This window comes from Citrobacter sp. Cpo030 (genome assembly GCF_030333005.1).
GTDB lineage: Bacteria > Pseudomonadota > Gammaproteobacteria > Enterobacterales > Enterobacteriaceae > Citrobacter > Citrobacter portucalensis.
Genome location: NZ_JAOWGT010000072.1, coordinates 46,986 through 274,383, shown reverse-complemented (window position 1 = coordinate 274,383; position 227,398 = coordinate 46,986). Strand labels below are relative to the sequence as shown.

Genomic DNA, 227,398 nt, shown 5'->3' with positions numbered 1-227,398 from the left:
CGGTGGATTCTTCCCACATGGCCTGCTGCCGGCGCTGGTACTGGTTCAGGGGGTGGTTTTCGCATTTGCCTCTATTGAACTGGTGGGCACTGCCGCTGGTGAGTGCAAAGATCCGCAAACCATGGTGCCAAAAGCGATCAATAGCGTTATCTGGCGTATTGGTCTGTTCTATGTCGGTTCTGTCGTGCTGCTGGTTCTGTTACTGCCGTGGAATGCCTATCAGGCGGGGCAAAGCCCGTTTGTTACCTTCTTCTCCAAACTGGGCGTGCCGTATATCGGCAGTATCATGAATATTGTGGTGCTCACCGCGGCGCTTTCCAGCCTTAACTCTGGGCTGTACTGCACCGGGCGTATTTTACGTTCCATGTCGATGGGCGGATCGGCGCCTAAATTCATGGCTAAAATGAGCCGTCAACAAGTACCCTGGGCTGGGATCCTCGCCACGTTGGTCGTCTATGTCGTCGGGGTATTCCTGAACTATCTGGTGCCGTCGCAGGTGTTTGAGATCGTGTTGAACTTCGCGTCGTTGGGCATTATTGCGTCGTGGGGCTTTATCATGGTCTGTCAGATGCGTCTGCGCCGGGCCATAAAAGAAGGTAAAACGGCAGACGTCAGCTTTAAACTGCCGGGCGCTCCGTTTACCTCGTGGCTAACCCTACTGTTCCTGCTGAGCGTGCTGGTGCTGATGGCGTTTGACTATCCAAACGGCACCTACACCATCGCGTCGTTACCGTTGATTGCCATCCTGCTGGTTGCAGGCTGGTTCGGTGTGCGTAAACGCGTCGCGGAAATCCACCGCACCGCGCCGTAATGGCTGAAGGCCTGACAGGTTAACCCTTCAGGCCTTCTTTTTTAGTTCGCTTCAATCAACTGCGCTACATCGCTGCTGTTAATTTCCCGCGCATTTCCATCCTGATCGGTATAGCTGGTCATTCCCGTATCTTTATCCAGTTTTGGCTTGCCCTGGGTGGTAATGGTTTGTCCGCTTTTGGTCGTCATGACGTAATCGGTGGTGCATCCTGCCAGGGTAAACAGCATTACGCCTGCACAAAGACAGATAAATGGCTTTTTCATGGTATTCCCGTGTTATTCAGTTAGCCGTTGAGGGCGTAGTGTAAGTCCCTGAAGTGGGTCGGGCTACCGCCGGGGTGTAACGAGGCGTATCGTGGGGTTTAGAGAAATGACAGGAGGGGTTTCCCCCTCCTGATATTTTATAGCGCAATACGAATAACATCGTCCGGTTGGGTGGCTTCCTGCTCGCGGGTAGATTTCTGTTTCACGCTGACGTACAGGGTTTTGCCATCGGCGGAGAGCGCCAGGCTATTCGGGAACGTTGGGGTCTCGAATGTTTTGACGACTTTATAGCTTTTCGCGTCGATCACACTCACTTTACCGGCCTGGCGATGAGTCACGTAGGCTTCATTACGCGTTGGGTTGAACAACACGGCCAGGGATTCCGGCGCGGCGACTTTTGCCAGTACGTTGCCATTACGGATGTCGATGACCAGCACTTCCGCCGCTTTAGAGTCGGTGACAAATGCACGGTTGCCAGCGGTGTCCAGGCTCAGGTTGATAAAGAAATGCTCTTTCCCATCATCCAGCAGTTTTTTGCGGCTGATAATTTTGTTAGTGGCGGTATCGATGGTGATGAATTCACCGTCGGCATTGGCGGTGTACAGGCGTTTAGCCTTGCTGTCGACAGCCAGAGCGGTGCTCATTTTGCCGGTATTTTGGATGGTGTCCTTCAGCTTGATCGTCTCACCGTCCACCACCCAAATCACACTCTCTTTACCAATACCGCTAATGTATACCGTGTTGGTAGCATCATCGGCGACCAGCTCACGCGGCTGCAGCGGGCGAACGTCTTCAGAGCGCTTACGCGTATCCAGCACCAGACGTCCTTTCACCGCACCCGTTTTGGCATCCATCGCCGTAACCGCGCTGTTTACCGTGTTGCCGAACCACAGCGTTTGCGTGGCGTTGTTGATGGTGGCACCAAACGGTTTGAGATCGTTATGAATCACCTGGGTCACTTCGAGGGTGACCGGGTCAAGACGATAAACCACCCCGCCGGTATCCAGTTTGCGGCTCTGTGAGGTCGCCAGCCACAGCGCGTTCTCTTGCTGGCTGTACGCCATTTCATAGGCGCCTTTGCCGACGGCTTTGCGCAGCAGTTCTTCTGCGGCCTGCGTAGTAAAAGATGATGCAACGAGCAGTGAACCTAACAGTAAAGAACCACGCAGACGCGGTGAAAACAGATGACGTAAAGACATGACGACTCCCTTTGATAAATTCGTTTGTTACTGCTTCACATAGCTTCAATGAGCAAAATCATGGTTTTGCCTTTTTAAGAATGAGAATAGTAATCATTATTTATCTCAATGTGGAGTGTTTATTCGCTTTCGTGTAGTAACCTTCTTATTTTCTCCATGAATAATCGCTTTTCATCCAGATAACGTCATTGGCATTTTACCAGGCCTACATTTTGTACGAAGCAGGCCTGGTTACAGGCATTCACCGTCTTCCACCTTTACGTATCAATCCTCAGCAAGACGAATCACTACCTTGCCGAAGTTTTTGCCGGTCAGCAGACCGATAAAGGTTTGTGGCGCATTTTCCAGACCGTCGGTCACCTGCTCGCGGTAGTGGATTTTGCCCTCTTTAACCCAGCGCCCCATCTCCCGCTGAAATTCATGAATGCGGTGCCCATAATCCTGACCAATGATAAAACCCTGCATGCGAATACGCTTTTTCAGCAGCGTTGCCATTAACAGCGGTAATCTGTCAGGTCCGGCCGGAAGCGACGTGGCGTTATAACCACTGACAAGGCCACAAAGTGGAATCCGCGCTGAGGTATTGAGCAGTGGCAGAACGGCATCAAATACTTTTCCGCCGACGTTTTCGTAATAAATATCGATCCCCTGCGGGCAGGCTTTTGCCAGTTGTTGCGCAAAATCTTGTGCGTGGTGATCGAGGCAAACATCAAAGCCCAATACCTCGGTGGCATGTCGGCATTTCTCTGCCCCACCCGCCACACCGATCACCCGACAACCTTTAAGCTTACCGATCTGCCCGACCGTTGCGCCAACCGGCCCGGTTGCGGCGGCTACCACCAGCGTTTCTCCCGCTTTCGGCTGACCGATATCCAGCAGGCCCATATAAGCGGTAAACCCCGGCATACCCATAACACCCAGCGCCCAGGAGGGATGTTCGGGATGATCGCCAAGCTTCACCAGCCCGTTACCGTCGGAGATGTCATAGTCCTGCCAACCGCTGTAGCTCAATACCCATTCGCCTGGCTGGTAGTCCGGATGGTGGGATGACACCACGCGACTTACGGTCCCCCCCACCATAACACCACCAATCTCTACTGGTGGTGAGTAAGATGGCTCATCGCTCATACGGCCACGCATGTAGGGATCGAGGGAAAGATAAACGGTGCGCAGCAAAATCTGGCCTTCACCTGGCGTTGCCACCTCATCTTCTTCAAGACGGAAGTTCTCCGGGACTGGCGCGCCATGCGGGCGTGAAGCCAGTACCCAGCGACGGTTACGATTAGTCTGTTGACCCATGATGTGCTCCTCTGCTTTTGGCATGAATCCATCAATAGTAGCAGTCTGTGCCTGCTATTTAGCTGACGACGTGGTTTAACCGCACAACCAGGTAAACGCAGGGTTGCGCGGTTTCATTGATAAACCGACAGTCATTCGGCGGGCCTAGTTCCAGGCAATCACCTGCCTGCATTTCATGGCGTACGTCCCCTTCGACAAAGACTAATTCACCCTGCTGTAACCAGATAAGTTGTCTGGCCTGCACATAGGAAGAGGCTGGCATCGGGATGTCGCTTCCGGCGGGTAATTCGATCTGTACCAGATCGATAGGCAGATCGCTGCGCGGTGAAACATGGCGGCGCAGATAGTGACTTTGCGGGTCGTGCCAGACGGGCTGATCGACGAAGCGCAGCAGCTTGCCCTCCTGCATTTCAGCCCGCGCAATCAGGGTAGACATGCTGATGCCAAACGCACCGGAAAGCCTGCCCAGCAGCGTAGCCGTTGGACTACTCTCGCCGCGCTCTATTTTATGGATCATCGCCCGCGACACACCCGCGCGCTCGGCAAGTTCCGTGAGTGACCAACCTCGGGATTCCCGCTCAATGCGAATTCTTGCACTGATCCGTTGATTTATGCTGTCTTCAATAGTATTCATATTGTAATACTATAGTGAACAAGCCCTGAGGTTCAACATGTCAATTCGATTTGCCAGCAAAGAAGACTGCGCCGCCATTGCAGAAATCTACAACCATGCGGTACTGCATACGGCGGCTATCTGGAACGATCAAACGGTCGATGCCGAAAACCGTATTTCCTGGTATGAAGCCCGACAATTGATGGGGTATCCGGTGCTGGTGAGTGAAGAGAATGGCGTGGTTACGGGATACGCCTCCTTTGGCGACTGGCGTAACTTTGATGGCTTCCGTCATACCGTTGAACATTCGGTGTATGTTCATCCTGAACATCAGGGAAAAGGGCTAGGACGGGCACTGCTCAGCAGACTGATAGACGAAGCCCGCGCATGCGGCAAGCATGTAATGGTGGCAGGTATTGAGTCTCAAAATCAGGCATCACTGCATCTGCACGGCTTGCTGGGCTTTAAAACCACCGCGCAAATGCCGCAGGTTGGCACTAAATTTGGGCGGTGGCTGGATCTAACCTTCATGCAGTTACAGTTAGACAATCGCCGCGAACCGGATGCCCTTAGATGAACCAGACGCTGACCCTCTCCTTTCTGATTGCCGCGGGTATTGGTCTGGTGGTGCAAAATACCTTGATGGTACGCATCACGCAGACGTCTTCGACGATCCTTATCGCCATGTTACTTAACTCGCTGGTCGGGATCGTGCTGTTTGTCAGCATACTGTGGTTTAAGCAAGGAGCTGCGGGATTTGGAGAACTGGTATCCAGCGTGCGCTGGTGGACGCTCATCCCCGGCTTGTTGGGATCGTTCTTTGTTTTTGCCAGCATCAATGGGTACCAAAATGTGGGGGCCGCTACCACTATCGCGGTGCTGGTGGCTAGCCAGTTAATCGGCGGGCTGGTGCTGGATATTCTACGTAGTCACGGCGTGCCGCTGCGGGCGCTGGTAGGTCCGGTCTGTGGCGCGGTGCTGTTGGTCATCGGGGCGTGGCTGGTGGCGAGACGTTCGTTTTAATTGCCTGATGGCGCTTCGCTTATCAGACCTACAGAACGTGCCTGTAGGTCGGATAAGGGAAATATCAGAGGATTGTGCCGCCTTTGGTCAACTGTTCTCGACGGGCTTCCATATCTTCTTTATGCTGACGGCCATGATGTGCGATCGCCGTACGCAAACGCTGTTGCTGGGTATAGCGATCTTCCCGGCTCAACGCGACATCATCGCTGAGCTCAATCAGCAATTCATTCATATGCGTAATGACGCTCTCTTCAATGGCGGCATCAACACGTGCGCTGACCTCATCCAGATGCGACATAACCTCTCCTTAACTCATTAATTTAATTTTGCTTTTGAAAAATCACTGCCCATCAGGCTGACGCTGTATCCGCTGACATTGCTGCGCGTAGCGTAGAACGTTTTACCGTTTGCCAGGGCTATCCACGGAGCCTGCTGGTAGAAAATCTCTTGCGATTGCTGGTAAAGCGCGGCGCGCTCTTCCGGTTTACTCACCAGCTTCGCCTTTTGAACCAGCGAATTATACTCTTTATCGCACCAGCGCGCGGCGTTAGATCCGGTTTTTATGCTGTCGCAGCCCAGCAGCACATCGGCGAAGTTATCCGGATCGCCGTTGTCTGACATCCAGCCAAACAACGCGGTGTCATGCTCACCTTTACGCATTCCGGAGAGATATTCCCCCCACTCGTACGACACAATTTTCGCCTTCACGCCCACCTTTGCCCAGTCGCTCTGGATCATCTCAGCAATCCGTCGGGAGTTCGGGTTGTAAGGGCGCTGAACCGGCATTGACCACAGCGTCGCTTCAAAGCCGTTTTCCAGCCCCGCCTGCTTCAGCAGATCTTTCGCCTTTTGCGGGTCGTAAGTGTAATCCTGCAGATCTTTATTGAAGCCCATCATATTCGGCGGAATCGGCGATTTTGCCACCGTACCGGAACCTAAGAAGACGGCGTTAATAATCGCCTTTTTATCGGTTGCGTAGTTTAGCGCCTGGCGCACCAGCACGTTATCAAACGGTTTTTTCTCGGTATTAAACGCCAGATATCCGACGTTCAGCGCTTCAACCGAATGCAGCGTCAAATCTTTATTCTTTTTAATCTCGTCAAACTGTACGGGGGCTGGCGCCGGGATTATCTGGCACTCATTGGTTTGCAGTTTTGCCAGCCGCGTCTGGACGTTTGGCGTGATTGAGAAGATCAGGTGCTTCGTTGGAACGGCGCCATCCCAGTAGTTAGGGTTAGCGAGATAGCGGATTTGCGAGTCCTGCTTGTACTGCTGCAACACGTAAGGCCCGGTACCAATCGGCCAGTTATCGACGTTTTCCGGGGTGCCTTTTTTCAGCATCACGTCGGCATATTCCGCAGAAAGGATGGAGGCAAAATCCATACCCCAGTCGGCAAGAAACGCGGCATTAGGTTCATTGAGGACAAACTGAACGTGAAAATCATCAACCTTCTTCACTTCTTTAATCAGTTTATCCAGACCGACATCGTTAAAGTATTCGTAGCTTCCCTGAGAAACCTTGTGATACGGATGATCGGCATCTTTCTGCCGTAATACCGAGAAAATCACGTCATCAGCGTTGAAGTCGCGGGTCGGTTTAAAGAATTTATTACTGTTGAATTTCACGCCCTGACGCAGGGTAAACGTGTAAGTCTTACCGTCCGGGGAAATCGTCCAGTCCGTTGCCAGAGACGGTATCGGGGTATTCTTTACCGGATCAAAGTTGATGAGTCGGTTGTAGAGCACCTGTGAACTGGCCACAAATGAAGGACCTGAACTGGCGATTTGCGGGTTAAATGACTCCGGCGATGCTTCAGAGCAGTAGATGATGGTGTCAGTATTGGCCGCGAACGCAGCGCCTGACGGTAAGACTGTGCTGAGAGCCAGCGCGAGTAACGTTTTCCTTGCAATCATGGTTATAAGCCTTCTTATTTTATTATTAACCGAGATATCAGAGCATAGCTGACAAAAACTGACCAATAACAAATCACTATCAGGTTATTCTAATCCGGTGTATTTCGCTGAATAATTCATCACCCTAAGCGAATTAATTTCCCTTAAGTCTTTTTCAAAACGTCAAGATTTTTCCCGGCACTCTATGCCATGAAAATTAGCCCCTTTTTGCCTCTCTTTCGCCGTTTGCTCGTTTTTATAAAACGTAAAGTAGATACGTGAAGAAGTCTAAGGGGTAACAACGTGGCAAAAACTCTCTTGCGCAGCGGCAATTTGGATGACTATCAGGCCGTGGGCGGCGGTGGTCAGGCCGTGTTTGATTCAGCATTGCAAATTCGTGAAACGCTTCGTCTGCGTAAACAGCAGGCGATGGTGGATTGTCTGGCGATCCCACAAATTAACGACAGCGGCGATCGGGTTGACTGGTATTCCCCGATAGAAGGGAAAGCCGTGGCGTGGAAAGCCGCTGATGAAGAGGCACGTTTTCGTGCGCTGCGCTATCTGGGAAGCACGCTGGAAAATGCGGCGACCCTGAGCCGTAAAAGTCTGCAATCGGGGAAAACCTCGCTACAGCTATTTGGCTCGCTGCTCGAAAAAGCCATCCAGTTTCCCGGTGAAAACCACGTATTTCTGGTTGATGGCAAACCCGTTATTACGTTCTGGGGCTTCGTCAATTTGAATGAAAATCCCCGCGACGATGTCCTCGACTGCCTGCGCATTGCCGATGTTCCTCCTGTGGTTACCGTAGCAGAGCCAGAACAGGAAGCAGAAATCGCACCGGAAATTACCTTTGCCGAGGCCGATGTCCCCTTACTGACGCCGGTCGTTGATCTGCCAAAACCGACTGAACCTGACCCCCCGGTCATTGTTAACGAACCTGAAGTTACTGCGCCGCCGGTACAGGAGAAGCCCATACGCCGCCTGCCGCTGTGGAGCCTGCCCGTTGCCGCAGTGATTATTGCAGCCATCGTTGGGCCGCTGCTGTGGAAGCAACAGACCGCCCAGCCCGGACCCGCTGTCGCCGCTGTTGAAGTCGCTAAGGTTGATATGGCACCGCTGCCAGCATTGACATCTGCACTGCCCCTGCATCGTGCTGAAGTGACTCCCGCGGTGAAGAAAGAGAAACCTGTCGAAGGACCGGTGGTGATTGCCGCAATTCCAAAAGATGCACTGGTGATGGATGCCAACCAGATGAAGGCAGGAACGACACGTTTTCTCAACGGTAACTGGCGCGTCATGGTCGATGTTAAAGATCCGGTGAGCGGCAAAGCGCCGTCCCTGCGCTATCAGATCCAGGCCAATAAAGGCACTGCACGCGTGGTTCATGGTGACAATATTGTTTGTCGTGCCGAGATTTTCTCCGGTTTGCACCAGTCGGGTGAATTAATGATTAAGAGTCGCGGCAATGCCCGTTGTACCGACGGGTCACGTTATCCGATGCCTGAAATTACCTGTAAAGCGGGAACCAACGACGTCGCCGCCTGTACCGCGCGTTATGACGATCACGCGGAAATCCCTCTGACGATCAAAAAGATAGGTGCCTGATTTTATGTTGGTGAATCTGTGTGATTACAAACAGAGCGTGACGCTCATCGCCAATAGCGGTGTACAATTTCTGGATTTCGGCCTCACGCCGCAGGAATCTGCGCACCATGGACGCTTTGTGCGCAAAACGGCAAACGGTCCGCTACTGCGACTGGACTTCGATCTGACGTCAGGACGCTATACCCTACCGGGCAGCACCGGCGCACAACCCGAAGTGGTGAAGCCGGAAAGTACCCAGACGTTACATTATTCGCTGGACGTGCTCGACGGTGTCTGGCTGCCGCTGCCGTTTCTGCGCTTTAACCCGCCGCGTACGTTTGTTGAAGGCCCGGATAACTGGGCACGCGTGCAGGTGCGAAAGCTTGCGCAGCCGGACAGCGCGGGTAACACCCACCGTGTTACCGTAGCGCTGGACAGCCAACTTACTGAAAATGCCCCTGCGGCGTTAACTCCCAACGAAAATGATCTGCTTAACGGTACACGGTTTGCGCTGGCCTGGCATGACAACGAAATTGCTGATTTCCTTGACCAGACCTGGATTGACGGCTGGTTGCGCGAATCTTTTATGCACCATGTCACCCAACATGAGAACCGCTCAGAACAAGAGATCCAGCAGGCGCTGCGTAACTTTGAATACCAGGCGCACTGGCTGAATGTGCTGACCCTGTTAGGTGAGCAGCTTTCTGTCCCGGAAGTGAAACTGGTTACGCACACCCTTAGCACACCCGCCATTCCCGTCGATCTTATTTTGGATATCGGTAATACCCATACCTGTGGTGTCCTGATTGAAGATCACGGGGATGCCAATGACGGGCTGCGTCAGACCGCTGAATTGCAGGTCCGTTCGTTAAGCGAGCCGCAGTTCCTCAACGATCCGCTATTCACCAGTCGGCTGGAGTTTTCCGAAGCGCGCTTTGGTAAGCAGCATTTTTCCGTTGAGAGTGGGCGTGATGACGCCTTTATCTGGCCGTCGATTGTGCGTGTGGGTGATGAAGCCCGTAAGCTGGCGATGCAGCGTATGGGCACCGAGGGCAACAGTGGGATCTCAAGCCCGCGCCGCTATCTGTGGGATGAAACGCCGGTGTTACATGACTGGCGCTTTAGCCAGATGAATGGCAAAACCCAGCGCGAACCGCTGGCTACCGCCTTCCCGCTGATGAACCTGATGAACGATGACGGGCAACCGCTGTTCAGCCTGCCGCAGGACGATCGTCTACCAGTGTTCTCACCACAATACAGCCGCAGCACGCTGATGACTCATATGTTGTGCGAAATACTGGCCCAGGCGCTGGGGCAAATTAACAGCGTAGCGACGCGTTTGCGCCTCGGATTCCCGGCGTCTCCGCGTCAGTTGCGGACGCTGATCCTGACCCTACCGTCGGCGATGCCCAAACAGGAGCGCGAGATTTTCCGCCTGCGCATGTTTGAAGCTATTGCCCTGGTCTGGAAAGCGATGGGCTGGCACCCACAGGATGAAGACTTCACCACCCGTAAGCAGCAGGAAAAAAGTGTGGTTCCCGTACCTGAAATTCAGATGGAATGGGATGAAGCCAGCTGCGGGCAACTGGTGTGGCTGTATAACGAGGCTATCTCACACTACGATGGCCACACCGAATCGTTCTTTAACTCCCTTGCCCGCCCGGACCGTTTGCCGGAGCCTGGTGAGACTAAAGGCCGTGCGCTGCGCGTAGCATCGATCGACATTGGCGGCGGGACAACGGATATGGCCGTCGTTCATTACCAGCTTGATGACGGCGTTGGCGCGAATGTCAAAATTACCCCGCATCTGCTGTTCCGTGAAGGTTTTAAAGTTGCGGGCGATGACATGCTGCTGGACGTGATTCAGCGCTGCGTGTTGCCTGCGCTGCAAACCCGCTTACAACAGGCTGGCGTGACCGACGCCGCCGCATTGCTGGCCACGCTGTTTGGCGATTCCGGGCGCATCGATACTCAGGCAATTCTGCGTCAACAAACGGCGTTACAGCTCTTTATGCCGCTCGGTCATGCGGTCCTCTCTGCCTGGGAACAAAGCGATATTAACGACCCGGTCGCCGGGCTACATGCCACCTTTGGGGAACTCCTGAGTCAACAACCCACGCGCAACGTGATGAACTACATCCAACAAGCTATCGACCATGCGTTACCAGCAGGGTCGCCTGCGTTTGATGTTCTGAGCGTGCCGTTACAGGTACAGTTCAGGCAGTTACAAGAAGCACTATTGGCGGGGCAATTTACCCTGACTTCCCCGCTGCACGCGGTTTGTGAGGCCATTTCACATTATCGCTGCGATATCTTATTAGTGACCGGCAGGCCCGCCTGTTTACCGGGTGTACAGGCGTTGATCCGCCATCTGCAACCTGTCCCGGTTAACCGTATGATCTGGATGGATAACTACCGCGTGCATGAGTGGTATCCGTTCAGCCAACAGGGGCGAATTGGTAACCCTAAATCCACCGCTGCTGTAGGCGCTATGCTGTGCAGCCTGGCGCTGGATTTGCGTTTGCCACGCTTTAACTTTAAAGCTGCCGATATCGGAGCTTACTCGACCGTACGCTTTCTCGGTGTGCTGGATAATACGGTCAATACCCTGCGTGATGAGAACATCTGGTATCACGATATTGATCTGGATAAACCTGGGGCGAAGCTGGATGCCCGGTTGCATTTCCCGTTACGTGGCAACGTGACGTTAGGATTCCGGCAACTGGCAAACAGCCGCTGGCCTGCCACGCCGCTGTATACGCTCAGCATAAACTCTGCCGAACTGGCAAAGACTATCGCCGGAGATGGCGTGTTGAATGTTCGGCTGCAGCTACGCGGCGGCAGCAAAGAAAGTGGCCCGGAATTCTTCATCCTGAGTGATGCCTGGTTACAGGATGGCACCCCCGTTGCCGCCAATGCCTTAACGTTAAAACTGAATACGCTGGCAGACCGTCGCCATAGCGGAAGCCATTACTGGATTGATAGCGGGAGCGTGTACCTGAAATGAGTAAGATGTTAAATACCGCGCAGGCCGCCATCGAGTGGGTGGTAGATACCCGTCAACGTGCAGCGCGTCTTGATGATGAAGCGGATGCCCTGCTGGCACAGCTTACGCTAGCCGCAGTGAGTGAATCTGCGCTGAAGACGACCTTTTCATCGCAAGGATGTATAGGGTTATATGGACACTCACAATCGGCAAAAGCACATCTGCTGGCGGCATTGTGCTGCAATGCCGCTGGCAAAGTGAATATTGTTACCCCGGATCGCAGCTTTGATTATTTCTCGCATATTAATCCGGGCCATGCACCAACCAATATGGCGATCCGCTTTACGCGCGATGAAAATCCGCATGATAGCGAATGGCCGTTGCGTCTGCGGTTGCTCAGTGAAGCCGAACTGGTACAGCTATTTATCGCCCAGTTCAGTGCGCTCCCGGACAACCGACAGGTCGAGAAATCGATTATTGAGGCGCGCCTGGAAAAATGGCAAACGCTGCGTCAGCGTCACCCGGTCCCGGGCATTACCGCACATGATGTCGCGGCAATCGGTCGTTTCTGGCGTTCCTGCGTACCGGCAAACCAGCAGCAAATTGACGATGCGCTATGGCACCAGTTTGCCACGTTGCTACCCGCACTGGATCTGACTACCCGGGCAAACGCCTGGGCGTTACTGTGGGGAGAACAACCGGAGCTGACGCAGCAGTGGCTGGCGCTGGCGCACACGTTGCAACAAACCGGACACGCGCAAGAATTAGCGGCCCCGCTGAGCCTGCTGGTTGATCATTTTGGTTTACCTGCCGAAAGTTTCCTGGCCCAGGTGGCATTGACCGGCAATAATGAGGCGCAAAGCGATGTGGTGGTTCATCCGATTGAAAATCATCAGTTGCTCAATGCGGTCAGCCTTTCTTTGCCGTCACTGGCGCTGCTCACGCGCGAGCTGGTCCTGACGGTTGAAGACGCGGTGCTGGAGAATGTCGATCTGCTCGATATTCCCCTCGCCCCGGATGCTCATCCGCATCCACTGTGGCAGGCAAAATTAGGTTGGATGCTGGAACATTATCGCCAGCATCTGCAACCGGATGTGCTCTTAATCTGCAACGCGGTCTCTGCCCGCGCCCAGACGCCCGCCATCACCCGCAAGCTGTTGGGCTGGGTCAACGATACCCAACCCGTTCATGATGCCGCATTACCGGGCGTGGTTTGGGCCATTACCCCGCAGGATGCGCGTTTTAGTACCCAGCAAAACCTTGATGAATCCGTGCAGCAATTAATGGGCAAGCCCGGGCTGCATTGGGGTACGTTGCAGGCGCTGGATAAACATAGCTTACAACGCCTTGTCGAATGGCTGACTCAGGCAACTTCACCACAGCAGCGCCAGGCCAGGTTGACCTCTCTACGCGAGCAGCATCAACAGCGCATCCGCGAAACCCTGATAAGCTGGATTAATCCCGCGCAAGCCGAATCGGGTAGCCACGAGTCGGTGATCCGCCAGTTACAGGCGCAAGCGGCAAAACATGGCGAACTGCTGGATGGTTTGCTCCCGCCGATGCGCATTTTTGAGTCGCTGCTGCGTATTCAGCAACCGCGCGAGGAGCAGGTAAGCGGTTTATTTAATGAAGAGATTGATCTTTTTGCCGAGGTGCGTGACACACTGCACTCGCCAGAAAGCCAGGAAACCGGATATCAGGCACACAAAATGTGGATTAACCACATGCGCCAGTGGTGTCGCGATGAAAATAATGCCCATCGTTTACGACTCGATCCCCGTACGTTAAGGCAGGTTGCCGACATTCTCGTCACCACCAGCTATCGCCTGGAAATGCCACAACGCTTACAGCGCATTATGCAGCGAGAAAACGTCTGTGCCGCGCAGCTACACGCCGATATTGGTGATTTTATTACCTGGCTTGGATTTGCCGACGTTGCTGAGGAACAGCGCCCTGCCAGCAGGATCCAAAAAGGATCGGCTATTTTTAGCGCGCCGAAGCAATCGCCGATGCTACGCCTGACGAAGCTGGATGAACAACCCTCGCATGGTGCAAGCCGTTACGTTTACGACTGGCTGGTTGCCTTGTACACCCGTGCGAATGAGAATGCGGGATATCAGCACCCACAGGATGTCACTGAAACCGACAAAAAACGATTAGATGCCCTGCTTTTCTCCTGAAACGGCGAATACGCCGTCATCAGAAAAGAGAAAACATCAGCGCAACGGGAAAACTCATCGGCCAGGTCGCCCCGACTAATACCGCGCTAAGAAAGCGAATCCGCTTTTTATCGCGGGAAAGAAACCAGGTGATGATTGCCGTGATGACGGCCATCACCGCATAAAAAACCAACATTTTTTGGTATAGGGACATTTAAGGCATCCTGGCCAGAAGGGAAAATCGCGCGCAATATGCTCTTTTTCATGACTCACATCAAGTTTTATTAATTAATTTAAGAAAAACGGCTGTAAAACAACCCATTTTCATTATGTTCAGAATTCGTACTATTGCGGATAGTTATAAGCCGTACTATACCCATAAGGGTTAAAACGAAAGGTGGCAAAAATGAATGTTTCCAGTAAAACTGTGGTGCTGATAAATATATTTGCTGCTGTAGGACTTTTCAGTCTGATATCCGCAAGGTTCGGCTGGTTTGCTTGATGTAACTCTTCTTGATTAATTGCAGCGTCCGCTGGCAGAGAGGATCTTCTCTCTGCCATCAGTAAACGATCTTCCCACTCTGCTATCACTGGGTAAATTATCCTTAATATGTAATACCCCTAATCCTTCTGCGGCATTATATTGCCCGAATAACGGCCAGGTGTTGTGCCGGTATGTTGATGGAAGAAAGCAATAAAAGCACTGTCGCTGACAAACTCCAGATATTGCGCGACCTTGCTGATATGGCATCCATCAGCCAACATTTCCATGGCTTTTAACAACCTAAATTGCTGCCGCCAGTCCTGATAATTCATCCCGGTATCCCTGATAAATATTCGACTGATCGTCCTCTCGCATGCCCCAACCTGTCGGGACAATTGATTCAGTCGTGGTGGCAATTCACCCATGCGTAATCCCTTGAGCCACACGTTAAGCCGCGGATCTGAGGGATATTGCAATGTCCAGTTTTCACTGCGGGCGGCACGCATTTCCTCACAAAAAACGGTAATAAGGCTGGACTGCTGTGCGGCAGGCATTTCCCATGGCCAGAATGCCATACGTTCTATCACTTCAAAAAAAAGCGGATTAACTTCGACTATCTGCAGCGGTAACTCAGATAACGGCAATGTGGTTGAAAAATACAAAGAGCGATAAGCCATGACACCACGCATTATGGCGCGATGTACCGTGCCTGCCGGGATCCAAACCGCACGACGTGGCGGTAGCAGACACAGGGCCTGCTCCAGTTCAATCGTAATACTTCCCGCTGCCGAAAAAAGTAGCTGATGACGAAGATGACTGTGCCGCCCGGAATCATGTACGCCCATATCGGCAGCAATACCGATTACCGGTTTATCAAAGCTATCCGCATCAAAAGCATCATCGGGGGCAATTTTCATTATACGTCCGATATTTGATATTTAAAGTCCTGATAATGGTAATGCGACATATTCCTTTCAGCAATAATGCCCGCCTGTTTTCTGTCTGTCTGGATATTGCTATGAACACACTTCGTCGCCCACCGCTGTGGCTTCTTACACTACTGATTATGTTTCCACAACTGGTGGAAACCATTTACAGCCCGGCATTGCCGGGTATCGCTATCTCTTTTCACGTAAGCAGTGAGCGCGCGGCTCAAACGCTCTCCGTTTATTTTGTTGCTTTCGCCGTCGGCGTAGCGATGTGGGGGTGGCTAAGCGACTGCATCGGACGACGTTGGGCGATGCTGGCAGGACTTATCTGCTATGGAACAGGTTGCGCAGCAGCTGTTGTTGCCACCGACTTCAGCGTTTTGCTGATGGCGCGGATGATCTCCGCCATCGGTGCGGCTGCCGGGTCGGTCGTGGTACAGACCATGCTAAGGGACTGTTATGAATCAACTGCGCTATCCCGCATATTTTCTGTAATGGGTGCTGCGCTGGCATTGAGTCCAGTTTTTGGCCTGCTAAGCGGCGGTTGGCTGGTAAGCCTGTATGGCCATACCGGTGTCTTTGTTGCCCTTGTGCTGTTGGCGCTGCTACTGCTAATACTGACAGCGACCATGCTGCCAGAAACCCGGCCCGAACATACGCTCAGCCCGAAGCTTGCCGGATTGTTCTCCCGCATGATGCGGGACAATGATTTGCGGAAAAACGCCATGCTGGTTGCCCTACTGAACACCATGCTGTTTAGCTATTACAGCCTGGCGCCGTTTCTTTTCGGGCAATTAGGATGGAGCTCCAGAGCCTTTGGCTGGACGGGGTTACTACTTGCGTTTGCTTCTCTGTCAGGTAGCCTGCTGAACCGAAGACTGTTAACGACTGGTCTGACGCCGGAGCGACTGGTACGTTATGCCTGTGCGCTGGCAGCGTTGTCAGGTCTCGTCGCGTGGTGTTTACAGCACTCCGCGTGGATCCTGATTCCGGTGTTCGGCGTGGTGATTGCCTATGGTATCGCCATTCCCAATGTGCTGAGTCAGGCGCTGCGTCACTACCGTGAACAGGCCGGTGCCGCCGGTGCTTTGTTCGGATTAAGCTATTACCTGTTACTTGGGATGATGCTGGGTTTAGCAGGCATGGTGCAGCAACTGGGGCTGGTTCTGAGCGTCTGTGCCCTACTCGCCTGGCTTTGCAGTCTGGGCCGTAGATAAACCCGATGGCGATCCTGAAAGCACAAAGCCCCGGCTATATGCTGGGGCTTTGTTGTATCAATTAGCCTGACCTCGCGGATATTTCCAACTTACCGCCGTCCGATGGCGACGAGGCCAGTGGCGCGAATAGTATAGACACACGTATGCCAATATTTAGCTATCCGTGCCCCATTCGCCGATCGCGCTTAAGATATTACTCATGCTTGATCATAACATGGCGAATAACCGTGTAATCCTCCAGCCCATAAACCGACATATCCTTTCCATAGCCGGACTGTTTTTGCCCACCGTGCGGCATCTCGCTAACCAGCGTGAAATGGGTATTGACCCAAGTGCAACCATATTGCAGGCGAGCGCTAAAGCGATGCGCTCGCCCAACATCCCGGGTCCAGACGGAGGATGCCAGGCCGTATTTCGAATCGTTGGCCCATGCCAGCACCTGATCTTCATCATCAAATACGGTCACGCTGACCACCGGACCGAAAACTTCCCGCTGTACGATGGCATCGTCCTGCTTCGCCCCAGCAAGCAGCGTCGGGGCAAAATAGTAGCCTGAACCATCCACTTTTTTACCGCCGGTGATGACCTTAATATGGCCCAACGCTTTAGCCTCATCGACCGCTTTAGTCACGCGATCGAGATGTGCCTGCGAGCTCACCGGTCCCAGCTCGGTCGATTCATCATTCGGCGGACCGATTTTCAGGCTGGCAACGGCGGCGCCAAGTTTTTCGACCAGTGCATCATAAATGCCTTTCTGGGCATAAATTCGGCAAGCGGCGGTACAGTCTTGCCCGGCGTTGTAATAACCAAAGGTCCGCACGCCGCTCACCACAGCATCCAGATCGGCATCATCAAAAATGATCACCGGAGCTTTTCCGCCCAGTTCCATATGCGTACGCTTAATTGACGGCGCGGTGTGCTGAATAATGTGTTCGCCGGTTGCAATGGAGCCGGTCAGCGAAACCATGCGCACTTTTTCATGGCCGGTCAGCGGATCGCCCACCGTTTTACCGCGACCAAACAGCACGTTAATCACGCCAGCCGGATAAATGTCTTTGGCGAATTCGGCCAATTTAAGCGCCGTCAGCGGGGTAATCTCTGACGGTTTAATCACCACGCAGTTTCCCGCCGCCAACGCTGGAGCCAGCTTCCACGCCGCCATCATCAGCGGATAGTTCCACGGCGCAATAGAGGCCACCACGCCCAGTGGATCACGGCGAATCATCGAGGTATGCCCTTCCAGATATTCACCGGCCGCCTGTCCTTGCAGGGTACGCGCCGCACCGGCGAAGAAGCGGAAAACATCGACAATAGCGGGAATTTCATCGTTGAGAACACAGTGCAGCGGTTTACCGCAGTTAAGTGATTCCAGCTCAGCGAAGGTTTGCGCGTTATCAGCAATAGCATCCGCCAGTTTCAGCAGCAGTTCAGAGCGGACTTTCGGCGTGGTTTGCCCCCAGGTGGCAAACGCGGCGTCTGCTGCACGTACAGCGGCATCAACCTGCATGGCTGACGCCTCAGCAATCTCCAGAATGAGTTCACCAGTGGCAGGGTTATAGACTGGCTGCTTTTCACCTTCACCGTTGACCAGCTCGCCATTAATCAGTAATTGATGTTGCATAGCAATTTCCCATATCGTCGTTTATTTACCGTTTCCGGCGAGAGTGTCGCCTTCACGCGTTAGCCACCAGGCCCCTAAAATTGGCAGTGTTGTCACCAGCATTACCAGCAATGCCACAACGTTGGTGACCGGCACATCCCGTGGACGGCCCAATTGATTGAGCAGCCACAGAGGAAGTGTTCTTTCATGTCCGGCGGTGAACGTTGTCACGATGATTTCATCAAACGACAAGGCAAACGCCAGCATCCCCCCCGCCAGAAGTGCCGATGCCAGATTTGGCAGCACGACATAACGAAAGGTTTGCCAGCCATTGGCGCCAAGATCCATAGACGCTTCGACCAGACTCCATGAGGTACGGCGAAAACGCGCCACAACGTTGTTAAACACCACCACCACGCAAAACGTCGCATGGCCCACCACGATCGTGAGAAAACCCGGTTCCAGGTTGATGGTTTTAAACGCCGTCAACAGCGCAAGGCCGGTAATAATGCCCGGCAGCGCGATCGGCAACAGTAGCAACAGCGATATTGCACTTTTGCCAAAAAAGTCCCTACGCCACAGCGCGGCCGCGGCCAGCGTCCCCAGAACAAGGGCAATAGCTGTCGACAACGCAGCGATCTTAAGTGACAACGTCACAGACTCCAGGATATCGCTACGCTGCGCAGCAACGCTAAACCACTTCAGCGTTAATCCCTGGGGTGGAAAACTAAAAGCAGCCTCCTCAGTATTAAAAGCATAGGTGGCGATGATGAGGATGGGAAAGTGCAGGAAAATAACCCCGCCCCATGCCGCCAGTTTGAGTAGCCAGGGTGCGCGTTCAGAGTGCATCGAAAGCTCCCAGACGCTTCACGAACGCCAGATACAGTGCGATTAACACAATCGGCACCAGAGTAAATGCCGCCGCCATCGGCATATTGCCGATCGCCCCTTGTTGTGAATACACCATGTTGCCGATGAAATAGCCCGGCGGTCCCACCAGTTGCGGCACAATAAAGTCGCCCAACGTCAGAGAGAAGGTAAAGATCGAACCCGCTGCAATGCCCGGTATCGCCAATGGAAGCACCACATAGCGGAAGGTTTGACGCGGACGCGCGCCCAAATCAGCAGAAGCCTGTAACAGCGACGGCGGAAGTCTCTCCAGCGCGGCCTGTACCGGCAGGATCATAAACGGCAGCCAGATATAGACGAACACCAGGAAACGCCCTAACCCTGAAGTCGACAGCGTATTGCCGCCTACCGCAGGTAATGTCAGGAACGAAAGCAGCAACGGCTCCAGCCCAAGGTGGGTTAAAAACCACTGCGCCACGCCGTCTTTAGCCAACAGCAGCGTCCACGCATAGGCTTTAACGATGTAGCTGGCCCACATTGGCAACATTACGGCAATGTAAAAAAAAGCCTTCATTTTGCCGCTGGTATAGCGAGCCATATACCACGCCATCGGAAACGCCAGAATCGCGCTGGCGATGGTGACCGCTACCGCCATCGTCAGAGTGCGCAAAATGATGTCGTAGTTAGCGGGATTAAACAGCGCCTGCAAATTCGCCAGCGTCAGGTCTGGTGTGACCGACATGGTGAAATCGTCGAAGGTATAAAAACCTTGCCACAACAGTGTCAGTAATGAGCCAAAGTAGACGATGCCAAACCACATCAGCGGTCCGAGGAGCAGCAAAAACAGCCCCAGCCCCGGATTACGCCAGAAGTAACCTGAGATCCGATTCAGGTTGGTCGACTGTGGAGGCGAATGTAAGACGTTCATAGCCATTCACCTCTCCTCAACCAGCGGTACCATCACGTCGCGTGACCAGGATGCCATCACCTGCTGACCTGGCGACAACGTTGACGGTAGCATTTCGCCCGTCAGGTTCGCCTGGCTAACTAGCAACTTTTCACCACCGGCCAGTTTTAGCTCAAACCGCGTCGCCGCGCCCTGGTACTGCACCGCCTGGATAACTCCCGTAGCCTGGACTTCACCCCCGGCATCATTCAAACGAATATGTTCCGGACGCAGGGAGAACATCCCCTGTAGCCCGCAAACGTTCGCTGACATCGTGGCATCAAAGACATTGGACGTCCCGACGAAACTTGCCACAAACGGTGTCCGCGGACGCATGTACAGTTCGCGCGGAGAATCCACCTGTTCGATGCGACCGTTATTAAACACCGCCACACGATCGGACATCGACAGGGCTTCCCCCTGATCGTGAGTGACGAAAATGAAGGTGATACCAAGGGATTGCTGTAATTTCTTCAGCTCCAGCTGCATCTGCTCGCGCAGTTTGAGATCCAATGCCCCGAGCGGTTCATCCAACAGCAGGACGCGCGGCTCATTGACCAGCGCCCGGGCAATCGCCACGCGCTGCCGCTGACCACCGGAAAGTTGCGATGGTTTGCGTTCATAAACAAAACCGAGCGCAACTTTATCCAACGCCTCTCGCGCTTTGGCGTGGCGCTGTTTTTTATCGATGCCTTTGACCATCAGCCCGTAAGCGACGTTGTCGAGAATCGACATGTGCGGGAATAACGCGTAATCCTGAAATACCGTATTTACATCCCGCTCCCAGGGCGGCAATTCGCTGGCCTGTTTACCAAAAATAGTGATTGCGCCGCCTGACAGTTGTTCAAACCCAGCAATCAGGCGCAGACAGGTGGTCTTGCCGGAGCCGGATGGCCCCAGCATAGAGAAAAACTCACCGTCGTTAATCGCAATACTTACCCCATCAACTGCTCGAACATCCCCATACAAACGCGAGACGTTATGAAACTCCACTGCGTACGTCATAAAACCCCCAGCGGAATTAACGACCGCCCATAATGGCGATGTAATCCTGCGTCCAGCGACTGTAAGGAACGAATTTTCCACCTTCGGCAATCGGCGTTTTCCAGAAGGCAATTTTGTCGAAATAACTATAGCCGTTGGTTTCACAGCCTTTTTCACCCAGTAACGGGCTGGCTTTACAACCTTCAGGCACTACTGGCAGAGAACCAAACCAGGCCGCTACGTCGCCCTGTACCTTCGGGGTTAATGACCAGTTCATCCATTTGTAAGCACAAACCGGGTGTTTCGCTTCACTGTGCAGCATGGTGGTATCAGCCCATCCGGTAACCCCTTCTTTTGGGAAGACCGTGGCAATTGGCTGACCTTCGCCTTTCAAGGCGTTAGCCTGATAAGGCCAGGCGCTTGACGCTACCACGCCTTCGTTTTTGAAATCGCTCATTTGCACGGTGGTATCGTGCCAATAGCGATGGATCAGCGCGTGCTGATCGCTCAGGACTTTGATCACCGCCTGATACTGTTTTTCAGTGAGCTGATAGGGATCGGTAATACCCAACTGCGGCTGAGTGGCTTTAACGAATAACGCGGCATCGGCAATATAGATCGGGCCATCGTAGGCCTGAACGCGCCCTTTATTGCTTTTCCCGTCCGCAAGTTTTTGCTCAACAAACACCACGTTCCAGCTATCCGGCGGCGTTGGGAAAATTTTGGTGTTATACATCAGCAGGTTTGGTCCCCACTGGTACGGTGTGCCGTAAACTTTTCCGCCAACGTTAAACCATTCGCCTTTTACCACCCGCGGATCGATGCTTTTCCAGTTAGGGATCAGCGCGGTATTAATCGGCTGAACGCGTTTTCCCATAATCAGGCGCAGTGAGGCATCACCAGAAGCGGTAACCAGATCGTAACCGCCTTTTGCCATCAGGCTGACCATCTCATCGGATGTGGCTGCCGTTTTTACATTAACCGCGCAGCCGGTATCTTTCTCAAACTGCGAGACCCAGTCATATTGTTTATCGGTTTGTCCACGTTCGATATAACCCGGCCAGGCAATAATATCCAGGCGGCCTTCCGGTTTATCTAATGATGTGGGGGGTTCGGCTGCCTGCGCAGTCATCAGCGTCATACTGAGTGCGCACAGGCTACTGAGGGCAAACTGCTTGCTCATAACGTCTTACTCCTGTCTAAAAAATATTGAGCGGCAGCCTTGCCGTAAATATATGTCCTTTTCTAAAAATAGTCGGGGTGTTGTAAGCGTTCCTGCTGGCGCAAGGAAATTTAATCAGGTTGTGAGCTAACGCTCATTACGCTACAGACTCTGACCAGGGGGTAATCTTCTGGAGTATAGACAAGGAGTTAGACGCAGAGGTGGCAATAGTATTAACTATTGATATTTTGTATGGACACACCCGATATAAATAATACCGTGGTTCAGCATTCACTATTTCGAAAATAAGAACACGCTATTCATTTATATTGAATAGCGCGTTATGGTTTATTTCATCATTTCACGAATTAATTTACCAAGCTGTTTTACGGCCTGCTCTTCGCGATCTCCCCAGTGCCATGCAGTATTAAAACGAAAAAAACGTGTCCAGCTTCCCGAGGTCGAGAACATTTTCCCCGGCGCAATACTGATGTGGTGTGCCAGCGCATGGGTACTGAGCACACCGGCATCAAGCGGTTCCGGCAGCTCCAGCCACAGAAAATAACCGCTGTCGTTGTGGTGAATTTTGACTTCCGCCGGAAGATGACGCAGCAGCGTTTGCCAGGCCTGTTGTTTACGTTCCGCCAGTTGCCGACGCAAGCGCCGTAAATGCGCGTCATAGCGCCGGGTTGAAAGATAATCAACAAGGGCAAGCTGCATAGGCGAACTGGTAGATAAGGTGCTCATTAGCTGGAGTCGCTGAATACGCCGGGCATGTTTCCCTGCTGCTACCCAGCCAATACGAAATCCTGGCACCAGGCACTTCGAGAAAGACGAACAATGCAGAACGCTGTCGGCGCGATCCCAGGCTTTGGCAGGCAACGGTTTTTCGCGGCCAAAGTACAACTCGCTGTAAACATCATCTTCAATCAACATTACGTGGTATTTTTCCAGCAAGGCGACCAGACGCGCCTTTTTCTCTGCGCTGAGCGTAAAACCCAGTGGGTTTTGGCTGTTGGTCATTAGCCAGCAGGCTTTTACCGGGTACTCCTGCAACGCCTGCTCCAACGCAGCAAGATCGATCCCCTCGTTAACGTCGGTGGCCACCGACAACGCCTTCAGACGTAATCGTTCCAGGGCCTGCAACGCCCCGTAAAAACAGGGGTTTTCGACAATCACCCAGTCACCCGGTTCAGTGACCGCTTGCAGGCTCAGATTAAGGGCTTCCAACGCGCCGGTGGTGATGACGATTTCGTCAGGTGAAATGGTCATCCCCTGTTGAGCATAGCGACGGGCAATGGCATGACGCAGCTCAGCATTCCCCGGCGGCAGGTTTTCAATCACGCTCATGGCTGTGGCAGTTTTACTCACCTGCGCCAACGAGCGATTCAACTGCTGAAGTGGAAACAGCCGCGGGTCGGGGAATGCGGAGGCAAAGGGCATCACTGACGCATCCCGGCTGGCCTGCAACATATCAAAAATGTAGGTATTGATATCCACTGCTTCATCGCGCATGACCTGCACCTGCGGCGCAGCAAGTTCACGTTCGGGGCGCGCGGCGACATAATAACCAGACTGCGGTCGGGCAATAATCCGCCCCTGGCTTTCCAGCAACTGGTATGCGTGTCCGACGGTCATAAAACTCATGCCGCTGCTGACCACCTGCTCACGCAAAGATGGCAAGCGATCGCCCGGCTGCCATACGCCAGACGCAATTTGATCGCGAATTTGCTCTGCCAGTCGCTGGTATTTTTTCATTTTTCGTCCTGATTACCGGTGTCGGTGACAACCACTGTGTATATCAGTTTACATAATCAGGGTATTTTATTTAACTGTTATAGTTAACAGTTTTACAACATCGGTAATGACAGTTCTTTGCCTACGGCGCGTATTTCAAGAAGAGAACGCTATTCAATAACAGGAATCAAGCTTCCAGATTTCATATCAGCGAGTGCAACTTATAACAGCGCTGCAACTGTTATGGTTAAAAAGAACTGTTCTGTTTCTGCCTTCCATTGCTCCTCAGACTTAGAATTGCGCTAAATCAATTTTGCCTGCGGAGTTAAGCATGTTCGGTCTTGACGCGTTTCACCTGGCAAGGATCCAGTTCGCGTTTACGGTATCCTTTCACATCATCTTTCCGGCTATTACTATCGGACTCGCCAGTTATCTGGCTGTGCTTGAAGGGCTATGGTTAAAAACGAAAAACCCCACCTGGCGATCGCTTTACCATTTTTGGTCGAAAATATTCGCCGTAAATTTTGGTATGGGTGTCGTTTCCGGGCTGGTGATGGCTTATCAGTTCGGCACCAACTGGAGTGGTTTTTCCGAGTTCGCCGGGAGTATCACTGGGCCGTTACTGACCTATGAAGTATTAACCGCCTTCTTCCTCGAAGCTGGTTTCCTTGGGGTGATGTTGTTTGGCTGGAATCGGGTTGGTCCAGGACTTCATTTCTTTGCCACCTGCATGGTCGCACTGGGTACCATTATTTCAACCTTCTGGATCCTCGCCTCCAACAGCTGGATGCAGACACCGCAAGGCTATGAAATAGTTAACGGCCAGGTCGTTCCCGTCGACTGGTTCGCCGTTATTTTCAATCCTTCATTCCCCTATCGTCTGCTGCATATGTCGGTTGCCGCCTTCCTGAGCAGCGCGTTGTTTGTTGCCGCCTCTGGGGCGTGGCATTTGCTGCGCGGGAATAACACACCAGCAATTCGAGCGATGTTTTCGATGGCGCTGTGGATGACATTAATCGTCGCTCCACTGCAGGCCTTGATTGGCGATATGCACGGTTTGAATACGCTGAAGCATCAGCCGGCAAAAATTGCTGCGATTGAAGGACACTGGGAAAATCACCCTGGTGAACCGACTCCGCTGCTGCTGTTCGGCTGGCCGGATATGGAGCAGGAACGCACCCGCTATGGGCTGGAAATCCCGGCGCTAGGCAGTCTAATCCTGACCCATAGTCTGGACAAACAGGTCCCGGCCCTAAAAGAGTTTCCTAAAGAAGACAGGCCCAACTCCACCATGGTGTTCTGGTCGTTTCGCATAATGGCCGGGCTAGGCATGCTGATGATCCTGCTGGGTACTTTTGCCCTGTGGCTGCGCTATAAGCAGCGTTTATACACCTCACGCCCTTTTCTGCGCTTTGCCTTATGGATGGGCCCCTCCGGTCTGATTGCCATCCTTGCCGGTTGGGTGACCACTGAAGTTGGCCGTCAGCCGTGGGTGGTTTACGGTCTGCAACGTACGGCGGATGCGGTTTCTGCACATGGCGATTTACATATGAGCATCAGCCTGCTGTCCTTCTTTGTGGTGTACAGCTCAGTGTTTGGCGTGGGTTACAGCTACATGATCCGCCTGATCCGTAAAGGGCCACAGGAAGATGACCCGACTATTCCGCCAACAGGCACGCCTGCCCGGCCGCTTTCAGCCGCCGTCCTCGATTCTCAACCGGAGGCACATCGCTAATGGGTATCGATTTATCAGTTATCTGGTTTGTAATTATCGTCTTCGCCACGCTGATGTATATCGTGATGGACGGTTTTGATCTCGGGATTGGCATTTTATTCCCAGCGATTCAGGACGCTGACGACCGCGATGTGATGGTCAACAGCGTCGCCCCGGTATGGGACGGCAATGAAACCTGGTTGGTGTTGGGCGGCGCAGGATTATTCGGCGCTTTCCCCCTGGCCTATGCGGTGATCGTCGATGCGCTGACCATCCCGTTGACCCTGATGCTAATCGGCCTGATTTTTCGCGGCGTCGCGTTCGAGTTTCGCTTCAAAGCCACACCGGCTCACCGACCATTCTGGGATAAAGCCTTTATCGGCGGTTCAATCCTCGCGACATTCACGCAAGGTGTCGTGGTGGGTGCCGTACTCAACGGATTTTCCGTTACCGGACGCAGCTACAGCGGCGGTTCTTTCGACTGGTTGACCCCGTTCACGTTGTTCTGCGGCGTTGGTCTGGTCGTGGCTTACGCCCTGCTGGGGGCGACATGGCTGGTGATGAAAAGCGAAAATCCGTTGCAGGATAAAATGCGCAGTGTGGCCAAAAAACTGCTGCTGGCAATGTTGGTTGTGATTGCCATTATCAGCCTGTGGACACCACTGGCACATAGCGCGATTGCCGAGCGTTGGTTTAGCCTGCCCAACCTGTGGTTTCTGATGCCGGTTCCGCTGCTGGTTGCGCTTATCAGTCTCTGGCTGTGGCGCTCACTGGGCCAGCAAAACAGCCATACGCTGCCTTTTGTATTGACACTGGGGCTGATTTTTCTCGGGTTTAGCGGGCTGGGGATCAGTATCTGGCCACATATCATTCCACCGTCTATTACGCTCTGGCAGGCGGCGGCTCCGGCACAAAGTCAGGGCTTTATGTTGGTTGGCGCACTGCTGATTATCCCGATAATCCTGGTGTACACCTTCTGGAGCTACTACGTTTTCCGCGGCAAAGTTCAACATGGTAAGGGGTATCATTGATGCAACAAACAATCTGGACACGCCTGATGTGGCTGGTGATCCTCTGGGGGGGCAGTGTGCTGGCCCTGGCCGCCGTTGGTATGTTCTTTCGTCTCCTGATGACAGCTGCCGGATTTAAGTCCTGATACTCTCCTTGCAAACAATCGGGCTGCACTGTATTGCCCGGTTGTAACAAATCCCAACACTGGCTAAACAAATATGTAAAAAACATCGAAATGGCAAAACAGAGATTGTCATTAACCCGATTAAAATATTGAATAGTCACCTGGCGAAATTATCGCCAATTCCGCAGCTAACGTACCAGAGGGTGCATGATGTTTAAGAAAGGGTTAACGGTGTTATTGCTGGCCAGCGCGCTTTTTTCCGGTCAACTTTTCGCTACTAATCAGGGACATGAATATCTTCAGGTGCAGGATGCCGATCATTTACTACGACACACGGCCGACAGCGATGAGTTGCGAGTGACGGCGGAAGAATCCGCCGCCGATCTTCGTGAACACCATCACTGGCAAAAATCACGCAAACCCGATACACATCTGAGCTAACGATTAACCTTTGCGCTTCGGCAGTGTCTTCATCAGTTCTTCTGGACTGACCGAAGCCACAACGCTGCCGGGCAACGGCATCTTCAGAATGTGATGCTTCATCTTGCCGATTACGTGCATTTCGCACGGTCGGCAATCAAATTTCAGCGTCAGGACTTCATCGCCGTTAACCAGTTGCATCGGTGTCGCTTTCCAGCTCTTGATGTTCCCTTTCGCCTGTTTCGGACACAAGTTAAAGGCGAAACGCAGGCAATGTTTGGTGATCATCACCGGCACTTCGCCCTTTTCTTCATGAGCTTCATAGGCTGCATCAATCAACTGAACGCCATAACGGTGATAAAACTCACGCGCTTTTTGGTTGTAGACGTTAGCCAGGAAACTCAAGTGCGTTTGTGGATAAACCGGCGCTGGCTGAGATACCGGTTTGCGGCTACCGCGCTGATAGCTTTGCAGGCGCGCTGCATCCAGCATATCAACGGCTTCACGCCGGAACTGATTTAGTTGACCGTTTGGCACAAACAGCGCGCCCGGCAGATTCACCTGAATATTACGGACGTAGTACATCGTCTGACCAAGTTTTGCCAGTCCGTCCTGTAGGTTACTCAACGCTTTTTCCGCATTGTTCGCTTCCTCAAACTGGCCGTCCAACGTATGGGTGATACTCACGCCCTCTTCACTGGTGAGCGTCAGAATCAACTGCTCCTGCCAGCCGCCGAGCTCAATATCGATCGCAACACGGCGTTCGCTGGAAGTTTTTGTTAACGCTTGCTGCCAGTTATGATCGAGGTTGCGATTCAGCGGATGATGCGGACGCACTTTGTGCAGGTCGGCGGGCATTTCATTCGGCCATACCCGATAACGATTGTTCCCCGTTTTTTCCACGGTGTTGGCGCGGAATCCAACAACCTCGCGTTTGATTAACACGTTCAGGCCATCCCCGTTTGCCAGCGGTTCAGTCACCTCAACATCGAGATGATCTTTCGCCACCTTCAGGACTTCGCCGACCGGCAAACCGATAAACTTTGGCGAGTCGAATGCGCCGATATCCCCTTTACGGGCATTCACAAAATAATCGGTGCTGCCGCGATGGAAGGTTTTCTCTGTGGATGGGGTAAAGAAATGTTCGGTACGTCCCGCTGATGAACGGGCCAGATCGCCGCGTTCTTCAATGATGGCGTCGAGCATCTGGCGATAATGTGCGGTAATATTCTTCACATAACTCATGTCCTTATAGCGCCCTTCAATTTTGAAGGAACGCACACCTGCGTCAATCAACGCACCCAGGTTGGCGGTCTGATCGTTATCTTTCATCGACAGCAGATGTTTTTCATAGGACACCACGCGCCCCTGATCGTCTTTCAGGGTATACGGCAGACGGCAAGCCTGGGAACAGTCGCCGCGGTTAGCGCTGCGTCCGGTTTGTGCATGTGAAATATAACACTGTCCTGAATAGGCAACGCACAGCGCACCGTGAATGAAAAACTCAATGGTCGCATCGGTAGCCTGATGGATAGCGTTAATCTGCTCAAGGCTCAGTTCGCGCGCCAGCACAATCTGGGTGAATCCCACATCAGATAGAAATTTCGCCTTCTCAACGCTGCGAATATCGCACTGGGTGCTGGCGTGCAGTTCAATCGGGGGAATATCCAGTTCAAGAATCCCCATATCCTGCACGATCAGGGCATCAACGCCGGTCTGATACAGATCGGTAATTAACCGTTGTGCGGGCTCCAGCTCATCATCATGCAAGATCGTGTTTAGCGTCACAAAGATTTTTGCCCCGTAACGATGGGCAAAAGGCACTAATTCGGCAATATCTTTCAGGCTATTACTGGCGTTATGACGCGCGCCAAAACCTGGTCCACCAATGTAAACGGCGTCTGCGCCGTGCAAAATGGCTTCGCGCGCAATGGCGGTATCCCGAGCCGGGCTTAACAATTCAAGGTGATGAGGCTGCTGGCGCATACAGTTGTTACCATCCACAAGCGGTAAAAATGGCGGTTATTGTAGTCACAAGCGCGGCGTTTCGGAATAGTTTTCCCGATTAACCGCGTGGGTAATGGATCAGCGAGTGAAAATGAACCGTTTGCTCGCTACTGTTACGGTAGCTATGTGCCGTATCTCCGGCGAAACGGACACCCTCACCGGATTTAAAGGTGCGCCACTGCCCCTCAATACACATATCCAGCAGACCACTAATCACCACCACGTGCTCAATTACGCCGGTTTCATGCGGAGTAGATTCACTGAGCGCGCCGGGTGCCAGCAGTATCGAAAAATGATCGAAGCACAGTTGCGGATCCCACGGGAACAACGGCGTGACGACCATCGCCTGCTGCTGGGGATCGAATGTTAGCGTGCCGTCTGACTCTGGTGGTGAAATAAACGTTGAAAACGGGACGTTCAGTCCAGTGGCAATTTTCCACAATGTTGCCACCGTTGGACTGGATTCGTTGCGCTCAATCTGCCCCAGCATCGCTTTTGAGACGCCAGTTTCCTCCGCCAGACGCGAAAGGCTCCATTCACGCTGGTGACGTAGCGTCTTGAGCGTTGTGGCCAGATAGTGGGTTAAGTTATCCATTTTTCTCCTTAGTCGCTCTCCTTTCTCGGGGCTACAGCTTAGCACTTGTACGCTATAACGCACAGTGTTACTGTAACTGACCGTTATAACGCACGCGGAGTTGCTATGCGCACATTTTCCATCCCACTGCCTACAGTTTTGTCGGGTTTTGTGGCGGTCCTGGTCGGCTACGCCAGTTCAGCGGCCATTATCTGGCAAGCGGCGCTCGCCGCAGGTGCGACGACCGGACAAATCGCAGGCTGGATGACCGCACTTGGGCTAGCAATGGGGGTCAGTACGCTGGCGCTGACATTGTGGTATCGCGCCCCTGTACTCACCGCATGGTCAACGCCTGGTGCCGCGCTGCTGGTGACGGGCCTGCAAGGCGTATCGATTCAGGATGCTATCGGTGTTTTTATCGTAGCTAATGCGTTGATTGTGCTGTGCGGTATAACCGGGCTGTTTGCCCGTCTGATGAAAATTATTCCCCACTCGCTGGCATCAGCCATGCTGGCCGGGATCTTGCTGCGTTTTGGTTTGCAGGCGTTCAATAGCCTGAACAGTGAGCTTATCTTGTGCGGCAGCATGCTGCTGGCGTGGTTAGTACTAAAAGTGATTGCCCCACGGTATGCCGTAATCGCCGCAATGTTGGTAGGCATAGCCATCGCCCTGGTTAAAGGTGACATTGTCACCGATGGTGTTAATCTGTCACCGGTGTTGCCAGCGTTTATTGCCCCACACTTTTCATTAGCCCACAGTATCAGCATTGCGCTACCGCTGTTTCTGGTTACTATGGCTTCGCAAAATGCCCCAGGTATTGCGACCATGAAAGCATCTGGATATTCGTTACCCGTTTCACCCCTGATTGTTTTTACGGGTCTGCTGGCACTGCTATTTTCGCCGTTTGGCGTCTATTCCATCTGCATCGCCGCCATAACCGCCGCAATTTGCCAAAGCCCCGAAGCCCATCCAGATGCAAATCGACGCTGGCTTGCCGCAGCGGCAGCGGGTGTCTTTTACATTCTGGCTGGAGTGTTTGGCGGTTCGGTCACAGGACTGATGGCAGCCCTCCCCGTAAGCTGGATCCAGATGCTTGCTGGTCTGGCATTACTCGGCACGATTAGCGGTAGTTTATTCCAAGCCTTACATAATGAAGCAGAACGCGATGCGGCCATCGTGACTTTTCTGGTTACGGCCAGTGGTCTGACGGTATTTGGTGTTGGGTCTGCATTCTGGGGGCTGGTCGTCGGCGGTATCTGCTACTCAGTGTTGACATTATTTCGCCGCGCGTAGCTGCGTTGGCGTTTTACCCGTCACTTGTTTAAACCGGTTACTGAAATGGCTCGCCGAACTGAACCCACAGGCCATTGCAATATCCGACAGGCTGCGTGATGAATAACAGACCAGTTGCTGCGCCAGCGCCATACGGCGTTGCATGACGTACTGATGAGGCGCCATATTCATCGACTGGCGAAACATTCTGGCAAAATGGAATTCACTTAGCGCTGCCTCGCTTGCCAGATCGCTCAACGTTATGGGATACGCCAGATGTGCTTCAATATAGGCCAGCACGTTGCGCAATGTGGCAGGCGCAAGCCCTCCGGTGACAACGGGAAGTCGCCATTGCACATTGCTGTAATGCTGGATCAGATGCGTTAACAGTAGTGAAGATGCCGCGCTAAGCGTGAGGTGATTGGCCGGTTGCTGCCAGTCGTTACCAAGCAAAAACTGACGGTAAACCGCCGTGATCCCCGGGTCACTGCCAAACGTATGCTCGTCCAGCGTGAAACTATAGGGGCTTTTGTCCCAAACTTTTTCACCCACTTCTCGCAAATGCGCGTCCGTACAATAGAGATGAACAAAGGAAAGATCGTCACGAATATCCCAACTGGACTCACTCTCTTTCGGCATCAGGCAAAAACGGTCTGGTCCCCCGCCATTCTTCCATCCTCCCGCCGTCTTGTGGTAACTCTCGTAACCATCTGCGATGTATAAACTGAGCGTATGGTGATCGCAATATTGGGTGATGGTATCGCGCTTGTTCGACCAGGCCGCCAGTTGGATCCCTGAATGTAACGCAACCGATTCATGCAGCACGGCATTATGTTTGCGCAAGTTTTCAAAGGCACCGTAGGGCTGAGACATACCATCACATTCAAAATAAGTTAGCAGGCTTTCAGTCTATATCAGCTACATATCGTTAACAGCTGCCTTTTCACTATTACGCTAAAAAAAGCGCAAGATTTTGCAAGTACACCGCAAGCCGATGAAAGTCTCCTGCATTCCGTCGTGACACAGTGTAAGTCTGACGACAAAAAGAGAGAGTTGTATGAACGCACTGTTGTACTGCCTGGTGGTGGTTATTTGGGGAACGACATGGATTGCGATTTATTTGCAGCAAGGTCCGGTTTCTGCGCCGGTTTCTATCTTTTGGCGCTTCGCAGTTGCCAGCTCGGTGATGATAGTGATCCTGTTGCTAAGCGGTAAATTACGCAAACTGTCTGGCCGCGATCATCTGTTTTGTCTGTTACAGGGCGGATGCGTTTTTTGCTTTAACTTCTGGTGTTTTTATACGGCTGCGGCGTGGATTAATACCGGCCTGGAGTCGGTGATTTTCTCGATGGCCGTCCTGTTCAATGCAGTTAATAGCTTCATCTTTTTTGGGCAAAAACCACCGCTGCGCTTCTATATTGCAGCGGGTCTGGGACTGACGGGCATCGTGACTCTGTTTTGGCAGGATTTGCTCAAAAGCGGGTTTAATCATTCACTGTTACTGGGCATCGGTTTGAGCGCTCTGGGAACCTTCGGCTTCTCACTGGGCAATATGATCAGTCTGCGTCACCAGAAAAAAGGGTTAGAAGTGTTAACGACCAACAGCTGGGCCATGCTGTACGGCACATTGCTGATCGCGGCCATTGCGCTGGTGCGCGGCGACAACTTCACGCCACAGTGGACATTCAGCTATCTTAGCGCGCTGTTATATCTGGCTATTTTCGGCTCAGTGATTGCCTTTGGCGCTTATTTCACGCTGGTAGGTCGCATTGGTCCCAGTAAGGCGGCATACAGCACGCTGCTGTTCCCGCTGGTGGCGCTGACGTTGTCAACATTGTATGAAGGATACATCTGGCAAGTTAATGCGATTGCCGGATTGGTGTTGATCTTACTGGGAAATCTGGTGATGTTTGCCCGACCGGAAGCATTGATGGGTAAAATACTCTATCGTCGTCGTGTGGCATAAAAAAACGCACCATCCTGAGATGGTGCGTTCATCATTTTTATTGTGGTTTTTTGTTCACATCAAACATGGAGGCATCGGTCGCCATGTCATCAACAACTTTCTTCAACGTTTCGAACGCCATCGGCGTGCTTTCGTTGTTCAGGTCTTTACCTTCACCCTTACGTACAACTTTAATCACCGGTTTATTGGTCGCTGCATCAATCAACTCACCCTCGAAATAGAGGTTGGTATCCATGGTACGGTGACCCGTCGCCATTTGCGTTCCTGCAACGAGCAGTGCAACCGGGACCACTTCATAGAACTGCAGTCCTTCTTTGCTGGTCGCTACACCGGTAATCGCCCCGCGGAAAATCAGACTACGTGGCCCTGGGGTTGTAACCAGAGGTTTACGCTGACCGATCGCCGTTTTCAACTTCGTATTGGTATAGGTCAGTAATTGATCAAGAACCTGCTGCCCTACCTGCGTAGTAGGTTTAGGAACCGGATAATACGTTACCGGGTTATAAACAATGTTGTCATATTTGGATTCGTTGTAGCTCGGGTCAACCCAACGGAGTACCGTTTGTCCCGATGCTGATTTTGTTTCCTTCAGATCAGAGTAATTTTTTAAAAACCCAGAATATTTATCCGGCTCGGTCACTTTTGACGCACAGCCGGATAATGCCAACAAGCCAGTAAGCACTGCAACTTTAAATAAAGTTTGAGTACGCATGAAACGATCCCTTTAGTTTTCGCAATGATGCCTAAAAAGGATAGCAAAACAGTTTCATTTTGGATGTACTAAAAATGGTAAGCACCGCACAATTTTATCTCTGCGCTCAGCACAAAAAATGCTGAACGCAGAAAGAGTTAACCCAAACGGGAGGTTCAGGAAGTTTTGCGTGCCAGCATGGTGGCAAAGCGCAGTTTAATTCGATTACCGTTTTCATCTGTACGATGAAGTTCACCTACGTCTTCGTTATATTTCAGCAGATCCCACCCACTGTAATAGTTGCGTAATTCTCCGGTTTTAAACGCGAACGGAAAACCTACTGTGCACGGAAAATCATCAGTATCCATCGCTGCGACGATTAAGTTATATCCACCCGGTTTAGTACAACGTTGCATATTCTCAATAAGGCCAGGGATCGTTTTAGCTTCAAGGAACATCAGTACAACGGTAGAAAGAATAAAATCGTATTCACCCTCAAAACGTAACGCATTAAGGTCAGCGACCTTCGCGTTCAGGTTGGTCAGCCCCTCAGCCGCTTTGATGCGCTCAAGGTTAGCGATGCTCATTGGGTTTTTATCCCATGCAGTAACGTCATAGCCATTTGCCGCCAGGTACAGGCTGTTACGACCATTACCGCAGCCCAGATCTAACGTTTTACCTGGCGCAACCACTTTTGCCGCTTCAACGACATCGGAATGCGTACGGGTTAAATCATATTTTTCAGTAAAGTAGTTTTCGTCGCAAAGGGTCATTATTTATCCTCAGATTTCAGTAATGCAGCACGCTCCGTGCGGATGAGCAGTTTCCCCTGCATCAGCAATGCAAACGTACGTATCAGTAATAATGCAATGATAAAATTGGTAAAAATAAACAGTGGGATAGACAGCGTATGAAAAAATCCTGATTCGCTGCTGTGTCCCAGATGCAATCCTGTCGTCGCCAGGGCCGACACGCCAAACGAGAAGCTCCAGAAAGACGCATTAAATGGCTGTGACAAATACCACGGCATAAGGCGTAGCATGAACAGAAGTTGCAGCAGACCATAACCAAATAGCATTTTAGCTAACGTATCCCCCTCGCCGCCGTTGACGCTAAGCCAGGCGCTACAAGCGACCAGCGCGGGGGCCAACTGTATACCAAGTGAAGTACGTAAAACCGTCGGTAGTTCACCGCAGCTACGTAAACGCTGCAGAATCACCGGCTCCAGGCTAAGCCAGGAAAATACCCCGGCGCCCAAAAACACCAACCCGGCATCGTTGAAGCCAAGTGCACCACAGGCCATGGCGCTGATAAAGTTATTGGCAACGGTCGGCAGATACAGACCCGGCGTGGTGGCCTCTTCCGGATGCTCGCCGCGCCACAGCCCTGCCGTTTGCCAGGCGGCGTACGCCAGCTGTATCACCACGCCAATGCTGAACAATCCTAGCGCCAGCGGTCGATACCAAGGGACAAAACCAATCGCAACCAGCATCGTTGTTGCTGGAAACAGACTGACAAAACTGCTCATCACCGGATGACGAATTTCCGCCAGTACGCTGTGCGGAAAACGTAGTAAGCGATTCACAAATGCCAGCGTCAGTAATCCCCAAATGACCATTGCGAGGATCACTAAGCCATCACCAATCCAGTGGCTCACCGGCCACACCTGGCTGGCGTAGCGCCACGCAAATCCCATCCCGATGGTACCCAGTACCATGCCAAAATAACCGGCCGGAAGATTGAGGACCCGTTCACTCTGTTTGTTCTTACTCATTTTGTTTATTTTTTAAAGTATATTTTAAATGCATTTTATGGAATATCTGCCGGTTTAGCCAGTGCAGAAAACTTTGCTACGTTTAACTAAGGTGCGCAACATGGAAATGAGCTATGACCAAATACCGTCTAAGCGATGAATCTCGCTCCTTTAGTTACCTGGATAATGGCAATAAAAAAAGTGTATTACTACGCCAAATCATCGCACTCATTGATTTTAATGATGTTAGATCCGGTACGCTCGGTGGCTGGATTGATGATGAAAGCGTTCTGTCGCAAAGCGGTAATTGCTGGATATACGATGAGAATGCGCTCGCGTTTTCCGGCGCGACGATAACCGGAGACGCCCGTATTACACAGGCAAGCGTGGTAAGAGATGGCGCGCAGATTGGTGATGCCGTCTGGATTGACCGAGCAGAAATCAGCCATAACGCGCAAATACGTGACAACGTCACCATTCAGAATTCTGTTGTTCGCGGTGAGTGCCTCATCTGCGGTGATGCACGCATTGTGTGTGACTCTGAAATCATTGCAGCCAGAGGGTTAACCCGTGAAAGCGACCAGCTCCTGCAAATTTACGAGCGGGCGGCAGTCAGCAATTCACGCGTGGTGCATCAGGCGCAAATCTATGGCGATGCGATGATCAATTATGCCTTTATAGAACATCGGGCTGAAGTTTTTGATTTTGCACGGATAGAAGGCAACGAAGAGAATAATGTCTGGATCTGCGATTGCGCCAAAGTCTATGGGCATGCACGCGTCATCGCCGGAACGGATGAAGACGCCATTCCTACCCTGCGCTACAGCTCGCAGGTGGCGGAACACGCGGTGGTTGAAGGTAACTGCGTGCTGAAACACCACGTGCTGGTTGGGGGGCATGCGCAATTACGTGGCGGACCGCTACAGCTTGACGGTCACATCCTTATTGAAGGCTATGCCTGTATTCTGGGTGAAGTGCTGATCGAGCATCATATTGAGATAACCGATCAGGCCCAAGTTGAAGCCTTTGATGGCGATGCGATCCATCTGCGCGGGCCAAAAGTGATCAACGGCGAACAACGTATCACGCGCACCCCTATCGCCGGTTTATTCTGAAGAGCCATCAATGATGCGGGCATAGAGATTCACATCATAGTAATCGCCATTGAGGAACTCCGCCTGTTGCATACATCCTTCCAGCTGGAAGCCATTGCGCAACGCCACCTGATTACTCCTGACGTTATCTACACGACATTTAATCACGAAGCGGCGAATCTCCTGACGCTGCGCATAATGGTGAATCAATGCCTGTAGCGCCTGAGACAGAATACCTTTGCCCTGGTGATCTTCATCCAGCCAATAACCAATATAAGCAGCTTTGTTCAGCGGCTCTATCTGGTTAAACGAGATAACGCCAGCCATCTCCCCTTGTTTGAAAATAAGGAACATTTTGGCGTAGCCGCGCTGGTGCAACATCATATTCCCCTGCACGTTTTTGCGCGTATCGTCCTCAGATTCGACAAACTGCGGCCAGTTCAGTGACTGTTGGAGCCAGGTTTTATTTTTAAGCACCAACTGATGCAGAGGGGTGACGTGTTGTTCTTCTACCGCCCGCAGTTCCAGCGCGTCACTAACGATAATTATTTCTGACATGTTTATCTCCTTTGCGATCGTAAACGGGGCATTTCTGACTGGCAGTAGCCGATATTACTCTGTTTAGCACCGAGGATGTCTTATTTTTATGCTGTAACAGCAATCACTTAGAAAGAATCTCTGGCGTGGAACCCGTTACTCTGGTGATCCGGGTATCCCCTCATGGATAGACCGTAATGATGACAATAACACTTTCATTCTATTGCTAAGGAGCAAGCATGGCAGCACCTTTGGGTCGTTTAGCACTTATTCCGCTTTTACTGATTACCGCCTGTCACCAACCTGTTTCCACCACGCAAGCAGGCCCCGTTCCCTTTGCGGTCAATAAGCAACAGGTTGTGGATAATACCACGCTGGAAATTTCCCGCAGCGCGCTGGAATATAACATCCATAAAGTTCAGCAACTGCTGGGAGATAAAACCCGGATGTGCGCCATTCTTAAAGGCGACGCGTATGGCCACGATCTCTCGCTGGTAACGCCGGTGATGATGCAAAACGGCGTGCAATGTATTGGCATCGCCAGTAACGAGGAGATTAGTACCGTTCGCCAGTCAGGCTTTACATCGCAGCTTATGCGCGTGCGTAACGCGACGGAGAAAGAAATGCGCCAGGCAGCGGATTTCGATACCGAAGAGCTGATCGGTAATCTGGACATGGCTAAGCGTCTGAGTGCCATTGCTCAGGAGAAAGGTAAAACCATTCGTATCCATCTGGCGCTGAACTCCGGCGGTATGTCGCGTAACGGTCTGGAAGTCAGTACAACTGCCGGTCTGGAAGAAGCCCGCGCCATTTCCGCATTACCCGGCCTGAAAATTGTTGGCATCATGTCGCATTTCCCGGAAGAAGATGCGGCTGTGGTAAAACGCGATCTGGCCCGTTTCAATACGCAATCGGCCCAGGTACTGAAAATTACCGGGCTTAAGCGCGAAGATGTCACCCTGCATGTCGCGAATACGTTCGCCACCCTGACCGTGCCGGAATCCTGGCTCGACATGGTGCGTGTTGGCGGCATTTTCTATGGCGATACTATCGCCAGCACCGAATACAAACGCGTCATGACGTTTAAATCCGCCATCGCGTCGGTAAACCATTACCCCAAAGGAAACACCGTCGGGTATGACAGAACCTATACCCTTAAACGTGATTCCGTTCTGGCCAATATCCCGACAGGTTATGCCGATGGTTATCGCCGTGTGTTCAGTAATGCGGGGCACGTGCTGATCCGCGGCCAGCGGGTTCCGGTACTGGGTAAAACATCCATGAATACCGTGATCGTCGATGTAACCGATTTGCCGCAGGTTGCATCCGGTGATGAAGTGGTGCTGTTCGGTAAACAGGGAAATGCGCAGGTTAGTGCAGAAGAAGTCGAAGAAATTAGCGGCGCGTTGTTCACTGAAATGTCGATCCTCTGGGGGGCGACGAACAAACGCGTGATGGTCGATTAACACCTAAAACAGGAAGGGCTTCCGTTTCTCGCAGGAAGCCCTTTTACACAGCAAGCGCCGTTCTACTTAGCTCTCACTGACACTCTCTTTTTGCAATATTTTGAGCAGATCTTCCTTCAGGTGGAGTTTCTGTTTCTTAAGACGAACAATGTCCAAACTATACCCCCGACCATCCGAACCTTCCAGTCTGGAGATCTCATGATCAAGGCTGTTGTGTTTTTCGAATAAGGACAGAAAGCGAGGGTTCTCGGATTTCAGTCGGGAAATAAGGTCTCTGTATTCTGGAAACATACTTTCTCCCTGTTAGTGGACAAGAACGTGTATAAGAAATACACACCCACAGAGTACCCATTTGCTATACAGAAAAATGCGAACAGGATCGAGTAAATAGTGTACAGAGTCGTTACGAGGATGAATGCAGATACGGCTCCCCATTAGGAGAGCCGTAAAGGGCGTGATTAACGCATCTCGCGGTCGTCAACGTACTGACGTTTATCCGGCGCTGGCGGGAAGTACTGATACAGCCAGGTTTCGCTGATGGCGTCACCCTGACAACGCAGGAACATACGCATATCTACCGGATCGGTTGAGTCAGAAGTCGGATACCAGTCAAACTGAATGCGATAACCGTCGATAGGCTCCACGTAGAGGATCTCAATCTGTTTCGCTTCACCGCTGGAGAGCGTAATCACCGGTTCAATGCCTTTCGGCGCAGCCGCTTTTAGATCGCCACCAACGAAGTCAACGGCAAAACGACGCGCCCATTTTTCCGGGTAATGCTCGCCCGGTGCCCATCCTTCCGGGAAGCCGCCCATGCCTGTCCGGGTCGCCATCACGCGAGCCAGCGGTGAACGCACCGGCGGTTGAGCGCTCCAGTACAGGCGATATTTGAATTCCAGCTCATCGCCGGCTTTGATCTTCTTGTCCGGCTGCCAGAAGCAGACAACGTTATCCAGCGTTTCGCCGGTCGTCGGGATCTCCATCAAACCGATGGTCCCCTTGCCCCACTGGTTGCGCGGTTCGACCCACAGACTTGGGCGCTTGTTATACCAGCCCATGATGTCCTGATAATGGGAGAAGTCGCGATCGAGTTGCAGCAAGCCAAACCCTTTCGGGTTGTTATCGGTATAGGCGTTGAACTGCAGCTTTTGCGGGTTATTCAGCGGACGGCAGATCCACTCGCCATTGCCCCGCCACATCGCCAGACGATCTGAGTCATGGATTTGCGGGTGAATAGTGTCGCACATCCGACGCTCATTGTTGCCGCAGCTGAACATGCTGGTCATCGGCGCAATGCCGAGCTGCTTGATGTCTTTGCGCGCATAGATGTGGTTTTGTACATCCATAATCACCTGCGTTTTCTCGCAGTGGATCACGAACTTGAATGCGCCGGTTACGCTTGGGCTGTCGAGAAGCGCATACACGGTAAAAGAGGTTGCGCCCGGTTTAACCGTTTCGAACCAGAAAGAGGTGAAATCAGGAAACTCTTCTTTACTGTCGGTGTAGGTATCTACCGCCAGACCACGGGCCGATAAACCGTACTGATAGGTGTCATCCACGGCGCGGAAATAGCTGGCGCCCAGGAAAGAAACGACATCGCGGCGGGCCAGTTCTGGCGCTTTAAACACGCGGAATCCAGCGAATCCGAGGTCCGTCTGCCCTTCCAATTGTTTGGTATCCACACCCGCGTCGTTGTATTTAAACAGTTCCGGACGGAAGTGAATTTCACGCGCCATATGCGTACTACCATCAACCGAGAACATGCGTACACGACGACGGAAGCCCATTCCCACGTGGAAGAACTGCGCATCAAGCTGACGATTTTCAACATTGTTCCACAGAGACTGCTCTGCGTCATATTGAATGCTGTTGTAGGCCTGCGGCGTCAGTTTCGCCAGCGTTTCCGGTAACGCGCGCGGTGCGCCGCCCCAGGGCTTCTGTGCTAAGTCATGGGCCATCGATTGCAGAACGGAAAAATCAAAACGTACGGTTTTTCCGTCTGCAATGTCAGACTCTGCCGCAAAGGCGGCGCGGGAAAAGAGTGATGCAATACCACTGGTTCCGCACACGGCGGCCATTGCCATTGAACCTTTAATAAATCGTCTGCGATTCATGCCTGAAAGTGAGTCCTTCTGGTCGTGTAAATGGTCCCGCGCCGGTCAAAATCAGCGGCAAGAGAGTGCACATTTCTGACCGCTCACTCTAGACAAAATTCATTAATAATCCAATTGTTGGTCGCCGATTATCTGTACAAAATCGAAAATATTTTATGTCGATGGGAACAGGCCGAATCCCATGTAAATTCCATTAAAGTAAACCACACCGACGTTTACTTCGCTCTTGAGCCTCCTGATATAGCGCAAACTCATCATAAACCGCGCAACCCAGCGCCTGTTCAAACGCGTCGCGGCTGGAATTTCCGTGGCTGCGAGCTTGTGTTTCATTACCCAAATTGGACTGGAAAATTCCTGCGGCGCTCACCGGTAAAAAATCTTCGTAGGTGATAGGTTGCGCAACCAGCCAGCCCCGTTCAATAAGCGGCTGCGGATCGTCATCCGGGCGAATCGCCTGCCGATGCGCTTCACCCGATGGCGTCAGACGATAGCGGAACCAGGCTAGCCCCTGCTGGCGCAGCAGGAATTCGCTGTCCGGGAAGGCTTTGAACACCTCCTGAAGATGTAGCTGATGCGTCAGATTGTCTTTCCCCGTTCCCGCTTTATTCAGCAATTCGTCGTACAACGCTCTGCCTTTCGGCGTCAGGGCCACGCCGCGCTGTTCGATTTCACCAAAACGTGCCGTGTGAGTGCCGCGCATTTCACCGGCAAACAACACCGGTTCTTCCAGCGCTTTGAAACTGGTCTGACGCAATAAAATGGGCACCTCGCGGCGCGGCGGCCCTTCAATCAGTATTTTGGGCTCAATGCCGCATTCCGGCATCATCGACTGCACCCGGTCAATATCCAGCGTTCGCGGTGTCAGATGGTTGATATGACAACCGGGGAAGCACACTACATCAGCAATCAGCCGATGTTCGTTATGTAATGCGTGATAGGTCTCTTCATCGACCGTGGCGTGCTGATGCCAGCGGAATGTTTCCAGCGCTTCATGCACAAACTCTTGCGCCTGTTCAGTTGTAAAACTGCCCTGCGCATCAAATTCATCCAGCAGCTCGTGGCAACGGCGGGTGAAAATATCGCGTTTCGCGAGGATCTCAGCGGCTTTTTGCCGCAGCGCGGCGTTTTCGATTAGTTCGAGCCGTAATAACGAGGTGAATACCCGAAACGGGTTGCGCGATAGCGAGGCATCGTCGATGGGACGGAAGGCTGTGGAATGTACTGGGACGCCCGCCTGGGAGAGATCGTAATAACTCACCGGATACATGCCCATAACGGCAAACATCCGGCGCAGCGTAGAAAGCTCCTGCGCGGTACCCACTCGAATGGCGCCATGACGCTCAACGTTTAGCCGGGCCAGTTCATCCGCATTCGCCAGTTTTTCATGCAGCGTCGGATTATTTTCCAGTACCGCCAGATTCACATCAGCGACAAGTTCCAGCAACGTGCCGTACTGCGGGACTTCCTGCTGGTACATTGCTGACATTGCCTGCGAAAATTGTTCCCGAATCTCATCTGCCGTGATGGTGTTCGCCATAATGTCATGCCTCCAGTGAATATTACCTGGAGTGTAGAAAACGCCGCTGACTCCGGTGGGAAGAATTTACAAAGTGTGACCCCGCGTAAACTTCCCACCCATACAAAAGATGAACAGTACCTACTGGCGTGGTTTCAAATGACTTTCCAGCCAGGGCAGCATCTGTTTTTTACGGCTAAGCATACCTTCTACCTCGCAAGGCTGCGGGATGTCTGAAAGTTCTGATCCAGCAAACCACAGGCTGGTGTCACCCAGATTGATGTCAGTGAGCATCAGCACGACTAACGCAGCATTCTTTTCTTCTGCATAGCTCGCCATTTCCTGACGGAGATCGTCCAGCACCGTATCCACCTGTTGCAGCGCATACAGTTCAAGCTGCGCTACACAGACTGAATGTCCATGGATGGTGAAGGTTTTAATGTCTTTCTGCAGAAGTTCGCGGGCGCTCATCCCTTCCACGCTTGTTTTGGCTGACAGCAGGTCGCGGCTGAAAGCGTCAAGATCCACTCCGGTTTTTTGGGCCAGCGCATCAACCGCCTGACGATCGTCAGAGGTGGTCGTTGGTGAACGTAGCGTGACAGTGTCACTCAATACAGCACCGAGCAGTATAACAGCCTCAGAGGAAGATAACTGGTTGCGTTCATCCTCCGTCATCAGTTGCCACAGCAGGGTTGCGCTACTGCCGACGGGCTTCACCCACACTTCCGGTGGCAGACGGGTGACTAACCCACCGAGTCGGTGATGATCGATAATTCCCACCACGTTACTTTCGGTCAACGATTCCGGCCCCTGGGTAGGCTCGGTGAAATCGACCAGCCAGACATCACGATCGGTCAGTTCAAACGCCAACCGTTCAGGCATCGTCAGCCCCGCATGCTCAAAGATAAACTGCGTTTCGCGGTTAGGCTCGCCCAAACGCCATGCCGTCGCCTGCTGGCCACGTAAACTAAGCCAACGCGCCGTCATTGCGGCGGTGCAGATGGCATCACTATCGGGATTAAGGTGCCCTATTACATGTATCATTCATCAGTGCCTTGTGAAGAGAAATCGTTCAAAAGTAAACAATCACCAAAGTATAACGACTGGGCACACTCCCTTCCATGATCCCACTCCCCAGCAATGCTGTACAAAACATAAGCAAAACAAATCAGTTGTAAGTAAAACATGATAAATGTTAATAATATTTTGCTATCAGGTTATCAAAAACAAACAACTTTACTTGTCACCGATACGGCTCTGTTTTTAACATCGCTTATGGAAAAAAATGTTCTGTTCAATCAGCGCATTCGCTTGCGCCACCTTCATACTTTTGTCGCCGTTGCACAGCAGGGAACGTTGGGGCGCGCGGCTGAGACCCTTAACCTGAGCCAACCGGCTCTCTCCAAAACGCTAAATGAACTGGAGCAACTGACCGGGACCCGGCTCTTTGAGCGTGGCCGCCTTGGCGCGCAGTTAACGCTGCCCGGAGAACAGTTTCTTACCCACGCGGTAAGAGTGCTGGATGCGCTCAACACCGCCGGACAAGCGTTAAATCAGCGCGAAGAGTCGCAGACTGATGTAGTACGGATCGGGGCCTTACCCACCGCGGCACTGGGCATTCTGCCTGCGGTAATTGGTCCTTTCCACAAGCAGCAAATGGAGACCACGCTACAGGTCGCCACCATGAGCAATCCGATGATTCTGGCAGGTTTAAAATCCGGGGAAATCGACCTTGGCATTGGTCGCATGGCCGATCCAGAATTGATGGTCGGTCTGAATTATGAATTGTTGTTTCTGGAATCACTTAAACTGGTCGTGCGCCCTAACCATCCGCTGTTGCAGGAAACCATCACGTTAAGTCGGGTAATGGAGTGGCCGGTGGTGGTTTCGCCAAAAGGAACCGCACCTCGCCAGCACGCAGAAGCATTGTTGCAAAGTCAGGGTTGTAAAATGCCGCCAGGCTGCATTGAAACACTGTCAGCATCGCTTTCCCGCCAGCTGACGGTTGATTACGACTATGTGTGGTTTGTCCCTTCAGGCGCGGTTAGAGAAGATTTACGCCAAGCGACGCTGGTGTCGTTGCCGATACCTACCCACGGGGCGGGCGAACCCATCGGTATTCTTACCCGTGTCGATGTGCAACTCTCTCAGGCCGCGCAGATCCTTATCGCCGCAATACGCAAAACCGTACCGTTTTGATACCCAAAATTAAGGGACCATCAGGTCCCTTAATTTATTGTTAAAACGTTTCCCAGTTATCGCCACTGGCCGTTGCCGTCTGCGGACGCGATTGGTCAGGCGTAGTGGTCACGAAAGCGCGTTTAATTGCACTCGTTCCCGTTAAGCGAAATGTACCTACGGCTTCCGTTAAGCGCGCCGCCTGCTCTTCGAGAGATGCCGCCGCAGCCGATGCTTCTTCAACCAGCGAGGCATTTTGCTGCGTAACCTTATCCATTTCTGATATCGCCTGGCTCACCTGTACGATACCCCGGCTCTGCTCATCAGAAGCCGCCGCAATTTCCAGCATGATATCGGTCACGCGTTTTACCGCGTCGACAATATCCGTCATCGTATTGCCCGCCGCAACGACTTCTCCGGAGCCCTGGTCAATCAGTCGGACCGATTCGCTGATCAATCCTTCAATCTCTTTTGCCGCCTGAGCGCTGCGGCTTGCCAACGTACGGACTTCACTGGCGACCACGGCAAATCCACGCCCCTGCTCTCCTGCCCGCGCCGCCTCAACCGCCGCGTTCAGCGCCAGGATATTGGTCTGGAAAGCAATGCTATTAATCACGGCTGTGATTTCGGAGATTTTCTTCGAGCTCGTTGAGATATTGCCCATGGTTTTCACCACGCCAGAAACCATCTGACCGCCCCGACTGGCCTTGCCGGACGCATCTTCCGCCAGCTTGCTTGCGTGATGCGCGTTGTCGGCGTTTTGCTTCACCGTGGCGGTCAGCTCTTCCATGCTGGCTGCCGTTTGTTCAATCGCCGCAGCCTGTTGTTCAGTACGTGAAGACAGATCGGTATTACCCGCCGAAATCTCACTGGTACCGCGGTAGATTTCTTCCGCGCCCTGACGTACCGTGCCCACCGTTTTCCCCAACGATCGTTGCATTGCCTGTAGGTGACGGCTCAGGCGACCAATTTCGCTACGCCCGGTCGGTTCATCTTGCATCGTCAGATCGCCCGCGGAAATTTGCTCAATACGCTTGGCCGCGCGTAACAGAGGATGAATGACCGTGCGGCGCAGAACAATGAACGTCATTACGGTCAGCGCCAGCGCAAGAACGAATGCACCCAGCATAAAAGCCATGCCTAGTTGTGTACGCTGATGCGCCTGTTCGCTTAACTGATTCGCCCTTGCGGTACGAATGTCGATCGCTTTTAACAATACCTTATTGTAAGCCGAGTCCAGCGGTCGGGCCTGTTCATTTTCATGGTTGATGATCGCTTCAAACATGCCGTTTTTAGCGTACTTCAGCATGGGCTGTAAGCCGTCGGTATAGGCTTTGAAGCTGGCGCTCAGTTCAGCATCTAGCGCTTCATCAGCAGACGTTTTTACCGCGCGTGACATATAAGCGTTAAAACCGTCCTGCGACTGCTTGATCCGTTTTTCTGCCTCGGCAATATTGGCCTTCATGTCATCCATTTCGGCAATACGGCTCGCCGCGCCGGCGTGGATCATATTGATACGCGCGGTGCGTAAGTGGTTAGAGCTGTTAGATAACCCCATCCTGACCTGAATCTCATCGGTCACATCGCGCTGATCGCGATCGGCCTGCATAAGAAAATAGCTTGCCAGCCCGGAACTTAAGGCGAACAGCAGAAGGATGCCACCGAGAATGGAGGAAAACAGCGGAACCAGCCGGATTTGATGCAGAAAGCCCAGTTTATGCTGGGCTTGCATCGATGTAGTGTTGTCCATGACCGTCGACTCTCTTGTAGGGTTTATGCGTGAAAACACGCCCGTTAGATAGTCATCGGCAATCCGGGAAGTTTACTTACCGTGAAAAGCGCCGGATTCGTCACACTTTCACAACATAATTCTAAAAAATTCAGGAAAGTGCCAGCGGTTAAATCCGCTGGCCAATGAATCAGTTATCGCCAAAGTGGATAACGGTACGGATGGACTTACCCTGATGCATTAAATCGAACGCTTCGTTAATCTGCTCTAGCGGTAAACGGTGGGTGATAAACGGATCCAACTGAATTTTCCCGCTCATTGCTTCTTCAACCATGCCAGGAAGCTGAGTGCGCCCTTTCACGCCGCCAAACGCGGAACCGCGCCAGACACGCCCGGTAACCAACTGGAACGGACGCGTTTTGATCTCTTGTCCTGCTCCCGCCACGCCAATGATGATGCTTTCGCCCCATCCTTTATGGCAACATTCCAGCGCTGCGCGCATCACGTTAACATTACCGATACATTCAAAGCTAAAATCCACACCGCCGTCAGTCAGTTCGACGATCACATCCTGAATCGGTTTGTCGTAATCCTTCGGGTTGATGAAATCGGTCGCGCCCATTTCACCTGCCAGCTTAAATTTTTCCGGATTGGTATCAACGGCCAGAATACGCCCGGCTTTCGCTTGCACCGCGCCCTGAATTACCGCCAGGCCAATACCGCCCAGACCGAATACGGCTACGGTGTCGCCTTCTTTCACTTTTGCGGTGTTATGGACTGCTCCAATACCGGTGGTCACGCCACAACCTAGCAGACACACTTTGTCCAGCGGAGCCTGCGGGTTAACCTTCGCCAGAGAGATCTCCGCGCAAACGGTGTATTCGCTGAAGGTGCTGGTGCCCATATAGTGATAAATCGGCTCACTGTTATACGAGAAGCGCGTTGTGCCATCCGGCATCAGACCTTTGCCCTGGGTCGCACGTACGGCCTGGCACAGGTTGGTTTTACCCGATTTACAGAACTTACACTCGCCGCACTCTGCGGTGTACAGCGGGATCACATGGTCACCCGGTTTCAGGCTGGTGACGCCTTCGCCGACTTCAACCACAATGCCGCCACCTTCGTGCCCAAGTACCGCCGGGAATACGCCTTCCGGATCATCGCCAGAGAGCGTAAAGGCGTCGGTGTGGCACACGCCGGTATGGGTAATTTTAACCAGCACTTCGCCTTTCTTTGGCGGTGCGACGTCGATTTCGACAATTTTTAACGGTTGGCCGGGGCCGAATGCAACTGCTGCACGTGATTTCATTTGTCTCTTCCCATTATTGCGAGGTGATGGTGTTATTTTAGATAAGCACGCAGAAGATGGCCGATTTCAGCCATGCGCACGGCACGCTGGTCTGGCGTAGTTTCCCCGCTGACCAGCTCGTCTTTCAGATGGATCTCAACCATTTCGCCCATCAGGCCATTGGATGCACCGCGCACGGCGGCTATTTGCTGCAGGATAGCCAGACACGGTTCGCCGGACTCCAGTGCGCGCTCAAGCGCATCAACCTGACCGCGAATACGGCGTACACGGGTGAGAATGCGTTTCTTGTCTTCAGGTGAATGCGGCATACGCCCTCCAGATACTATAGGGGGGTATACTATCAGATTTGTTATTTGGCTGTAAAATATATGATTACTGATTATGTTAACGCATTGATTTTTATTATATTAGTTTGAACAACACCCTGATTGGTTTTAACTGTGTCAGATGCACCCAAAGATTATGTAGATTAATAAGATCTGCCTGAGCCAGTATCGCCAGGGTGATCATCAATGTGGACGCGGTAATCACAAGCATCAAACGACTAATATTTTTTTGGATCCTGACCTGTTGCTTTTCTCGTTTATCTTCAGATTCCCATGAAACAATTGTTGAAATAGCCTTGCCCTGAATATAATATTTTTCATCGTTAAATTTAATCTCCTCTGTAATGACAAGAGATTGTAATAACAGAAAAACCTTTCTTCTGAAATCTTCGTTCTTGATATGTTTATACCAAAGGGTACCGTACAATAGATCGATCACCTCTTCACACGTCACTCCGGTGTGCGTTTTCTGCGGTGATTGATGCACATATTCATTAACTAACACCTGTAACAACATTATACGATCAAGTCCGGTCAATTCCCTGGTACTGGAGAAGGTAGAAAAAACTCTACTCTTTGCTCTTGCCAACATATTTTTCACATAAGCTATACGAGTAAAATAACTTATTGCAAAAAGAAAAATTGAATCAAATCTTAATGGCCCTTGTTTTCTCCAATGAATAATCTCAACATTCATCTTTTCAAGATCATTGAGTGGAAGGTTTATTTTCTCCACATAGGCGTGCTGCTCAGCATGCCATTTTTCAAGCACAACACTTTTGCCTCTTAGACTCACAAGCTGATATTTTTCTTGTTTAATATCCGAAAAATAAACACCATAATAATTATATACTTGATCATCCACATGTTTTTTCAGAGTAAACCGTGGCAGAAAATAACGCCATAATTTACCTTTAGCTCTCGAAACTAACGATTCTATGAACATGATTACGCTCTAACATCTTTAAATTGTCACAGTTAATGATAGTTCACTGTGCGAATAAAAAAGCCCTCCCCATTCGATAATGAGGAGGGCTTTTTGTACACTGGTTTAGTGCTTATCAGTGATCTCAACAACGACATGGCGATCTGGAGCAAGACAATTAATCAGCTGCTGTCCGGTCTGCCCATCACAACTGGATCCCGTGACAGAATCACTCGAACCATATCCTTGTGCAGTAATGTTTGCAGCCGGCATACCTAAAGCGACTAATTCATCGGCGACAGCCTGCGCGCGTTGGGCCGACAGTTGCTGGTTATAATCTGCGGCTCCGGTGCGATCGCTATAGCCAATAACAACGGTCGCTTTATCTTTTGCCGGTTGCAGACCGGGGTTTCGGTATAGCTGCGCAATCGCCGCTTTCCCTTCTGGGGTTAGTGCTGCTGAATCATAACCAAACATCACATCAGATTTTAAGTTAAAACGCTGAGGTTCAGGCGCAGGAGTGGCGGCAACTGCCGGAGCAGGCGTAACCTCCGCGTCGTCATGCTGGCCAAAGCGATATGACAACCCAGCGGTAACGGAACTAACATCACTCGATACGCCAATCTGGTTTTCATTACCCACGTTGCTCACCCATTGGTATTCCACGCGACCAGCCCAGTTCTTGTTAAAGGCATATTCCGTACCGACAGCCACAACCGGACGCACACCGGTATCAAAGCGGTTATTGCCTTTAATATCTGACTCCGCGCGATATCCCATTGCCCCTGCACGACCGTAGAGATCCCAATCAGCAGTCAAACCATAACTTGCCTTCAAAGATAATTGCAGGCCCTGACTTTTCATTTGAGAACCAGATGCGCCATTTTTACCGTTGAATTGCATATTGCCTAAATAGTCATAACCGCCTTCAACTGCCAGCCATGGAGTAATCTGATAGCCTGTAAATACACCACCACCGACGTTATCGCTATCAAAACCAACATCACCATATTTATTACCATTAGCCCCCGTTTGCTGGCTTGCGCTGGTATCAAAGTAATGCGACCAACCAAATTTCCCACCAGCATACCAGGTTCCCGCATCCGCGGCGGCAAATGCCGTAGTCGCGGTCAGCGCATTTGCAATAATGAGTGTAATAAGCGTCTTTTTCATAAATTTCCTATTATAGACTTGCCGTTTGTCAGTTAGTTATCTGTTAGTCGGCGCTACAATAAGATTTTTAATGAAGGCTGATAATCGTTTTTTTATTTATTTCTGGACAGTTTTAGAATCGCTCTGGACGCTTATTTACGATAACAATGGCTATCCCACCCGCAGTAAATCGCTATATCTCGTTGTATAACGCGGTGAAAGCATATCTCGCTTCATTGCCCACGGTTGTTGTATACCTTGTCCGGCAAAATAGAGTGTTCCTTTACCCTTTTCAGCATTGAGTGTATCCAGAACGGCCATCAGCTTATCGCTGTTATGCCGTGGGGCGTTGTCATCAAACAGATTCAACTGCGCAACGCCAGAACTAAAAAAATCGCCCAGCATGACCCCTGCTTTTTGATAACGCAGCCCCTCCCGCCATATTGCGTCCAGGCTACGTGTGGCCGCCCTTATAATTTCCCGACTATCCTGGGTTGGTGTCAGCAGTTTTATCGATGCGCTGTTACCATAATACGGCTCATTCAGGGAAAATGGGCTGGTTTTGATAAACGTAGAGATAAACCGGCAGAACTGGTGCTCTCTGCGTAATTTTTCCGCAGCACGTGCAGCATAGGTACAAATAGCCTCTCTCATCGCATTGTAATCCGTAAGTTTTTCACCAAACGATCTTGAACAAATGATCTCCTGCTTAACTGGCGCAAACTCCTCCAGCGCCAGGCAAGGTTCACCGCGCAACTCCCGCACAGTGCGCTCAAGCACCACATTGAAATGTTTGCGGATAAAGCGAATATCGGTATCCGCCAGGTCGCAGACCGTTTTAATGCCCATAGCATCCAGTTTTTTACTGATACGGCGTCCGATACCCCAGACTTCATCAACCGGAAGCGCAGCCATCAGCTTACGCTGGCGCTCAATATTCGAGAGATCAACCACCCCGCCAGTCTGTTCCTGCCACTTTTTGGCCGCATGGTTCGCCAGCTTGGCCAGGGTTTTGGTCTGGGCGATACCGACCCCAACCTTAAGATGTGTTTTCTGTAAAATGGTTTCTCTGATTTCCCGACCAAAATCCGTAAGATCCCTGCAGTTTCGCACGCCGGTTAAATCACAAAAGGCTTCATCGATACTGTATATTTCCACGCGTGGAGACAGCTCCTCCAGAATCGACATCACCCTGCTGCTCATATCCGCATACAGCTCGTAGTTCGAACTAAAGCAGAACACGCCGCTGCGCCTGAACAGATCTTTCTGTTTGAAGTATGGCGCGCCCATATTGACGCCAAGCGCCTTCGCTTCCGCGCTGCTGGCAATGACACAGCCATCGTTATTTGAAAGAACAACAACGGGTTTACCTTTCAGGTCCGGTCGGAATGCCGATTCACAACTGGCATAAAACGAATTAACATCCACCAGCGCAAACATAATCAGCCCGCGGCTTTGATGATAAATGTCACCACGCCAAATATATCCAGCGTGTCCTCGCTGCCGATCATGATCGGCGCGTAGGCGCTGTTCTCTGGCTTCAGCATCACCACCGGATGCAATTGCAGGCGCTTAACGGTGAATTCGCCTTCAATAGCAGCAATCACAATGTCTCCGTGGGCCGCTTTTCTGGCACTGTCGACTACCAGCAAGTCGCCAGCACCGATCCCTGCCCCCATCATGGAGTCGCCAGACGATTTAACAAAATAGGTTGCGCTGGGATGCTGCACCAACAGGTCGTTAAGATCGATACGTTTCTCAACGTAATCCTGCGCCGGAGAAGGAAAACCGCAGGGCACGAGATCGCTAAATAGCGGGAATTGTTTGATTTCGCGATGTTCTACTGGCTGGAAAAACAACATAATAATCTGCCTCTCATGCAACTGTATTTATATACAGTAGTTTTAATGAGGACAGTGATCAAGTGACAGACGTGGCGAACTGAGCGTTGTTTAATCATCTTGCCGGTAAGCGTTTATGCTATCTGGAAAAATAATTTTCGGTTTTATTCCACAGAAGAAAGTACAAATTTTCGCGACATGTACTCAGCCGGAATGATAACGACTACGGCGCCCTGAAAGCGCGTATAGTGGCGTACTAAAATCATTAAAACGGACACATTATGACCACCGCAGGGAAAAGTCATCCGCTGGCCATTGGCGGCCTCATCACCTTAACGCTCATCTGGAGCTACAGCTGGATCGCGATGAAACAGGTCACGCACTACATCGGCGCGTTCGACTTCACCGCACTACGCTGTTCTTTTGGCGCATTATTGTTATTCATCGTTCTGTTACTGCGTGGCCGAGGAATGCGCCCGACACCTTTCGGCTATACGTTAGCGATCGCCTTACTACAAACATGCGGCATGGTTGGATTATCACAATGGGCGCTAGTCAGCGGCGGCGCAGGTAAAGTAGCCATACTGAGTTATACCATGCCATTCTGGGTGGTGATTATGGCCGCCATTTTCCTCGGTGAACGCATGCGGCGTTTACAGTATTTCGCCATTGCCGTGGCAGCTGCGGGATTATTGCTGGTTTTACAGCCATGGCAACTGAACTTTGCCTCAATGCAAAGCGCGCTACTGGCGATCCTTTCTGGGATCAGTTGGGGGGCCAGCGCGATTGTCGCCAAGCGAATGTATACCCGCCATCCGAATATCGATCTGTTAGGGTTGACCGCATGGCAGATGCTGTATGCCGCGCTGGTGATGAGCCTGGTGGCCTGGCTGGTTCCACAGCGAGCTCCAGACTGGCAACCTGTCGTTTTCTGGGCATTAGCTTATAGCGCCGTGCTGGCGACGGCGCTGGCATGGAGTTTATGGCTGTTTGTGTTGCGTAACTTACCAGCCAGTATTGCCAGCTTAAGTACGCTGGCGGTACCTGTCTGTGGCGTTCTGTTTTCCTGGTGGTTGCTGGGTGAAGAGCCTGGTGTTGTTGAAGGCTGCGGTATTGTGCTGATTGTTGTTGCGCTAGCTATCGTCAGCCTGAAAAAACGCGTCTCCCAGGTTCAAAGCGTACGAAAAGCACCACCCTGCGAAAATTAATCGGCTAAAAAAATGCCCCGCATTTGCGGGGCGTTACCTCAGGAGCGTTTACGCGGCATCATGCGCAACAGCGTATTATCCTTCCAGAAATAGTGATGCATCAGAGCGGCAACGGCATGCAGACCAATAACAAAATAGCCCAGGTTTGCCAGCGTCACGTGCCAGGACTTCAGCATATCCACTAAATCAAAGTTGGCCTCTGCCGCATGCGGCATAACGATGCCGAATGCAATCCACGGGTTACCCCGGTTGTACATCATCACCAGCCCAATAATCGGCAGGACAATAAACAACAGATAGATAACCAGATGCCCCAGATGCGCCATGCCGGTCATCATTGGCTTCGGTTTCGGCACAATCGGCGGAGCCGGGTATTTCAGCCTGACCAGCAAACGCGCCACCATCAGCGTTAAAATAGTGATACCGCAGGAGACGTGCACCATGTTGAACAAGGGGCGATAGCTGCGCGGGAAAAATCCGCGAAACTCCATGGCACTGTAGGCCACAATAACCAACAAAAAGACCAGCCAGTGAATACCGATTTGCAGGCCAGAATACTTATTCCCCATAACACTTCCTGAATAAAAACAATAATGCGTCAACATAACGGGCTTTTGTTAAAAATTCATTAACTTTTGTTCACCCATTTTCAGTCGCTTACGCTTAACCGCAAGAACCGCTATTGCCGAGGATGCCTGTCTGGACTAAGCCTGGTAGGGAAAATATGTCGTACCGCCTCATCCTGACAGGAGAAAACCATGAGTAAAATTGGCATTAACGGTTTTGGTCGTATCGGTCGTCTGGTATTGCGTCGACTACTGGAAGTCAAAAGCAACGTGGAGGTTGTGGCCATTAATGACCTCACCTCACCTAAAATTCTCGCCTATCTGTTAAAGCACGATTCAAACTACGGCCCGTTTCCCTGGAGCATCGACTTTACCGAAGACGCGCTGATTGTCGACGGTAAAAAAATCGCGGTTTACGCAGAAAAAGAGGCCAAAAATATCCCATGGAAAACCACTGGCGCTGAGATAATCATCGAATGCACCGGTTTTTATACCTCGACAGAAAAAGCCAACGCGCACCTGGATGCAGGGGCCAAAAAAGTGCTGATATCCGCCCCGGCTGGCGACATGAAGACCATTGTCTTTAACGTCAACGACGACACAATGGATGCGAACGATCGGATTATCTCGGTCGCATCGTGCACCACCAACTGCCTGGCACCGATGGCGAAAGCGCTGCACGACAGCTTCGGTATTCAGCTTGGCACTATGACCACCATCCACGCCTACACAGGAACGCAGTCGCTGGTTGATGGTCCACGCGGGAAAGATCTGCGCGCCTCGCGGGCAGCAGCAGAGAACATCATTCCCCATACCACAGGTGCCGCCAAGGCCATTGGTCTGGTTATTCCGGCGTTGAGCGGAAAATTAAAAGGCCATGCCCAGCGTGTTCCGGTGAAAACAGGATCTGTCACGGAACTGGTATCGATATTGGGGAAAAAAGTCACTGCTGAAGAGGTCAACAACGCGCTGAAAAAAGCCACGCAAAATAATGAGTCGTTTGGTTATACCGACGAGGAAATCGTCTCGTCAGATGTCATTGGCTCGCATTTCGGTTCGGTATTTGATGCAACACAAACCGAGATTACCGAAGTGGGCGATCTGCAACTGGTAAAAACCGTCGCCTGGTACGATAACGAATACGGTTTTGTCACCCAGCTTATTCGTACGCTGGATAAATTTATCAAGCTCTAATATTCTGGCGGAGGTCCGCCTCCGCCCTCTTTCATTTCCCGCGAATTCAATACGTTGTGAGTCTCTCCCCGTTTTCGATTCACTGACTGTGCTATAGCTAACCTTTGCCACTGAGGGAGCATAGTAATGGAAGCACTGAGTCGTGAAACGTTAGAAAACATGATGGAGCAAGCCGTTGCTAAGGCCGCCACCGTCTCATTCTGGCCGCAGGGTGAAGCCCCCGGAGCAAAAAACAGCGATGCGGTGTTTACGCCTGAACCCCGACATACAGGAACATCTCAGTATGATCGTGCGGTCACCGGTATTCGCGCCCCGGAAATTACCGTTTATGCCCCCGCAAAACCTAACGGCATAGGGATCCTTGTCACGCCTGGCGGCTCTTATCGTCGCGTGGTGATGGATAAAGAAGGCAGCGTACTGGCACCGTTCTTTAACGCTCGCGGTTATACCCTGTTTGTGATGACCTACCGCATGCCGGGTGATGGCCATGAGGAAGGTGCAAACGCGCCGCTGGCCGATGCCCAACGCGCCATGCGCTACATTCGCGCCAACGCCCATGAATGGAAAATTAACCCTGATCGTATTGGCGTATTAGGCTTCTCTTCCGGTGGTCACGTGGCCGCCAGTCTGGGTACCCGGTTTGCCGAACCGGTTTATACGCCGATAGATAACGTAGACGAGCAACCTGCGCGCCCTGCGTTTATGGCACTGGTGTACCCGGTTGTCACCCTGCGCGAAGATATCGTTCACCCGGGATCCCGTCTTGAGCTGGTTGGCGCTACGCCCGAAAAGGAAGATCTGCGCCACTATTCTCTGGAAGAACACGTGGATAGCACAACGCCGCCGACGTTCCTGCTACACGCCATTGACGATCCGGCGGTGAAAGTGGAAAACAGCCTCGTCTTCTTTAATGCGCTACGTGAGCAGGGAGTTCCGGTCGAAATGCATCTGTTTGAACGCGGTAAGCACGGATTTGGTATTCGCGATGCGCAAGGGTTACCGCTGGCCATCTGGCCGGAAATGATGATGAACTGGATCGCCACCAAAGTGTGAGAATGGCGCCGGGTGACCTACAGACTCACCCGGCGAAAAACTTAAGACTGCAAATACACTACCTGCGTTTGCAGGTATTCATTCAGACCGTGTTTACCATCTGCCCCGCCAATCCCGGACTTGCGCCAGCCAGCGTGGAAGCCCTGCATCGCCTCGAAGTTTTCGCGATTAATATAGGTTTCGCCAAACTTCAGCCCCTTAATCGCCTTCATTGCCGTATTCAGATTCTGCGTATAGATCGATGAGGTCAGTCCGTAGTCGCTGTCATTGGTCATTGTCAGCGCCTGTTCCAGCGTATCAAATGCAACCACCGGCAGCACCGGACCAAACGTCTCCTCGTGCATAATCGCCATATCCTGGCGCACGTCTAACAGTAACGTCGGCGGATAGTAATAACCTTTGCCGGCAACGGCTTTACCGCCCAGCACCACACGGGCGCCTTCCTGCACCGCTCGCTCGACTTTTTGCTCTACACGCTCCAGCGCAGCGGCATTAATCAGTGGCCCCATCGCAATGTCATTGCGTTCGGCCGGATTGCCAAACTGCACTGCTTTCATCGCCTCACCCAGACGATTAACGAACTGGTCATAGATACCTTTCTGAACGTATACGCGCTCAGCACAGTTGCATACCTGTCCGGTATTAATCACCCGTGAGTCAACAATGGCCTTCACTGCCAGCTCAAGGTCAGCATCGTCCATCACGATAGCTGGAGCTTTACCACCCAACTCCAGACAAACTTTGGTGATGTTTTTGGCCGCTGCGGCCATAATTTTCTCACCTGCGCCGACGCTACCGGTCATGCTCACCATGGCGACCTTCGGGTTTCCGGCCAGCTCCTGACCGACCGTTTCACCGCGTCCCAGCACCAGGTTAAAGACTCCGCGCGGTAAACCAATGTCATCAACAATTTTGGCAAAGGCGATGGCGTTATTCGGTGTGAATTCACTCGGCTTAATGACGATGGTATTCCCCGTCAGCAAGGCGGGAGCCAGTTTGCGGGCAATCAGGAAAAACGGGAAGTTCCACGGTAGAATGCCCGTCGTCACGCCCAGTGCACGCTTAAACAGCAGGATATTCTCACCCGGGCGATCGCTTTGCAGGATCTCGCCTTCATAGCGACGCGCCCACTCCGCCATGTAATCGATATAGTCGGCGGTAAACGCGACTTCAACGTCAGCCAGTTGTTGAATTTTTCCACCTTCCGCCACAATCAACGCGCTGATTTCATCGGCTCGCTGGCGGATACCTGCAGAAATTTTGCGTAACCAGTTTGCCCGTTCAATGGCAGGCAACGCTTCCCATTGCGGCTGAGCGCGATCCGCAGCATCGATCGCTTTACGCGCATCTTCGGCACGCCCATCGGGAATACGCGAGATAATCTCTTCCGTGGCCGGATTGACGACATCAATCCAGGCGTCATCGTGCCAGGTCACAAACTGCCCATCGATATACATAGGATGTTGTACGGGTACTGACACGCGGCTCTCCTGTGATTGATTTGTTTCTAACAAGTAAAACTATTGTTAATTAATATCAATCATGCATGACGCATTATCGCTGGAGTGGCGGTTCTGTGAACTGCTTCATAAAAGCATCTGGAAAAGTGATGATGAAGAGAAAAAACAGGTGGGCTTTCTGCCCGTTTGCCATAAAACGCCGACAAACGGGCAGCAAAAATTACAGAGAACGGCTCTCCAGTAAGTCGGTCAGCGCGGTATCATTTTTTAGCTGCTGCCAGGCTTGCTCAACGTCCTGGGGAATATCAACATGTACGATAAAATCGTGTCCACAGGGCCCATACCCGGCAGCATCATCCCGCAGGCGCGGAAGTTCACCGGTAATGAGAGAAAGATAGCGGTCTACCGACCACAGACCTTCTGCCGCGGGCACAAAATCCACGCCGTTGTGCTGTTGGGCCAGTTCAGGAATGAAACCAGGGAAACTCAACCAGCGCGGCGCATGTTGCTCATCGCGGGTTACGCGCTGAAACGTGGCCATTGTGCGGCGTTGCATAGTGGGATCCTGCACCACAATGACGGTATGAATGCTTTCTGCCGCCTGATTCAGTAACGCACAGCTAAATCGGGCATTTTCACCGCAGTTTGTCGACTGATCTTCCACCCAAATTTTCTCACCTGGAATTTGCCAGAACTGGTGAGCAATATCGGCAAGGATCGCCGCTTCCGCGCGCCCGGTAGTACGAATGATGTTATAACGCGGATGCCGGGCAATCGCATCATACAGAAAGCGCGTGGAATGACCGATACCACCGCTAATCAGCAAGGGAACCTGTTGCTCTTTCGCGATCCGACAAGCAGCGTCGATGGTCGGAATAACCGCGTTCCCTGCCAGAATCACGCAATCTGACTGAACGGAGATATTCCCCGTAAAATCATTCTGCGCCAGCCATCGCCCTACGGTATTGATAGCCGCAAGAGTGGTTGCGGAAAGTGTCGGAAACTGACTCATATTGATGACTCCTGGTGTTTATCTTTACCGGGTACAGATGCCGGATGGCGACTACGCTTCATCCGGCCTACGGCCCTGCACCGATTTATCCCGAAATCTGCTCCATCGCCTGCAGAATACGTTTATCGGAGATCGGATACGGTGTACCAAGCTGCTGGGCAAAATAGCTGACGCGCAGCTCTTCTATCATCCAGCGGATCTCTTTGACATCGGCATCTTGACGGCGCGCGGGAGGCAGTTTATTGAACCACTGCTGCCAGGCCTGCTGCACACTGTCCACTTTCAGCATCTGTGCACGGTCACGGTGCGGGTCGATAGCCAGTTTTTCCAGACGTTTTTCAATAGCCTGCAAATAACGCAACGTATCGCCCAGACGTTTGAAACCATTGCCGGTAACAAACCCGCGATACACCAGGCCGCCCATTTGCGATTTGATATCTGCAAGACCCAGCGCCATGGTCATATCCACGCGCCCTTTCAGACGTTTGTTGATATTAAACACTGCGGTCAGGATCTGTTCGACCTGCTTCGCAATCTCCACCACCGTATCGTTCAGTTCAGCCCGCACTTTTTCATGCAACGCCGCGAAGCCTTCTTCGGTCCACACCGGACCACCGTTGGCGTCAATTAACTGATCCACACCGCAGGAGATACAGTCGTCAATCAAATCCAGAACTTTACCGTATGGGTTAAAGTACAGCCCCAGCTTGGCTTTATTGGGCAGCTTCTCGTGCAAATATTTGATTGGCGAAGGAATATTCAGCAGCAACAGGCGGCGTAAACCGCACCACATCGCCTGCTGTTGTTCCAGCGGATTATCAAACAGTTTGATGGCAACGCTGTCACGCTCATCGACCAGCGCCGGCCACGCTTTCACCTTATAGTTACCGCGTTTTTGTTCGTAACTTTCCGGAAGCTGGCCGAAGCTCCAGATGTGCAATCCACTCTGTTCGATACCGTCATCGGCCACCGCAGACAATGTTTCCTGAACTTTGCCCTTCAGCGCATCTTTCAAATCCTGTAGCGAACGCCCTTCCTGCAGCTTCTTGTTCTTATCATCCACCACCCGGAAGGTGATTTTTAGGTGATCGGGCACCTGATCCCAGTGCCAGTCATCGCGATCAACGGTAACGCCGGTCATGCGGCGCAGTTCACGCTCCAGCGCGTCCAGCAGCGGCAGTTCCAGCGGCGTGACGCGGCCTAAAAACGCTTCTGCATAGTTCGGCGCGGGCACAAAGTTACGGCGTACCGGTTTTGGCAACGACTTAATCAGGGCTATCACCAGTTCGCGGCGCAGTCCCGGGATTTGCCATTCAAAACCGCTCTCTTCGATCTGATTAAGCAGCGGGAGTGGAATATGTACGGTCACACCGTCCGCATCGGCTCCGGGTTCGAACTGGTAGCTCAGGCGCAGCTTAAGGTTACCCTGATGCCAGAAGTTCGGATAATCCAGCTTACTGATTTTCTCTGCGCCCTCTTTGATGAGCATGCTCTTTTCAAAGTTGAGCAGATCCGGTGTTTCACGGCTGACCTTTTTCCACCAGCTATCAAAGTGACGCGCAGAAACCACGTCATGGCTGATACGTTGGTCGTAGAACTCAAACATCGTTTCGTCATCGACGAGAATGTCGCGGCGGCGCGATTTATGCTCCAGCTCTTCGATTTCATTGCGCAGTTTCAGGTTGTCGCGGAAGAAGGCGTGACGAGTCTGCCAGTCGCCCTCCACCAGCGCGTGGCGGATAAACAGCTCACGGCACAGCGCCGGATCAATCTGGCTGTAATTCACCTTACGGGCCGCAACAATCGGTAAGCCGTAGACGGTGACTTTTTCTGTCGCCATCACAGCACCCTGCGCGCGCTCCCAGTGAGGTTCACTGTATGAACGTTTGATCAGATGCTGGGCTACCGGTTCCACCCATTCAGGATCGATACGCGCGGCAATACGTCCCCACAGGCGGCTGGTTTCTACCAGCTCTGCCACCATCGTCCACTTCGGCGGTTTTTTGAATAAACCCGACCCCGGAAAGATCGAGAAGCGAGCGTTACGCGCCCCGGTAAACTCCTGTTTATCGGTATCTTTCATCCCGATATGCGACAGTAAACCGGTCAGCAACGCGACGTGGATCTCCCGATATTCAGCAGGTTCACTGTTAACCGGAATACCCAACTCTTTCACCACCTGGCGCAGTTGCGTGTAGATATCCTGCCACTCGCGCACGCGCAGGTAGTTCAGGAAATCGACTTTGCACTGGCGACGAAACTGGTTTGACGACAGTGCTTTTTGCTGCTCGCCGAGGTAGTTCCACAGATTCACAAATGCAAGAAAATCAGACTCTTTGTCGTGGAAACGGCGATGTTTCTCGTCGGAAGCCTGCTGCTTGTCCATCGGACGCTCGCGCGGATCCTGAATGGACAGCGCCGAGGTAATGATCATCGCCTCACGCACACAGCCATGTTTTTGCGCTTCCAGCACCATGCGTGCCAGGCGCGGGTCCACCGGCAGTTGCGACAGCTGACGGCCCAACGGCGTTAACTTGTAAGCGGTTGCCTGTTCGTCGGTGGTTATCGCCCCCAGCTCTTCGAGCAGACGTACACCGTCCTGAATATTGCGTTTATCCGGTGCCTCAACAAACGGAAACGCCGCGATATCGCCCAACCCCAACGCCGTCATCTGCAAAATAACGGACGCCAGGTTAGTACGCAGGATCTCCGGATCGGTAAACTCCGGGCGCGACAGGAAATCATCTTCGGAATACAGACGAATACAGATCCCTTCCGAAACACGACCGCAGCGGCCTTTACGCTGGTTAGCGGAAGCCTGTGACACCGGTTCTATTGGTAAGCGCTGGACTTTGGTGCGGTAACTGTAACGACTAATACGCGCAGTGCCCGGGTCAATCACATACTTGATGCCCGGTACGGTCAGCGACGTTTCCGCCACGTTGGTCGCCAGCACGATACGGCGACCGCTGTGCGACTGGAACACGCGGTTCTGCTCGCTATTGGAGAGACGCGCATACAACGGCAGCACTTCGGTGTGGCGTAAATCCAGCTTATTCAGGGCATCGGCGGTGTCGCGGATTTCGCGCTCGCCGCTCATGAAGATCAGAATGTCGCCCTGACTTTCACTGCCTAATTCCTCTACAGCATCAAAAATAGCCTGCAGTTGGTCACGCTCGGTGTCATCTGCGTCTTCAACAATCGGACGATAGCGAACTTCCACCGGATACGTTCGACCGGAGACTTCGATAATCGGCGCATTATTGAAATGCTTTGAAAAACGCTCCGGGTCGATAGTCGCCGAAGTGATGATAATTTTTAGATCCGGACGGCGCGGCAGAAGCTCTTTCAGATAGCCGAGCAGAAAATCGATATTCAGGCTGCGTTCATGCGCTTCATCGATGATGATAGTGTCGTACTGCATCAACAGCCGATCCTGCTGGATTTCCGCCAGCAAGATACCGTCCGTCATCAGCTTCACCATAGTGTTATCACTGACATGATCGCTGAAACGAACTTTATAACCAATACAGCCGCCAGGCTCGGTCTGCAGCTCTTCCGCAATACGGTTCGCCACGGTGCGCGCCGCCAGACGACGCGGCTGGGTATGGCCTATCAGCCCTTTTACCCCGCGCCCCAGTTCCATACAGATTTTGGGTAACTGGGTGGTTTTCCCCGATCCGGTCTCACCGGCGACAATCACCACCTGATGATCGCGAATTGCCTCCAGAATATCCTGTTTTTTCTGGCTTACGGGCAGGTTTTCCGGATAGCTGATTTCCGGACGCGCCGCTTCACGCAGCACAACTTTACCGGCTGCCTGTTCAATCTCTTTCGCCATCTCCTGGTAAATGGCCTGTTGTGCATCAGGATTTTTAACCTTCTTCACACCGTGCAGACGGCGGGCAAAACGCTGTCTGTCACGCAGCATCAGTGAGTCCAGCTGTTGCTGCAACATGTTGAAGGTTAATTTTTGTTGTTCTGTCATAGCGTTAAAAGGCAGTGCTCTGCCGGGTTAAATCTCTTTTAGATGATGGGTATAGAGTACCACATCGGCGCTTTTCATGTGTTGTTCAATAATTTCGAACATAGGATTCGATATATTGCGCTATCACTGCGACAGGATTGTGAATAAAGTGTCAACAAGCAACGGGGCACTCCCCCTTCAAACACATAAAAGGAAACACCCATGAGCAAGGTATTAGTTCTTAAATCCAGTATTCTGGCAGGGTACTCTCAGTCTGGTCAGTTGTCTGATTATTTTGTTGAACAGTGGCGTGAAAAGCACTCTGCTGATGAAATCACTGTCCGTGACCTGGCTGCAAATCCTGTACCGGTACTGGATGGCGAACTGGTGGGTGCGATGCGCCCGAGCGATACACCGCTGACGCCGCGTCAGCAGGAAGCGCTGGCGCTGTCCGATGAGCTGATTGCTGAGCTGAAAGCACATGATGTGATTGTTATCGCTGCGCCGATGTACAACTTCAACATCCCAACGCAGTTGAAAAACTACTTTGACCTGATTGCCCGCGCGGGTGTGACTTTCCGTTATACCGAGAAAGGCCCGGAAGGTCTGGTGACGGGTAAACGCGCTGTGGTGCTGACCAGCCGTGGCGGTATCCATAAAGATACGCCAACCGACCTGATCACGCCGTACCTGAACGTATTCTTGGGCTTTATCGGCATCACCGACGTGAATGTCGTCTTTGCTGAAGGTATTGCTTACGGCCCGGAAGTGGCGTCTAAAGCACAGTCCGACGCGAAAGCCGCTATCGACAGCGTGGTAGCTGCCTGATAATTCCCCCTCTCACCATCCGGTGGGAGGGTTTCTCCGACACTTACTTCTTTCCCTGCATCTGTATCTGTTTGCCGTGAATGCGATTAATATCACGCCAGATGGTTGCATAATCCCTGCATTTCGCCAGATTCTCTTCCCAGCAATGAAGCAAAAATTGTTCAGGCTCCGCGACATCCCGGCTTAACAGCTTGAATACCCAACGATTCCAGACGTACCACTTGAGAAGCCACATGATTTCACCCCACGACGCGACCGGTGTTGGACTATACCAGCATCCATTTTATGCCGTGTGGCAACTATTGCGATGTCGATGAATAATTCAGCGTCGTGTCCCTCTGGCTGTGTGAAAAAACGATTTACTATTTTTTCAACCACTTACCATTAATACCCTGCACATACTCTCCCGGTTTCGCTCGAGCAACCAGCTTTTGCCCGGCCATTTTCGCCACTTCATCTGGCGGAATATTATTGCTCTCTGCCAGTTGCTGATAGCTGGCGTGGCGCGCTTTATTAATCTCACTCACCAGTGCCTGCGTTTCGGCATCGGTTTGCAATGCAACCAGATAGCCATTGAGCGTTTCCCCTACTCGACCCTGCGTTCTGGCTTCATTCAGGGTCAATGCCCACGCATTGCTACTGAGTAAACTCAGGACGACCAGCGCCACTGCAAACTGTTTTCTCATCATGACCTCAGAACAAATCGCTGCGCGATTTCAATAAGCTTTCGACGTCTTTATCAACTTTGATATGGATCTCATGCTCGATTTTGACGTTCATATTAATGGTGATGGGCTCTTTTGGCGCAGCCACTTCGATTCTGGGAGTGCACCCTACCAGCACAGATGAAGCCAGCAGACCCAGCATGGCAGCTATCGTTTTCATTGTTGTTCCTCACATTCCTTGCCTTCCGGGCAATGGGTTTCCGGCAGCGCTGCATTTTGTTCAAGCCATGCCTGTAAATTGTCGCCAAAACGCAAACTGCGCCATAGCGTAAAGACGTTTTCCTCGTGGGTATAATTCAAATTAACCGTACCTACTTTGCCATCTACCCGACTATTGCCAGTCACGGTTGACTGCATGGTTAAGACACCGAGGTTATCCAGATTTATTTTCGTCCACGAATGGCTTATTTCCATATAACGCAGCCAGTTAATGGCCGCCCCCGCAGCCATGTTATCTTTGACAACCGCATCCGCAGTGTCCTTATCAATACGCAACGTCATCGGCCCTGGATTAGTCAACCAGCCGTCTTTAATGATCCATTTTTCGTTATCCAGCCATAATGGCAACGCGCCACTGACCGGGCCAGACATGGCGAACTGTTTGGGGTTAACCGCGCTGATAAGCTCGCTGGAAGAGATATTCTGCACTCGCAATAAGGCCGGATCATGCTGCGGCATTCGCAGTTGCTGCATGATGATTTTGCCCCCCAGCAGGTCGGCGCTGACATCGCTCAACAGTAACGGGTTGTTTTCACTCCAGGGGTACGCCCCCTGCAGATCGGCGGCGATATTCTTCACCGTCACCTGATTGACCACTTCCGCAATACGCAGTGAAATAGGTCCACGCGTACCCAGCTGCCATGCACCTTCACTAAACCGGAAAGGCAATACAAAATCGACACCGTTGATTTGGTTGTCGGGCATCCAGGCGCTACCGCCTTTTAACACTCCATGACCGCCCGCTTCAAAGCCCTGCTCCGGGGCTGCCGAAAACGCGACCTGCGCATACAGCTCACCTTCTCGTAGCTTCATTTTCCAGTCAGGTGGGACCAGAGGCTGGAATACGGTGAGCGATTGTTTTGGCCACCAGGCCTGTCCGCGCAGGCGGATACCGTCCCAACGACCATTCAGCTGTACGGGCCCAATCGCCCCCGCGTGAAGCTGGCCTTTGAACTGGAAAATTGTCGGATCGCTACCTTCCACGCTGAACTTCAGCGTCGATGGTGGTAACACGCTTCCCCCGGTGAAGGTGGTGTTCCCTGCGTCCAGCGACAGCGCGCCGCTAAATGTCGGTTTGGTTGCATCCCGTACCCAGACTATCGGTTCGTCCATCACCAGACGTGGGTTTTCCACCTTCATCGTGCCGTATTGCAGATGATCAAATCCGGTGGAAAGATCAAATAGCTTCAGGGTGTTGTCATGCCATTCTCCCTTACCCGCCACGTCCCAACGGGCATGCATCGGCGTAAAGCTGCCTTCACCCCAATATCGCCACTGCCAACGACCGGCATCAGGAAGAAAATCATTTGCCAGGCCATCCAGATGCAATTCAAAGCCCCCCATCTGGTTTTCATGCGCACGTAAAATAGCCTGCAGACGCCCATCCACACCGCGTTGTGTGACTTTTACACCTGCCAGCGGCCAGCGAATCTCGTCAATATCCAGCGAATCAATCACCCGTCCACGTGAGCGCAGCAGCGCCCCTGGCTCGAAAGCCAATTGCGGATCGTACAGACTTCCGGTGAGTCTGGCGGGTAATTTCGCGTAGAAGATCAGATCGCCCTGTTTCGCTTCACCGGTCAACTGTAGCGGCATATCGCTACTATCCATGCCAAGCTTACCTGGCCCCAGCGTTAATACGGCGTTTCCTTTACCGGCATCGCCATGCGTCAGAATGTTCAGACGCCCGCTCACCACCGCGTTTTCCAGTCCGGCCTGCCAGTTTTCAACCTTCATGCCCAGCCGGCCACTTAACGGGAATCCCTGATAAGGCCAGTTCCAGCGTCCGTCGCTGATGGTCAGTTGCTGGCGTGTTATTTCCCACGGAAGGTCAAGCAGCGGATCGGCATTATCCCGCGCCATCACGATCAGTTGTCCGCTGTTTTGTTGCCACTCCAGTTCGGCGTCCACAAGCGTAGGCTCTTGCGGCAAACTTAACGTCGCAACCGCATGACCGCTTACCGGTAGTCCATCGGGCACCAGTGGCATCGTAAATTCACCGACCAGTTTTACTGGCGGCTGGCCTTCAAATGCCGCAACATCCAGCTCCGTTACCGTGAGGTTTTGCCCGTGCAAACGCCCCTGAAATTTAACTTTTTCACCCTGGTAACGCAGCTGTTGAGTAGAGGGAGTGAGCGAGAGTGACAGTTTTCCCTGCCATTCCTGCCATGGAGAAAGGATAAGTTTGTCGATGTTAATCCAGGTATTGGGCAGCATTGACTGCCATTCAGCCAGCGTTTTAGGCGCTACCGGCGATGGCTCTGCCTGCGGCAATTTGGCCAGGCAAGCTGAATCCAACTCAATGGTACCGACATTCAGCGCCCAGCGGCTGGGGTGAGACAGATCCGCCTGAGTGATGCGTGCTAGCGGGCAATCTTCAACCAGATAGCGGAGTTCAGGTATATGCAACCCATGCCGTGTCAGCCGCGGGCTCTCATCCAGCGCGATGCGTGTTCCAACGGGTAACCAGATACCCACCAACGTAGGCACCCACAGGCCAAGCGTCATCACTAGCGTCAGCGGCACGAGAATCAATAATAAGAGGAGTGCCAGAACGGCTTTATATTTACCCTTCATGGGTAGTTAATATCCTGATTTAGCGAAAATTTAAGCCGGTTTAGGCCTGTATTGTGGCATGTTTAACTGGATATGCCCACATTAAGGATAGATAACCGATTTATAGGCACGCTGTTACACGTGCCGTCGGGGATATTAAGATTCAGACTCAATGAGGCCTCAGTTGTCCATCGCTATGTTTAGGTCCGATACGACCTGCTTCTATCAGAATTTCCTCAATGAGTTCTTCGAGGCACTCCCTACCATGATGATCGCAGACCAGATGTACCTGCCGGGAAATCTCATCAGGTTTCATACCATCGCATAATGCCGCCTTGAGCATTAGGGTGGCCCATCGTTTTGCTTCAGAGTGAGTCAGCATAACCCCTCCCGATAATTGCTACCTGTATAAGCGTAGCTGTCCGGATGTGATTCGGCTGGCTTTTTACCTGCCGCGATATTCGGGTGTTGAGTTGGATAGAAAAATATCCAGTTGTTGAAATTGTGTAACCTGCCCACACTAACAACAGATACGCTGAAATTATTCATTACGCCTATGACTATCAATAACTTTTTAGATTTTGTAAAATAATTTGAATTGAATTAATGTGACGTCAAAATCACTGGAGAAAGTCTAATGAAACTCGCCATCTATAGTACAAAACAGTACGACAAGAAGTATCTGCAGCAGGTTAACGAGGCTTTTGGTTTTGAACTTGAATTCTTTGACTTTCTGTTGACGGAAAAAACAGCCAAAACCGCCAATGGCTGCGAAGCCGTGTGCATTTTCGTCAACGACGATGGCAGCCGCCCCGTTCTGGAAGAACTGAAAAAGCATGGCGTGAAATATATCGCGCTGCGCTGCGCCGGGTTCAATAACGTCGATCTCGACGCAGCAAAAGAGCTGGGTCTGCAGGTGGTTCGTGTTCCAGCTTATTCACCAGAGGCCGTCGCAGAGCATGCGATTGGCATGATGATGACGCTGAATCGCCGTATCCACCGCGCCTATCAGCGTACCCGTGATGCCAACTTCTCTCTTGAGGGGCTGACCGGTTTTACTATGTATGGCAAAACCGCTGGGGTGATCGGTACCGGTAAAATCGGTATCGCTGCACTGCGGATCCTGAAAGGTTTTGGTATGCGTCTGCTGGCGTTCGATCCTTACCCGAGCGCTGCTGCGCTGGAGTTAGGCGTTGAATATGTCGATCTTAAAACGCTGTTTGCCGAGTCCGATGTCATCTCTCTGCACTGCCCGTTAACACCGGAGAATTATCATCTGCTCAATCACGAAGCCTTTGAGCAAATGAAAAATGGCGTGATGGTCATTAACACCAGTCGTGGTGCATTGATCGACTCACAAGCCGCTATCGACGCGCTGAAAAACCAGAAAATTGGTTCTCTGGGTATGGACGTGTATGAGAACGAACGCGATCTGTTCTTTGAAGATAAATCTAATGACGTCATTCAGGATGATGTGTTCCGTCGTCTGTCAGCCTGCCATAACGTGTTGTTCACCGGTCATCAGGCATTCCTGACAGCTGAAGCGTTGACCAGTATTTCTGAGACTACGCTACAGAATCTGGCACAAATATCCAAAGGCGAGACCTGTCCAAACGCCCTCTTCTAATCCCAGTGCTCCCCTGACGCCAGGGGAGCATTTTCAGACAATCACCGATGATAAAACATTCAGTATCATTATTATATTGAATGTATTCCCGTCACAAACGTAGAGAAATTTAATGAAGAAAGTTGTCACGTTGATTGTGCTCAGCATGCTGATGGCTGGCTGTGTGAGCAATGGAAAAGTTTCCGTCAATCGCGAACAGTTGCAGCATCATCGCTTCGTTTTGCAAAGCGTGAATGGTAAAGCCGTCACCGCCACCAACAACCCACCTGAGTTAAGTTTTGGTGAAAACATGACGGTATCAGGAAAGATGTGTAATCAATTCCATGGCCAGGGCAAGCTGTCTGACGGTGAGTTGAAGGTAAAAGATATGGCGATGACGCGTATGATGTGCGCCGATCCACAGCTTAACGCGCTCGACGGGATCGTCAGCGAAATGTTTAAGCAAGGCGCACAGGTCGATCTAACTGCTGACCAGTTAACGCTGGCGACAGCAGAACAAACGCTGACGTATAAACTCGCGGATTTAATGTAGGAAACGCGGGAGCTTAATAGCTACCACAACTTCCGGCGGCAAGCGACTGCTCACTACAGCGTTTGCCGTTGGGTAACGCACACATCCCGATGGCTGAACCATCCAGTTGACGAGCAACAGAGAGTGAACCGCCAATCATGGCGCAATTAGCTTCTCCAGAACTGGACATTGCTGCCTTCATGCCCGGCGCGACATGCGCGGCGGTTGCCTGCTGAACAGGTTCGCTGCTACAAGCCGATAATAATAACGCGGCACATCCTACCCAAAACGCTGCGCGCATCTTACTCCCCTCTGAATATTAACCAAACGACACAGCCATAAATAATAGGCAGCGGAAACACCGCCGTCGAGAGGCAAAATACGCATTTATGCGCACTGTTTACATTTTCTGGCAATTTTTTGCCTGCTCCTTTGATCAAACCATTCATTCTGTTTATTCCAAGGACACAAAAGCGAAAATCTCTCTTTAGCGCTTTTGCTAAAATAGAAAGATAACAACCAGGATTCGCCGCCGTTATGCGAGTCCCTCTTTTTGCGCAATGTAAGGGTGTCAGTATGATCACAATTGACGGTAATGGTGCGGTTGCTTCAGTCGCATTTCGTACCAGCGAGGTTATCGCCATCTACCCGATTACGCCCAGTTCGACGATGGCTGAGCAGGCGGATGCCTGGGCCGGGAACGGGCTTAAGAACGTGTGGGGGGATACCCCTCGCGTCGTAGAAATGCAGTCAGAAGGCGGCGCGATCGCAACCGTTCATGGCGCGTTGCAGACAGGTGCGCTCTCTACGTCGTTTACCTCATCGCAGGGCCTGTTGCTGATGATCCCAACGCTGTACAAACTGGCCGGTCAGTTGACCCCGTTTGTACTGCACGTTGCGGCTCGTACAATTGCTACTCACGCATTATCAATCTTTGGCGATCATTCCGACGTGATGGCGGTGCGCCAGACAGGATGTGCGATGCTGTGTGCCAGCAGCGTTCAGGAGGCACAGGACTTTGCGCTGATTTCGCAAATAGCTACCCTGAAAAGCCGGGTTCCGTTTATTCATTTCTTTGATGGTTTCCGTACATCCCATGAAATCAATAAAATTGTGCCACTGGCCGACGACACGATCCTCGGACTGATGCCGCAGGCGGAAATCGATGCTCATCGCGCTCGGGCGCTTAATCCTGAGCATCCAGTTATTCGCGGTACGTCTGCGAACCCGGACACCTATTTCCAGTCACGCGAGGCAACAAACCCGTGGTACAACGCGGTTTACGATCATGTAGAACAGGCGATGAATGATTTCGCCGCAGCGACAGGTCGCCAGTACCAGCCATTTGAATATTACGGCCATCCTCAGGCTGAGCGCGTCATTATCTTAATGGGCTCGGCGATTGGAACCTGTGAAGAAGTCGTTGAAGATCTGCTGGCGCGTGGCGAGAAAGTTGGCGTTCTGAAAGTACGTCTGTTCCGTCCATTCTCTGCCAGACATTTACTGCGCGCGCTGCCGGAAACCGTACGCAGCATCGCCGTCCTGGATCGCACCAAAGAGCCCGGCGCACAGGCAGAACCGTTGTATCTGGATGTGATGACCGCGTTAGCGGAAGCCTTCAACTGTGGTGAGCGAGAAACGCTACCGCGCGTGATTGGCGAACGTTATGGCCTTTCTTCCAAAGAGTTTGGTCCAGAGTGCGTCATGGCGGTCTTTAATGAGCTGAGCAGCGCGAAACCTAAACCTCGCTTTACGGTCGGCATTTATGATGATGTCACCAACTTGTCGCTACCGTTACCGGAAAACACCCTGCCCGGTACGGCTAAGCTCGAAGCGCTGTTTTATGGGTTGGGCAGCGACGGTAGCGTGTCCGCCACCAAAAACAATATCAAGATTATTGGTAACTCTACGCCATGGTATGCGCAGGGTTATTTCGTTTATGACTCGAAAAAAGCAGGCGGTCTGACGGTTTCCCACCTGCGCGTCAGCGAGCAGCCTATTCGATCGGCATATCTGGTGTCGCAAGCCGATTTTGTTGGCTGTCACCAGCTGCAATTTATCGATAAGTATCAGATGGCCGAGCGCCTGAAACCAGGCGGTATCTTCCTGCTTAATACCCCTTACAACGTGGATGAAGTCTGGGCGCGTTTGCCGCAGGAAGTTCAGGCAGTACTGAATCAGAAGAAGGCCCGTTTCTATGTGATTAATGCGGCCAAAATCGCTCGCGAATGCGGTCTGGCAGCGCGTATTAACACCGTTATGCAAATGGCATTCTTCCATTTGACACAAATCTTACCCGGCGACAGCGCGTTGGCTGAATTGCAGGGTGCGATTGCAAAAAGTTACAGCAGTAAAGGACAGGACCTGGTTGAACGTAACTGGCAGGCTCTGGCTCTGGCGCGTGAATCCGTCGCCGAAGTGGCACTCCAGCCGGTTGATCCGCACAGCGCAAACCGCCCACCGGTGGTTTCTGATGCCGCACCTGATTTCGTGAAAACCGTCACCGCGGCAATGCTCGCCGGTCTGGGTGATGCCCTTCCCGTATCCGCGCTGCCGCCAGACGGCACCTGGCCAATGGGCACCACGCGTTGGGAAAAACGCAATATCGCCGAAGAGATCCCCATCTGGAAGGAAGAGCTGTGTACCCAGTGTAACCACTGCGTTGCCGCTTGCCCGCACTCGGCAATCCGCGCCAAAGTGGTTTCACCTGAAGCGATGGAAAACGCCCCTGCCAGTCTGCATTCTTTGGATGTAAAATCACGCGATATGCGCGGTCAGAAGTATGTCCTGCAGGTTGCACCAGAGGATTGCACCGGGTGTAATCTGTGCGTCGAAGTTTGCCCGGCGAAAGATCGCCAAAACCCGGAAATCAAGGCCATCAATATGATGTCGCGCCTTGAGCATGTTGAAGAAGAAAAAGTTAACTATGACTTCTTCCTCAATCTGCCGGAGATCGACCGCAGCAAGCTTGAACGCATTGATATCCGTACCTCGCAGTTAATCACTCCGCTGTTTGAATATTCCGGCGCCTGTTCTGGCTGTGGTGAAACGCCGTATATCAAACTGCTTACGCAGCTATATGGCGACCGCATGCTGATCGCTAACGCGACCGGCTGTTCATCAATTTATGGCGGTAACCTCCCCTCAACGCCGTATACCACCGATGCCAACGGCCGTGGACCTGCGTGGGCAAACTCTCTGTTCGAAGATAACGCCGAGTTTGGTCTGGGCTTCCGTCTGACGGTGGATCAACACCGTGTGCGCGTCATGCGGTTACTGGAACAGTTTGCCGATAATATTCCGGCTGAACTGAACGATGCCCTGCATGCTGAAGCGACGCCAGAAGTACGTCGTGAACAAGTTGCAGCGCTGCGCCAGCATCTGAAAGATGTCGAAGGTGCACAGCAACTGTTAACCGATGCTGATGCGCTGGTTGAGAAGTCCATCTGGCTGATTGGCGGCGACGGCTGGGCTTACGATATTGGTTTTGGCGGGTTGGATCACGTCCTGAGTCTCACCGAGAACGTCAATATTCTGGTACTGGATACCCAGTGTTACTCCAACACGGGTGGACAAGCGTCGAAAGCCACGCCGCTCGGGGCGGTTACCAAGTTTGGGGAGCATGGCAAGCGCAAGGCTCGCAAAGATCTGGGCGTCAGTATGATGATGTACGGACATGTGTATGTGGCGCAGATTTCCCTGGGCGCCCAGTTGAACCAGACGGTGAAAGCTATCCAGGAAGCGGAAGCCTATCCGGGTCCGTCGCTGATTATCGCCTATAGCCCATGTGAAGAGCATGGCTATGATCTCGCGCTAAGCCACGATCAGATGCGTCAGCTGACGGCAACCGGATTCTGGCCGCTATACCGCTTTGACCCGCGTCGTGCAGACGACGGTAAATTGCCGCTGGCGCTGGACTCTCGCCCACCGTCAGACGCGCTGGCTGAAACATTGCTTAACGAGCAGCGCTTCCGCCGCCTGAATGCCCAACAGCCAGAAGTTGCAGAACAACTTTGGAAAGACGCCGCAGCTGATTTGCAAAAACGCTATGACTTCCTGGCCCAACTGGCGGGTAAAGCAGAAAAGAGCGGTACTGAGTAACACCTTTCGTTCAGCATTAAGCTGGAATCAAAAAAAAGCCCGAACAGTTGTTCGGGCTTGTCAATTTATTCGTTGGCTAATTAATAATTACCATCAATATACCAACGAAAAATAAAGCGTGACAATAAAGGCATATAACACGCGCAGAATAGCCCAATACAATTCACTTGTATAATTTTTATTTTATATATATCTTCATCAATTCATTCATAGCAATTATTACCATTTCCGTAGAATTATTTGTTTAAGGTTTTACTTAAGACGTAACAATTCATATTTATCTCTTTACGGAACTTCTCCTTTAGCATGCTTTTACTCCCTACATGGGTAGTCACAGGTTAATAAAAAAACTAAAGGATTATTTCAATGAACAGAAAAGTACTGGCTCTCGTAATTCCTGCCCTGCTGGCTGCAGGCGCTGCTCACGCTGCTGAAGTTTATAATAAAGACGGCAACAAATTAGATCTCTACGGAAAAGTAGACGGTTTGCATTACTTCTCAGATGATTCGTCTAAAGATGGCGATCAGACTTATATGCGTATGGGCTTCAAAGGTGAAACCCAGGTTAACGATATGATCACCGGTTATGGCCAGTGGGAATATCAGGTTCAGGCTAACACTACTGAGAGCGATAATAGCAACTCCTGGACTCGTCTGGCATTCGCGGGTATTAAAGTTGGTGACTATGGTTCATTCGACTATGGTCGTAACTACGGCGTACTGTACGACGTGGAAGGCTGGACCGATATGCTGCCAGAATTCGGTGGCGATTCTTACACTCAGTCTGATAACTTCATGACCGGTCGCGCTAATGGTGTAGCCACTTATCGTAACACCGACTTCTTCGGACTTGTTGATGGTCTGAATGTTGCGTTGCAGTATCAGGGTAAAAACGAAAGCCAGAGCTTGAATGACGTAAATGTAGGCACCAACAACCGCAATGCTGGTGATGATGTGCGTTACGATAACGGTGATGGTTTCGGTATTTCTACAACCTATGATATGGGCATGGGCTTTAGTGCCGGGGCTGCCTATACCTCTTCTGATCGTACCAGCGAACAGTCAAATTCAGGCAATCCAAATATTTCCGGTGGCGATAAAGCAGATGCGTGGACTGCTGGCCTGAAATACGACGCGAACAACATCTACCTGGCAACCATGTACTCTGAAACCCGTAATATGACTCCTTACGGTAAAACTGATGATGGCGATGTTGGTGGTGTTGCTAATAAAACCCAAAACTTTGAAGTTACTGCACAGTACCAATTTGACTTCGGTTTGCGTCCAGCTGTTTCCTTCCTGATGTCTAAAGGTAAGGATCTGAATTACAAAGGCGCTAACGATGACAAAGATCTGGTTAAATATGCTGATGTTGGTGCAACATACTACTTCAACAAAAACTTCTCTACCTACGTTGATTATAAAATCAACCTGTTGGACGAAGATGACCAGTTCTACAAAGATGCCGGTATTTCTACTGATGATATCGTAGCACTGGGTATGGTTTACCAGTTCTAATCCGTCAGCCCGCTGGCAACAGCGGGCTCTCTTTATGTTCTAACAATTCTGTTTTATCCAGATCAAAACATTATATCTGTTGCGCTAAAACACATCTCTGATAGATGATATCTTGCATTAAGGTCTGCAGTAGAGGATACCTGCAATGAATCATCATCCTGTAAAATCATCCCGTATTGCATCCGTCGGCTATGACGAATCCTCCCGCACGCTAGAAATTCGCTTCCATCAGTTGGCTACCCTGCAATATCAACAGGTCCCTGCCCGTATTTTTCGTGATTTCCTGATCGTGGTCTCTAAAGGCCGATTTTACGATGGGGTAATAAAAGGCAAATTTCCTGAAATCAAAATAAAGTGATGCCAAAATGTGATCGTTGTCATTGTACATAAAGTGCCATTACGCGGTAAGCTTTACTTGGATACTTAAACAGGAGGTTTTATGAACAGAACGATTCTTGTACCCATCGATATTTCAGACTCAGAATTAACTCAACGCGTTATTGCCCATGTTGAAGCAGAAGCAAAGATTGACGATGCGCAGGTTCATTTTTTGACCGTCATTCCGTCCTTGCCTTATTACGCTTCCCTGGGACTGGCCTACTCGGCAGAGTTACCGGCCATGGACGATCTGAAAGCCGAAGCAAAATCTCAACTGGAAGAGATTATCAAGAAGTTCAATATCCCAACGGACAGAGTGCACGTTCATGTCGCAGAAGGTGCGCCGAAAGACAAGATTCTTGAGATCGCCAAAAAATTACCGGCCGATATGGTCATTATTGCCTCACACCGACCTGACATCACCACCTACCTGCTGGGCTCTAACGCCGCAGCCGTGGTGCGTCATGCGGAGTGTTCGGTACTGGTAGTCCGCTAAACTGTCTGGCCCGCACATTGTTGCGGGCTTTTTGTTTCTACCTCTTATCTCCCACAATTCCTGCCCTAAATGTGCTGACATTTTTCCCGCTTATCCGTACCATACACGCCACAGTTTTTATATCAGACTTCTTTTGCCGGACGATCCGGCGTGATGCATACTCTTCTGATGCCACACTATGAATTGAGCCTCTATTAAATGTCGCAAAATCAAGATATTAGTAAGAAAGAACAATACAACCTGAACAAATTGCAAAAACGTCTGCGTCGTAACGTCGGCGAAGCCATTGCCGACTTCAATATGATCGAAGACGGCGATCGCATTATGGTGTGTCTTTCCGGCGGGAAAGACAGCTATACCATGCTGGAGATCCTGCGTAATTTGCAGCAAAGCGCCCCGATCAGTTTTTCCTTAGTTGCGGTTAACCTCGATCAAAAACAACCCGGCTTCCCCGAGCACATTCTGCCGGAGTATCTGGAACAGCTGGGCGTTGAGTACAAGATTGTCGAAGAAAACACTTACGGGATCGTCAAAGATAAAATCCCTGAAGGCAAAACGACATGCTCACTCTGTTCTCGCCTGCGTCGCGGCATTCTGTACCGTACGGCAACCGAATTAGGAGCCACCAAGATTGCGCTCGGCCACCATCGCGACGACATCCTGCAAACGCTGTTTTTAAACATGTTCTACGGCGGGAAAATGAAAGGCATGCCACCGAAGCTGATGAGTGATGACGGTAAGCATATCGTGATCCGCCCGCTGGCTTACTGTCGTGAGAAAGATATCGAGCGTTTCTCCGAAGCGAAAGGTTTCCCAATTATTCCGTGCAACCTATGCGGCTCACAGCCTAACCTACAGCGTCAGGTCATTGCTGACATGCTGCGTGACTGGGATAAACGCTATCCAGGTCGTATTGAAACTATGTTCAGTGCGATGCAGAACGTTGTACCTTCCCATCTGAGCGATATCAATCTGTTCGATTTTAAAGGCATTAAGCACGGTTCAGAAGTTGTGGACGGCGGTGATTTAGCGTTCGATCGTGAAGAGATCCCGCTGCAGCCGGCGGGCTGGCAGCCAGAAGAAGATGATGCTCAACTGGATGAGTTACGCCTGAACGTGGTGGAAGTGAAGTAAGCGTCTGTCAGGCCTACAACGTGCATAAGCGCCTGTAGGCCTGATAAGCGGAGCGCCATCAGGCGCCCCAACGGGCAGTTATTTCAGTAACCGAACCCGGCAAGTCTTGCCTTTAATCTTACCGTTTTGTAATTGCTTCCACGCCTTGTGCGCTATGTTCTGGCGAACGGCGACATAAACGTGTGCCGGGTGAACGGCAATTTTGCCGATATCGGCGCCATCCAGGCCAATGTCGCCGGTCAGAGCCCCCAGAACATCGCCAGGACGCATTTTCGCTTTTTTACCGCCATCAATGCATAACGTCGCCATCTCTGCTTCCAGCGGCAGGACTGAGCCATTAGCTGGCGCAGTTAGCCAGTTCAGCTTCAGTTGCAGCATTTCAGAAAGAATGTTGGCACGCTGCGCTTCTTCCGGCGCACAGAAGCTAATCGCCAGACCGCTGTTGCCGGCACGCGCGGTACGTCCGATACGATGGACATGTACTTCCGGATCCCACGCCAGTTCGAAGTTAACTACCAGCTCAAGTGATTTGATATCCAGGCCACGTGCGGCCACATCGGTTGCGACCAGCACGCGCGCGCTACCGTTGGCAAAACGAACCAGCGTCTGATCGCGATCGCGCTGTTCCAGGTCGCCATGTAATGACAGTGCGCTTTGCCCTGCCGCATTCAGTGCATCGCAAACGGCCTGACAATCTTTTTTGGTGTTACAAAAAACCACGCACGATGCGGGTTGATGCTGGCTGAGTAGCTTTTGCAGCAGCGGAATTTTTCCGTGGCTGGAGGTTTCGAAAAACTGCTGTTCAATCGCCGGTAACGCATCGACTGTATCAATTTCAATCGTTAATGGATTTTGTTGTACCCGGCCACTGATTGCAGCAATGGCTTCCGGCCAGGTTGCGGAAAATAGTAGGGTCTGACGTGACGCTGGCGCAAAGCGGATCACATCATCAATCGCATCGCTAAAGCCCATATCCAGCATGCGGTCGGCTTCATCCATAACCAGCGTATTCAGGGCATCCAGAGAAACGGTGCCTTTTTGCAGGTGGTCAAGCAAACGACCCGGTGTGGCAACAATAATATGTGGTGCATGTTGCAGGGAGTCACGCTGTGCACCAAAAGGTTGCCCACCGCACAGCGTTAAGATCTTGGTGTTTGGCAGGAAGCGCGCTAAACGACGCAGTTCACCCGCTACCTGGTCGGCAAGCTCTCGCGTTGGGCACAGCACCAGAGACTGCGTCTGAAACAGCGCAGCATCAATATGCTGTAATAGCCCAAGACCAAAAGCGGCCGTTTTGCCACTGCCGGTTTTAGCCTGCACGCGAACATCTTTACCCGCCAGAATTGCCGGTAATGCAGCAGCCTGAACAGGCGTCATTTCAAGATAACCCAGCTCGTTAAGGTTCTCGAGTTGAGCAGCAGGTAAAACATTCAGGGTTGAAAAAGCGGTCACAATTTAATCTCGCGGTAAAAACTCACATTCAGCAGGCGCGTATCCTCGCAGATCTGTGCCCGTGATGCGACAATTTAATAGGTTCTTCATCCGGCGGCGGATCCGGCATTGGCTGCGGACGAGGAATGGGGTCGGGAATGGGAACCGGGTCAGTCGGTAGCGAATCAGTGTGCGACGTTGCAATCAGACAGGTCATATACCCCTCCAGTCATTCAGGTTGACTCTTTTAGGGTAGACGCTGATTTCCTGCAGGCAAAAAAAAGCCGACTAATCTAAGTCGGCGTCGTACGAATCAATTGTGCTATGCAGTAATTCAAAAAAGGAAGTAAGACAATATGGAGCGCAACGCCCATCGCTTGACGTTGCATTCACCTGCGAGAGAGATATTGCCCCGAATAGGTAGATGGTTTATTGACTTCGCTCAAAAATCAGGACGTTTTCATGCGCAAAAGCCACTAAAAAACGTTGTTGTTACAACCATTTACTACGATGCAACCATAAAGTAACACCACCAATCAGGACCACTAACAGAATACAAAAGAGTGAGAAACCAAACTGCCAACCACCGCCGGGGATACCGCCGAGGTTGACGCCGAAAAGCCCGGTTAAAAATGTGCTGGGAAGAAAAACCATTGCCATCAATGACATTGTATACGTTCGGCGAGCCAGAGACTCCTGCATCACCTGCGCAATTTCATCCGCCATAATACCGGTCCGGGCAATACAGGCGTCTATTTCATCCAGCCCTCTCCCCAGCCTGTCAGCGATATCCTGCATCCGTCTCCGATGGTCGTCGGTCATCCAGGGTAAACGTTCACTCGCCAGACGCGCATAAACATCTCTCTGAGGAGCCATATAACGTCGCATTACAATCAACTGTTTGCGCAGCAATGCCAGGAAGCCGCGTGGGGGAATTTGTTGATCGAGCAAGTTATCTTCCAGATCGATAATTTTGTCGTGCAGTTGTTCGATAAATTCGCTGGCATGGTCGGTTAGCGCATCACAAACATCCACCAGCCAACTGCCACAATCAGCCGGTCCCGTTCCTTCCTGGAGATCGCTGACCACATCATCCAGCGCCAGCACTTTGCGCTGGCGGGTTGAGACAATCAGACGTTCATCCATATATAAACGCATCGCCACCAGTTGGTCAGGTCGCTCATCGGTGCTGCCGTTGATACAGCGCAGTGTAATCAACGTACCTTCCCCGACTCTGCTGACGCGTGGACGCGTACTTTCGCCTGCCAGCGCATCACGCACATTATTGGGAAGTAAAGGCGTTGTCGCCAGCCATTGCGCGCTTTCAGGATGGGTATAATTAAGATGTAGCCAACAGGGATGCTGACTGTCGATAACATCGTTATCTTCCAAGGGTTTCACCCCACCCCGGCCATCCAACAGCCAGGCAAACACGGCATCCGGCACATTAACATCCGTTCCCTTAATGGCTTCCACAGCGCCTCCACAATCATTCAGCTTTTTTCGTTAGTCTAGCCGTCAGAATATGTTAAGCAATATCTCATTGTCCCATTGTGCTGAAATGATTCATAAAAGTATCAGGTAATACAAAAAGCGCCGACGAATGCGACGCTTGCATCTAGATGGCCTGTTAAGCCCGCTGCCATCTCTCTGACTCAAGAGTGTTACTTAAGCGAAATTTATGCGTTCGCGACTGGAGATCAATCACCTGGTTTTTCAGGATACCTGAGGAATCAGAAAGCTCATCAACCATAATGGCATTACTTTGGGTTACATTCTCCAGTTCGGCCAGTGCATGAGTAATTCTGATAATTCCTTTCTCCTGCTCCTGTGTAGTGGTTAATATCTCGCCCATCAATTGGTTTAATTGACCGGCACCACCGACAATGTCATGCATATTTTTTTCTGCTTCACGGACAATAGCTGCACCTTGCTGAACATTTTGATGGGTTTGGGCAATCAGTTGCTTAATATTCTTAGCAGCATCTGCACTACGGTGTGCAAGCATTCTTACCTCACCGGCCACCACGGAAAAACCTTTGCCATGTTCACCGGCCCTCGCCGCTTCCACGGCAGCATTCAATGCCAGAATATTTGTCTGGAATGCGATACCATCGATCAGCGTAATAATTTCCGTCATCTGCTGGGCACATTCGGTGATTGATCGCATATTTGTTGCAACCTGCACCATTAATTCTCCACCCTGAATGGCGCATTGCGTGGCAACTGTTGCCTGGACGCTGGCGATTTGCGTGTTGTCAGCATTATTTCGCGTATTAACGGCTATTTCATCCATATTAGCAGCTGTTTGCATCAATGCTCCGGATTGTTGTTCCGTTTTCACTGAAAGCGCAGCGCTGCGTTCCGCAAGCTGTTCAGAGAGCGCCATCGCCGTTTGCGAGGATGTTCTGATCTCATTAACGAGTGTTGAAATATTACTCGATAAACTATTGATGCCCGGTATTAGTCTACCCGCACAATTATTACCAAACTCTGGAATACTGATCGCCAGATTCCCAGATGTCACTTCTTCAATGCTTCTTTTAACCGTATTGATCGGCATGACCAGATATTTCGTCATGTACCACCACAAGCATAATATAGAAATAACGCTTACCGCATTTGTACCAATTATAATTTCCGGAGTGGCCGAAAAAATCAATTCAACAATATTGAGAGCAACTGCCGTAATCAGCAGAAATAAAATAATAAAGGTTCTGACGCTAATATCATTTAACATTTTAGGCCTGTTCACAAAGAAATTACGTAGATATTATTTTTTATAGCACCTGCAATGCAGAATGCCATTGCTCTGCGACGAAAGCTGTACTTTCAATGAGAGTCTGCAGCCCTTTTACTTAAGGCGATAAATTACACCTTTTATTTCTATTAGTTCAGTATTTTATCCCATCAAGTTACTGTGATGACGCCAGGCATCAGATTATTGTGATGACAAGCACATAGAGAGCATAAAACGCACAGAACTATAAATTTGGTGAATGTTTATATAAGTAATGGTTCGTTATTTTCACTATCGCCCTGCTCCCTCTAATACCTGTGTAAAAACACAAGAACATTCCTGGTTTTATCATGTTAACTGGACAAAACCTGCTAGATTTATTACCACGGCCTTTTTTCGATAGGTAGTATGATGTTGAACGTGTCATGGGACCCTGTATTGATTGGGATTTCCTTTGTGGTCGCGTTTATTGCCTCTTTTATTGCTCTCGATAGTGCAGGCAAGGTGGCGATATCCAACCGACGAGAATCTACCTTCTGGCGGTTGTCTGGCGGGGCTACGCTAGGGATGGGTATTTGGTCGATGCATTTTATCGGTATGCTGGCCATGAAAATGAGTATGCCGATCAATTACCATTTTTCGCTCACGGCATTTTCTTTCTTTATTGCGCTCATTTCTGCAACTCTCGCCATTAATATCGCCATTTCCGGTAATACGCTTTCAACAAAACGATTAGTCGTTGCCACGGGAATATTAAGCGCCGGTGTCGTCACCATGCACTACGTTGGCATGTATGCCATCATTGAGCATGTTGCCATCCTATGGAGTCATTCGCTGATACTGCTCTCAGTAATGATTGCCATCGTTGCATCTGGTGTGGGTTTGTGGCTGGCTTTTCATTTGCGCCAAAATACCCGTCGCGCCCTGATCAACCGGCTTGTCGCCGCCCTTATTATGGCGCTGGCGATTGCCTCTATGCATTACACCGGGATGGGAGCGGCAACGTTCACCCATTTTGGACACACTGCACACGATGGACTCAGCTCGCTGGAACTCTCTGTCTGGGTCTGCGCCGTCACGCTGGTTATTTTGGGTATCATGTTGGTGGTGTCGATGGTGGATTCGCAACTGCGTACCTCCCGACTGGCTGACAACCTACATCAACTTAACTGCCAGCTTGAGCATCAGGTCCACTTCGATGCACTGACCGGACTTGCCAATCGCACACAAATAGATGCCTGCTTACAGGCCTGTCTGCAACATTCCAAACTGCATCAGCATCAATTTGCTCTGGTATTCATCGACCTCGATCGCTTCAAAGTCGTTAACGATACCTGGGGACATCACATCGGCGATCAGTTGCTGATCGCCAGTACGCAGCGAATCTACAGCTGCCTTGATGACACCATGACGCTGGCGAGGCTGGGGGGAGATGAGTTTATTCTTCTGGTTCCTGACTGTAATAAAGAGGCTATCACCGCTCTGCTGACCCGGATTGCGGCTGCGATTGGCGATCCTTTCACGCTGTTTGGGTATACCATTCGGGTTTCGTTAAGTGCGGGAAGCAGTATTTATCCTGAACATGGTTCCACATTGCATGAGTTAAAAGTAAAGGCTGATATGGCGATGTATCATGTCAAACAGGCTGGCAGAAACGGTTGGGCTATTTATAGCCCGGAAATGGAAGCTATCGCCGATACACCGCCGACATTTTTACAGGAACTGTCACAAGCACTGGAACACGATCAATTTGAGCTTTGGTACCAACCCAAATACACCGCCGGAGATCATTCCCTGACCGGTTTTGAAGCGTTATTACGCTGGCATCACCCGGAACGCGGCATGCTGTTACCCGCAGAGTTTCTGCCTGCGCTGGAAGAAACAGGTCTTATCATTCCGGTCGGGAAATGGGTTATCCAGCAGGCATGCCAGCAGTTACATCAATGGAAGTTACAGGGCCATGCGGAATGGACCCTCGCCGTTAATCTTTCCCCTTCCCAGTTTGAACAACATGATATCGTTGATGTGGTTTGCAGCGCCCTTGCACAATATCAACTATCACCTGCATATCTCACGCTGGAACTGACTGAAAGTACAGCGCTTAAAAATTTAAAACGTAGCGCTGAAGTCTTGAATGCATTTTCAGCTTTAGGGATCACCGTTTCTATTGATGATTTCGGTACCGGTTATTCAAATATATTGATGTTAAAGTCTCTTCCGGCACGGGAATTAAAAATTGACAGAGTATTTGTTAAAGATATCAACGAGAACAGCAAAAATACAAAGATTGTGTCTACTATTATTGACATAGCCCACTCCATGAATATGCAAGTGGTGGCTGAAGGAATAGAGACCCAGGAGCAGGAAATACTCCTGACCCAGATGGGATGTGGCGTGCTGCAAGGTTTCTTGTTTGCAAAACCGTTGCCTGCGCATCAGATCCATGAATTGATTCCAACGGAAAGCAACATTAAGCAACAGCGAATCGTACAGTCTTTATCTCCTCAACAATCAATAACATTATGAGACTGTAATATAAAAAAACAGATGCCATTAAACGGGCAACACAGCAGATAAAGATAACGGGATTATCGATGAGCACAACCGAGCTGCATTCACTGGATTTATTAACCCTGCCGGTGTGGATTGTTTCGCCGCATACCGAAGAACTGGTGTTCGCAAATACCGTTGCACGGGAACTGATGCAGGCCCCCTGCTTTTCTCTACTCCGCAAGGGTATATTTTCAACTCATGCCCAGAATGATTTAACCATGTATCTCAGCGATTTGAGAAATCATCACGATATTGTGGAAATCCTTACGGTTTGCCGCGAAGGTGAAGCCGTCGCAATGGCATGTCGCCTGTCCATCCGCTCTCTGCCGGAATCAGGTGACGTCATTCTTTTCGAAGGCATTGAAACACCGACTTCGCAAGGTCTGAAAGCGAGCCGTTCAGCGAATTATCAGCGAAAAAAACAGGGATTTTACGCGCGTTTTTTCCAGACCAACTCGGCACCAATGTTGCTTATCGATCCGTCCCGTGATGGGCTGATCGTCGATGCAAATCTCAGCGCGCTAAATTTTTATGGCTATAGCCATGATACGATGTGCCAGAAACATACATGGGAAATCAATACACTAGGCCGTCATATACTCCCGGTGATGCATGAAATCGCCCATCTTCCCGGTGGCCATAAACCTTTGCATTTTGTGCATAAACTGGCAGACGGCACCTCCCGTCACGTACAAACCTACGCCGGGCCAATCGAAATCTACGGTAATAAGCTCATGTTGTGCATTATTCATGATATTACCGAGCAAAAGCGGCTGGAACAGGAGCTTGAGCGTGCGGCCCTGCGTGACGCCTTAACGGGATTGCTTAACCGCCGACATTTTTATCAGGTAACCGAGCCGGAACAGACCCACGCGATGTCACTGACACAGGATTACAGCCTGCTGTTGATCGACACCGATCGCTTTAAAAGCATTAACGATCTTTTTGGTCATTTAAAAGGTGATGAGGTACTTTGCGCTCTGACACGCACACTGGAATCTTGTGCGAGAAAGGACGATCTGATTTTTCGCTGGGGAGGTGAAGAATTTGTGCTGCTACTGCCGCGAACCTCGTTGGACACTGCCCTCAATCTCGCAGAAGTGATACGGGCGACGGTGGCCAAAGTGACTCTCCCTGGCCTTCCCCGCTTTACCGTCAGCATTGGCGTAGCTCGGCACGAAACAAATGAAAGCATCGATGAGTTATTCAAACGCGTTGACGACGCGTTGTACAAAGCCAAGAACGAAGGCAGGAACAGAGTGCTGGCCGCCTGATGTTTACGTCGTTCAGCGACTACGTTTAGCGTGACGCTCCCAGTTGTCTTGTTTTGCTTGTGCGGTTTTACGCAATGCCACATAACATGCCCCGCTGCCGCCGTGATGTGGCAGTGCGGCGCAGTATGCTTGCACATCGTCAAATTCCGTCAACCAGCGCGCCACGTAGCTGCGAACAATATTGGCATGGGAGTTATCGTCACGTCCCTTGCCGTGTATCACCAACACGTTACGCAACCCTTCCTGCTGAGCCTGCAGAATAAAGCTAAAGAGCATCTGGCGACATGTTTCAACAGGTTGGCGAATAAGATTGAGACTCGCCTGCTGCGGGTATTTTCCGTTTCGCAGCTTGTCGGTCACGCCGTTCTGTAACCCTTCGCGACGAAACTCGAGCGGCACATTCAACGGGACAATATCGAGAAATCCCGTCGAGAGAAAATTATCCAGTTGAAGCGTATCGACACGCGCCGGAGTGCGAAGATTGCGCATAGGCTGCCAGTGTACATCGGCATGGTTTTTCAGCGGTTGAACATCCCCCATAGCGTCAAGAAACAGCGATGCATCATCAAGGTTCATGTTTCATCCTCCAGCATATTGCGACGAGCATTATCATAACCGCGCACTATTATACCGACAACTATACCGGTAACGGTTTACGGTTATTTCCAATAATTAGCCGGATCCACCGCGCTGAATCGATCTACTCACGACAAGTTGATATCCGTTTTTAGGGGTATAGCTGCGACGGTCACTGGCGTGATAATGTGTAGCCTCGCTTGAATGCTGTAATGAGAGAAACGGATGCTTAACTTACTGGAAGACACCATAGACACGCCGCTGGGCCCGCTGTGGGTTATTTGTGATGAGCAATTTCGCCTGCGCGCAGTGGAATGGGATCAGCACAGCGATCGCATGGAACAATTGCTTGATATTCATTACCGTACAGAAGGTTATCAGCGCATTACCGCCAACAATCCAGGTGGATTAAGCGACAAACTCTCTGAGTATTTTGCCGGAAACCTCAGCATCATTGACTCGCTGGAAACGGCAACCGCTGGGACGCCTTTCCAGCGTGAAGTTTGGCAAGCATTACGCACTATCCCCTGCGGGCAGGTCATGCATTATGGTCAGTTGGCCGAACAGTTGGGACGCCCCGGCGCTGCAAGAGCCGTCGGCGCAGCTAATGGCTCCAATCCAGTAAGCATTGTGGTTCCCTGTCATCGCGTCATTGGACGTAACGGCACCATGACCGGATATGCCGGCGGCGTACAACGAAAAGAGTGGTTATTGCGCCACGAAGGTTATTTGCTACTCTAGATTCCAGGCAATTAATGCCTTATTCATCACACTTCCGCATAATGCGACCCCAAATTAAGTGTGGTTAATCAAGCAGATACAAACATTTGCTCCAGTTATGCCTGAATTATTCTCTATTGGGAGTAGCTCAGGCTTACGTGCTCACCAAAAAGATGTTAAAATTGACAAATATCAATTACGGCTTGAGCAGACCTATGATCCCGGAAAAGCGAATTATACGGCGCATTCAGTCTGGCGGTTGTGCTATCCATTGCCAGGATTGCAGCATCAGCCAGCTTTGCATCCCGTTCACACTTAACGAGCATGAGCTTGACCAGCTCGATAACATCATCGAGCGCAAAAAGCCTATCCAAAAAGGGCAGACGCTCTTTAAAGCAGGTGATGAGCTTAAATCACTCTATGCTATCCGCTCCGGAACGATAAAAAGCTATACCATTACCGAACAAGGCGATGAGCAAATTACCGGTTTCCATCTGGCGGGTGACCTGGTAGGTTTTGACGCCATTGGCAGCGGCCATCACCCGAGCTTTGCTCAGGCGTTGGAAACCTCAATGGTATGCGAAATTCCTTTCGAAACCCTTGATGACCTGTCCGGTAAGATGCCGAACCTGCGTCAGCAGATGATGCGTCTGATGAGTGGCGAAATCAAAGGCGATCAGGATATGATCCTGTTGCTGTCGAAGAAAAACGCTGAAGAGCGCCTGGCGGCCTTTATCTACAATCTGTCTCGTCGCTTCGCCCAGCGTGGGTTCTCGCCTCGTGAATTCCGCCTGACCATGACCCGTGGCGACATCGGTAACTACCTCGGTCTGACGGTTGAAACCATCAGCCGCCTGCTGGGTCGTTTCCAGAAAAGCGGCATGCTGGCGGTGAAAGGCAAATATATCACTATTGAGAACAGCGACGCGCTGGCAGTTCTTGCCGGCCACACGCGTAACGTTGCGTAATCTTTCCGCAAGCCTCTCAGTTATCCTTCTGTCAAATCGCTAAATTTTCCCGATTTATTGATCTGGCAGGAGGTTATTCCCTGTTTCAATCTTCATTATTGGGTTACTCTTTTAGTTACAAACTGCGATGACAGTTGTAAGGAGACCCTGTATGGCTATGTATAAAAATATGCTGGTCGTCATCGACCCTAACCAGGACGATCAACCAGCATTACGGCGAGCTGTTTATTTGCATCAACGGATTGGTGGCAAAATTAAAGCCTTTTTGCCGATCTATGACTTTTCCTATGAGATGACTACCCTGCTGTCGCCTGATGAGCGTACGGCAATGCGTCAGGGGGTCATCAGCCAGCGAACTGCATGGATACGTGAACAAGCGAAATACTACATCGAAGCAGGGATCCCTCTGGAGATTAAAGTGGTCTGGCATAACCGACCCTTTGAAGCCATCATCCAGGAAGTCATCAGTGCCAGGCATGATCTGGTCCTCAAGATGGCGCACCAACACGACCGCCTCGAAGCCGTAATATTTACGCCAACCGACTGGCATTTATTGCGTAAATGTCCAAGTCCGGTATGGATGGTGAAAGACCAGCCATGGCCTGAAGGGGGTAAAGCACTGGTTGCCGTAAACCTCGCCAGTGAAGAGGCTTATCACAACGCGCTCAATGAAAAACTGGTCAAGGAGACGCTACAGCTTGCAGAACAGGTTAACCATACCGAAGTACATCTGGTAGGCGCCTACCCTGTCACACCAATCAATATCGCGATTGAACTGCCTGAATTTGATCCCAGCGTTTATAACGACGCAATTCGTGGACAGCACCTGCTGGCCATGAAGGCGCTACGCCAGAAATTCAGTATTGATGAGAAAGTGACGCACGTTGAAAAAGGCTTACCTGAAGAGGTCATTCCTGATTTAGCCGAGCACTTGCAGGCGGGTATTGTGGTATTGGGGACCGTCGGACGTACCGGTATTTCTGCTGCGTTTCTTGGTAATACCGCGGAACAGGTTATCGATCATCTACGCTGTGACCTGCTGGTCATCAAGCCGGATGAATATCAGACACCAGTTGAACTGGACGACGAAGAAGACGATTAACCACACAATGAAATGCCGGATGGCGATATCATCCGGCATTTTAAACGCCTAGTGTTGCTCCTCACCGCCGAGGAAATAGATACCAAGCGGGATAGCCAACAGAATCGTAAACACCATGCTGTAGACACAAATCATTGCAGATTGAATGGCGTACATTGAAGCGGTCCAGTCGGATAGCGGAATGTCATACTGTTCAATAACGCCACCGATCGTCGCTCGCGTCACGACCGACGCTGCGATAATAAACACTCCAAGCAGGCACAACAGAAACTTCCGTCCCTTCGCTGTTTTCAGCTTAGCCATGATCATAGTACTGTCCTTTTGCAGATGAAAACCTTGTTACTTTGCGCTAACAATACCATGACATCAACTGACTGTCTGCTACATAAACCGCATACAGGGTTGACGTCAGCGTTATTTCGCTGAAAATAGCGCTGATTGCATTATTTATCTCTCCTTTTGATTAATGATCTGACCTCCTTAACTGGGTAAAATATCTGGGGATTAGGATGTCAGATGATATTTAGCTAACACGGAGTTGCCAGGAAGAATCATGATCGCTGAACTGTTTATGAATAATGCGTTTAATTTGACGGTAATTCTTAGCTGCTGTGCCGCGCTGGTCCTGATGAGCGTCTGGTATCATCGTGGAGAGCGTCGCTGCAAAGGATTCATATTTCATGCCGCACAATTTTTTGTCTATGCCATTATCATTGGGACGTTTGGCAGCATTGCTAATAACGTTATCGAAAGTTACAGCCTGAAATTTATCTCCCCCAGCGTGGTCGACTTTATCTGCACCTCGTTGATAGCGTTGATCCTGACCATCAAACTTTTTCTGGTGATTAATCAGTTTGAAAAGACGCAGATTAATAAAGGCAGAGATATCACCAGCGCGAGGATCCTGTCGCGTATCATCAAGATTACCATCGTGGTTGCCATCATTTTACTGTATGGCGAACACTTCGGTATGAGCTTATCCGGCCTGTTAACCTTTGGCGGTATTGGCGGTATCGCAGTGGGTATGGCGGGGAAAGATATTCTGAGCAACTTTTTCTCAGGCATTATGCTCTATTTCGACAGACCGTTTAGCATAGGCGATTGGATCCGCTCCCCGGACCGCAATATTGAAGGCACGGTAGCAGAAATTGGCTGGCGAATGACTAAAATAAACACCTTCGACCATCGTCCGTTGTATGTGCCAAACTCGATTTTCCCCTCCATCAGCGTAGAAAACCCAGGGCGCATGACCAACCGGCGAATTAAAACGGTGATCGGGTTACGATATGAGGATGCCGATAAAGTCGGTGCCGTTGTCGAGTCGGTTAGAGAAATGCTGCAAAGCCATCCAGGAATAGACCAGAAACAAACTCTGTTGGTCTATTTTAATGAATTTGCCGATTCATCGTTGAACATCATGGTGTATTGCTTCACGAAAACCACCGTCTGGAAGGAATGGCTCGCGGTACAGCAAGACGTTTATTTAAAGATTATCACGATAGTCCAGGCAAACGGCGCCGACTTTGCGTTCCCCAGCCAGACGCTGTATATGGATAATCCTGAAACATCGCCATCGACACACTAACAAAAGAAAAGACGCGGAAATCCGCGTCTTTTTTGTACTTATTTCAATGAGGCAATATCAATTACAAAGCGGTATTTCACATCGCTTTTCAACATCCGCTGCCAGGCACGATTAATATCCTGAATATCGATCACCTCGACATCGGCGGTAATACCATGCTGACCGCAAAAATCCATCATCTCCTGCGTTTCGGCAATACCGCCGATAACTGAACCCGCCACAGACCTACGCCCAAGGATCAGGGGAACCGTATTCAGCAACGGATCCAACGCACCAAGATAACCAACCAACACCAGCGTACCGCTTAGCGCCAGGGTTGGGATATAAGGGTTCAGGTCATGAACGTAGGGCACAGTATCGATAATCAGATCAAACTGATTCGCTGTCGCTTTCATCTGTTCACTGTCAGTGGAAAGCACAACGTGACTGGCCCCCAAACGTCTGGCATCAGCTTCTTTGCCCGGTGAACGCGTAAACAGCGTAACTTCCGCTCCCAGCGCATTTGCAAGTTTGATTGCCATATGCCCGAGTCCACCCAGACCGACAACCGCGACTTTACTGCCCTCGCCTACCTGCCAGTGGCGCAGAGGCGACCATGTTGTGATCCCGGCGCAAAGCAGCGGCGCCGCACCGCGTAAATCGATCCCTTCAGGGACCTTCACCACAAACTTTTCGGTAACGACAATTTTGTCAGAATAGCCGCCGAAAGTGGGCAGACCGTCATGACGGTCGATATCGTTATACGTTAGCGTGTTACCTTCTTCGCAATACTGCTCTAGCCCCTGCTCGCAGGCGCTACAGTGTTGGCACGAATCAACCATGCAGCCGACCCCTGCGAGATCGCCCACTTTGAATTTTGTTACCGACTTACCAACATGCACCACGCGGCCAATGATCTCATGCCCTGGTACCATCGGATATTTAGCACCGCCCCAATCGTTGTAGGCGTTGTGAATATCCGAGTGGCATACACCGCTGTATAAAATATCGATAACCACATCATCTTCACGCGGATCGCGACGAACAAAATTATGGGGGACTAAATCTTCTTTCACCGCCAGAGCAGCATAACCCTTCACATTCATGACCATTGAGATCTCCTCAGGGATTAGGTGTTACCAGAACCAGCATAGTTCAGGGCAGCAGGTTGTACTCAGCATCGCTAACCGGTTCCAGCCATTCGTTCGACGCGCCAGGGGCCGGGATTTCCACGGCGATATGAGCAAACCAACTATCACGCGCAGCACCGTGCCAGTGTTTCATTCCCGCCGGAATGTGCACGACATCACCGGTTTTCAGCTCACGTGCCGGTTTATTCCACTCCTGATACCAACCTCTGCCACCGGTCACCAGCAATATCTGTCCGCCCTTATGATGAACATGCCAGAAGTTACGACAACCCGGTTCAAATGCGACATTGCCAATTACCACGCCTTCCATGGAGAGCATGGTCAGATAGCTGTCGCCAGTGAAATACTTCGCATACGCTTCATTTTTCTCTCCACGCGGAAAGACGCTGTTGCCATCAAATTGTTGATTCATAATCTCCACGCTGGCGCTGGGCGCGGTATTCAGTTGATTTTGCATTTCGACTCTCCAAAACGGTGGCGACATGTGCCACCGGATGCTGAAAACAGTAAAATTATAGAGACTCTACGTGCCGGTGATTAGAGGGAGAAAAAAGGACAAACTTATGAATCGTGCTCATTAATACTGCGGGTACAATTTATCGGCTGGAGAACGCGTGAAGCCTTACGCTACGATTTCAATCAAGTTACCGTCAGGATCATGTATTACCGCTTCGTAATAGCCATCACCTGTGGTGCGCGGGCCAGAGACTAATATCCCTTGTTCTTTTGCACGCTTCGCCATGGCATCAACATTTTCACTACTGCCAACTGAAATGGCGAGATGCACCCATCCGCAACGATTATTGTCAGGTTGCTGCCCGACAAGACCCGGTTTGGTCATTAACTCAATCGCAATATCCTCGCCAATTTTGACAAAATAAGATTCAAACCCAGGGTTGGTTCTACTAAAGTATTTTTCGTTGATCTTACCGTCAAAAAACGAGACCCAGAAGTGAGCTTGCTGCTCGAGATCCTGTGTCCATAACGCCATATGCGCAATCTTCATAGCAAACCTCTTCCCGTTGTATCCAGAATAGTACGACCCCTATATGGGATGTTGACATCGTTAATCATAATGCACGATCATGCACTTTATTGCTCGATGTTTATTTTACCTGGAGTATTCATGCTCGATTACGCCGCATTCCCGGAACAGCGCCAGGCGCTTATCTATCAGATCCTGCAAGAAAACGGCAGGGTCATTTGTTCTGAACTCGCAAACCGATTAGGCGTTTCTGAACATACAATTCGCCGTGACTTGCATGAATTGAGCAAAGATGGCGTGTGTAAAAAAGTTTATGGTGGCGCGGTCATTACACTCCCTGAATCCGAAGACATCGACGTGCGCAAGAGTATTAATGTAGCCAAAAAGAGCAACATCGCGCAGAGATGTGCCAGGCTGGTCAATTCTGGAAGCTGTATTTTTATCGACACGGGTAGTACCAATCTGGCAATGGCAGAAGCTCTGCCCGCCGAACTGGCGTTAACCGTGGTGACAAATTCGCCGGAGATTGCCGCCGTTTTGCTAAAAAAACCGCTGTTTGAAGTCATTATGCTGGGTGGCGTGGTGCAGAGATCTTCAGGTGGGTGCGTGGGAGCTTCCGCCATCGCACAAGTGCAGGACATTTTATTCGATCAGGGATTTATTGGCGGCTGCGCGATGTCGCCTGAATCCGGCTTAACGGGATTTGATTATGCGGATTGTGAGTTCAAAAAAGCGGTGATAAAACAATGTAATGAAACCATCGTCGCGCTAACGGCTGAAAAAATCCCAGCCGTCGCCCGATATGTCGTGACCGAAAGCAGCAATATCGATGTGATTGTTGTAGAGGACAACATCAGCAAAGAGTACGCCACAGCGTTCCAGGCACATGACATTCGAATTTATACCGTCTAACCGCGGTAGGCTCACTGAAAATTTACTGTGCTAAACGTCGCTCCTGGCGTCAGCGCGGTGATCGCTGACAGATAATCCAGACGGATTTTTTGCTGATTTTCAGATTGCTCCACTACCAGAAATTCTTCTTTTTCCACTGTGGTACACGTCGTCAGCGCTTTAGCATCAAAACATGTGCCATCTGTTAGTTCAATGTGCAACCAATAGTGGTACATGCAGGCGATTTCCAGATAATCATGAAGATCGCAATCTATCGGGTGATACTCTTCGGTCGTTTTCATCACGCTACCGTCCCCCAACAACTTGTATATCCGGGAAATCGCCAATGCAACTTCCCGAACGATCCAGCTATTTCAGCGCTTCAATGGGAGCACCGAAATTAATATGCAGCACATTGCCTTCAATCACCAGCGCTGGCACAGATTTCACGCCAGCCACTTCAGCCTCAGCAACTCGATCAGGTTGCTCTCCCAGATGAACCACATCTATTTCAACATCGGGGGACAAGTGTTGCAGAAGTGTCTGTTCTGCGGAAACACAAACCGGGCAACCTGCATGATAGAAACGAGCTTTAGTCATGATACATCTCCTTTAATTTATAGTATCGAATCGATACTATAAATTATGCTACGCTGCTTTTATTCTTTGTCAATATAGTTTTTAATCGATACTATATGCCGAGGAGGATTTGTTATGCCCGACATGTCACTTTTCGACGTACTTGACCGGCTTTCCAGCCTGACAAGGATGTGGTTTCGCCAGCATCCTTTACTGGCGGATCTCCAGCCAGTGCAACTTAGCGCGTTAATGTATCTGGCCCGTTGCAACCGATATTCCAATACGCCGCTTGGCGTGACAGACTACCTTGGTCTCACCAAAGGTACCGTATCGCAATCGCTGAAGCTGTTGGAAAACAAAGGGTTGATTGTTCGCAAGCCGGATGACCGTGATAAACGTAGCGTCCATCTACACTTAAGTGAGGCGGCAAATACCTTACTGGAAGCCCTGCTGCCCCCCACGTTTTTAGTGGAAGGTGAATCGGCAATGGGTGAACGGGCGAGTGTTCTCAGGGAGCTGCTGTTAGAACTGTTACGCGGGATCCAGAGAACCAACAATGTGCCTGGCTTTGGTCTTTGCCATAGCTGTCGATTCCACCAAAAAATTGATGGTAAGGGATTTTGTAATCTGACGAAGGAGTCGTTGAATGAAGAGGATTCGCTGCTGATTTGTCGGGAGCATCAGCCGCCGGAAACATAAAATGGCTGATGCAAAATCACACCAGCCATTATCTCTGTTAGTGCTTAACGATATACATTGTGCGGCTGTATGCGACATCTTCAGGGTTAGTAATCGGATACCCTTTCAGCCACGGTTTAATTAAACGCCCGTTGGTATACTGATAAATCGGCGCAATAGGTGCCTGTTCCATCAGAATTTTCTCCGCGGCGTTATAATCGGCATTGCGCGCTTTCTCTGTATTCTCCAGAGTTGCCTGGGTCAACACTTTGTCGTACGCCGGATCATTAAAGCGGGAGATATTGCCCGTATGGGTCGATGTTAATAGCGACAAGAACGTAGAAGGCTCATTGTAGTCACCCACCCACGAGGCGCGGATCACATCAAAATTACCGGTATTACGGCTGTCGATATACGTTTTCCATTCCTGGTTCTGCAGTTTTACGTCAACACCGAGGTTCTTCTTCCACATAGAAGCCACAGCGATAGCAATCTTCTGATGATTTTCTGAGGTGTTGTACAGCAGCGTCAGTTTAAGCGGTTTCTGCGGGCCATAGCCCGCCGCGCGCAGCAGCGTTTTCGCCTGCGCGTTCAGCTCTTCCTGACTCATTTGCTCAAACGGTGAAGGTTCCGGCACAAATCCTGCCGTTACATCCGGCGTAAAATGCCATGCTGGTTTCTCACCGGTACCCAAAACTTTCTCCGCCATCAGACGACGATCGATAGTCATGCTGAGCGCCAGGCGCACGCGTGAGTCGGCAGTCGGTCCCTTCTGGGTATTGAAGGCATAATAATAAGTACCAAGCTGCGGCGGGGTGTAAACCTGACCCGGGATATCCTTCAACAGTTTCTGGTACATATTTTTCGGGAAGGACTCGGTAATATCAATATCACCAGCAAGATAGCGCTTGGTCGCAGCTGATTCCTGGTTGATCGGCAGGAAGGTGACTTTTTGCAGCACTGTTTTGGCGTTGTCCCAATAATGCGTGTTCGGCACCACTTCCAGTTTTTCGTTTACGACGCGATCTTTGAGCACATAGGCGCCGTTACCAATCAGATTGCCTGGTTTGGTCCACTCTTTGCCGCTCTCAACGTTGGCTTTTTGTACCGGATAGAATGCAAAACTCGCCGTCAGATTGGCAAACCAGGGCAGCGGTTTATCCAGTTGAACTTTCAATGTCCGTGCATCGACAGCACTAACGCCAAGTTTATCAGGTGTGGCTTTGCCATCGATAATAGCCTGAGCATTATTAATACCCGCCAGCGCAGCAAACCAGGCAAACGGCGACAGCGTTTTTGGATCAACCAGACGCTGCCAGCTATAGACAAAATCCTGCGCCGTTACTGGCGTACCATCCGCCCATCGCGCATTGTCGCGCAGCGTAAACGTCCAGATGCGGTTATCGTTACTCTTCCACTGGGTAGCGACGCCAGGCACGATCTCACCCTTCTCATTCTGGTTGACCAGCCCTTCAAATAGATCACGAATCACCTGTATTTCAGGCAGCCCAACGGCTTTTGCCGGATCAAGCGACGCCGGTTCGTCTTTTATATGACGCACCAGTTCTTGTTTCTCTGCCAGTACCGTTCCGCTGGGAACATCAGCAGCCCAGGATAAAGAAAAGCTGCTAACTAACAACGCACAACAGGTTACTGAAACAGAATGCTGCATAAGGTACCCTCAATTCCGGCTACTAAGTGAATGTGTAATTATTTGTATCGCCAGCAGGAAATGCAATTAACTTCCGACAAGAAAGTGATATTACACCTGAAAAGATAAGTGTGTGAAAACGATTTGATTATCCGTACATTTTGCACAACACTGCGAGTAACAATCCAAGCATTCAGAGATGACTATGACCGTTACCCGTCCCCGTGCCGAGCGCGGCGCATTCCCACCTGGAACCGAACATTACGGACGCTCCTTGTTAGGCGCACCGCTAATCTGGTTTCCTGCACTGGCAGCCGATCGTGAAAGCGGCCTGATACTGGCGGGAACGCACGGCGACGAAAACTCCTCGGTCGTTACCCTTTCCTGCGCATTGCGTACGCTTAACCCTTCCCTGCGTCGCCACCATGTGGTGCTGGCCGTAAACCCTGACGGTTGCCAGCTTGGGCTGCGCGCAAATGCGAACGGCGTCGATCTGAACCGTAATTTTCCCGCCGCAAAATGGAGAGCGGGCGAAACGGTGTATCGCTGGAACAGTAGTGCAGAAGAGCGTGATGTGGTGTTGTTGACCGGCGAAAGTCCGGGTTCGGAACCAGAAACCCAGGCGTTGTGTCAGCTTATTCACCGAATTCATCCCGCCTGGGTAGTCTCTTTCCACGATCCACTGGCCTGTATTGAAGATCCCAGAAGCAGCGAGCTGGGTTCGTGGCTGGCACAGTCGTTTGAATTGCCTCTGGTCACCAGCGTAGGTTATGAAACGCCCGGCTCTTTTGGGAGCTGGTGCGCAGACCTGAATTTACACTGCATAACCGCCGAATTTCCGCCCATTTCATCGGATGAAGCGAGCGAAAAATACCTGGTGGCCATGTCCAATCTGCTGCGCTGGCACCCTAGAGATGGAGCTGCCCGGTCGTAAAATGCAGGGCTGGCTCCGCATCGCTGGCCAGCCAGGTCGGGCCATCAAGATCGGCAAAGTTAACCTGCGGCGTAAGCGGCAACGCCGCACCGATCGCCCGGGAGGTACACAGCATGCAGCCCAGCATCAGCGCAAATCCCTGCTCGCGGGCTTCCGTTGCCAGCGCCAGTGCTTCCGTCAGACCGCCTGTTTTGTCCAGTTTGATATTGACCATTTCATAGCGTCCGTGCAGCGCTTTCAGGCTACTGCGAGTGTGGCAACTTTCATCTGCGCAGATGGGCAGCGGATGCACAAAATTCTCCAGCGCGGCATCATCCTGAGCCGGCAGCGGCTGCTCCAGCATCGCCACCCCTAAATCAGCCAACAGCTGACAGCGTGCCGCAAGGCCTTCTGCCCGCCAGGATTCATTGGCGTCGACAATAATCGTGGCGTCAGGAACAGCCGCACGAATGGCAACCATCCGCTCACTAATCAAGCGAGCATCCAGTTTAACTTTCAGCAGTCTCGCACCATTTCCCCACAGCGCAGCCGCGCTCGCGGCCATTTGTTCCGGCGAGCCAATCACCACGGTTTGCGCCGTCGTCACCACTTCCGCCAGTTCACTTCCCACCAATTCCGCCAGCGACGTCTGCTGTTGACGCGCACTCAGATCCCACAACGCACAATCTACGGCATTTCGCGCAGCCCCTGCTGGCAGCAGCTTTTGCAGCTCTTCACGCGTCAGTCCGTTTTCCAGTTGTGGCGCAATGCTCATAATTTGCGCCAGGACAGAGGCATCGCTTTCACCGTAGCGCGGGTACGGTGTGCACTCGCCAATACCTGTGACGCCATTTTCTGTCAATTCGACGACAACCACATGCGCTTCGGTCCTGCTCCCGCGGGCTATGACAAAGGGAGTGTGCAGCGGCCAGGCTTCCTCATATACCTTAACTGTTCTCATTTGTTTTCCTTAATGCAGTCCCTGAAGCGGATATCCGCAAATAGCGTTTGCCGTGTTAACTGTTGATGGCATAAACTAGCCTCGACGTTAACTATATGTAAACAGGAAGATAACCATGTCACAAACCGTTCATTTCCAGGGCAACCCGGTTGCAGTTGCCGGCTCCATTCCTCAGGCTGGAAGCAAAGCTCAGGCTTTTACCCTTGTGGCTAAAGACCTGTCTGACGTTACGCTGGGCCAGTTTGCAGGCAAGCGCAAAGTGCTGAATATTTTCCCAAGCATCGATACTGGCGTTTGCGCGGCATCGGTACGTAAGTTTAACCAACTGGCGACAGAAATCGACAATACCGTCGTACTGTGTATTTCGGCCGACCTGCCATTCGCCCACTCTCGTTTTTGCGGCGCGGAAGGTCTGAGCAACGTTATCACGCTGTCCACCCTGCGCAACGCAGAATTCCTGAAAAACTACGGTGTTGAAATCGCTGAAGGCCCGCTGAAAGGTCTGGCCGCACGTGCCGTAGTTGTTATCGATGAAAATGACAACGTCGTCTTCAGCCAACTGGTCAATGAAATCACCAACGAACCAGACTACACAGCGGCGCTGGACGTACTGAAAGCGTAAGCTGCGTTTGCATACAAAAATGCCTCCACATGGAGGCATTTTCATTTACGGCATTACTCTTCGCTTTTTTTCTGTTGGCTCAGGCCGTACTCGCGCAATTTATTGGCAATCGCGGTATGCGAAACGCCGAGGCGCTTGGCCAGCTTGCGCGTGCTGGGATAATTCATATACAGCTGCGTCAGCACGGAGCGTTCAAAGCGGCTGGTAATTTCATCCAGCGACCCTTCCATTACCTCTTCTCCGACCGCAACCGTTGCCGCATCATAATCCGGCAGCAAAATATCCTGTGGCCGCAGTTCATAGCCTTCAAGCTGGGTCAGCGCCCGGTAGATAGCATTTTTAAGCTGACGCACGTTGCCCGGCCAACCGTAACGGGTTAACACCGTGCTGAGATCGGCGGACAGCTTCGGACGCGGCACGCCCTGCTCATCGGCAAAACGCGCCACGAACAGTTCGGTGAGCGGCATAATATCTTGTGGGCAATCGCGCAGCGGCGGCAGGTTTAACGTCAGTACATTCAGACGATAATAGAGGTCTTCACGGAAAAGTCCTTTCTGCACCAGCTCCACAAGGTTCTTTTGCGTGGCGCAAATCACACGGACATCAACATGAACTTCGTGATCTTCTCCCACGCGACGGAACGTACCGTCATTGAGAAAACGCAGCAATTTGGTCTGCATACGCGGCGACATTTCGCCAATTTCATCTAACAGAACCGAACCGCCATTCGCCTGCTCAAAGAACCCTTTTTTACCTTCCGGCGCATGGCCAAACAGCTCGCTTTCAACCGCATCTTCAGGGATTGACGCACAGTTCAGCGCCAGATACGGTTTCGACGCACGCGGGCTTGCCAGATGGCAGGCATGAGCAAAGAGATCTTTGCCGGTGCCGGTATTACCAGTAATCAGTAGCGGCGCGCTCAGCGTCGCCAGCTTGCGCGCTTGTTCTACGACGTGTTTCATTTTGGTGCTGACGGCAATAATCTGGCTAAACGCACTGAGATCCTGCGTTGTCATATTTTGCAGCTGACGTCCCATTCGGATGGTGGAGCGCAACATCACCACCGCGCCGGTCAACATCTGCTCCTGATTTTCGCCCTGCAAATGGACGGGCGTAATTTCCATCAGGAAATTCTGCCCGTTAATCACGACATGTTCGCTATGGGAATCCTGCGGATTGCTTTCCAGCCAGCGCTGGAAGTTAAACCCATTGATTAACTGGGCTGCGGTATGGTTGCGCATCCGCTCCTGGGTGTGCGCAAAAAGTTGACAGCTCGCAGGGTTCGCCATCTCAACTTTGCTTTTCATATCAAGAGAAAGAACCGGCTCTGGCAACGCTTCAAGCAGCGCACTTAGTGCCAGATGTTCACGTTCGGAAGGCATCCATGGCACGGTACGCACATCCGTAACCCCTGAAATACGGCGAATTTCAGCCATCAGGCTGCTGAAGTTGGTGAACTCCAGCTCCGCAAAATTAAGGTAAATCCGCCCGATGGGGTCAATTTCGATGCCGCGTAAATCAATGCTTCTCAGCACCAGTAAATCGAGCAATTCGCGGGTCAGACCAAGACGGTCTTCACAAAAGACTTCCAAACGCATAGGAACCTTCATCAGGACAAGGGATTATGTAGTAAATGATAAGACAGTATTTGGTTCGCAGGAAGAACTCTGTCAACAAATATTGACAGCGCGCTGGAAAATTGGGCGCCGGGGCGTAAAGTTATACGATCGGCGCCTGTTTTTTAGCTAACTTTCGCGCGGAGATTTGTTTTTTTGTAAGGTCTCTTTCACCTGACCAATCAGTTGACGGCGAAAATCGCCCAGTCGTGGCTTATCATCATCGATCCACGGCAGCGGTCGGCAAAGTTCCATAGCTTTAATGCCCAGACGCGCCGTTAACAACCCCGCGCCAATGCCCTGTGCGGCACGCGTTGATAAGCGGGCGGCTAAATCCTGCGACATCCAGTCCATCCCTACTTCCCGCACCAACTCACTGGCCCCGGCAAAAGCGATATTCAGCAGCACCAGGCGGAACAGACGCAGACGGCTGTAATAACCAAGTTCAATGCCATACAGCGATGCAATGCGATTAATCAGCCGTAGATTTCGCCAGGCGATAAACGCCATATCCACCAGCGCCAATGGGCTGACGGCAATCATCAGCGTGGACTCTGCCGCAGAACGGCTAATCTCACGCCGGGCTTGCGCATCCAGTACCGGCTGCACAAGATGGGCATACAGACTGACCACCTCGCGATCGTTCTGCGTTTCATGAATTGAGGCATACCAACGCTGCAATGCTGGATGCGACTGATCGATACCCGCCTGCTGCGCCAGTTTTTCACAAAATGCACGACCTTTTCCGGTGCCATGGCTGTGGAGCAAGTCTCGCGCTTCATCACGTTCGTGCGCGCGCTGACGCAATCGCCACAATCTGCGCCACTCGGTCGCCACCGATCCGACACCTGCACCGATAATCAATGCGCCTGCGGCACATCCTCCCAGCGCGACCCAGTCCTGAGTCTGCCAGGCGTTCATGGTCCACTGCACACCCTGAGCAACAACGCTCACGCCAAACAGCGCCAGCCCGCCCATCACCATCTTGCGCCACAGACTGCGTTTGGGGCGTAAGGCCGCATCAATGACGGCCTCCGCCTGACCTTCGTCTTCCAGGGGTTCATCCACTTTCGCCGGAGAAAAAGTCTGCGCCTCCGTTTCGTTGAACATTTGTTGTGCTTTAAACGCCGTGTTTTGTTCCACGTCCAGCGGACCTGAGAAATCGATACGCGGTTTTAACGGCTCGCTCATCGCAATTTATCTCCTATTAAAAACTCCAGCGCGGCATCGAGGCGGATATGTGGTAAGGGTTTATCGACATCCATAACCTGCGGGCGAAACGCCTCAAACTGAAAGCCCTGGCTGTCCCAAAATGCCTGCCCAGGTAAACGCGCGGGCACTTCCCCCGGATAGACTGTCAGCGGTTCGCCATCGCTCAGACGATTACCACGCAACGCCGGGATCTTTTCACCTTTCACATCGATCAAGCCGCTGGTGGTTGCCTGCACAGATGCCAGCCCCAGACAATCCATGCTGATACCTTCGAACGCAGCGTTTTGCCATGCGTCCTGGATCAGCTGCTGCAATAACGACACCATATTGGCGTGCTGATCCACCGTGACGTGGTCGGCTTTGGTGGCGGCAAACAGCAGCTTGTCGATCACTGGAGAAAATAGCCGACGAAACAGCGTACGCTGCCCGTAATGGAAGCTTTGCATCAACTGAGTAAGCGCCAGGCGCATGTCGTTGAACGCCTGTGGCCCGCTGTTGAGCGGCTGCAGGCAATCGACCAGCACAATCTGGCGATCAAAGCGCAGGAAGTGATTCTTATAAAACCCTTTGACGACCTTTTCGCAGTAATAATTGAATCTTTCGCGCAACATGCCCGCGTTGGTGTGTTTGTCAGCCTGCGCCAGCTTTGATTCCCCCCAGGCATCGACATCCGGCCACGGGAAGAATTGCAGCGCAGGCGCGCCCGCCATATCCCCGGGCAGGACAAAACGGCCCGGTTGAATAAAATGTAGGCCCTGCTGTTTACACTGATGCAGATACTCCGTCCAGGCGGCAGCAATTTCCGCCAGACGGTTTTCATCAGCAGGCGCCAACGGATCCAGCCCCTGGCATAACTGCCGCCATTTTGCCGACCATTCGCCCCGCTGCCCCTGCAATAATCCGGTCATTTGCCGCGACCAGCTCAGATAATCCTGGGCAAGCATCGGTAAATCGAGCAGCCACTCCCCCGGATAATCGACGATCTCCAGGTACAGCGTGGAGGTGTCTTTAAAGTGGCGCAGTAAAGAGTCATTGGATTTATAGCGTAGCGCCAGACGTATTTCACTCACGCCGCGCGTAGGGGTCGGCCAGGTCGGCGGAGAGCCGTACAGCTGAGCCAGTCCCTCATCATAGGTAAAGCGCGGAATGCCAAAATCGCGTTGAGGAACCCGTTTCACGCCGAGCAAACGCTCTTCGCGCACGCAGCTGAGCAACGGCAGACGTGCACCGGCATGAATATTGAGTAACTGATTTACCATCGCGGTGATAAACGCCGTCTTACCGCTGCGGCTAAGTCCGGTGACAGCCAGGCGTAAATGCCGGTCTACGCCGCGATTAACCAGCGAATTGAGTTCATTTTTAAGTCGCTTCATCGCCATCCCGTTTTGCTGAAGGAACCGAAGAAATTATAACAAACAGGAAGTAAAGATAGGGGTCAATTCTTACTTATCAACTACCTGGGCAGTTCCTGGCGGCATTATTCTTACCGCCAGGAGCAGAAGAACTGCGTACGGATTATTTATTCTCTACTTTAGGAAGCGAGATCTGGTTGATGCCACCTTCATTCGTCACCTGCGTATAGCCCATTTCAGTCAACATATCCTTCGCTTGTCCCGATTGACGCCCGGAGTTGCAGTACAGCTTCACAGTGTCGTTCTTATCAGGAACTTCAGCTGCAATACGTGCCTTCATCTCTTTTAACGGAATATTGACGGCCCCCTGAATATGCTGCTGTTGATACTGTTCAGGAATGCGAACATCGATCCAATGTTCCGCAGCATAAACCGGCATGCCGATGACCAGAGCCAACGCTAATACACCTTTTTTCAACATAATATCTTCCTGACTGATAGTTGGATTTACCTCTACACTATACGCCAGTTCTTAAGAAAATATTGCGACCGCATTATCACCGTCTGCAGGCGCGGACGATTGTTCCTCAGGTTACCCATGCTGCAGTTAGCCTGTTGATTTTTCTACCCGCATTTGATGTTCCTACCCAACAATTAGGTGAGCAAAGCTGTAATTTATTATTTAATCTGATGGCAGGTGAGAAAGGATTACAGAATATCACTATAGGAACACAAATATTGCTGACCGACTTCCTGATATAAAACCTGGGTAGTAATGCCCTGCGAAATAGATTTTTTAGTTCACCTTCAATACCCGTGGTAACGACCCAAAAGAATTTTGACAGCCCCAAAATTATATTTGTGAGCTGCCGCAAATTAACTGAGGGAATGTTGATTAATTGTTGCTTGCTTTTGCTGATTCAAATATCAGGGTTGATTACCTGAATAACGTTTCGACAATTTTGCCGCAGCCCGACTCAACACCGGTTCCAGAACCAACGCCAGCAGCATTTTTAGCGGGCGTCGGGCGACGGACTTCACCGCCCACCCTGCTACACCCGCCGGGCCGTAGCGCAGCGCGGTCAGAAGCACCAGCTTACCTGCTATTTTAAAGCCCGGCTTAACCCTTTGCCCGGCACGTTGCCAGCAATTGTTCATTTCTGTCCTCACAATTGACGGAAGCGACTACGTAAGGAAAAAGTATCGGACGTCACATAACGCTCCATTTCACGTAAACGCTTTTCACTAGCCGCCAGCTCGCGATCGACGGCATCCAACAGCTCACCGCTTGATGGCTGCTGCTCGCCGGAAACCACATTATCCGGCATCGGATCCAACACAAACGTCAGCACGATGTAAGCGACGAAGGTAAAAAAGGCCAGGCCAAAAAAGACTGACAACACCACCAGGATCCGTACCAGCTTCACAGGCACATCGAGATAATGCGCAATACCTGCGCAAACCCCCTTCACCATGCCCTGCTGCGGAATACGCCACAGTTTTTTGTTCAGGTTAACGCCTCCCATTAGCGGTCCCTCCAGTTTGGGTGTTCTGCATCAAGGATGTCTTCCAGCGCCTGAATGCGCTCGCGCATCCGCTGTGCGTCATTATTGAGTTCGACCAGACGTTGCTGTTCACTTTGCGACAGTTCGCCGCGACTGGAACGGTTGCTGTAATGCAGCCAGAGCCAAATCGGTAAAACGAACAACACAAAGATGGTTAACGGGATGGCCAGAAATAGCGCGCTCATGAGTACTCCTTACAGGTGATGAGCGGCGGCGCGTTCGGGCGCCGCCAGATGTTATTATTGCTTGTCTTGCTGCATTTTGGCTTTAAGTTGCGCCAGCTGCTCGCTGATTTCATCATCTGCTTTCAGGTCAGCAAATTGCTGATCCAGAGACTTCTGTTTACCGAAGTTATGGCTTTCAGCCTCGGCTTCCATCTGATCGATACGACGCTCGAAAGATTCAAAGCGCGCCATCGCTTCATCGAGTTTACCGCTGTCCAGTTGACGACGAACATCACGCGAAGAACTCGCTGCCTGATGACGCAGCATCAACGCCTGCTGACGAGCACGGGTTTCACTGAGTTTATTTTCCAACTCACCGATCTCTTTTTTCATACGCGCCAGCGTATCGTCAACCAGCGTCACCTCATGCTCCAGAGAGGCAATTAAATCGGTCAGTTTCTGCTTTTCAATTAACGCAGAACGCGCCAAATCTTCTTTCTCTTTACGCAGCGCAAGTTCTGCTTTTTCTTGCCACTCTGCCTGTTGGGCACTGGCCTGTTCGATACGGCGAGATAATTGTTTCTTTTCTGCCAGCGCACGCGCTGAGTTAGAACGTACCTCAACCAGCGTGTCTTCCATTTCCTGGATCATCAACCGCACCAGTTTCTGCGGATCTTCAGCCTTTTCCAGCAACGCATTAATGTTGGCGTTCACGATGTCGGCAAAACGAGAAAAAATACCCATAATGTAATCCTCACTTACTGTTCTGATATCGGGCTATGCCCTGCTGTTTTCATTATGCACTTGGCGTGCCAACTTTTTATGTAATTGATTTTATTGTAATTATATAATTTTACCTGCCAGGCTAATTAGCGTAAATTGGTGAATAACACTAACAAATGGTGAATTTCATCATGGCTGGATACAAAGATAATCTTCTGGGTGAAGCGAACAGCTTTATTGAAGTGCTGGAGCAGGTTTCTCATCTGGCACCGCTGGATAAACCTGTACTGGTTATAGGTGAGCGCGGGACCGGGAAAGAACTTATTGCCAACCGCCTGCACTACCTCTCCACCCGCTGGCAAGGCCCGTTTATTTCGCTTAACTGCGCGGCGCTAAACGAAAATTTGCTTGATTCCGAACTGTTTGGTCACGAAGCGGGCGCCTTTACCGGCGCGCAAAAACGCCATCCGGGACGTTTCGAACGCGCCGACGGCGGTACGCTGTTTCTCGATGAACTGGCAACTGCCCCGATGTTGGTACAGGAAAAATTGCTGCGCGTTATCGAATATGGCGAGCTTGAGCGCGTAGGTGGTAGCCAACCATTACAGGTTAACGTACGACTTGTTTGTGCAACCAATGCCGACTTACCTCGCATGGTTAGCGAAGGCACTTTCCGCGCGGACCTGCTGGATCGCCTGGCCTTTGACGTGGTGCAACTCCCACCGTTACGCGAGCGTCAAAGTGACATTATGTTAATGGCCGAACATTTTGCCATTCAGATGTGCCGCGAGATCGGGTTACCTCTGTTTCCGGGTTTTAGTGCCGAGGCCAGAGAAACGCTTCTCCACTACCGTTGGCCGGGCAATATTCGTGAACTGAAAAACGTCGTGGAGCGATCCGTTTACCGGCATGGAACCAGTGATTACCCGCTGGATGAGATAATCATTGACCCCTTCCGCCGCCACACTACGCAGCCGCAGGCGCCGGAAACTAAACCGATGTCTGTAGGGTTACCGCTGGATCTGCGTGAATTCCAGCAGCAGCAAGAGAAAGACTTTCTACAAACCAGCTTACAGCAGGCAAAATTTAACCAGAAAAAAGCCGCTGAATTACTGGGTCTGACTTACCATCAGCTTCGCGCTTTGCTGAAAAAACACCAGATTTAAAGCACATTTGCAGATGTCATATTGGCGGATTTGACGCATAACCTCATCAGGGTTTACCATGACGCCATTACTGTACAAAAAAACAGGTACAAATATGGCTCTGGCACTCGTTGGCGAAAAAATTGACAGAAACCGTTTCACCGGTGAGAAAATTGAAAATAGTACATTTTTTAACTGTGATTTTTCAGGTGCCGACCTAAGTGGTACTGAATTTATCGGCTGTCAGTTCTATGATCGTGAAAGCCAGAAAGGGTGCAATTTTAGTCGTGCAATGCTGAAAGATGCCATTTTTAAAAGCTGTGATTTATCCATGGCGGATTTTCGCAATGCCAGTGCGCTGGGCATTGAAATTCGCCACTGCCGCGCACAAGGCGCAGATTTCCGCGGCGCAAGCTTTATGAATATGATCACTACACGCACCTGGTTTTGCAGCGCATATATCACTAACACAAATCTAAGCTACGCCAATTTTTCGAAAGTCGTGCTGGAAAAGTGTGAGCTGTGGGAAAACCGTTGGATGGGTGCCCAGGTACTGGGCGCGACGTTCAGTGGTTCAGATCTCTCCGGCGGCGAGTTTTCGACTTTCGACTGGCGAGCAGCAAACTTCACACATTGCGATCTGACCAATTCGGAGTTGGGTGACTTAGATATTCGGGGCGTTGATTTACAAGGCGTTAAGTTGGACAACTACCAGGCATCGTTGCTCATGGAACGTCTTGGCATCGCGATTATTGGCTAGTCTTCAGGGAGCGGTGAATATTCCGCCCCCTGCACTGCTTTTTACCCCTCAGGCATCGCTGAAGAGTGGTGTGTGGAAATTTTCCACTCTTTACCGTCCCATGCATAAGTGAATGTGTAGCGGGCTGAAACCGTTGATTTGTCCGCGAAGGTAAATGTGTAGGTACCGGTGTCTATCGCCTTATTACACCCCAGGCGAATGGTACGCATGTCAATTTTCCCGGTCGGCTTTTTCGCAAGAAAATGCTCGAAATAATCAACACGCTCAGCGTCCGTTAAACGCGCTTTATTGGATACAGTAGGCAGCAATACCGCATCGCTAAGATAATTTTCAGATACCGTCTGCGCGTTACCTGTTTTCAATGACTCGTTCCACTTATCAAATAGCGCTTCGATTTGCGCTTTATTCACCTTCACACAGTCTGGAGTCGACGCAGCAAAAACGGCTCCAGGCAATAGGGCAAGTGAAACAACAAGGCTCAGTAATTTATTCATACAATTCATTCCATTAGAGGTTATATGGCAACAGAAAACCGTTCATAACCAGGATCAAAGCCAAAATGCATTTAATAACCAATGGAAATCATCACCATAAATGGGTGAGAAGATTAAGATGCCATGAAGAAAAAATGGAATTAACATATTGAAATAATTATAGATACTTTAGCTATTACAACTCACATAACGTGTACTACTTCCTGAATGATTATAGTTCAGCATTGATAGTGACACTCTAAATGCTCGCTCCACACTTCGTTATCGATGCCATACTCCATCTTCCGAGTACACACTGATATCAATCAGTAAACAACGACAGGAACGCCCCCACGTTTATAGCAAGTCAGATGGGCCATGAAAATGCTAAGATAGTTAACAGAGTAGATTCAAAGTAGATAGCAGGTATGAATTTTGACCATGTCGCGGTGTTGAACTCGCGCTTATCGAGCCTGTTACTCCCAAAAACAAACGGTAATGGCAAATGTCATTAAGTATTAGTAAGATAGCCTCTTTATATAATCCATTAAAATTATGCGCCTGGTTTTATCATCTCTGATCGTGATGGCTGGATTTCTGAGTGGTCAGGCTGCTGCTGCGCCTGAGCAAGCTCCGCACGCTGATATCCGTGACAGTGGGTTTGTCTATTGCGTCAGCGGGCAGGTCAATACGTTCAACCCACAAAAAACAAGCAGCGGTCTCATCGTCGACACGTTAGCGGCCCAATTGTATGACCGACTGCTTGATGTAGATCCCTACACCTATCGGCTGGTACCTGAGCTGGCTGAAAGCTGGGAAGTGCTGGATAACGGCGCAACCTACCGTTTCCATCTGCGTCGTGACGTTCAGTTTCAGAAGACTGCCTGGTTCACCCCCACCCGCAAACTAAATGCGGACGATGTGGTGTTTACCTTCGAGCGCATCTTTGATCGCCACCATCCGTGGCACAATGTGAACGGTAGCAGTTTCCCCTACTTCGACAGCCTGCAGTTTGCCGATAACGTCCAAAGCGTGCGCAAACTGGACAACAACACCGTTGAATTCCGCTTAACGCAACCGGATGCCTCCTTTATGTGGCACCTTGCCACACACTATGCCTCGGTAATGTCGGCCGAATATGCCGCTAATCTGGCAAAACAGGATCGCCAGGAGTTGCTCGACAGACAACCCGTCGGCACAGGCCCGTACCAGCTTTCGGAGAATCGTGCCGGCCAATATATTCGGTTGCAGCGACATGAAAAATTCTGGCGTGGTACCCCCCTGATGCCGCAGGTCGTAGTGGATCTCGGCTCTGGTGGAACCGGACGCTTATCGAAATTACTCACTGGCGAGTGCGACGTCCTGGCCTGGCCTGCCGCCAGCCAGCTCAGCATATTGCGTGATGACCCTCGCCTGCGCCTGACGCTGCGCCCGGGGATGAACATTGCCTATCTGGCGTTCAACACCAATAAACCGCCGTTGAATAACCCTGCCGTGCGGCATGCGCTGGCGCTGGCCATTAACAACCAGCGCTTAATGCAGTCTATCTACTACGGGACGGCAGAAACCGCGGCATCTATTTTGCCTCGCGCCTCGTGGGCTTATGATAACGAAGCTAAAATTACAGAATACAACCCGGCAAAATCGCGCGAGCAGCTAAAAGCGCTGGGGCTGGAGAATCTGACATTACAACTTTGGGTCCCTACCAGCTCTCAGGCCTGGAACCCCAGTCCGCTGAAAACCGCCGAGTTGATTCAGGCAGATATGGCTCAGGTGGGTGTGAAAGTGAAGATCATCCCTGTAGAAGGTCGTTTTCAGGAGGCGAGATTAATGGATATGAACCATGATCTGACGTTATCCGGCTGGGCGACGGACAGTAACGATCCTGACAGTTTTTTCCGGCCGTTGCTCAGCTGTGCCGCCATCAATTCGCAGACCAACTTTGCCCACTGGTGTAATCCGCAGTTTGACAGCATTCTGCGCAAGGCCCTCTCTTCGCAGCAGCTTTCATCGCGAATAGATGCCTATGACGAAGCGCAAAATATTCTTGCACAAGAGTTACCTATTCTGCCGTTGGCCTCTTCACTGCGTCTACAGGCTTATCGCTACGACATCAAAGGATTGGTGCTCAGTCCATTCGGTAATGCCTCTTTTGCCGGCGTGTCCAGGGAAAAGAAAGATGAGGTGAAAAAACCATGATTATCTTCACCTTGCGTCGATTTTTATTGCTACTGGTAACCCTGTTCTTCCTGACCTTTATTGGCTTCAGCCTGAGCTACTTCACGCCTCATGCGCCGTTGCAGGGTGCATCGCTGTGGAACGCCTGGGTATTCTGGTTCAATGGTCTCATCCACTGGGATTTCGGCGTATCCAGTATTAACGGTCAGTTGATCTCAGAGCAGCTGAAAGAGGTGTTCCCGGCCACAATGGAACTGTGCATTCTTGCCTTTGGTTTTGCACTAATGGTTGGGATCCCCGTTGGTATGCTGGCCGGTATCACGCGGAACAAATGGCAGGACCGTTGCATCAGCGCATTGGCTCTGATGGGGTTTTCTATCCCCGTTTTTTGGCTGGCGCTGCTGCTAACATTGCTCTTCTCACTGACCCTCGGCTGGTTACCCGTTTCCGGGCGTTTTGATCTTCTCTACGAGGTGAAACCTGTTACCGGTTTTGCCATTATTGATGCGTGGATCTCCGACTCGCCCTGGCGCGATGAAATGCTGGTCAGCGCTATCCGTCATATGGTGCTCCCGGTGCTGACGCTCTCCGTTGCGCCCACCACCGAAGTCATCCGCCTGATGCGTATCAGCACCATTGAGGTCTTTGACCAGAACTACGTCAAAGCGGCGGCCACACGCGGTTTGTCACGATTAACGATTCTGCGTCGTCACGTCCTGCACAACGCCCTTCCGCCGGTGATCCCGCGTCTGGGCTTACAGTTTTCCACCATGTTGACGCTGGCGATGATCACCGAGATGGTCTTTAGCTGGCCAGGTCTTGGCCGTTGGCTGATTAACGCGATTCGCCAGCAGGATTACGCGGCGATTTCAGCGGGCGTGATGGTGATTGGTTCCCTGGTTATCATCGTTAACGTCATCTCTGATATTTTGGGTGCTATGGCTAACCCTCTGAAACATAAGGAATGGTATGCCTTACGATAGCGTCTATAGCGAAAAACGCCCGCCGGGTACGTTGCGCACCGCATGGCGCAATTTCTATGGTGATGCGACTGCGATGATCGGCCTGTACGGCTGTGCGGGACTGGCTATTCTGTGTATTTTTGGTGGTTGGTTTGCCCCTTACGGCATCGATCAGCAATTTCTCGGCTATCAGCTTTTACCGCCGTCATGGTCGCGCTATGGCGAAGTCTCATTCTTCCTCGGGACTGACGATCTGGGACGTGACGTTTTAAGTCGTCTGCTCAGCGGCGCGGCCCCGACCGTTGGCGGCGCGTTTGTCGTTACTCTTGCCGCCACGCTGTGTGGCCTGGTATTGGGCGTAGTTGCCGGTGCGACGCACGGATTGCGCTCTGCGGTGCTGAACCACATTCTGGACACCCTACTGTCGATCCCTTCTCTGCTGCTGGCGATTATTGTGGTGGCCTTTGCCGGGCCGCATCTGACACACGCCATGTTTGCCGTCTGGCTGGCGCTGCTGCCGCGCATGGTGCGCTCCGTTTACAGCATGGTGCATGACGAGCTGGAGAAAGAGTACGTCATTGCCGCTCGCCTGGACGGTGCAACCACACTGAATATTCTGTGGTTCGCCGTTCTGCCCAATATCACCGCTGGCCTTATTACTGAAATCACCCGCGCACTGTCGATGGCGATTCTGGATATCGCCGCGCTGGGTTTTCTCGACCTTGGCGCACAGCTGCCGTCCCCGGAATGGGGAGCCATGCTCGGCGACGCGCTGGAGCTGATTTATGTCGCACCTTGGACGGTGATGCTGCCAGGCGCGGCAATTATGATAAGCGTGTTGCTGGTTAACCTACTGGGTGACGGCGTACGCCGCGCAATTATTGCGGGGGTGGAGTAATGCCATTACTGGATATCCGCAACCTAACCATTGAATTCAGGACCGGTGACGACTGGGTAAAGGCTGTTGATCGTGTCAGCATGACATTGAATGAGGGTGAAATCCGCGGGCTCGTCGGCGAATCTGGCTCCGGCAAGAGTCTGATCGCTAAGGCCATTTGCGGTGTCGCTAAAGATAACTGGCGCGTAACCGCAGACCGTATGCGTTTTGATGATATCGATCTGCTACGCCTTTCGGCGCGTGAACGACGCAAACTGGTCGGTCATAACGTCTCCATGATCTTTCAGGAGCCGCAGTCATGTCTCGATCCGTCCGAGCGTATCGGACGTCAACTGATGCAAAATATTCCGGCATGGACCTACAAAGGTCGCTGGTGGCAGCGCATCGGTTGGCGCAAACGCCGTGCGATTGAACTCTTGCACCGCGTCGGGATAAAAGACCATAAAGACGCCATGCGCAGCTTTCCATATGAGCTGACCGATGGCGAATGCCAGAAGGTCATGATCGCTATCGCATTAGCGAATCAGCCGCGTTTGCTGATTGCCGATGAACCAACGAACGCGATGGAGCCAACCACCCAGGCGCAAATTTTCCGTCTGCTAACCCGTCTGAATCAAAACAGCAATACCACCATTTTGTTGATAAGCCATGACCTGCAAATGCTCAGCCAGTGGGCTGACAAAATCAACGTGATGTACTGCGGACAAACGGTCGAAACCGCGCCAAGTAAAGATTTGGTCACCATTCCACATCATCCTTATACTCAAGCGTTGATTCGCGCTATTCCTGATTTTGGTAGCGCAATGCCGCACAAAAGCCGCCTGAATACCATGCCAGGAGCTATTCCATTGCTGGAACAATTACCCATCGGCTGTCGTCTGGGGCCACGCTGCCCTTATGCACAACGCGAATGTATTGAAACCCCAAGACTGACCGGAGCAAAGAATCATCTCTACGCCTGTCATTTCCCGCTGAACATGGAGAGAGAGTGAGATGGTAGAAACCCTGCTCGAAGTTCGTAATCTGAGCAAAACCTTTCGCTACCGGACAGGTTTATTTCGCCGCCAGACCGTTGAGGCCGTTAAGCCCCTGAGTTTCACCCTGCGCGAACGTCAGACGCTCGCCGTCATTGGTGAAAACGGCTCGGGGAAATCTACGCTGGCAAAAATGTTGGCGGGTATGATTGAACCCACCAGCGGTGAGCTGCTGATTGACGATCATCCGTTAAAATATGGCGATTATTCATTTCGTAGTCAGCGGATCCGTATGATTTTCCAGGATCCGTCAACATCGCTTAATCCTCGGCAACGTATCTCGCAGATCCTCGATTTTCCGCTACGTCTGAATACCGACCTCGAGCCTGAGCAGCGTCGTAAACAGATCGTGGAGACCATGCGCATGGTCGGATTGCTGCCCGATCACGTAAGCTATTACCCACATATGTTGGCCCCAGGGCAAAAACAGCGTCTGGGCCTTGCCCGCGCGCTCATTTTACGCCCCAAAGTCATTATCGCCGACGAAGCCCTGGCCTCTCTGGACATGTCGATGCGTTCGCAGCTCATCAATCTGATGCTGGAATTGCAGGAAAAACAGGGGATTTCGTATATCTATGTGACCCAACATATTGGCATGATGAAGCACATCAGCGATCAGGTATTAGTCATGCATCAGGGCGAAGTGGTAGAACGCGGCAGTACAGCGGATGTTCTGGCGTCCCCTCTTCATGAGCTTACCCGCCGCCTGATTGCAGGTCATTTCGGCGAAGCGCTTACCGCTGATGCCTGGCGAAAAGATCGTTAACAAACGGCTGCCCTCCTCAACCGGGGGGCATTCTGCCATCAGTGACACAATGTGGGTAAGAGCAGCGTATCAACCTCGGTAAACACGACTGACGGGTAAAGGGCACCACCTTGCATTGCCCAGACACCTGCGGTACTGGCCTCGTCGATAAGTCGTACTGTTTCTACTCCCTTCACCACAACACGGTCGCAATATTCCCTGATATTTTTGATCAGCACCGGGAACATCGGTTTTTCTACCTGTTCCAGGAAGAAACCGCGATCCAGTTTCACAACGTCAAAATGACCGCAAACCAGCGGACTGGCCCCTACGCTGCCGGAGCCAAGATCGCCCAACCACAATGCGTTTGGGCCGTCGCGAAGTGAATTAATCAGCAGATTATTCAGGCACATGGTATTCGACAGAAAACGTTCTGAAAGTTCCAGTGCAATAAATGGTAGAGCATGTAAGGCCGACTTGATGGCTGGATCACCAATCGCCAGCAGTGCCATTTCGTCAATGAGGTTCAGGGTGCAAATAAGGCTGTTGTGCTCAAACCAGTCACGCTTTTCGGCAATTAATCGAATTTGCTCGAGCATGAAATTACGCTTTTGTTCGCTATCCCACGCTGAAATGATGAAATCTGGATGCAACGGGTGAACCGTATCTGAAGTAAACCGGGCGTTAATCTCCACACCCAGTAATTTATCTGTTGTGTCTCTCATCGGTTCCGCGATGAAATGATAGTGCATAAGACCACTCCAATTGATCATAACATCCTGATAATGCACTTCTAATCACAATCAATCAATAATATCGATCAATGATTCGATATTGATCGATAAAAACAATATATCATAACAAGCTGAATATTGTCACATTTATTGTTTTAAGAAAGTTCCTACCTTGCTATGTTTATTAACATCAGCTAGCAATGAAATAATACCATTTCAATGCCTTTGAAACCTCGTATTTTCTCTGATTCACCGACGTTAGATGCCTGAACGAAGCACAAGCGGAGGGGGATGATATACTCCTCACATGTAATGACGTGACAGGTCACGTGAGGCGGATAACCATTCTCCAGGGAAAAAGCGTGGGATATAATTTCAGGCCAATTTCGAGTGTGTTTAATGCGTCAATCATAACTCATTGATTGATATAAGATAAGTGTTAGCCAAAAGGATTAAAGCCATGGGTTTTTTATCAGGTAAGCGCATTCTGGTGACAGGCCTTGCCAGTAAATTGTCTATCGCATGGGGAATCGCTCAGGCGATGCATCGCGAAGGTGCCGAACTGGCGTTCACCTACCAGAACGACAAGCTGAAAGGTCGTGTGGAAGAATTTGCAGCGCAATTAGGCTCCAACATTGTTTTGCAGTGTGATGTGGCTGAAGATGCCAGCATTGACGCCATGTTTGCTGAACTGAGCAAAGCCTGGCCGAAATTCGACGGTTTCGTACATTCCATCGGCTTCGCACCTGCTGACCAACTGGATGGCGATTATGTGAACGCAGTTACCCGCGAAGGATTTAAAATTGCGCATGACATTAGCGCTTATAGCTTTGTTGCGATGGCAAAAGCATGTCGTTCCATGCTAAACCCTGGCTCTGCGCTACTGACGTTGTCCTATCTGGGCGCAGAGCGTGCAATCCCTAACTATAACGTGATGGGCCTGGCGAAAGCCTCATTGGAAGCAAACGTCCGTTATATGGCTAACGCAATGGGGCCTGAAGGCGTACGCGTAAACGCAATTTCCGCAGGTCCAATCCGCACCCTCGCCGCTTCCGGTATCAAAGATTTCCGTAAAATGCTGGCCCATTGCGAAGCTGTTACGCCGATTCGCCGCACTGTTACCATTGAAGATGTGGGCAACTCTGCGGCATTCCTGTGTTCCGATCTTTCTGCCGGTATCTCTGGTGAAGTCGTACACGTTGACGGTGGTTTCAGCATCGCTGCAATGAATGAACTAGAACTGAAATAATCTTCCACTGTTCTCTGGGCGGCCCGCTGTCGCCCATGATGCTCGTTTTTAATTCCCCTCGACCCTGTCCCATATATGCTTTTCTGATATTTATTATCACGTAACAATCTTTCATCCCCTCTTCTGCTTACGTCAGGATATTGCAGCGCAAACGATCCGGCGAGTGGTATGACGACGTGTCCGGGTCGCCACTTTTTAGACCAAGGACCGCCCATGGAACAACGCCGAATTGAAGGCAAAAGCCACTGGTATCATGAGACGCAATCCAGCATGTATCCACAAGATGTTCTGCCGCTGGTGCCGGAAGCCGCTCATGTCGACGACTGCTTTTTACTGGATCTGGCGATATCTGATGACGCCCTTTTACCTTTTCAATCCTGGTTAATCCCTGCCCGTAAACTTGCCCAGATTCTCTTCCCGACCCACGTAAACCAGAGTCAGATGCACACATTCAGCGCCTATGAACGGATGAGTACGGCGTTAACCGTCGCTCAGGTATATGGCGTCCAGCGATTATGTAATCACTATGCCGCGCGTCTAACACCGCTTCCTGGGCCGGACTCCTCGCGGGAAAGTAACCATCGACTGGCGCAAATCACCCAATATGCTCGTCAACTTGCCAGCTCTCCTGCCGTGATAGGCGCGCGCGATCGCCAGCATCTGGATGCTGTCGGGCTAACCACCAGCGATAGCATTCTGATGAATCAAATTATCGGATTCGTCGGTTTTCAGGCGCGGGCCGTGGCCCTGTTTCAGGCCTGGTGTGGACATCCGGTGCGCCGAATTCCGGGTCTCGATATACAACAATTCGCTCACGCTGCGCCATTTAATGCAACAAACACAACCTGGCACGCTGCGCCATTCCCAATAGAAAAACATCTTAATCATGATGAGTCGATAGACAGACGTTATCCCGAGGAACTGCAAGCGTTACTGCCATTGCTGATACATTCCCCCGTCATTTTGGATTTACTCGGGTCGCTCATTTCCAGCACGCAACGTAGCGGGATACCGGTACAGGCATTTTCATTGGCGACGCTGACGACTTCACGGATTAATGGCAGCGTTTCCTGTTTTAATGAACATGCGTATTCAGCTCATGAATTAACCGAGGCCATTACCGTTCTTCGTCAGGATGAACGTGAATTACAACGTTGGGAACAACGACATCCGGTTGAGCGCGTTACCCTACAGGCGGTACAATGGCTGACCCGGGCGCCCGACCGCTTTAGCACCGCACTGTTAACGCCTTTGTTCGATCAGGGAATCTCTTCAGAGCAGGCCATTAACCTGCTAGCCTGGAGTGGATTGTGCGGATGGTTGAATCGCTTGAAAATCGCGCTGGGCGACACTGATTAACCGATCCACTTACTGAAAGAGCGCTTGCTGCCACTGGCAGAATCGCGTAAAACTGTCAGCCGCTCTTTTAGCCACGAAAATAGACAATTATGCTTCAGGACAACCCGCTGCTAGCGCAGCTTAAACAGCAACTACATTCCCAGACGCCACGTGCTGAAGGGGTGGTAAAAGCCACGGAAAAAGGCTTTGGCTTCCTGGAAGTCGATGCACAAAAAAGCTATTTCATTCCACCGCCGCAGATGAAAAAAGTGATGCATGGCGACCGTATTGTTGCGGTTATCCATACAGAAAAAGATCGTGAGTCTGCTGAGCCGGAAGAACTGATCGAACCCTTCCTGACGCGCTTCGTGGGTAAAGTTCAGGGCAAAAATGACCGTCTGTCCATTGTGCCGGATCATCCGTTACTGAAAGATGCTATTCCTTGTCGTGCAGCCCGCGGCGTTGAACATGAATTTAAAGAAGGCGACTGGGCTGTTGCAGAAATGCGCCGCCATCCGCTGAAAGGCGATCGCACCTTCTACGCCGAGTTAACCCAATTTATCACTTTTGCTGATGACCACTTTGTCCCGTGGTGGGTCACACTGGCACGCCATAATCTGGAAAAAGAAGCCCCAGACGGTGTAGCAACCGAAATGCTGGACGAAGGCCTGGTTCGTGAAGATTTAACCGCCCTCAATTTCGTCACCATCGACAGCGCCAGCACCGAAGATATGGACGATGCGCTGTATGCTGAAGAACAAGCTGACGGCACACTACAATTAACCGTCGCCATTGCCGACCCAACAGCCTGGATTGCAGAAGGCAGCAAGCTGGATAAAACGGCAAAAATTCGCGCGTTCACCAATTATTTACCGGGGTTCAATATCCCGATGTTACCACGTGAATTGTCTGACGATCTCTGCTCTCTGCGCGCGAACGAAGTGCGCCCGGTTTTAGCTTGTCGTATGAGCATTACTGCCGATGGCACGATTGAAGACAACATCACCTTCTTCGCCGCAACCATCGAGTCTAAAGCGAAGCTGGCCTATGACAATGTTTCCGACTGGCTGGAAGGTACAGGCGAGTGGCAACCAGAAAACGACGCGATTGCGGAACAAATCCGTCTGCTGCATCGTATTTGCCTGAGCCGAGGAGAGTGGCGTCATAACCACGCGCTGGTCTTTAAAGATCGCCCGGATTACCGTTTCGTTCTCGGTGAAAAAGGTGAAGTACTGGACATCGTCGCTGAGCCACGCCGCATCGCAAACCGTATCGTGGAAGAATCCATGATTGCGGCAAATATTTGCGCCGCCCGTGTGCTTCGCGACAAGCTGGGCTTCGGTATTTATAACGTCCATATGGGATTCGACCCGGCCAACGCCGACGCTCTGGCCGCGCTGCTGAAAACCCACGGTATGCACGTCGATGCCGAAGAAGTACTGACACTGGAAGGTTTCTGCAAACTGCGCCGCGAACTGGATGCACAGCCATCCGGTTTCCTCGACAGCCGAATTCGCCGCTTCCAGTCTTACGCTGAAATTAGTATTGAGCCAGGTCCACACTTTGGGTTGGGTCTGGAGGCATATGCCACCTGGACTTCCCCAATCCGTAAGTATGGCGATATGATCAACCACCGTCTGCTTAAGGCCGTCATCAAAGGCGAAACCGTCGCCCGACCTCAGGATGATACCACCGTGCAGATGGCAGAACGTCGTCGCCTGAACCGGATGGCTGAGCGTGATGTGGGTGACTGGCTATACGCCCGTTTCCTGAGTGATAAAGCCGGAACCGACACCCGCTTTGCGGCCGAGATCATCGACGTCAGCCGCGGCGGCATGCGCGTACGTTTGGTTGATAATGGCGCTGTTGCCTTTATTCGTGCCCCCTTCCTGCACGCCGTGCGTGACGAACTGGTCTGCAGCCAGGAAAGTGGTACCGTACAAATCAAAGGTGAAGTGGTTTACAAAGTCACTGATGTGATTGACGTAACTATCGCCGAAGTTCGCATGGAAACCCGTAGCGTTATCGCGCGTCCAGCAGCGTAAACTGACAAATCCAACGACCTTTCTCTTTTTTGAAAGGTCGTTTTCTTTTTTTACCGACCAAATTTCAACCACACACTACACTTCTCTCATCCAGTCAAAATTTTTTTTTACTATTTTTCAGTTCCGCTGGCTTTGCTTTTTATGGATTCTGGATTACATATAAATATATAAATAAAACAATACGTTCAGCCATAATCACCCTGAATGAATCATGGCTACCCTTACTTTTGAGGCTTTATGCGCTTTAAACGGGATAGTACACATCATGAAAGACGTCCGGGAGCTGGTTACGTTGTATAGCTATGTGGGCACTCATAACCCCTACTGGCGTTTGTCAGAGGATTGCAACATCCTGCATTTCTCTATTGATGAAACAGCAGAAGCTGAGCAGACCATCGAATTATCACCCGAACAGGCCGACCGCATTCGCGAGATGACGGTAATTACGTCAAGCCTGTTGATGACGTTACCCATTGAAGATGACGATATTCCGGTACATTTGGTCGGGCGGAAAATCAATAAGCGCGAATGGGCCGGTAGCGCATCAGCCTGGGATGACACCCCTTCCGTCGCACGCGACCTGGCTCAAGGTCTCTCTTTTGCCGAACAGGTGGTTTCAGAAGCCAATTCCGTTATTGTCATTCTTGACCGAATGGGCAACATTCAGCGTTTTAACCGTTTGTGCGAAGAGTACACCGGACTCAGAGAACGTGAAGTCATTGGCCAAAGCGTATTCACACTGTTTATGAGTCGACGTGAAGCCGCAGCCTCCAGACGTAACATCGAGGTCTTTTTTCGCGAAGGCAACTCATATGAGGTCGAACGTTGGGTGAAGACCTGCAAAGGTCAGCGCCTGTTTCTTTTTCGCAATAAGTTTGTACATAACGGTAGCGGCAAGAACGAAATATTTCTGATCTGTTCCGGCACCGATATCACTGAAGAACGCCGCGCGCAGGAACGCCTGCGGATGTTGGCTAATACCGACTCCATCACCGGATTACCGAACCGTAACGCCATTCATGAGCTGATAAGCGACGCGATTGAGAACGCAGGTGATACTCAGGTTGGGATTGTATATCTCGATCTTGATAACTTCAAAAAGGTGAACGATGCCTACGGGCATATGTTTGGCGATCAGCTATTACAGAGTGTGTCGCTTGCAATCCTCAGTTGTCTTGACGACAACCAGCTATTGGCTCGGTTTGGCGGTGATGAATTTATCGTCCTTGCCACCGAAACATCCCAGAGCACACTGGAGGCTACCGCATCGCGCATTCTGACACGCCTGCGTCAACCCTTTCGCATTGGCCTGATTGAAGTCTATACAGGCTGCTCTATTGGTATTTCCCTCGCTCCACAGCATGGTCAGGACTGCGAAAGCGTCATTCGTAACGCCGATACGGCCATGTACACCGCGAAAGAAGGCGGCCGCGGACAGTTTTGTGTTTTCTCTCCGGAAATGAATCAGCGGGTTTTTGAATACCTGTGGCTGGATACTAACCTGCGCAAGGCGCTGGAAAACGATCAACTGGTTATCCATTATCAGCCAAAGATAACCTGGCGAGGCGAAGTGCGCAGCCTGGAGGCGCTGGTACGCTGGCAGTCTCCGGAACGCGGCCTCATTCCACCACTGGAATTTATCTCCTACGCCGAAGAATCAGGGCTTATTGTTCCGCTGGGGCGCTGGGTTATTCTGGACGTTGTGCGTCAGGTTGCAAAATGGCGCGCCAAGGGAATCAATCTGCGCGTGGCGGTAAACGTTTCTGCCCGCCAACTCGCCGATCAGACGCTATTTACCGATCTCAAACAGGTGCTTCATGAACTCGACTTTGAATATTGCCCCATTGATGTCGAGTTAACGGAAAGCAGTTTGATTGAAAATGAACAGTTGGCACTGTCCGTCATTCAGCAGTTTAGCCAGTTGGGAGCGCAAATCCATTTGGATGATTTTGGTACCGGATATTCGTCACTGTCTCAACTGGCCCGCTTCCCGCTTGATGCAATTAAACTGGATCAAACCTTTGTCAGGGATGTACACAAACAACCTATTTCGCAGTCGCTGGTACGTGCCATTGTTGCGGTCGCACAGGCACTCAATCTGCAGGTCATCGCCGAAGGTGTTGAAAGCGCGAAAGAGGATGCGTTTTTAACCAAAAATGGTGTCAACGAGCGTCAGGGTTTTTTGTTTGCCAAACCAATGCCAGCAGTTGCATTTGAACGTTGGTATCGACGGCACCTGAATAAAAAAACACGCTAATGCAGTGGGATCAAACGTTGAAAATAGCCATAAATGGACATTACCTAACGATCCTATCTGCATGTAATCACAGAATATATAATATTCTTCTATCATTGAAGTTAATACTATTTTTCCCTTCTCTTTTGCCATGAAATTCTGCATCATGAAATTCAAACTCTATTGCCATTAGGATGATAACCATGTCTGATATCGACGCTCAGCGTCTGGCCGAACGCATTGATACCGTGCTGGATATCCTCGTTGCAGGTGATTACCACTCAGCCATCCACAATCTCGAAATTCTGAAGACTGAGCTGCTAGACACGGCCAAAGAAGATGCCGAGTCTTTGCCCAAAAAGCACAAGGCTCCCTGGGAGATCTGATGACATTAACCCTTTAATGTCGCTGCTATCAGCAAACTGCATATGAGGCAGTTTCCGTTTAATTTCCGATACGATATCGCAATAAAATTAATATTATGAATTCCCGACAACAATCTATTTTGCAGATGGTGACTGATAAAGGTCAGATGAGCGTTGCCGAACTGGCAAAAATCACCGGCGTCTCAGAAGTGACGATTCGACAGGATCTGAACACACTGGAAAAACAGAGTTATTTACGCCGTGCGCACGGTTTTGCTGTTTCATTGAACAGCGATGATGTGGAAACGCGCATGATGACTAATTTTACGCTGAAGCGTGAGCTGGCCGAATTCGCCGCATCGCTGGTAAGCCCAGGCGAGTCCGTATTCATTGAAAACGGCAGCAGCAATGCGCTCTTGGCCAGAACGCTGGCGGAGCAAAAAGATGTCACCATCATTACCGTCAGCAGCTATATAGCCCATCTGCTGAAAGAAACCCCCTGCGAAGTGATTCTCCTTGGCGGCATCTATCAGAAAAAAAGCGAAAGCATGGTGGGGCCCTTAACTCGCCAGTTTATCCAGCAGGTACACTTCAGCAAGGCCTTTATCGGCATTGATGGCTGGCAGGCTGACACCGGCTTCACCGGACGCGACATGATGCGTTCTGATGTGGTTAACGCGGTGCTGGAAAAAGGTGCAGAAGTTATTGTGCTTACTGACAGCTCAAAATTCGAAGCCATTCACCCTTACACGCTGGGTCCATTAGAGCGATTCAGCCGCGTAGTCACGGATTCCAGACTCAGCGCCAGCGTACAAATGCAGCTCGAGCACTCGGGTTTAACCGTCAATATCATTGATGCGCACGCATAAAATCTTCAGCAGATGATTTGTCAGTCGGCAAATCATCTCCTCTCTGAGAGTTATCTGACAGTCCAATTAAGACTTTTTACCTGTCGTTAACAGGATTAAGTCGTAAAATTAATGTTAGCGATATAACAGGAACGAACCTCCAATCTCAGGATAGTGTTTGTCATGCCTTCGCTAAACGGTTTCACGGAAATATCTTCGTTAGCCTAAATTTAGCGCTATTCTTAAAGAACACTGGATTCCGTGAATCAATAATTCAGGAGAAAGTATTATGTTAGTAACGAGCAAAAAAATGACCGCTGCCATTTTGGCGATTACTCTGGCAATGTCGCTGAGTGCCTGCTCTAACTGGTCCAAACGTGACCGTAACACCGCAATTGGTGCTGGTGCTGGTGCAATCGGTGGTGCAGTCCTGACTGACGGCAGCACGCTGGGAACGCTGGGTGGTGCTGCAGTAGGTGGTATTATTGGCCACCAGGTGGGTAAATAATTTACGGTTAAACGGCTCGATATAATAATACGTTTACTTTTTCAGGTCTGTATTATTAAAAAGCCACGGAAAAATTCCGTGGCTTTTTTTATTAACCGCCAGCCAATTTAACTTTCATTCCTTTGGCTTCCAGCAGCGATTTAATCAGGTCGCGTTTATCACCCTGTATCTCAATCACGCCATCCTTCACTGCCCCGCCGCAACCACATTTTTTCTTCAGTTCCGCAGCTAATTTGGTCAGTTCAGCATCGTCCTGATCTATTCCAGTAATCAGGCACACACCCTTACCTTTGCGGCCACTGGTCTGTCGTTGGATGCGGACAATGCCATCGCCTTTGGGACGTTCTGGGACGGCTTTTGGTTCATCAATACGCCCGGTGTCAGTTGAGTAGACCAGACGAGAATTTGAGTCGTTCATTTACGCACCTCGTTTCAGGGAGGCATTGATCATCTTCAGCGTCTGAGCCGGATCTGCCGACTGTGTGACCGGACGACCAATAACCATATAATCGACGCCAGCTGACTGTGCCTGTTCCGGCGTCATAATACGACGCTGGTCGCCTGCCACGCTGCCTTCAGGACGAATACCGGGCGTTACCAGTTTAAATGCCTGGCCAAATGCCTGCTTGAATCGCACTGCTTCCTGCGCGGAGCATACGACGCCATCCAAACCACAATGTTGGGTTAAGCGCGCCAGCCTTTCCGCATGCTCCGCAGGTGACAACGTCACGCCAAGGTCGGCAAGATCGCTGGCTTCCATACTGGTCAGAACTGTTACTGCAATCAGCAGCGGCGCATCCTTGCCAAAAGGCACCAGGGCTTCACGTGCGGCGGTCATCATACGCGCCCCACCAGAAGCATGAACGTTAACCATCCACACGCCAAGCTCAGCCGCCGCCGCAACGGCATGCGCGGTAGTATTGGGAATATCATGAAATTTCAAATCAAGAAAAACGTCAAAGCCACGCTGTTGTAAATCGCGAACCAACTGAGGTCCAAAAAGCGTGAACATCTCTTTGCCCACTTTCAAACGGCAATCACAAGGATCAATTCTGTCGACAAAAGCTAATGCTTTATCACGATTGGAATAATCGAGAGCGACAACGACAGGAGAATCAGTAACAGCACGAGAAGAAGATGAAGCAGTAAACGTCATGACCAGACCTTCCTGAGGATGGGCGCCATCGGCGGCGCAAAATGGGTAAACGGCGTGCATTCTACCTGCGGCAATAGAAAATTAACAGGCGCGATTACATTTCTGCCAGGCAAATTTGGCAACGGAGGTTGAGGAAGGATCTGTTATAGATCATTAGTATGTTGTAACTAAAGTGAGGTTTTTTAAAAATTACAGCCCATCAAGTCCGCGAATAGGCTTAATGGTTGACCATGAGCGACAGGATGGGCAGTGCCAGTACAGTGTATATGCGGTAAATCCGCACTTCTGGCAACGATACCGAGGCTTGCTGCGCACCTGCTCCCCGACCATATCGCGCAGAACCATCAGGCTCTCTTTCGCGCGCCCTTCTTCTGCTTCGTTAAGATGGTAATCCATCAACTTGTGGAACACGCGCATCGTAGGATGGCGTTGTAGCTGGCGGGTAATATAAACCTGAGCGGTATCAGTCCCCTCACGCGCTTCAAGAATATCGGCCAGCATAAGCTCGGCGGCGGCGCCAGTATTCTCCTCAACAGCCCGACGTAAAAACTCGGCCCACTCATCGTTTTTCCCCAGATGCTGGTAGCAGCTTTGCAGCATTTCCAGCGTTTCGCTGACCAGTTCTTTATCCTGAGAAATCACGCGTTGTAGACATTCGACGGCCTTCGCGTAATCGCCTTTCACCATGTACACACGGCCCATCATGATGGAAACACGGGCACTGTTTTTGTCTGCCGCAGCCCCTTTTTTCAACAGCGTCATGGCGCGATCCATATCGTCGCTACCCATCTGCTGTAAGGCCAGTTCGCAGTAGAAGTGAGCTATCTCAATACGCTGTTTATCTTTACCGAGCTTCACCAGGCGTTCTGCGACATCAATCGCTTTCTGCCATTCGCTGGTCGCCTGATAAATTTGCAGCAGTTGCTGTAATGCACCGACGCGAAAATCTGTTTCATCGGTAAGCTGATTAAACATGTCTTCCGCGCGGTCGTACAGACCTGCGGCCATGTAGTCGCGCCCCAGCTGTTGTACGGCCAACAAACGCTGCTCGTAGGTCAGCGAAGCACTTTCCATTAACGTTTGATGGATGCGGATTGCGCGGTCGACTTCACCGCGCGAACGAAACAGGTTTCCGAGGGTGAGATGAGCCTCAACGGTGCCCGTATCCTCTTTTAGCATATCGAGGAACAGATCCACCGCTTTGTCTTGTTGGTTGCTCAGGAGGAAGTTAACCCCGGCGACATAGTCACGGGAAAGACGGTTAGCTTCATCCTGCTTGGTTTGTTGCGCACTTCTGCGACCCATATACCACCCATAGGCAGCGGCTACAGGCAAAAGCAGAAACAACAACTCCAACATAAATAATTATTCCTTCACAACCGACGAATCGGCAGAAACCGCAACGTCGGTCGCAGGCGTAAGCTGGTTTTCCAGTCGTTTGATTTTACGTTCGGCGCGCGCAAGAGACACACGAACCTTCAGCCAGAAAAGGCCGCAAATTAACCAACCAATCGCAAAACCTGCGGCAAACAATACAGCAAGCAGCGTAGAGATACGATACTCACCCTGAGCCAGCAGGTAATTAAACGTAACCTGTTGATCGTTTTGCGCACCTAATGTCACCGAAATAACAAAAATCGCCAACACCAGTAAGAAAATGAGTAAATATTTCACATTACTTCCCGTTATGTGGTTTGAGCGAATAAATCGTGTACAACTTACCGCGTTGAGCCCTTTAAATTACCATTTTCACAACGAGTGCGAAACGGAAAAGCGCTTTCCCCTTTCTGATTTAAGGGCAAAATTCGAAAAATCAATCATGGCTAACTTTCTTGTTCACGCTGAGCGATTTCTTTTTCCTCCTGCACAGGCGGCGTTAATGGTCCGCATACCCTCTGCGCAAGCCATGTCGCCAGTGTTACCAGCAACCATGAAATCAGCGTTGCAACGACCAAATCACGGGGCCAGTGCATGCCTAATAGCAAGCGACTGCCCATAACACCCGTAGCCCAGATAAGTAAAAACACAATCGTCAGCGTACGTCGGCGTGGCCATAACAGCCCTACGGCCAGTAAAGCCCAACTGGCGGCAAACATCGTATGCCCTGACGGAAAGGCAAACCCTGTTTCTTTTTGCCAGTGCTTACGTAGAAACGTCGGAATATCCTGTTGTTCGGCCAATTGCTCTTTAACTAAGTGACCACGATCTTTACGTTTTAAAGTGTAGAACTCATCAACAGGGATATGGTGCGTTTTTTCCAGCCACACGACAAAGGGCCGAGGTTCCTGCACCCTGTCTTTAACCCAGGACTTCACGCCCTGACCGACTAAAATTGCCGCAGCCAGGATCGCAAACAGCATTACCGCAGCTTTCAGACGAAAACGCAGACACCACAGAAACCATGCGCAGAGAACAACGTGAGTGATAATACCCCACGGCTGCGTCACCGTTTCCGTTATCCAGTACAGAGATTTTAGCCACCAAACGTTATGTCCCGGCTGCCAGCTCCAGCCTGATACCCATACAGCAACCGGCATAATAAGTAGCAGCCCGGCCCCGACCGCAGTGCGCTTTGCAATTGACAGCATTGCCTCTCCTTTCGTCGATAAGTCTCACAATCATAACTGAAAAAAGCGCATGCCGGGGAAATTGACAATTTTGTGCCATTCCAAAAGCGAATCCGTTGTCGCGATTAGGTGAACATCGTTGCCTTATGGCAAAATAGTGCAATATAGAACAGAAGCCAACAGGCGACGGCACGACAGTGCCAGCATAATCTGGAGAATTACATGCAGCTTAAACGTGTGGCAGAAGCCAAACTGCCAACCCCCTGGGGTGATTTCCTGATGGTGGGATTTGAAGAACTGGCAACCGGACACGATCACGTCGCACTGGTTTTTGGCGATATCACAGGCCAAACGCCTGTCCTGGCACGTGTCCACTCCGAATGTCTGACTGGCGATGCATTGTTTAGCCTGCGTTGCGATTGCGGCTTCCAGCTCGAAGCGGCTCTCACCCATATTGCTGAAGAAGGGCGCGGTATCCTGCTTTATCATCGTCAGGAAGGACGCAATATCGGCCTGCTCAATAAAATCCGCGCCTACGCGTTGCAGGACCAGGGTTATGATACCGTTGAAGCTAACCATCAGTTGGGCTTTGCGGCAGATGAGCGTGATTTCACGCTGTGTGCGGATATGTTCAAGCTGCTTGGTGTGGACGAAGTTCGTTTGCTGACCAATAACCCGAAAAAAGTGGAAATTCTGACCGAAGCGGGAATCAATATTGTTGAACGCGTGCCGTTGATTGTGGGTCGTAACCCGAACAATGAACATTACCTGGACACCAAAGCCGCCAAGATGGGACATTTGCTGGGCAAGTAATAGTTGTTACCGCCGATAAAAAAGCCTGCTCTCGCAGGCTTTTTACATTCTAGCTCAACATATTACGAATCACGTAGTGCAGAATGCCATCGTTTTGGTAGTACGTTAGCTCCGTCGCGGTATCGATACGGCAGCGGCATAAAACCACGTCTTTACGTCCATCCGAGCGAACCATACTCACCGGCACTGTTGCACCCGGTTTGATGTTTTGCAGATCCGTAATATCGATCGCTTCCTCACCGGTTAGTCCCAGCGTTTTACGCGTGACGCCCTGTGGGAATTCCAGCGGCAAAATCCCCATACCAATCAGGTTAGAACGGTGAATTCGCTCAAAGGACTCTGCGATAACCACGCGAACCCCCAGTAAGCGCGGGCCTTTTGCCGCCCAGTCGCGACTGGAGCCAGAGCCATACTCTTTCCCGGCAATAACCGCCAGGGGGATATTCTCCTGTTGATATTGCATAGCCGCATCATAGATAGCCACTACCTCAGTTCCCGGCAAATGACGCGTCATCCCACCTTCAACGCCGGGCACCATCTCATTGCGAATACGAATATTGGCAAAGGTACCGCGCATCATTACTTCATGATTCCCGCGCCGTGAACCGTAGGAGTTAAAATCTTTACGCTCCACGCCGTGGCTTTGCAGATAACGACCTGCCGGGCTATCCGGCTTGATACTGCCGGCAGGAGAAATATGGTCGGTGGTGACGGAATCTCCAAGCATAGCCAGAATACGCGCGCCGTGAATGTCCTTGACTGGATCCGGCGTAGCCTGCATGCCATCGAAAAATGGCGACAAGCGGATATAAGTTGAGTCAGACTGCCAGCCATAGGTATCAGCCCGATCAACCTGGATTGCTTTCCATTCCGGCGTGCCCTCAAAGACTTCAGCGTACTCCTTATGGAACATGGCGGTAGAAACCTGCTCCACGGCACGTGCAATTTCCTGAGCCGTCGGCCAGATATCTTTCAGATATACGGGATCGCCCTTTCTGTCATGCCCTAACGGATCTTTCGTCAGATTGATGTTCATATTCCCCGCCAGCGCGTAGGCCACCACCAGCGGCGGAGATGCCAACCAGTTGGTCTTCACGAGCGGATGGATACGCCCCTCAAAGTTTCGGTTGCCGGAAAGCACGGCGCCAACGGTAAGATCGCCTTTTTTGATAGCTGTCTCGATAGGATCGGGTAACGGACCCGAGTTACCAATACAGGTGGTACAGCCATAACCTACAAGGTTAAATCCCAGCTCATCAAGATACGGCGTGAACCCAGCCTGCGCCAGATAGTCAGACACCACCTTCGATCCTGGCGCCAGCGAGGCTTTCACCCACGGCTGACGTTTCAGACCAAGCGTCACTGCTTTTTTCGCCAGCAGACCCGCCGCCATCAATACGCTTGGGTTAGAGGTGTTGGTACAGGAAGTGATCGCAGCAATAACCACCGCACCATCCGGCAGCTTGTACTGATGACCGTTCATTGTATAGTCCACTGGCTGACGATCTTTCAGCGAGCTATTTACTTCGAGTTCATTACTCGCCGAAAACGCTTTCGGGACATCAGCCAGTGCTACCCGATCCTGCGGACGCTTCGGTCCGGCAAGGCTAGCTTCCACACTGCCCATATCCAGCTCCAGTGAACTGGTAAATACGGGTTCATCCCCTGGATTACGCCACATTCCCTGCGCTTTGGCATAGGCGCTGACCAACTCAACCTGCTCCTCACTGCGTCCACTCAGACGCATATATTCAAGAGTGATGTCATCGATCGGGAAGAAACCGCAGGTTGCGCCGTATTCCGGTGACATGTTAGCAATGGTTGCCCGATCGGCCAGTGGTAAGGTGTCCAGGCCATCACCGTAGAATTCAACGAATTTACCGACCACGCCGTGCTTACGCAGCATCTGGGTGACGGTTAAAACCAGGTCGGTAGCGGTGATGCCTTCCCGCAGTTTGCCCACCAGTTTGAAGCCCACAACATCCGGGATAAGCATAGAGACCGGTTGACCAAGCATTGCTGCTTCAGCCTCAATGCCTCCAACGCCCCATCCCAGCACACCGAGACCATTAATCATTGTCGTATGGGAATCGGTTCCGACCAACGTGTCAGGGTAAGCCACCCACTCACCGTCCTGTAACTCGCTCCAGACGGCTTTGCCCAAGTATTCAAGGTTAACCTGGTGGCAAATCCCCGTTCCCGGTGGCACAACGCTGAAGCGACTAAATGCCTGCTGTCCCCATTTCAGGAACACATAACGCTCATGGTTACGTTCCATTTCCAGGCGAACGTTTTCTTCGAAAGCATCATCATCACCAAAACGGTCCACCGTTACCGAGTGGTCAATGACAAGGTCCACTGGCGAAAGCGGATTCACTTTTGCCGTATCTCCTCCCAGACGTTTCACCGCTTCACGCATAGCGGCAAGATCGACCACCGCCGGCACGCCGGTAAAATCCTGCATCAGAACACGAGCGGGTCGATAGGCAATTTCACGATCGGCATGGGCGGTCTTCAGCCAATGCGCGAGCGCATGAATATCATCTTCGGTAACGGAATTACCATCCTGCCAACGAAGCAGGTTTTCCAGTAACACTTTTAGCGATTTGGGTAGTCGGGTGATATCACCCAGTGATTTAGCGGCCAGAGGTAAACTGTAGTAGCGGTAGGTTTTATCTTTAACCTGCAATGTGTCCTTACTGGCTTCTCGTAGGGTCGACGACATAGCTCCTCCTTAAATGACAGGGTTGGATCCCCTGATTTTCCTCAGGGTTAGTATTAAAGATAACACAAACAAAATGTAACGCTTTGATAACAACTCAAATTGATAAAAGTAGCGCGCGATACAAAAGCGCGAAGTGAGGTCAATGGTAGGGAGGAAGGTCTAGCCGTGTAGATTAATAGGATGGATATTCAGCAGGCAATAGCGCAATCGATAATACGTTGATTAGGTGGCTGATGGTGAATACATGGGATAAACGATTCGATATTTAAGACCACGAGGTAATCGTTATTATTATAAAATACGTACGAACTATTGTTTCTGTTCATCATCATCCGTTAACAGATCAATAAACGCCCGTTGTTCAGGAGAAAGTTTCCAGGATTCGGGTATCTTCGGCCCCTTCTCGGCGACGGTTTTGCTCTCGTGTTCATGTTCATGTTCATGAGACGCTGGCGTCATAGTAGAGTGCTGCTTCGGTGCGGACATACTTACCCCCACACGTTCCAGGCCACGAGCGCGACAATAATCCAGAATACGGCAGAGCCAAGAAACACGGCGAACCAGGCTTTACGTTTCATCGCGGGATCCCGGCGTGCTGGCTGGTTTCCTGAAGGCATCGCTAACCTCATACTATCGAAATCACTTATCATTTAGGCACCAAACAATTGGTACAATTAATCATCAGATAGGAGGAATCCTAATAAAAAAGGTGAGAAAAAGCCAGTTAATTTTCGGACTCAATCTGATAAATAAATCAATTGTTTGATCAATTATGAATATTTGAGAGTGATTTTTGGCAAGCTGACTAATTTGAAACTACTTTAGAGAACTTTTTCCATAAATAATATATGGTTAATATATAGGAGGAGAAATAATGAATAAATTCAGACTCTCCCGTCGGTATCACTTTATGCTTACGGATACCGACGAGGTAACAACTGTTATTATTTCTCAGGCAATTTAATATCTTTAAACATGGCTTCAATATCATCGTTGGAACGCAGTGCCACCGCCGTGTCCACCACATCACGCGTCAGATGCGGCGCGAAACGTTGAATGAAATCATACATGTAACTACGTAAGAAGGTGCTGCGACGAAAACCAATTTTGGTGGTGCTATGGCTGAAAATATCATGCGCATCCACACGTACCAGGTCAGGATCGGAAACAGGATCAACCGCCATACTGGCAATCACACCCACGCCGAGCCCCAGACGAACATAGGTTTTAATGACATCAGCATCGGTCGCGGTAAAGACAATACGCGGCTCCAGACCCGCACGGTTAAACGCGGTGTCCAGCTCCGAACGTCCGGTAAATCCAAAGGTGTAGGTGACAAGCGGATACTGCGCCAGTTCCTCAATAGAAACCGAGGATTTGCCCGCCAACGGATGATCCGGCGTGACGACAATCGAACGGTTCCAGTGATAGCAAGGTAGCATCACCAGGTCGTCATACAGGTGCAAGGCTTCCGTCGCGATAGCAAAATCCGCATTCCCTTTCGAGACGGCTTCGGCAATTTGCGTTGGCGATCCCTGGTGCATATGCAATGAAACACGAGGATAACGCTCAATAAAACCTTTAATCACGTTCGGTAATGCGTAACGTGCCTGAGTATGCGTGGTGGCGATATACAGCGAACCTTTGTCCGGCCAGGTATGTTCACCAGCAACAGACTTAATGGCGTCCACCTTAGACAGAACTTCGCGCGCAATACGGATGACTTCCTGCCCCGCTGGCGTAACCTGGGTCAGATGCTTACCGCTACGGGCGAAAATCTGGATGCCAAGTTCATCTTCCAGCATACGAACTTGCTTACTGATACCGGGCTGAGAGGTATAAAGCCCTTCCGCCGTTGAGGAGACATTAAGGTTGTGGTTCACCACCTCAACGATGTAGCGAAGCTGCTGTAATTTCATGTTATGCCATCCCGATTCGCGCCATCAAATCATCGTTTCAGTGCAGGCTCGTGGGCACTGCTAATACGATTTAATAATAAAAAGACTGTTAACTATAACCACTATATCATTTATATGTACGCTGTATAGGTATGACAAAAAATAATATGCCAGAAACAAAAAGGGCCGCTTACGCGACCCTTTGAGGAGAAATTCAGCCGAAACGCGGTTATTTCTTCCCTTCTACCCATTTACCGTCAACGAAGAACGCGGACCAGCCAGTCGCCTTACCGTCTTTCTCAGCAGCAACGTATTGCTGCTTGGTTTTACGGCTGAAACGAACCATAGACTTGTTACCATCCGGGTCAGTTTGCGGCGCATCTGCCAGATAACGCAGTTTTTCCGGCAGGCGATCGCGGAAGCGATACAACTCTTCCACCAACGGCGCACGAGTCTCACGTGATTTCGGGAACGTATTGGCCGCCAGGAAGATACCTGCAGCACCATCACGTAACACGAAATACGCGTCAGATTTTTCACACGGCAGTTCCGGCAGCGGAACCGGATCTTCTTTCGGCGGAGCAACTTCACCGTTACGCAGGATCTTACGGGTGTTTTTACACTCGTCGTTGGTACACGCCATGTACTTGCCGAAACGTCCCATTTTCAGGTGCATTTCAGAACCACATTTTTCGCACTCTACGATCGGACCGTCATAACCCTTGATACGGAATTCACCCTCTTCGATCTCGTAGCCATCGCAAGTTGGGTTATTACCACACACATGCAATTTACGCTTAGGATCGATGAGATAACTGTCCATTGCCGTACCGCACTTCTGGCAGCGGCGTTTGGCGCGCAATGCGTTCGTTTCCGCGTCGTCGCCTTCCAGCACGTTCAATACTTCGTTTTCCGGCACCAGGTTGATGGTGGTTTTGCAACGCTCTTTCGGGGAAAGTGCGTAGCCGGAGCAACCAAGGAAAACGCCGGTACTGGCGGTACGAATACCCATCTTGCGTCCGCAGGTCGGGCAATCAATGCTGGTCAGCACCATCTGGTTCGGACGCATACCGCCTTCTTCAGGATCTTTCTCTGCTTTATCCAGCTGCTGAGTAAAATCAGTGAAGAAGTTGTCGAGTACGCCCTTCCATTCGGCTTCGTGATTTGCCACCTGGTCGAGACTGTCTTCCATCTGCGCGGTAAAATCGTAGTTCATCAGTTCGCGGAAGTTTTCTTCCAGACGATCGGTAACGATTTCACCCATTTTTTCAGCGTAGAAGCGACGGTTCTCAACGCGAACATAACCACGATCCTGAATCGTAGAAATGATCGACGCATAGGTGGATGGACGACCAATGCCACGCTTTTCAAGCTCTTTAACCAACGAAGCTTCACTGAAGCGTGCAGGCGGCTTGGTAAAGTGCTGAGCAGGCGTCAGTTCGATAAGCGTCAACGTATCGCCTTTATCCACCGCCGGTAAAATGCGGTCTTCATCGCCTTTACGCAGCGCTGGCATCACTTTCGTCCAGCCATCAAAGCGCAGAATACGACCACGCGCCTTCAGACGGAAATCACCCGCGCCAACGGTCAGCGTGGTGGAATCATATTTAGCAGGCGTCATCTGACAGGCAACAAACTGGCGCCAGATCAGCTGATACAGTTTTTGTGCATCGGCTTCCATATCTTTCAGCGATTCCGCCAGTACGGCGACATCGGAAGGACGGATAGCTTCGTGCGCTTCCTGCGAATTCTCTTTGCTGGCGTACTGGTTCGCGTTTTCCGGCAGATATTTTTTGCCAAAATTATCGCTGATGTAATCGCGAACCATGGTCACTGCATCCTGGCTCAGGTTGGTTGAGTCAGTACGCATATAAGTGATGTAACCCGCTTCATACAAGCGCTGCGCCATCATCATGGTTTTCTTCACACCGAAGCCCAGACGCGTGCTCGCGGCCTGCTGTAGCGTGGAGGTGATAAACGGCGCGCCAGGCTTGCTGCTGGTCGGCTTATCTTCACGTTCCAGGACGCTATAGCGCGCTTTTTCCAACAGGCTAACGGCGGCAAGCGTTTGTTCCCGATTTACGGGACGGAACGGTTTATCATTTTGATGCGTCACCTCAAGCGGCAACGCGTCGCCGCCCGGCGTGGTCGTGTTGGCATCAATTTCCCAGAACTCTTCTGGAACAAATGCTTTGATTTCGCGTTCACGCTCAACCACCAGACGCACAGCCACAGACTGAACGCGACCGGCAGACAGACCACGTGCAATTTTTTTCCACAGCAGTGGCGACACCATATAGCCCACAACACGGTCCATAAAGCGGCGCGCCTGTTGCGCATTTACACGGTCGATGTTCAACTCGCCCGGTTTTTCAAACGCCTGGCGAATAGCATTTTTGGTAATTTCGTTAAACACCACGCGGCTGTAGCGGGTGTCGTCGCCGCCGATGACTTCCCGCAGGTGCCATGCAATGGCTTCCCCTTCGCGGTCAAGGTCGGTTGCGAGATAGATGTGGTCGGCTTTTTCAGCCAGTTGCTTCAGTTCTGAAACAACTTTCTCTTTACCAGGCAGCACTTCATAACGCGCATCCCAGTTGTGCCACGGGTCAACACCCATACGGTTGACGAGAGCGCCACGTTCATCCTTTTTGGGCTTTTTAGCCGTTTTGGTGGAGGTTGAGTCGGCGCTCTTTTTAGTTGCTGAGCCACTGGTCGGCAAATCACGGATATGACCGACGCTGGATTTCACCACGTAGTCATTACCCAGATACTTGTTGATCGTTTTGGCTTTTGCCGGGGACTCAACGATGACAAGAGCTTTACCCATATTCACCTTTACCTAATTTGATTCTTCCAGAATGCGTCGCACGTTGATTCACCTTCCACTGGCGACGAGACATCGATATGGTCTCTGCGTCGGCGGATATCAACCCCTTAAACTGATTCGCGCTTGTAATGTAACTCTCATGTAACTGAGTTAACAGGCTTTTTTTCTCACAAACGCTCTAGCACGACGAAGTATTGGTCGAATGTCAAGCAAATCTGTTGCCAGATTGACGAAAGCGTCACACTGTACCTGATAAAATGCGTTACGCAACTTTATTAGCATGCAAAAACAAATCTCGCCAGTTGTAACACAGTCGTAAAACCTTCATTTATGTCAGGGAATATTTGCCCATAAGGCGGGCTCAGCGTAGACTAATGTCCTTGTTTAAGGAGTAAATCATGCATAAAGACACTCAACCCATCGATCGCGAAACACTGCTGATTGAAGCCAACAAAATCATTCGTGAGCATGAGGACACGCTGGCGGGGATTGTCGCAACCGGCGTTACGCAGCGAAACGGCGTGCTGGTTTTCAGCGGAGATTACTTTTTAGACGAGCAAGGGCTACCAACGCCCAAAAGTACGGCGGTGTTTAATATGTTTAAACACCTGGCGCACGTACTTTCTGAAAAGTATCATTTGATCGATTAACACGAGAAATAATTTGCCGGATGGCGGCAACGCCTTATCCAGCCTACGTTGATGCATATTTGTAGGCCGGATAGGATATGTGAGCAGCGCTATCCGGCAATGACAATTTTACATCAGTGGCTTCTGCCCCCGCTGCCACCAGCGCATCAGCAAACGATCGGCGCTCTCCGCCGCACTACCGGTAAAACGCTCCATCAGCTTTTTACGCTGCAGATAGCGAACGTTCAACACTTCACGACCTTCCATCAGCCCGAGGATCACCTCATCGCTGGTATTGATCTCATCCACCAGCCCATTTGCCAGCGCCTGTTGACCAAACCAGTGTTCACCCGTGGCAACCTGTTCAATGTCCAGAGTCGGACGCATGCGATGCACAAAGTCTTTAAACAGATGATGCGTTTCGTTCAGATCTTCGCGGAATTTCTGACGCCCTTCTTCCGTGTTTTCACCGAGTAAGGTCAGCGTACGCTTGTACTGTCCGGCGGTGTGCAGTTCGATATCAATATCTTTCCCTTTCAGGAAGCGATTAAAGTTCGGGATCTGCGCCACCACGCCAATTGAGCCGACGATAGCAAACGGCGCCGAGACAATTTTATCTGCCACGCAGGCCATCATATATCCGCCGCTCGCAGCGACTTTATCCACCGTGACGGTTAGCGGTATCTGCTTATCGCGCAGACGTTGCAATTGCGATGCAGCCAGGCCATAGCCATGTACCACACCACCCGGGCTTTCCAGACGAACCACCACCTGATCCTGAGGTTTAACAACCGCCAGCACCGCCGTCACCTCTTCGCGTAATGCGCTGACCTCATGGGCATCCATACTGCCTTTAAAATCAAGCACCCATACACGAGGTTTATCAGATGACGTGCTGTCACCCAGTTTCGCTTTTGCCTTGGCGGCCTTCGCCTCCAGCTTCTGTTTCTTTTTCTGCGCCTTATGCCAGAATTTTTGCTGATGCCCATCCAATAAGGCTAGCGACAAGTCTTCCTTCATCTCTTTATATTGATCGCTGAGGTTAATAACCCGCAATTCCCCACGCTGACGTTTGCGTTGTGTCGCGTTTACGATCAGCATCACCACCACTGCAATAGCCACCACGACAGTGACAATTTTTGCCAAAAACAGCCCATATTCAGACAACAATTCCACAAGACCCACCTTGGTTAAACAACGCGACTTCCGCTCAGTGTACAACAGGCGTGTCACCTCGTCTTGCTTCATACATCCAGTGCTGAATCAGTAAAAAGCATGACAAAGCGTTCATTTTGCGGTGTTATTGCCTTTGGCTGATTGAAAAAGAACAGGGTTTAAGGCATAAAGCCCAAAAGTTATTGCGAACGAGATGGCCAGGGCGTCGCCGAGGAGTAGCCGTGCATTACCAACCTAAACAAGACCTTTTACAGGGCCGCATTATTCTTGTCACCGGTGCCAGCGATGGTATCGGACGCGAAGCCGCGCAGACCTATGCACGCTATGGCGCGACCGTTATCCTGCTTGGGCGTAACGAAGAAAAACTGCGTCAGGTTGCCCGCACTATCGCCAATGAAAACGGAACACAACCACAGTGGTTTACACTGGATTTACTGACCTGTACCTCTGAAGAATGTCACCAGCTTGCGCAGCGCATTGCCGCACATTTCCCGCGTCTGGATGGCGTACTGCATAACGCCGGATTACTCGGCGATATTTGCCCAATGAGTGAACAAAACCCGCAGGTCTGGCAGGATGTAATGCAGGTAAATGTGAATGCTACTTTTATGCTGACTCAGGCATTGCTGCCGTTGTTACTCAAATCCGATGCCGGATCGCTGGTCTTTACCTCTTCCAGCGTCGGCCGCCAGGGACGCGCCAATTGGGGAGCATATGCTACCTCAAAATTTGCTACCGAAGGGATGATGCAGGTGCTGGCTGATGAGTATCAAAACCGTCATCTGCGCGTAAACTGTATCAATCCTGGTGGAACACGTACTGGCATGCGAGCCAGCGCATTCCCCACGGAAGATCCACAAAAATTGAAAACCCCCGCCGATATTATGCCGCTCTACCTGTGGCTGATGGGCGATGACAGCCGCCGTAAAACCGGTATGACTTTTGACGCCCAGCCGGGCCGTAAACCAGGAATTGCCCAATGAGTGAAGAACGCTATCAGCAACGTCAACAGCGCGTAAAAGATCGGGTTGACGCACGCGTTGCCGCAGCGAAGGACGAGCGCGGGATCATCATCGTGTTCACCGGAAATGGTAAGGGTAAAACCACCGCCGCATTCGGTACCGCCACGCGCGCGGTGGGCCACGGTAAAAAAGTCGGCGTCGTACAATTTATTAAAGGTACGTGGCCAAACGGAGAACGTAACTTACTTGAACCCCACGGCGTAGAGTTTCAGGTTATGGCAACAGGATTTACCTGGGAAACGCAAAACCGTGAGTCCGACACCGCGGCCTGTATGGCCGTGTGGGAACACGGCAAGCGGATGCTGGCCGACGATGAACTGGATATGGTGGTGCTGGACGAGCTGACCTATATGGTGGCATACGACTATCTGCCGCTTGAAGAGGTCATCACTGCCCTAAATGCGCGCCCTGCCCATCAAACGGTGATTATCACCGGCCGTGGATGTCATCGCGATATTCTGGAGTTAGCGGATACGGTCAGCGAGCTGCGCCCGGTCAAGCATGCGTTTGAAGCGGGCGTGAAGGCCCAAATAGGGATCGATTACTGACACCAGGCCGGATAAGGCGTTTACGCCGTATCCGGCTCCACGCTCACGCCTGATGGCACTTTGCTTATCAGGCCTGGTCATGATTAACCGTTGTTGCTACGACCACCCGGACGACGGCTGCTACCGACCTGTGAGTGGCGCTTCACCGCACGACGGATCTGATTTGCCTTCATGCGACGACGATCTTTCTCGACGGCAACTTTAGATGTCGTTTCCGGCTTCAGCTCCACCAGTTCACGCAGATAGTTGGTCTGCGCGAGGTCAAGCTCGGTCCAGCCACCACGCGGCAGGCCTTTCGGCAGCGGAATATCACCGTAACGAACACGAATAAGACGGCTTACCTGGACACCTACAGCTTCCCACAGGCGACGGACTTCGCGGTTACGCCCTTCGGTCAGCGTGACGTTATACCACTGGTTGATCCCTTCACCACCGCTGAACTTGATCGTTTTAAATGCCGCCGGACCATCTTCCAGCTGCACGCCACGACTCAGATCGCGCAGTTTTGCATCATCAACCTGACCAAACACACGTACCGCATATTCACGTTCAACTTCGCGGCTTGGGTGCATCAGACGGTTAGCCAGCTCACCATCGGTGGTAAACAGCAGTAAACCGCAGGTATTCACGTCCAGACGCCCTACGGCAATCCAGCGCGCATCACGCAGTTTTGGCAAACGATCAAAAACGGTCGGACGACCTTCCGGGTCGTTACGGGTACACAGTTCGCCTTCTGGCTTGTAATAGGCCAGAACGCGGCAGATTTGCTCCGCAGACTCTTTAACCGAAATCAGATGACCGTCGATACGGATTTTCAGACCCGGAGTGACTTCAACGCGATCGCCGAGCGTGGCAATTTTGCCATCAACGCTCACGCGACCCGCGGCAATAATAGATTCGATTTCACGGCGAGAACCGTGGCCAGCGCGCGCCAGCACTTTTTGTAACTTTTCGCTCATAGAGCTTCCTTTAGATGTCGCCTTCACAGGCGTCGAACAGGAGAATCAACGGCGCCAGTCAGCGCCATTTTAAGGCCGCGTAGTATAGCGGTTCGCGCCCTTATAAGAAAGGTTTAACGTCACCGACGCCTTCACGCAACACCACCGGAGAATCGTCGGTTAAATCGATGACCGTGGTCGGCTGCTGGCCGAGATAGCCACCGTGGATAATCAAATCCACCAGTTTTTCCAGGCGGTCTTTAATTTCTTCCGGATCTGACTCGGTAAATTCACTGCCCGGCAGCATCAGTGATGTAGAGAGCATCGGTTCGCCCAGCGCTTCCAGCAGCGCCAGCGCTATCGGATTCGAAGGCACACGCAGGCCAATGGTCTTTCGTTTTTCCTGCAACAAACGGCGCGGAACTTCTTTCGTCCCTTTCAGGATGAAGGTGTAGTTGCCCGGCGTGTTGTTTTTAATTAAACGGAAGGCCACGTTGTCGACAAACGAATAGGTCGACAGTTCTGACAGGTCACGACACATCAGCGTAAAGTTGTGTCCGTCCGGCAGGTGACGGATGCGGCAAATGCGCTCCATTGCGCCTTTATCTTCAATTTTGCAGCCCAACGCATAGCCGGAATCGGTTGGATAGACGATCACCCCACCTTTACGCACGATTTCAACGGCCTGATTGATCAGTCGCTGCTGCGGGTTTTCGGGATGAATATAAAAAAACTGGCTCATACTTTCCTCTCTGTGATCTCGGGCTGCTCCCAAAGTTGCCAGACGCCTTCTACGCCTGCGGGCAACCAAAGTTTACGCCCCAACTCAATCCATGGGCAGGGTAGATGAAAATCGGACCCTTGCGATGCCCACAGTTGATGCGAACGCGCAAGCGTCGCCAGATGGGTGCGTTCATTGGGAGACTGCTGGCACTGTGCCACTTCCATCGCGTCGCCGCGATGTTCAGCAAAATGTGCAACCAGTCTTTTCAGCCACTTAGCGCTAAGATCGTACCGCCCAGGATGAGCCAGAACAGCCTTACCGCCAGAATGATGAATGACATCAATAGCTTGTTCTATTGTACACCACTGTGGCGGAACGTAACCGGTTTTCCCACGGGCAAGATATTTTTTAAAGACATCCGCCATGGTTGTGGCTTTTCCGCATTCCACCAGGAAACGCGCAAAATGGCCCCGCGTAACCGCCCCGCCATCAGCCAGACGTAACGCCCCTTCCAACGCGCCGGGGATATGCGCTTTGTCGAGTCGTTCGGCAATCAGGCGCGCACGCTGCTGACGACGTTCCGTTTGTTGCGCCAGAAATTCGCACATCATTGGATGGTCGATATCAATGTTCAGACCCACTATATGGATCTCATGGTTTTCCCAAACCGTTGATATCTCGACGCCAGGGATCAAATTTAACGCTAAACCCGAACGTGAAATTTCTTCTCTTGCCGCCGCAATGCCCGCCGTGGTGTCATGATCGGTGATCGCCAGTGTACCGACTCGCATCTCTACCGCACGGTGTACTAAGGCTTCTGGGGTTAATCGCCCATCGGAGGCTGTAGTATGACTGTGCAGGTCATAAATCACTGCGTAATTCGTGTCGCTCAAGGCGGCTCCCGTTTCAATAAATGTCGTAACACGCTCATCATAGCGGTTTCGACAAATATACTGAAATCAGGTGTTGACTTTATTCCATCGAACTAGTTAACTAGTACGCAAGTTCACATGAAGAAGGTATCTGAGATGAAAGCAACATTTGTTCTGCACGGTTGGTGGCGCACTTCCTGATTTCGGGCAGTGTCTTACGTCTGCAATATGCAACCAGATACCCGGCCCGCCAAATGAGCGGGCTTTTTTTTGAACAAAATTAATGAGAATAACGATGCAAACTCAAAAAACGACACTCGAACTGCTTGCCTGCGATGCCGCCTACCGTGAGAATCCGACGGCGCTGTTTCATCAGGTGTGTGGCGCACGTCCGGCAACGCTGCTGCTGGAATCTGCAGATATCGACAGCAAAGACGATCTGAAGAGCCTGCTGCTGGTCGATAGCGCATTACGCATTACCGCTCTCGGTGACACTGTCACCATTCAGGCATTATCCGCAAACGGCGCATCGCTGCTGCCCCTACTGGATGCAGCCCTGCCCGCTGGCGTTGAGAATGAAAAACAGCCGAATGGTCGTCATCTGCGATTCCCCGCTGTCAGCCCGCTGCTGGATGAAGACGCCCGCTTATGTTCTCTTTCCGTATTTGACGCTTTTCGCTTACTGCAGGAGCTGGTGAATGTTCCTGTACAAGAACGTGAAGCGATGTTCTTCGGCGGTCTGTTTTCTTACGATCTGGTTGCGGGTTTTGAAGAGTTGCCACAGCTTGAAGCGGGCAACCGTTGCCCTGACTATTGCTTCTATCTGGCAGAAACGCTGATGGTTATCGACCACCAGAAAAAAAGCACCCGTATTCAGGCCAGTATTTTTACCCCCAATGATGCGGAAAAACAGCGTCTTAACGCTCGTCTGGCGCAGTTGAGCCAGCAGCTTACCGAGCCTGCGCCGCCATTGCCGGTCACTGAAGTCCCGCAGATGCGCTGCGAGTGCAATCAGAGCGATGAAGAGTTTGGCGCCGTAGTTCGTGGCATGCAAAAAGCGATTCGCGCGGGCGAAATTTTCCAGGTGGTGCCATCCCGCCGTTTCTCGCTGCCCTGCCCATCTCCGCTGGCGGCCTACTATGTGCTGAAGAAAAGTAACCCCAGCCCATACATGTTTTTCATGCAGGACAACGATTTCACGCTGTTTGGCGCCTCCCCGGAAAGCTCGCTGAAATACGATGCCACCAGCCGCCAGATTGAGATCTACCCGATTGCTGGCACTCGCCCGCGCGGTCGTCGTGCGGACGGTTCGCTTGACCGCGACCTCGACAGCCGTATCGAGCTGGAGATGCGTACCGACCATAAAGAGCTTTCTGAGCACCTGATGCTGGTTGACCTGGCGCGTAACGACCTGGCGCGTATCTGTACGCCGGGCAGTCGCTACGTTGCTGATCTCACCAAAGTCGATCGTTACTCCTTCGTTATGCACCTGGTTTCGCGCGTGGTTGGTGAACTGCGTAGCGATCTGGATGTGCTGCACGCTTACCGCGCCTGTATGAATATGGGCACGTTAAGCGGAGCGCCAAAAGTTCGCGCCATGCAGCTTATCGCCGAGGCAGAGGGTCGTCGCCGTGGCAGCTACGGCGGTGCGGTAGGTTACTTCACGGCGCATGGCGATCTGGATACCTGTATTGTCATTCGCTCCGCCCTCGTGGAAGACGGTATTGCCACCGTACAAGCCGGTGCCGGGATTGTTCTGGATTCTGTACCGCAGTCTGAAGCCGATGAAACCCGTAATAAAGCGCGCGCGGTTCTGCGTGCTATCGCCACCGCGCACCACGCACAGGAGACCTTCTAATGGCTGACATTCTGCTGCTCGATAATATCGACTCTTTTACCTATAACCTGGCGGATCAGCTGCGTACTAATGGTCACAACGTGGTGATTTACCGCAACCATATTCCGGCCCAGACGTTGATTGACCGCTTAGCAACGATGAAAAATCCGGTGCTGATGCTCTCTCCAGGCCCAGGTGCGCCAAGCGAAGCAGGTTGCATGCCGGAGCTATTAACCCGTTTGCGCGGCAAGCTGCCAATCATCGGTATTTGTCTGGGACACCAGGCCATTGTTGAAGCCTATGGTGGATATGTGGGTCAGGCCGGAGAGATCCTGCACGGCAAAGCATCCAGCATTGAACACGACGGTCAGGCGATGTTTGCCGGTCTGGCGAATCCGCTGCCGGTGGCACGCTATCATTCACTGGTTGGCAGCAACGTTCCTGCTGGATTGACCATTAACGCCCACTTTAACGGCATGGTGATGGCGGTACGTCACGATACCGATCGCGTCTGCGGCTTCCAGTTCCATCCGGAATCCATTCTGACTACCCAGGGCGCACGTTTGCTGGAACAAACGCTGGCCTGGGCGCAACAGAAGCTTGAACAAACCAATACGCTGCAACCCATTCTGGAGAAACTGTACCAGGCCCAGACGCTGTCCCAGCAGGAAAGCCACCAGCTGTTCTCTGCCGTGGTTCGTGGTGAACTGAAGCCGGAACAACTGGCTGCGGCGCTGGTGAGCATGAAAATTCGTGGCGAACACCCGAATGAAATTGCCGGTGCGGCAACCGCGCTGCTGGAAAACGCAGCCCCGTTCCCACGCCCTGATTATCTGTTTGCCGATATTGTCGGTACCGGCGGCGACGGCAGCAACAGTATCAATATTTCTACCGCCAGCGCCTTTGTTGCGGCGGCTTGCGGACTGAAAGTGGCCAAACACGGAAATCGTAGCGTCTCCAGCAAGTCTGGCTCTTCGGATCTGTTAGCGGCATTTGGCATCAATCTGGATATGAACGCCGATAAATCCCGTCAGGCGCTTGACGACCTCGGCGTGTGCTTTCTGTTTGCGCCGAAATATCACACCGGTTTTCGCCATGCCATGCCGGTACGCCAGCAGTTGAAAACCCGCACGCTGTTTAACGTGCTCGGCCCGTTGATTAACCCGGCGCATCCGCCGCTGGCGCTGATCGGCGTTTACAGTCCGGAACTGGTGCTACCGATTGCTGAAACGCTGCGCGTGCTGGGATATCAACGGGCAGCCGTGGTTCACAGTGGTGGCATGGACGAAGTTTCGCTGCATGCACCGACCATTGTGGCAGAGCTGCACGATGGGGAAATCAAGAGTTATCAACTGACGGCAGAAGACTTTGGTCTGACGCCTTACCACCAGGAACAGCTGGCTGGCGGCACGCCGGAAGAAAACCGTGACATTCTTAGTCGCTTGTTACAAGGTAAAGGTGAAGCCGCTCATGAGGCTGCTGTTGCCGCAAATGTCGCCATGTTAATGCGCCTGCACGGTGAAGAAGATTTAAAAGCCAATGCGCAAACCGTGATTAATGTACTGCGTAGCGGTGCGGCCTATGACCGCGTCACTGCACTGGCAGCAAGAGGGTAAATGATGCAAACCGTTTTAGCGAAAATTGTCGCAGACAAGGCGATTTGGGTAGAAGCCCGCAAACAGCAACAACCGCTGGCCAGCTTTCAAAATGATGTTCAGCCTGGCTCACGTGATTTCTACGATGCGCTGCAAGGTGCGCGCACCGCCTTTATTCTGGAGTGCAAAAAGGCATCTCCATCAAAAGGCGTGATCCGTGATGATTTCGACCCGGCACAAATTGCTGGCGTCTATAAACATTATGCTTCCGCGATCTCTGTACTGACCGATGAGAAGTATTTCCAGGGGAGCTTTGATTTCCTGCCCATCGTCAGCCGCATCGCACCGCAGCCGATTCTGTGCAAGGACTTTATTATCGATCCTTACCAGATTTACCTGGCACGTTTCTACCAGGCGGACGCCTGTTTATTGATGCTGTCGGTGCTCGATGATGAGCAATATCGTCAACTCGCCGCCGTCGCCCACAGTCTGAAAATGGGCGTACTGACCGAAGTCAGCAACGAAGAAGAGCTGGAGCGTGCTATCGCACTGGGCGCCAAAGTCGTTGGTATCAACAACCGTGATTTACGCGACCTGTCGATTGATCTGAATCGTACCCGTCAACTGGCGCCGCGACTGGGTCACGGTGTTACCGTCATCAGCGAGTCCGGGATCAACACCTATGGTCAGGTGCGCGAGCTCAGCCACTTCGCCAACGGTTTTCTGATTGGCTCCGCGCTGATGTCGCATGATGATCTGCACGCCGCCGTGCGTCGCGTACTGCTCGGCGAGAATAAAGTCTGCGGTTTAACCCGGGCTCAGGATGCAAATGCGGCATACGAAGCGGGTGCCATTTACGGCGGCGTGATTTTTGTCCCCACATCACCGCGCGCGGTCAACGTTGAACAAGCGCGAGAGGTCATGACCGGCGCGCCGCTGCAATACGTCGGGGTGTTTCGCAACTCAGATATTACCGACGTGAGCGCAACAGCGGCGGAACTGGGACTAACTGCCGTGCAACTGCACGGTAACGAAGACCAGTCCTACGTTGACGCCCTGCGCGAGGTACTGCCCGCACAGGTACAAATCTGGAAGGCGCTCAGCGTCAGCGAGACTTTGCCAGCCCGTGATTATCAGCATGTCGATAAATACGTCTTCGACAACGGCCAGGGCGGCAGCGGTCAACGCTTTGACTGGTCACTTTTAGGCGGACAATCGCTGGATAACGTTTTACTGGCAGGCGGACTTGGCGCAGATAACTGCGTGGACGCGGCAAAAACCGGCTGTGCCGGTCTCGATTTCAATTCTGGCGTAGAGTCACAGCCGGGCATTAAAGATGCACGTCTTCTGGCTTCGGTCTTTCAGACGCTGCGCGCATATTAAGGAAAAGGACATGACAACATTACTCAATCCGTACTTTGGTGAATTTGGCGGTATGTATGTGCCACAGATTCTGATGCCTGCCCTGCGCCAGCTGGAAGAAGCTTTTGTCAGCGCACAAAAGGATCCTGAATTTCAGGCGCAGTTTACAGACCTGCTGAAAAACTATGCAGGTCGCCCAACCGCACTGACCAAGTGCCAGAACATTACTCAAGGCACCAACACAACGCTGTATCTCAAGCGTGAAGATTTACTGCACGGCGGCGCGCACAAAACCAACCAGGTGCTGGGTCAGGCGTTGCTGGCGAAGCGCATGGGTAAAACGGAAATCATCGCCGAAACAGGCGCGGGTCAGCACGGTGTTGCATCTGCTCTCGCCAGCGCACTGCTGGGGTTGAAATGCCGTATTTACATGGGTGCGAAAGATGTTGAACGTCAGTCGCCTAACGTTTTCCGTATGCGTTTGATGGGCGCTGAAGTTATCCCCGTTCACAGCGGTTCCGCAACGCTGAAAGATGCCTGTAACGAAGCGCTTCGCGACTGGTCTGGCAGCTACGATACCGCGCACTACATGCTCGGTACGGCGGCTGGTCCGCACCCCTTCCCGACCATTGTGCGTGAGTTCCAGCGCATGATCGGTGAAGAAACCAAGGCGCAGATTCTGGAAAAAGAAGGCCGTCTGCCGGACGCCGTTATCGCCTGCGTGGGCGGCGGTTCTAACGCCATCGGTATGTTCGCCGATTTTATTAATGAAACCAGCGTAGGTCTGATTGGCGTAGAGCCAGGCGGTCACGGAATTGAGTCTGGAGAGCACGGCGCACCGTTGAAGCATGGTCGTGTCGGGATTTACTTCGGCATGAAGTCCCCGATGATGCAGACCGAAGAAGGACAGATCGAAGAGTCTTACTCTATTTCTGCAGGGCTGGACTTCCCATCGGTTGGGCCACAGCACGCGTACCTGAACAGCATTGGCCGCGCAGATTATGTTTCAATCACCGATGATGAAGCACTGGAAGCCTTCAAAACGCTGTGTCTGCACGAGGGAATTATTCCGGCACTGGAGTCCTCCCATGCCCTGGCGCACGCGTTGAAAATGATGCGTGAAAATCCGGAAAAAGAGCAGTTACTGGTGGTTAATCTCTCCGGTCGCGGCGACAAAGACATTTTCACCGTACACGATATTCTGAAAGCGCGAGGGGAAATCTGATGGAACGTTACAAAAACCTGTTTGCACAGCTGAAGGACCGCAAAGAAGGCGCTTTTGTCCCCTTCGTAACCCTGGGCGATCCGTCTGTTGAGCAGTCACTGAAAATCATTGATACGCTGATTGAAGCCGGTGCCGACGCGCTTGAGCTCGGCATTCCTTTCTCCGATCCGCTGGCAGACGGTCCGACCATACAGGAAGCCACCCTGCGAGCGTTTGCCGCCGGCGTCACACCGTCGCAATGCTTTGAAATGCTGGCGCTGATTCGCCAGAAGCATCCGACGATTCCCATTGGGTTGCTGATGTATGCCAACCTGGTCTTCAGCAAGGGCATTGACGAGTTTTACGCCCAGTGCGAAAAAGTGGGTGTGGATTCTGTGTTGGTAGCCGATGTGCCTGTTGAGGAGTCTGCCCCGTTCAGAACTGCAGCGCTCCGCCACAACATCGCACCGATTTTCATCTGCCCGCCGAACGCTGATGAAGAACTGCTACGCCAGATTGCCTCTTATGGCCGTGGCTACACTTATCTGCTTTCACGTGCAGGTGTGACCGGTGCAGAAAATCGTGCGGCATTACCGCTGCATCATCTGGTTGAAAAGCTGAAACAATATGATGCTCCGCCTTCTTTACAGGGCTTTGGTATTTCTGCGCCTGAACAGGTCGCTGGTGCTATTGAAGCCGGTGCTGCCGGTGCAATTTCCGGCTCGGCAATTGTGAAGATCATTGAGAAAAATGTTGCGGCACCGGATCAGATGCTGACTGAACTGAAAGCGTTTGTCAGCGCAATGAAAGCCGCCACCCAGCAGTAAGTTAAATCAACCGCCAGTGACAGCTGGCGGTTTCACCCTTCTTTCGTGTGCTTCATTCTATACATAGCGCTATCCGCATTCTGAATGGCCACATCCAGTTCATCGTTCACCTCTGCAATTCCCCACGATACTGACAATGGCACGGTATGGCCGTCCACAACGAACACATGACTGGTCACCTGCCCGCTAATACGTTGCGCGATTGCTATAGCGTCAGTTGCCTGTGATCGAAACAGCAGGATCATAAATTCATCCCCGCCGGTACGAATCACAATATCGTGGCTGGTGCGGGTGTTTGACAGCATCCTGTTGGCGATAATTTGCAGCGCGCGATCGCCTGCCGCGTGGCCCCAGGTATCATTGACGGCCTTGAATTTATTGCAGTCCAGTAGCACCACCGAACAGTGTGATAAATCCCGACGCTTGATAATGTCGAGTATTCGGCGGTTAAAACAGCCGGTCAGAGTATCGATATAAACCTTGAGGTCGCTTTCATTCAGCCATGATTTGAGTGAGAAACTGATCATGATGAAAAAGAACGGCGCCAGCAGAATCACGATCCCAGCATGTGTGTCGCGTACCATAAAACGACCTAATGATAGCGAATAGTGCAGTGCATATTTCTCCGAAAAATTGCGCACCATAAAGCGGGATTGACTTGTACATTTGCCGGATAAACAGAGACTCTCATGGTTTGTTAAATTCACCAACTCCACGTTCAGCTCCGGTGGAATTTGGTTGTCAAATGCCTGGGCTAACGCTTCCTGCAATTCGGGCTTTGAATGGTCATAGACCAGATAGGCTACGATTTGGTCTGATATCTCTTTGCCAGACAGATCGTAGATATAACTCACCACGCTGTAAGCTTTTTCACCGGTAATTTTATCGGTATAAAAATTCGTCGAACTAAGGGCTTTGTTTTTGACGTTTTTTTGCAGTAATCGGGTATAGAAATCGACGGGCGGGTAGAAAAATTGAGTGATATCCCGCGCCATTTCAGAATTTGAGAAACTGAAATTGCGTGAATCGGAAGCCATAAACCAGTAAAAATAATCTGAATTTTTGGCGATGATATAACGATGTGCATCGAAGCTGCCCGGGTTTAGCTCATTGACCATACCGCGAATAAATTCAGCCGCCGTATACATACACAGCGCGTTGTGACTGGTTTGCTGGGCAACCATTGTCCCCGTCGCCGAATGCAGTCGCTTTGGATCGGCGTTAATTCCCCATTCATCCTCATCCCGGAGAACAAATTTTGAAATATCGCCGCATTGTTCCCCCGTTTTGATATGGTGATAACGCTCACCAATCGCATCGGCGATCAGCTCGTTATCGTTAAAAATGTCCATCATGCGCGCTTGCAGGCGGTTGACACCTTCGCTGGCAGCGGCCATTCGCTGTTCATAAATAATAAACAGAAACAACGAAGTAAATATCAACGTAATGAGCCCTGATACCAGCAGTGCCTGCCTGTTTCTGAGCTTATCCTGCACAATCTTCACGAGTCCACCCTGATAGTTAACAGTATTGCCAAATCGGTTACCCGTTTATGTTGTTGCATAACAGCGTTGTACGTTGATAGAGAATGTTTGCCACTCCGAAGCAGGTAAGTTGATGTAGCCCGCAGTCGCGCGCTTAGGTTACATATTTATACAATAAAATCACATATTTGTTAACATAAACGCAAACTAATCATCACCTTCGATAGGATATCCTGCCCGCCGGATGGCCTCGCGGCAGTCGTTTACGCCTGCGGCATAGCCCGCCTCAATCTCACAAACCGGACTTGCGCTGCAATAAGGTAGTGTAACCGGAGTCGCAATAATTTTCTCCAGCGCCTCAATTTTATCCATGTAAAGCAATAACTCACGTGCAGCACTCACGGCAAATGCTGCCGTTTGATCTTCGGAGAACGGTTCCAGAAGTGTGATTTTTTGCTGTAGCAGATGGCGGGTCAACATCATCATCAATACCCTCAAAGTTGGTTTGCTTAAAGAGTAGCACTACATCAAAGGGGAGAAAGGCTCGATGTTTTCCCCAGAATTTTAAATAAAGAACAAGGGGAATGTTTCCTGGTTGCTAACCACTGTCAGGCATGCCCGGAATCTATACAGTTCAGTCATCCTGGTTGTGCAACTATTAATTAAGTTGACTTCAAAAAGTCCCTTGCGAGACACTGGTTTAAAGCATACCAAATATGGGTGAACTTGTTGAGACATCTGTTGATTAAATTAGTTGTGTTAAGCGTTGGATTTTTAAGCGCTGGGGACATACTGGCAAATACTCCGGAACAGGTAGTCACCGCTTTCCAGAGGGATTATAAATATTGGAATGACCAGTCATTCCAGAGAAATCAGAACGACGGAAAGCAAGAAGTTATGCTCCAGGCCCAGAAGGGTTGGAATGAGCTTTTGAAAAAATATACAAAACCTGGTTTTCAGAGCGAGCCTATAGCTTTTGGTTCTGAGTCTAAATAGCTGCGCGGAATAGTAGATCACTGAAAGGGAACTCAGCCCGGATTGTGCGATCTGATCAATCGCCAAACCAACCAAAATCACCAACCGGACTGAGCGATGCCGATCATAGTACCAATACCCCGTGGCGAACGACGCCTGATGCAGAAAGCTATTCATAAAACGCGTGATAAAAATCATGCCCGCAGACTCACGGCCATGCTGATGCTTCATCGGGGTGAACGGGTCAGCGATGTTGCCAGAACTCTCTGTTGTGCCCGTTCATCCGTTGGTCGCTGGATTAACTGGTTTACGCACTCAGGTATTGAAGGCCTGAAATCCTTACCCGCAGGGCGCTCCCGACGCTGGCCTTTTGAACATATCTGCACCCTGTTACGTGAGCTGATAAAGCATTCTCCCGGCGATTTTGGTTATCAACGTTCACGCTGGAGCACCGAATTACTGGCAATAAAAATCAATGAGATAACCGGTTGCCAGTTACATGCAGGAACCGTTCGCCGCTGGTTGCCATCTGCGGGGCTTGTATGGCGCAGGGCCGCGCCAACTCTGCGTATCCGTGACCCACATAAAGATGAAAAGATGGCGGTAATCCACAAAGCGCTGGATGAATGCAGCGCAGAGCATCCGGTATTTTATGAAGATGAAGTGGATATCCACCTTAACCCTAAAATCGGTGCGGACTGGCAGTTGCGCGGACAGCAGAAACGGGTAGTGACGCCGGGGCAGAACGAAAAATACTATCTGGCCGGCGCACTGCACAGTGGCACGGGTAAAGTCAGCTACGTGGGCGGCAACAGCAAAAGTTCAGCGCTGTTTATCGCTCTGCTGAAGCACCTGAAAGCCACTTACCGGCGGGCGAAAACAATCACGCTGATCGTTGATAACTACATTATCCATAAAAGCCGCGAAACACAGCGCTGGTTGAAAGCAAATCCCAAGTTCAGGGTAATTTACCAGCCGGTTTACTCGCCGTGGGTGAATCATGTGGAACGGCTATGGCAGGCACTTCATGACACGATAACCCGTAATCATCAGTGCCGCTCAATGTGGCAGTTACTGAAAAAGGTCCGCCATTTTATGGAAACCGCCAGCCCATTCCCCGGAGGAAAACATGGTCAGGCAAAAGTGTAGCGGTATTAGGCGCAGCTATTTAGTCATGACCCTGAGCAAGAGAAGATCATATCGGTTCAGATTACTGAAAAAATAGCGGTCGTAACGACCAAATTATCAAGGCAGTATTATTCACCTATTTATGAATATCAATTGTCCAAAGAAAATGATACCTGGTATCTATCTCAGATCTTTTTAGTTGATGACGATGGAAAATATCCGAGTTTGTAATAACAGTGTACTTGTACTCATTGTTTCCATACTGCCTGAGACTGTCAATCGCTGGACGACTCTGAGCGTGAAGCGGACCAGACTATCTGATGAAAAGTCTGATGAAAAGCTTCACTCATACTGTCGGGACAGCGATAAGCGAGGAACTCACGTTGTGCTTGCATCAGGATGACCTGGAATGATGGAGTTAACATCTCAATTGTTCATAGCAGCGCTGAGTGGATTCAGGATATCGCGGGGCGTATTGGACGTATAACGTTTATCGCGTACCTAAGAAGTTAAGGCCAGAGATTTTAATTATTACATTTTCTTTTTTAAGATAGTGGTTTTTATCTATTTTTTAGAATAAACATATCTGGCCAGACATTCTTCTTCATAACAACCCTATGAGTTAAAAAAATCTGCCATAATGACAGATTCTTTTAATCTATCATTAGAGATTTGCAACGTTATGATATACTTTTTGAACATCATCGTCATCTTCAAGGGCATCAACAAGCCCTGCAAAGACTTCTAAATCTTCTGGTGAAAGTTCAATTTCTGATTGAGCAATCATCTCTAATTCTGTGGTAGTGAATTCAGTAATCCCTGCGGCTTTTAAAGCAGCAATGCCTTTGTGAAGATCTGTAGATTCCGTATAAATAACGATGTTTCCTTCTTCTTCGGTTACATCACGAACATCTACTTCAGCATTAAGCAAAATTTCAAAAATGTGGTCAGGATCTGTCCCTTCAAATACAATCACTCCGGTATTGTCAAACATATAGCTGACAGAACCAGCCGCTCCGATATTCCCGCCTTTTTTATTAAAAATTGAGCGGACATTAGCAATCGTACGGTTAACATTTGAAGTCAATGTTTCAGCGATAATCAGTGAGCCACTGGGACCAAAGCCTTCATAACGCCCTTGCACGAACGTTTCATCGCTGCCGCCTTTGGCTTTATCAATAGCTTTATCAATAACGTGTTTTGGAACCTGCGCTTGTTTAGCACGTTCAATAACGAATTTTAAAGATGTATTTAATTCTGGGTCTGGTTCGCCTTGTTTAGCAGCAGCATAAATTTCTACACCGAATTTTGCATATACATTAGACGTTGCTCCGTCTTTAGCTGTTTTTTTAGCAACAATATTTGCCCACTTACGTCCCACTGGAATGATCTCCTCAAAAATTCATTTACATAGCCGACAGGTAAATAACCTAGCATTACATTATATCATGACGTATAAATCCTCGTCCATGAAAAATAAAATATCCAAATTTTACGATATGTTACTTTAATTTTATCAATAGTTAACATTTTGGATAAATTATCCCCTGACTATCTTCAGGTTTTTTGTGCGTAATAAATGAACCGCAACAATAATGCATAAGAGAAGAGAAACAAAAGTGATATTCCAGATAAACACACTTGCTATTAAAGTTAGCGCAGTACTGCTTATAGCGAGGTATCGACACACAAATTTTGTCAGGCCAGAGGCGCAAAATAATGGCCGTTCAAGACAATGACACGTGTGGAAAAGAATGGAAAAACTGGCCATTTGATGACCAGTTTTGCAGGGGGTTTGCAGAAAAACTTAAAAACGATAACCCGCAGAGAACATAAACACCCACGGATCAAGGCGTACGCTGTCTCGCTGCTGTACACCGCCCATTTTATAGCTTGCGGTGGTGTCGATATCCATGTACCACACCGACATGTTAATCAGCCAGTCACGGTTAATCAGATAGTCCATACCAACTTGCCCTGCTGCGCCCCAGGAATCTTTCAGACTCAGGTCCGATAACCCCGTTTCTTTACCGTTGTCGTTAAAGCCTTCATCGAAGAAGGTCGTGTAGTTCACCCCAACACCTACGTACGGACGCAGTTTACTGCTGGAGTCACCGAAGTACCACTGCGCCATTAACGTCGGCGGTAAATGATGTACGGTGGCAATATCACCCGTTGCAGCAGTACCGATTTTATGGCGGAACGGCGTAGCTGCCAGTAATTCAACACCGATATTGTCGGTTGCCATGTAGGTAAATGTCAGACCCAACTGCGTGTTATTGCTGACATCAAAGCCACCTAAGCTGCCCAGCGTACCACCTGCACCTTCCGTCGGCCTGACGGTGGCAGAACCTGCACGAATAAAGAACTCTCCAGCTTCATGCGCAAATGCGTTACCAGAGAGAAGAGTTGTTAAAGCCAATGCTGCAACTGTTAATTTTTTCATGTCCGCTCCATCGTTATGGTTATAAAAGCGGAACGAATATACCCACATTGGAGTAATAAGTGATCTAACATGGATCACATTGACTTTGATAATTTAACATTTATTGATCCAGATTAAGTTAGAACTTGCATTCAAAATCCTGGTTAAATTAATTCAGATCAATTTTGATATATTTTCAATGTGCAAGTACCTCCAGCTCATTGCTGATGGGTGATGGATATCTGCTCGTGATGCGCAGATAACAAACAGCGTTCATGCACGACGCTGAAGTCATAGCCAAAAATTACTGCAGCTTTACAAAGATATGCTTTTCCATACATCGCGCGATGCTGCCACTGTAGAGTTATCCAGGGTACAATTGCCCGCAAATGAACACCTGCAAAACTCAAGGAGAGTGCATGTCTATCACGGCGAAATCCGTTTACCGTGACACGGGAAACTTTTTCCGTAATCAATTCATTACCATCTTGCTGGTATCGTTGTTGTGCGCGTTTATCACAGTGGTGTTAGGGCATGCCTTTTCCCCCACTGACGCACAAATTGCGCAACTCAGTGAAGGCGATCAGTTAACCAGCAGCGTGGGGCTGTTCGATCTGGTGCAAAACATGACCCCGGAGCAACAGCAAATTTTGCTACGCGCTTCCGCGGCGTCGACGTTTTCCGGTCTGATTGGTAATGCCATCCTCGCCGGGGGTGTCATCCTGATGATTCAGCTGATTTCAGCAGGTCATCGCGTCAGCGCATTACGTGCCATCGGCGCCAGTGCGCCAGTGTTACCGAAGCTGTTTATTCTGATTTTTCTGACTACTCTGCTGGTGCAAATCGGTATTATGCTGGTTGTTGTACCCGGTATTCTGCTGGCGATCCTGCTGGCACTCGCCCCTGTGATGTTGGTACAGGACAAAATGGGTGTCTTTGCCGCGATGCGCAACAGTATGCGTCTCGCGTGGTCGAATATGCGACTGGTTGCGCCGGCAGTGATCGGTTGGTTGCTGGCAAAAACGCTGCTGTTGCTTTTTGCGCCAAGTTTTGCAGTACTTACGCCGAATGTAGGCGCGGTATTGGCGAATACGCTGAGCAATATGATCTCCGCCGTGTTGCTGATCTATTTGTTCCGCCTGTACATGCTGATTCGCCAATAAACCCTGAACGCATTCCGGGCTTGTACCCGGTGCTTTTGATGACGGAATCGAAGAATGAAGCAGTTTCTTGATTTTTTACCGCTGGTTGTCTTTTTTGCTTTTTATAAGCTTTATGACATCTATGCGGCGACCTCGGCGCTGATTGTCGCGACGGCTGTAGTGTTGATTTACAGCTGGGTTCGCTATCGCAAGGTCGAGAAGATGGCGTTAATCACCTTTGTCCTGGTGGCCGTATTTGGTGGCCTGACTATTTTTTTCCACAACGATGAATTCATTAAGTGGAAAGTAACGGTGATTTACGGGCTGTTTGCTGGTGCTCTGCTGGTTAGCCAGTGGGTAATGAAAAAGCCGCTAATTCAACGCATGTTAGGTAAAGAGCTGACCCTGCCGCAGCCGGTGTGGTCGAAACTTAATTTAGCCTGGGCCGTCTTTTTCATCCTGTGTGGTCTGGCGAATATCTATATTGCATTTTGGCTACCGCAGAACATTTGGGTCAACTTCAAAGTGTTCGGCCTGACCGCCCTGACTTTATTCTTTACGCTGCTGAGTGGAGTCTATATTTACCGTCATCTGCCGCAAGAAGATAAATCGTAATACATGCTCGCCAGATCTGCGGATCTGGCGAATTTTTATCCCCTCGCGTTCCATTGTGCTGACAACCTGGCTTACATCTGCTCTGCACGCCGCATCCCCTCTGTTCTCAACGCACAAATTCTAGTAGCATCGCGCCTGTAATCTTTCTCTATAGTCGGTTCTACAATGACAACAACGAATAACACTCCCCAGGGTGAACTGGTTTTACGTACTCTGGCCATGCCTGCAGATACCAACGCGAATGGTGATATTTTTGGCGGTTGGCTGATGTCACAAATGGATATAGGTGGCGCGATTCAGGCCAAAGAGATCGCACATGGTCGTGTGGTAACGGTGCGGGTTGAAGGAATGAGCTTTTTGCGGCCGGTCGCCGTAGGTGATGTAGTGTGTTGTTACGCGCGCTGTGTGAAACGCGGGACAACCTCAATCAGCATCAATATTGAAGTTTGGGTGAAGAAAGTCGCTTCTGAACCTATTGGGCAGCGCTATAAAGCCACCGAGGCTCTGTTTATCTACGTTGCCGTTGATAAAGACGGGAAACCGCGTCCAATTCCCACGTTGGCCTGATAGCACACGCCAGTAATGCTATCCGGCAATGATCAAGAGTGATGATTGCCGGACGGCCTGATGCTTACTCGATTTGCGTTGTGCCGTTTAATTTGAAAACAATATTCACCACGAGTCCGGAACCGGGTTTACCTGCCTCATAACGCCATCTACGCATCGCATTTTTCACTTCACGCTCAAACATATTGGCAGGCTGTGCAGACAGGATCTCCACATTTTCAACCCGACCATCCGGCGTTACGTTAAATTTGACCTTTACCCGTCCTTCAATGCGCAGCGCCTGAGCTCGCGCCGGATACTGAGGCTGATTACGGCTTAAAGCGCGTGGACCTGATGGCGCACTGACCACCGGTTTGCTGGTAGTTGCCGGCGCGGTATTGGTCATTGTGCGAGTAGGTGCCGTATTTTCCAGTGGGGAGGCCGGGCGCGGTTCTGCTGGTTTAACATCGCGTTTCGGTTGCTCTTCCACCTTTTTCACCGGTTTTGGCTTCGGTTTAGGCTTGGGCTTCGGTTTTTCAATCACCACCGGTGCCTCTTTTGGTGGCTCTGGAATCGGTTCTGGTTCCGGTTCAGGCTCGACAACGGGTTCCGGCGGCGGCTGAACGGCCTGAGGCGGTTCAAGGTCGGCAGGCGCGACCATCGTGACAGAGATCGGCTGCGCTGGCGCAGGCAGTTCAATAACCTGATGTACCGAGGTATACAGCAAACCAGCCACTACGGCACCATGAATGCCGACAGACAGTAACGTTGGCCAGGGAAAGCGACGAGGTAAATCAAGGGTCATTGAAGTCATAATCGTTTCAGTAAAAAAACCAGGCCCTGATTTTAAATGCAAATAGCAATCATATTCAATAAGCCCGTGGCGGTAACTGACATTTAAAACGCGATTTTATGATAAAAAACCGCTTTCAGAGTATGGCCTTAACATATCAGTTATCTTTCCGTTGCAGTTGTTAGGCCTTTCCAATAACGTTATTAACGACTTTTACCGTTCAAGGAGCTCTACCCGTGCTGTATGTTATTTACGCTCAAGATATTGCAGACTCTCTCGAAAAACGTCTCTCCGTGCGCCCTGCTCATCTGGCTCGCCTGCAACTCCTTCATGACGAAGGTCGTTTGCTCACGGCGGGCCCCATGCCAGCGGTCGATAGTAACGATCCCGGTGCGGCGGGTTTTACCGGCTCGACGGTGATTGCCGAATTTGAATCTTTGGAGGCGGCACAGGCGTGGGCGGAAGCCGATCCGTATGTCGCGGCGGGCGTGTATGCGCAGGTTTCAGTAAAACCGTACAAGAAGGTTTTTTGAATTTAAATAATTAACCTTAAATTCAAATAGATAAACACAAATATTCATCCAAAATCAAATTTAAGGGCGCATTTAGGTACACATTAACCTACGCGCCCTCTCTTTTAGTTACCACCTATACTTTCAGTCTGACATATGGCTGGAGGTTTCTATGTGTGGACGCTTTTCACAGTCGATGACGCGTGAAGACTATCTCGTCCTTCTCGCTGACGAAGTCGAACGAGACATTCCATATGACCCGGAACCGATCGGGCGTTTTAACGTGGCGCCAAGCACCAGAGTTCTGCTTCTGAGCGAACGTGACGAGAAACTCCATCTCGATCCTGTTATCTGGGGATACGCCCCAGGGTGGTGGGATAAACCACCACTAATTAACGCACGCTCTGAAACTGCGGCCACCAGCAGAATGTTTAAGCCTCTGTGGCAACACGGTCGCGCAATTTGCTTTGCTGATGGCTGTTTTGAGTGGAAAAAGGAAGGCGACAAAAAGCAGCCCTTCTTCATTCATCGAGCCGATGGCCAGCCAATATTCATGGCGGCGATCGGCAGCGCACCATTCGAACGTGGAGATGAAGCAGAAGGATTCCTGATAGTGACGGCTGCTGCAAGATATTCACGACAGGCGGCCACTGGTACTGTCACCAGAAGCCGCTCGCGAATGGATGAGGCAGGACGTTGGAGGGAAAGAAGCTGCGGAAATTGCGTACGATGGTTCCGTACCGGCTGATAAATTTATATGGCACGCCGTAACGCGTTCCGTTGGGAATGTGAAAAATCAGGGGCCTCAGTTAATCCAGCCAATATGATGCAGAGTTACCGAGAAAAATAAGATAACTACATGATAATTATTAAATTTTAAACTAGCAGAATGGCAGCGCAACTACCTTTTTGAACTCATTGAATATCAAAACTATGCTTTCAGTTGTTGGGAATGCTTTAATATCGCTCGGGTTATCGAGTCAAAGGTTTATTATAAATGTTTCTGTTCGGTGGCAGTCCCACGAAAAAAAATTAGCGATGGTATAATCGATATCACCAGCCACGTGAGCATGACGATTATGACCTTGGACAAACTAAAAGAAATTTGTGAACTCACCGGAGTCAGCGCCCAAGAACAGAATGTAATTATTAACCTTCTTAACCAACAGCGATTTGACTTTGGTGTTAAGGAGTTGCCAGAAATTAAACCGCTTATATCTTGTGGATGGATCTCGAGAAGGATAAAACCCTTATCAGAACTACAATCAGCTGAGAATTCATGGGATCATTACAAGACAAAAATTAGGCAATGGATTTCCCTGATTGAAAACTACGAAGCATCGCTAACAAAATACCAAAGGATCAAACGTTTCGTGGGAAAGCATAAATGGATTTTGGGTCTAGTCCTGCTCATCATATCTCTAGCAACCCAGAGTACGAAACTTGTTGAGTGGATATTCCAAAAAATATAATTCCATGTTCAATATATACACTTCTGAAATCTCCTATCTCTGTCATGGGGGGTCGGGGTCGGAGGTTCAAATCCTCTCGTGCGACCAAAAATCCTCTAAGAACCAGCCTGTTACGGCTGGTTTTTTTACGCTTGTTTTCTGAGTGGAGAAGCAACGGGGAATAATCGGAGAAAAATCCCCGACATTTAAGCTATTCACATCACCGGGCAGTCATCAAACTCCGCGTTCCTGGCATCATTAATGATGTATGTGATCACCCCGAATATAGCGGGTGCAGAACTGTAACCGTCATCATCTACTGGCAGCGCCTCCCTTCTCCCGTTCTCCAGATTAACCAGGTGGGGCTGAGGATGAGTCCGGTATCGCTTGATCCTGAATTCTCCATCTATCGCGCATATCAGCAGCGAGCCATCACAGGCTGAAAGTGAGGCATCAACAACAAGCAGCGCCCCCTGAATTATCCCTTCCCTGAAATGTGAACGCGATGCACGCATGAAATAAGTCGCTGCGGGCTGGCTGATTAGCTGCTGATCGAGAGAAATTCGTGTTTCAACATAATCTGCCGCAGGTGAAGGAAAGCCCATGGCTATAGTCCTCCGTTTGGATTGAACAGCTGAAAGGTACGGTTCTCGCCTTCCTGCGTTGATACATCGCGGAATGTTGTCACATACCACTCGATCCATTCGTTGGCCTGCTTCATCGTCCAGCTCCAGTTAACCTTGCTCAGTTCCTGGACAAACCGTTGCGTGGTGACGGTCTTCCGGCCATTTGGTTCCTGCTGTATCGAAGCATACCAGGCTATTTCAATATCGCTGCGTCGTGGCATCATCACGCCCTCTCTTGAATACCGGATAAAAACACAGTATAAATACTGTATATCCATCCAGTAAAGAGGCAATAAGCAATGTTCGTGGAACTCGTTTATGACAAAAGGAATTTTGATGGTCTGCCCGGAGCAAAAGATATCATTCTGGGCGAGTTGACCAGGAGGGTTCACCGTATCTTCCCTGATGCTGATGTTCGGGTTAAACCGATGATGACACTGCCGGCGATCAACACCGACGCCAGCAAGCATGAGAAGGAACAGATAAGCCGTACTGTTCAGGAAATGTTTGAAGAGTCTGATATGTGGCTGGTTTCAGATTAAACGCCCTGAACCGTCATATTGCTTAAGTACAATCCACCGTGACTGGCAATCATTCAATACTCGCACTATCGGATGTTCGCCGTAACCACGCTCTTGCATACGGTGTGGTTGCGGCAACCATCATTTTTACACCTGAGCATCCTGCTGATTTTGCTGACGCTCACGTTCTTCTTTTTCCATCGCCTCCCGCATATCCTTCTGTTTCTGATTCCAGATGCTGTTCTGTGGCATCTCAACTCGAACCGAGACAAACTGATCGGCAGGAATATCAACCGGTTCTCCATCGAATACGTTTTTGCGCTCATTACGTGCAAATTCAGGAGCGTTTGGGTGCGTCCGGTGATAGGTTTTAACCAACACGGAGCCATCTGAATTGACAACATAATCGAGCCAGAGCCGAGGCTGTTTGTTTCGATCGACTGGTATTTCGAAACCACCGTCGCAGCCGCCCCAGCTGGCGTCCGCGTTCAGGCCAAGGCAACCAGTTATCAGATATTCCCCAACCGCCTGCCGTGTAACCATCACCCCTTCTGACTCCTCATTGGTTTTTGATCGGCCATCTGCATAAATTTGAATTACTGGCGAGGCCGCTTTTATGAAGCCATTAGCGTCAACCGTAGTATTTTTATCATTATACAACTTCGCAGGATGCGCCCAGGTTCCAGATGCTTGTTTTCGGATAAAAAATGAATTGTACGATGCAGTAAACATCTCCTGATCTTCAATGGTAAACCCAAAGTTATCCCCGTCAGCAGCGCCGTTGCGATGCCGTACTGACATAAACGTGACCCAGGGGCCATCGCTCGTAACAAACAGCGATCCGCATGCGGAAGATTTTGCCCCAGTAATATAATTAACAAACCCAGTCCATCCCCCCGTATTATTCCCGTAATCATCCTGATTAATTCCTATTGCACAACCGCGTTTTCCTCCAGTTCCTCCATATGCGCTTCCCAGGGGAGTGGTCAACCCTGTGAGGCTGCTTATATCTGTATTAGCGCCTTTCTTTGCGTAATTGTCCAACGCTGCAATATCAGCCTTCCCACCCATCGAAGTCGTGATATTTCCTAATACAGTAGAAATCCCACCCCAGGCAGGCCCTGTATAAGAACTGCCATCCGGCAGCCTTACCGTGATATTTCCCGAACCACTGAATACCTGCTGCCAGTTCTGTTTGTCATAGTTCAGCCCGCGCAGTGCTTCTGCGCTCTGAGCCACCAGCGCGGCGGTGACCATATTCAGCGCCACACGGGGTACTGCAGACCAGGCCGCGCCAGATTGTGTTGGCCCGGTAAAATTGCTGACCAGTGTCAACGCTGCACTACTTTCCACGGACTTAACCGGGAGCGTATAGGGAATGCCGCCGACAGTGACAACAATAAAATCTCCGGCCGCCACCTCGGTGGTAAACGCGGTCCCGTTGCCAGCGACCGCAGCAGAGTTATTCGTCAGGGTTAAAGTTCCTGCTGACATGGATATCTCCTGAATTCAGATAATAAAAAACCCGCCGGAGCGAGGTTAGTGATTTGGATAGAAAACAGTCTCTACGAATAAAGTCGCGTATCGATGTAGATATACTGTTTTTTAAATCGAGGTGTGGGGGCCTGCCCGTTAATCTGTTCGCTGTAAATGGAATACCCGCCAACGATGTTGTCATATGCGCGTGCCGTCAGCGTCCCATAAATATAAATCCCAGCTGCAGGATCTAACGGGACCAGGTAATTTGAACTCATACCGGATACTACTGCCGCCGGAAGCCCGACATTAACGTCGTAGTTTGCACCATTGCCATTTCCTGAACCGTTCCACGGGTTATCTACAAAATGAAGCTCAAGCGGCAAACAGTCCGTATTCCAGACCATATCGCCGTTAGCGTTATACACTGCCATTCCAATACCATGCGCAACAGGAACAACGTTTGCGAACACGTAGACATGACCGCCTACCCCATTGCAGTTTAAATTCAGCTTCCATTTCCCATTTGAAGCAACCGGAATAACATAAGCGGCCCCGGTTGCAGAATCGTTACGGATAAATGAAATCACATTTGCCGTGGCTGGGATGTCTGTGGGGATCGTCATATTTCCTGTGAAACGATATACACCGATAAAATTCATCGGTGTGACTTCAGGACTAATAAACAGACTACCGTCTTCACGAAAAATTTTAATACCATAACTCATTTGTACATCACCAATATTGGCTGATTTGCTGATGCGTTAGACCAGGTTACCGTGCCATTGGCAACGGTCGCAGTTGCCGGAGTCTGGCCTTTTGAACCGCTTGGGGTGAATATGTTTTGCGGATCTGCGACCAGAGTTTTTCCTTCAACAACCGGATAAGCCTTTGAGCCTGATGCTGGAGAAGTGATAACGGCAGCAACAAAGGTGGGATTGAATCGCCCCACTAACTCATTCCCCTTAGCGTCGAATAGTTGCACTCCGTAAGCCATAATCTTCCCCTTTACATTGATAGTCTGTCAGCTGTTCAGTTGACTTCCAGCCAGGAAAATATCGTACATGCAGGTTATTAACTGGCCTGAGCCAATACGTCCCATTTTTATCAATGCGGATCTGTTTGATAGAAACTGTCGCAGTACGAAGTTCAGCACCGGCACCTAAATGTGAAGAATATACAGCCGTACAATCGACACTTTTAACACCACTATTTAATGCCTGAAAAATAGAGGCGCAACCGCTAATATTTGCCAACAACAACCCGAAGAGTATTATTTTTGTCATATACCTTCTGTCCGTAGTTATCTATTGTGGTTCTGCCATCACCTGCATTAGAACCATTAATTTCAAACGTTCCGTCTGCTTTCATGATGGTGCCTGTTTTACCCTGAACGTAATTCGATGAGCGCAACTCCCCAATTTTTGCAAGGGTAATGCTGGTATACTGAATAAACGCATCGCTGATAAACACCTGCCCATTAACCACGGCAAAAGGTGAATATTGCGTGGTTCCGCTGCCGCTCATCAGGACAAACTGGTTAGCGTTAAACCCGACGCGAGTGACCACAGGCTTTCCGGCCTCCGCCAGCACCGCAATCGACATCCCGGCGTTATACATTATCCCGTTGATGCGAACACCGGTTTTAAGGGTGTAAATCGCTGAGGCTCCAGTGGCATCCACGACGGCGGTCAGCTTATCTTCCAGCGCCGCGGTCACGCCATTGAACTGCGCCTGCACCTGCGTGGACATTTCCGCCATGGCCTTATCCACATCAGCGATAGTTGTCTTCACCACCAGGATATCAGCGCGGACCTCGCCGTACTGCGCCCACTGATGTTCCACGGTTGCATGGTTGGCCAGCGCGTTCTGCAAAGCGGCTTCCAGGTTGGTATCAATGTCGCCTGTCAGGCGGTCACCGTCCGCAGACGTCAGGAAGTCATCAGCAATATCGCCCAGGTAGTCGTCAGCATTCGCGTTGGATTGGCCACGAATCCAGTCGGTCCAGTCACTCTGATTACCAATGCGATCGACCAGACGAGCCCGGTACCAGAACTCCTGACCAGCCTTCAAACCCAGTTGGGTATATGTGTGTTGAGGATACGGAACTCCTGCGAGCAGCAGAGGATTATCCCCATTACCGTTTGCTGAATACTGCAACTCGGTCTGGAGCGTGTCACCTGTATCAGCCGGGAAGGACCAGTCAACCTGAATACCCCAGTTGATTGCAGTGGTACGAAGTCCAATCGGTTTTGGAACTTCACCGGTGCGGCCGGTAAGATGGGTCAACGCAGAGGTGGCCCAAAGGCTAGACGCTCCCCCAGAGTTAATCGCACGGACGCGCACAAGGTAATCACCGGAAAAAATCCCGGACACTTCTATATTGCGCAGGCCTGTTTCTGGAATATTGATCCACTCATTATCACCACGTTTCCACTGTGCCTGATACGCTACGATATCTGCCTGAGATTTACCGTGTTTATCTAATGGCGCATCCCAACTCGCAACCATGGTAGCGATACGCTGCCCCTGACGAACGGAATCGTAGCTGCTAATTGCGATGTTCGACGGTTGCCCTACCAGGCCTGTCGGTATCAGACTGATCGGTGGCGTATCCAGTCGGGCATTGTTATCAACGGCATCATATTTCGCCCCGTTGTACTCTGCACCGGTGATAATGTAGGTGTTCTCCTCATCGTTAAATGTCAGATTGGTTACACGGAAATACTGGAGGCGCAACTGACCTGCATCGATAACAAAAATGGCATTAGGTAGTGGCTCAGCGGTAAAGGCAGTTGCCAGTATCAGTTGCTGGCCGTTAACCGCCTGAATGGTTCTACTCTCAACGGTACCGCCCTGAGTACGAATCATCAGCGTATCGCCGGCCAATGCGCTTGTTCCCCGATCGGTAGTTACAGATTTTAGCCCGGCATCGTAGTCAGTAATTCGCCCACCATAGACACGGCCAGACAGCCGTTCATCTGCAAACGCAAATACGGTCCCCGGCACATAAGCGAAGCCATCAAGTCCCGTCTGAACAGTGATAATACGGTCCAGAGAGTTAGAGTAGACGGCCCACCCTCCGCGGCGCTGCGCCTCGCTTTCACGCGTGCATCCGATCGCAGTTAGTTGTGTCTGCTTAAACTTGAACTGTTTCACCAGATCAGGAAACATCACTGCCGTTGTGCGATCCTGATAGTGGTTATCCGGATCACTAAAGTTAATCAGCGCAGAGCTATAGCGGTTCTTTTCACTGCCACTGGAGTACGTTGGCTTACCGACAACAGAGGCTCGAGTGAGTATCTGAAGTTTTGACGTATCCGCTGGCATATCAGAGACAACATTGAACATGTTGTTGCCCCAGAACGTCATGCCGTTAAAACCTGCCGCAATATCCTTAATCACCTGCCAGGCATCAGCCTGAGCCTGGATATAAACGTCAAACATAAAGCGAGGCTCGGTACCGCTGCCACCCTTACCATCCGGCACCTTCTGATCGCAGCGCTGGGCAATACGGTACAACTCCCATTTATCGAGCATCGCTGGCGTAACCCTGCGACCCAGTCCGAAGCGCGGCTCAGTAAGAATATCGAACCAAATCCATGCAGGATTATTCGTCCATCCCCATTTGAATGTACCATCCCATGTACCGCCATAAGTGCGTGTAATCGGATCGTAGTTCTGAGGGATGCGGATTACCCGACCTTTAGGTTTACAAGAAATCTTCGGGATATTGCTGAATGACTTAGCATTGAATGACACATACAGTAGTGCGGTATGTGGATAACGGAGACGCGCATCAATCACCTCGGTGATCGCCTGTACCTGCGTTTTGTTCTGGAGCATTTGGCTGGTACTGTCGTCGGTATCGCGCACGACCCGAATCTGCCAGCCTGTGTTCGCTTTCGGGAGGTTAATACGGTGCGTCAACTCATAGAGAGAGCTGAGTTTCTCCGTAACCGTTTTGGTCATTACTGTAGAGTAAGCCCCACCATCAACGGCGAGATCAATATGGTACGTTACAGTAGTGCCGACAATATCCCCATCGTTTTCCTGCTGCTGAAGGCCAGGAATGCCAACTCGTACTAATACGGCGTCGATCTGGGTATTGCTGATAGTTCTAGTCCATGGGGTGACTTTCGTCAGCGATACACCAACCGTAGTTTCGTTCTCGACTGCGGGAAAACCCGGAATCGGTGTCTGGGTCTGTGTGCCCGGTCGAAATTCCCAAGAAACGTTCTCAAAATTCATCGTTCCATCGGCGTTACCGAGCGGTGTACCGTCCAGGAAAATCCGGGTCGCATCCAGACCACCAGCAAACTCACCTTCCCCTAGCGCCAGCAGCATGCGGCAGCGCGCCATTGATTGCGCCGAATCAGGCTGTTCTACGGGCGTATGCTGCTTCTGGCTGCCACCCTTTGCACCAGTAATCGTTGCCATATTGCATCCATAAAAAAGCACCCAATTTGGTGCTAATTGAAAGATAAGGAATCGTCAGATATCTTCGGCGACAATCCCTGCACTGATGATGGCGCCGCCGATCTCTCTTTCTCCGTAAAGGATGGCGACAGGGTTACCCATTGCCAGAGTATTTACTGAACCGCCAAACGCATAAGAGGGTTTGTTATCGGGATCATCGCGGCTTTGTAGTCCTTTGGGCTGGGGCGAAAGCATCTGGTAAATCCCACCAGCCATCATTCCGATACCAGCGGAGACCATCCCCGCGCCAATGACACCTGCTGAACCAAACGTCATGCCCGTAACTACGATGCCCGCCACAACCATGACAGCACCCAATATCGTCTGGAACAAACCCGCTTTTTTTGCCCCTTCCATCACCGGTGCTATGCGAATATCGGTACTTCCAGCCAGGTTCTTAAAATCATCCGCGCCAATGTTGCGCTTGCCGCGAAACACCGCGAACGTCATTCCGTTTTTCTTCGCGTTCATCAGGTAACTTTCCAAACCATCCAGGTTGATACATAACGCCTTCACGGCTTCCGCTGACGTCTGCACCGCCAGTTTATGAACGCGTCCGAACCGGGCGCCCAGCGCGCCATACAGTCGAATGGTGGTTAACCGCGCCATGGCTGAATCTCCTGTGGCAAGTCTTTGTGGCGAACGCAGATCATCGTTCGGTCTTTGAAGTAGCCGTGAGCGTATGGCGTGATGCATGACGGATGGCCGTATAGGTGATGCAGTAACTCACCCTCTTCAGTAATGATTCCCGCATGGTTCCACTTACCGGATTCGACTTGCATGATGACCATGCAGCCGGGCGCAGGATCACATTCAACGAACCCCTCACGTTCCCAGTTTTCGAAGTAGAGATTGTCCGGGTACTGGCTTTCCCACCACGGGTAGTCAACGCGGAAATCGGTCAGCGTAACGCCCTGTGTAGCATGCCAGTCCATTACCAACCCCCAGCAGTCGTGCGAGCCCAGAATGAACGGGCGGCCAATCAGAGGAATGGTATCAGGCGTGATTTCGGCGTATTCGTCGCAATCCGGCGCATAGATGCCCCAGACGACACCTGACTGATTGCACTGCTGCCTATCAAGATCTGAAGCTATTGCACGCGCGCCGTCGCCCGGGTGGGAATGGATGACACAAATAATAGCCCCGGCATCCTCAGCGCTCGCCCAGTGCTCGCCGTCAATGCGGAAATGCTCAGTAGGGTTTTCGTGGCTGTTCGGTACCGGAATGTATCGCTGACGCCGTCCTGTCTGGATGATGAAGCCGCAGCACTCGCGTGGCGATTCCTCCAGAGCATGCCCCCGGATAGCGTTCATTATCGTTTTGTTCATATTGAAGTCCGGTTATCGGGAGAAGAGAACAGTTGCCGGGAATCCACCAAAATCGAGTGTGGCAGTATTGGGTTCAGCCAGGCCCGCACCAAATCGCTTACGGCAATCGCTCAGGCAACCACCGCACACGTCCAGCGCAGGGTCAGCGACCGCATTCCCCTTCGCATCAAAATATGCTGTTCCATTGTAGGTGCAGCCGTCACCACTTCGGTACTGGCCGCGCAGCGCCCACTCGCACAGCGATGTAATTTGACGGGTGGGAATAACCAGGTTCTGCAAATCCGCTGGGCTACTCAACGACCACGTAACCACCTCATCATCTTCTGAGGTTTTGGTGTCCAGCCAGAAGGTCTGGAGCGTGAACATTGTCGGGTCTGCCGTCGGGTTCACGCCGCCTGGGAAGTTAACCGCGTCCAGATAAACGGCGTAGGTGTCGATGATGCTTACCTTCGCGTTAACCATGTCCTTGAACTGGAGACACAACGCAGTGATGTGGCCGTCGAGGTTTGACACGCTGAGCTTTGGCTCGGCGGCCTGGTCGGTCGAGAGAGCGAGGTCAGAAATCTGGAATGGCCAGAAGTCGAAGGTTTTACCATCCCAAAATATGGGCTTTGGTCCAAGTTTAGTCTCATCGCCATTCGCCGCTTCAATCTCGGAAGGTGTATGGGGAAATGGACTGTAGTGAAAACGATGAATACCGCCGCTGAACTCTGAAGCATCCACTTCAACAAGGCGGACTCTGCCACCTGGCGCCAGCATTGCCGCCGTATCAATCAGTGCTGTCATGCTCCACCTCAGGCATAGACGCCATAGGCGCGCTTAATCGTGAAGGTCAGCTCAGCGAATTTGCTGCTGAGTTGGTTCTTTCGCACGGAGTCGGCGACAACGCGGTACAGCCCCTTCTCTTCGCCCGGCGGTGTGATGATGAAAGCCTTAACGGTATGAGCCAGGAGAAAGTCCCGAACGGTATTCACTTCAGAATCAGCGCCCACATGCTTCATCGGTACCTGAATAGCCGTCGAGTTAATGCCGTTCTCGGCTACCTGCTCGTAACCGTCCCCGAACTGCGCAGACCGTATCGTTTGACTGTATTCTACGGCCCCCGCGCCGAGCTGCGAGTGCCAGTTGTAGGTTTCAACTGCCATATTTGCTCCATAAAAAAACCCAGCCGGAGCTGGGTTAAAAGATAGGTTATTTATTTGGCTAATGAAAAATTGACCTGAAACAACGTCATTGAAAAAAGAATTAGTTACTTCACATATATAAAATGATGAAATATGCGACACTCCGTCGATATTTTTATCCATCATAGCTAACCAATTCACAGGGATAGTTTAATGAATATTGTGCATTATGCAGCCATTGGAGCTGTAGCTTTCGTAGTTGTTCTAACGATTTTGGTGATTAACATCATTAAATTAAAATCAGCAAGGGCTGATGCAGCAGAAAAGGCAGCAAAACTTGAGCGCTACGCGACAATCACCAATGCTGAAACAGAAGCTGAACGAATCGCGAACGCAGCTAAGCAAACCGCAGAAGAGTTAATTATTGATTCGCAAAACAACCTTGACGAAGCAAAAGCTGTGGCAACCAAAACTATTGCAGCCAGTGAAAAAGATGCAAAATCTATAACTCAGCGTGCGGAGGATATTCTATCAGATGCTCGTTTAGCAGCTAAGCGAATGAACGCAGAAGCGCTAACTGCTGTAGAAACACAAAGAGTCAAGCGTACAGAAATTGAGAAGCAGATTGATGAGCTGCGCAAATCCTATCGTGAGAAAAAAATTACTTACGATGAGTTGGAAGAAGCGCTATCAATCTATAAAGATGATATGGAATTTGCCGACATGGGGTTCTATGCACCACACTTCGATTTTGAAACATCGGCCAGTTTTCAGGATGCGATCAAGGCATGTCGCGAACGACAAAAAAATCTGCTACGTGACAAAACTGAATTTGGCGCAATACATTGCCCTACTGAATGGACGGTAGGTGGCTCTAAAAGCGAAGGTCGGAAAATGACCACTCGCGGCATTCAGATGACAGCACGTGCATTCAATGGTGAATGTGATGCAGCTATTGCAAACTGTACATTTAAAAACGTTTATCAAATGGAGCAAAGAATTTATAAAGCATTTGATGCCTTGAATAAGATGAATGAGGTTAACCAGATTTACATTAATCGTGCTTTTTTAGATTTGAAGCTAGATGAACTTCGACTTACACATGAATATCGTTTAAAAAAACAAGAAGAAAGAGAAGAACAACGTGAAATCCGCGCTCAGATGGCTGAGGAGAAGCGAGCTCAAGCCGAAATTGATCGTGCACTTCGAGAGGCCGAAGATGAAGAGCGTCGCGCCCAAAAAGCGTTGGATAAAGCCCGTAAAGAAATGGAATCGAAGCTAGCCCAAATGACAGCTGAGCAAGTAGAGAAGCACCAAGCTAAGGTATCCGAACTAGAGCATGCCTTAGAAGAGGCGTTGTTGAAAGGCCAAAAAGCTCTTTCAATGGCTCAGCAAACTAAACGCGGTCATGTGTACGTTATTTCTAATATTGGTTCGTTTGGTGATGATGTTTTTAAAATAGGAATGACGCGTCGACTTGATCCTCAAGATCGAGTGGATGAACTGGGTAGTGCATCAGTTCCATTCCTGTTCGATGTTCATGCAATGATTTTCAGTGAAGATGCCCCAGCAATGGAAAGCATGCTCCATCAGCGTTTCAATGAGCAACGCACTAACCTAGTTAATAAGCGTAAAGAGTTTTTCAATGTAAAATTAAGCGATATTAAAGATGCTGTATTTGAGATTGCAGGAAATGATGTAGATTTTATCGAAACAGCAACTGCTCAGCATTATTATGAAACAAAGGCAATTCGTAAGCAGAAAGCGGATATCATTTCAGTTGTTCCTCAAGAGGAAAAACTACCTAGATTTGCGGACGCATTATAACATTTCAATGACAAATTTAAGGGCGGTTTTTAATCGCCCTTTTATGTTAAAAGTCATTAGTTACATGTTTTTGTAATAGCCGACTTTAGAATCAAAGTCCTGTTTTGCGAGAGGCGTTTGGCTTGTCACATAAGTCTCCCAAGAGCTGTACGCCTCTACGAGCGCGCGCTTTTCTTCTGCATCCTTAGTGCTCGATTTCATTATTTCAAACACTCCAGAAGCATTCTCTTTGCGTTTGTTTTTTCTGTTAGCGCCGCAAGTCGCTATTGCATCGGCTACAGAATCATTCCACCCAACCAACTGCAGGATCTCCATTCTCTTTTGAATCACGAACTGATCCGCAGACGCATTCCGTGCCTGAGTCGACAGGTATTCAGCAAACTCCATTTTGTTCATTGGCACCTTTGAGACTGGCTCAATATTTACGTCACACTTCGAAAGCTCATTATACTTGGCTTGTTTTTGCGCGTTGTTGACTGGAGCATTACCCGCGCACGCAGAAAGAGCCATTGCTAACACCACTGTCGTGAAGACCTTTTTCATTATCATCCCCTGATTAGTATGGTTTTGACATAATAACCAGGGGAGGCATCGGTGTAACCAAGTACGGGTGATATTGCCATATCAGAATTTAAGACGATGCCTATTTTGACTGGAACTGCCTACCAAGGAGGCCATCACTTCGAGTTGCCCTCATAAGGATCTCCGTCACCTTAGTTTCTATTTCCTTCCCTAACGCCCGCGCTGCGGCGTCTCCGTCTCCAGATGTGTTAGATGTTGCATTGCCCTTATTATCGACATAAATATCAATGTTGACCTGCGGCTGGGCTCCACCTCCACCCTGCGCCCTGACACCAAGTCTTCCAGCAGAATCCCGTGTCAGCGGCATGATGGCCTCTTCGCCAGCCTCAGCAAATACTCCGCCTTTGGCGAATTTAGATGCCCCCTGGAAAGTGAAATACTGAGGAGAGTCGTAGACGCCATTCACGTACTTACTGAGGCCCGGAGACTCATAGACTCCGCCTTTTGCGTTCGGGGTGAATGATGGAACAGCGAATGATTGCCCGCCCCCAGCCGAAGTACCAGAGCCACCACTGATCCACCCCATTGCGGCCTGCACTGCATATGCAACCATGAGGCGGTTCGTCACATCAAGGATCATCTTGAGCATGGATTTGCCGAATTCTTTAACTGATGCTTTGCCAGTGGTCATCAGCTCAGTCAGCATGTCGCTCAAGCCGGTCAACGTGGAGCTGGCGACGTTCTTCACGGCGTCATAGGTATTCGTGGCGGCCTCAAGATATTCATTCCAGCCACTAACTGCCCCTGCTTTCCAGTCACCCCGCAGCTTATCCTCTTCGGCGTAGTAGTTACGAAGAGCTGCCAGCTCTTTCTCGTAGCCAGCATCCTCTAGTTTACCACCACCATTGATCCATCCCTGACGAAGCTGCGCCTCTTCATTCATTCTCTGGGCCATGCGACTGCTTAAACCCGACCCGCTACGTAACGCCTCAGATTTTTCAGTCATCTGCGTGACATACTTATTTGCCTGTTGTGCCAGGCCGTTAATCTTCTGTTGTACCTCTACTTCTTTGTTCTTCTGATCCACAACCTTCGCGGCATTCAGAATGGCTTCCCGGCTAGACAGAAGAGATTTCTCCTGTGCGGTGAGGGCTCGGGTTTTCGCGGCCTCGTCCAGTTCCGCAAAACGTGACTGCTGCTTGCCCAGTTCGGTGTTTTTGGCGTGAATATCGCCGGTCTGACGCAGGGTTTCGAGGGTTTCCGTTAAGGTCCTTGCCTGCGCCCGGTAGTTCTCCAGAGTGCGATCGCCAGCATCCAGCGTGGCTTTAGCTGCTTTGGTCTTTTTGGCTGAGTCTTCTGCAAGCTTCGAGACTGCGTCCCTAGACTCGCGACTGGATCCTCCCTCACCTTTAACCGTGGCCCCTCGCGCTTCGGCTTCATAGCTTGCCTGTGCATTAGGCGCAGTGACCCGCTTCCAGAGTTCATCGTAGCGTTTTTTGTTCGCTGCTATCTCTTTGTCAGCTTCCGCCCCGGCCTTTTTCATAGCCTCAACATCCATGCCGAGGAAGTCGGTTATTGCTCCGCCGCCCGGGATTTTCTCAGCCCATCTTGCAATGGTCCCAGTAAACTTGGAATCCAGAGAGGTGATGTTGAGGAATAGGTCCTTTATTGAAGCTTCAACCAGGTTGAAAATATCGATCACCTGATTTCCCCAGGCGCGGACAGTAATCCCGATATCATCAAAGGAGTCAGATGCTGTTTTCTTCAACCACTGCCAGGACTGCCCGATATTGTCGGTGGCCCTGTTGGTCTCTTCTGCGCGCTTTGCCATAACGCCAGCAAACAGGTTGATGGCTTCGTTTACCGCCGCCTGCTCCCCCTTCTGCTTACGCAACTGGATGATGTGTTTCATCATAGCTTCATCGACAAAGCCATATTGTTCATTCAGGCTGGCCAGCCCTTTTACCGGATCGTTGACAATTTTGCCGAAGTCGGACATCGCCGCTTTGGTGTCGTTACCAGCCTTGCCCATCAGGGTGATGGAGGTGGCGATCTGTTTCATCTGGCTGGCGGTATATTTGCCAGTATCGTTCAGCGTAACCAGAGTATCGACAGTGGAGCTGATGGATGTGTTCGTCTTGCCGGCGACCTCTTCAGCAGCCTCATTTAGCTGCTGCATTGAGACGAAGCCAGCGCCGCCCATCATGATGACCGACCGGGCAACCTGGTCGAACTGTTCAGACGAACTGTATGCCGCAGCAGCCAGCAGACCAACTGTGCCGACCAGACCTGCCAGCGCAATCGTGGTTGGGTTAATCATCCCGGCCATGCTGCGGATATATTCGCCAACACCCGACAGCGCCCCCTGAACCGAGCCAAACTGGTCTTTAATCTGCCCTCCCTGCTGGAGCAGAATCAGGAACGGAGACTGCCCACCAGCAAGCTGCGTGGCGATATCGGTAAACTGTGCTGGAAGCGTGCGCATCGCGGCGCTGTACTGGCCGACCGATATACCGGCACGACGCGCCGCTGCTTCCTGTCGGGATAGTGCCTCTGGCAGCACGTCAGCCACGCCAGACAGACGCTCCCGCGTCTGGTTGAGGATTGTATTGAAGTGCTCGAACTGCGCGCCGTTGATGCGCCCAGCTTCGAAATGCGCCACCAGCTGCGCGTGCTGCTCATCCAGTGAGTTGAATGCGCGGATCGTCGGGTCGATAGAGCCCAGCAGGTTCTTCAGCGCAGCGGACTGCTTCTCAGCGGCCTGAGTCGCTGCCAGTTCGGCTTGTGCCCTGGCAGCAGCTTCGCCGGTATCCGTCAGCTTTAGCCGCGTATCGTCGAGGATTTTGTTGTAGTGCTGAAAATCATCGGCATCCAGGAAGCCTTTGGTCTGGAAGTTACGCAGGGCGGCCTGCTGTTCATCCAGCCGGTTAAGCGCCTTGTTTACCGGGTCGATATTCTCCAGCAGGCCTTTCAGCGCCACCTGCTGCTCTTTGATACCTTCGCTGCCCTGCTTCGCAGACTCAGCACCAGCGCGGAATACGCTGTTGAGGTCATCAGCTTTGCCTACGGCACCCGCCGCGGCTTCACCGAGTTTATCCAGTTCATTGCTGGCTGTTTTCAGATCGGATACGTCAGCACGCAATGTGATCGAGGCGATTTGGTCACTCATCAGGCCGTCTCCTTATGCATCACTTTGAGAGCCTCGCTTTCCATGATTCGAATATCAGCCATGCAGGCCGCCGCATCCTCAACCCCGTGCAACTTAAACACCCAGGGGAGAACGTTGTAATCAAGACCGGTCGCACCGCCCGCGCCGACGCGCCATTGGGTCGCCAGTGCGGAGAAGACGGTAAAGGCCTCCCATACGGATGGCAGGATCCCTACCTCTTCCTCCACGTCCTCAGGCGTTAAACCAAAAGCGGCTAACTCCGCGAGCGTCGGTCCCGGTGTATACAACGCTGCGGCGACCTGCCTCAGTTTTTTTCGCGCAGTCCCATCAGCTCTTTGGTGTATGCCAGCCCGATGCTGTCGAACGCGCGAGGATAGTTCTTTAGCAGGACGATCACGTTATCTCGGTTGAACTCATCCGGCAGTGCCCAGCCTTCGACAATTTCCATGAGGTAATCGGCCTGCGGCTCAATAGCATCCTTTTTACCTTCAGCGGCCTTTTGCAGCTTCTCGTCCATGGAGCGCAGCTCTTCCAGCGTCTTATGGCGGAAAGTGAAGGTCAGCTTGCCGTCTTCGGCGCCAGCGCGTGGGATGCTGGCAGTAACGGAAAAAGTTGGGTTCGGGATCAGGGAGAATTTGGTCATTTGTTTATCTCGGTAAGGCCCGGATTACCGGGCCAGATTAATCAAGTAATGCTGACGGTGCATCCGGCAGAAGTGAGCGTCTTCCCTGCGGCGTCGGTAACTTCACAGGTATACACCCCAGCATCAGAAGACTGAGCGGACGGAATGTTGAGCGTGGATGCGGTTTTGCCCGGAATGGCTGTGCCGTCTTTCTTCCACACATAGGTGTACGGCGCGGAACCACCCTGCATGACCACCGACAGATCCAGAGCTGCATTAGCAGCAACAGACTTGGTTGCTGGCAGGTCAGTCAGGAACGCCAGAGGTGTAGCGGAGGAGTCAGCGATCGGGTAAATCTGCATATCCGATTCGAAGTTCATGCGCGCTTCATTACTTTCAACAGCGTTGATTTCAGTACGTGGTACACGCTGGAACGATACTTTGGCGGAGTAATAACGATCTGCTTTGCCGCGCGGATTATGGAACCAGACCGCCGTGGTGTCGCTGGAGTCATCCAGGTCGATAAGACGTTTATAAATCGCCAACTGCGGGTCATGCGCGAAGGTGTAGACCTGTACCACTGCGTTTTTGAAAGTCGGGATGGTACGGGCCTTATCATCCTCCAGGAACTGGACACTGATAGTCTGCTGGTCACCGCCCTCAGTGGACAGCGTCATGACCTGCGGCATGGTGATCCACGAGTCGACTTTACGCAGAGTACCCGCGCCGGTGCCAGCCGGGAATTTCTTGGTGTCGGTCGTATCGAAGGCTTCCAACACGATTTTATTGCTGGTCACGGACTTAATGCGCAGCACCATGTTATCGAGCTTCAGCCAGCCAGAGCTAACCTGGACGACATCGCCCGCGAGGATGCCAGCAGCCGAGGCAACGGTCAGTTCGCATTCCGTCGCGTTGGAGGCTGCAGTGAAGACAATCGGCGCAAGATAGGCCTTGGCCACGTTCACACGTGACCCGTTAGGGATTGCGAATGCCATTGCATTCTCCTGAATTGAGGTAATAAAAAACCCGCCGGATGGCGGGTCAGTAATCAGCGCGGTACTGCATGCTGACGGGGGTGGTATAGGTGATGGAACCACTACTGCCGTTGGGTGATGATGTGGGGCGATCCTGTATTGGTTGGCGCACCTGCGGCGGGCCATTGATATAAACGGTCAGGTCACCATCCACCAGCGGCAGCCCTTCGGGAAAAGCATCTGCGACAGACTTTGCCAGCCCTCTGGCCAGAGTCACACCGCTACCTGCTGGTGCAATGATATTGAGCTGGAGAATGCCCTGGTATGTACGCAACTGGCCTTCAAGGTCCTGCCCCACTGTTTGCGCAGGTAAGACATAAACGCGCCCGTAAGGGGCATCATCAGGCGGGGTAAAGGCGATGTTTGGCCAGGCGATCGGCAATCCGAGCGACTCAGCGATAATCGCCACCCGGCTCTCCAGCAATTCAGCAATTCGCATGGACTGGTCACCTGCCATTGCGCACCTCGTTCATTGCCTCGCGGAAGTATTGGGCTGCATCCAATACGGTCAACCCGACCATACCGCCGGGCGCCTGGTTTGAATGTCCGTTCTCCAGTGCCTGGGCATATGGCAGGTTGTTAGTGAAGTAAATCGTGCTCACTTGCCCTACTCTGAACACCTCAAGCACCGCCAGACCGCGGGAGTTTGAACCCTGCCCCGAAGCGTCCGGGGTATCGTTCGTCTCTGTTGGCTGGCTATCGAACCCGACATACCAGTTGTTCTTGAACCGACCACCGACATAACCCTCAGGCTTTTTGATATCCATCGAGTCGTTTACACGCAAACCGCGCTTAAGTCGTCCCGATTTGGTCAGGTTGGCAGGATCATCGCGAAGGGCAGCATTATGTTCACGCACTGCAGTGTTATAAACAGAGGCGGTTTGGTTCACTTGCCAGGTCTCCGGCTGCCCGACTGGTGACATCTCCACCAATCTACCCAGGATTTTGATACCCGTCCGGCGCACCGCCTCGTCAACCTCCTGCTTTGAGCCATCAACGAACAGCTGAATAGCAGCCAGGAACGGCTGATTTACGGAGCTGGTCATATCAGGTCCTTAGCTGGATGTTATAGGAGATCAACACGTCTGCCGGCTTAACCGGATTCGGCTGTACCACGCGCCACTTTTGGCCGTCGATATCAATGATGTCACCGATGCGCACCTCAGTTTCAAACGTGGCCGCCAGCTTCTTATCGCCTGTAGCAATCAGAGAGCCGTCGATTTCACGAGTGGAGTATTCAGTGATAACGCCGATAACGGTCGCGATAACAGGCTCGGTGGTAATCTCTTTCCCGTACTGATCGCGGGTGGTGGTACCGCCTCGGGTCAGTTGGTAGGATTTGCCGTTATTCTTCAGGAGCCGCGTTGCCGTAGCGCGCATGCGCCGATAGTCGATTGGCATATCACCCCCTTTCGATACGGATCTGATTGCCACCGACCACCAGCCCGCGCAGCGAGGAATAAAACCAGGGGAACGACGGCGCAGTCTTGTTCGTGCCCGGTTCGTACTGAACTGTCACAGCGCCCTCGACGCGCTCCATCGTCACTGCACCACCACCAGCTACCGACGGCGTGAGGTCAATCTCCTGCGACTCGATAGCCAGACGGCACTGCGTATCAACGAGGCGCTGCGGGATGGAGTCATCCGGCAGGTCAACGCCATCGAAGCGCACGCCAGAGCGAGGCCAGGACAGCGGCTGTGAAGCAACGCTGCGCTGCCCGCGCCATGACTTACCTTCCAGATAATCCATTGCCTGCATCAGCATCTGCCCGCACTCACCATCATCGGCAGGTACGGTATATCCGCGCCCCGCCGCGAACGCGCGCAGGTCAACAACGCTGGCGTAACTGTTGAAGTCAGGAGAATGGGGATCGGCAACCAGCATGGTTATTCCTCCAGACGCCAGTCCAGCGCCAGCCAGTTATCCACTTCAGCAGGGTGAACCTCAGCGCTTAGCGGACCGTTGGGAAACTCTGGAATATCACGCACCATGACAACCAGCTCAATACCAGGCTGTTCCTGCTGCTGTTCCTGCTGCTGTTCCTGCTGCTGTTCCTGCTGCTGTTCCTGCTGCTGTTCCTGCTGCTGTTCCTGCTGGGCAGGGTTATTATCAGCGGCCTGCTGAGCTGCAAGATTTTCCGCTTCACGCTGCGCACGCTGCTCTTTGGTTAATCCGGCCATCGGGCCTCCTGAATAACAAAGGGGCCGAAGCCCCCTGGGTTAACCCATGATGATGGTAGAGTGTTCAGGCTGAACGGAGGCCACACCCCACGCCACACCAACCTCGTAACGCACCTGACGGTACTGGCGGTACAGCGCGATCTGGAAGGTAATACCAGAGATCGGATCGGTTACGTTCATCACGTCGTCAGCGGTATCGCCGCCTTTTGGCATGGCCGGAGTACGGCAAGCCAGCAGGAATGCGTTACGGTCAAAGGCAACGTTTGGCACGAACTCGCTCAGCACAGTGACAGTTGCCTGATCTGCCAGATCCTGACGCAGGCCCGGTGCGCCGATGGTGATAGTCGAAGAGGTTGCCGCTACGACCATGTACTGGTTGTCATCGCCATCGAACTTCACTGCGGTCCCGGCAGCAATACCGCCAGTGCCAGCAGAGATAGCAATAATGATGTCGCCCTCTTTCTTCGCGCCGTTTACCTTATAACCCGCCGCAGTGCTTTTCGCGGTACGCTTGATGTTGGCAGATTCATGCAGGTTAAAACCCATCACACGGCCGATGATGCCTTCGCGCAGCAACTGATCGGTACCGGCTTCGTTTGCTTTGAACAGTACGGACTGCTTACCACGGATGGACGCCATCGCTTCGCCGCCCAGCACCATGCGAAGGTCAGTGGTAGGGGCGCCGTTATCGGTCAGAATTTGGCGAGCGTTCGCTGCATCAGACAGGTCGTCTTTGATGCTAAACGGGGTGTCTTTAGGCGTTCCGACGGCGCGGGAAGATTTGTAGGCCAGCGCTGCCAGGTCAGCATCCATTTCGTTGCTCAGCGCGCGGAAGGCCTGAGAGAACTGGTCAGCCAGGACAATGTCATAGGTACCTGATGGCCCGATAGCAAGCTGCTCTTCACCATTCCATTTGACTGGGGCCATTTTGGATTTGGTGATCTTGACGTCCACGGTACCGATGTTCTGATCGCCGTCGTTTGGCGCGATTGCCGCCGGGGTGATATCAACGGTGGTGGTTTTCGGTGCAACGGGCGCGGTCACGGTCTGGTCTTTTGCTGCGGCATCGGCCTTAGCGTTACGGGCCACCGCGGGGATAAAGCCCACCTGCTCGCGGGATACGCGATTAAGCGCGGTGAAGATGGTTGGGATGAGGCCAGTAAGGGTATTGGACATTCAGGTTTCCTTTCAATTAATCAACGATGCTCGTGCCGCCGCCAATTACCGTTTGTTGTTCAACTGGCGGTAAGGCGTCAAAAGCAGCGCGCTTCATGGTTTTTTGCCCGGCCTGATGCTGTGACTGGTGAGAACCACCACCGCTGTTGCCGGACGCTTTGAGGATGTAATCTTTCTGCGGATGCGACTCGACCAGAGACTCCAGGGCCTCATCAAAGCTGGCTAACTCGCCGGGCTTGGCGCGTGAGAACACCTTATTGCCCTGGCCGTCGTAGGCCACAACCTTCCCTTCTTCGATTTTGAAGTTCTGACCGAAGTAGGAACGAACGAACTCAGTCGGGATCGCCATCTTCTCGGAAATGAACTTAGAGCCACCAAAGCGGCCGCCGATCATCTCGTCGTAGAGTTGAGTTTCCAGCTGCTGGGTCTTGCCGTTCGCTTCGTCCAGCTGCTGTTGGAAAACTTTGGTGATCTCCGCCTTTACCTGGTCAACAGCACCAGCATCGATCAGTTTTTTCTGGTCGATTTTGGTCATCATTTCCAGAGCTTCGAGCGCCTTGGCCGGGTCGGTGATGCCAGAGAATTTCGCGAGATTGGCTACCGCCGCTTCCTTCGCTTCACGGTGAGTTTTTGCCTCGCCATTCAGAGAGGTGATTTTGGTCATCGCTGCGACCGCATCGAACGGGATTTCTTTGCCGTCATCATGGATGTACACAGGCATACCGTTTTCAACGACCACATTTCCGTTAGCATCAAGTTTCAGTTTCATTGTTTTTGCTCCAGCCTTCCGGCCATACGTAAAGGGTCATCCGACCCGGGCACCGCGTCGCATCCGCTTAGCGGCAGGCATAAAAAAAGGCCGCCGAAGCGACCTATTTGTTCTTTTGCTCCCTCATGAAGCGCCACATTTCGTAGATACTTCGCGAGGATATGATTATTGCCGCCAGCCCCAATGCAATCGAGACCAAGCCAACCATTATCTGAGGCATGATCACCCCTTAAACGCCGCCGTATCCACCCGGCGCAGTTCGTCCAGGGTCAGGTACTCCCCGGCATCGTTGAACATCTCCGGTACGGTGATTTTGCCGTCACGCAGCATCTGCGCGCGAGTAACGCCCAGCACCTGCTCCTGCCGCGCGTATGGCTGCCTGGCGAGCCAGTCGGCATAGCTGGTATGCGCTGGCACCTGCCCATCCATCGACGCGCGCGTGGCGGTGCTCAGCTCATCACGGGGGATCATTAGCTCTTCCCATGACTTTGTGATCAGGATTTCGCCGGAGCGGCAGCAGAAGTGAATTTTGCCGGGGCCGCGCAGATACGGCACCACATGCCCCAGCGGCTTGCCGTCGAGGGTGTAGAGCTTGCGGTCGCGGATGATGCACCACTGACTGGTATGCGTGTCCAGCGTGGATGACCACTGCTTGGCTTTGACGATATCGCTATTGCTTTGGGCGAACTCCTGTCGCGCCGTGGCTGCCATATGGTTCACCGCGGTGCGGGTTACCACCGCCAGGTCGCGCCGGGATGAGTTGATAACCCCATCTTCACGGTTAAGCTTTGGCGTGCCGGCGACCCGTCGGACAATCTGCTCTACCGTTTCGCCCTGTAGGAAGCCGGAGCGCACAGCATTGGTGATTTTGTCCAGACGGTCGGCTTCAAGCTTCTGGCCCCACTCCTTCAGTAATCGCCCCTGGAACGGCTGCGCTGCTGCTGCTGCGTAGACCTGCTCAGGTGCAATGCTTTGCAGCGGAACGTGTTTAAGGATCTGCTGCGGGATGATGCTGCTGTACAGGTCCAGTTGATACCCGGCCTCATATTCAACGTAGCGCGTCAGTTCGCGTGCCAGCGCCGCGTTAACCGGTTCGTAGGCCTGCTGATTCAGGTCACGGACACCAGCCAGCAGCGATGCCAGGCGACGGGCGCTGTAGGTATCAGCCCGTTTGCCGTCCAGAAGCACCAGCAGTTTGAAAGCTAGGTCAGTATCCATTCTGTTCAGCAACGCGACCATTCGCCGGGCAACGCCAGTACCGTAGCGCGTCACATAAAGGCCATGCGCTATGGTCTCGTCCTGAAGGCGGTCATTGACAGAGCGGACCATGCTATACCTCGTCTAACGTTCTGGTATCCAGAGACGATGATTCAGCCAGCAATTCGTCCAGGACCTTCTCCGGATCTGCATCGGCATCAATCAGGTTGAGTTTTTGCAGGGATTTAATCGCATCTATGCGGCGAAGGTCACCGCCCTGACGTAGCGACTGAATGGCCAGTGCAGCAGGAGGATTGAACTCTTTCGACTCGACATCCAGCTCGGTGCGGACATCGACGTTACCACCTTCGGATTCACCGATGTACTCAGCCATAATCTGCAGGATATTGTCGATCGCATCCTCTAGGCTGGTTGCCATGGTGTAGAGCGGTGACTGCTCCTGCATCTTCTCTTCTGAGGTCTGGTCAACAGACTTGGTTGAGGTGTTGTCAGTGCGCAGCAGTTTCGCGCCTGCCTGGCGCATCTGCTCCACCAGGTCGGTTAGCGACTCTTTACCGGCACTAATTGAGGTTCCAGTATGCTCGACATATTCCAATCCCTGTTTCTGTCGATCGGAGAACTGAGTTGCAGACGAAGAGCCAATTACCAGTTCCTGCCCATCCTCTAGCCCGAATACCGTGAGCAGAGGGACGCGCGCGACGTGCAGAATGTTGTCCTGCTCGCTCTGGCTCTGCCAGTGCTTCACATTCAACAGCGCCATGTTCAACAGCGGCGGAGAACCGCACATAAACCCAGTGCGCTTGGTGTAGAGCGTAACCAGGGTAATATCCCTGCGGGATGTTTGCCATTCCTCGTGCAGCGTCCAGTTCGCCTGGCCGTCGGCACCGGTGGCCTTGCGGTAAATCTGCACCTGCCCGGGCGTCAGCAGTCGAATCTGCTCGACCTTTGTTTGCCCGAAATCATCGCCGTCTTCGACTACCACCTCTTTGATGCGCAGTTCGGTGAGCACCACCTTGCCGCCGGTTATCTTTGACTTCCAGCCGATCACCTGACGGGGATTTAGCATGGTGACGTACGGCCGCGCGCCGATAGCCTTTTCATCCGCCTTGGTCTTCACCTTTTCGGCGTCCACCCGGGGATAATCCACCAGAGCGTGCGAAAGGCCATACTGCATTGCCAGGCTGAAGAACGCCTGCGACCAGACATCGAGGCGACTGCCTTCCAGGTCAACGTTCTTCGAGAACTCGCGCAGCGCATCCGGGACGTTCTCGCCCAGTTGGATCGGCTCAGCGAATACGCGGCCAACGTTCTGGTTGATGGTCTCTTCGTAGGCAGGAAGAAGCGTGGCCACAGCCAGGCGCTTTTTGTAATCCTCTTTGTCCTCTTTTGGCCAGCGCGGCAGATAAGCCTCACCAAGCTGGCGCATGTACAGCGTGCCGCCCATCAGGGCGTCGTTGATGTCCCACGCCTGCACCATGTTCCCATAGTCCAGATTGGGGGTTGAAATATCAGGCATGGGTTTAGAGCCTCAGGCTGGTGACTTTGCCGACTTTCTTCGGCGGTGAATGTAGGACGGCATAGCGCGTGCCATCCCAATCGTGATCTTCCTGCTGTGTGTCTACATCGTCAGGGTTCTTACTGTCGCGAACGAGAACCGGAACACGGCTAATCCAGCCCCGGCAGTAGTCAAACACGTAGAATGCTGGTTTCTCTGGCATACCTGATTCCAGCTTCTTGCCCTCAATGACGGCCTCCAGCATGTCAGCAAACAGTGCCGCGCCGTTCACGCGTGAACCCGGCTTCTTGTTGGATGGCACCCATTTAACGCCCTGGGATTCCATTTTCTGGGCAATAGATAATTCGTCATCACCGGTGTTGTAGATAGCCCCGTCAGCAGGTCCGGGAACAACCTTCTTGCAGATACCGGGCATGATGTTCAGCTGCCCCTGCGTCACCCCGTTGAGTTTTATCTCCTCAGGCTCAGCAAGCTCCTCTCCCACCAGACGCTTATCAATCCACGCCACGCCCTTAGCAACGTTGGTGGATGACATATTCAGCCCTTTGTTCAGCTCATCAGGCGGGCAGCCGTACCACTCGCCAATGAGGATCAGCGACCCGGCAGGCGGGCAGAACTGGCGACCATCAGGCAGCTCAGCGGTGGTGCCGTCAGCCCGCGCCCACCAGAGGTTGGAGAACGGCTTCGATTCTCCCCAGTCATGAGAGCGGTCAACCGTCCAGCTATCGGGAATGCGGAACGGCTTAATCACGTGATGCGAGGCATTCCACAGATGGTCAAAGCGACCACCGCTGGTGACATCCCATGAACCCTCTACCCAGGCTTTGCGCCGGTTAGGGTCTTTGATTGCCATCAGCGTCGCGATGTACTGCGGATCCAGATACGGGTTCTCTTTGAACGAACCGTGGATAGCGACACGCGTCAGCGTCACGTCCTCTTCTCGCTCGGTCTGAGGGTTAAACACCTTCTGCGTTTCGCGAATGATGGTGCCGCGCGGCGCAGGCTCAATGAAGCGCTTCTTAACCCATGTGTGGCCGATGCCAAACGGGTTTGTGGTGCTGAATGTCTCCAGTGGAATCGGCTTCAGCAGTGAGCCATCATCCCTCGGGTAGTTCTCGGGCCGAAAAGATGATCGCCGGCAGGAGAACATCATCTCGTAGAACTCACCCGACTGCTGCTTGGTCAGCTCGTTAAACCCGATAAACGGGAACTCCTGGCCGTGGTAATCCCAGTAGTCGCCCTCTTCTTTCCCGAAGCGGAACAGCAACTCCTCACCAGTCGGCCACACCCAGCGTAGTTCAGATGCGGATGCAAGATAGCGCGCACCGTCGTTAAACAGGCGGTACATACGCTTTGACTGGGTGATGATGTCAGTGAGGTTTTTATACTCGGTATCGAATATCACGCCACGCCAGAACGAGCCATAGCCCAGACCGACCAGGCGACGGAAGCGCGCCAACTGCGCGGCGGTTTTACCCGGTCCACGAGTACCCTCGTACAGAATTTCGTTACACGGGCAACTCAGGGAGAGCGATTGCGATCCCGGCAAAGGTTTCCAGACGGCTTTGTAATTCATCCACCAAGAACCTCGCTCTGTTGCTTCTGTGCTGCTACTTCCCAGCTATCCACATTGTCGCTGGTTGGTACCAGCATTACGTTGTGAGTGACGTCCTTAGCAGGCTCTTTCTCGCCAATGTCATATGCCTGGCGCTCAAGGCCGACAAGGTTTTTCATCGCATCACTCAACGCTTTCACTGCTTTGACTCGTTCCGGCATGCTGATAATTGAGTGGTAAATCTCGTTGAGCTTATCGCGTCCATTCTCGTCCGGCTCAAGCATCAGCTCGCCCAGCTTACGAAGAGAAGCTACGTCCGCACACTCAGCGCCCAACTCATCAAACAGAGCATTGGTGATCTCCCTGGCTCGCCGTATGTCACCGCGATGCTCCATGCGCACCGTAGCAATCACCTCGGCAGTGGCCTCGATTAGTACGCGCTCAGAAAGTACCGTTTCGCTGCGTACCTGTTTGCGTACCTCGGCTTTGCGTACCAGATCGTCTGCACGCTCTTTCACCTTCGCATTGAGGTCACGAGACCATTCATCACGTTTGGCACGCTTACGGATAGCGCCTTCGCTGATGCCGTTCTGCGATGCAATCTCACGGAGGGACATCACTCCGGCCCGGTAAGCCGATTCGATAGCCTCCCAGTCCGGCTTGCTCATTAGACATTCCTTTTTAGAGATTGTGACGACTGAAAATAAAGTGAAAAAATCATTCGATTAGAGTTAAGTTATCTAATCACTTTGCCGATACCTCAATCAACCACACTCTACAGGGTAAAACTGATGTTAGGACTTTATGGCGGAGCTACCGGTTTAGTTATTGAATTAGCGGCACGAAAGGCTATTGAAGCCTTTAGTAAAAAATCGACTGATAGCGCACAGACTTCAGCCCAACTATCTGATGAAGCCCAAAAGGCGGAACTTCAGTCGTTAGTTTTTCAATCTCAGGCAAAAGTCCAACAAGAACTCGCTATAGCAAGAAGAATTCTCGCGGCTGAAGAAGTTGAAATTGAAGAGTTCTATGATGGCTCCGCATCGGCTGAATTAGGCGCAAAAGCTTCAACTGAGAAAGTGTCACTTGGGCTCAATGGTGAGGGAAGAAAAATCACTAAGCGTGTCATTAAATTCAAGGGGTTCAATAACCAGGTTGAGCATATTTTACAAGAAATCGATAAGAGCACGTCTGAGATTATAGATACACAGCAACAATGAAAAGTTGGTAACGATGCTCAATATTGCCATTACGATAGTTCTGCCCATGGTGATGGCAATAAAAAACCGCCCGTAGGCGGTTATATTCAGCAGGTCGCATGTTATCTGTGAATGACAAACAGTGATTTGCATTGAGGGCAGAGCAACGGTAGTTCTTGCCGTACTTTTGTGGACGGGTGGTTCGAGTTATGGCCGCATATCGGGCAAGCCACTGTTGTTTTGGTCGCCGCTTCAACGCGTTTAAGTGCGTAATCGAAGAATGACATATTTTTAACCCCTCTAAGAATGAGGTCTATCATACCACGATTGATTATTTTTTAATCTAAAATAGCCACAACTTAGCACTTAATCACCGAGTTAATAAACTGCTATCGGTTGGTTGTTTGCAGTTCGCCTGCCACGATTTGTTATGCGCCAGGATGTCGCGCTTCGTCTGGCGGTCCATCACTTCGATGTCGTGCTCAGTAAGGCGAATCGCGCTCACCCAGTCACATCCTGTATCGATGACCTCAACCTTTGCGGGTCCAGTTTGCGCGCAGCTCCCGATCAACATCGTCATCAGGCATATGGCTAACAGTCTGCTGTACATTGCTGGCCTCTCTGGTTGCTTCGACGCGGCGTTCGGCGGCTGCTTTGGTGGCGGCAGCGTTCTCGTCGGTGCGCTGTTTATCCACTTTGGCTTCGGCCTTTTCGCGACCACGCATGCTGCCCAGGCCAAAGGCACCGAGCACCATAAGGATTGCGAAGCCGATAGCAGCCAGAATAGCTTTCAGTTTCGTCATAGGCTCACGCGCTCCCGTACCCAGCCATACACGAATGACTCGTTAGCCGGGCGCTGCTCTGCCAGCTCGAGATAGCGCTGCCCTTGGCTGCAATTCAGTGCACGGAGCAATACTGATTCCCCTTCACTACCGCGTTTCGCCAGGAAGGACTTCAACGCGCTGATGCTGCGCGGGCCAATCTGACCATCGTCAATAAGGTCTGGGTAAAGCTTCTGCTGGTCGTTGAAGACATTCAGCCAGCGCTGGAACCACTTCACTTGCACTGATGGCCCCATGTTCACGCCGGTGTCGCACAGTTCGGCGGCGATGGCCGGCGACACGGTAGCTACCTGATCGAAGCGGGGACCATACCAGTAATCAGCCTCGAGTATTTCGAGAGCTTGCTGACGCGTCAGGTTAAGCATATCACCGGTAAAGCCATGGGCGCGTGCCGTTGCCTGAGTGATTCCCCAGTTCGTCGGGCCGCCTTTGTCGTTCGGGTGATTAACGTAGCCACCCTCTTTGCCGAGAATGCTGTTGAAGATATCGTCTTTGGTCATCAGTCAGCCCTTACGACTTTTGCCAGATTGCCTTTAGCTCGCCAGACAGCAATGCATATGGCCAGGTTGAGGAATAATTCACCCGGGTCCACGTTGCTGTAATGGCCGAGAAGAATACGGAAAGCGGTGAAGCCTGCCGACAGGATCAGGAAGTAAGCCATCCAGGCATAACCCGGGCGGTGCCTGCGTCCTGTCTTACTGAAGAACATCAGACGAAACACGATCGCCATGCAGATAATCGCGTTTGCATCCACGATGACGGAATGCCATGTCATTTCCCTTCCTCCTCCAGCCCGGGCATCTTGCCGTTGCGCGACTTGGCAACAACTCGAAGCAGGACTGCGACGGAAACGGAAGCAGCTACAAGCGCACCAACATTCGGTGAGACTTCGATACTGACCGGCGGCTGCAACAGGCCAAGGGCCGTATTGATGACCCCGGCGATTATCTTGGCCATGGGAACTGAGAAGAACACGCCCCCCATGAATGAGATGACCGCGAAGAGCATCTGTTTCCAGAGTTGATGAGGCTCTGAGGTCAGCACATACATTGCCGCTCCGGCCAGCGCACATAACATTACGCCAGGCGTCGCCTCCGGGAACATAGTGGCGAAAGTGATCCCTACCGTAGCGGAGGTCACCCCACTGGCAATTGTGATTGGCTCAGACATAGTTATTCCGTGTGTAGAGGGTCAGGCTTCACGGGCTGGATTTATCAACAAAGCACGTAGCGGATGATTCCCGGAAGCCTGAAATAAAAAAGCCCCAGCGGGTGCCAACAGTCGATTCAATACCGGGATATTTATCCACGCCCGGCACGTGGTTTCCCTGCTTTCCACAGACAAAGGAAATTGCTAAATTGGTCATTCCACAGACAATTAGGGAATGACCATGGATGTAGGATTACTTATCGCGTCCCTTAAAAACGGGATCGGTGCGCTTTCTGCTGTGCAAAGTAACGAGGTCCTGCGCGAGCGCATCGCTTTCATTGGAGAGCAGATCGACGTACTTCAAAAAGCCCATGCTGCCACCATAGCAGAACTTGCCGAGGCGAAAGCCAAGAACGTAGAACTTGAGAAGGAAATAGCGGCTTATCGGGCAAAGGATGAGTTTGTCGAGCACATGGGTGCGGCCTTTAGAAAAAATCCCGCGGGTGGGTATATCAGCGCGGTTTATTGCCCCAACTGTCTTAAACAGGTCGGTAGCGGGTTCGATAACTTTCCTTACCATTGCGGCTCCTGCGGCTGGACTTCAAGATTTGAAGGAAGGGAGATTGATAGCGTAATGAAAACCCTCCCTTAATGTTAAGGCGAGGGTAGCGCCTCGCCGTTACCTCCAGAAACGCAAAAGCCCCACGGTGTTATCCGCGGGGCTTGAAACGAAGGCATTAACCCATCGTTGGGATAAAATTAACACAGATTCGGGAAAAGTAAATAGCTGGAATTAACTTCCATAGCCGTTATCGTGTTATTTGTTTCAGTTGGTTTTCTGCCCATGCCTCTTCAATATCGAATTTCGTAATCAGCTGATCATAGAACGGTTTAACGGACTTCTTCCACGTATCCAGGCTGATTACATCCGTAATCTGGCAAACAGCTGCGTGGGCCTCAGTTGAAGGAATGCGTTCATATCCACGCCCGCCGCAGCGCTTGCAGTCAGTCATAACCGGCACACCCTGTTTCTTCGTTTCCTTCTGGTCTACGGCTTTCCCACGTCCCCGGCAATCATTGCAGGCACAACTGACAACCTTCTTCCCCTTGCAGTTCGAGCACAGCACTCGAACCACCTCTCGAACCTGTCGTTTAACCTCGAAATCACTCGGTGACTGACCAAGCTCTTTCGCCCATTGAGGAATCCTCATTGAATAATGAGATTTCATTGTGAACACGTCGGCCTCAATAAATCCCTGCCCGCTGCAACAATCACACTGCTTAACGCTCGCAGCGCTGCGGGAGTAATCTTCAAAAGCGAAGGTGGCCAACTGGTGCATCACCTTAGGCTTAACCCCGGAATCCAACTTACGCAGTGCGGCAACCTTGTCACATTTGGTCATCGCATACTCAGCCAGCAGTCCGATCGCCCGCTCCCGGTCGTTATTGCTTATGCCCATCTTGCCGAGGAAAGCACTGTACCCCATGGCAGCGCGTTCCTGAGTCATGCCCATTGCCGCCATGATGTCGGTGCAAGTCAGTGAATCAGAGGCGGTAGCACGCGGAGAATCGCTAATCAGAGTGGATTTTGCAAAGTGGTATTTCACTGTGTTTTCGAGGTTCATAGCGCTTCTCCAGCATAAGTTTTCACGTAATTCTTCAGTATTCGGTAGTCCGTCAGCACAGAACCGGGAAAGTGGTATAAGCGCAATCGCTGCCAGCGAACGCGAAGGATTTCAATCAGTTCTGGTGTCATGCTGCCTCCCTGCTCTTAATTAACTCTCGACGCAATGCGCTGTAATGCTTCCTGATGGATTCGAGTTCTTCGATGGTGTATCGGTGTGGAACGTTGTTGTTTTCGAGAGCCTCAACGCGCTCAGACCCGATTTTCTCGATAAGGCCAAGGCGGTACTGCTGCTGATTGCCCGACAACTGCACGTTACAGTGGTGGCACTGTTTACTGATATTGTCTTCGTGATAGCGTAGATGTGACGCTTTCCCACGTGAGCGGTAATGCCCGGCTTCCCACTGGACGGTTTCGAACGTCCCGCAACTGATGCATGGCAAATAATGGTCACGCTCGCGAATATAGTCATTGACTACACGCTGCGTTAAATCCTCCCAGTGCTTCAGCGGCTTAACTGCAGCTTTACGCTGGCGCCAGGCTGCACGTTCTTTCTTTTCAGTGACGCGCTGCTTGGCAGACTCCTTACGCTGTGCATCTTCCCGCGCTTTTCTCGTCTGCTCTTTGCCAACAGCGCTGGCGCATTCGTAACCACAGACGGTCTGCGTATCACGCACCGGATGGAACCACTGGCGGCATTCTTTGTTGGCGCACTTACGGCGCGGTAACTTAGCCATGCTCACCCCCACGCCTTGTTTTGCCAGACGCGGCTTGGGCGCGGTGCCTTCTCGCTTTCCGGCAACTGCACGCTGACAGTCCAGGTGATATTGTCGCGGTTCAGACGGCGCTCGACTTTGACGCCGCGGCGCTGGTAGTTCGCCACCAGCTCGTCGGCATGCTCGGTTGTGCATTCGTGATGGTGAAACCAGGAATATTTCATGGCCATCACCCCGCAAAGCTCATGAGCTGCGCTGCGGCGTTTTCCGCTTCACGCTGGTCCTTGAATGCCCGGGACAATACCCAGCGCCACAGAACATCGAGTGCGGCTTTGTACAGTTGCTGGAACTCGGTTTCGTCCATGTTGGCGAAGGCAATACTGCGGGGATGTTTGCGAAGTGTTCCGTCAGGAAGCTGAATAGCGTCATAGTGGCCAGACTCGACAATCACCCAGGCGCGATAAGCATCATAGGATTTACAGATGCTGATGCTACCTGCGCGCTTATCAGCGATACGGTCCAGATACTGTTCGGCAGCATCCAAAAGAGCGCCTTCGTTTCCACCAAATGCCGCGAGGAATTTAGCATAACCATTTACGAGCTTACGCTCATTGCTGGATATCGCCCCGCCAGTAGGTTCCCAGTATTCAAACCCGAGATTCAGGAGCGCAAAGAAACGGCGATGGAATGCGGGATTCCTCACCTGACGAAATTCGGCTACCAGCACGGCGCCGAGTTTGATTTTTGATTGCAGAATATCGCTGGTCTCCGGCGTAGCGGGGATCAGGATTCCTGATGATTGCTTAATGAGTTGTAGTTCGTGCGCCATGGTACTCTCCGTGGCGCATCAAGTTGTCAGTTGTTCAGGCTGACACTGACATTATGTACAGTTGATAATGGAAAATCAATGCAAGAAAAAACCCGCCGTAGCGGGTTTAATCTTGATGGTGAGTGCTATTTATTGATAACTATTTCTGGCAAACCTTCTTGGACTTGCTGATAGAGCCATCATTACAAACAAATTTTTCACCCGAACAATGCGATATTCCGCCTTTCTTACCTGAGCATGGCTTGTTTGCTGCCGTTGCTGTCAGTGAAAAAAGTGACACCAATAAAACAACAAGAACTTTCTTCATATCCCTATTCCCATCAGTAAAAGTAAGTGAATCGTAGCAGGGATCGATGAAGCGAAAAAGAAAACCCGCCGTAGCGGGTTGAATTAGCGATGTTTTATTACGCCGCTATTTGTTTCTGCTGACAAAGCTCCGGCAAATTAGCACGCACCAGCGCCTCAGCAAATGGCGGCGGAACAGCATTACCACATCGCGCAACCTGCTTGTCCTTAGCATACTTCTTACCCCGATAGTCCTGGTCGATGATGTACCACTCAGGGAATCCCTGAGCGCGGTATAGCTCGTGCGGTTGCAGCATACGCATGCCAATATCAACTATGCGGTAAGTTATGCCGTCAACTGTCACCAGCCCGTCGCAATCCTCGCCGCAGTATTCTCGCAGAAACTCAAGCGTCTGCTGCGCGCGATATTCGTCGTATTCATCGACAGCAAGAGTGGTTTTTACCTCCCCTACGTGCAGCCCGCCCGCCGTCACCGTTGGCATTGGCTCGCTGGTTGGCTGCCCGTCCCGGCAGGTACCGCGCAGTTTTACCAGGTGAGAGGTGATTGCAGCATGATGATTTCCTGTCGTTACAGTATGAGCCGGATTGTCCAGTGTGCCGCCGGGATGTCCTGTGTTATTGACCATCAAATGCGCAGCGACAACTGCGTGGTGATCGACCGTGGTAACTGAATGAACAGGCTCATCTAAACCGACGCCCGGTCCCGAGTAGTTACCGCCGTAATGCTTCGCCAGGAACGCGCTCACCGTCGCGAATTTATTCCCACCTGCAGTAACGGTACCCAGCGGGTTATCCAGTCGCAACACACGCGGTTCTTGCCCGGGACGTTCACCATATCCCATCTGAATCAGCGTAGGCGTCACCAGTTGAGATTTACCGCCACCACCAGCTGTGATGGTTGCGCTCGGTTCGTCTGCCCGGTGTCCGACGCTGGCACCGAACTGACGGCCAACAAATGGTGCAATGGCAGCCTCAACAATCCCAAGTGCATGCCCATTCCCGCCCGGGCGTTTTGATGTACCAGCAGTTACCGTCGGTACCGGTTCGGTAACGGGCAGCCCGGTTGCGCCGGTACGGAACTTTGTCAGGTGTGGAACGGCTAACGCATAGCCATGGGTTTTGGTAATGGTCTGCAAAGGCTCACTCAGTGCCTGTCCACGGAAACAGTCGTATTTCCCTTTGGTCGTAGTGTGGTTGCATTTCACGATGAACGGCGATGCACTGTCGATAACAAAGCGCTGTATGCCGCGCGCGATGCGCTTCAGGGTATTTTCTGCCAGCGGCTTTTTGCGCCCGAATATCGATGGGGCCGGAATTGACCAGTCGATACACTCCGCAGCTGTACGCCATGGCGCCAGCCTGCCAGCCTGAACCGCAGGTGATTTCGGATCCCCATGCGTTGGTTCCGGCCACACAATCGGCTTCCCATCGCGGCGCATGACCATGAAGAAACGTTTTCTGATTGTCGGTGCGCCGTAGTCGCAGGCGCGCAGTTCGCGATACTCAACGACATAGCCCAGACCTTTAACCAGTCGAGCTGCATCCTCACTATCAAGTGAAATATTCAAAAACTCGCAGCATTCTGCCAGCGCCGGATGGTTAGCCGGGATGCCTGTTGTCAGCATGCCGATGAATGCCTCGAAAGTTTCGCCTGCGCGGTCCGGGTCCGGTCGCATTTCACCGGCCAGTAATGGCCCCCACGTTTTAAACTCTTCGACGTTCTCCAGTTTCATGACCCGCGGCTCAACATCCAGCCCCCAGCGCAATACTACCCAAGCCAGTCCACGGATCGCTTTCTCGACAGGTTTAGCGCCTTTAGCTTTAGAAAAATGGCGGCAATCTGGAGAAAACCACGCCAGCGCCACCGGACGGCCTGCGGTAGCTACCTTTGGTCGAACCTCATACACGGACTCGCAATAGTGCAATGTATCAGGGTGGTTCGTTGTATGCATCGCCACGGCGTTCTCGTCGTGGTTAATAGCAATATCAACGCTGCGGCCGATCGCCATTTCAATACCGGTTGATGCGCCACCGCCACCAGCAAAGTTATCAACGATGATTTCTCTCACTCGTATTTCTCCATAGCGATGGCCAGTGACCGGGCCGCAGCGATAATCGACGGTACCGGCATTTTCTCCAGCCACATCCGGTTGATGTGATGCTTCAGACGGCGCTGGTGATGTGCCGGGAGATCTCCGGCACTTTCAATCTGGCTATATACCATTCCTACTTCGGCAGGCCAGACAGTTTCCTCAACATTCACCAGCAGCAGGTTTTCCAGCTCAATTATCCGGTTCGTGGCATATTGCAGTAGCTGATCCATCACTTCGTCTCCCGCCATGCCCGCTTATTACATCTCGGGAAGCGTTCTAGCCTCCATATCCAAATCATCCACAACATCTTATTAAATTCAGGTAGTGCCCGATAATCATCAGCACTCATTTCGAGGGCCTTGAATCGCCACTTTGCCACCTTGACCACCCGCCACAGCATCACCATACAAAACAGAGTGCAAACAACAAGGAAACCGAAAAAAAGATAAGTACTCACCTCACTCCTCCTGCTGCGGTGCTGCTGGCAGTGGCATCCAATGGGTTACCAATATGTGCTCTATACAGCATGCGGCGGCCACATCTACTCTGTCGAAAAACAGCCCTGAATGCTCATCAAAGAACGATACAAAGCAATGCCCCATCCTGTTCCTGGTTAGAACCTCCTGCTCGTCTTCCGGCATCCGCTCGCTGCACTTAATCCAGCCATCCTGAATCACCGGAGAGTTGCCATCGGATAATGGCATATCCGGCCCCTTGCGTATCGCCTTTGACAATTCGATAGGGTCATCGTAAAGCCAGTCGCCAGTTTCCGGATGATTTGCTTTTGCCAGTTGTGCTGCCCATTCCAGCCCGTCTTTGTGCCCTTGCAGGTAGTCCAGCGGTAATTCATCGCAATTACTTGCAGGTTCGGCACCCTGAAGCATGGCGGCGCGGCAAGCGTTCCAGCCCTCCCACATCCTAACGAAATCATGGGCTAACCATGCGGAATATGCCGTTACTGCATATCCGGTACCGCAGCGGGTGACATGCTTCGGCATTTTGAATGTTCGCTCGAATGCATCTCGCGGATCTTCATCCGGCACTACCGGCGCTCTCGGCTTGCCCTGGCTATCTGACGGCGCTAACGGAGCGTTTCTCAGTACAGTGGCCAGCATTTCAATATCTACTGGTGTAGGCTCAGCACCAAATGCCGCAATAGCCCCATCAATCACCTTCACAGCATCAGCCATTGCGTAGCCGAGATTACCGCCGTCGCTTTGTGCTGCTGCTTTGCTGAGTATTTCGCGTATCTGGTGCAGGCGCTCGAGCGATACATGACCGTTCGCCGGGTGGTTGTTAGTTGTCATGCTGCATACTCCTGTTTGCGCTGCGCTACCGGGTTAATCCAGAGGCATTCGGTGCGTACTTTCGTACCTCGCCCTGCGCTGATTCGTGATGTTTTTTCTGTCTTACACCAGCCAGTTAGCATGTCGTTATAAACCTCAGTGTCATACCCACTTATCATCACCATGCCTGTCATCGTTCTGGCCACAGCGAGCAATTGTTCATGGCCTTCAACGGTCATTTCGTGGTTGTAATAGCGATTACCCTGTACTCGCGTTTCCGGCACATATGGCGGGTCGATATAATGGAGCGTTGTCTCTGCGTCATGGGCTCGCATCACCGCCAGTGCGTCTTTATTCTCGATAATGACACCCTGCAAGCGCTGACATATCGCGGCCAAATTTGCCGGATAACGTTCCCACAGGTGCGAGGCAGTAGCGTATTTGCGCTTGCTGTCACTACGGAACCCTGACTGAACTCCGATACCAGCAGCAGAACCAAAACCCATACAAGCACGCACAACCATTCGGCGGGCACGTTCTACCGGATCGGATGTTGCCTCTCTCGCAGCGCAAAATTCATCGCGGGAATATGGCGTCAATGCGCAGGTATCCTGCAGGTTTTGGTTCAGTTCCGGGTCACGCAGGACGCGGAACAGGTTTACCACCTCACCATCAAGATCGTTATAAACCTCTGCATAGCTGCGTGGCTTTTGCAGTAGCACTCCTGCGGCGCCGCCGAATGGCTCTACATAGCAAACATGCTCTGGCATCTGATCGATAATCCATGGTGCCAGGCGGAACTTACCACCGTGATAACGAATTGCGGGATGTTTGATCGGCTCCTGTTTGTTGAGTGCTGTCATTGGGCTGCCTCCTGGCGAATTTTGTCTGCAAAGTTATACGCGTCCTGACCATATGGAGAATCATGGCCGCCCCACTCGATGGCAAATAGCTCCACACCCTGCGCCCGCACTTCAGCCAGGAAAGCGTCGGTGGCTGGGCTTTTGACGTCGCACATGAACTCAAGCGCATCGTTTCCATCAAGGTTGCAGAATTCCCACGCGGAATAATAGAACTCGATGCCAGGCCAGGTTGCTAGCCTATTCATTTTGTCATTCAGCCCCCCATTCTCCGTCGCCAGCTCCCTGCACTTGCTCTCGGCGTTAGCGAGCTGTACTACCATGTCTGTGACTTCGGCTTCAAGTTTTTCAGCATATTCAATCAGGAGATCGATTCTTTCCGGCGTTACGGTTTTAACGTATTTGCAAATCGATGACGCATAATTATCATCCTGGAGTGTGCCAGCCAGGCCATTACAAAATTTGCGGTTCCCTTTTGTCGCCTTGATATCGGCGATGATTTTTTTAACATCTGGTTTCATGCTGATGCTCTCCCGTAAAACGCCAGTACACGCTGCATAGCCGGACTTGTGCGGCATACGGATGTGACCATGTTTTTTCTCACTTTCGATTTGAGTTGCTTGATATTCTGCTCGCCACCGGGCTGAAGCGAATAGACCGGGCGATGCGGCTCGCCAGTGCGGATTACTACCGTTTTGCGTACCAGGTGAAGCAGCAGGTTGTGTGCCTTCTTGCAGTCGCATCCCAGCAGTCTCTGAACCTGACGCGGCGTTACGGTCTGGTTAACCTGAAGAAAATCGACAATTGCCCACAGTGATTTGCTTGCCATAGTGATTTGCCCTCGAAGTTATTTAACGATCCGGAGGTGGCTAACGTTCTTGCGATAGCTGCCCCAGTCAAAGTTCACCCACATTCCGCCATCCATCTGGAGACGGTCGATAACCCGCGCGCCCAACGCTCCGAGAAGTTCTTCGTGGTTCAGGTTCGTCAGGATCCCCACCGGACGCATCGACGACAGGCGACGGTCGATAACCTGATTCAGAATGACTTTCTCGCCGTTGCTTCCGCGCTGAATACCGACCTCGTCCAGTACCAGCAGATCGACTTTGCAGAGGTCATCCAGAAGTGAAGCCTCTGACTGGCCACCGTCGTAGCACTCGCGAACACGCAGCATCAGGTCAGGGATTGTCACCACCAGCACTGATTGGCCACCGGACAGGAGATGATTTCCGATCGCTGCTGCCAGATGGTTTTTACCGGTACCAGGCCCGCCACTAAACACGAAACTTGCGAACCCAGCGCCGAAATTTTGTGCGTAGCTCTTTGCCATCGTGAAGGCTTTGCGCTGACCTTCCCCGGAAACCTGATAATTCGCGAACGTGCAGCTGCGGTGCAGGCTTTGAATTCCTGAGCGGCCGAAGATTTTCTCTGTGCGCGCTTTCTGATTCAGCTTGTCCAACTCTTCGCAATGTTTCAGGCCTTCTTCCCGCTGCCACGCCAGCAGCTCTGCTGCGCTGGTGAACTTCGGCTGAACGCCTGGCGGAATGAGTTTTTTCAGGCGCTCAAGAGCGCTGCCAGAATTAACAATGTTTTTCACCGTTACCCCCTGAACCCGGTCGGGATGGTTTTATCTGGCTCAGAAATTCGGTTGGGATCTCGCTGTCCAACATGGACGGTCCTTTGGCCGTGACCACGCGATTGCAACAGACTGTTGGCAAAGGTCTGCTCCCAAGCCAACTGGTGTTTAACCTTGCCGTCAGGTATCCAGTAATCACGGAATTGCTGAAGTTCTTCAGCGGTGTAACCCGGCTCAGTGCCGACGTTCTTACCCCAGAGCGCAGCCTGACGCACGAAGTCTGGAGACGGGGTCCATGAGTCAGTGATCGGAAATTTACCCAATGGGCCAAAATCCAGACCGGGCCCAAAATCCTCGTTCTGAGGTTTGGGAGGGATAGCTGGCAGAGGTGGGTGATTTCCAGAAATATCATCCCCAGAATGACTTCCGCCCGCGCGTTCTCTCTCTGGGTTTAGATCTTCTCTTCTCTTCTCTTCTCTGTGGTTACGCGTTACGTTATTAGTAACGTTACTCGTTACGTTACTTTCCTGGAGTTTTTTCCGTTCACGAAACTCCTTCTGGCGCTGCGCATTTGTCTTGGCCGTAGCTGAGCGCATATCACCTGACGTATTGTATTCATTGAAGTTTGGAAGAATGACGCAGTTATTCTCCGCATCATAAATGGCCCAGCCTACGGTTGATAATGCAGCCCCAAAACCGGGTACTCCGACAATATCATCGATATCAGACAGGTCTGCATTTTCAAATACACCGTTACGCGAGTGTTCATTTGCCGCAGACCAAAACGTTACTAGTAACGACACCGTAACGTTACGGGTTACGTTACGCGTTACAACGTCTGATAACGTGGTGTTATGCGAAAGTGTGAACATTTTTCCCACCTCCGGTGAACGCTCCAGTATTCGCGCAATTCCGTTCACCTTCGGGCTGGTGACCAGTGATGTACGCATCTTTATCCAGTCCCCGGCCATTAAGTCCTCCTGAAGAATAATTAAGGGAAGATTTATCCAGTCGCGGTCCGACACGCTGGCAAAACAATTTGTGGTTAGGCATACTTACCCCGCAATGATTTCGCAATGAATTGCACCAGAAAGCCGTTGGTGTTCGCGCACCGCGGCTTTCGCCATTTTTGAACCGGTCATATAGCCCCCAGCATCATCTGCACCATCTCCATCAGTGGACCGGTTAACCCAGGGTCAACGCGGTACATCTCCACGATCCCCTCGCTCAACTCTTTCAGCTTCTGATGCCGTGGCGCATCCAGCGCGACGGCAATCTTTGCTTCACTGGTTTCTTTCTCCAGCCGAGCCAGACGGGCCATAACGTTGTCTTCTGGTAACAGGCGACTGCGGAACTCGAGTGGAAGGACAGCAAGAATTGCCGGAGTCAGTTGGCGAACGTTTTCGCGGTACCGTTCGCTGTTGAAATGGTTATCCAGAAAGCGGAAAAGCTTCTGACGCTGTCGGCTGAGGTCATCAGGGAAAGTGATCTCGTCTCCCCCTTGCGCCTGGTACTCTTCGATGATCAGAGCCGTAACTACGTCCTGACCATCTGCGCCCGCCCAGGAGCGGACCGCGTCACGAATGGCATCATGTTTATCGCCATGCTCTTGTTGAGTGCGATTTATCATCGCGGACGAATGGAATCCGGTATTTTGTTGGTACGTAAGTGATTGCATAGTGCTTTCCCTTTCGTGGTTAAAGCGCCGGTCAGGCTACTTTTGGTTTGCTGATTTCAAGAATTTGGGTGGTGGTAAAGCGACCACCTGAGGCCTCAGCAATTTTCGATGCATAAGCTGTCTCACCGGTGTAATCAGTACGTGGCAAGCACCCACTATTGATCCACTTGTAAATTGCTCGCGGAGTCCGCTCGCATGCTTTGGCCACCACGGGTACGCGAATCAATTTGATGATTTCGCCAAGGCTTGTTGGTTGCATTTTTTAACCCTCAATATGAACTGTAAGTACATATTATGTCGGAACTGATAGTTCACGCAAGAGATATTATGATTGAACCTATGGTTCAGGAAGAAAAAGCGCGAAAAGACTTTTCCCATAGGCTAGCGCTGGCCTGCGATAAAGCTGGTTTGCCGGTTCATGGTCGTCAGGCTGAGATAGCCAAAAAGATGAAGTTGACACCAAAGGCCGTAAGCAAATGGTTTAACGGGGAATCAATTCCAAGACGCGGGAAGCTGCAAGAGCTTGCTGCGAGTATTGGTACAACTTCAACTTACCTGTTAGGTGACAGCGAGGCTGATGGAATATCTGAGGGACGCTTGCAGAAATCGACAGAAATATTTCGCATAGATGTGCTCAATGTATCTGTCAGTGCAGGCCCGGGCGTGATCAATAGCGAGTTCGTGGAGGTGCTTCGCTCTGTGGAATACTCAGTTGAAGATGCGCGCCAAATGTTCAACGGACGAAAGCAGGAACAAATCCGCATCATCAACGTCCGCGGAGACAGCATGTCTGGCACGATAGAGCCGGGTGATCTGCTTTTTGTCGATATCAGCATCCAACACTTTGATGGTGATGGAATTTACGCTTTCCTGTACGACGAAACAGCTCATGTTAAGCGACTTCAGAAGATGAAAGACAAACTACTGGTAATCTCAGACAACCAGACCTATCGCCCGTGGGAGCCAATTGAGAAGGAAGAGATGAACAAGATTTTCGTCTTCGGAAAGGTGATCGGCAGCATGCCGCAGACCTACAGGAAGCATGGTTAGTCGATTAACAGTAGCCTGAATAGAGTTTGGGTAAGGTCGGTACAACAAGGCGTACGCCAAGTACATGGGGCGGCAGATTAAGGGTGATGCGGAGTAACACTTCTCAGACACACAGGAAGCATGGATAAAACGGGATAAACATGAGCAATAACGACAACCCCAAAATAGCATTCGCGTATCCTACTTTTATTAGAGAAGGCATGCGTGCTTCAGGCCCATTCAATCCTGACATAGGTTGGACAGTGAGTGAGTTTCCTGGAAAACTATCTTTTTATGTTTCCGCGGGATTAATCCTAAATTCAAACCGGCCGTACAGTTTTGATGTTGATGTTTTGTTTGAAGGAAAATCATTGATACCAGGAAAGGCGCCGGCTGTAGACTCCAGGCTTATGGGTACAACTGTCTCCGATCGAAATGACTTTATAGCCCTCTCTACAACTTTATTATCGAACATTTCTATTCCCTCTGAAGGACTTTATACCGTGAGGGTTTTACTTCACACTGGACATGTTGAGTCGGAGAACAGATTGTTTATTGATAGCCACGATTGCCATTTTGTTATTGCAAAAAACTGGCTGGCTAACACAATGGAAAAAGTGGAGTAATCTTCATGGTACAGCCAGTAAATATTAGAACCGGCCAGCCCATTGAAGAAGATGGCACATTACCCCATACTATTGATTATAGCGGTGGTAACGGCGGAGGTGATGATATGCTAAAACGAGTTGAAAGACTGGAAGAGAAAGTTATCTCTATCAGTTCAGACTTGGCAGTTATCAAGGCTACCATGTGTACGAAGGAAGATTTACATAAGGAACTAAACGGGCAGACATGGAAGATTGTTATAGCCCTGGTAGTTACCGTGCTTATAGCTGTCTTTTCTAAATACTTCATCAAATAACCCGGCCATCGCGCCGGGTTTTTATTTGACCAGATAATTCATAATGTTAAGATGATTCCGATTGCAATCAATGGATATACATAATGAAAAAAATGGCTCTGGCAGTAGCATTAGCTGTAACCCTCACAGGGTGCGCGTCTTCTGGAAATCAGAAACTTAAAAGTGAAACTGAAACAAGTGTTCAGTCTAAAATTCATGAAGGGAAAACGACCAAGGTTGAAGTGAAAACCTTGTTTGGCTCTCCTGATGCAGTCTCTTATACCGATGGTGGTAATGAGATCTGGAAGTACTCATTTGCCAAAGTTAAAGTGAATGGAACCTCATTCATTCCATTCTATGGCTTGTTCCATAACGGCACGAACGGCACTAAGAAAGAACTGACCATTCTATTTAAAGATAATACCGTACAAAAATACACAATGGCTGAATCGGCGATCAATACAAAATCCGGTTGGGCCGACTAGCACCATTTGCCCGGCAAAGAAAGTCGGGCCATTATTGCCCCTTCCTCACGAACGCCGCTGCATCCCGCAATACACCTTTGTGAATCATATTGCCCACGGTTTTTCGCTTCGCTTCCAGTCGATCGACAATAGCCTCACAGTCAATCACCACACCGTCGATTATCAACTCAACAACCGCCCCACCAATCTCACCAGCTATGAAAGCTGCGCGATCTTCCAGCAATTCATCACGTGACATATCCATACCTAAGCCCATAGCAATACCCTGCTTGGTGTTTTTTTGAGCATAGCAAGACTAGAGAAAAAAATAAATAATCTTAAAGTTCATATTGTTATACGTTTATGAACTTGCCACACCACTTAAATGTACTATTGGTACTTTACTTTAATGAACTTATAGTACATTATCATCCCATCGCGAAACACTAAGCGCATCAAGTTCAAACGTTCCGCCAGCCTGGCGACAAGGGCAAACACAGAAGTGAGCTTCGCGGTGGTGAACTGCAGAGTTAAAACGCTCAACTGTGAAGATCAGCGTCACGGCATCACCAGCGAAGTTCACTCAGCAATAGTGGAGAACATCATGGTTCATCAGCACTACGGTACACAGACGGTAAACCGCGGCGCAGTTCAGCCTGGAATGCTCGTCAAACACAAGGATTCAACCTGGACGGCATCAGCTAATGCTCGTGGTCGTTTGTATCTGCATCGCGGCGTTGAGATGACTTACACCAGGGATTTGCTGGTTGAAGTTTATCTGAACGGTCTGGGGAATGGCCTCAGCCATTAACGGAGAGTGTCATGCAAGACAAGAAATGCGGTTACTGCGGCAAGCCGGTTAAACCGGAAGAAGTAATCAAAAGTACCCTTCTCTATCGCAACGGCTCACTGCTGGCGCGCAAAGAGAAAGAGTACTGTTCCAGACGTTGCGCTTCGCACGACCAGATGGCTCACGAAGGCTAACGTACACCCCGCGCAAGGCGGGATCTACGTCCGGTGGTACCGACCAAAGTTACACCGGAAACAACATTAAAACCAAAGTTAACCCAATGGGCGCTATCAATGGCCCGGGGATTCTAACACCCAAAAATGAGGATCTCACATGGAATTCTTTTATGTAGTCAGGGCTACACAGAAATCCGGAAAGCAAGATGCAGTGGTCTGGTTCACTGCAAAAACTGAGGCTCGCGCCAACCTGATGCTGGATGTTGCGCTGGAAGATGCTGGCATCGAAACGGGCCGTGGCAAGGACTACGCCAAACCGATTCGAACTGATTTCCCGGTTGTTGACGACCTACCAGAAGAAGGTGAGATTGATTTCACCTGGTGTGATCGTTACGAACTGGCCGAAGACCAGCGCACCTGGAACGTAAAATTAAAAGCGGACGATGCGGCGCAGGAAGAAAATAGCCAGGCTGATGGTAATGTCGTTAATAGTGAAGTCGGTAATGTAGAGCAATCTCAGCAGACAGAGCAACCGAATCTGATCGTTGTTGCCACCCTGCCTTTCCGCCAGCGCGTACTGGCTCAGTTCATCGGTGATGGTGAATATCTCTATCACGTAGATGCCGTGCAGAAAAACGAGATTGTCCGCCTTGAGATGGACACTGATGACGCGTACGTCCAGAACCTGCTGCTGGCTGCTGAGAATGTGGAAGCATTCAAAAAAGCCATTGAGCACGATATTCATAAAGCTGTGAATGCAGTTAAGAAAGTCTTCCCTGTCGACGGTAAAAAACCGGAGCTGGCAACAGTTATCCAGTTCCTGACGGTGTGGTTCAAAACTGATTACATTGACCGCGGCCTACTGGTTAAAGAGTGGAGCAAAGGTAATCGTGTAACAACCATTAATCGCACACCTTCAGGTGCGAACGCCGGCGGCGGAATTATCTCTGACCGTAAATTCCCGCAAACCATTCTCGGTCTGGAGCATGAGATTGCTCTGGCGCTACGTGCCCGTGACCGCGAATTTGATATTTACAACGTCCCTCTGGATATAGAACTGCAGGCAAACTCCATCATGAATAAGATGGACGATCCCGAATGGCTGGCGACTCGAGAGAGATTCGTTTCAATTCCTGGTGGCCTGGACTACTCACGTGCCTGCATCATCGCAACAGTAAAAACCACACCAGATGGGCTTTATGCTGATCCTGTAAAACACCAAGAATATTTGAATAGAGTACTTACGGAAACCGACCACGCCAACCCAGATCCATTGCTCGTTGATATAGCCTGCGGTCGTTCGTCTATGCCTGTACCTATGAAACAGGAAAAAGTAACGGCCGAAGAGGTAAACAAAATTCTTGCAGCTTCCCGCGGCGAATATGTCGAGGGGATTAGTGACCCTACAGACCCGAAATGGATCACAGAAGACCTCGCATTAACCGCCCAACAAATAGATGACCGTTCACCACTTAATGAGGAAGCCACCAGCGATGTGCAGATGGAAGAAGCTGTCAGTGATGAAGAACAGGCTGGTGATGAAGTGCAGCCATGCGAGAGCAGTCTGGAAACTGGTGAAGAGTCATATACCGGCCAGCAAGCCGATGTGAGCCAGAATACGGATTCTGTCGCCCAAAATAGCGATTCTGTAAACCAAACCGATCCACTTGCGACACAAACCGAGCCAGAAACGCAATCAGACGAACCGGCTGTTGTTTACCCTGCTTACTTCGAGCCAGGCCGCTATGAAGGATTGCCGAACGAGGTTTATCACGCAGCGAACGGTATCAGCTCAACCCAGGTGAAAGACGCACGTGTGTCGCTGATGTACTTCAATGCCCGCCACGTAGAGAAGACCATCGTCAAAGAGCGCTCTCCGGTGCTGGACATGGGCAACCTGGTGCATGCGCTGGCGCTGCAACCAGAACAACTGGACGCCGAATTCAGCGTTGAACCTGTAATTCCGGAAGGCGCATTCACCACGACGGCAACGATCCGCGCGTTTATCGATGATTACAACGCAGGTCTGCCAGCGCCGCTGAGTGCAGATGAGATCAAAGCCTTGCTCGAAGAATACAACGCCACTCTGCCAGCACAGGTGCCGCTGGGTGGTTCAGTCGAGGAAACTGGTCAGAGCTATATGTCGCTTCCTGAAGAGTATCAGCGTATCGAAGCGGACCAGAAGCAGACCGCAGCGGCGATGAAAGCCTGCATCAAGGAATACAACGCCACTCTGCCAGCACAGGTGCCGCTGGGTGGTTCAGTCGAGGAAACTGGTCAGAGCTATATGTCGCTTCCTGAAGAGTATCAGCGTATCGAAGCGGACCAGAAGCAGACCGCAGCGGCGATGAAAGCCTGCATCAAGGAATACAACGCCACTCTGCCAGCACAGGTGAAAACCAGCGGTAGCCGTGATGCGTTACTCGAGCAACTGGCAATCATCAATCCCGACCTGGTGGCGCAGGAAGCGCAGAAGCCGCAACCGCTGAAAGTGTCCGGTACCAAGGCGGATCTGATTCAGACCGTGAAGTCTGTTAACCCGGACGCCGTCTTTGCCGACGAACTGCTGGATGCGTGGCGCGAGAATCCGCAAGGGAAAGTACTGGTCACCCGCCAGCAACTGAGCACCGCACTGGCCATTCAGAAAGCCCTGCTACAGCACCCAACTGCCGGGATGCTGCTCCAGCACCCAAGTCGCGCCGTTGAGGTCAGCTATTTTGGCTTTGACGATGAAACCGGTCTGGAAGTCCGCGTTCGTCCAGACCTTGAGATCGACCTGGACGGCGTGCGCATTGGTGCCGACCTGAAAACCATCAGCATGTGGAACGTTAAGCAGGAAGGCCTTCGCGCCAAACTGCACCGGGAAATCATCGACCGTGACTATCACCTGAGCGCCGCCATGTATTGCGAGACCGCAGCACTGGACCAGTTCTTCTGGATTTTCGTCAACAAAGACGAGAACTACCACTGGATCGCCATCATCGAGGCATCCGCCGAACTGCTGGAACTGGGCATGCTCGAGTACCGCAAGGCGATGCGCGCTATCGCTACCGGCTTTGACACAGGCGAATGGCCAGCGCCGATCACCGCTGATTACACCGACGAACTGAACGACTTCGACCTGCGCCGCCTTGAAGCGCTGCGTCTGGCTTAAGGGAGGATTTGACCATGCAAAATACCAACATCATTACGACTGAGCAGGCTCCTAACACCATTTCCGCCAGCAACGCTGTATTCAACGTGCAGGCGCTCGGCCAGCTTACCTCTTTCGCTGAATTGATGGCGCAGTCTGCCGTCACCGTCCCCAAACACCTAGCGGGGAAGCCCGCCGACTGTATGGCGATCGTCATGCAGGCTATGCAGTGGGGAATGAACCCATACGCAGTTGCCCAGAAAACGCATCTGGTCAACGGCGTTCTGGGTTACGAAGCGCAACTGGTTAACGCAGTGATTTCCAGTTCCAGCGCCATTATTGGCCGCTTCCATTACGAGTACGGCGGTGACTGGGAGAAGATCGCCGGGAAAAAAGACGGCCGTGATGAATTAGGCCTGTTTATCCGGGTTGGCGCCGTACTGCGCGGAGAAGAAGAAATCACCTGGGGCGAGCCAATCTACCTGGCAGATATCACCACACGTAACTCTCCATTGTGGAAAACAGCGCCAAAACAGCAGATCGCTTATCTGGCAGTCAAGTACTGGGCACGCTTGTACTGCCCTGAAGTCATCCTCGGCGTCTACAGCCCAGATGAAGTTGAGCCGCGTACTGAGAAAGAGATTAACCCGGCACCGAAGCACGTAAACCTGTCTGAAATTTCAGGTGACACCGTCACAACCACGCAGAGCGCACAGGAGAAATCAGTAAATATCGACTCTCTTGCTGATGATTTCCGCGAGCGCATAGATGCAGCACAGGATGTTGATAGCGCCAAAGCACTGCGTGCTGATATCGAAAGCGCGAAGGTCTGGCTCGGATCGGCCCTATTCACCGAGCTGAAGAATAAGGCAGTGAAGCGCTACTATCTGGTTGATTCACGTAACAAGGTTGAAGCCGCGATCAACTCCCTGCCGTCTCCGGATGAACCGGATGCAGCTGAACGGTTTGGGGAAGTTGAGCGAGTTCTTGCAACGGCGAAACGTCATCTGGGCGACGAACTGCACGATCAGTTCAGCATCACCTTGGCGGATATGAAACCGGAATACGTGGCCTAAGGGAGGCGGGAGGGCGAACCCTCCCGGTAACGAGATGAGTAAATCTTTAAACGCACGCTGCATCCGCCGCTGGGAAATTGAGTTCAAAGGACGTTGCGATTCGAAAGTAAGTCCTTGGTGGCGCAAACACCACCTTCGCGGTTACATCCGGGAATGCGCCCTTACAACTGCCGACTGCATGGTTGAGCGTATGGCTGAGGACAACGCTCTGGTTGATTTTCAAGGTAATGGTCGCGGCTGGTCACCGGAGTTCTGTGCCTGGTACCACGAACGCCGAGAACAGTATCTCAAAGAGGCGCGCGACTATCTAAACGAAGACGCCACCAATGACGAGATCGACGAGGAAATCCAGAACGAGCTGGAGGCCTGGAATGACTGAGCTGAATTATAACCCGGCAGACCCCGATAAAATGCAACTCCCGAAGGGTAAGACCTGCGGCGACTGCGCCCATATCCGTCGCTGTAAGGCAATTTTCGGGCATACCGAAACCGATGCATATTGCGATTGGTCGCCGTCCCGAGCGGTTTTCCGTCAACCATCCAATCCAGAAGGCGGTGACCATGCGATTAATTAACCGAGCCAACCAGCAATCCCCGTTAGCGCGTCAGGCATGCGACATAGCACTGGCCACTCATGCAGAACGTTACGGCGACTATGGCCGCAGCAAGATGAAGGAGACGTACACGGTGAGAGTTGAAGGAGTGAAGGTCTGGGTGGAAGTGGTGAACCGTAAGGCTAGCTACGTGGCCACAGCGATGACAGGTATGCGTCGTTTGCGCGCGCTGCCGGGTCAGGTTTCTTGATATTACTTTTGGAAATGGCCCAGTTCGGGCCATTGGAGAAAAATGATGGATGATATTTTGCTGACGTCAGACCTGACCAGTCGATACAAAATCTCACGTAAAACCCTTTGGTCATGGCAAAGCACAGACACGATGCCGCGGGGTTTTGCGAAGCCGTTCCCCGCCCCGGACTTTCCCGGTAATCCTAACCGCTGGAAGTCGGAGTCAGTCAAAGAGTGGGAAGGTGTGAAACAGCCAATTAACTGAACGGCTCACCGATGATGTTTTCAAGATGGCTCTGCCAAACGTGGAGCCAGTGTTTTTGATCATCGATGTAGTCATGCAGGTTATAGTGCGCCATCACGCCAACCATTTGGTGACCAAGTAACTTTTCAATCACATGCGGCGGACTGCCAAGTTCTGAAAGATTTGTTGCGATTGTTCTTCTCATATCATGGAGAGACCAGGGCTCCATGCCGGATTCTGACCAAATATACCTGGCATAGTTCGAAGCAACTGGCGGATGAACCGGGACGTCTTTAATTTCCCCATCCAGTAAGCGCTGTGAAGTGACTAAATGCTTTGTGTTGATCTTCTCAAGATGATTTTTTACCAGTCCCACCGCAGCATCAGAAAGAGCCCTTCTCATGTGCACTCGCGTTTTGTAACTTCCAGCAGGAACTATCCACTCATTTTCATCCAGCTTGAACCATGACCTTTCGCTTAACCGAATCTCTGCCGTCCTACAGCCGGTCAACATAATAAATTTCACAAGAAACACGGACTCTATGGACATGCGGTTTTGCAGCCACCGATAAATAGCCACCAGCTCACGATCATCCAAGCGCCGCGTTCTCTTTTTCGGTTTTTGGCCAACGTCAGTGGGTAGCAATCCCTCGAGCGGATTGGTCGATATTACGCCTCGGTTAATACAGAACCTGAATGAGCGTTTGCACAGAGAAAGCATATAATGAGCCATCACCCTGCTTTCAATCTGATCAAAAACATCTATCCAGTGCCTTTTTGTCGAATTGTCGACTTTGACGTTTCGCATCGGTTCGGCGATATGCTTGGCAAATACCAACTGATAATAACCTGTCTTTGTCAGTTGATTAGCGATGCAGTGTTTCTCGATCCAATAATTGAATGCTTCCGATACGGCCATGGAACCTTCGCGGGTCAATTTCTCCAGCTTTACTTGCTCTCGGGGATCGAGTCCTTCAGTAAGCCAGATTCTGAATTGCTGACGCCTTTCCCTTGCCTGAGCAATACTCATTGCTGGATAATCGCCGACATTGAGTTTTACAGCTTTGCCTGCCCATCTGTACCGGTAGAAGAAAGAGACCTTTCCGGCCAGACTGATTCTTGCGTTGAGTCCGTGAGAATCTGAAATAATTTCGATATCATCGCGTTTCTTGCCAAGGGCCTTCCTGAGCTTTGTGTCAGTGATCATTGAATAGGTACACATTTGGCTTTTGAGTACGCAAAAGTGTACACAAAACTCATTGCTCAAAGATACCCACAATGTAACACTTGTACTCGGAGTGTGATAATTGGAAGGCTGAAAGGCAGGCGGCAGAAGGGTTCAGCGTAACAGAACGTTTTTGTGCGAAATTCTTCGAAATGGGCTGAATGACAATACAAGAAAGTATTTTAAAAACAGAACGCAAAGCAAACATTGGGCACCGCCAGCGGTGCCCTTTTGGGATCAGATGCTGTGGATCGCAAACAACAACGAGTTACGCTGGTGGTTGAGAATGCACTTTCTGATAGTGTGGATACGCATATTACGACGCGATTGTCCTTCAAGCCAACGTGCTTTACGGCGGCTAGCCTGACGCAGCATCCGCCAGCGTCCCACTTCCGTTCTACTACGCTTCATGTTTACTACTCTTTCAGTCACTGAGCGGCCATTATAACGCCAGACCGAATGCAGACCAGTGGTTTTCCCGTGTTTTTATTTGCCAGATTAATCCTGATGCGTAAACTCTTAACAATACGCTTTCAAAAGGATTTTTAAATTTATGACAACCTTCTACACCGTGGTGAGTTGGCTGGTCATTCTGGGTTACTGGGTACTCATTGCTGGCGTAACATTACGCATTCTAATGAAACGACGCGCAGTGCCCTCCGCAATGGCCTGGCTGTTGATCATCTATATTCTGCCATTGGTAGGGATCATTGCTTATCTGTCCTTTGGTGAACTCCACCTGGGTAAGCGACGTGCTGAACGCGCCCGGGCAATGTGGCCTTCAACCGCCAAATGGCTGAACGACCTCAAGGCCTGCAAGCATATTTTTGCCCAGGAAAACAGCAGCGTCGCCTCTTCGTTATTTAAACTGTGCGAGCGTCGTCAGGGAATAGCCGGGGTTAAGGGAAACCAGCTGCAGTTGCTCACCAGTTCAGATGACGTGATGCAGGCGCTGATCCGTGATATTCAACTGGCGCGCCACAACATCGAAATGGTGTTCTACATATGGCAGCCTGGCGGTATGGCCGATCAGGTAGCCGAGTCGTTAATGGCTGCCGCGAGACGTGGCATTCACTGTCGCCTGATGCTGGACTCCGCTGGCAGCGTGGCGTTCTTTCGCAGCCCTTGGGCGGCGATGATGCGTAACGCAGGTATCGAGGTTGTAGAAGCGCTGAAGGTGAACCTGATGCGTGTATTTTTACGCCGTATGGACCTGCGTCAGCACCGCAAAATGATCATGATAGATAACTACATTGCTTATACCGGCAGCATGAACATGGTCGACCCGCGTTTCTTCAAACAGGATGCGGGTGTCGGGCAATGGGTTGATTTAATGGCGAGAATGGAAGGTCCTGTCGCCACTGCTATGGGCATTGTCTATTCCTGCGACTGGGAAATTGAGACCGGAAAGCGCATTTTGCCTCCGCCACCAGACGTCAATATCATGCCGTTTGAGCAGGCCAGCGGCCACACCATTCACACTATCGCCTCAGGTCCTGGTTTCCCTGAAGATTTGATTCATCAGGCGCTACTAACCGCTGCTTATTCAGCACGTGAATATTTAATAATGACCACACCCTACTTCGTCCCCAGCGACGATCTGTTGCACGCGATCTGCACGGCGGCGCAGCGTGGGGTTGATGTCAGTATCATTCTTCCACGTAAAAATGACTCCCTGCTGGTTGGCTGGGCAAGCCGGGCCTTTTTCACTGAGTTGCTGGCGGCTGGCGTTAAAATTTATCAGTTCGAAGGTGGCTTGCTGCACACCAAGAGCGTACTGGTCGATGGCGAGCTGAGCCTGGTCGGGACGGTTAACCTGGATATGCGCAGCCTGTGGCTCAATTTTGAAATCACGCTGGTCATTGATGATGCCGGATTCGGTGGCGATCTCGCGGCAGTGCAGGATGATTATATTTCGCGTTCCCGCCTGCTTGATGCCCGTTTGTGGGTAAAACGACCACTCTGGCAGCGGATAGCAGAGCGACTGTTTTACTTCTTTAGTCCGTTGCTGTAAAACGTGCCCATCAGACAGTAAACAGGTAGTCATTATGGATATGGATTTGAACAATCGCCTGACCGAAGACGAAACGCTTGAGCAGGCTTACGACATTTTTCTCGAACTGGCTGCGGACAATCTGGATCCAGCCGACATCATTCTGTTCAATTTGCAGTTTGAAGAGCGTGGCGGTGCCGAGTTGTTCGATCCGGCAGAAGATTGGCAGGAGCATGTTGATTTTGACCTGAACCCTGACTTCTTTGCCGAGGTGGTGATTGGTCTGGCAGATACAGAAGACGGCGAGATTAACGATATTTTTGCGCGCGTTTTATTATGTCGCGAAAAAGATCATAAGCTCTGCCATATTCTCTGGCGCGAATAATCAAACAAAAAAGCTGCTCTCGCAGCTTTTTTCATTTTTAGCCCGGTAGTTTACTTCCGCAGCGGTTACAAAATTGCGCACTATGTTCGTGCTGCGCCTGCTGGCACTGCGGACATTTTCGTTGGTGCCCGCGCTGCTGGAACGCACTGCTCATGTGCGTGGTAATCAATCCCGTCGGTATTGCAATCACCGAGTAACCAATCAGGATAAGCACAGACGCCACCATGCGCCCCAACGGTGTGTGTGGCGTGATATCGCCATAGCCGACGGTGGTTACAGTAACAATCGCCCAATACACCGACGCATTCAGCGTAGTAAACCCATATTTTGGCCCTTCAATCAGATACATCATCGCGCCAAAAACCACCATCAGGATGGCGATAAAGGAATAGAACAGCATCAGCTGATGTCGGGCGCTTTTTAACGCATTCCAGAACACCCGCAGAGAAGGCATAAAGCGCAGCAGCTTGAGAATACGCAGAACGCGCAGGACACGCATCGCTCGCCAGGCGAAAACATAGCTCAGACTGATTTCCGGCCATAGCCACATCACATACAGCGGCAGAATGGTGGCAAGGTCAATTATCCCCCAGAAGCTGAACACATATTTAGCGGGGTTGGCCCAGCAACATAAGCGCAGAAGATATTCGAGGGTGAAGACCAGAGTAATAAAGATCTCCAGCCAGACAAAAATGCGCCATTCCTCAAAGGTTAAATGGTATTGCGTCCCTACTCCGGACTCAATGAAGATAACGATAACGCTGAGCAAGGCAAATAGTGCGCACATACCTTCAAAGCGACGCCCTGAACGGGTATTTAAATCAAATAATTTGCGATAGAGCGCACGGCGGACAGAAGAGACTAAACCTGGCACAGATACCTCACCAAAAAAAGGGCTGACCTTTGTCAGCCCTCAGGATTATAGCGGGTCTACTTTCAGGCAGGAAACTGCATGTCGGAAACTTCCTTCCAGAACCGGGCGCGTTTTTGCGCATTCCGGTCCAGCAATCGGGCAGCGTGTACGGAACACGCAACCGGAAGGAGGATTAATCGGGGACGGTAACTCGCCTTCCAGCAACTGAATAACCTTATTCCTTTCCTGATCCGGATCGGGGATTGGCACCGCAGACATCAGCGCTTTGGTATAAGGATGCAGCGGGTTATGGTACACCTCATCATAGGTCCCTAATTCCACCGCGTGTCCGAGATACATAACCAGCACACGGTCGGAGATATGTTTAACCACAGCGAGGTCGTGAGCAATGAAGATTAACGATAATCCCATTTCGCGCTGAAGCTGTTGCAGAAGATTAACCACCTGGGCCTGGATTGATACATCCAGCGCTGAAACCGGTTCATCGCAGATAATCAACTTCGGTTCGAGGATCAGCGCGCGGGCAATACCAATACGCTGACACTGGCCACCGGAAAACTCATGTGGGTAGCGGTTAATCAGGTTAGGCAATAGTCCAACCTTCATCATCATCGCCTTCACACGGTCGCGGACTTCCTGACCAGGAAGATTCGGATGATAAGTTCGCAGCGGTTCGGCAATGATTTCACCAATGGTCATGCGCGGGTTTAACGATGCCAGAGGATCCTGGAAAATCATCTGGATATCGCTGCGTACTTCCCGCCACTCATCGGGTTTCATGCCCAGTAAATCTTTACCCAGCCAGGCAACCTTTCCATCGGTGGCCTTCACCAGGCCGATAATCGCACGGGCAAAGGTCGATTTTCCGCAGCCTGATTCACCGACCACGCCCAGGGTTTCGCCCTCATACAGTCGCAGGGTTACGCCATCAACCGCCTTCAGGGTTTTAGTCGGTTGCCAGAACCACTGTTTGCCATCTTTAATATCAAAATGGACTTTAAGGTCGGCAATCTCAAGGAGCACTTTACGTTGTTCGGTCACCGCATTCATACCAGTTCCTCCACCGGCTTAAAGCAGGCACGCAGGCGGCCTGGACTAAACTCCTCCAGTGGCGGAGCACTGCTACAGATTTCCATCGCATGCGGGCAACGCGGCTGGAATGGACAGCCTTTTGGTAGACGCAGCAGGTTCGGTGGGTTACCCGGTATAGTGAGCATCTCTTCCCCTTCTGCATCCAGACGAGGTACGGCATTTAGCAAACCAATCGAATACGGATGAACGGGCTTATAAAAGACATCCCGCGCACTGCCGTATTCCATAGTACGTCCGGCGTACATCACCAGGACTTTATCGCAAATACCGGCAACAACCCCCAGATCGTGGGTAATCATGATAATCGCGGTGTTGAATTCGCTTTTCAGTTCATTCAGCAGAGTCATAATTTGCGCCTGTACCGTCACATCGAGCGCAGTGGTCGGTTCATCGGCTATCAGTAATTTTGGCCTGCACAGCAGCGCCATTGCGATCATTACGCGCTGACGCATCCCGCCAGAGAATTCATGCGGATACATTTTCATACGCTTACGCGCTTCCGGCATCTTCACCGCATCCAGCATTCTGACCGACTCTTCAAAAGCTTCCGCCTTGCTCATGCCTTTATGCAGTATCAGAACTTCCATCAACTGCTCCCCAACCCGCATGTACGGATTGAGAGATGTCATCGGGTCCTGAAATATCATCGAGATTTGCTCGGCGCGCAGTTTGTTCAGTTCACGTTCCGGTAAATTCAGAATTTCACGCCCGTTGAACGTTGCGGAGCCCCCGATACGACCATTTGCCGCCAACAGGCCCATCAGGGCAAAGGCCGTTTGCGATTTACCCGAACCGGATTCACCGACAATACCCAGCGTTTCTCCAGCTCGCAGAGAAAAGTTTAAATCGTTGACCGCAGTTACATCGCCGTCGGGGGTCGCAAACGTCACACGCAAATCTTTTACGTTTAGCAGTGCGTTAGCCTGTTGTTGCGCGAGCGGCGCGGTTGAGGTTTCAATTACGCTCATGGCTGCACTCCTTAACGGTCTTTCGGGTCGAGGGCATCACGCAGGCCATCGCCAATAAAGTTAAAACAGAACAAAGTGACCACCAGGAAACCAGCCGGGAACAGCAGCAGCCATGGTGAGACTTCCATAGAGTTGGCACCATCACTGAGCAACGCGCCCCAGCTACTTAACGGCTCCTGCGTACCTAATCCCAAAAAGCTCAGGAAGGATTCAAATAGGATCATGCTCGGCACCAGCAATGAAGCGTAAACCACCACCACACCCAGCACGTTCGGCACAATATGGCGGATAACGATACGCACGGTAGACACCCCACCCACTTGCGCCGCTTCAATAAACTCTTTGCGCTTGAGACTTAGCGTTTGCCCACGCACGATACGCGCCATATCCAGCCAGGAGACCATCCCGATAGCGACAAAAATCAGCAGAATATTTTGCCCAAAGAAGGTAACCAGCAGGATCACGAAGAACATGAACGGGAAGGAGTTGAGGATTTCCAGCAGACGCATCATCACCGAGTCGATTTTTCCGCCGAGGTAGCCCGACAGAGAACCGTACAGCGTACCAACAACCACCGCGACTAACGCCGCCGCAATGCCGACCATCAGCGAAATGCGTCCGCCAATTGCCACGCGCACCAACAGGTCGCGTCCCGACGAGTCAGTACCGAAATAGTGGCCTGATTCCGTATCCGGCGCACTGGACATCATGCCCCAGTCGGTATCGAAGTAGGTAAACTGCGACAACATCGGTGCCAGCGTTACGAACAGCGCAATAATTACCAGCACCACCAGGCTTGCTACCGCCGCGCGGTTATGCATAAAGCGTCGACGCGCGTCCTGCCACAGGCTACGGCCTTCGACCTCCAGCTTTTCACTGAAATTCTCCAGCGCCTCGCTGTTTTTCTTACTTAACATCATAGCGAGCTCCAGTATCAGTAACGAATTTTCGGGTCGATAACGGCATACAGCACATCGACAATCGCGTTAAACACGATGGTCAGCGTACCCACCAGTATGGTCAGACTAAGAACCAGCGAATAGTCGCGGTTTAACGCCCCATTGACGAACAACTGGCCAATACCCGGCAAACCATAAATGGTTTCAATAACCATCGAACCGGTGATAATGCCGACAAATGCCGGTCCCATATAGGACAGCACTGGCAACAGCGCTGGTTTTAACGCATGACGGAAAATAATCCGCCGCATCGGCAGCCCTTTAGCGCGCGCGGTACGAATAAAGTTAGAGTGCAGTACTTCAATCATCGAACCGCGAGTAATACGTGCGATACTGGCGATGTAGGCCAGTGACAAGGCCACCATCGGCAGGATCATAAATTTCAGCGCCCCGCCGTTCCAGCCCCCGCCGGGTAGCCATTTCAAGGTTATGGCAAATATCATGACCAATAAGGGAGCGACCACGAAACTGGGGATAACCACCCCGGTCATAGCCACCCCCATCACCGTATAGTCCCAACGTGTATTTTGCTTCAGCGCGGCTATCACTCCGGCGCTAACACCGACGAGTACCGCCAGAATAAAGGCTGCCGCACCCAGCTTCGCAGAAACCGGAAAGCTCGAGGCAACGAGGTCGTTAACCGTGTAGTCTTTATATTTAAAGGATGGTCCAAAATCGCCGTGCGCCAGCTGTTTCAGATAGCTGAAGTACTGCGTCGAGATGGGATCGTTAAGATGATATTTCGCTTCAATATTCGCCAGCACCTCTGGCGGTAACGCGCGTTCCCCGGTGAATGGGCTTCCGGGCGCAAGGCGCATCATAAAGAATGAAATCGTAATAAGAATAAACAGCGTCGGAATCGCTTCCAGACAGCGACGTAATATAAATTTTAACATTGCCCGTACCTTCTGGCGTGTGCCTTTATACCCGTCATACTTCAAGCTGCAAGTGCGTTGGCTTTACTCGCTCACGCCAGTCACTTACTTAAGTAAGCTCCTGGCGATTCGCTGCGTTGCCGCCTTCCTGCAACGTGAAGTGTTTAGGGTATACCTCTCTTTGTCTAAAGAGGTATTTATAGTTCGAAGAAAAAGACACTGTGGGGCAACATGATCGCCCCACGTCTTGCCATTAATGCTTGATAATATACAAGTCTTTAACGTGGATATTATCCATCGGGTCTTTACCGGAGTATCCGCCAACCCATGGTTTCACCAGGCGGGCATTAACATAGTAATAAACCGGTACAATCGCAGAATCTTTATCCAGCTGCTGTTCCGCTTTCGAATACAGTTCGCTGCGCTGCGCTTCATCCGTCACTTTCAGCGTATCCGCAATCAGCTTATCAAATGCCGGGCTCTTATAGTGGACGGTATTATTGGAGCTGTCGGACAGCACCATATTCAGGAAGGACGTCGGTTCGTTATAGTCTGCACACCAGCCCGCACGCGAAACATCATAGTTGCCCTGATGGCGCGTATCGAGGAACGTTTTCCATTCCTGGTTTTCCAGCTTCACATTAGCACCCAGATTTTTCTTCCAGATAGATGCCGCGGCAATAGCCAGCTTCTTATGCAGGTCTGAGGTGTTATACAACAGATCAAAGGTCAGCGGTTTCTCAGCGGTATATCCGGCCTCAGCCAGCAGTTTCTTCGCTTCTTCATTACGTTTTTCCTGAGACCACTTGAACCACTCTGGCTCAACCAGTTTCGCACCATCAGTGTATGGAGGAGTAAAGCTATATGCCGGCAGGTCACCCTGGTTTTTCACTTTATTGACGATAATGTCACGATCCAACGCCAGCTTCAGGGCGGTACGAACACGAACATCGTTGAACGGTGCTTTCTGGTTGTTAATTTCGTAATAATAGGTGCACAGATACGGGTCAACGTGGACTTCGTTCGGGATCTCTTTTTTCAGTTTCTGGAATAACTCAATCGGCATGTTGTTATAGGTCATGTCGATTTCACCGCTGCGATAGCGGTTAACGTCAGTCACTTCAGAAGAAATAGGCAGGTAGGTTACCTGGTTAATAACCGTTTTGGCGTTGTCCCAATAGTTGGTATTACGCTCAAGCACAATGCGCTCGTTGACAACCCAGTCTTTCAGTTTATACGCACCGTTAGTAACGATGTTAGCGGGCTGGGTCCACTTCTCGCCGAATTTTTCAACAGCAGCTCTAGGAACCGGTGAAACGGAGGAGTGCACAAGCAGTTTGTAGAAATAAGGAACTGGTTCGCTGAGGGTGACTTCAAAAGTATGATCGTCGAGAGCTTTTACACCGAGATCGGTGATCGGCTTTTTACCGGCGATAATATCATCAATATTGACAATATGACCGTACTGCAAATAACTGGCATACGGTGATGCAGTATTTGGATTAGCCAAACGTTGCCAGCTATACACGAAATCTTGCGCGGTAACAGGCGTGCCGTCAGACCACTTTGCATCTTTACGCAGATGGAATGTCCAGACTTTAAAATCTTTATTCTCCCATTTTTCAGCCACGCCAGGCGATGGTTTGCCATCGACATCACTGATTAATAAACCTTCAAACAGGTCACGGTTAATGTTGGATTCAGGTACACCTTCGATTTTGTGGGGATCGAGTGACTGCACTTCCGAACCGTTATTGCGCACCAGAGTCTGCTTTTCAGCAAGCTGCACACCCGCTGGCACGACTGCCGCCGTGGCAACATTTCCAGCGACTAGCGCAGTTAAGATCCCCGCAGCTACTAAACTTTTTTTAGTGATGTTAGTCATTGTGTTGTACTCCCTCATTATTATGGCTGGTTTTTTAACCAGACTGTTAATCCTGTCAGGATCCCTGTACGGCACCGGAGATTTTCTGCCGTCAGGTGGTTTATTGTTTTACTGCTTGCTATCACCGACTTTATTTATTCTGGCGATTCGTATGACCGCCTTGCGTCGATTCTCTACGTGCCTCCCCTGCCGGAAACACGCTATTACCCTGTTGAGAGAAACTAACTGCAAATGATTCTCATCAACGTGAATTCTTCTGCATAATATCTGGCCGGAAAGTATCAAATGCGTTTCTTAACCGCCAATACATTTTACAAATTTGTTAACCAATTCTCTTTTATTGGAAATAAATCTCACTTAAAAAGTCTTACGAATGAAGATTCGTTATGGGAAATTCACAAAAATCAATACATTATGTCGACTATGGTGTTAACCATCCTGTCTGAAGTCAACGCCATGTCAAAATGCACATAAATTTAACAATTGGTTATTAATTAGCACATTCATCTGAAATAAAGGCTGAAATAACTAATAACATTTCGATAATCCTTCAGCAAGCCCCAGAGTATGATGTTAATAAAATAACAGCAGTATCGGTCTTCACCGGGCGTACTGAGACGTGTTATATCTTTAGAATCAATGACTAACAGGAGAGTTAATCATCAGCATTTTTTATTATTGCTCTGCTGATTTTCAACTTTAGTGAGAAGTTTTACTGATAATGAAATGAAACGGAGCCGGACACGACTCCGTTTGCACAGAAGAGAGGTTTCAGGCCAGCAAACCAGGGAAAATGGATTTGATGCCTGTAACGATAAATTCGATACCCAAAGCCATTAACAGCAGCCCCATAATACGCGTAATGACGTTGATACCGGTTTGGCCCAACAGGCGCACTAACCATGGTGCCATGCGGAACAGCCCCCAGCAGCACAGGGCAAACAACGCAATCGCTACAAAAAAGCCAAACAGGTTAATCGTGCTATGATATCGCGTACCCCAAACAATAGTTGAGCTTATCGCCCCCGGCCCCGCCATCAACGGCAATGCCAACGGCACAACGCCGATACTTTCACGAATTGCGGTTTCTGATTTTTCCTGTTTGTTTTGTTTATCTTCCCCTAGTTTTCCGCTAATCATTGACATCGCGATAGTCACAACCAGAATGCCGCCAGCGATCCTGAACGAGTCAATTGAGATGCCGAAGAGTTGCAGAATACCATCACCAAGAAACAGCGAAGTCCACAGGATGATTGCGACAGAAAGGTTTGCCGTGAGGTTGGTTTTGTTTCGCGCTGCGGCAGTTTGATAGCTGGTCATACTGATAAAGACGGGGATGATCCCTACCGGGTTGACCAACGCAAATAACCCAATGAAAAATTTAAAATAGACAGGAAAATCAAATAGCGTTTGGATCACGGTTAGCTCCGAAGCGTTAGCCGGATAAAATGAGTCATAAAAATTGATAAAATCCGCGCTGAAGATACGCCTTTTGTCAGCATACTTCACCTTCTATCTGCGTATATCAATGTAAATACGCTACCAATACTCAGTGTTATTAATATGTATTAAATATGCTAATGTTATTAGCATTCATCACGCCAATTTATTAACACTTAACGAGAAACGCTAAAAGGGCCTGCTGAAAGGTGTCAGCTTTGCGAATTTTTGATCCAGATCACGCAATTACTACTCAGAAGTGAGTAATCTTGCTTACGCCACCTGGAGGTAACGCGTTAGAGTTAACAGGCGCTAGCGTATAAGCTCTTTTAGTAAATCAAAGTAAAGTGGACGTTAATTAACCGTTTGATTTTCAAACCATTACACAAATTTTCGTCGGTCTGTCTATACTCTCGTATCGAGCAGATGATTTACTAAAAAAGTTTAACATTATCAGGAGAGCATCATGGCTGTTACTAATGTCGCTGAACTTAACGCACTTGTAGAGCGCGTAAAAAAAGCCCAGCGTGAATATGCCAGTTTCACTCAAGAACAGGTTGACAAAATCTTCCGTGCCGCCGCTCTGGCTGCCGCAGACGCTCGAATTCCTCTCGCGAAAATGGCCGTTGCCGAATCCGGCATGGGTATTGTCGAAGATAAAGTGATTAAAAACCACTTCGCTTCTGAATACATTTACAACGCTTACAAAGATGAAAAAACCTGTGGTGTGCTGTCTGAAGACGACACTTTTGGTACCATTACCATTGCTGAACCGATTGGTATCATCTGCGGTATCGTTCCAACCACTAACCCTACCTCTACTGCGATCTTCAAATCACTGATCAGCCTGAAGACCCGTAACGCCATCATCTTCTCTCCGCATCCGCGCGCAAAAGATGCAACTAACAAAGCAGCTGACATCGTTCTGCAAGCAGCTATCGCTGCTGGCGCACCGAAAGATCTGATCGGCTGGATCGATCAACCTTCCGTTGAACTGTCTAACGCGCTGATGCATCACCCGGACATCAACCTGATCCTTGCGACCGGTGGTCCAGGCATGGTTAAAGCGGCATACAGCTCCGGTAAACCGGCTATCGGCGTAGGCGCAGGTAACACCCCTGTTGTTATCGACGAAACCGCTGATATCAAACGTGCTGTTGCATCTGTTCTGATGTCTAAAACCTTCGATAACGGCGTAATCTGTGCTTCTGAGCAGTCTGTCGTCGTGGTTGACTCCGTATATGATGCAGTACGTGAGCGTTTTGCGACTCACGGCGGCTACATGCTGCAGGGCAAAGAGCTGAAAGCAGTCCAGGACGTTATCCTGAAAAATGGCGCGCTGAACGCAGCTATCGTTGGTCAGCCGGCATACAAGATTGCTGAACTGGCAGGCTTCTCCGTACCAGAAACCACTAAGATTCTGATCGGTGAAGTGAAGGTTGTTGACGAAAGCGAACCGTTTGCTCACGAGAAACTGTCTCCGACGCTGGCAATGTACCGTGCGAAGGACTTCGAAGACGCAGTCATCAAAGCTGAAAAACTGGTTGCGATGGGCGGTATCGGTCATACCTCTTGCCTGTACACTGACCAGGACAACCAGCCAGAGCGTGTTGCTTACTTCGGTCAGATGATGAAAACCGCACGTATTCTGATCAACACCCCGGCTTCTCAGGGTGGTATCGGTGACCTGTACAACTTCAAACTCGCACCTTCCCTGACTCTGGGTTGTGGTTCCTGGGGTGGTAACTCCATCTCTGAAAACGTTGGTCCTAAGCACCTGATCAACAAGAAAACCGTTGCTAAGCGAGCTGAAAACATGTTGTGGCACAAACTTCCGAAATCTATCTACTTCCGTCGTGGCTCTCTGCCAATCGCACTGGATGAAGTGATTACCGATGGTCACAAACGTGCGCTGATCGTGACCGACCGCTTCCTGTTCAACAACGGTTATGCAGACCAGATCACCTCCGTTCTGAAAGCTGCTGGCGTTGAAACCGAAGTGTTCTTTGAAGTTGAAGCTGACCCGACTCTGACCGTTGTTCGCAAAGGTGCTGAGCTGGCTAACTCCTTCAAACCAGACGTAATCATCGCACTGGGTGGTGGTTCCCCGATGGACGCCGCGAAAATCATGTGGGTTATGTACGAGCACCCGGAAACTCACTTCGAAGAACTGGCACTGCGCTTTATGGACATCCGTAAACGTATCTACAAGTTCCCGAAAATGGGCGTAAAAGCGAAGATGATTGCAGTTACCACCACTTCCGGTACCGGTTCTGAAGTGACTCCGTTTGCGGTCGTTACCGACGATGCAACTGGGCAGAAATACCCGCTGGCAGACTACGCGCTGACTCCGGATATGGCGATTGTTGACGCCAACCTGGTTATGGATATGCCGAAGTCACTGTGTGCGTTCGGTGGTCTGGATGCCGTCACTCACGCTCTGGAAGCTTACGTTTCAGTACTGGCTTCTGAGTTCTCTGACGGTCAGGCTCTGCAAGCGCTGAAATTGCTGAAAGAAAACCTGCCAGCGTCTTACCATGAAGGTTCTAAGAACCCGGTAGCGCGTGAGCGTGTACACAGTGCAGCAACTATCGCCGGTATCGCGTTTGCTAACGCCTTCCTGGGTGTATGTCACTCAATGGCGCACAAACTGGGTTCTCAGTTCCACATTCCTCACGGTCTGGCGAACGCCCTGCTGATCAGCAACGTTATTCGTTATAACGCGAACGACAACCCGACTAAACAGACTGCATTCAGCCAGTACGACCGTCCGCAGGCACGCCGTCGCTACGCTGAAATCGCAGACCATCTGGGTCTGAGCGCACCGGGCGACCGTACTGCCGCGAAAATCCAGAAACTGCTGGGCTGGCTGGAAGAAATCAAAGCTGAATTGGGTATTCCTAAGTCTATCCGTGAAGCTGGCGTTCAGGAAGCTGACTTCCTGGCACACGTGGACAAACTGTCTGAAGATGCGTTTGACGACCAGTGTACTGGTGCTAACCCACGTTACCCGCTGATTTCTGAACTGAAACAGATCCTGCTGGATACCTACTACGGTCGTGAGTATAGCGAAGGTCAGACCGCCGCTAAGACTGAAGCAGTAGCTGCACCGAAAGCAGAAAAGAAAGCGAAGAAATCCGCTTAATTTGCTCAGATAAGTTTTAGTTTCATCATAAACGGTCCCAATTGAATTGGGGCCGTTTTTTTTCGTCTTGTGTTATGAAAATCGGGGAATACACAATTTAACCATGTGAATAGAATGGCAGTGTAAGAGATGTATTCAGGAAGATGTGAGACTAGCCGTCAGAAGAGAGTCTGACAGGGTAGAGAACATTGACGAAGATTCCGGCCTACCCTGTGTTTATAAGCGCTCAGAAGCGTACAGGGTTAATCGTGGCTGTGTCGTTCTTGTATCGCCGTCAGAGAGCCCTCAGACTGCGCTTGTTTGTAGTGTTTACGACATACCGACACATAGCGTTCATTCCCGCCGATAACCACCTGCTCGCCCTCGTTATAAGGTCTTCCAGCCTGATCAAGGCGTAATACCATGCTGGCCTTACGGCCACAGAAACAAATGGTCTTTAATTCAACCAGTTTATCTGACCACGCAAGCAGGTATTCGCTGCCACCAAATAACTCACCACGAAAATCAGTGCGTAAGCCGTAACACAAAACAGGAATATCCAGTTGATCGACAACTTCAGATAATTCATAAACCTGTTGTCGGGTCAGAAACTGAGACTCATCGACCAGTACACAGTGAATTCTTTGCTGCGCATTCTCGGCGCGAATCTCTTCGAACAATGATGAATTTTGGTTAAACAATTTTGCAGGTGACGACAGACCTATACGTGAACTTACTTTTCCAGCACCAAAACGGTCATCAATTTCCGCTGTATATACAACGGCACGCATCCCACGTTCCTGATAATTGTACGAAGATTGCAACAATGCAGTCGACTTACCTGCGTTCATTGCAGAATAGTAAAAATATAGTTGTGCCATTGACCGAAGGCCCTCACCCGGGGAAATAAATATGGGCTGGATTGTATCATATTTCACGAACATGTCGGTGTAGCGTTGGCCGCAAAGGCGTATAAATGAGCGGGCAAGCTCGCACAGTGCCACCTGAATTTAAGTAACGGGTAGTGAGAGAGCATACAACCATCGACCAAACAGCCTGAGCTCGGACGCGTATATACACACTCTTTCACAAATAGTGCTCATGAAATTTATCAATGTCACTTATCATCATACGGCAATAAAGAACCCCTTCCCATATTGTTATTGAATCTACCTACTGTCGCCATGTATTAGCGAATTCACGTAAGCAAAACTAATACAAAAGGTTGAAATCACTGCAAAGAGATACTATTTGTACACCATAAAATGTGACCTGAATCTTGAATTTTTACTCTCAGCCGCTGAGAAGCCCCCTCGCCAATAAGCCTTTTTTATGCCCAACATCATGGGGAATTTAAGACAGGAGAATTAATTCTGATACTAAATAAAGCGCAATTTTGAATTCCTTACATTCCTGGCTATTGCACAACTGAATTTATCGCTCTATTATTAGCTCAACAAACCACCCCAATATAAGTTTGAGATTACTACAATGAGCGAAGCACTTAAAATTCTGAACAACATCCGTACTCTTCGTGCGCAGGCAAGAGAATGCACTCTGGAAACGCTTGAAGAAATGCTGGAAAAATTAGAAGTTGTAGTTAGCGAGCGTCGCGAAGAAGAAAGCGCTGCTGCTGCTGAAGTTGAAGAACGTACTCGTAAACTGCAACAATATCGTGAAATGCTGATCGCTGACGGCATTGATCCGAACGAATTGCTGAATAGCATGGCTGCTGTTAAATCTGGCACCAAAGCTAAGCGCGCTGCACGTCCGGCTAAATATAGCTATGTTGACGAAAACGGTGAAACTAAAACCTGGACTGGCCAGGGTCGTACACCGGCAGTGATCAAAAAAGCTATGGAAGAACAAGGTAAACAACTGGACGATTTCCTGATCAAGGAATAATTCAGAAATAGTTTGTTTAAAATCCCGCCACTGGCGGGATTTTTTTTACCGGTACTTCGCTCAAACCTACCCGGATTAGGTATAAAAAAACGGCGCTGTTAATACAGCGCCGTTCTGACCAGATAATACCAGAAGGTTACTTCTTAATACCCATCTCGTCTTCCAGCCAGGCTTTAAATTCGGCGCCGAGAGTATTATGGCGAATACCATATTCAACGAACGCCTGCATATAGCCCAGTTTATTACCACAGTCGTGGCTTTTGCCCTTCATGTGATAAGCTTCAACCGTCTCTTTTTCAATCAGCATATCGATAGCATCTGTCAGCTGAATTTCATCACCCGCTCCCGGAGGGGTTTTAGCCAGCAGAGGCCAGATATCGGCACTAAGAACGTAACGACCCACAACGGCCAGATTAGAAGGCGCAACATCAGCTTTTGGTTTTTCAACCACACCAACCATCGGGACGCTTTCGCCCGGGGATAATTCAACGCCTTTACAATCCACAACGCCATAAGCCGTAACATCTTCTACCGGTTCAACCATAATCTGGCTGCTACCTGTTTCATCAAAACGATGAATCATTTCGGCAAGGTTGTCGCGGGATAAATCAGATTCGTATTCGTCAAGAATTACGTCCGGCAGGATTACAGCTACCGGTTCATCGCCAACCACAGGGTGCGCGCACAATACCGCGTGGCCCAGACCTTTAGCCAGCCCCTGACGCACCTGCATAATAGTCACATGTGGCGGACAAATAGATTGCACTTCTTCCAGCAGCTGACGTTTTACACGTTTTTCCAGCATCGCTTCAAGTTCAAAACTGGTGTCGAAGTGGTTTTCAATGGAATTTTTAGACGAGTGAGTTACAAGTACAATTTCAGTGATGCCCGCAGCAATACATTCGTTTACGACGTACTGAATTAATGGCTTATCAACCAACGGTAGCATCTCTTTCGGGATTGCTTTCGTAGCCGGTAACATCCTGGTTCCTAATCCCGCAACTGGGATAACGGCTTTTTTGACTTTTGAATTAAGGGCAGCCATTTAAAACTCTCCTGGACTGTTCATGTATTGAACGTGTTCATCATTCTGTATCGCATCCGAGTATATCAGTACAGCGACAAGCTTCTGGTATGAAAAGGACGCGCGTCGGTATAATTAAGATAAATACGAATAAATCTGGCGCTGATAGTAGCACTCACAACATGGGGAGGGTGAACCAATTTCATTTGCACGCCTCTCAATTGTTCATTCCGCAGACAACATCAAGCGCAGGCGACCTCCCGCCCCCCAAATCTGGCATTGCCATGACTCACAATGTTGGCTCAGCTGATTAAGATACGTATTACCTAAGGTACCCAGCGGAACGCCATTGCTGATTTGCACTTGGTGGGAACCGGTATTTAATGTCGCATTCAGCCCTGCTGATACCAGAATTAGATTTTTTAATCCGCTGTGGTAATACCCTACCAGCAAGGGAAACTGCCCTGGTAAATTGGCTTGCCGCAACAAATGATTTACCTGTTTCAATAACGTACCTAGCTCTGGCAACCGTTGATTTTGTTGTGTCAGTTGCTCCTGCAGTAAACCATTAAATAGCGCTCGCAGTAATAATGCAGCCAGCACGCCATTATCCCCTGCCCGCGTCACATCAAGGCAATAGAATGCAAGGTCATGATCCGACAGCGGCGCAATATCCAACACCAGCCCCGGTTGGTCGGCTGCCACCAATTGTCGATAGTTAATGCGACAGTGCGAGAGCACTTGCGACACTGGAGGCTGTAATTCTTTTAGCAACTTCGCAGCAGCAGCTGGATCGTCCACCATCGCATCCCAGTCGCGAAACAGCCGTTCTTCTTCTTCCACGCGTGAATTAAACATGTTGGGATAAAGACAGGCAAAGACGGTTTCTCGCAAGCGATTAAGGTCTTTCACCGGCTTCAACAGGACATCATCCACACCGAGTCGTAGCGCTTTGGCTATGTCGGACATGTTTTCCGTCGCAGAAATCACCAGTATCGGGGTCTGATCGCCACGATTGCGTAAATACTCAACCAGTTTGAGACCGTTCATTCTTGGCATAGCCAGGTCGCAGATCATCAGGTCGGGTTTAAAATGCCCAAGCAAGTCCAGTGCTTCAAGTCCGTCACCAGCTACCGCCGTTGTCGCTCCCAAAGAGGAAAACCATGAGTCCATGAGTGAGCGAAATACCGGCTCATCCTCAACGATAAGAATCTGTTTTCCGACCAATGGCTGCGTCATATTCTCCCCCCTGACTGGCTTTAATAAATAGTGGCATGCTATTGCCACTCACGCCTGTCAGAATTAGCTTAAGTGTTGATAAAAAATGCGTTAGACGTTGGTTTTCACCAGGGGTAGAAGCTCATCCATTTTCTTCTCGACCGCTAACTGCCCGGCAGCAATTGCCGCACTGGCGCGGTGAAAATCCAGCGTGGATATTTGTGGACAAAACGGCTGAATCAGAATGTCTGGAGGGTCACCGGCCATGCGGTTACGTTTCAGTCGGTTTTCCAGAACCTGAATAGACGTCGTCATAATCTCCATCGCCGTGGGCGCAGTTACTGCACGCCTGGCCGTAATGTTGCTCAAGCGTTCTTTCAGACGGGCATGCCATGAGAGTTCGTCACCATCATCACCCGATTCGGCATCGCTATTGACGTTGAAGGAGAGTAAATCTTGTTGCATGAGATGCGCATCGTGTTGCAGGTCGACCGCAATAACAATATCGGCCCCCAACGCGCGAGTCAGGGAGACAGGGACAGGATTCACCACCGCACCATCGACCAGCCAGTAACCATTGTGCGCCACAGGTGACATCAGGCCAGGAATACTGCAGGAGGCCCGGACAGCCAGATGTAAATCACCTTCGGTGAACCAAAGTTCCCGACCCGTACTCAGATTGGTGGCCACTGTTGCGAAACGGCGAGTACATTGCTCAATTGCTTCTACCGGCATCACATTACGGTACTGATTGAATACCCGTTCACCGCGCAGTAAACCTCCCCTGCGCCACGAGAGATCCATCAACCGCAAAACATCCCAATAGCTGAAAGAACAGACCCACTTTTCGAGAGCAGGCAGCTTATTGCAGGCGTAGGCAGCGCCAACCAACGAACCGATGGAGCACCCTGCCACGATATCAACATCAATACCCATATGCTTAAGGGCTTTAATAACGCCAATATGCGACCAACCTCGCGCCGCGCCGGAACCTAGCGCCAGCCCAATTTTTATTTTTCTCATTATACGTACAAACTTCCCCTGGCTTGCAGACGTAGCAACATCGCTACCGCTCAGTTAACATAGTGCCACTCTGGCGTTTTTACGCCGTTTTTATATTCCAGGGAGTACTTTGTGTCTCAGCTTTGTCCCTGTGGTAGCGCTGTCGAGTATAGCCTATGTTGCTACCGTTATGTGTCCGGCGCGCAAGTAGCACCTACGCCGTCACACCTCATGCGTTCTCGTTACTGTGCTTTTGTGATGAAAGACGCAGATTACCTTATCAGGACCTGGCATCCGGATTGTCATGCGGCCGAGTTTCGCGACGACATTATCGCAGGATTTACTCATACCGAATGGCTTGGACTGACCGTTTTTGAACAAGAGACGGCAGACACAGAAAATATCGGCTATGTCAGTTTTGTCGCACGGTTTTCTGAACAAGGTAAAACAGGTGCAATTATCGAGCGCTCTCGTTTTTTAAAAGAAAACGGTCAGTGGTACTATATAGATGGTACACGCCCTCAAATTGGACGAAACGATACCTGCCCTTGTGGCTCAGGTAAAAAATTTAAAAAGTGCTGCGGCTAATCAACGCCCGACAGTATCAATTTTGCAAACATTCTCAACAGGATCACCGCTGCAAATGCATTCATTACAACGAAAAGTGCTGCGTACTATTTGCCCGGACCAAAAAGGTCTGATCGCGCGCATTACGAATATCTGTTACAAGCATGAACTGAACATCGTGCAGAACAATGAGTTTGTGGACCACCGTACCGGACGCTTTTTTATGCGCACCGAACTGGAGGGCATTTTTAACGACGTCACGCTGCTTGCCGATCTGGACAGCGCCTTACCTGAAGGTTCGATTCGTGAATTAACCCCAGCAGGCCGACGCCGCATCGTCATTTTGGTCACCAAGGAAGCGCATTGCCTGGGCGATTTATTAATGAAGGCCAATTATGGCGGGCTGGATGTTGAAATCGCCGCGGTGATCGGCAATCACGAGACCTTGCGTCCTCTGGTTGAACGGTTTGATATTCCGTTTGAGCTGGTGAGCCATGAAGGTTTAACACGTGACGAACATGATCAGAAAATGGCTGATGCTATCGACGCCCACCAGCCGGACTATGTCGTGCTGGCTAAATACATGCGCGTTCTGACCCCGACATTTGTTTCACGCTTTCCGAATAAAATTATCAATATTCACCATTCATTCCTGCCAGCATTCATTGGTGCTCGTCCGTACCATCAAGCTTATGAGCGTGGCGTGAAGATCATCGGCGCGACGGCCCACTACGTGAATGATAACCTCGATGAAGGCCCAATCATTATGCAGGACGTGATCCATGTTGATCACACCTACACTGCCGAAGATATGATGCGCGCGGGTCGCGACGTTGAAAAAAATGTATTAAGCCGTGCGCTGTATCAGGTTCTGGCTCAACGCGTCTTTGTTTACGGTAACCGAACGATTATTCTGTAATCGATTGATAAGTTAATTGGTTACCTTTACATCTTTACGTGTAAAAATCAGGCAACCAGTTCTTTTTTATCAACGGAATGCTTTACAGGGGCGCATCATTTGATATGATGCGCCCCGCTTCCAACGGAAGCAGGCCAGTAATTAGCATTACCCCGTGGTGGGGTTCCCGAGCGGCCAAAGGGAGCAGACTGTAAATCTGCCGTCATCGACTTCGAAGGTTCGAATCCTTCCCCCACCACCATCACTTCATAAAGCACCAACAGCAAATCAATCTCTAATGTCCCATATTCTGCCCATGCGGGAAGGATGAGAAGCTTCGACTAAGGTTCGATTCGAGCGTAGCGAGAAAGCGTTGCCGCAGGCAACGACCCGAAGGGCGAAGCGCACTGCGCTGAGTAATCCTTCCCCCACCACCATCACTTCATAAAGCACCAACAGCAAATCAATCTCTAATGCCCCATATTCTGCCCATGCGGGAAGGATGAGAAGCTTCGACTAAGGTTCGATTCGAGCGTAGCGAGAAAGCGTTGCCGCAGGCAACGACCCGAAGGGCGAAGCGCACTGCGCTGAGTAATCCTTCCCCCACCACCATCACTTCATAAAGCAACACACTCAATTCCTCTGCAATGCCCTTTATTTGCCTGATGCGCTATGCTTATCAGGCCTACGAACTCGACACGTGCCCGCTATTTGTCTGCTGCGCTGCGCTTATCAGGCCTACAAACTCGATACGT

General features: G+C 51.0%; 234 protein-coding genes, 1 tRNA gene, 2 other RNA genes, 4 pseudogenes and 1 other annotated feature (1 of these 242 running past the window's edge). Of the genes and pseudogenes, 97 read left to right on the top strand and 144 right to left on the bottom strand.

Annotated elements, in window-relative coordinates; all coding sequences use genetic code 11:
* Positions 1-811, top strand: the 3' portion of a protein-coding gene (gene ansP, locus OGY37_RS18705) for an L-asparagine permease (protein ID WP_191236311.1). Its footprint begins 632 nt before the window's first position; the window shows 811 of its 1,443 coding nt (coding positions 633-1,443); the start codon falls outside the window, past its left edge; it ends in the stop codon at positions 809-811.
* Positions 812-852: 41 nt separating this feature from the next.
* Here the strand turns inward: ansP and OGY37_RS18700 are convergent, their stop codons facing one another.
* The 4 genes from OGY37_RS18700 to OGY37_RS18685 all read right to left on the bottom strand — a co-directional run bounded on the left by OGY37_RS18700 (position 853) and on the right by OGY37_RS18685 (position 4,206).
* A complete protein-coding gene (locus OGY37_RS18700) occupies positions 853-1,074 on the bottom strand; it encodes a YgdI/YgdR family lipoprotein (protein WP_003833091.1) in 222 nt (73 codons plus the stop codon).
* Positions 1,075-1,211: 137 nt separating this feature from the next.
* Positions 1,212-2,273, bottom strand: a complete 1,062-nt coding sequence (gene yncE, locus OGY37_RS18695) for a 7-bladed beta-propeller protein YncE (protein ID WP_149384231.1) — start codon at positions 2,271-2,273, stop codon at positions 1,212-1,214.
* A 264-nt stretch (positions 2,274-2,537) separates the two neighbouring features.
* Positions 2,538-3,572: an NADPH-dependent curcumin/dihydrocurcumin reductase gene (curA, locus tag OGY37_RS18690; protein WP_148361950.1), complete on the bottom strand. Its 1,035-nt coding sequence runs from the start codon at positions 3,570-3,572 to the stop codon at positions 2,538-2,540.
* A 58-nt stretch (positions 3,573-3,630) separates the two neighbouring features.
* On the bottom strand, positions 3,631-4,206 hold the full coding sequence (locus OGY37_RS18685) for a helix-turn-helix domain-containing protein (protein ID WP_003833097.1): 576 nt from the start codon (positions 4,204-4,206) through the stop codon (positions 3,631-3,633).
* A gap of 37 nt (positions 4,207-4,243) precedes the next feature.
* Here OGY37_RS18685 and OGY37_RS18680 point away from each other — a divergent pair, with 37 nt between their 5' ends.
* Both OGY37_RS18680 and OGY37_RS18675 read left to right on the top strand, forming a co-directional pair.
* Complete coding sequence (locus OGY37_RS18680) at positions 4,244-4,762, top strand: GNAT family N-acetyltransferase (protein WP_149384230.1); 519 nt, start codon at positions 4,244-4,246, stop codon at positions 4,760-4,762.
* A complete protein-coding gene (locus tag OGY37_RS18675; protein WP_148361949.1) occupies positions 4,759-5,208 on the top strand; it encodes a DMT family transporter in 450 nt (149 codons plus the stop codon). Before OGY37_RS18680 ends, OGY37_RS18675 begins: the two co-directional genes overlap by 4 nt.
* A gap of 64 nt (positions 5,209-5,272) precedes the next feature.
* Here OGY37_RS18675 and OGY37_RS18670 read toward each other — a convergent pair whose 3' ends face one another.
* Both OGY37_RS18670 and OGY37_RS18665 read right to left on the bottom strand, forming a co-directional pair.
* The gene (locus tag OGY37_RS18670) at positions 5,273-5,506 is read right to left on the bottom strand and encodes a YdcY family protein (RefSeq protein WP_003020183.1); all 234 of its coding nucleotides are present in this window, start codon (positions 5,504-5,506) and stop codon (positions 5,273-5,275) included.
* 17 nt (positions 5,507-5,523) lie between these two features.
* Positions 5,524-7,122, bottom strand: coding sequence for an ABC transporter substrate-binding protein (locus OGY37_RS18665; protein WP_148361948.1), 1,599 nt, complete (start codon positions 7,120-7,122; stop codon positions 5,524-5,526).
* Between the two features lie 282 nt (positions 7,123-7,404).
* Here OGY37_RS18665 and OGY37_RS18660 point away from each other — a divergent pair, with 282 nt between their 5' ends.
* The 3 genes from OGY37_RS18660 to OGY37_RS18650 are packed head-to-tail and all read left to right on the top strand — an operon-like array spanning position 7,405 to position 13,851.
* The gene (locus OGY37_RS18660; protein WP_286547417.1) at positions 7,405-8,706 is read left to right on the top strand and encodes an SrfA family protein; all 1,302 of its coding nucleotides are present in this window, start codon (positions 7,405-7,407) and stop codon (positions 8,704-8,706) included.
* A gap of 4 nt (positions 8,707-8,710) precedes the next feature.
* Positions 8,711-11,692 (top strand): virulence factor SrfB, encoded by a 2,982-nt coding sequence (locus OGY37_RS18655; RefSeq protein WP_286547419.1) that lies wholly within the window; start codon positions 8,711-8,713, stop codon positions 11,690-11,692.
* On the top strand, positions 11,689-13,851 hold the full coding sequence (locus OGY37_RS18650) for a virulence factor SrfC family protein (protein ID WP_286547421.1): 2,163 nt from the start codon (positions 11,689-11,691) through the stop codon (positions 13,849-13,851). Before OGY37_RS18655 ends, OGY37_RS18650 begins: the two co-directional genes overlap by 4 nt.
* A gap of 19 nt (positions 13,852-13,870) precedes the next feature.
* On the opposite strand, the gene OGY37_RS18645 is transcribed toward OGY37_RS18650, so the two are convergent.
* Complete coding sequence (locus OGY37_RS18645) at positions 13,871-14,044, bottom strand: GhoT/OrtT family toxin (protein WP_003020198.1); 174 nt, start codon at positions 14,042-14,044, stop codon at positions 13,871-13,873.
* Positions 14,045-14,236: 192 nt separating this feature from the next.
* Here OGY37_RS18645 and yncL point away from each other — a divergent pair, with 192 nt between their 5' ends.
* Entirely contained in the window at positions 14,237-14,332 is a 96-nt protein-coding gene (gene yncL, locus OGY37_RS18640) for a stress response membrane protein YncL (RefSeq protein WP_071524268.1), read from the top strand.
* 119 nt (positions 14,333-14,451) lie between these two features.
* Here the strand turns inward: yncL and OGY37_RS18635 are convergent, their stop codons facing one another.
* A complete protein-coding gene (locus OGY37_RS18635; RefSeq protein ID WP_126318015.1) occupies positions 14,452-15,231 on the bottom strand; it encodes an AraC family transcriptional regulator in 780 nt (259 codons plus the stop codon).
* 101 nt (positions 15,232-15,332) lie between these two features.
* Here OGY37_RS18635 and OGY37_RS18630 point away from each other — a divergent pair, with 101 nt between their 5' ends.
* Complete coding sequence (locus OGY37_RS18630) at positions 15,333-16,460, top strand: multidrug effflux MFS transporter (RefSeq protein ID WP_286547424.1); 1,128 nt, start codon at positions 15,333-15,335, stop codon at positions 16,458-16,460.
* A gap of 193 nt (positions 16,461-16,653) precedes the next feature.
* Here OGY37_RS18630 and patD read toward each other — a convergent pair whose 3' ends face one another.
* The 6 genes from patD to OGY37_RS18600 all read right to left on the bottom strand — a co-directional run bounded on the left by patD (position 16,654) and on the right by OGY37_RS18600 (position 23,759).
* Complete coding sequence (gene patD / locus OGY37_RS18625; protein WP_003833127.1) at positions 16,654-18,081, bottom strand: aminobutyraldehyde dehydrogenase; 1,428 nt, start codon at positions 18,079-18,081, stop codon at positions 16,654-16,656.
* A 21-nt stretch (positions 18,082-18,102) separates the two neighbouring features.
* Positions 18,103-18,909, bottom strand: a complete 807-nt coding sequence (locus OGY37_RS18620) for an ABC transporter permease (protein ID WP_003020204.1) — start codon at positions 18,907-18,909, stop codon at positions 18,103-18,105.
* Entirely contained in the window at positions 18,899-19,843 is a 945-nt protein-coding gene (locus OGY37_RS18615) for an ABC transporter permease (RefSeq protein WP_003833133.1), read from the bottom strand. The genes OGY37_RS18620 and OGY37_RS18615 overlap by 11 nt, the downstream gene beginning before the upstream one ends.
* Positions 19,844-20,860: an ABC transporter ATP-binding protein gene (locus OGY37_RS18610; protein WP_003833135.1), complete on the bottom strand. Its 1,017-nt coding sequence runs from the start codon at positions 20,858-20,860 to the stop codon at positions 19,844-19,846.
* 16 nt (positions 20,861-20,876) lie between these two features.
* The gene (ydcS, locus tag OGY37_RS18605; RefSeq protein WP_181511068.1) at positions 20,877-22,022 is read right to left on the bottom strand and encodes a putative ABC transporter substrate-binding protein YdcS; all 1,146 of its coding nucleotides are present in this window, start codon (positions 22,020-22,022) and stop codon (positions 20,877-20,879) included.
* Between the two features lie 327 nt (positions 22,023-22,349).
* Positions 22,350-23,759 (bottom strand): aminotransferase-like domain-containing protein, encoded by a 1,410-nt coding sequence (locus OGY37_RS18600; protein WP_149280979.1) that lies wholly within the window; start codon positions 23,757-23,759, stop codon positions 22,350-22,352.
* A gap of 310 nt (positions 23,760-24,069) precedes the next feature.
* Here OGY37_RS18600 and OGY37_RS18595 point away from each other — a divergent pair, with 310 nt between their 5' ends.
* The 4 genes from OGY37_RS18595 to OGY37_RS18580 all read left to right on the top strand — a co-directional run bounded on the left by OGY37_RS18595 (position 24,070) and on the right by OGY37_RS18580 (position 27,028).
* Complete coding sequence (locus OGY37_RS18595; protein WP_286621518.1) at positions 24,070-25,473, top strand: cytochrome ubiquinol oxidase subunit I; 1,404 nt, start codon at positions 24,070-24,072, stop codon at positions 25,471-25,473.
* Positions 25,473-26,483 carry a cytochrome d ubiquinol oxidase subunit II gene (gene cydB, locus OGY37_RS18590; protein WP_286621516.1) on the top strand — a complete coding sequence of 337 codons (1,011 nt, stop codon included), beginning with the start codon at positions 25,473-25,475 and terminating at the stop codon, positions 26,481-26,483. Before OGY37_RS18595 ends, cydB begins: the two co-directional genes overlap by 1 nt.
* Entirely contained in the window at positions 26,483-26,608 is a 126-nt protein-coding gene (locus OGY37_RS18585) for a DUF2474 domain-containing protein (protein ID WP_267390987.1), read from the top strand. The genes cydB and OGY37_RS18585 overlap by 1 nt, the downstream gene beginning before the upstream one ends.
* A 189-nt stretch (positions 26,609-26,797) precedes the next feature.
* Positions 26,798-27,028: a DUF2554 family protein gene (locus OGY37_RS18580; RefSeq protein ID WP_003020233.1), complete on the top strand. Its 231-nt coding sequence runs from the start codon at positions 26,798-26,800 to the stop codon at positions 27,026-27,028.
* Between the two features lie 3 nt (positions 27,029-27,031).
* Here OGY37_RS18580 and rlhA read toward each other — a convergent pair whose 3' ends face one another.
* Both rlhA and OGY37_RS18570 read right to left on the bottom strand, forming a co-directional pair.
* On the bottom strand, positions 27,032-28,993 hold the full coding sequence (gene rlhA / locus OGY37_RS18575) for a 23S rRNA 5-hydroxycytidine C2501 synthase (RefSeq protein ID WP_218667415.1): 1,962 nt from the start codon (positions 28,991-28,993) through the stop codon (positions 27,032-27,034).
* Between the two features lie 79 nt (positions 28,994-29,072).
* A complete protein-coding gene (locus tag OGY37_RS18570; protein ID WP_071446326.1) occupies positions 29,073-29,609 on the bottom strand; it encodes a helix-turn-helix domain-containing protein in 537 nt (178 codons plus the stop codon).
* Positions 29,610-29,714: 105 nt separating this feature from the next.
* On the opposite strand from OGY37_RS18570, the gene OGY37_RS18565 reads away from it, so the two are divergent.
* Complete coding sequence (locus OGY37_RS18565; protein ID WP_126317998.1) at positions 29,715-30,881, top strand: benzoate/H(+) symporter BenE family transporter; 1,167 nt, start codon at positions 29,715-29,717, stop codon at positions 30,879-30,881.
* Here OGY37_RS18565 and OGY37_RS18560 read toward each other — a convergent pair.
* A complete protein-coding gene (locus OGY37_RS18560; RefSeq protein WP_003833154.1) occupies positions 30,864-31,733 on the bottom strand; it encodes an AraC family transcriptional regulator in 870 nt (289 codons plus the stop codon). The genes OGY37_RS18565 and OGY37_RS18560 overlap by 18 nt on opposite strands.
* A gap of 184 nt (positions 31,734-31,917) precedes the next feature.
* On the opposite strand from OGY37_RS18560, the gene OGY37_RS18555 reads away from it, so the two are divergent.
* Positions 31,918-32,826 (top strand): DMT family transporter, encoded by a 909-nt coding sequence (locus tag OGY37_RS18555; RefSeq protein ID WP_198579206.1) that lies wholly within the window; start codon positions 31,918-31,920, stop codon positions 32,824-32,826.
* A 37-nt stretch (positions 32,827-32,863) separates the two neighbouring features.
* Here the strand turns inward: OGY37_RS18555 and OGY37_RS18550 are convergent, their stop codons facing one another.
* The 3 genes from OGY37_RS18550 to tehA form a co-directional block, all read right to left on the bottom strand.
* Positions 32,864-33,538 carry a DUF3313 domain-containing protein gene (locus OGY37_RS18550; RefSeq protein WP_003833157.1) on the bottom strand — a complete coding sequence of 225 codons (675 nt, stop codon included), beginning with the start codon at positions 33,536-33,538 and terminating at the stop codon, positions 32,864-32,866.
* Positions 33,539-33,693: 155 nt separating this feature from the next.
* Complete coding sequence (gene tehB / locus OGY37_RS18545; RefSeq protein ID WP_003833160.1) at positions 33,694-34,290, bottom strand: tellurite resistance methyltransferase TehB; 597 nt, start codon at positions 34,288-34,290, stop codon at positions 33,694-33,696.
* Positions 34,290-35,291 carry a dicarboxylate transporter/tellurite-resistance protein TehA gene (gene tehA, locus OGY37_RS18540; protein ID WP_286621513.1) on the bottom strand — a complete coding sequence of 334 codons (1,002 nt, stop codon included), beginning with the start codon at positions 35,289-35,291 and terminating at the stop codon, positions 34,290-34,292. The genes tehB and tehA overlap by 1 nt, the downstream gene beginning before the upstream one ends.
* A gap of 113 nt (positions 35,292-35,404) precedes the next feature.
* On the opposite strand from tehA, the gene ydcK reads away from it, so the two are divergent.
* Positions 35,405-36,385 carry a YdcK family protein gene (ydcK, locus tag OGY37_RS18535; protein WP_218659227.1) on the top strand — a complete coding sequence of 327 codons (981 nt, stop codon included), beginning with the start codon at positions 35,405-35,407 and terminating at the stop codon, positions 36,383-36,385.
* Here ydcK and rimL read toward each other — a convergent pair.
* Positions 36,377-36,922 carry a 50S ribosomal protein L7/L12-serine acetyltransferase gene (rimL, locus tag OGY37_RS18530; protein WP_286621510.1) on the bottom strand — a complete coding sequence of 182 codons (546 nt, stop codon included), beginning with the start codon at positions 36,920-36,922 and terminating at the stop codon, positions 36,377-36,379. The two genes, ydcK and rimL, sit on opposite strands and share 9 nt — an antisense overlap.
* A gap of 218 nt (positions 36,923-37,140) precedes the next feature.
* Here rimL and alr point away from each other — a divergent pair, with 218 nt between their 5' ends.
* Positions 37,141-38,367, top strand: coding sequence for an alanine racemase (gene alr, locus OGY37_RS18525; RefSeq protein ID WP_286621509.1), 1,227 nt, complete (start codon positions 37,141-37,143; stop codon positions 38,365-38,367).
* 66 nt (positions 38,368-38,433) lie between these two features.
* On the opposite strand, the gene OGY37_RS18520 is transcribed toward alr, so the two are convergent.
* From OGY37_RS18520 to OGY37_RS18505, 4 genes are all read right to left on the bottom strand, one after another.
* Positions 38,434-38,658 (bottom strand): HP1242/YdcH family protein, encoded by a 225-nt coding sequence (locus OGY37_RS18520; protein WP_003833168.1) that lies wholly within the window; start codon positions 38,656-38,658, stop codon positions 38,434-38,436.
* Positions 38,659-38,825: 167 nt separating this feature from the next.
* Positions 38,826-40,481: a glucan biosynthesis protein D gene (locus OGY37_RS18515; RefSeq protein ID WP_103015377.1), complete on the bottom strand. Its 1,656-nt coding sequence runs from the start codon at positions 40,479-40,481 to the stop codon at positions 38,826-38,828.
* 193 nt (positions 40,482-40,674) lie between these two features.
* Complete coding sequence (gene hglS / locus OGY37_RS18510; protein WP_003833171.1) at positions 40,675-42,018, bottom strand: 2-oxoadipate dioxygenase/decarboxylase HglS; 1,344 nt, start codon at positions 42,016-42,018, stop codon at positions 40,675-40,677.
* Positions 42,019-42,138: 120 nt separating this feature from the next.
* Positions 42,139-43,041 (bottom strand): manganese-dependent inorganic pyrophosphatase, encoded by a 903-nt coding sequence (locus OGY37_RS18505; RefSeq protein ID WP_286621507.1) that lies wholly within the window; start codon positions 43,039-43,041, stop codon positions 42,139-42,141.
* A 231-nt stretch (positions 43,042-43,272) separates the two neighbouring features.
* Here OGY37_RS18505 and pcaQ point away from each other — a divergent pair, with 231 nt between their 5' ends.
* On the top strand, positions 43,273-44,196 hold the full coding sequence (pcaQ, locus tag OGY37_RS18500) for a pca operon transcription factor PcaQ (RefSeq protein ID WP_003020288.1): 924 nt from the start codon (positions 43,273-43,275) through the stop codon (positions 44,194-44,196).
* 40 nt (positions 44,197-44,236) lie between these two features.
* On the opposite strand, the gene OGY37_RS18495 is transcribed toward pcaQ, so the two are convergent.
* The 7 genes from OGY37_RS18495 to OGY37_RS18465 all read right to left on the bottom strand — a co-directional run bounded on the left by OGY37_RS18495 (position 44,237) and on the right by OGY37_RS18465 (position 51,478).
* Positions 44,237-45,925: a methyl-accepting chemotaxis protein gene (locus tag OGY37_RS18495; RefSeq protein WP_148361934.1), complete on the bottom strand. Its 1,689-nt coding sequence runs from the start codon at positions 45,923-45,925 to the stop codon at positions 44,237-44,239.
* A 169-nt stretch (positions 45,926-46,094) separates the two neighbouring features.
* Entirely contained in the window at positions 46,095-47,213 is a 1,119-nt protein-coding gene (locus OGY37_RS18490; RefSeq protein WP_286621501.1) for an S-(hydroxymethyl)glutathione dehydrogenase/class III alcohol dehydrogenase, read from the bottom strand.
* A gap of 32 nt (positions 47,214-47,245) precedes the next feature.
* Positions 47,246-47,521: a metal/formaldehyde-sensitive transcriptional repressor gene (locus OGY37_RS18485; RefSeq protein ID WP_003833178.1), complete on the bottom strand. Its 276-nt coding sequence runs from the start codon at positions 47,519-47,521 to the stop codon at positions 47,246-47,248.
* A gap of 94 nt (positions 47,522-47,615) precedes the next feature.
* Positions 47,616-48,404 (bottom strand): hypothetical protein, encoded by a 789-nt coding sequence (locus OGY37_RS18480; protein WP_286621499.1) that lies wholly within the window; start codon positions 48,402-48,404, stop codon positions 47,616-47,618.
* Positions 48,405-48,590: 186 nt separating this feature from the next.
* Positions 48,591-49,637, bottom strand: coding sequence for a porin OmpA (gene ompA, locus OGY37_RS18475; RefSeq protein ID WP_286621497.1), 1,047 nt, complete (start codon positions 49,635-49,637; stop codon positions 48,591-48,593).
* Positions 49,638-49,787: 150 nt separating this feature from the next.
* Positions 49,788-51,056 carry a Y-family DNA polymerase gene (locus OGY37_RS18470; RefSeq protein WP_148361931.1) on the bottom strand — a complete coding sequence of 423 codons (1,269 nt, stop codon included), beginning with the start codon at positions 51,054-51,056 and terminating at the stop codon, positions 49,788-49,790.
* Positions 51,057-51,058: 2 nt separating this feature from the next.
* Positions 51,059-51,478: a translesion error-prone DNA polymerase V autoproteolytic subunit gene (locus OGY37_RS18465; protein ID WP_148361930.1), complete on the bottom strand. Its 420-nt coding sequence runs from the start codon at positions 51,476-51,478 to the stop codon at positions 51,059-51,061.
* 260 nt (positions 51,479-51,738) lie between these two features.
* Here OGY37_RS18465 and OGY37_RS18460 point away from each other — a divergent pair, with 260 nt between their 5' ends.
* Positions 51,739-52,665, top strand: coding sequence for a DMT family transporter (locus OGY37_RS18460; protein WP_063940792.1), 927 nt, complete (start codon positions 51,739-51,741; stop codon positions 52,663-52,665).
* A 38-nt stretch (positions 52,666-52,703) separates the two neighbouring features.
* Here OGY37_RS18460 and cybB read toward each other — a convergent pair whose 3' ends face one another.
* A complete protein-coding gene (cybB, locus tag OGY37_RS18455; protein WP_008784870.1) occupies positions 52,704-53,234 on the bottom strand; it encodes a cytochrome b561 in 531 nt (176 codons plus the stop codon).
* A 189-nt stretch (positions 53,235-53,423) separates the two neighbouring features.
* On the opposite strand from cybB, the gene gap reads away from it, so the two are divergent.
* Positions 53,424-54,425: a type I glyceraldehyde-3-phosphate dehydrogenase gene (gene gap, locus OGY37_RS18450; RefSeq protein ID WP_008784871.1), complete on the top strand. Its 1,002-nt coding sequence runs from the start codon at positions 53,424-53,426 to the stop codon at positions 54,423-54,425.
* Between the two features lie 126 nt (positions 54,426-54,551).
* Positions 54,552-55,478, top strand: coding sequence for an alpha/beta hydrolase (locus tag OGY37_RS18445; RefSeq protein WP_286621493.1), 927 nt, complete (start codon positions 54,552-54,554; stop codon positions 55,476-55,478).
* A gap of 41 nt (positions 55,479-55,519) precedes the next feature.
* Here the strand turns inward: OGY37_RS18445 and aldA are convergent, their stop codons facing one another.
* The 3 genes from aldA to hrpA all read right to left on the bottom strand — a co-directional run bounded on the left by aldA (position 55,520) and on the right by hrpA (position 61,938).
* Complete coding sequence (gene aldA, locus OGY37_RS18440; RefSeq protein ID WP_286621490.1) at positions 55,520-56,959, bottom strand: aldehyde dehydrogenase; 1,440 nt, start codon at positions 56,957-56,959, stop codon at positions 55,520-55,522.
* A gap of 199 nt (positions 56,960-57,158) precedes the next feature.
* Positions 57,159-57,950: a YdcF family protein gene (locus OGY37_RS18435; RefSeq protein WP_003833187.1), complete on the bottom strand. Its 792-nt coding sequence runs from the start codon at positions 57,948-57,950 to the stop codon at positions 57,159-57,161.
* An 85-nt stretch (positions 57,951-58,035) separates the two neighbouring features.
* The gene (gene hrpA, locus OGY37_RS18430; RefSeq protein ID WP_286621488.1) at positions 58,036-61,938 is read right to left on the bottom strand and encodes an ATP-dependent RNA helicase HrpA; all 3,903 of its coding nucleotides are present in this window, start codon (positions 61,936-61,938) and stop codon (positions 58,036-58,038) included.
* Positions 61,939-62,139: 201 nt separating this feature from the next.
* Between hrpA and azoR the strand changes: the two genes are divergently transcribed.
* A complete protein-coding gene (gene azoR / locus OGY37_RS18425) occupies positions 62,140-62,745 on the top strand; it encodes an FMN-dependent NADH-azoreductase (RefSeq protein WP_003020341.1) in 606 nt (201 codons plus the stop codon).
* Positions 62,746-62,788: 43 nt separating this feature from the next.
* Here azoR and OGY37_RS18420 read toward each other — a convergent pair whose 3' ends face one another.
* The 4 genes from OGY37_RS18420 to OGY37_RS18405 form a co-directional block, all read right to left on the bottom strand.
* On the bottom strand, positions 62,789-62,980 hold the full coding sequence (locus OGY37_RS18420) for a hypothetical protein (protein ID WP_008784880.1): 192 nt from the start codon (positions 62,978-62,980) through the stop codon (positions 62,789-62,791).
* A 127-nt stretch (positions 62,981-63,107) separates the two neighbouring features.
* Positions 63,108-63,431 (bottom strand): YdbL family probable chaperone protein, encoded by a 324-nt coding sequence (locus OGY37_RS18415; protein WP_148362672.1) that lies wholly within the window; start codon positions 63,429-63,431, stop codon positions 63,108-63,110.
* A 7-nt stretch (positions 63,432-63,438) separates the two neighbouring features.
* Positions 63,439-63,630, bottom strand: coding sequence for a YnbE family lipoprotein (locus OGY37_RS18410; RefSeq protein WP_286621486.1), 192 nt, complete (start codon positions 63,628-63,630; stop codon positions 63,439-63,441).
* The gene (locus tag OGY37_RS18405) at positions 63,627-66,266 is read right to left on the bottom strand and encodes a YdbH family protein (protein WP_286547435.1); all 2,640 of its coding nucleotides are present in this window, start codon (positions 66,264-66,266) and stop codon (positions 63,627-63,629) included. Before OGY37_RS18405 ends, OGY37_RS18410 begins: the two co-directional genes overlap by 4 nt.
* 616 nt (positions 66,267-66,882) lie before the next feature.
* Between OGY37_RS18405 and ldhA the strand changes: the two genes are divergently transcribed.
* Together ldhA and hslJ are read left to right on the top strand one after the other, a co-directional pair.
* Complete coding sequence (gene ldhA, locus OGY37_RS18400; protein ID WP_126317941.1) at positions 66,883-67,872, top strand: D-lactate dehydrogenase; 990 nt, start codon at positions 66,883-66,885, stop codon at positions 67,870-67,872.
* Between the two features lie 112 nt (positions 67,873-67,984).
* On the top strand, positions 67,985-68,404 hold the full coding sequence (gene hslJ / locus OGY37_RS18395; protein ID WP_286621483.1) for a heat shock protein HslJ: 420 nt from the start codon (positions 67,985-67,987) through the stop codon (positions 68,402-68,404).
* Positions 68,405-68,417: 13 nt separating this feature from the next.
* On the opposite strand, the gene OGY37_RS18390 is transcribed toward hslJ, so the two are convergent.
* On the bottom strand, positions 68,418-68,684 hold the full coding sequence (locus OGY37_RS18390) for a putative hemolysin (protein ID WP_003833199.1): 267 nt from the start codon (positions 68,682-68,684) through the stop codon (positions 68,418-68,420).
* Positions 68,685-68,959: 275 nt separating this feature from the next.
* Here OGY37_RS18390 and nifJ point away from each other — a divergent pair, with 275 nt between their 5' ends.
* From nifJ to ttcA, 5 genes are all read left to right on the top strand, one after another.
* Positions 68,960-72,484, top strand: a complete 3,525-nt coding sequence (nifJ, locus tag OGY37_RS18385; RefSeq protein WP_286621480.1) for a pyruvate:ferredoxin (flavodoxin) oxidoreductase — start codon at positions 68,960-68,962, stop codon at positions 72,482-72,484.
* Between the two features lie 366 nt (positions 72,485-72,850).
* Complete coding sequence (gene ompC / locus OGY37_RS18380) at positions 72,851-74,002, top strand: porin OmpC (protein WP_126317938.1); 1,152 nt, start codon at positions 72,851-72,853, stop codon at positions 74,000-74,002.
* Positions 74,003-74,147: 145 nt separating this feature from the next.
* Positions 74,148-74,360: a KTSC domain-containing protein gene (locus tag OGY37_RS18375; RefSeq protein ID WP_123267264.1), complete on the top strand. Its 213-nt coding sequence runs from the start codon at positions 74,148-74,150 to the stop codon at positions 74,358-74,360.
* Positions 74,361-74,441: 81 nt separating this feature from the next.
* On the top strand, positions 74,442-74,876 hold the full coding sequence (gene uspF, locus OGY37_RS18370; RefSeq protein ID WP_003833207.1) for a universal stress protein UspF: 435 nt from the start codon (positions 74,442-74,444) through the stop codon (positions 74,874-74,876).
* A gap of 198 nt (positions 74,877-75,074) precedes the next feature.
* Positions 75,075-76,010, top strand: a complete 936-nt coding sequence (gene ttcA / locus OGY37_RS18365; protein WP_003833209.1) for a tRNA 2-thiocytidine(32) synthetase TtcA — start codon at positions 75,075-75,077, stop codon at positions 76,008-76,010.
* Between the two features lie 78 nt (positions 76,011-76,088).
* Here the strand turns inward: ttcA and dbpA are convergent, their stop codons facing one another.
* The 4 genes from dbpA to OGY37_RS18345 form a co-directional block, all read right to left on the bottom strand.
* Positions 76,089-77,462, bottom strand: a complete 1,374-nt coding sequence (dbpA, locus tag OGY37_RS18360; protein ID WP_191222550.1) for an ATP-dependent RNA helicase DbpA — start codon at positions 77,460-77,462, stop codon at positions 76,089-76,091.
* A gap of 28 nt (positions 77,463-77,490) precedes the next feature.
* Complete coding sequence (gene ynaL / locus OGY37_RS18355; protein WP_003833213.1) at positions 77,491-77,658, bottom strand: proline-rich small protein YnaL; 168 nt, start codon at positions 77,656-77,658, stop codon at positions 77,491-77,493.
* Between the two features lie 275 nt (positions 77,659-77,933).
* On the bottom strand, positions 77,934-78,917 hold the full coding sequence (zntB, locus tag OGY37_RS18350) for a zinc transporter ZntB (RefSeq protein WP_032943570.1): 984 nt from the start codon (positions 78,915-78,917) through the stop codon (positions 77,934-77,936).
* A gap of 154 nt (positions 78,918-79,071) precedes the next feature.
* Positions 79,072-80,181 carry a methyl-accepting chemotaxis protein gene (locus OGY37_RS18345; RefSeq protein WP_126317932.1) on the bottom strand — a complete coding sequence of 370 codons (1,110 nt, stop codon included), beginning with the start codon at positions 80,179-80,181 and terminating at the stop codon, positions 79,072-79,074.
* Positions 80,182-80,592: 411 nt separating this feature from the next.
* Between OGY37_RS18345 and OGY37_RS18340 the strand changes: the two genes are divergently transcribed.
* Positions 80,593-82,707, top strand: a complete 2,115-nt coding sequence (locus tag OGY37_RS18340; protein WP_126319805.1) for a putative bifunctional diguanylate cyclase/phosphodiesterase — start codon at positions 80,593-80,595, stop codon at positions 82,705-82,707.
* Positions 82,708-82,775: 68 nt separating this feature from the next.
* Entirely contained in the window at positions 82,776-84,008 is a 1,233-nt protein-coding gene (locus tag OGY37_RS18335; RefSeq protein WP_286621471.1) for a GGDEF domain-containing protein, read from the top strand.
* Positions 84,009-84,020: 12 nt separating this feature from the next.
* Here OGY37_RS18335 and smrA read toward each other — a convergent pair whose 3' ends face one another.
* A complete protein-coding gene (smrA, locus tag OGY37_RS18330) occupies positions 84,021-84,584 on the bottom strand; it encodes a DNA endonuclease SmrA (RefSeq protein WP_003833225.1) in 564 nt (187 codons plus the stop codon).
* Between the two features lie 225 nt (positions 84,585-84,809).
* On the opposite strand from smrA, the gene ogt reads away from it, so the two are divergent.
* From ogt to uspE, 3 genes are all read left to right on the top strand, one after another.
* Positions 84,810-85,325 (top strand): methylated-DNA--[protein]-cysteine S-methyltransferase, encoded by a 516-nt coding sequence (gene ogt / locus OGY37_RS18325; protein ID WP_003833227.1) that lies wholly within the window; start codon positions 84,810-84,812, stop codon positions 85,323-85,325.
* A 194-nt stretch (positions 85,326-85,519) separates the two neighbouring features.
* On the top strand, positions 85,520-86,272 hold the full coding sequence (gene fnr, locus OGY37_RS18320) for a fumarate/nitrate reduction transcriptional regulator Fnr (protein ID WP_003020397.1): 753 nt from the start codon (positions 85,520-85,522) through the stop codon (positions 86,270-86,272).
* A gap of 151 nt (positions 86,273-86,423) precedes the next feature.
* Complete coding sequence (gene uspE, locus OGY37_RS18315) at positions 86,424-87,374, top strand: universal stress protein UspE (RefSeq protein ID WP_003833229.1); 951 nt, start codon at positions 86,424-86,426, stop codon at positions 87,372-87,374.
* A 48-nt stretch (positions 87,375-87,422) separates the two neighbouring features.
* Here uspE and OGY37_RS18310 read toward each other — a convergent pair whose 3' ends face one another.
* Positions 87,423-87,683 carry a DUF2534 family protein gene (locus tag OGY37_RS18310; RefSeq protein ID WP_003020403.1) on the bottom strand — a complete coding sequence of 87 codons (261 nt, stop codon included), beginning with the start codon at positions 87,681-87,683 and terminating at the stop codon, positions 87,423-87,425.
* 244 nt (positions 87,684-87,927) lie between these two features.
* On the opposite strand from OGY37_RS18310, the gene OGY37_RS18305 reads away from it, so the two are divergent.
* Positions 87,928-88,959 carry a mechanosensitive ion channel family protein gene (locus OGY37_RS18305; RefSeq protein WP_286621470.1) on the top strand — a complete coding sequence of 344 codons (1,032 nt, stop codon included), beginning with the start codon at positions 87,928-87,930 and terminating at the stop codon, positions 88,957-88,959.
* A gap of 38 nt (positions 88,960-88,997) precedes the next feature.
* Here the strand turns inward: OGY37_RS18305 and OGY37_RS18300 are convergent, their stop codons facing one another.
* The 3 genes from OGY37_RS18300 to OGY37_RS18290 all read right to left on the bottom strand — a co-directional run bounded on the left by OGY37_RS18300 (position 88,998) and on the right by OGY37_RS18290 (position 91,095).
* Positions 88,998-90,050, bottom strand: a complete 1,053-nt coding sequence (locus OGY37_RS18300) for an NAD(P)-dependent alcohol dehydrogenase (protein ID WP_126957483.1) — start codon at positions 90,048-90,050, stop codon at positions 88,998-89,000.
* 43 nt (positions 90,051-90,093) lie between these two features.
* Complete coding sequence (locus OGY37_RS18295) at positions 90,094-90,501, bottom strand: cupin domain-containing protein (protein WP_187392931.1); 408 nt, start codon at positions 90,499-90,501, stop codon at positions 90,094-90,096.
* A gap of 210 nt (positions 90,502-90,711) precedes the next feature.
* Entirely contained in the window at positions 90,712-91,095 is a 384-nt protein-coding gene (locus OGY37_RS18290) for a VOC family protein (protein ID WP_148361922.1), read from the bottom strand.
* Positions 91,096-91,215: 120 nt separating this feature from the next.
* Between OGY37_RS18290 and OGY37_RS18285 the strand changes: the two genes are divergently transcribed.
* A complete protein-coding gene (locus OGY37_RS18285; RefSeq protein ID WP_191219923.1) occupies positions 91,216-91,986 on the top strand; it encodes a DeoR/GlpR family DNA-binding transcription regulator in 771 nt (256 codons plus the stop codon).
* 11 nt (positions 91,987-91,997) lie between these two features.
* Here the strand turns inward: OGY37_RS18285 and OGY37_RS18280 are convergent, their stop codons facing one another.
* A complete protein-coding gene (locus OGY37_RS18280) occupies positions 91,998-92,267 on the bottom strand; it encodes a Rho-binding antiterminator (protein ID WP_148362670.1) in 270 nt (89 codons plus the stop codon).
* Between the two features lie 67 nt (positions 92,268-92,334).
* The gene (locus OGY37_RS18275) at positions 92,335-92,565 is read right to left on the bottom strand and encodes a glutaredoxin domain-containing protein (RefSeq protein ID WP_148361920.1); all 231 of its coding nucleotides are present in this window, start codon (positions 92,563-92,565) and stop codon (positions 92,335-92,337) included.
* A 114-nt stretch (positions 92,566-92,679) separates the two neighbouring features.
* Here OGY37_RS18275 and OGY37_RS18270 point away from each other — a divergent pair, with 114 nt between their 5' ends.
* Complete coding sequence (locus tag OGY37_RS18270) at positions 92,680-93,243, top strand: MarR family winged helix-turn-helix transcriptional regulator (RefSeq protein ID WP_126317913.1); 564 nt, start codon at positions 92,680-92,682, stop codon at positions 93,241-93,243.
* Positions 93,244-93,280: 37 nt separating this feature from the next.
* Here the strand turns inward: OGY37_RS18270 and mppA are convergent, their stop codons facing one another.
* Complete coding sequence (gene mppA, locus OGY37_RS18265; protein WP_286621468.1) at positions 93,281-94,894, bottom strand: murein tripeptide ABC transporter substrate-binding protein MppA; 1,614 nt, start codon at positions 94,892-94,894, stop codon at positions 93,281-93,283.
* Between the two features lie 184 nt (positions 94,895-95,078).
* On the opposite strand from mppA, the gene mpaA reads away from it, so the two are divergent.
* Positions 95,079-95,807 (top strand): murein tripeptide amidase MpaA, encoded by a 729-nt coding sequence (gene mpaA / locus OGY37_RS18260; RefSeq protein ID WP_286621466.1) that lies wholly within the window; start codon positions 95,079-95,081, stop codon positions 95,805-95,807.
* On the opposite strand, the gene ycjG is transcribed toward mpaA, so the two are convergent.
* On the bottom strand, positions 95,782-96,747 hold the full coding sequence (ycjG, locus tag OGY37_RS18255; RefSeq protein ID WP_126317911.1) for an L-Ala-D/L-Glu epimerase: 966 nt from the start codon (positions 96,745-96,747) through the stop codon (positions 95,782-95,784). The genes mpaA and ycjG overlap by 26 nt on opposite strands.
* Positions 96,748-96,862: 115 nt before the next feature.
* Between ycjG and tpx the strand changes: the two genes are divergently transcribed.
* Complete coding sequence (tpx, locus tag OGY37_RS18250; RefSeq protein WP_003020437.1) at positions 96,863-97,369, top strand: thiol peroxidase; 507 nt, start codon at positions 96,863-96,865, stop codon at positions 97,367-97,369.
* Positions 97,370-97,422: 53 nt separating this feature from the next.
* On the opposite strand, the gene tyrR is transcribed toward tpx, so the two are convergent.
* The 4 genes from tyrR to pspE form a co-directional block, all read right to left on the bottom strand.
* Positions 97,423-98,967, bottom strand: a complete 1,545-nt coding sequence (gene tyrR / locus OGY37_RS18245; RefSeq protein WP_003833259.1) for a transcriptional regulator TyrR — start codon at positions 98,965-98,967, stop codon at positions 97,423-97,425.
* A gap of 147 nt (positions 98,968-99,114) precedes the next feature.
* Positions 99,115-100,176 (bottom strand): YcjF family protein, encoded by a 1,062-nt coding sequence (locus OGY37_RS18240; RefSeq protein ID WP_032943592.1) that lies wholly within the window; start codon positions 100,174-100,176, stop codon positions 99,115-99,117.
* Positions 100,173-101,570: a YcjX family GTP-binding protein gene (locus tag OGY37_RS18235; RefSeq protein WP_003833262.1), complete on the bottom strand. Its 1,398-nt coding sequence runs from the start codon at positions 101,568-101,570 to the stop codon at positions 100,173-100,175. The genes OGY37_RS18240 and OGY37_RS18235 overlap by 4 nt, the downstream gene beginning before the upstream one ends.
* A 142-nt stretch (positions 101,571-101,712) precedes the next feature.
* On the bottom strand, positions 101,713-102,030 hold the full coding sequence (pspE, locus tag OGY37_RS18230; protein ID WP_004201265.1) for a thiosulfate sulfurtransferase PspE: 318 nt from the start codon (positions 102,028-102,030) through the stop codon (positions 101,713-101,715).
* 155 nt (positions 102,031-102,185) lie between these two features.
* On the opposite strand from pspE, the pseudogene OGY37_RS18225 reads away from it, so the two are divergent.
* A pseudogene (locus OGY37_RS18225) lies at positions 102,186-102,311 on the top strand (LacI family DNA-binding transcriptional regulator); the annotation flags it as partial.
* A 165-nt stretch (positions 102,312-102,476) separates the two neighbouring features.
* Here the strand turns inward: OGY37_RS18225 and pspD are convergent.
* The 4 genes from pspD to pspA are packed head-to-tail and all read right to left on the bottom strand — an operon-like array spanning position 102,477 to position 104,022.
* Positions 102,477-102,707 (bottom strand): phage shock protein PspD, encoded by a 231-nt coding sequence (gene pspD, locus OGY37_RS18220; RefSeq protein ID WP_286621464.1) that lies wholly within the window; start codon positions 102,705-102,707, stop codon positions 102,477-102,479.
* A gap of 8 nt (positions 102,708-102,715) precedes the next feature.
* Positions 102,716-103,075 carry an envelope stress response membrane protein PspC gene (gene pspC / locus OGY37_RS18215; RefSeq protein WP_003020497.1) on the bottom strand — a complete coding sequence of 120 codons (360 nt, stop codon included), beginning with the start codon at positions 103,073-103,075 and terminating at the stop codon, positions 102,716-102,718.
* Complete coding sequence (gene pspB / locus OGY37_RS18210; protein WP_079937363.1) at positions 103,075-103,299, bottom strand: envelope stress response membrane protein PspB; 225 nt, start codon at positions 103,297-103,299, stop codon at positions 103,075-103,077. Before pspB ends, pspC begins: the two co-directional genes overlap by 1 nt.
* Positions 103,300-103,353: 54 nt before the next feature.
* Positions 103,354-104,022: a phage shock protein PspA gene (pspA, locus tag OGY37_RS18205; protein ID WP_003020532.1), complete on the bottom strand. Its 669-nt coding sequence runs from the start codon at positions 104,020-104,022 to the stop codon at positions 103,354-103,356.
* A gap of 155 nt (positions 104,023-104,177) precedes the next feature.
* Between pspA and pspF the strand changes: the two genes are divergently transcribed.
* Both pspF and OGY37_RS18195 read left to right on the top strand, forming a co-directional pair.
* A complete protein-coding gene (gene pspF / locus OGY37_RS18200) occupies positions 104,178-105,167 on the top strand; it encodes a phage shock protein operon transcriptional activator (RefSeq protein WP_161495982.1) in 990 nt (329 codons plus the stop codon).
* Between the two features lie 94 nt (positions 105,168-105,261).
* The gene (locus OGY37_RS18195) at positions 105,262-105,906 is read left to right on the top strand and encodes a quinolone resistance pentapeptide repeat protein QnrB9 (protein ID WP_004201260.1); all 645 of its coding nucleotides are present in this window, start codon (positions 105,262-105,264) and stop codon (positions 105,904-105,906) included.
* Positions 105,907-105,947: 41 nt separating this feature from the next.
* Here OGY37_RS18195 and OGY37_RS18190 read toward each other — a convergent pair whose 3' ends face one another.
* Complete coding sequence (locus tag OGY37_RS18190; protein WP_003833285.1) at positions 105,948-106,400, bottom strand: SgcJ/EcaC family oxidoreductase; 453 nt, start codon at positions 106,398-106,400, stop codon at positions 105,948-105,950.
* 534 nt (positions 106,401-106,934) lie between these two features.
* Here OGY37_RS18190 and sapA point away from each other — a divergent pair.
* From sapA to sapF, 5 genes are read left to right on the top strand one after another with little or no spacing between them, the layout of a single operon-like run.
* Positions 106,935-108,578, top strand: a complete 1,644-nt coding sequence (sapA, locus tag OGY37_RS18185) for an ABC transporter substrate-binding protein SapA (RefSeq protein ID WP_003833288.1) — start codon at positions 106,935-106,937, stop codon at positions 108,576-108,578.
* A complete protein-coding gene (gene sapB / locus OGY37_RS18180; RefSeq protein ID WP_003020545.1) occupies positions 108,575-109,540 on the top strand; it encodes a peptide ABC transporter permease SapB in 966 nt (321 codons plus the stop codon). Before sapA ends, sapB begins: the two co-directional genes overlap by 4 nt.
* Positions 109,527-110,417 (top strand): peptide ABC transporter permease SapC, encoded by an 891-nt coding sequence (sapC, locus tag OGY37_RS18175; protein WP_003833291.1) that lies wholly within the window; start codon positions 109,527-109,529, stop codon positions 110,415-110,417. The genes sapB and sapC overlap by 14 nt, the downstream gene beginning before the upstream one ends.
* Positions 110,417-111,409: a peptide ABC transporter ATP-binding protein SapD gene (gene sapD / locus OGY37_RS18170; RefSeq protein WP_003020556.1), complete on the top strand. Its 993-nt coding sequence runs from the start codon at positions 110,417-110,419 to the stop codon at positions 111,407-111,409. Before sapC ends, sapD begins: the two co-directional genes overlap by 1 nt.
* A 1-nt stretch (position 111,410) precedes the next feature.
* The gene (sapF, locus tag OGY37_RS18165) at positions 111,411-112,217 is read left to right on the top strand and encodes a peptide ABC transporter ATP-binding protein SapF (RefSeq protein WP_003020558.1); all 807 of its coding nucleotides are present in this window, start codon (positions 111,411-111,413) and stop codon (positions 112,215-112,217) included.
* A gap of 38 nt (positions 112,218-112,255) precedes the next feature.
* Here sapF and OGY37_RS18160 read toward each other — a convergent pair whose 3' ends face one another.
* Positions 112,256-112,948 carry an EAL domain-containing protein gene (locus tag OGY37_RS18160; RefSeq protein ID WP_148361916.1) on the bottom strand — a complete coding sequence of 231 codons (693 nt, stop codon included), beginning with the start codon at positions 112,946-112,948 and terminating at the stop codon, positions 112,256-112,258.
* Between the two features lie 442 nt (positions 112,949-113,390).
* Between OGY37_RS18160 and fabI the strand changes: the two genes are divergently transcribed.
* The 7 genes from fabI (at position 113,391) to osmB (ending at position 121,519) form a co-directional block, all read left to right on the top strand.
* A complete protein-coding gene (gene fabI / locus OGY37_RS18155) occupies positions 113,391-114,179 on the top strand; it encodes an enoyl-ACP reductase FabI (RefSeq protein WP_020996373.1) in 789 nt (262 codons plus the stop codon).
* 213 nt (positions 114,180-114,392) lie between these two features.
* Positions 114,393-115,538, top strand: a complete 1,146-nt coding sequence (locus OGY37_RS18150; protein WP_149384854.1) for a CMD domain-containing protein — start codon at positions 114,393-114,395, stop codon at positions 115,536-115,538.
* Positions 115,539-115,627: 89 nt separating this feature from the next.
* Positions 115,628-117,562: an exoribonuclease II gene (locus OGY37_RS18145; protein WP_286621460.1), complete on the top strand. Its 1,935-nt coding sequence runs from the start codon at positions 115,628-115,630 to the stop codon at positions 117,560-117,562.
* Positions 117,563-117,827: 265 nt separating this feature from the next.
* Positions 117,828-119,819: a cyclic di-GMP phosphodiesterase gene (pdeR, locus tag OGY37_RS18140; protein WP_063940813.1), complete on the top strand. Its 1,992-nt coding sequence runs from the start codon at positions 117,828-117,830 to the stop codon at positions 119,817-119,819.
* A 182-nt stretch (positions 119,820-120,001) separates the two neighbouring features.
* On the top strand, positions 120,002-120,184 hold the full coding sequence (locus OGY37_RS18135; RefSeq protein ID WP_286621458.1) for a YciZ family protein: 183 nt from the start codon (positions 120,002-120,004) through the stop codon (positions 120,182-120,184).
* Positions 120,185-120,279: 95 nt separating this feature from the next.
* Complete coding sequence (gene yciT / locus OGY37_RS18130; protein WP_003020580.1) at positions 120,280-121,032, top strand: DNA-binding transcriptional regulator YciT; 753 nt, start codon at positions 120,280-120,282, stop codon at positions 121,030-121,032.
* A 268-nt stretch (positions 121,033-121,300) separates the two neighbouring features.
* Positions 121,301-121,519: an osmotically-inducible lipoprotein OsmB gene (osmB, locus tag OGY37_RS18125; RefSeq protein ID WP_003020583.1), complete on the top strand. Its 219-nt coding sequence runs from the start codon at positions 121,301-121,303 to the stop codon at positions 121,517-121,519.
* A gap of 91 nt (positions 121,520-121,610) precedes the next feature.
* Here the strand turns inward: osmB and yciH are convergent, their stop codons facing one another.
* From yciH to pgpB, 5 genes are all read right to left on the bottom strand, one after another.
* Positions 121,611-121,937: a stress response translation initiation inhibitor YciH gene (gene yciH, locus OGY37_RS18120; RefSeq protein WP_003833315.1), complete on the bottom strand. Its 327-nt coding sequence runs from the start codon at positions 121,935-121,937 to the stop codon at positions 121,611-121,613.
* Positions 121,938-122,675, bottom strand: a complete 738-nt coding sequence (pyrF, locus tag OGY37_RS18115; protein WP_286621530.1) for an orotidine-5'-phosphate decarboxylase — start codon at positions 122,673-122,675, stop codon at positions 121,938-121,940.
* 189 nt (positions 122,676-122,864) lie between these two features.
* Positions 122,865-124,034, bottom strand: a complete 1,170-nt coding sequence (gene lapB, locus OGY37_RS18110) for a lipopolysaccharide assembly protein LapB (RefSeq protein WP_003833317.1) — start codon at positions 124,032-124,034, stop codon at positions 122,865-122,867.
* 6 nt (positions 124,035-124,040) lie between these two features.
* A complete protein-coding gene (locus tag OGY37_RS18105) occupies positions 124,041-124,349 on the bottom strand; it encodes a LapA family protein (RefSeq protein ID WP_003020595.1) in 309 nt (102 codons plus the stop codon).
* Positions 124,350-124,498: 149 nt separating this feature from the next.
* A complete protein-coding gene (gene pgpB / locus OGY37_RS18100; protein ID WP_003833318.1) occupies positions 124,499-125,263 on the bottom strand; it encodes a phosphatidylglycerophosphatase B in 765 nt (254 codons plus the stop codon).
* Between the two features lie 201 nt (positions 125,264-125,464).
* Between pgpB and ribA the strand changes: the two genes are divergently transcribed.
* Positions 125,465-126,055: a GTP cyclohydrolase II gene (ribA, locus tag OGY37_RS18095; RefSeq protein ID WP_003020601.1), complete on the top strand. Its 591-nt coding sequence runs from the start codon at positions 125,465-125,467 to the stop codon at positions 126,053-126,055.
* A gap of 49 nt (positions 126,056-126,104) precedes the next feature.
* On the opposite strand, the gene acnA is transcribed toward ribA, so the two are convergent.
* From acnA to topA, 5 genes are all read right to left on the bottom strand, one after another.
* Positions 126,105-128,780, bottom strand: a complete 2,676-nt coding sequence (acnA, locus tag OGY37_RS18090; RefSeq protein ID WP_286552676.1) for an aconitate hydratase AcnA — start codon at positions 128,778-128,780, stop codon at positions 126,105-126,107.
* Positions 128,781-129,089: 309 nt separating this feature from the next.
* Positions 129,090-129,266 (bottom strand): YciX family protein, encoded by a 177-nt coding sequence (locus tag OGY37_RS18085; protein WP_166465605.1) that lies wholly within the window; start codon positions 129,264-129,266, stop codon positions 129,090-129,092.
* 2 nt (positions 129,267-129,268) lie between these two features.
* The gene (locus tag OGY37_RS18080) at positions 129,269-129,409 is read right to left on the bottom strand and encodes a YmiA family putative membrane protein (RefSeq protein ID WP_213194281.1); all 141 of its coding nucleotides are present in this window, start codon (positions 129,407-129,409) and stop codon (positions 129,269-129,271) included.
* Between the two features lie 315 nt (positions 129,410-129,724).
* On the bottom strand, positions 129,725-130,699 hold the full coding sequence (gene cysB, locus OGY37_RS18075) for an HTH-type transcriptional regulator CysB (protein WP_003020610.1): 975 nt from the start codon (positions 130,697-130,699) through the stop codon (positions 129,725-129,727).
* Positions 130,700-130,907: 208 nt separating this feature from the next.
* On the bottom strand, positions 130,908-133,505 hold the full coding sequence (gene topA, locus OGY37_RS18070) for a type I DNA topoisomerase (protein ID WP_126317895.1): 2,598 nt from the start codon (positions 133,503-133,505) through the stop codon (positions 130,908-130,910).
* Positions 133,506-133,903: 398 nt separating this feature from the next.
* Here topA and OGY37_RS18065 point away from each other — a divergent pair, with 398 nt between their 5' ends.
* Positions 133,904-134,155, top strand: coding sequence for a YciN family protein (locus OGY37_RS18065; protein WP_003020616.1), 252 nt, complete (start codon positions 133,904-133,906; stop codon positions 134,153-134,155).
* 108 nt (positions 134,156-134,263) lie between these two features.
* Here OGY37_RS18065 and sohB read toward each other — a convergent pair whose 3' ends face one another.
* Positions 134,264-135,310 carry a protease SohB gene (gene sohB / locus OGY37_RS18060; RefSeq protein ID WP_286621454.1) on the bottom strand — a complete coding sequence of 349 codons (1,047 nt, stop codon included), beginning with the start codon at positions 135,308-135,310 and terminating at the stop codon, positions 134,264-134,266.
* A 221-nt stretch (positions 135,311-135,531) separates the two neighbouring features.
* Here sohB and OGY37_RS18055 point away from each other — a divergent pair, with 221 nt between their 5' ends.
* Together OGY37_RS18055 and cobO are read left to right on the top strand one after the other, a co-directional pair.
* A complete protein-coding gene (locus OGY37_RS18055) occupies positions 135,532-136,293 on the top strand; it encodes a YciK family oxidoreductase (RefSeq protein ID WP_003833331.1) in 762 nt (253 codons plus the stop codon).
* Complete coding sequence (gene cobO, locus OGY37_RS18050) at positions 136,290-136,880, top strand: cob(I)yrinic acid a,c-diamide adenosyltransferase (protein ID WP_286552684.1); 591 nt, start codon at positions 136,290-136,292, stop codon at positions 136,878-136,880. The genes OGY37_RS18055 and cobO overlap by 4 nt, the downstream gene beginning before the upstream one ends.
* Positions 136,881-136,963: 83 nt before the next feature.
* Here cobO and rluB read toward each other — a convergent pair whose 3' ends face one another.
* From rluB to rnm, 3 genes are all read right to left on the bottom strand, one after another.
* Entirely contained in the window at positions 136,964-137,839 is an 876-nt protein-coding gene (gene rluB, locus OGY37_RS18045) for a 23S rRNA pseudouridine(2605) synthase RluB (RefSeq protein WP_003020625.1), read from the bottom strand.
* A gap of 100 nt (positions 137,840-137,939) precedes the next feature.
* Positions 137,940-138,560 (bottom strand): L-threonylcarbamoyladenylate synthase, encoded by a 621-nt coding sequence (locus OGY37_RS18040; RefSeq protein WP_003833336.1) that lies wholly within the window; start codon positions 138,558-138,560, stop codon positions 137,940-137,942.
* Positions 138,557-139,435 (bottom strand): RNase RNM, encoded by an 879-nt coding sequence (gene rnm, locus OGY37_RS18035; protein WP_148361910.1) that lies wholly within the window; start codon positions 139,433-139,435, stop codon positions 138,557-138,559. Before rnm ends, OGY37_RS18040 begins: the two co-directional genes overlap by 4 nt.
* 135 nt (positions 139,436-139,570) lie before the next feature.
* On the opposite strand from rnm, the gene trpL reads away from it, so the two are divergent.
* The 6 genes from trpL to trpA all read left to right on the top strand — a co-directional run bounded on the left by trpL (position 139,571) and on the right by trpA (position 146,239).
* On the top strand, positions 139,571-139,615 hold the full coding sequence (gene trpL, locus OGY37_RS18030; RefSeq protein ID WP_012905981.1) for a trp operon leader peptide: 45 nt from the start codon (positions 139,571-139,573) through the stop codon (positions 139,613-139,615).
* Positions 139,592-139,686: a sequence feature (Trp leader region), on the top strand. Its footprint overlaps the gene before it by 24 nt.
* A gap of 23 nt (positions 139,687-139,709) precedes the next feature.
* Positions 139,710-141,272, top strand: a complete 1,563-nt coding sequence (locus OGY37_RS18025) for an anthranilate synthase component 1 (RefSeq protein WP_286621452.1) — start codon at positions 139,710-139,712, stop codon at positions 141,270-141,272.
* The gene (gene trpD, locus OGY37_RS18020; protein WP_003020639.1) at positions 141,272-142,867 is read left to right on the top strand and encodes a bifunctional anthranilate synthase glutamate amidotransferase component TrpG/anthranilate phosphoribosyltransferase TrpD; all 1,596 of its coding nucleotides are present in this window, start codon (positions 141,272-141,274) and stop codon (positions 142,865-142,867) included. Before OGY37_RS18025 ends, trpD begins: the two co-directional genes overlap by 1 nt.
* Before the next feature lie 3 nt (positions 142,868-142,870).
* The gene (trpCF, locus tag OGY37_RS18015; protein ID WP_198579234.1) at positions 142,871-144,229 is read left to right on the top strand and encodes a bifunctional indole-3-glycerol-phosphate synthase TrpC/phosphoribosylanthranilate isomerase TrpF; all 1,359 of its coding nucleotides are present in this window, start codon (positions 142,871-142,873) and stop codon (positions 144,227-144,229) included.
* A gap of 10 nt (positions 144,230-144,239) precedes the next feature.
* Entirely contained in the window at positions 144,240-145,433 is a 1,194-nt protein-coding gene (gene trpB / locus OGY37_RS18010; RefSeq protein ID WP_003020645.1) for a tryptophan synthase subunit beta, read from the top strand.
* The gene (trpA, locus tag OGY37_RS18005) at positions 145,433-146,239 is read left to right on the top strand and encodes a tryptophan synthase subunit alpha (protein WP_148361908.1); all 807 of its coding nucleotides are present in this window, start codon (positions 145,433-145,435) and stop codon (positions 146,237-146,239) included. The genes trpB and trpA overlap by 1 nt, the downstream gene beginning before the upstream one ends.
* A gap of 32 nt (positions 146,240-146,271) precedes the next feature.
* On the opposite strand, the gene OGY37_RS18000 is transcribed toward trpA, so the two are convergent.
* Both OGY37_RS18000 and OGY37_RS17995 read right to left on the bottom strand, forming a co-directional pair.
* The gene (locus tag OGY37_RS18000) at positions 146,272-147,744 is read right to left on the bottom strand and encodes a GGDEF domain-containing protein (protein ID WP_003833346.1); all 1,473 of its coding nucleotides are present in this window, start codon (positions 147,742-147,744) and stop codon (positions 146,272-146,274) included.
* Positions 147,745-147,930: 186 nt separating this feature from the next.
* Entirely contained in the window at positions 147,931-148,206 is a 276-nt protein-coding gene (locus OGY37_RS17995) for a hypothetical protein (protein WP_003833349.1), read from the bottom strand.
* Between the two features lie 609 nt (positions 148,207-148,815).
* Here OGY37_RS17995 and OGY37_RS17990 point away from each other — a divergent pair.
* Complete coding sequence (locus OGY37_RS17990; RefSeq protein ID WP_001395480.1) at positions 148,816-149,847, top strand: IS630-like element ISEc33 family transposase; 1,032 nt, start codon at positions 148,816-148,818, stop codon at positions 149,845-149,847.
* Between the two features lie 643 nt (positions 149,848-150,490).
* Here OGY37_RS17990 and OGY37_RS17985 read toward each other — a convergent pair.
* Together OGY37_RS17985 and ompW are read right to left on the bottom strand one after the other, a co-directional pair.
* Positions 150,491-151,207, bottom strand: a complete 717-nt coding sequence (locus tag OGY37_RS17985; protein WP_063940825.1) for a YebC/PmpR family DNA-binding transcriptional regulator — start codon at positions 151,205-151,207, stop codon at positions 150,491-150,493.
* A 426-nt stretch (positions 151,208-151,633) separates the two neighbouring features.
* Positions 151,634-152,272 (bottom strand): outer membrane protein OmpW, encoded by a 639-nt coding sequence (gene ompW, locus OGY37_RS17980; protein WP_003833354.1) that lies wholly within the window; start codon positions 152,270-152,272, stop codon positions 151,634-151,636.
* Between the two features lie 292 nt (positions 152,273-152,564).
* Here ompW and OGY37_RS17975 point away from each other — a divergent pair.
* The 4 genes and pseudogenes from OGY37_RS17975 to yciA form a co-directional block, all read left to right on the top strand.
* Positions 152,565-152,642: pseudogene (locus tag OGY37_RS17975) on the top strand (YkgJ family cysteine cluster protein); the annotation flags it as partial.
* Between the two features lie 28 nt (positions 152,643-152,670).
* A complete protein-coding gene (locus tag OGY37_RS17970; protein WP_003020663.1) occupies positions 152,671-153,414 on the top strand; it encodes a YciC family protein in 744 nt (247 codons plus the stop codon).
* Positions 153,415-153,468: 54 nt separating this feature from the next.
* Positions 153,469-154,008 carry a septation protein A gene (locus OGY37_RS17965; RefSeq protein ID WP_003020667.1) on the top strand — a complete coding sequence of 180 codons (540 nt, stop codon included), beginning with the start codon at positions 153,469-153,471 and terminating at the stop codon, positions 154,006-154,008.
* 165 nt (positions 154,009-154,173) lie between these two features.
* Complete coding sequence (gene yciA / locus OGY37_RS17960; RefSeq protein WP_003020670.1) at positions 154,174-154,575, top strand: acyl-CoA thioester hydrolase YciA; 402 nt, start codon at positions 154,174-154,176, stop codon at positions 154,573-154,575.
* A gap of 64 nt (positions 154,576-154,639) precedes the next feature.
* Here yciA and tonB read toward each other — a convergent pair whose 3' ends face one another.
* Positions 154,640-155,368: a TonB system transport protein TonB gene (gene tonB, locus OGY37_RS17955; protein WP_168150127.1), complete on the bottom strand. Its 729-nt coding sequence runs from the start codon at positions 155,366-155,368 to the stop codon at positions 154,640-154,642.
* Positions 155,369-155,583: 215 nt separating this feature from the next.
* Between tonB and OGY37_RS17950 the strand changes: the two genes are divergently transcribed.
* The 3 genes and pseudogenes from OGY37_RS17950 to OGY37_RS17940 all read left to right on the top strand — a co-directional run bounded on the left by OGY37_RS17950 (position 155,584) and on the right by OGY37_RS17940 (position 157,331).
* The gene (locus OGY37_RS17950; RefSeq protein ID WP_003020675.1) at positions 155,584-155,880 is read left to right on the top strand and encodes a YciI family protein; all 297 of its coding nucleotides are present in this window, start codon (positions 155,584-155,586) and stop codon (positions 155,878-155,880) included.
* 151 nt (positions 155,881-156,031) lie between these two features.
* Positions 156,032-156,686: pseudogene (locus OGY37_RS17945) on the top strand (SOS response-associated peptidase).
* Between the two features lie 243 nt (positions 156,687-156,929).
* Positions 156,930-157,331 carry a hypothetical protein gene (locus OGY37_RS17940; protein WP_286621450.1) on the top strand — a complete coding sequence of 134 codons (402 nt, stop codon included), beginning with the start codon at positions 156,930-156,932 and terminating at the stop codon, positions 157,329-157,331.
* A gap of 194 nt (positions 157,332-157,525) precedes the next feature.
* On the opposite strand, the gene OGY37_RS17935 is transcribed toward OGY37_RS17940, so the two are convergent.
* Entirely contained in the window at positions 157,526-157,915 is a 390-nt protein-coding gene (locus OGY37_RS17935) for a HumD family translesion DNA polymerase (protein ID WP_097496097.1), read from the bottom strand.
* Between the two features lie 107 nt (positions 157,916-158,022).
* Between OGY37_RS17935 and OGY37_RS17930 the strand changes: the two are divergent.
* Together OGY37_RS17930 and OGY37_RS17925 are read left to right on the top strand one after the other, a co-directional pair.
* Positions 158,023-158,142 (top strand): annotated as a pseudogene (locus OGY37_RS17930) (hypothetical protein); the annotation flags it as partial.
* Between the two features lie 93 nt (positions 158,143-158,235).
* Positions 158,236-158,478: a DinI family protein gene (locus tag OGY37_RS17925; protein WP_048220770.1), complete on the top strand. Its 243-nt coding sequence runs from the start codon at positions 158,236-158,238 to the stop codon at positions 158,476-158,478.
* Positions 158,479-158,604: 126 nt separating this feature from the next.
* Here the strand turns inward: OGY37_RS17925 and OGY37_RS17920 are convergent, their stop codons facing one another.
* From OGY37_RS17920 to OGY37_RS17885, 8 genes are all read right to left on the bottom strand, one after another.
* The gene (locus OGY37_RS17920; protein ID WP_286621447.1) at positions 158,605-159,951 is read right to left on the bottom strand and encodes a phage tail fiber protein; all 1,347 of its coding nucleotides are present in this window, start codon (positions 159,949-159,951) and stop codon (positions 158,605-158,607) included.
* Between the two features lie 71 nt (positions 159,952-160,022).
* The gene (locus OGY37_RS17915) at positions 160,023-160,661 is read right to left on the bottom strand and encodes a hypothetical protein (RefSeq protein ID WP_286621445.1); all 639 of its coding nucleotides are present in this window, start codon (positions 160,659-160,661) and stop codon (positions 160,023-160,025) included.
* The gene (locus OGY37_RS17910; protein ID WP_286621441.1) at positions 160,658-160,930 is read right to left on the bottom strand and encodes a hypothetical protein; all 273 of its coding nucleotides are present in this window, start codon (positions 160,928-160,930) and stop codon (positions 160,658-160,660) included. The genes OGY37_RS17915 and OGY37_RS17910 overlap by 4 nt, the downstream gene beginning before the upstream one ends.
* Positions 160,931-161,175: 245 nt before the next feature.
* Positions 161,176-164,373, bottom strand: coding sequence for a TipJ family phage tail tip protein (locus OGY37_RS17905; protein ID WP_286621439.1), 3,198 nt, complete (start codon positions 164,371-164,373; stop codon positions 161,176-161,178).
* Between the two features lie 54 nt (positions 164,374-164,427).
* The gene (locus tag OGY37_RS17900) at positions 164,428-165,021 is read right to left on the bottom strand and encodes a tail assembly protein (protein WP_279266171.1); all 594 of its coding nucleotides are present in this window, start codon (positions 165,019-165,021) and stop codon (positions 164,428-164,430) included.
* Positions 165,009-165,740, bottom strand: a complete 732-nt coding sequence (locus OGY37_RS17895; protein ID WP_286621436.1) for a C40 family peptidase — start codon at positions 165,738-165,740, stop codon at positions 165,009-165,011. Before OGY37_RS17895 ends, OGY37_RS17900 begins: the two co-directional genes overlap by 13 nt.
* Positions 165,741-165,752: 12 nt before the next feature.
* Entirely contained in the window at positions 165,753-166,526 is a 774-nt protein-coding gene (locus OGY37_RS17890; RefSeq protein WP_065944833.1) for a phage minor tail protein L, read from the bottom strand.
* A gap of 8 nt (positions 166,527-166,534) precedes the next feature.
* On the bottom strand, positions 166,535-167,050 hold the full coding sequence (locus OGY37_RS17885) for a phage tail protein (RefSeq protein ID WP_286621432.1): 516 nt from the start codon (positions 167,048-167,050) through the stop codon (positions 166,535-166,537).
* A 27-nt stretch (positions 167,051-167,077) separates the two neighbouring features.
* Between OGY37_RS17885 and OGY37_RS17880 the strand changes: the two genes are divergently transcribed.
* Positions 167,078-168,691 carry an SNIPE associated domain-containing protein gene (locus tag OGY37_RS17880; protein WP_286621429.1) on the top strand — a complete coding sequence of 538 codons (1,614 nt, stop codon included), beginning with the start codon at positions 167,078-167,080 and terminating at the stop codon, positions 168,689-168,691.
* A gap of 60 nt (positions 168,692-168,751) precedes the next feature.
* On the opposite strand, the gene OGY37_RS17875 is transcribed toward OGY37_RS17880, so the two are convergent.
* The 16 genes from OGY37_RS17875 to OGY37_RS17800 form a co-directional block, all read right to left on the bottom strand.
* Entirely contained in the window at positions 168,752-169,234 is a 483-nt protein-coding gene (locus tag OGY37_RS17875) for a hypothetical protein (RefSeq protein ID WP_047416540.1), read from the bottom strand.
* A 100-nt stretch (positions 169,235-169,334) separates the two neighbouring features.
* A complete protein-coding gene (locus OGY37_RS17870; RefSeq protein ID WP_286621426.1) occupies positions 169,335-172,382 on the bottom strand; it encodes a phage tail tape measure protein in 3,048 nt (1,015 codons plus the stop codon).
* Entirely contained in the window at positions 172,382-172,669 is a 288-nt protein-coding gene (locus OGY37_RS17865; protein WP_065944826.1) for a DUF1799 domain-containing protein, read from the bottom strand. Before OGY37_RS17865 ends, OGY37_RS17870 begins: the two co-directional genes overlap by 1 nt.
* 17 nt (positions 172,670-172,686) lie before the next feature.
* The gene (locus tag OGY37_RS17860) at positions 172,687-173,025 is read right to left on the bottom strand and encodes a phage tail assembly chaperone (protein ID WP_065944825.1); all 339 of its coding nucleotides are present in this window, start codon (positions 173,023-173,025) and stop codon (positions 172,687-172,689) included.
* A gap of 41 nt (positions 173,026-173,066) precedes the next feature.
* Positions 173,067-173,999, bottom strand: coding sequence for a phage tail tube protein (locus OGY37_RS17855; protein ID WP_286621422.1), 933 nt, complete (start codon positions 173,997-173,999; stop codon positions 173,067-173,069).
* A 46-nt stretch (positions 174,000-174,045) separates the two neighbouring features.
* Positions 174,046-174,477, bottom strand: coding sequence for a DUF4128 domain-containing protein (locus tag OGY37_RS17850; protein ID WP_286621420.1), 432 nt, complete (start codon positions 174,475-174,477; stop codon positions 174,046-174,048).
* A 7-nt stretch (positions 174,478-174,484) separates the two neighbouring features.
* Entirely contained in the window at positions 174,485-175,084 is a 600-nt protein-coding gene (locus OGY37_RS17845; protein WP_286621418.1) for a hypothetical protein, read from the bottom strand.
* A 1-nt stretch (position 175,085) separates the two neighbouring features.
* Positions 175,086-175,439: a hypothetical protein gene (locus OGY37_RS17840; protein ID WP_286621415.1), complete on the bottom strand. Its 354-nt coding sequence runs from the start codon at positions 175,437-175,439 to the stop codon at positions 175,086-175,088.
* Between the two features lies 1 nt (position 175,440).
* Complete coding sequence (locus OGY37_RS17835; RefSeq protein WP_181640970.1) at positions 175,441-175,923, bottom strand: DnaT-like ssDNA-binding protein; 483 nt, start codon at positions 175,921-175,923, stop codon at positions 175,441-175,443.
* A gap of 2 nt (positions 175,924-175,925) precedes the next feature.
* Positions 175,926-176,219 carry a hypothetical protein gene (locus OGY37_RS17830; protein WP_286621413.1) on the bottom strand — a complete coding sequence of 98 codons (294 nt, stop codon included), beginning with the start codon at positions 176,217-176,219 and terminating at the stop codon, positions 175,926-175,928.
* Positions 176,220-176,258: 39 nt separating this feature from the next.
* A complete protein-coding gene (locus OGY37_RS17825; RefSeq protein ID WP_207367740.1) occupies positions 176,259-177,395 on the bottom strand; it encodes a major capsid protein in 1,137 nt (378 codons plus the stop codon).
* Positions 177,396-177,411: 16 nt separating this feature from the next.
* The gene (locus OGY37_RS17820; protein WP_286621410.1) at positions 177,412-178,164 is read right to left on the bottom strand and encodes a DUF6651 domain-containing protein; all 753 of its coding nucleotides are present in this window, start codon (positions 178,162-178,164) and stop codon (positions 177,412-177,414) included.
* A 222-nt stretch (positions 178,165-178,386) separates the two neighbouring features.
* The gene (locus tag OGY37_RS17815; protein ID WP_286621408.1) at positions 178,387-179,493 is read right to left on the bottom strand and encodes a structural protein; all 1,107 of its coding nucleotides are present in this window, start codon (positions 179,491-179,493) and stop codon (positions 178,387-178,389) included.
* A 1-nt stretch (position 179,494) separates the two neighbouring features.
* Complete coding sequence (locus OGY37_RS17810; protein ID WP_086539039.1) at positions 179,495-180,898, bottom strand: DUF4055 domain-containing protein; 1,404 nt, start codon at positions 180,896-180,898, stop codon at positions 179,495-179,497.
* A gap of 4 nt (positions 180,899-180,902) precedes the next feature.
* Positions 180,903-182,474, bottom strand: a complete 1,572-nt coding sequence (locus OGY37_RS17805) for a terminase large subunit domain-containing protein (protein ID WP_047416709.1) — start codon at positions 182,472-182,474, stop codon at positions 180,903-180,905.
* The gene (locus tag OGY37_RS17800; RefSeq protein ID WP_071687788.1) at positions 182,471-183,121 is read right to left on the bottom strand and encodes a hypothetical protein; all 651 of its coding nucleotides are present in this window, start codon (positions 183,119-183,121) and stop codon (positions 182,471-182,473) included. The genes OGY37_RS17805 and OGY37_RS17800 overlap by 4 nt, the downstream gene beginning before the upstream one ends.
* A 123-nt stretch (positions 183,122-183,244) precedes the next feature.
* On the opposite strand from OGY37_RS17800, the gene OGY37_RS17795 reads away from it, so the two are divergent.
* The gene (locus tag OGY37_RS17795) at positions 183,245-183,673 is read left to right on the top strand and encodes a hypothetical protein (RefSeq protein ID WP_049041738.1); all 429 of its coding nucleotides are present in this window, start codon (positions 183,245-183,247) and stop codon (positions 183,671-183,673) included.
* 101 nt (positions 183,674-183,774) lie between these two features.
* Here OGY37_RS17795 and OGY37_RS17790 read toward each other — a convergent pair whose 3' ends face one another.
* From OGY37_RS17790 to OGY37_RS17765, 6 genes are all read right to left on the bottom strand, one after another.
* Positions 183,775-183,939 (bottom strand): YnfU family zinc-binding protein, encoded by a 165-nt coding sequence (locus OGY37_RS17790; RefSeq protein ID WP_213079379.1) that lies wholly within the window; start codon positions 183,937-183,939, stop codon positions 183,775-183,777.
* An 83-nt stretch (positions 183,940-184,022) separates the two neighbouring features.
* Positions 184,023-184,226 carry a hypothetical protein gene (locus tag OGY37_RS17785; protein WP_049041740.1) on the bottom strand — a complete coding sequence of 68 codons (204 nt, stop codon included), beginning with the start codon at positions 184,224-184,226 and terminating at the stop codon, positions 184,023-184,025.
* Entirely contained in the window at positions 184,183-184,455 is a 273-nt protein-coding gene (locus OGY37_RS17780; protein WP_286621403.1) for a hypothetical protein, read from the bottom strand. Before OGY37_RS17780 ends, OGY37_RS17785 begins: the two co-directional genes overlap by 44 nt.
* Entirely contained in the window at positions 184,452-184,994 is a 543-nt protein-coding gene (locus OGY37_RS17775) for a glycoside hydrolase family 108 protein (RefSeq protein ID WP_071687786.1), read from the bottom strand. Before OGY37_RS17775 ends, OGY37_RS17780 begins: the two co-directional genes overlap by 4 nt.
* On the bottom strand, positions 184,994-185,269 hold the full coding sequence (locus tag OGY37_RS17770) for a phage holin family protein (protein ID WP_071687785.1): 276 nt from the start codon (positions 185,267-185,269) through the stop codon (positions 184,994-184,996). The genes OGY37_RS17775 and OGY37_RS17770 overlap by 1 nt, the downstream gene beginning before the upstream one ends.
* Positions 185,266-185,664 (bottom strand): putative holin, encoded by a 399-nt coding sequence (locus OGY37_RS17765; RefSeq protein ID WP_001294160.1) that lies wholly within the window; start codon positions 185,662-185,664, stop codon positions 185,266-185,268. Before OGY37_RS17765 ends, OGY37_RS17770 begins: the two co-directional genes overlap by 4 nt.
* A 220-nt stretch (positions 185,665-185,884) precedes the next feature.
* Between OGY37_RS17765 and OGY37_RS17760 the strand changes: the two genes are divergently transcribed.
* Positions 185,885-186,295 carry a coiled-coil domain-containing protein gene (locus OGY37_RS17760; protein WP_032934886.1) on the top strand — a complete coding sequence of 137 codons (411 nt, stop codon included), beginning with the start codon at positions 185,885-185,887 and terminating at the stop codon, positions 186,293-186,295.
* A gap of 157 nt (positions 186,296-186,452) precedes the next feature.
* Here the strand turns inward: OGY37_RS17760 and OGY37_RS17755 are convergent, their stop codons facing one another.
* The 16 genes from OGY37_RS17755 to OGY37_RS17680 form a co-directional block, all read right to left on the bottom strand.
* Positions 186,453-187,268, bottom strand: a complete 816-nt coding sequence (locus OGY37_RS17755; RefSeq protein WP_073464673.1) for an antitermination protein — start codon at positions 187,266-187,268, stop codon at positions 186,453-186,455.
* Entirely contained in the window at positions 187,265-187,399 is a 135-nt protein-coding gene (locus OGY37_RS17750) for a YlcG family protein (protein ID WP_008322465.1), read from the bottom strand. Before OGY37_RS17750 ends, OGY37_RS17755 begins: the two co-directional genes overlap by 4 nt.
* Positions 187,396-188,004, bottom strand: coding sequence for a recombination protein NinG (locus OGY37_RS17745; protein ID WP_286621398.1), 609 nt, complete (start codon positions 188,002-188,004; stop codon positions 187,396-187,398). Before OGY37_RS17745 ends, OGY37_RS17750 begins: the two co-directional genes overlap by 4 nt.
* Before the next feature lie 2 nt (positions 188,005-188,006).
* The gene (locus OGY37_RS17740; protein WP_286621396.1) at positions 188,007-188,213 is read right to left on the bottom strand and encodes a hypothetical protein; all 207 of its coding nucleotides are present in this window, start codon (positions 188,211-188,213) and stop codon (positions 188,007-188,009) included.
* Positions 188,213-188,812 (bottom strand): DUF1367 family protein, encoded by a 600-nt coding sequence (locus tag OGY37_RS17735; RefSeq protein ID WP_286621395.1) that lies wholly within the window; start codon positions 188,810-188,812, stop codon positions 188,213-188,215. The genes OGY37_RS17740 and OGY37_RS17735 overlap by 1 nt, the downstream gene beginning before the upstream one ends.
* Before the next feature lie 139 nt (positions 188,813-188,951).
* Positions 188,952-189,119 (bottom strand): YdcA family protein, encoded by a 168-nt coding sequence (locus tag OGY37_RS17730; protein ID WP_071524449.1) that lies wholly within the window; start codon positions 189,117-189,119, stop codon positions 188,952-188,954.
* Between the two features lie 97 nt (positions 189,120-189,216).
* Complete coding sequence (locus OGY37_RS17725) at positions 189,217-191,187, bottom strand: DNA cytosine methyltransferase (RefSeq protein WP_200057369.1); 1,971 nt, start codon at positions 191,185-191,187, stop codon at positions 189,217-189,219.
* Entirely contained in the window at positions 191,184-191,441 is a 258-nt protein-coding gene (locus tag OGY37_RS17720; protein ID WP_019076548.1) for a hypothetical protein, read from the bottom strand. Before OGY37_RS17720 ends, OGY37_RS17725 begins: the two co-directional genes overlap by 4 nt.
* A gap of 228 nt (positions 191,442-191,669) precedes the next feature.
* Positions 191,670-192,518, bottom strand: a complete 849-nt coding sequence (locus OGY37_RS17715) for a DUF551 domain-containing protein (RefSeq protein ID WP_286621393.1) — start codon at positions 192,516-192,518, stop codon at positions 191,670-191,672.
* Complete coding sequence (locus OGY37_RS17710) at positions 192,515-193,360, bottom strand: DNA adenine methylase (RefSeq protein ID WP_286621391.1); 846 nt, start codon at positions 193,358-193,360, stop codon at positions 192,515-192,517. Before OGY37_RS17710 ends, OGY37_RS17715 begins: the two co-directional genes overlap by 4 nt.
* Positions 193,357-193,878, bottom strand: a complete 522-nt coding sequence (locus OGY37_RS17705; RefSeq protein ID WP_286621389.1) for a hypothetical protein — start codon at positions 193,876-193,878, stop codon at positions 193,357-193,359. The genes OGY37_RS17710 and OGY37_RS17705 overlap by 4 nt, the downstream gene beginning before the upstream one ends.
* Positions 193,875-194,186 carry a hypothetical protein gene (locus OGY37_RS17700; RefSeq protein ID WP_071684485.1) on the bottom strand — a complete coding sequence of 104 codons (312 nt, stop codon included), beginning with the start codon at positions 194,184-194,186 and terminating at the stop codon, positions 193,875-193,877. Before OGY37_RS17700 ends, OGY37_RS17705 begins: the two co-directional genes overlap by 4 nt.
* Before the next feature lie 18 nt (positions 194,187-194,204).
* Positions 194,205-194,954, bottom strand: a complete 750-nt coding sequence (locus OGY37_RS17695) for an ATP-binding protein (protein WP_234692047.1) — start codon at positions 194,952-194,954, stop codon at positions 194,205-194,207.
* Between the two features lie 2 nt (positions 194,955-194,956).
* Positions 194,957-195,904, bottom strand: coding sequence for a DnaT-like ssDNA-binding domain-containing protein (locus OGY37_RS17690; RefSeq protein WP_016156235.1), 948 nt, complete (start codon positions 195,902-195,904; stop codon positions 194,957-194,959).
* A 167-nt stretch (positions 195,905-196,071) separates the two neighbouring features.
* Entirely contained in the window at positions 196,072-196,611 is a 540-nt protein-coding gene (locus OGY37_RS17685; RefSeq protein WP_286621386.1) for a toxin YdaT domain-containing protein, read from the bottom strand.
* Positions 196,612-196,642: 31 nt separating this feature from the next.
* The gene (locus OGY37_RS17680) at positions 196,643-196,870 is read right to left on the bottom strand and encodes a hypothetical protein (protein ID WP_019076923.1); all 228 of its coding nucleotides are present in this window, start codon (positions 196,868-196,870) and stop codon (positions 196,643-196,645) included.
* A gap of 68 nt (positions 196,871-196,938) precedes the next feature.
* On the opposite strand from OGY37_RS17680, the gene OGY37_RS17675 reads away from it, so the two are divergent.
* From OGY37_RS17675 to OGY37_RS17660, 4 genes are all read left to right on the top strand, one after another.
* Positions 196,939-197,661 carry an XRE family transcriptional regulator gene (locus OGY37_RS17675; RefSeq protein WP_019076924.1) on the top strand — a complete coding sequence of 241 codons (723 nt, stop codon included), beginning with the start codon at positions 196,939-196,941 and terminating at the stop codon, positions 197,659-197,661.
* Between the two features lie 140 nt (positions 197,662-197,801).
* The gene (locus tag OGY37_RS17670) at positions 197,802-198,266 is read left to right on the top strand and encodes a hypothetical protein (protein WP_071667480.1); all 465 of its coding nucleotides are present in this window, start codon (positions 197,802-197,804) and stop codon (positions 198,264-198,266) included.
* Between the two features lie 5 nt (positions 198,267-198,271).
* Positions 198,272-198,562 carry a hypothetical protein gene (locus tag OGY37_RS17665; RefSeq protein ID WP_286621384.1) on the top strand — a complete coding sequence of 97 codons (291 nt, stop codon included), beginning with the start codon at positions 198,272-198,274 and terminating at the stop codon, positions 198,560-198,562.
* A gap of 83 nt (positions 198,563-198,645) precedes the next feature.
* The gene (locus OGY37_RS17660) at positions 198,646-199,026 is read left to right on the top strand and encodes an SEN1984 family lipoprotein (RefSeq protein WP_019076926.1); all 381 of its coding nucleotides are present in this window, start codon (positions 198,646-198,648) and stop codon (positions 199,024-199,026) included.
* Between the two features lie 31 nt (positions 199,027-199,057).
* Here OGY37_RS17660 and OGY37_RS17655 read toward each other — a convergent pair whose 3' ends face one another.
* Entirely contained in the window at positions 199,058-199,264 is a 207-nt protein-coding gene (locus tag OGY37_RS17655) for a hypothetical protein (RefSeq protein ID WP_286621528.1), read from the bottom strand.
* 345 nt (positions 199,265-199,609) lie between these two features.
* Here OGY37_RS17655 and OGY37_RS17650 point away from each other — a divergent pair, with 345 nt between their 5' ends.
* From OGY37_RS17650 to OGY37_RS17615, 8 genes are all read left to right on the top strand, one after another.
* Positions 199,610-199,816 carry a hypothetical protein gene (locus tag OGY37_RS17650; RefSeq protein ID WP_016156718.1) on the top strand — a complete coding sequence of 69 codons (207 nt, stop codon included), beginning with the start codon at positions 199,610-199,612 and terminating at the stop codon, positions 199,814-199,816.
* A gap of 11 nt (positions 199,817-199,827) precedes the next feature.
* Positions 199,828-199,989: a YdaE family protein gene (locus OGY37_RS17645; RefSeq protein WP_019076539.1), complete on the top strand. Its 162-nt coding sequence runs from the start codon at positions 199,828-199,830 to the stop codon at positions 199,987-199,989.
* 139 nt (positions 199,990-200,128) lie between these two features.
* On the top strand, positions 200,129-203,125 hold the full coding sequence (locus tag OGY37_RS17640; protein WP_286621381.1) for a RecE family exodeoxyribonuclease: 2,997 nt from the start codon (positions 200,129-200,131) through the stop codon (positions 203,123-203,125).
* Positions 203,126-203,139: 14 nt separating this feature from the next.
* Complete coding sequence (locus tag OGY37_RS17635; protein WP_274462613.1) at positions 203,140-204,180, top strand: RecT family recombinase; 1,041 nt, start codon at positions 203,140-203,142, stop codon at positions 204,178-204,180.
* 34 nt (positions 204,181-204,214) lie between these two features.
* Positions 204,215-204,559, top strand: coding sequence for a hypothetical protein (locus OGY37_RS17630; RefSeq protein ID WP_286621375.1), 345 nt, complete (start codon positions 204,215-204,217; stop codon positions 204,557-204,559).
* Positions 204,552-204,755 (top strand): hypothetical protein, encoded by a 204-nt coding sequence (locus tag OGY37_RS17625; protein ID WP_003841645.1) that lies wholly within the window; start codon positions 204,552-204,554, stop codon positions 204,753-204,755. Before OGY37_RS17630 ends, OGY37_RS17625 begins: the two co-directional genes overlap by 8 nt.
* On the top strand, positions 204,742-204,984 hold the full coding sequence (locus tag OGY37_RS17620; protein ID WP_047415379.1) for a DUF4060 family protein: 243 nt from the start codon (positions 204,742-204,744) through the stop codon (positions 204,982-204,984). The genes OGY37_RS17625 and OGY37_RS17620 overlap by 14 nt, the downstream gene beginning before the upstream one ends.
* 42 nt (positions 204,985-205,026) lie before the next feature.
* Positions 205,027-205,230, top strand: coding sequence for a hypothetical protein (locus tag OGY37_RS17615; protein WP_032160588.1), 204 nt, complete (start codon positions 205,027-205,029; stop codon positions 205,228-205,230).
* Here the strand turns inward: OGY37_RS17615 and OGY37_RS17610 are convergent.
* A complete protein-coding gene (locus tag OGY37_RS17610) occupies positions 205,223-206,416 on the bottom strand; it encodes a tyrosine-type recombinase/integrase (RefSeq protein ID WP_286621373.1) in 1,194 nt (397 codons plus the stop codon). The genes OGY37_RS17615 and OGY37_RS17610 overlap by 8 nt on opposite strands.
* 255 nt (positions 206,417-206,671) lie before the next feature.
* The gene (locus OGY37_RS17605; RefSeq protein WP_003020684.1) at positions 206,672-206,845 is read right to left on the bottom strand and encodes a YciY family protein; all 174 of its coding nucleotides are present in this window, start codon (positions 206,843-206,845) and stop codon (positions 206,672-206,674) included.
* Positions 206,846-206,987: 142 nt separating this feature from the next.
* Here OGY37_RS17605 and cls point away from each other — a divergent pair, with 142 nt between their 5' ends.
* Positions 206,988-208,448 (top strand): cardiolipin synthase, encoded by a 1,461-nt coding sequence (cls, locus tag OGY37_RS17600; protein WP_003020687.1) that lies wholly within the window; start codon positions 206,988-206,990, stop codon positions 208,446-208,448.
* Between the two features lie 34 nt (positions 208,449-208,482).
* Positions 208,483-208,812 carry an HI1450 family dsDNA-mimic protein gene (locus OGY37_RS17595; RefSeq protein WP_003020691.1) on the top strand — a complete coding sequence of 110 codons (330 nt, stop codon included), beginning with the start codon at positions 208,483-208,485 and terminating at the stop codon, positions 208,810-208,812.
* Positions 208,813-208,849: 37 nt separating this feature from the next.
* On the opposite strand, the gene OGY37_RS17590 is transcribed toward OGY37_RS17595, so the two are convergent.
* The 7 genes from OGY37_RS17590 to ychE form a co-directional block, all read right to left on the bottom strand.
* Positions 208,850-209,686: an ion transporter gene (locus OGY37_RS17590; protein ID WP_257661939.1), complete on the bottom strand. Its 837-nt coding sequence runs from the start codon at positions 209,684-209,686 to the stop codon at positions 208,850-208,852.
* Between the two features lie 45 nt (positions 209,687-209,731).
* Positions 209,732-210,736: a murein tripeptide/oligopeptide ABC transporter ATP-binding protein OppF gene (gene oppF / locus OGY37_RS17585; RefSeq protein ID WP_003833363.1), complete on the bottom strand. Its 1,005-nt coding sequence runs from the start codon at positions 210,734-210,736 to the stop codon at positions 209,732-209,734.
* Positions 210,733-211,746 carry a murein tripeptide/oligopeptide ABC transporter ATP-binding protein OppD gene (oppD, locus tag OGY37_RS17580; protein WP_071688084.1) on the bottom strand — a complete coding sequence of 338 codons (1,014 nt, stop codon included), beginning with the start codon at positions 211,744-211,746 and terminating at the stop codon, positions 210,733-210,735. Before oppD ends, oppF begins: the two co-directional genes overlap by 4 nt.
* An 11-nt stretch (positions 211,747-211,757) precedes the next feature.
* Positions 211,758-212,666, bottom strand: coding sequence for an oligopeptide ABC transporter permease OppC (oppC, locus tag OGY37_RS17575; protein ID WP_003020701.1), 909 nt, complete (start codon positions 212,664-212,666; stop codon positions 211,758-211,760).
* A gap of 14 nt (positions 212,667-212,680) precedes the next feature.
* On the bottom strand, positions 212,681-213,601 hold the full coding sequence (gene oppB, locus OGY37_RS17570; RefSeq protein WP_003020708.1) for an oligopeptide ABC transporter permease OppB: 921 nt from the start codon (positions 213,599-213,601) through the stop codon (positions 212,681-212,683).
* A gap of 232 nt (positions 213,602-213,833) precedes the next feature.
* Positions 213,834-215,465 carry an oligopeptide ABC transporter substrate-binding protein OppA gene (gene oppA, locus OGY37_RS17565; RefSeq protein WP_003020712.1) on the bottom strand — a complete coding sequence of 544 codons (1,632 nt, stop codon included), beginning with the start codon at positions 215,463-215,465 and terminating at the stop codon, positions 213,834-213,836.
* 771 nt (positions 215,466-216,236) lie between these two features.
* Positions 216,237-216,884 (bottom strand): NAAT family transporter YchE, encoded by a 648-nt coding sequence (gene ychE / locus OGY37_RS17560; RefSeq protein ID WP_286621370.1) that lies wholly within the window; start codon positions 216,882-216,884, stop codon positions 216,237-216,239.
* A 487-nt stretch (positions 216,885-217,371) separates the two neighbouring features.
* Here ychE and adhE point away from each other — a divergent pair, with 487 nt between their 5' ends.
* Complete coding sequence (gene adhE, locus OGY37_RS17555) at positions 217,372-220,050, top strand: bifunctional acetaldehyde-CoA/alcohol dehydrogenase (RefSeq protein WP_003833375.1); 2,679 nt, start codon at positions 217,372-217,374, stop codon at positions 220,048-220,050.
* 242 nt (positions 220,051-220,292) lie between these two features.
* Here adhE and tdk read toward each other — a convergent pair whose 3' ends face one another.
* Entirely contained in the window at positions 220,293-220,910 is a 618-nt protein-coding gene (gene tdk / locus OGY37_RS17550; RefSeq protein ID WP_008784954.1) for a thymidine kinase, read from the bottom strand.
* Between the two features lie 610 nt (positions 220,911-221,520).
* Here tdk and hns point away from each other — a divergent pair.
* Positions 221,521-221,934, top strand: coding sequence for a histone-like nucleoid-structuring protein H-NS (gene hns, locus OGY37_RS17545; RefSeq protein WP_003020723.1), 414 nt, complete (start codon positions 221,521-221,523; stop codon positions 221,932-221,934).
* 136 nt (positions 221,935-222,070) lie between these two features.
* Here hns and galU read toward each other — a convergent pair whose 3' ends face one another.
* From galU to rssA, 3 genes are all read right to left on the bottom strand, one after another.
* The gene (gene galU / locus OGY37_RS17540; protein ID WP_003020727.1) at positions 222,071-222,979 is read right to left on the bottom strand and encodes a UTP--glucose-1-phosphate uridylyltransferase GalU; all 909 of its coding nucleotides are present in this window, start codon (positions 222,977-222,979) and stop codon (positions 222,071-222,073) included.
* A 204-nt stretch (positions 222,980-223,183) separates the two neighbouring features.
* Positions 223,184-224,197: a two-component system response regulator RssB gene (gene rssB / locus OGY37_RS17535; protein ID WP_003833382.1), complete on the bottom strand. Its 1,014-nt coding sequence runs from the start codon at positions 224,195-224,197 to the stop codon at positions 223,184-223,186.
* A gap of 90 nt (positions 224,198-224,287) precedes the next feature.
* Positions 224,288-225,199 carry a patatin-like phospholipase RssA gene (gene rssA, locus OGY37_RS17530; protein ID WP_003833384.1) on the bottom strand — a complete coding sequence of 304 codons (912 nt, stop codon included), beginning with the start codon at positions 225,197-225,199 and terminating at the stop codon, positions 224,288-224,290.
* A gap of 111 nt (positions 225,200-225,310) precedes the next feature.
* Between rssA and OGY37_RS17525 the strand changes: the two genes are divergently transcribed.
* The 5 genes from OGY37_RS17525 (at position 225,311) to OGY37_RS17505 (ending at position 227,255) form a co-directional block, all read left to right on the top strand.
* Entirely contained in the window at positions 225,311-225,766 is a 456-nt protein-coding gene (locus tag OGY37_RS17525; protein WP_008784957.1) for a YchJ family protein, read from the top strand.
* A gap of 55 nt (positions 225,767-225,821) precedes the next feature.
* A complete protein-coding gene (gene purU / locus OGY37_RS17520) occupies positions 225,822-226,664 on the top strand; it encodes a formyltetrahydrofolate deformylase (RefSeq protein ID WP_003020737.1) in 843 nt (280 codons plus the stop codon).
* Positions 226,665-226,820: 156 nt separating this feature from the next.
* Positions 226,821-226,905 (top strand) — tRNA-Tyr (locus OGY37_RS17515).
* Between the two features lie 44 nt (positions 226,906-226,949).
* Positions 226,950-227,080: non-coding RNA, RtT sRNA (locus tag OGY37_RS17510), on the top strand.
* Between the two features lie 44 nt (positions 227,081-227,124).
* Positions 227,125-227,255, top strand: a non-coding RNA gene (locus OGY37_RS17505) — RtT sRNA.
* The last annotated feature ends 143 nt before the right edge of the window (positions 227,256-227,398 follow it).

What these genes read in the sequence shown, in the direction of transcription:
- OGY37_RS18700 (WP_003833091.1), bottom strand. Translation starts at nt 1,074, where the DNA reads ATGAAAAAGCCATTTATCTGTCTTTGTGCAGGCGTAATGCTGTTTACC.
- yncE (WP_149384231.1), bottom strand. Translation starts at nt 2,273, where the DNA reads ATGTCTTTACGTCATCTGTTTTCACCGCGTCTGCGTGGTTCTTTACTG.
- curA (WP_148361950.1), bottom strand. Translation starts at nt 3,572, where the DNA reads ATGGGTCAACAGACTAATCGTAACCGTCGCTGGGTACTGGCTTCACGC.
- OGY37_RS18685 (WP_003833097.1), bottom strand. Translation starts at nt 4,206, where the DNA reads ATGAATACTATTGAAGACAGCATAAATCAACGGATCAGTGCAAGAATT.
- OGY37_RS18680 (WP_149384230.1), top strand. Translation starts at nt 4,244, where the DNA reads ATGTCAATTCGATTTGCCAGCAAAGAAGACTGCGCCGCCATTGCAGAA.
- OGY37_RS18675 (WP_148361949.1), top strand. Translation starts at nt 4,759, where the DNA reads ATGAACCAGACGCTGACCCTCTCCTTTCTGATTGCCGCGGGTATTGGT.
- OGY37_RS18670 (WP_003020183.1), bottom strand. Translation starts at nt 5,506, where the DNA reads ATGTCGCATCTGGATGAGGTCAGCGCACGTGTTGATGCCGCCATTGAA.
- OGY37_RS18665 (WP_148361948.1), bottom strand. Translation starts at nt 7,122, where the DNA reads ATGATTGCAAGGAAAACGTTACTCGCGCTGGCTCTCAGCACAGTCTTA.
- OGY37_RS18655 (WP_286547419.1), top strand. Translation starts at nt 8,711, where the DNA reads ATGTTGGTGAATCTGTGTGATTACAAACAGAGCGTGACGCTCATCGCC.
- OGY37_RS18650 (WP_286547421.1), top strand. Translation starts at nt 11,689, where the DNA reads ATGAGTAAGATGTTAAATACCGCGCAGGCCGCCATCGAGTGGGTGGTA.
- OGY37_RS18645 (WP_003020198.1), bottom strand. Translation starts at nt 14,044, where the DNA reads ATGTCCCTATACCAAAAAATGTTGGTTTTTTATGCGGTGATGGCCGTC.
- yncL (WP_071524268.1), top strand. Translation starts at nt 14,237, where the DNA reads ATGAATGTTTCCAGTAAAACTGTGGTGCTGATAAATATATTTGCTGCT.
- OGY37_RS18635 (WP_126318015.1), bottom strand. Translation starts at nt 15,231, where the DNA reads ATGAAAATTGCCCCCGATGATGCTTTTGATGCGGATAGCTTTGATAAA.
- OGY37_RS18630 (WP_286547424.1), top strand. Translation starts at nt 15,333, where the DNA reads ATGAACACACTTCGTCGCCCACCGCTGTGGCTTCTTACACTACTGATT.
- patD (WP_003833127.1), bottom strand. Translation starts at nt 18,081, where the DNA reads ATGCAACATCAATTACTGATTAATGGCGAGCTGGTCAACGGTGAAGGT.
- OGY37_RS18620 (WP_003020204.1), bottom strand. Translation starts at nt 18,909, where the DNA reads ATGCACTCTGAACGCGCACCCTGGCTACTCAAACTGGCGGCATGGGGC.
- OGY37_RS18615 (WP_003833133.1), bottom strand. Translation starts at nt 19,843, where the DNA reads ATGGCTATGAACGTCTTACATTCGCCTCCACAGTCGACCAACCTGAAT.
- OGY37_RS18610 (WP_003833135.1), bottom strand. Translation starts at nt 20,860, where the DNA reads ATGACGTACGCAGTGGAGTTTCATAACGTCTCGCGTTTGTATGGGGAT.
- ydcS (WP_181511068.1), bottom strand. Translation starts at nt 22,022, where the DNA reads ATGAGCAAGCAGTTTGCCCTCAGTAGCCTGTGCGCACTCAGTATGACG.
- OGY37_RS18600 (WP_149280979.1), bottom strand. Translation starts at nt 23,759, where the DNA reads ATGAAAAAATACCAGCGACTGGCAGAGCAAATTCGCGATCAAATTGCG.
- OGY37_RS18595 (WP_286621518.1), top strand. Translation starts at nt 24,070, where the DNA reads ATGTTCGGTCTTGACGCGTTTCACCTGGCAAGGATCCAGTTCGCGTTT.
- cydB (WP_286621516.1), top strand. Translation starts at nt 25,473, where the DNA reads ATGGGTATCGATTTATCAGTTATCTGGTTTGTAATTATCGTCTTCGCC.
- OGY37_RS18585 (WP_267390987.1), top strand. Translation starts at nt 26,483, where the DNA reads ATGCAACAAACAATCTGGACACGCCTGATGTGGCTGGTGATCCTCTGG.
- OGY37_RS18580 (WP_003020233.1), top strand. Translation starts at nt 26,798, where the DNA reads ATGTTTAAGAAAGGGTTAACGGTGTTATTGCTGGCCAGCGCGCTTTTT.
- rlhA (WP_218667415.1), bottom strand. Translation starts at nt 28,993, where the DNA reads ATGCGCCAGCAGCCTCATCACCTTGAATTGTTAAGCCCGGCTCGGGAT.
- OGY37_RS18570 (WP_071446326.1), bottom strand. Translation starts at nt 29,609, where the DNA reads ATGGATAACTTAACCCACTATCTGGCCACAACGCTCAAGACGCTACGT.
- OGY37_RS18565 (WP_126317998.1), top strand. Translation starts at nt 29,715, where the DNA reads ATGCGCACATTTTCCATCCCACTGCCTACAGTTTTGTCGGGTTTTGTG.
- OGY37_RS18560 (WP_003833154.1), bottom strand. Translation starts at nt 31,733, where the DNA reads ATGTCTCAGCCCTACGGTGCCTTTGAAAACTTGCGCAAACATAATGCC.
- OGY37_RS18555 (WP_198579206.1), top strand. Translation starts at nt 31,918, where the DNA reads ATGAACGCACTGTTGTACTGCCTGGTGGTGGTTATTTGGGGAACGACA.
- OGY37_RS18550 (WP_003833157.1), bottom strand. Translation starts at nt 33,538, where the DNA reads ATGCGTACTCAAACTTTATTTAAAGTTGCAGTGCTTACTGGCTTGTTG.
- tehB (WP_003833160.1), bottom strand. Translation starts at nt 34,290, where the DNA reads ATGACCCTTTGCGACGAAAACTACTTTACTGAAAAATATGATTTAACC.
- tehA (WP_286621513.1), bottom strand. Translation starts at nt 35,291, where the DNA reads ATGAGTAAGAACAAACAGAGTGAACGGGTCCTCAATCTTCCGGCCGGT.
- ydcK (WP_218659227.1), top strand. Translation starts at nt 35,405, where the DNA reads ATGACCAAATACCGTCTAAGCGATGAATCTCGCTCCTTTAGTTACCTG.
- rimL (WP_286621510.1), bottom strand. Translation starts at nt 36,922, where the DNA reads ATGTCAGAAATAATTATCGTTAGTGACGCGCTGGAACTGCGGGCGGTA.
- alr (WP_286621509.1), top strand. Translation starts at nt 37,141, where the DNA reads ATGGCAGCACCTTTGGGTCGTTTAGCACTTATTCCGCTTTTACTGATT.
- OGY37_RS18520 (WP_003833168.1), bottom strand. Translation starts at nt 38,658, where the DNA reads ATGTTTCCAGAATACAGAGACCTTATTTCCCGACTGAAATCCGAGAAC.
- OGY37_RS18515 (WP_103015377.1), bottom strand. Translation starts at nt 40,481, where the DNA reads ATGAATCGCAGACGATTTATTAAAGGTTCAATGGCAATGGCCGCCGTG.
- hglS (WP_003833171.1), bottom strand. Translation starts at nt 42,018, where the DNA reads ATGGCGAACACCATCACGGCAGATGAGATTCGGGAACAATTTTCGCAG.
- OGY37_RS18505 (WP_286621507.1), bottom strand. Translation starts at nt 43,041, where the DNA reads ATGATACATGTAATAGGGCACCTTAATCCCGATAGTGATGCCATCTGC.
- pcaQ (WP_003020288.1), top strand. Translation starts at nt 43,273, where the DNA reads ATGGAAAAAAATGTTCTGTTCAATCAGCGCATTCGCTTGCGCCACCTT.
- OGY37_RS18495 (WP_148361934.1), bottom strand. Translation starts at nt 45,925, where the DNA reads ATGGACAACACTACATCGATGCAAGCCCAGCATAAACTGGGCTTTCTG.
- OGY37_RS18490 (WP_286621501.1), bottom strand. Translation starts at nt 47,213, where the DNA reads ATGAAATCACGTGCAGCAGTTGCATTCGGCCCCGGCCAACCGTTAAAA.
- OGY37_RS18485 (WP_003833178.1), bottom strand. Translation starts at nt 47,521, where the DNA reads ATGCCGCATTCACCTGAAGACAAGAAACGCATTCTCACCCGTGTACGC.
- ompA (WP_286621497.1), bottom strand. Translation starts at nt 49,637, where the DNA reads ATGAAAAAGACGCTTATTACACTCATTATTGCAAATGCGCTGACCGCG.
- OGY37_RS18470 (WP_148361931.1), bottom strand. Translation starts at nt 51,056, where the DNA reads ATGTTTGCGCTGGTGGATGTTAATTCGTTTTATGCCAGTTGTGAATCG.
- OGY37_RS18465 (WP_148361930.1), bottom strand. Translation starts at nt 51,478, where the DNA reads ATGTTGTTTTTCCAGCCAGTAGAACATCGCGAAATCAAACAATTCCCG.
- OGY37_RS18460 (WP_063940792.1), top strand. Translation starts at nt 51,739, where the DNA reads ATGACCACCGCAGGGAAAAGTCATCCGCTGGCCATTGGCGGCCTCATC.
- cybB (WP_008784870.1), bottom strand. Translation starts at nt 53,234, where the DNA reads ATGGGGAATAAGTATTCTGGCCTGCAAATCGGTATTCACTGGCTGGTC.
- gap (WP_008784871.1), top strand. Translation starts at nt 53,424, where the DNA reads ATGAGTAAAATTGGCATTAACGGTTTTGGTCGTATCGGTCGTCTGGTA.
- OGY37_RS18445 (WP_286621493.1), top strand. Translation starts at nt 54,552, where the DNA reads ATGGAAGCACTGAGTCGTGAAACGTTAGAAAACATGATGGAGCAAGCC.
- OGY37_RS18435 (WP_003833187.1), bottom strand. Translation starts at nt 57,950, where the DNA reads ATGAGTCAGTTTCCGACACTTTCCGCAACCACTCTTGCGGCTATCAAT.
- hrpA (WP_286621488.1), bottom strand. Translation starts at nt 61,938, where the DNA reads ATGACAGAACAACAAAAATTAACCTTCAACATGTTGCAGCAACAGCTG.
- azoR (WP_003020341.1), top strand. Translation starts at nt 62,140, where the DNA reads ATGAGCAAGGTATTAGTTCTTAAATCCAGTATTCTGGCAGGGTACTCT.
- OGY37_RS18420 (WP_008784880.1), bottom strand. Translation starts at nt 62,980, where the DNA reads ATGTGGCTTCTCAAGTGGTACGTCTGGAATCGTTGGGTATTCAAGCTG.
- OGY37_RS18415 (WP_148362672.1), bottom strand. Translation starts at nt 63,431, where the DNA reads ATGAGAAAACAGTTTGCAGTGGCGCTGGTCGTCCTGAGTTTACTCAGT.
- OGY37_RS18410 (WP_286621486.1), bottom strand. Translation starts at nt 63,630, where the DNA reads ATGAAAACGATAGCTGCCATGCTGGGTCTGCTGGCTTCATCTGTGCTG.
- OGY37_RS18405 (WP_286547435.1), bottom strand. Translation starts at nt 66,266, where the DNA reads ATGAAGGGTAAATATAAAGCCGTTCTGGCACTCCTCTTATTATTGATT.
- ldhA (WP_126317941.1), top strand. Translation starts at nt 66,883, where the DNA reads ATGAAACTCGCCATCTATAGTACAAAACAGTACGACAAGAAGTATCTG.
- hslJ (WP_286621483.1), top strand. Translation starts at nt 67,985, where the DNA reads ATGAAGAAAGTTGTCACGTTGATTGTGCTCAGCATGCTGATGGCTGGC.
- OGY37_RS18390 (WP_003833199.1), bottom strand. Translation starts at nt 68,684, where the DNA reads ATGCGCGCAGCGTTTTGGGTAGGATGTGCCGCGTTATTATTATCGGCT.
- nifJ (WP_286621480.1), top strand. Translation starts at nt 68,960, where the DNA reads ATGATCACAATTGACGGTAATGGTGCGGTTGCTTCAGTCGCATTTCGT.
- ompC (WP_126317938.1), top strand. Translation starts at nt 72,851, where the DNA reads ATGAACAGAAAAGTACTGGCTCTCGTAATTCCTGCCCTGCTGGCTGCA.
- OGY37_RS18375 (WP_123267264.1), top strand. Translation starts at nt 74,148, where the DNA reads ATGAATCATCATCCTGTAAAATCATCCCGTATTGCATCCGTCGGCTAT.
- uspF (WP_003833207.1), top strand. Translation starts at nt 74,442, where the DNA reads ATGAACAGAACGATTCTTGTACCCATCGATATTTCAGACTCAGAATTA.
- ttcA (WP_003833209.1), top strand. Translation starts at nt 75,075, where the DNA reads ATGTCGCAAAATCAAGATATTAGTAAGAAAGAACAATACAACCTGAAC.
- ynaL (WP_003833213.1), bottom strand. Translation starts at nt 77,658, where the DNA reads ATGACCTGTCTGATTGCAACGTCGCACACTGATTCGCTACCGACTGAC.
- OGY37_RS18345 (WP_126317932.1), bottom strand. Translation starts at nt 80,181, where the DNA reads ATGTTAAATGATATTAGCGTCAGAACCTTTATTATTTTATTTCTGCTG.
- OGY37_RS18340 (WP_126319805.1), top strand. Translation starts at nt 80,593, where the DNA reads ATGTTGAACGTGTCATGGGACCCTGTATTGATTGGGATTTCCTTTGTG.
- OGY37_RS18335 (WP_286621471.1), top strand. Translation starts at nt 82,776, where the DNA reads ATGAGCACAACCGAGCTGCATTCACTGGATTTATTAACCCTGCCGGTG.
- smrA (WP_003833225.1), bottom strand. Translation starts at nt 84,584, where the DNA reads ATGAACCTTGATGATGCATCGCTGTTTCTTGACGCTATGGGGGATGTT.
- ogt (WP_003833227.1), top strand. Translation starts at nt 84,810, where the DNA reads ATGCTTAACTTACTGGAAGACACCATAGACACGCCGCTGGGCCCGCTG.
- fnr (WP_003020397.1), top strand. Translation starts at nt 85,520, where the DNA reads ATGATCCCGGAAAAGCGAATTATACGGCGCATTCAGTCTGGCGGTTGT.
- uspE (WP_003833229.1), top strand. Translation starts at nt 86,424, where the DNA reads ATGGCTATGTATAAAAATATGCTGGTCGTCATCGACCCTAACCAGGAC.
- OGY37_RS18310 (WP_003020403.1), bottom strand. Translation starts at nt 87,683, where the DNA reads ATGATCATGGCTAAGCTGAAAACAGCGAAGGGACGGAAGTTTCTGTTG.
- OGY37_RS18305 (WP_286621470.1), top strand. Translation starts at nt 87,928, where the DNA reads ATGATCGCTGAACTGTTTATGAATAATGCGTTTAATTTGACGGTAATT.
- OGY37_RS18300 (WP_126957483.1), bottom strand. Translation starts at nt 90,050, where the DNA reads ATGGTCATGAATGTGAAGGGTTATGCTGCTCTGGCGGTGAAAGAAGAT.
- OGY37_RS18295 (WP_187392931.1), bottom strand. Translation starts at nt 90,501, where the DNA reads ATGAATCAACAATTTGATGGCAACAGCGTCTTTCCGCGTGGAGAGAAA.
- OGY37_RS18290 (WP_148361922.1), bottom strand. Translation starts at nt 91,095, where the DNA reads ATGAAGATTGCGCATATGGCGTTATGGACACAGGATCTCGAGCAGCAA.
- OGY37_RS18285 (WP_191219923.1), top strand. Translation starts at nt 91,216, where the DNA reads ATGCTCGATTACGCCGCATTCCCGGAACAGCGCCAGGCGCTTATCTAT.
- OGY37_RS18280 (WP_148362670.1), bottom strand. Translation starts at nt 92,267, where the DNA reads ATGAAAACGACCGAAGAGTATCACCCGATAGATTGCGATCTTCATGAT.
- OGY37_RS18275 (WP_148361920.1), bottom strand. Translation starts at nt 92,565, where the DNA reads ATGACTAAAGCTCGTTTCTATCATGCAGGTTGCCCGGTTTGTGTTTCC.
- OGY37_RS18270 (WP_126317913.1), top strand. Translation starts at nt 92,680, where the DNA reads ATGCCCGACATGTCACTTTTCGACGTACTTGACCGGCTTTCCAGCCTG.
- mppA (WP_286621468.1), bottom strand. Translation starts at nt 94,894, where the DNA reads ATGCAGCATTCTGTTTCAGTAACCTGTTGTGCGTTGTTAGTTAGCAGC.
- mpaA (WP_286621466.1), top strand. Translation starts at nt 95,079, where the DNA reads ATGACCGTTACCCGTCCCCGTGCCGAGCGCGGCGCATTCCCACCTGGA.
- ycjG (WP_126317911.1), bottom strand. Translation starts at nt 96,747, where the DNA reads ATGAGAACAGTTAAGGTATATGAGGAAGCCTGGCCGCTGCACACTCCC.
- tpx (WP_003020437.1), top strand. Translation starts at nt 96,863, where the DNA reads ATGTCACAAACCGTTCATTTCCAGGGCAACCCGGTTGCAGTTGCCGGC.
- tyrR (WP_003833259.1), bottom strand. Translation starts at nt 98,967, where the DNA reads ATGCGTTTGGAAGTCTTTTGTGAAGACCGTCTTGGTCTGACCCGCGAA.
- OGY37_RS18240 (WP_032943592.1), bottom strand. Translation starts at nt 100,176, where the DNA reads ATGAGCGAGCCGTTAAAACCGCGTATCGATTTCTCAGGTCCGCTGGAC.
- OGY37_RS18235 (WP_003833262.1), bottom strand. Translation starts at nt 101,570, where the DNA reads ATGAAGCGACTTAAAAATGAACTCAATTCGCTGGTTAATCGCGGCGTA.
- pspE (WP_004201265.1), bottom strand. Translation starts at nt 102,030, where the DNA reads ATGTTGAAAAAAGGTGTATTAGCGTTGGCTCTGGTCATCGGCATGCCG.
- pspD (WP_286621464.1), bottom strand. Translation starts at nt 102,707, where the DNA reads ATGAACAATTGCTGGCAACGTGCCGGGCAAAGGGTTAAGCCGGGCTTT.
- pspC (WP_003020497.1), bottom strand. Translation starts at nt 103,075, where the DNA reads ATGGGAGGCGTTAACCTGAACAAAAAACTGTGGCGTATTCCGCAGCAG.
- pspB (WP_079937363.1), bottom strand. Translation starts at nt 103,299, where the DNA reads ATGAGCGCGCTATTTCTGGCCATCCCGTTAACCATCTTTGTGTTGTTC.
- pspA (WP_003020532.1), bottom strand. Translation starts at nt 104,022, where the DNA reads ATGGGTATTTTTTCTCGTTTTGCCGACATCGTGAACGCCAACATTAAT.
- pspF (WP_161495982.1), top strand. Translation starts at nt 104,178, where the DNA reads ATGGTGAATTTCATCATGGCTGGATACAAAGATAATCTTCTGGGTGAA.
- OGY37_RS18195 (WP_004201260.1), top strand. Translation starts at nt 105,262, where the DNA reads ATGGCTCTGGCACTCGTTGGCGAAAAAATTGACAGAAACCGTTTCACC.
- OGY37_RS18190 (WP_003833285.1), bottom strand. Translation starts at nt 106,400, where the DNA reads ATGAATAAATTACTGAGCCTTGTTGTTTCACTTGCCCTATTGCCTGGA.
- sapA (WP_003833288.1), top strand. Translation starts at nt 106,935, where the DNA reads ATGCGCCTGGTTTTATCATCTCTGATCGTGATGGCTGGATTTCTGAGT.
- sapB (WP_003020545.1), top strand. Translation starts at nt 108,575, where the DNA reads ATGATTATCTTCACCTTGCGTCGATTTTTATTGCTACTGGTAACCCTG.
- sapC (WP_003833291.1), top strand. Translation starts at nt 109,527, where the DNA reads ATGCCTTACGATAGCGTCTATAGCGAAAAACGCCCGCCGGGTACGTTG.
- sapD (WP_003020556.1), top strand. Translation starts at nt 110,417, where the DNA reads ATGCCATTACTGGATATCCGCAACCTAACCATTGAATTCAGGACCGGT.
- sapF (WP_003020558.1), top strand. Translation starts at nt 111,411, where the DNA reads ATGGTAGAAACCCTGCTCGAAGTTCGTAATCTGAGCAAAACCTTTCGC.
- OGY37_RS18160 (WP_148361916.1), bottom strand. Translation starts at nt 112,948, where the DNA reads ATGCACTATCATTTCATCGCGGAACCGATGAGAGACACAACAGATAAA.
- fabI (WP_020996373.1), top strand. Translation starts at nt 113,391, where the DNA reads ATGGGTTTTTTATCAGGTAAGCGCATTCTGGTGACAGGCCTTGCCAGT.
- OGY37_RS18150 (WP_149384854.1), top strand. Translation starts at nt 114,393, where the DNA reads ATGGAACAACGCCGAATTGAAGGCAAAAGCCACTGGTATCATGAGACG.
- OGY37_RS18145 (WP_286621460.1), top strand. Translation starts at nt 115,628, where the DNA reads ATGCTTCAGGACAACCCGCTGCTAGCGCAGCTTAAACAGCAACTACAT.
- pdeR (WP_063940813.1), top strand. Translation starts at nt 117,828, where the DNA reads ATGAAAGACGTCCGGGAGCTGGTTACGTTGTATAGCTATGTGGGCACT.
- OGY37_RS18135 (WP_286621458.1), top strand. Translation starts at nt 120,002, where the DNA reads ATGTCTGATATCGACGCTCAGCGTCTGGCCGAACGCATTGATACCGTG.
- yciT (WP_003020580.1), top strand. Translation starts at nt 120,280, where the DNA reads ATGAATTCCCGACAACAATCTATTTTGCAGATGGTGACTGATAAAGGT.
- osmB (WP_003020583.1), top strand. Translation starts at nt 121,301, where the DNA reads ATGTTAGTAACGAGCAAAAAAATGACCGCTGCCATTTTGGCGATTACT.
- yciH (WP_003833315.1), bottom strand. Translation starts at nt 121,937, where the DNA reads ATGAACGACTCAAATTCTCGTCTGGTCTACTCAACTGACACCGGGCGT.
- pyrF (WP_286621530.1), bottom strand. Translation starts at nt 122,675, where the DNA reads ATGACGTTTACTGCTTCATCTTCTTCTCGTGCTGTTACTGATTCTCCT.
- lapB (WP_003833317.1), bottom strand. Translation starts at nt 124,034, where the DNA reads ATGTTGGAGTTGTTGTTTCTGCTTTTGCCTGTAGCCGCTGCCTATGGG.
- pgpB (WP_003833318.1), bottom strand. Translation starts at nt 125,263, where the DNA reads ATGCTGTCAATTGCAAAGCGCACTGCGGTCGGGGCCGGGCTGCTACTT.
- ribA (WP_003020601.1), top strand. Translation starts at nt 125,465, where the DNA reads ATGCAGCTTAAACGTGTGGCAGAAGCCAAACTGCCAACCCCCTGGGGT.
- acnA (WP_286552676.1), bottom strand. Translation starts at nt 128,780, where the DNA reads ATGTCGTCGACCCTACGAGAAGCCAGTAAGGACACATTGCAGGTTAAA.
- OGY37_RS18085 (WP_166465605.1), bottom strand. Translation starts at nt 129,266, where the DNA reads ATGTCCGCACCGAAGCAGCACTCTACTATGACGCCAGCGTCTCATGAA.
- OGY37_RS18080 (WP_213194281.1), bottom strand. Translation starts at nt 129,409, where the DNA reads ATGAGGTTAGCGATGCCTTCAGGAAACCAGCCAGCACGCCGGGATCCC.
- cysB (WP_003020610.1), bottom strand. Translation starts at nt 130,699, where the DNA reads ATGAAATTACAGCAGCTTCGCTACATCGTTGAGGTGGTGAACCACAAC.
- topA (WP_126317895.1), bottom strand. Translation starts at nt 133,505, where the DNA reads ATGGGTAAAGCTCTTGTCATCGTTGAGTCCCCGGCAAAAGCCAAAACG.
- OGY37_RS18065 (WP_003020616.1), top strand. Translation starts at nt 133,904, where the DNA reads ATGCATAAAGACACTCAACCCATCGATCGCGAAACACTGCTGATTGAA.
- cobO (WP_286552684.1), top strand. Translation starts at nt 136,290, where the DNA reads ATGAGTGAAGAACGCTATCAGCAACGTCAACAGCGCGTAAAAGATCGG.
- rluB (WP_003020625.1), bottom strand. Translation starts at nt 137,839, where the DNA reads ATGAGCGAAAAGTTACAAAAAGTGCTGGCGCGCGCTGGCCACGGTTCT.
- OGY37_RS18040 (WP_003833336.1), bottom strand. Translation starts at nt 138,560, where the DNA reads ATGAGCCAGTTTTTTTATATTCATCCCGAAAACCCGCAGCAGCGACTG.
- OGY37_RS18025 (WP_286621452.1), top strand. Translation starts at nt 139,710, where the DNA reads ATGCAAACTCAAAAAACGACACTCGAACTGCTTGCCTGCGATGCCGCC.
- trpD (WP_003020639.1), top strand. Translation starts at nt 141,272, where the DNA reads ATGGCTGACATTCTGCTGCTCGATAATATCGACTCTTTTACCTATAAC.
- trpCF (WP_198579234.1), top strand. Translation starts at nt 142,871, where the DNA reads ATGCAAACCGTTTTAGCGAAAATTGTCGCAGACAAGGCGATTTGGGTA.
- trpB (WP_003020645.1), top strand. Translation starts at nt 144,240, where the DNA reads ATGACAACATTACTCAATCCGTACTTTGGTGAATTTGGCGGTATGTAT.
- trpA (WP_148361908.1), top strand. Translation starts at nt 145,433, where the DNA reads ATGGAACGTTACAAAAACCTGTTTGCACAGCTGAAGGACCGCAAAGAA.
- OGY37_RS17995 (WP_003833349.1), bottom strand. Translation starts at nt 148,206, where the DNA reads ATGATGTTGACCCGCCATCTGCTACAGCAAAAAATCACACTTCTGGAA.
- OGY37_RS17990 (WP_001395480.1), top strand. Translation starts at nt 148,816, where the DNA reads ATGCCGATCATAGTACCAATACCCCGTGGCGAACGACGCCTGATGCAG.
- ompW (WP_003833354.1), bottom strand. Translation starts at nt 152,272, where the DNA reads ATGAAAAAATTAACAGTTGCAGCATTGGCTTTAACAACTCTTCTCTCT.
- OGY37_RS17970 (WP_003020663.1), top strand. Translation starts at nt 152,671, where the DNA reads ATGTCTATCACGGCGAAATCCGTTTACCGTGACACGGGAAACTTTTTC.
- OGY37_RS17965 (WP_003020667.1), top strand. Translation starts at nt 153,469, where the DNA reads ATGAAGCAGTTTCTTGATTTTTTACCGCTGGTTGTCTTTTTTGCTTTT.
- yciA (WP_003020670.1), top strand. Translation starts at nt 154,174, where the DNA reads ATGACAACAACGAATAACACTCCCCAGGGTGAACTGGTTTTACGTACT.
- tonB (WP_168150127.1), bottom strand. Translation starts at nt 155,368, where the DNA reads ATGACTTCAATGACCCTTGATTTACCTCGTCGCTTTCCCTGGCCAACG.
- OGY37_RS17940 (WP_286621450.1), top strand. Translation starts at nt 156,930, where the DNA reads ATGACGATTATGACCTTGGACAAACTAAAAGAAATTTGTGAACTCACC.
- OGY37_RS17935 (WP_097496097.1), bottom strand. Translation starts at nt 157,915, where the DNA reads ATGGGCTTTCCTTCACCTGCGGCAGATTATGTTGAAACACGAATTTCT.
- OGY37_RS17925 (WP_048220770.1), top strand. Translation starts at nt 158,236, where the DNA reads ATGTTCGTGGAACTCGTTTATGACAAAAGGAATTTTGATGGTCTGCCC.
- OGY37_RS17920 (WP_286621447.1), bottom strand. Translation starts at nt 159,951, where the DNA reads ATGTCAGCAGGAACTTTAACCCTGACGAATAACTCTGCTGCGGTCGCT.
- OGY37_RS17915 (WP_286621445.1), bottom strand. Translation starts at nt 160,661, where the DNA reads ATGAGTTATGGTATTAAAATTTTTCGTGAAGACGGTAGTCTGTTTATT.
- OGY37_RS17910 (WP_286621441.1), bottom strand. Translation starts at nt 160,930, where the DNA reads ATGGCTTACGGAGTGCAACTATTCGACGCTAAGGGGAATGAGTTAGTG.
- OGY37_RS17905 (WP_286621439.1), bottom strand. Translation starts at nt 164,373, where the DNA reads ATGGCAACGATTACTGGTGCAAAGGGTGGCAGCCAGAAGCAGCATACG.
- OGY37_RS17900 (WP_279266171.1), bottom strand. Translation starts at nt 165,021, where the DNA reads ATGGCGCGGTTAACCACCATTCGACTGTATGGCGCGCTGGGCGCCCGG.
- OGY37_RS17895 (WP_286621436.1), bottom strand. Translation starts at nt 165,740, where the DNA reads ATGAACAAAACGATAATGAACGCTATCCGGGGGCATGCTCTGGAGGAA.
- OGY37_RS17890 (WP_065944833.1), bottom strand. Translation starts at nt 166,526, where the DNA reads ATGACAGCACTGATTGATACGGCGGCAATGCTGGCGCCAGGTGGCAGA.
- OGY37_RS17885 (WP_286621432.1), bottom strand. Translation starts at nt 167,050, where the DNA reads ATGATGGATAAAAATATCGACGGAGTGTCGCATATTTCATCATTTTAT.
- OGY37_RS17880 (WP_286621429.1), top strand. Translation starts at nt 167,078, where the DNA reads ATGAATATTGTGCATTATGCAGCCATTGGAGCTGTAGCTTTCGTAGTT.
- OGY37_RS17875 (WP_047416540.1), bottom strand. Translation starts at nt 169,234, where the DNA reads ATGAAAAAGGTCTTCACGACAGTGGTGTTAGCAATGGCTCTTTCTGCG.
- OGY37_RS17870 (WP_286621426.1), bottom strand. Translation starts at nt 172,382, where the DNA reads ATGAGTGACCAAATCGCCTCGATCACATTGCGTGCTGACGTATCCGAT.
- OGY37_RS17860 (WP_065944825.1), bottom strand. Translation starts at nt 173,025, where the DNA reads ATGACCAAATTCTCCCTGATCCCGAACCCAACTTTTTCCGTTACTGCC.
- OGY37_RS17855 (WP_286621422.1), bottom strand. Translation starts at nt 173,999, where the DNA reads ATGGCATTCGCAATCCCTAACGGGTCACGTGTGAACGTGGCCAAGGCC.
- OGY37_RS17850 (WP_286621420.1), bottom strand. Translation starts at nt 174,477, where the DNA reads ATGCGAATTGCTGAATTGCTGGAGAGCCGGGTGGCGATTATCGCTGAG.
- OGY37_RS17845 (WP_286621418.1), bottom strand. Translation starts at nt 175,084, where the DNA reads ATGACCAGCTCCGTAAATCAGCCGTTCCTGGCTGCTATTCAGCTGTTC.
- OGY37_RS17840 (WP_286621415.1), bottom strand. Translation starts at nt 175,439, where the DNA reads ATGCCAATCGACTATCGGCGCATGCGCGCTACGGCAACGCGGCTCCTG.
- OGY37_RS17835 (WP_181640970.1), bottom strand. Translation starts at nt 175,923, where the DNA reads ATGCTGGTTGCCGATCCCCATTCTCCTGACTTCAACAGTTACGCCAGC.
- OGY37_RS17830 (WP_286621413.1), bottom strand. Translation starts at nt 176,219, where the DNA reads ATGGCCGGATTAACCAAAGAGCAGCGTGCGCAGCGTGAAGCGGAAAAT.
- OGY37_RS17825 (WP_207367740.1), bottom strand. Translation starts at nt 177,395, where the DNA reads ATGTCCAATACCCTTACTGGCCTCATCCCAACCATCTTCACCGCGCTT.
- OGY37_RS17820 (WP_286621410.1), bottom strand. Translation starts at nt 178,164, where the DNA reads ATGAAACTGAAACTTGATGCTAACGGAAATGTGGTCGTTGAAAACGGT.
- OGY37_RS17815 (WP_286621408.1), bottom strand. Translation starts at nt 179,493, where the DNA reads ATGGTCCGCTCTGTCAATGACCGCCTTCAGGACGAGACCATAGCGCAT.
- OGY37_RS17810 (WP_086539039.1), bottom strand. Translation starts at nt 180,898, where the DNA reads ATGCCTGATATTTCAACCCCCAATCTGGACTATGGGAACATGGTGCAG.
- OGY37_RS17805 (WP_047416709.1), bottom strand. Translation starts at nt 182,474, where the DNA reads ATGAATTACAAAGCCGTCTGGAAACCTTTGCCGGGATCGCAATCGCTC.
- OGY37_RS17800 (WP_071687788.1), bottom strand. Translation starts at nt 183,121, where the DNA reads ATGAGCAAGCCGGACTGGGAGGCTATCGAATCGGCTTACCGGGCCGGA.
- OGY37_RS17795 (WP_049041738.1), top strand. Translation starts at nt 183,245, where the DNA reads ATGTTAGGACTTTATGGCGGAGCTACCGGTTTAGTTATTGAATTAGCG.
- OGY37_RS17790 (WP_213079379.1), bottom strand. Translation starts at nt 183,939, where the DNA reads ATGTCATTCTTCGATTACGCACTTAAACGCGTTGAAGCGGCGACCAAA.
- OGY37_RS17785 (WP_049041740.1), bottom strand. Translation starts at nt 184,226, where the DNA reads ATGTTGATCGGGAGCTGCGCGCAAACTGGACCCGCAAAGGTTGAGGTC.
- OGY37_RS17780 (WP_286621403.1), bottom strand. Translation starts at nt 184,455, where the DNA reads ATGACGAAACTGAAAGCTATTCTGGCTGCTATCGGCTTCGCAATCCTT.
- OGY37_RS17775 (WP_071687786.1), bottom strand. Translation starts at nt 184,994, where the DNA reads ATGACCAAAGACGATATCTTCAACAGCATTCTCGGCAAAGAGGGTGGC.
- OGY37_RS17770 (WP_071687785.1), bottom strand. Translation starts at nt 185,269, where the DNA reads ATGACATGGCATTCCGTCATCGTGGATGCAAACGCGATTATCTGCATG.
- OGY37_RS17765 (WP_001294160.1), bottom strand. Translation starts at nt 185,664, where the DNA reads ATGTCTGAGCCAATCACAATTGCCAGTGGGGTGACCTCCGCTACGGTA.
- OGY37_RS17760 (WP_032934886.1), top strand. Translation starts at nt 185,885, where the DNA reads ATGGATGTAGGATTACTTATCGCGTCCCTTAAAAACGGGATCGGTGCG.
- OGY37_RS17755 (WP_073464673.1), bottom strand. Translation starts at nt 187,268, where the DNA reads ATGAACCTCGAAAACACAGTGAAATACCACTTTGCAAAATCCACTCTG.
- OGY37_RS17750 (WP_008322465.1), bottom strand. Translation starts at nt 187,399, where the DNA reads ATGACACCAGAACTGATTGAAATCCTTCGCGTTCGCTGGCAGCGATTG.
- OGY37_RS17745 (WP_286621398.1), bottom strand. Translation starts at nt 188,004, where the DNA reads ATGGCTAAGTTACCGCGCCGTAAGTGCGCCAACAAAGAATGCCGCCAG.
- OGY37_RS17740 (WP_286621396.1), bottom strand. Translation starts at nt 188,213, where the DNA reads ATGGCCATGAAATATTCCTGGTTTCACCATCACGAATGCACAACCGAG.
- OGY37_RS17735 (WP_286621395.1), bottom strand. Translation starts at nt 188,812, where the DNA reads ATGGCGCACGAACTACAACTCATTAAGCAATCATCAGGAATCCTGATC.
- OGY37_RS17730 (WP_071524449.1), bottom strand. Translation starts at nt 189,119, where the DNA reads ATGAAGAAAGTTCTTGTTGTTTTATTGGTGTCACTTTTTTCACTGACA.
- OGY37_RS17720 (WP_019076548.1), bottom strand. Translation starts at nt 191,441, where the DNA reads ATGGATCAGCTACTGCAATATGCCACGAACCGGATAATTGAGCTGGAA.
- OGY37_RS17715 (WP_286621393.1), bottom strand. Translation starts at nt 192,518, where the DNA reads ATGACAACTAACAACCACCCGGCGAACGGTCATGTATCGCTCGAGCGC.
- OGY37_RS17710 (WP_286621391.1), bottom strand. Translation starts at nt 193,360, where the DNA reads ATGACAGCACTCAACAAACAGGAGCCGATCAAACATCCCGCAATTCGT.
- OGY37_RS17705 (WP_286621389.1), bottom strand. Translation starts at nt 193,878, where the DNA reads ATGAAACCAGATGTTAAAAAAATCATCGCCGATATCAAGGCGACAAAA.
- OGY37_RS17700 (WP_071684485.1), bottom strand. Translation starts at nt 194,186, where the DNA reads ATGGCAAGCAAATCACTGTGGGCAATTGTCGATTTTCTTCAGGTTAAC.
- OGY37_RS17690 (WP_016156235.1), bottom strand. Translation starts at nt 195,904, where the DNA reads ATGGCCGGGGACTGGATAAAGATGCGTACATCACTGGTCACCAGCCCG.
- OGY37_RS17685 (WP_286621386.1), bottom strand. Translation starts at nt 196,611, where the DNA reads ATGCAATCACTTACGTACCAACAAAATACCGGATTCCATTCGTCCGCG.
- OGY37_RS17680 (WP_019076923.1), bottom strand. Translation starts at nt 196,870, where the DNA reads ATGCAACCAACAAGCCTTGGCGAAATCATCAAATTGATTCGCGTACCC.
- OGY37_RS17675 (WP_019076924.1), top strand. Translation starts at nt 196,939, where the DNA reads ATGATTGAACCTATGGTTCAGGAAGAAAAAGCGCGAAAAGACTTTTCC.
- OGY37_RS17670 (WP_071667480.1), top strand. Translation starts at nt 197,802, where the DNA reads ATGAGCAATAACGACAACCCCAAAATAGCATTCGCGTATCCTACTTTT.
- OGY37_RS17665 (WP_286621384.1), top strand. Translation starts at nt 198,272, where the DNA reads ATGGTACAGCCAGTAAATATTAGAACCGGCCAGCCCATTGAAGAAGAT.
- OGY37_RS17660 (WP_019076926.1), top strand. Translation starts at nt 198,646, where the DNA reads ATGAAAAAAATGGCTCTGGCAGTAGCATTAGCTGTAACCCTCACAGGG.
- OGY37_RS17655 (WP_286621528.1), bottom strand. Translation starts at nt 199,264, where the DNA reads ATGTCACGTGATGAATTGCTGGAAGATCGCGCAGCTTTCATAGCTGGT.
- OGY37_RS17650 (WP_016156718.1), top strand. Translation starts at nt 199,610, where the DNA reads ATGGTTCATCAGCACTACGGTACACAGACGGTAAACCGCGGCGCAGTT.
- OGY37_RS17645 (WP_019076539.1), top strand. Translation starts at nt 199,828, where the DNA reads ATGCAAGACAAGAAATGCGGTTACTGCGGCAAGCCGGTTAAACCGGAA.
- OGY37_RS17640 (WP_286621381.1), top strand. Translation starts at nt 200,129, where the DNA reads ATGGAATTCTTTTATGTAGTCAGGGCTACACAGAAATCCGGAAAGCAA.
- OGY37_RS17635 (WP_274462613.1), top strand. Translation starts at nt 203,140, where the DNA reads ATGCAAAATACCAACATCATTACGACTGAGCAGGCTCCTAACACCATT.
- OGY37_RS17630 (WP_286621375.1), top strand. Translation starts at nt 204,215, where the DNA reads ATGAGTAAATCTTTAAACGCACGCTGCATCCGCCGCTGGGAAATTGAG.
- OGY37_RS17625 (WP_003841645.1), top strand. Translation starts at nt 204,552, where the DNA reads ATGACTGAGCTGAATTATAACCCGGCAGACCCCGATAAAATGCAACTC.
- OGY37_RS17620 (WP_047415379.1), top strand. Translation starts at nt 204,742, where the DNA reads ATGCGATTAATTAACCGAGCCAACCAGCAATCCCCGTTAGCGCGTCAG.
- OGY37_RS17615 (WP_032160588.1), top strand. Translation starts at nt 205,027, where the DNA reads ATGATGGATGATATTTTGCTGACGTCAGACCTGACCAGTCGATACAAA.
- OGY37_RS17610 (WP_286621373.1), bottom strand. Translation starts at nt 206,416, where the DNA reads ATGATCACTGACACAAAGCTCAGGAAGGCCCTTGGCAAGAAACGCGAT.
- OGY37_RS17605 (WP_003020684.1), bottom strand. Translation starts at nt 206,845, where the DNA reads ATGAAGCGTAGTAGAACGGAAGTGGGACGCTGGCGGATGCTGCGTCAG.
- cls (WP_003020687.1), top strand. Translation starts at nt 206,988, where the DNA reads ATGACAACCTTCTACACCGTGGTGAGTTGGCTGGTCATTCTGGGTTAC.
- OGY37_RS17595 (WP_003020691.1), top strand. Translation starts at nt 208,483, where the DNA reads ATGGATATGGATTTGAACAATCGCCTGACCGAAGACGAAACGCTTGAG.
- oppF (WP_003833363.1), bottom strand. Translation starts at nt 210,736, where the DNA reads ATGAATGCGGTGACCGAACAACGTAAAGTGCTCCTTGAGATTGCCGAC.
- oppD (WP_071688084.1), bottom strand. Translation starts at nt 211,746, where the DNA reads ATGAGCGTAATTGAAACCTCAACCGCGCCGCTCGCGCAACAACAGGCT.
- oppC (WP_003020701.1), bottom strand. Translation starts at nt 212,666, where the DNA reads ATGATGTTAAGTAAGAAAAACAGCGAGGCGCTGGAGAATTTCAGTGAA.
- oppB (WP_003020708.1), bottom strand. Translation starts at nt 213,601, where the DNA reads ATGTTAAAATTTATATTACGTCGCTGTCTGGAAGCGATTCCGACGCTG.
- oppA (WP_003020712.1), bottom strand. Translation starts at nt 215,465, where the DNA reads ATGACTAACATCACTAAAAAAAGTTTAGTAGCTGCGGGGATCTTAACT.
- adhE (WP_003833375.1), top strand. Translation starts at nt 217,372, where the DNA reads ATGGCTGTTACTAATGTCGCTGAACTTAACGCACTTGTAGAGCGCGTA.
- tdk (WP_008784954.1), bottom strand. Translation starts at nt 220,910, where the DNA reads ATGGCACAACTATATTTTTACTATTCTGCAATGAACGCAGGTAAGTCG.
- hns (WP_003020723.1), top strand. Translation starts at nt 221,521, where the DNA reads ATGAGCGAAGCACTTAAAATTCTGAACAACATCCGTACTCTTCGTGCG.
- galU (WP_003020727.1), bottom strand. Translation starts at nt 222,979, where the DNA reads ATGGCTGCCCTTAATTCAAAAGTCAAAAAAGCCGTTATCCCAGTTGCG.
- rssB (WP_003833382.1), bottom strand. Translation starts at nt 224,197, where the DNA reads ATGACGCAGCCATTGGTCGGAAAACAGATTCTTATCGTTGAGGATGAG.
- rssA (WP_003833384.1), bottom strand. Translation starts at nt 225,199, where the DNA reads ATGAGAAAAATAAAAATTGGGCTGGCGCTAGGTTCCGGCGCGGCGCGA.
- purU (WP_003020737.1), top strand. Translation starts at nt 225,822, where the DNA reads ATGCATTCATTACAACGAAAAGTGCTGCGTACTATTTGCCCGGACCAA.